This is a genomic window from Acinetobacter sp. YH01009, from assembly GCF_013420765.1.
Classification (GTDB): domain Bacteria; phylum Pseudomonadota; class Gammaproteobacteria; order Pseudomonadales; family Moraxellaceae; genus Acinetobacter; species Acinetobacter amyesii.
Map to the genome: position 1 here is coordinate 1 of NZ_VOYE01000007.1, position 182,737 is coordinate 182,737.

The following is a 182,737-nucleotide window of genomic DNA, read 5'->3' on the forward strand; positions in this document are numbered from 1 at the left end:
CGAGTAGAGCTAGAAGTATCTCAGGCTTTTTAAGTGGTATTTACGCATCACTATGTGCATACCAATTAACTCAGCAGCATAAGCCCACAATTCAAATTATGCAGTCATTGGCTTAAAAAGGATTCGGATTATATAAGCTTTTTTTTAATTATTTTAAAACTCAAAGGCACTCGTTAAACTTTACATAAACCTTATATTGGAGATAAATTATTGTAAAATAAAGACAAAATATTATGCCCATTTCCTGATTTTTTATGAGCATATCGAATTATGAAATTATAAGGCTTTAAGTCCCTTCATCTAGACGAAATTGGGGTTAAATCATAACTATATTGAATAAAGTATATATTACGTCAAGTTTATAATCCATTTATCAACCGCTCTACCGTGATGAAGTGGCGAAAGAATTTCGTTTTCGCGGAATCATTATTTTTCTCCTGTATGCCCTGTCATGTACGGGGATTTATCAAGTGATTCCATAACGCAGTTTTGTAGATTCCTCTGTATATTTGGGTAGTGTTTATCATTCTGATTGCATGGGATTTATCTTTTTTTCCGCATTAAACCCTTATTTTAATGTTTATACTTGTCTAGGCTCGATGTGCGCTGTTGCGATCATATTTATCATCTTTACTATGATTTGTAATGATCACAATGATGCGCTATTACATGCAGCCATGAAGTATGCCTTGGTCATCATCTATGCCTTTGTTGGTATGCGTTTTTATATTGCCATGGTTGCGGGTTGGTAGAACATAACCCACTGACTGGGCTAGCAAACCGTCGTCCGTTATAAGGAGCTTTAGAACAGCTATGGCATTATGCCCTACGCCATCAACAGCCTTTAAGCATCATGGTGATCGATATCAATTTTTTTGAAATTAAAATGATCATTTAGGTCATCAGGCGCGTGACATCTGCCTCACACAAATTACTGAGGTTTTGTCTCAAATCACCAATCGAAATGGTGAGTTAGCTGCACACTATGGCAGCGAAGAGTTTTTACTCCTCTTTAGGGTGTTAACTGAAGCTGAAAATTGAACCTTTGGCAACCGATTTATTACGCAGAATTTAATCACTCGAACTTCCACATCCAGCCAGCCATATGTCTAAATTTGTGACGATTAGCATCGGTACGGAAACGATCATTCCATCTAAATCTGATAAAATTCAAAAATTTATATTGGCTGCCGATCAAGCGCTTTACCTTGCAAAAGGCAGCGGTCGCAACCAATATCGATTAGCTCAGGCTGAAGCGCAGCTTGATGTTTGAGTCAGTTTATCGCTTTGTTAATTTATCCATTGTTGAATTTACACACAGACTTTTTAGCGTTTATAAATAATATTTTGACTGCTTTTTTTACATGCAGACAAACCTTTTCTGGCATTTTCCTACCACTTTTTTTGCTAGAATCAGCAATACGATTTGTTAACGTACACCTGTGGTTTTGAATGAAGAGACAATATAAATATAAGGACTTTTTCTAAATTCAATTTCCATCAAAACAGTGTTTTTCGTTTAGCAGCGCACAAATTTTTATTTTAAGGTATTTCGTTTCATGCAAGCTGATAATTCCAAAGTTGACCTTTCAACCCTGACTCCGATGATGCAACAGTACATGTCAGTCAAAATGCAAAATCCGCATTCATTGATGTTTTATCGGATGGGTGATTTTTATGAGCTCTTTTTTGAAGATGCGCATAAAGCAGCAAAACTTTTAGGAATTACACTAACACATCGTGGTAAAGCCAATGGTGAACCTATTCCTATGGCTGGTGTCCCATACCATGCTGCTGAAGGCTATTTAGCCCGCCTTGTAAAAAAAGGTGAAACGGTGGTGATCTGCGAGCAAATTGGTGAAGTGACAGGCAAAGGGCCGGTTGAGCGCGGAATTGTCCGTATCATTACCCCGGGGACATTAACGGACGATGCACTGATTGCCTCCCATCAAAGTTCAAATTTAGTCGCGATCTGCTTACAACAAAATCAAATCGGGATTGCTTTACTAGACCTCAGTGCAGGTATTTTCAAAGTTCAGCAAATGGACTATCAACTGGAACAATTGGCAATCGAACTTTCTCGTTTAATGCCGAGCGAAATTTTGATTGATGAAGATCTTATTGATCCGAATATTGTCGAGCAAATTAAACGTCAATTAGACTGCCCTGTCACTAAACGTCCAAACGTTGACTTCAATTTAAATAACGCACAAAAAACGCTGTGTGACCAATTTGCAGTTGCCACACTTTCAGGTTTTGGTATTGACCATTTACCTTTGGCGAAAGCTGCCGCAGCGGCTTTGATTCACTATGCAAAAGTGACTCAAAAAACTGCTTTACCACATATCCGCAGCATTCAACTTGAACAAAGTAGTGATTTCGTGGCGCTCGACCCCGTCACTCGTCGTAACTTGGAACTGATTGATCCCCTATTTGAACATGGTACTTCCCTGTTCCAACTAATCAATGATTGCCAAACTGCTATGGGTGGCCGTTTATTAAGTCGTACCTTAATGCAGCCTTTACGAGATACCGCTTTATTGGATGCACGTTTAGATGCATCACAAGCGATGCTGCAAGGCTATCATGAGTCTCCGATCCGCTTAGTTCTCAAAGAAATTGGTGATATTGAACGTGTGCTATCTCGTGTAGCTCTCGGCAGTGCTCGTCCACGAGACCTAGTTCAGTTACGTCAAACTTGTGCACAAATTCCCTATCTTCGACATGCACTTGAACCGATCATTCAGTCACACCAATCTAAGCTCATTGCTCAGTTAAATGATGAAATGGGTGATTTTCACGGCTTACATGAGCGTCTCATGTCTGCCATCGTAGAAAACCCGCCAGTGCTTTTACGTGATGGTAATGTGATTGCCGAGGGTTTCGACACTGAACTCGATGAACTGCGTAAAATTCGTGACCATGCAGGACAATTCCTCATCGATCTCGAAATCAAAGAGCGTGAACAAACCGGAATTTCAACCTTAAAAATTGGCTATAACCGTGTCAGTGGCTACTATATTGAACTCACTCGCGCGCAGGCTGAGCAAGCACCTGATCATTATATTCGCCGCCAAACCCTAAAAAATGCGGAACGCTACATTACCCCTGAGCTGAAATCTTTTGAAGATAAGGTGCTTTCGAGTGAGTCACGTGCATTAGCGCGCGAAAAAATGCTTTTTGAACTATTACTCGATGAATTACGTGCAGATATTGGCAACTTACAAATGATGAGCGCCGCTATAGCGCAAATTGATTTATTGGCCAATTTTGCCCATCAAGCGCGATTACGCAATTGGTCACGTCCTGAATATAGCCCTGAAGTTGGGATCAAAATCAAAGCCGGACGTCACCCAGTTGTGGAATCTCTGAGCAAATCAGCATTTACTCCAAATGATACCAGTTTGGACTTTAATCACCGCATGGCGATTATCACAGGGCCAAATATGGGCGGTAAATCGACCTTTATGCGCCAAACTGCCTTAATCAGCTTATTAGCTTACTGTGGTAGCTTTGTCCCTGCCCAATCTGCCGTATTAGGGCCGATCGATCGGATATTTACCCGTATAGGATCTGCAGACGACTTGTCTACTGGTAAATCAACCTTCATGGTGGAAATGACTGAAACCTCACAGATTCTACATCATGCGACCAATCAATCATTGGTACTGATGGATGAAGTCGGACGTGGTACGAGTACCTATGATGGCTTATCTTTGGCGTGGGCATGTGTGCTCGATCTCACCCGTCGCATTAAATGTTTATGCCTATTTGCAACGCATTATTTTGAGCTCACCGAGTTAGGCAAAGACGCCAATATAGATAACTATCATGTAACTGCTCGTGAGCTAAATGGCAACTTGATCCTATTACATAAAGTCCAACAAGGCCCGGCGAGTCAAAGTCATGGTCTACAGGTGGCAAAGCTTGCGGGTATTCCCGCAGCAGTGATCAAAGAAGCGCAAAACCGACTTCGTATTTTAGAAACTCAGCAAAAACAGCAACTCAATACTGCTGTACAAACCGATCTATTCTCGGCACTCACAGAGCCCGAAGTCATTGAACGCGTGGTGGAAGTTGAAAAAACATCGCCCGTACTTGATGCCTTAGCAGATTTAGATGTAGATAACTTAAGTCCACGCGAAGCACTACAACAGCTTTACGCCTTAAAGGATTTACTTAAGATCTAAATTTAGCAGAAGCGATAGATGAGATATGCTAAGAACACCTATGAAGGTGTTCTTTGCATTGACACCATTCAAACGCGTAAATTAGTAAATATTTGCTATCTACTACTGCGGCTATTCAGCAATAAATTGATAAAAAATTAATGTTGTTAAATGTTTCATGCTTAAAATACACATTAAAAATATTGTTCGATAAACAGATGTAATTTAATTAGTTTTTGAGTATGATTCTCATTCATTGTGAAATTTACATAAATTGTTCAGTTTTTAGTGATTTTAACAGCACTGCATATAATAATTATCAATAAAAGGAATTGTTAGTTACCCTATTTTTTGCCTAAAATACACCATTAGTTTATTAGAACCATATTTTTTAGGTAGCTGTCGCCATGACCTTTGTTGTCACTGAAAACTGTATTAAATGTAAATATCAAGACTGCGTAGAAGTTTGCCCTGTTGACTGTTTCTATGAAGGTCCAAACTTCCTTGTTATTAATCCAGATGAATGTATCGACTGTGCGCTATGTGAACCTGAGTGTCCAGCTAACGCGATTTTCTCTGAAGATGAGTTACCTGAAGGTCAAGAAGTTTTTATCGAACTTAATACTGAACTTTCTCAAAAATGGCCGAACATCACTCAAATTGGTGATCAACCTGCCGACCGTGAAGAATGGAACGGTAAAGCTGATAAATTACAATATCTTGAAAAGTAATTTTACGCTTTCATGAAAAGATCAGCACATGCTGATCTTTTTTTATACTTAAAGCACACATTTCATTGCAAATTATTCAAATTTTCTCAATCAAATTGGATTAAAATAGAACGAGTTTATAAATAATTGATTTCTATAATGAAGCATTTACTCAAGGGATTATTGTCCGTTGCAATATTCCCTCTTGTTTTCATTGGTTGTACAACTACACCACAAAAACAAGGTCACACTATTACAACTCCCGACGGTAAACGTATTTACATACCTCAAGAAAAAGTGACGACCATCAGACAAGCCCCGCCTAAAGTGGTGCCTTATGCATACAACTCATGGGTCGCGTCTGTTGATAATTTACGTCGTGTCCGAGACTATGAAGTCTTTTTAGAGAAAAATGGTGTAGGCAATATCATCCCTTCATTTGAGCTGATGCGTACTGCACGTGATTGGCAAAAATGTGGTCGCTCAGAATATATGGTGCCTAACCGTGAATTATGGCAGAACCAAATTGCAACTTTACGTGTCTTTAAATATTTAGTTGCGGCCAATATCTTAACGGACTTTGAAGTGACTTCGGTTTATCGTGATTTGCCTTTGAACCAATGTGCCGGTGGTGCAAGTTCATCTCGTCACCTATATAACTCGGCGATTGATTTCCGTATTGGACCTGCGTACCCGCAGCCCGAAGACTACAGTTATATTGAAAATACCAAGTTCCGTTTATGCCAATTTTGGTCACAACACGGGCAGAGTCTCAATATGGGATTAGGTTTATATGCCAGCGGACAAATTCATATTGATACTCAAGGCTACCGTACTTGGGGGCCTGATCACTCAAGTCGCTCATCAATGTGTAATTACTAAAACATTACATCATCATATCAAGACCTCTTTGGAGGTCTTTTTTGTACATAAAATATGCAAATACAGAACAATAAATTGCGATGTTAGTGGAAAGGTTTAAAATGCTTGCATCAATCACGAGGTGCGACAACATGCAACAAATGTGGACAGACATTGATGCTTACATCGATTCACATTTAATTCCTGAAGATCCAATACTGACTCAAACACTTCAACATACAGATGAACGTGGCTTTCCTGATCATCTTGCTGTAGCGGCTAATCAAGGCATGCTGCTTCAAATGTTAATCCAAATGAACAAGTGTAAACGCGTTTTAGAACTTGGAACTTTTGCAGCCTATAGCACCATGTGGTTAGCACGTGCATTACCTGAAGATGGTTACATTCTGACCATTGAAGGTCGTGATACACATGCTGCCCTCGGTCAAGAAAATATTGATAATGCAAAGCTTGCACAAACGATAGAACTGAAATGTGGTCGTGCGGCAGATATTTTACGTGCCCTTCCTGAAGATACCGAACCTTTTGACTTTATTTTTGTCGATGCAGACAAACAGAGCTACCCTGAATATTTAGAATTAAGCTTAAATTTATCTCATTCAGGTACAGTGATTGTTTTAGACAATGTGATTCGTGCAGGTGAGATTCTGAATGCTGAAAACCATAAACCAAGCATTGAAGGTATTCGTGATATGTTCAAAGCTATGCAAAATCATCCGAAAATTTTATCCTGCACGGCACTTCAAACTGTAGGTTGTAAAGGTCATGATGGTTTTGCGATTGCAATCGTTAAATAATCTCAATCGAGGTGTTTTTTAAACACCTCGAATAAAGGTATAAAAAACAATCAATACAATATTTTATTTTAAAAACAATTACCTACGAATACTACACACAGAGTTATCCACAATTTTTGAGGATAACTCTGATTATTTTTAAATCAACAACTTATTATTTATTTACTCGTAATTGTCCGTCTATTAAATCAACTCTGTTCGTTTGCTCAACTTATTTTACAACCAACATTGGAACACTCGAATTTCTGAAAATACTGGTGGTGATACTGCCCAAGAAGAACTGATGGATTTTACTGTGGCTAAAAGCGCCAAGTACGATTAACTGAATGCCATGCTCTTGTTGATAGTCCAGAATATTTTCCGAAACATCGCCATAACGGTATTCCGTCACCACATCTAGACCGGCATTGGTTAAATAATTTTTTGGATCATCCAAGATTTGTGGGTGATCTCCAACATAAACCAAATGACATTGTAAGAGTTTGAGTAGATCACTTTGTGCCACACGCTTCATTAACTCAACGCATTTAGGCGAATATTCATAGGCAAAAATAAAGCGAGTCGGTGGTTTAAACGTTGGTCCTACGGTCATAACTGTACAACTTGCACCACGAATAAAGTTTTCAACATTACTACCCAGCGGCTTATTACGCTCTGCTGAACGTTCACCAACGCGACCAATTAAAACAATATCGTCATCTTGCAAAATATTAAAACTTTGCTCTAAGAAGTCACCCTTTTCCTGAATATGGGTGGTTTGAATCCCATGCTTATCTTGGATCATTTCAGAAATGTGTTTGAGCAAGTTATTACTATAATCTAGCGCTAAATCACTTTGTTTTTGTTCTAACTCCGCGAGTTCTTTTAAGAGCATGGCATTACTTTCAAATCCAATCACGCCACTGATTTCACCTAAGTGATAACTTGCCGGATAGTAATCAAGTATTTGCAGTAAAACCAACTCGCGGTGAGTTTGTTTAGCAACCCAAGCAGCAGCATCAGCTAGTGCATTAATGCATGGAGAAGAGTCGATACAGGCGATAACTCGTTTCATGATTAGCCCTCGTTTTATTATTGCTTGGCTATAAAATGTTGTTTGTTATTTTTAACTTATCACAACTCTGTTTCACTGTGCATGCATTTGTGTAAGCATAAAAAATATTTATGACCTATTTGGCGATTATTTATTCACGATATCGAATGAATTTTGCAGGATTTCCCGCAATGATTGCGCGCGCTTCGACATTTTTCGTCACCATACTGTTCATGCCGACTACAGCCTGCTCAGCAATGTGAATGCCATCCTTGATTCCAACATGCGCACCTAGCCAAACATCACGCTCTATCTCAATCCCTTGTGATCGTACAGCCTGCTGATAGATCGGTTGATTGACATCCATTCCATGATCAAAAGCGTATAAATGGCAATATGCCGCTATACGAACCTGATCGTGAATTTTGATGCCCACTCGCCCACCATCTAAAATACAGTGATGATTGATAGCCACTTCATTCCCTATTTCTATTGGGCCATGCAGGGTGCAATCTGCAGCGATAAAGCTGTTATCTCCAATGACAATCTTACGTCCCGGTTCAGCAAAAATATGAGCCAATGGCGATATAAAACAATTTTCACCAATTTCCACAGTTTCCATCGATTTGAGATAGTCTTGATATTCCTGTTGCCAAGCTTCAGCCCAACCACGATTTTTCGGTTTGAGTGACCAATACAACCAAGGCATATAATTCAGACGATGCTTATGTTGCTCTCGATATTTCAATAATGGATCTTGTTCATTCATCTTCAGCAGCCTCAACGATATGCAATTGTTCACGTCCGCGAGTTACATCTTGAATCTTTAACTGTAGCGGTTGGATTTGATGAATTTGCAATGATGCAAGTACATTTACGCCCTGCGCTGTATATTCTTCCTGAAATTCAATTTGCTGCTGATTGAGTTCATATTGGAAAATTGCCCATTCATTAAACTGACAACTAAATTGCACTTTTTTCTTCTCAATAAGTTCAATTTTTTCAGCTTGTAAAAGGCATTGACCTGCACAGCCACCATAGGCACGTACCAATCCCCCTGTCCCGAGCTTAATTCCACCATACCAACGATTAACCAAGACCAACACGTTGGTTAGGTCATTCCCTTCTATGGTTGCTAGAATGGGCCGACCTGCTGTGCCTGAAGGCTCACCATCATCATTAAAACGTACGGTATGTCCAATTTTCCATGCCCAACACTGATGTGTTGTTGAGATATCTTTATTGGCTTCGAGAAATTCTTTAACGGCTTGTTCATTTTCCACAGGAACTGCGATGGCTTGAAAACGACTTTTTTTAATGTCTTCTTCATATTCAAACTGTGCGGCGAGTGTAAATGGCATAACGTCTTTAGATCCTCTATCAACGGATATTATAGCGTTTTTTGAAAGACTTACATCCACAAAAAAGCCCCCAATACTGGAGGCTTGATTGAAGACCATTCATCTTTCGTAATCGCATGATTTTTGCAGGTCGTATTTTTAGTTTAAAGTATACTGAATTCTTGTTAATTTTTTAGATTAATCGCTCAGTTTTTGTCATTTCAGACAATAACATAAACCCGCTGAATGAAACTAGCGCCATTCAACGGGAAATTTCTTATATTATTCAATTAAACGGTAAAATCATCACCAAGATAAACTTTACGTACCGTTTCATCTGCAAGGACTTCTTCTGGAGTACCTTCTGCAATCACTGAACCTTCGCTCACGATATAAGCATGCTCACAAATCGCAAGGGTTTCACGCACATTATGATCTGTAATTAATACGCCAATACCACGATCTTTCAATGTTCGGATAATGTCTTTAATATCACCCACTGAAATAGGATCGACCCCTGCAAAAGGTTCATCTAGCAACATAAATTTAGGGTCTGCCGCTAACGCACGCGCAATTTCCGCACGACGACGCTCACCACCCGACACACTCATACCAAGAGAATCTTTGATGTGTGTGATTTTAAAGTCGGCAAGCAATTCCGTTAAACGTTGCTGACGTTGTTGCTTATTTAGATCTTTACGGGTTTCTAAAATCGACATGATATTTTCAGAAATGGTTAATTTTCTAAAAATAGATGCTTCTTGAGGTAGATAACCAATACCTTTACGTGCGCGCTCATGCATTGCCAAGTCAGACAAATCAAGATCATCTAAATGAATCTCACCTTTATCCATACGCACTAGGCCAACAACCATATAGAAACTTGTGGTTTTACCTGCACCATTTGGACCAAGTAAACCCACAATTTGACCACTTTGCATGCTAAAGGATACATCCTTTACCACCCAACGTTTACTATAGTTTTTGGCTAAATGTTTAATACATAAAGTTTGAACTTGCGAGGTTTGCTCCATTAATCACGTGCTCCTGGGAAGGACTTAGTGCTTGACGGTGGAATCACGATTTGAACACGACCTGAAGAAGATCCAGATTTATTTGGCGTACCTTCAGCAACGATATCGCCTTTATTCATACTGTATTTCAGGCTATTACCCCGAATACTTGCACCATCTTGTTGTAACAAAGCACCACCCGTCATGGTGATAATACCCGTTTCAGCATTATAGACGATTTTCTGAGCTTGGCCTTTTGCATAGCCTTTGGCAGGGTCAGTTTTTTGTTGGAAATGTGCTGGCCCACCCGTTGCTGTAATCGTACTGATCTCTTTTTTGCTGTTTAAGTTCGCAACGATTGAGTTTGCCTGAAGCTTCATCGAACCCTGTTCAATGATGACATTACCGGTATACGTCGTAATCCCGGTCTTTTCATTAAATGTTGCACGATCAGCAACCAGTGAAATTGGTTGATTACGGTCTGAAGGCAAAGCAAAAGCTGCAACTGAACATAACGCCAGTGAACCGAGTAGCGCTGTACGTTTTAGGAAAGTTTTTGCAGTTTTTCGATTAAAATTATGGTTCATACTTTCCTCGAATATTAAAAAATTCGTATTGACCGTCGTTTAAATTTGCTTTTAAACCTTGGCTGACAAATTCGGCTTGTGGTGAAATCACCGTTACAGTCTTGTCCGTTTCTATTTCACGCTGTTTTGGAAAAGCAGTTAGTTCCTCAGTACGAAACTCCATTTGCCCTTCACGCATCAATTTTGTTGCAACCACATTGTCACTCAGTACGATTTTTTGGTTATCATCCATACCATTGGCTTGTTTGGCAAAGAACGTGGCATCGACAGCACCATCCTGATAGGTCGATGCTTTCAGATTCACCAAATGAGAAGTTTGCTTTTGCAAATCCTGCTCAAGTCGATCGACTTGCGCACGAATATGCAATTTTCCCTGCTCATCAGTCTGCGTCAGGTTAATGTTTTCAGCTGAGTAAGTCATACTTTTCGAAGAGTCCGCCTGAAGCTTATTACCCTTTCCACCGAAATAGTAAAAACCACCGCTTACTGCAGCAATGACCACAGCTGTCACGTATAAAACTTTAGTATCCATAAGCGGAGATTCAATCCAGTGACTGCATCAATTTATTAATAAGGTGCACTTGCATATTTTTCAAGTAGTTCCTGGTATACACCTTTAGAAACTAAAAGCATATCGCAGATTTCACGAACAGCACCACGTCCACCCATCGCCTGCGTAACAAGATCTGCACGGCGACGTACTTCTAAATGTCCATTTGGTACGGTCACTTTCATCCCCGCAATAGCGAAGGCTGAAAGATCGGGCCAGTCATCGCCCATATATAGGCAATCTGAAGGATCAATACCAAACTGTGCGCAGGCTTCAGTCAAGGCAACGCCTTTATCTTCACGACCTTGAAAAACCAAGTCCACACCTAAGTCAGACATGCGTTTTTCAACAATATTACTTTTACGGCCAGTAATAATGATGACTTTGATACCCGCTTTTTGCACCAACTTCATGCCTAAGCCATCACGAATATCAAAAGATTTGATTTCATCGCCACTATTGGTCAACGTTACAAATCCATCACTTAAAATTCCATCTACATCCAGTACCAGTGCTTCTATGTGACGCGCTTGTTCTAGCAATACATACGATGCCATTTTCTTAATTTACCCCAGCCTGAATTAGGTCATGCATGCTGATAATCCCAATCACTTTATTGGCATCATCAACAACTACAAATTGTGTAATTTTCTTTTCGTTCATACGTTCTAAAGCATGTACCGCGCGTTCTTCTTGTGAAATGGTCAAAGGATTTTTAATCATCACTTCTGAGACTTTCATATTCACATCAAAGCCTTGCTGTTTATCAATCAAACGACGTAAGTCACCGTCGGTAAAGATACCCAATAATGTATCGTTTTCATCGACAATCGTGGTGAGTCCCAAACGTTTATTTGAAATTTCATACAGAACTTTATTCATGGGTGTCTCTGGCGACACTTTGGGTAAGTCTTCACCTGTATGCATGAGATGTTTTACATGCAATAACAAACGCTTACCCAACGCTCCAGCAGGATGAGAGCGTGCAAAATCATCTGAGGTAAAGCCACGTGCATCCAATAATGCAACTGCAAGGGCATCACCTAAGGCTAATGTTGCAGTGGTACTTGATGTCGGCGCTAGACCCAAGGGGCAAGCTTCTTGAATATTACCCAAGGTCAATGCGACATCGGCATTTTGTGGCATTGGGCCTTTATTGTCGCCACTCATGGTAATTAGAGGAATGCCCAAATGTTTGATTAATGGCATGAGCATCATAATTTCATCACTCTTACCTGAGTTTGAAATTGCAATGAGCACATCTCCTTTAACCAACATGCCCAAATCACCATGCCCAGCTTCACCCGGATGCATGAAGAAAGATGGCGTACCTGTCGAGGCAAACGTAGCGGCCATTTTACGACCGATATGCCCCGATTTGCCCATACCAGTAATCACTAAACGCCCTTTGCACTGTAAAATGATTTCGCAGGCTTGGCTAAAACGATCATCTATTTGCGTCGCTAATACTTGTAAAGCATGCTCTTCAATACGCAAAGTTTCTAATGCGACTTTCTGAAAATCGACTTGATTCGGCATATTTGGTGGATTCAAAGTTGTTATACCTTAAGCCGTGAGAGGTGCGCTCTCACTTTCAAAATAAAAAATTTTCACAATTTTATCATATCTATGCAAATAGCACGTTTCCAAATGTATAAGAATTCATGAATTATGCAGAAAAGATGCATTTCTTCATTTTTATCTTACGGACAGATAAATCAAATTCAGTATTCGAATTAGATTCAGCCCGAACCCAATGAGCCTTCTACGCTATTTTTAGCAACGCAAAGACATCAATCATTAAAAAATATCTGCTTTTTTGGGTTTTAACTTTATGAAAAAAAATGCTTAGGTTAAGATGAGCCATCTTTTGGTAGAAACAATTTGAAGAGCTATGCAACCTTTTGTTCTATATAACTCAGAGCAACGTAAAAAAGTAGAATTCGTACCTCGTAAAGAAGGACATATCGACATGTATGTCTGTGGAATGACCGTGTATGACTACTGTCATATTGGTCATGCTCGAGTTATGGTTGCATTCGACTACATTATCCGTTTCCTGCGCAGTCAGGGCTGGAACGTTAAATACGTTCGCAATATTACCGATATTGACGATAAGATCATTGCCCGTGCCTATGAAAATGGCGAAAGCATTACTGCTTTAACCGATCGCTTTATCAAGGCCATGAACGAAGATGCTGCCAATTTAGGTTGTGCAGCACCTGATGAAGCACCACGTGCAACAGACTATATCGATCAAATGCAGAATATGATTGGTAGCTTGGTTAACAAAGGTACAGCCTACCCATCTGCAAATGGCGATGTTTATTTTGAAGTTGAAAAGTTTGCCAAATATGGTCGTCTTTCGGGTCGTAAACTTGACGATATGCAGGCTGGTGCTTCTGAACGCGTTGATGTAGAAGTAGAAAAGAAACATCCTTTTGACTTCGTGCTTTGGAAACATGCCAAAGAAAATGAACCTTCTTGGGCTTCACCTTGGGGTAATGGCCGTCCGGGCTGGCATATTGAATGTTCAGCGATGTCGACCTGCTGCTTAGGCAACCATTTTGATATTCATGGTGGCGGTTCAGACTTAACTTTCCCGCATCATGAAAATGAAATTGCGCAATCTGAGGCATCTACTGGCGAACAGTATGTTAATTACTGGATGCATGTCGGCTTTATTAATGTCGATGGCGAAAAAATGTCGAAGTCTTTAGGTAACTTCTTCACTATTCGTGATGTGATGGATAAATTCCACCCTGAAGTGATTCGCTTCTTTATTGTGTCATCACATTACCGTAGCCCAGTAAACTTCTCTGACACTGCTTTAAAAGAAGCGAAAAATACCCTTTCCCGTTTCTATCATTCATTTAAAGCTTATCAGCAAGTCTATGGTGAAAAAACCGTAGAAACTTTGGATGATGCTTTAGTTGAGCGCTTTAATGCCGCTATGCGTGATGATTTCAACACCGCAGAAGCAATTGCGGTATTGTTTGAAGTCAACAAAGAATTGAACCGTGCCGTAAAAGATGAAAATGCTGAACAAGCGGCTGTGTATTATTCGACATTGCGTCACTTGACCAATATTTTAGGTTTGGTTCAGCACAATGTTGATGAATTTTTAAAATCAGATATTGGTCAAGAAGCACTAGGTCTCTCTGAAGAGCAAATTGAAGATTTAATTCAACAACGTAAAGATGCGAAAAAGGCCAAAGAATTTGCCAAAGCAGATGAAATTCGTCAATCTTTGTTAGATCAAGGGGTTGTTCTTGAAGATACTCGTCAAGGCACTATTTGGCGCCGTGCTGATTAATTAAGCAAAAAGAAGCATAGAGAGTTGACAGTTGTGTGAAATTCTCTATAATTCACCTCATTGCGGGAATAGCTCAGTTGGTAGAGCATAACCTTGCCAAGGTTGGGGTCGGGAGTTCGAGTCTCCTTTCCCGCTCCAGAATACGAAAAACCCTCATCGAAAGATGAGGGTTTTTTTATGTCTAAATTTTTCTTCAACGGCTTATTTTTAGATGTATTTACTCATGTTATGCACATAAAAGCCATTTCGCATTTTTAAAATATTATTTAAGTCTATTCGACGAAGTCTTACATTGAGGGATTGAATACAGGGATTAGCCTTCGGCTGGAGGTCCGCTTACGAAACGTTGTTTCTCATTCGGCAAAATGAGATTCGAAGCTTCACAAGGAAAGCATCTTGCGGTGCAATGCACCTCACCAACAAAACGCGTTCACTACCGTCAAATGATTCAACGTATCGCAAAAACATTTTTGATTAGAAGACGTCCTGTCTCAAACAATTGCGCATGATATTACCGCATATCTTTTTTTATTTGATGCAAAGCTCACTTCTAAAGTAACTGCGTCACCTCAGTTATTTATTATATTGTAGCGACGTTAATAGGCCTGAATTATCTTCCAACCATTTAAACTTCCCTATTGCAATATGACCTTTCGTCTACCTGTTAAAAATAATCTAACGAAATGTTCATCTCGGCTATTTTCCTCAATTTTTCTCCATAATTTTCCGTTATTCTTTGCCAAAATTACATTTGGACAACCAAATAATGCACGGCGCGCACACCACACTCAAACTGACCAGCTTAAGTTACGCATTACTTACGATCTCAACATCAATTTGGGCCGCAGATACTGTTCAAAATCCGCAAGAATCTGCAGCAGTTCAGCAAATGGAAGCTTTAACATTTGAAGTTCCAACAGCAAGCACTAAGCCCAAAGACCCAGATATCAGTGCTGTCGCAAAAACTATTATAAGCCGTGATGAAATGTTGAAATTTGGCGATCAGTCAATCAATGATGCGCTGCGTCGTGCTGCAGGATTTCAACTCCCCGGTGCTGGCGGTGGTCCACGTGGTGGTGCAGGTGCTGGCGGCATGCGTTTCCGTGGTGGTGGTGCACCCGTGTTCTTAATCAATGGTGAACCTGTACAAGGTGGTCCTCGTGGTGGCATGTCAGTTGTTGATAGCATTACACCGGAAATGATCGAACGCCTTGAAATCACCAAACAACCGAGTGTCGCTCAAGGCTCGGTTGCTTCTTCCGCAGTCATCAATATTATTTTAAAAGAACCACTGAATGGCACGCGTTTGAGTGGATCTGTACGTGCTGGTTATGGTCTGACGAAGTCAAATACACGTGAAGAAGAACGCACCAATTTAAACTTTCAAATTGATGGTCGTTCAGACCCTTGGATCTATAGTTTATCTGGGAGCCAAATGTGGAATGACTCAGATACGCTCACCCGTACACAAGATGCAACAGGAACGAAAACTCAAAAACGCATCACCAATCGTACGTCGCAAATGTTAACCCCACGTGTTGAATATCAACTTGATGATCAACAAAAACTGGTCGCTGAAATGTTTTATCGCAACAATGAAAGCGAAGGCACAAGTGGCTCCCAAGTCCAAAAAGATAAAAATGACAGCATTCGACTCAACACACGATATGAGCGTAAAGACCAAGGTAATTCCGACAAAATTCGCTTATCAATCGAGCAGCAAAATGAAACAGAATTAACAGAGTATAGAGATTCCCAATCATATATTGATGAAAAAATTAATGAATATGGCTTAGGCTACGACGGTGTCCGCAAGTTTGACTCAAAACGCCAAATAAAATTTGGTACAGATTTACGTAGCAATGAACTTGAAAGCAATATTGCAGAGACCTTAGATGAACAATTGTATGCTGCCTATGTGGAAGGAAGTTGGAAATATACGCCGCGCCAAACCTTAACTCTAGGTGTACGCCAAGAGTGGATTGATCGTTCAGGTTTAGTGGATTATCAAGATCAGCATTTGAGTCCAGTATTAGCGCACCGTTTTGACTTTAATGACCAATGGTCACTCCAAACCAATTTGAGTCAGGCTTTTAAAAACCCACGTAGTAATCAATTGATGCCGACTGTTTCAATTTCTACAGATAGCGATGCAGGGACACTAAACAACCCTGACCGTGGTGGTAATCCTGACTTACGACCTGAAACTATTAATGCTTACGAAACAACCTTAGGCTATAACACCCCTGCTGGCGGCGTAAATATCACTGCTTATTATCGAGAAATTAATGACTATATCGAAAAATCGATCCTGTCAGAAAATGCTACAGGCGGTCGTTGCGAAACAGGAAATACCGATTGCCGTTTTGTCGAACGTCCATATAACCAAGACAGTGCAACTACTTATGGTGTGGAAATTGCTGGACGTTATGCACTGAAGCAAACGGAGAATGGTCATTCATTTATGTTGAATGCTCAGCTTTCAACTGTACGTGCAAAAATTGAAGAAACTGACGGCTCTGATCGTTTGGCAAGCGATGTTACACCTTATACCGCAAGTGCTGGTTTATCTTATAACTATCAACCGTGGCGTATTGCAACAAGTGTAAACCTCAATTACACCCCTGAATATACACGTGCACTGAGCAACGAACCGTACAATCGCACCAGCAATGAACGTGTTAACATGGATGTGAGTTTTACTAAACGCTTCGACCAAAATTGGTCTGCATCGGTCAATGCACGTAATATTCTCAGCTCAGATTATAAAGAAGTGTTAAAAGAACAAAGTTCTGGCGCGCTATACCAATCTCGTATCAATGAAGCCATTCCAAGCTTTATGTTTACCTTAGAAAAGAAATTCTAAACCGTTTCTAAGGGACTGCTAAGAAATTCAAAATAAAAAACCGATACGTTGTCAGTATCGGTTTTTTTATGCATACACGACACACGACCGCAGACTAGCGCTCAATTGCCTTCAACATTTTCGCAATTTTTAGGGTATGTTCCTTCTGCCCTTTTTTCTCTAAGACTTTTTGCTCAACCCACCATAAATATTCAAAAATTTCTGATTCACTTGAATCCTCTTGAATTAATTTAAAAATATTGGGCAAATAATCATCATATTCATCACGTAAAGCAGGAATACGGCGAATCCCTAACGGGTCCCATTCCTTCAATAAAATTTTATGTATCGCATGCAAGAGACTGGCATCTCGATTATGTTTTGACTGCATACAAGTTCCCTGGCTTATATTTTTTTACTTTTAAAATCAGTTATCTAATTATGTGATGATATTAAAAGAAAAATGAACTGTTGTTTGTCGAAGATTTCATCATACGCATCTCTAAACGCTTTTCCATTGGTTTTTCATCTTTTTTTTATAGCAAACCAAAGCTTTATCAAAATTTCATGCACTTTTTCTCATAAATTTTACCAATAAAGCCTTTCGGGAATCCCCTAATTCACAATACAAAGGTTTTAAATGCTAAGTTCAACGATCGAACCTAATCATTCAAAGAAAAAAAATATGCTTCAGCCAACTTCTATATTTATCTCTTTTCGCAATTGTGAAAAATTTACAGTTTTCCTTTTTAATCTCCGACAATTCAAGCTACATTCTATTTTGAAATTTTAATCCTGAAAAATCCCTATGAGTACTGCATTAAACGAAACCATTTACGCCATTCAACACCTTGCATTTGAAGATTTGGGTTCATTGGAAGATGTATTTTATCAACTGGGTTATCGGGTGAGATACTTCGAAGCTGGTGTCGATGACCTCAGTAAAGCTATGCAACATACAGGGCTTACCATCATTTTGGGCGGCCCGATCGGAGTTTATGAAACTAATGACTACCCTTTCCTACAAAAAGAAATAGACTTACTTAAAGTACGTTTAGAGAGTAATTTACCGACTTTAGGCATTTGCTTAGGTGCTCAGCTAATTGCGCATGCATTGGGAGCGAAAGTTTATGCAGGTCATAGCAAAGAAATCGGTTGGAGTAACTTAGAACTTGATGCTATTGCTGACAATATATTAGCGCCATTAGATCAAGTGCCTGTACTGCATTGGCATGGTGATACCTTTGATTTACCTGTAAATGCACAGTTACTCGCCAGCTCAGCAATTTATCCAAATCAAGCGTTTAGCTATGGGCCCAATATTCTAGCTCTACAGTTTCATATTGAAGCAGAAACACAGGCCATGGAAAAATGGCTAATTGGGCATACATGTGAACTGCATAAAGCACAAATTAACATCCCAAATTTACGCATGGAAAGCCAACAACATGCACCTCATTTAGAACGTGTTGCTCCCCTTATTTTGCAACAATTCTTACAACAGCTTGAGCTTTAAAACAGCTATTAATTTAAAGCTAAATGGCTTATAACGGTTGCACTTCAAAACGTATAAGCCATTAGAATGACTCCCTTACTCAGCATTGCGCTCATCCACTTTTTTGCTCTCATCAGCCCAGGCCCAGACTTCTTTTTTGTCACTCAAAGTGCTATTCGACAATCCAGATCACATGCATTATTTGCCGCATTAGGTATATCACTTAGTATTTTAGTTTGGTCAATTTGTGCAATAAGTGGCTTACATTTTCTATTTCAAAAAATGGCTTGGTTACAACAATGCCTCATGATTTTGGGTGGCTTATATCTTTTATATTTAGGCTCTCAGTTATTAAAATCTGCATGGAGTAAAGACCTCGGCACAATAACGAAACCAACCGAGCAAGCTGTACAGAAAAAATCGCCTTTGACGCTGTTATTCCAAGGTTTCTTGACCAATATGGCCAATCCTAAAGCATTGGTTTATTTCACTAGTGTATTTTCCATTGGGATCAGTGCAAAGGTCAGCATTTTTGATCAAAGCTCTTTATTGGCTTTAGTCTTTATTGAAAGTTTGATTTGGTTTGCATTGGTTGCGGTCTTATTCTCAGCACCTAAAATGACCCATTACTATCAAAAATTTAGTAAAAAAATTGACGCCATTACCGGTGGAATTTTCATCAGTTTTGGCTGCCTATTGCTGCTCAATCGCAGTTGATCACACACCAGTTAAATAAGACATAAAAAAGCACCCAAATGGGTGCTTTCTTAACTTAGCTGAGGGAGCTAAATCTTATTTCGCTGCTGCCTTTGCTGTAGATACAGCCGCTTCAGTCGTAATATTTACCGTAATTTTGTCGCCTACATTTGGTACATATGCACCGACACCAAATGCTGAACGATCAAAAGAAGTCGTTGCATTGAAACCAATCGTTTCCGCCTTAGTCATTGGGTGAACGGCTTGCTTGTTCAATACAGCATCCAATACCACTGGTTTAGTCACATTTTTAACTGTTAAATCACCCGTGATTTTGTATTTAGTTTTGCTGATCGCTTGAACTTTTGTACTTTTAAACGTGATATTTGGATATTTTTCAGCATCAAAGAAATCAGCTGTTTTTAAATGATCATCTAATGCTTTGACATTGGTATTTAAGCTCGATAATGGAATCGTCACATTCACAGACGAATTTGCAGGTTTTGCATTATCGACATTGATTGTCCCTTGAATGTCACTAAAGTTTGCAGAAGGCGTTGAGAAACCAAAATGATTCCAAGTAAATACTGTTGCTGTATGAGTAGGATCAATTTGATAGGCAACAGGTTTTGCCATAGAAATTGTTGTAACTGATGCTACCGCCAAACCGATTGTTAATGCTTTAAAGTTCATGTTTTTATCTCACTTTCGAATACCATTAAGTCTATAGATTTTTAGCCGTATTACAGCTTTAAAGATAAAACGTTTTGTTGCATGTTTAGAACGATAGTTTTGTAAAATCTGTAGCAGCATCTACAATCACTCTTAATTATTAAATTTCTAATATATTTCATATGCTTAATAATTTAATTGATCCATGAGCTATTTATCCTAAATTTAGGAAACATCAACCCATCTGAGTCGTAGGTTTTCAAAACAAATCCACTTAAGATTTTTAGACATCATAAAAATCTGAGTACCCAAAAATGACAGAACAATCGCTGGCTATTGAAAAAGCCTTAAACACTAAAACGCCCAAAGATGTCGTTTTGGCATTTCTTATGAATACTTCAAAAGAACTCGTCGAAAATGCAACTCAACTGCTGGTTGCAGAAGACGCAGCGTATGTTTCCCTAAACTTCAGCAACCCAGAACTGAAACAAATTGAGCCGTGGGCTGGGTCTGGCACAGGTAGAGACATTTATATATATACCTTTGCCAACGTCGGGACCTACTGGAATATCGACGACTTTCAAATCACCGATATGATCGCTGAAGATGAAACCGTAGCTGTATTTGGTCAATTCACCTACACCTCAGTCTATGCAAAAAATACTTTCACCTCGCCTTTTTCAATTAAAGCCAAAGTTCAAAACGGTTTAATCAGCTTTTTCCAATTTATGGAAGATACCTATGCCTCAGCATCATCATTCCGCGTAGGTGGAGAATGGATCATTCAGCAAGATGCAGACCCGACTAAAAACTTTAAAGTTTCAGCTTAATACTGAGATGCGCAAAAGCTGCTGTTGATTTGGAATGGCCTTTTACATTGAGTTAATGACAGCGGTATTGGATAAATCCGGTTTTTCTCGCGATTTGATCATACAGCTTTTGCGCAGTTTCATTGTCCTGATGCGTAAGCCAATACACACGGTCACACTGCCGCTGATCACAATATTCTTTCACTTTCGCGATCAGCGCCTTACCAATACCCTGCCCGCGATATTCTTCAAGCGTATATAAATCTTGCAAATAGGCATAAGGCTGCAATGTCCAGCAGCTCTCATGTTCAATGACATGCACGATCCCAACCACTTGATGTTCAATTACGGCTGCAAAGCCATACATATGTTCGCACTCAGCAGCATGTAACCTTTGCCATGTTCGCTCGGTCACTGCATCCGCCACCTGACTTTTATAAAATTCTAAATACAGCTCCCAGAGCGGCTGCCATTGGCTTTTTGAAATTTCAGTTAAATTTTTAATTTGTATTTGCACGTTCAATGTCTTTTTTAAATGATCACTGGATTTTTATAACTGAAATAAAGCATTTTGTGTTGAAAACACTGTATTTTATGCGCTCTTTTTAAACATGATGAGTCTTGAAAGAACGTTTTCTTATCTGTTTTATAAATACGATAGGCAAATAAAAAGCCCGAAGATTCGGACTTTTTAACTATTCAGCTTATAGCTTTTCAACCAAGATCCGATCTACCTGCTTTAAACCTGTATGCTTTTCATGGTTCTTACGGCGAATCTTAATCACTTTGTCTTCTTGCAAATCTTGCAACATCAACTCTACTGCAACCATGGCTTCAAGCTCTAAGTCTGTGCCAATCCATTTCTGTTCACCAGCATCCATCAGTACAATTTCATCATTTATCTGATCATAAAGGCTCATCGTTTCCTCACTTGGGGCAACATTGCACCCGTGGCTGAATACTGCATGAATGAATTAATTTTAAACCAATGCTTTAATTCATTCGTTACAAATCGTTATTTCACAATTTAAAATAAATTTAATCTCTGCAATAAAAAACGCCCCTTCTCTGGGGCGTCTTTATTACGGTTAATCTTTACAGATTAAGCGGTAATTTCTTTCACAGCAGCAACAACAGCATCAGCAGTAATACCAAAGTGTTGATACAAGTCTTTTGCTGGAGCAGATTCACCGTAAGTCGTCATACCGATTACACGACCATCAAGACCAACAAATTTCCACCAGTAGTCCACATGCGCAGCTTCAACAGCAACACGCGCACGGATCGCAGCAGGAAGAACCGCTTCACGGTAAGCAGCGTCTTGTTTTACGAATTCTTCAGCACATGGCATAGAAACAACACGTACGCCGTCAAGCTGTGCGTAAGCATCCATTGCCAATGAAACTTCTGAACCAGTCGCAATGATGATTGCTTTCAATTCGCCTTTTTCTTTTGCAAGTACATAACCGCCTTTCGCAACGTCAGCAATTTGATCTGCTGTACGAGTTTGGAATGGCAAGTTTTGACGAGAGAAGATTAATGCTGTAGGGCCTTCTGAACGAAGCAGCGCAGATTTCCAAGAAATAGACGCTTCTACAGTGTCACATGGACGCCAAGTGTTCAGATTTGGTGTACCACGTAAAGATGCAATTTGCTCTACAGGTTGGTGAGTAGGACCATCTTCACCTAGACCAATTGAGTCATGGGTATACACATGAATCACACGCTGTTTCATCAATGCAGACATACGTACTGCATTACGCGCATATTCCATAAACATCAGGAATGTTGCTACATAAGGAACGAAACCGCCATGAAGTGCAACACCGTTAGCAATCGCAGTCATACCGAATTCACGTACGCCGTAATGAACGTAGTTACCCGCTGGGTTAGATTCAACGCCTTCTGCGCCTTTCCATAAAGTCAGGTTAGAGCCTGCAAGGTCAGCAGAACCACCTAGAATTTCTGGAAGTTGCGGTGCAAATGCTTGAATGGCATTTTGGCTAGCTTTACGAGTAGCGATTGTTTCAGCTTTAGCATTTACTTCAGCAATATAAGCATCCGCTTTTGCTGCGAAGTCAGCAGGAAGGTCACCAGAAAGACGACGTTTTAGTTCAGCTGCTTCTGCTGGATATTTAGCAGCATAAGCAGCAAATGTGTCGTTCCAAGCAGATTCAGAAGCAGTACCTTTGGCTTTTGCATCCCAAGCTGCATAAACATCAGCAGGAATTTCAAATGGACCTTCTGTCCAACCCAAAGCTTCACGAGTTAAAGCGATTTCATCATTGCCAAGCGGCGCACCGTGGCAATCTTCTTTACCTTGTTTGTTTGGCGAACCTAAACCAATAATGGTTTTACAGATAATTAAAGTTGGTTTGGTAGTTTCAGCTTTTGCTTCAACAGTTGCTGCGCGGATTGCGTCTGCATCATGACCATCAACTTTAAGCACTTGCCAACCGTATGCCAAGAAACGCTGTTCTGTGTCGTCAGAGAACCAACCTTCCACTTCACCGTCAATTGAGATGCCGTTGTCATCGTAGTAAACAACCAATTTACCTAGACCCAAAGTACCAGCCAATGAACATGCTTCGTGAGAAACACCTTCCATTAAACAGCCGTCGCCCAAGAAACAGTATGTGTTGTGGTCTACAACTGTGATGTCTTCTTTATTGAATTGAGCCGCTAAAGTTTTTTCAGCAAGTGCAAAACCTACAGCGTTTGCAATACCTTGACCCAATGGACCCGTGGTTGTTTCGATACCAGGTGCATAGCCCAATTCTGGGTGACCTGGCGTTTTAGAATGCAATTGACGGAAAGATTTCAAATCTTCAATAGACAGGTCATAACCTGTTAAGTGCAATAACGCATATTGCAACATAGAACCATGGCCGTTTGACAATACGAAACGGTCACGGTTTGCCCATTGTGGGTTTGCAGGGTTGTGGTTGAGGAATTCACGCCATACCACATCAGCAATATCTGCCATCCCCATTGGAGCACCTGGATGTCCTGAATTTGCTTTTTGCACAGCATCCATTGCCAATACACGAATTGCGTTTGCAATACGACGTTCGTTAAGCGGGGTTGTCATAGGTCAGAGTCCAAACAAATGGTTTAAAAGAGTTAGATGAATAAGAATTCAAAGATGCGCATATTGTCTTAAAAAAAGCGGAATGGGTAAAGCCTCAGGGGCAAATTTTCGCTAATTATTCCTGCACCACCTGTATTTTGGGCGCTTATTGCTCAATTTCAAGCCTATGCATGTCGTTTATTTTGTATACAGTGACGCTTTTATATGGCGAATCAATGACAGCGCAATGCATATTTAGAGTTTGGCAGAGAAAGCAACCGCTTCATAACTGATAAAAGTCCGCTACATCGAATGGAAATCGTGAATATAAATAGCAGCCAAAGCCGATCCAGATAAATGACCATTTGAAATTTGATTTCATATAAAATACACCCTCTACGGTTTGGGTAACTCAAACAGCAAACTCATCCCTTTGAAATCAGCACTTATCCAATATACTCACGGTTTCACATTCAATATTTATATACCACGACATGTAGCAGGTAAATTTCGCTGCGAAATATCATCCGATTGACAATTCCAAGCACCATTTAAACCATCTGGAATACTAAAATAGATCTGCTTTGAGCGAAGAGCAAAATTGACATCTGTTGATTTAAACGTAAAAACCACTGAACACGTTCCTGCCACATCAGTAATTTCACTACTCGCAATATACTTGGTACTGATACTTTCATTTAGCGCTGTATTCAAATCTACACAGCTTTGTTCCGCTGAATAATTTTCAATCAGTTTTAATTTATAGGGTGAAATCATTGTTAATACTTCAGCCACTTGCGCCCGAGCAACATAGCCATTGTAAGATACAGTAGCAATTGCAGCCAAAATACCGATGATTGCCACAACGATCATAATTTCAATGAGTGTAAAACCAGACTGTTTCATTACGTTTCCCCCATTCAACGTAATGACAAATAGGCAATTTGCATACCAAGTCTCAAAAGCCCGTACTTATTGTGTTTGATTTTTTAAATTAAACGAATAATTGTCGTTTACAGTCATATTCTGACAGTTCATGACGTTCATCAATGATAAATCTCAGGATATGGATTTGATTTATTCTTATAATTGATTCACTTAAAAAAACAATTTAGGCAATTGAACGCCTAATCACATTGTTGCTTGTGCCAAAGCCCAATATCTCTGTTTTATCTCATCATAAAAAATTAAATTGAGAAATCCATAGCTCATATCAATTTTTTAGATGCATATATCAATTAAAAAGTCATTGAAATGAATTAATTTCATCCAATTTGGTCATGTTGAGCTAGTCCTAAACGCATTCTCGATGTAACATATTGCGTCTTTAAATTTAACTGTGATAGGACTTATGCGCGAGTACGCTGTATTTACCTCGGAATCTGTAAGCGAAGGCCATCCGGATAAAATGGCTGACCAAATCAGTGATGCTATTTTGGATGCAATCTTAAAAGAAGACCCATATGCACGGGTTGCTTGTGAAACGCTTGTAAAAACGGGTGCGGTTGTACTTGCCGGTGAAATCACAACAACTGCAAATGTTGACTTTGAAGCGATTGTTCGTAATACCGTAAATGGTATCGGATACCACCATTCAGATCTTGGCTTTGATGGTTCAACTTGTGCCGTGATCAACATGATCGGTAAGCAATCACCTGAAATTGCTCAGGGTGTTGACCGTCAAAAACCAGAAGATCAAGGTGCGGGCGACCAAGGTTTAATGTTTGGTTATGCAAGCCGTGAAACTGATGTGCTTATGCCAGCACCTATTTCATATGCGCATCGCTTAATGGAAAAACAAGCTGAACTACGTAAACAAGGCAAACTTGCTTGGTTACGTCCTGATGCAAAAAGCCAAGTAACATTTGCTTATGAAAATGGCATGCCAGTTCGCTTAGACGCAGTTGTACTTTCAACTCAGCACGATCCAAAAATTACTCAAGCTCAATTGAAAGAAGCGGTAATTGAAGAAATTGTGAAAAAAGTGATTCCTGCTGAAATGTTCCATGCAGACACTAAATTCCATATCAACCCAACAGGTATGTTCGTCATTGGCGGCCCTGTAGGCGACTGTGGTTTAACAGGCCGTAAAATCATTGTAGATACTTACGGTGGTATGGCTCGTCACGGTGGTGGTGCGTTCTCTGGTAAAGATCCATCAAAAGTGGACCGTTCTGCTGCTTATGCAGGCCGTTATGTTGCTAAAAACATTGTGGCTGCCGGCCTAGCTGACAAATGTGAAATTCAAGTGTCATATGCGATTGGTGTTGCAGAACCAACATCTATCTCGATCAACACATTCAATACTGCAAAAGTATCTGAAGATTTGATTATTGCACTTGTACGTGAACACTTTGACTTACGTCCATACGGTATTACTCGTATGTTGAACTTAATCCAACCGATGTACCAACAAACTGCTGCGTATGGTCACTTTGGTCGTGAAGGTTCTGATACCGCATTTACATGGGAAAAAACTGACAAAGTGGAAGCGCTTAAAGCATCTGCTGGTCTTTAATCTTAATAGATTAATTTCTCAAAAAAGCCTGCATTGATTGCAGGCTTTTTTATGCCCCATATGTCCATAACTAAAACATCTAGGATAAAAATAACTAGTGTAAAAAATATTGACTAAAATTTACGCCTAGCTTATTCATAAAACACCAAAATAATTTAAGAACAATATCATGCCCTTTCCATTAGACTTAAAATTTATTACTGCAACTGAAGAACAATTAGGATTTAAGTTTCCAGAAAAATATAAAGCCAAAATGCAAATTGAAAATGGTGGCGAATTCGGCATTAGCTTTTCTAGTGCGGATGAATTTGAAGATGGTGATGATATCGAAGCATGGTGGCTCTTCCCCTTCCAGGACACCAGCGATGTGAAAAGAATAAAACGCACAACGAATCATCTAGCCGCAGAACATCAAACTATAAGTAAAATTGAAGACTTCCCTGAAAACAGCATTGCCATTGCACATAACGGTGATGGCGATTATTTATTGATGCATACGATAGACGATACACAATTGGGGGAAGAAATATATTTATGGCGCCATGAAGACAGTGAATTTATCTATCTACTTGTTAACTCAATTGAAGAATTATTTACTCAAAACACTTAACGCTATAAGTAGATATAAAGGCTTTTAAACTACAAAATAAGCTGGATAAAATTACACTAAATCAACAATTTTTGATCGATTTTTGAATATTTTTTCAGCTAATATAAATTCAGCCCATGCTACGGGCATAACAAAAAAAGGAAAGATCAAAATGAATAAATTACTTGTTGCTTTAGGTTTGGCTGCAACTGTTGCACTTGTTGGCTGTAATAAAGACAAAGCGCCAGAAACAGGTGCAACAACTGGTGAACACCTAGAAAACGCTGCTGACCAAGCAGGCCATGACATCGCTGATGCAACTTCAGAAGCAGCAACTGCGACAGCTACTGCTGTAGATAATGCTGCAACTGCAACTGCGACAGCAGCTGATAATGCAGCAGAAAATGCTGAAGCTGCTGCACACAATGCAAAAGAAGCAGCTAAAGACGCGACTGCTGCAACAGCAGGTGCTGTTGAGCAAGGTGCAGCAAACGTGAAAGAAAAAGCTCAACAATAAGCATTCTTTAAAAAAAGCACCTTCGGGTGCTTTTTTTATATTTGTCTTTTGCTCAGCGTGTTGTTTCAATCCATTTTTAACTTGAAATTTAACTGACGTCAGGTCAATCTTATGACGTCATATATATAACAAATTTAGAGAAAAGAATGTCTTATTCACATCATACCGAAAAACATTTTATGGAACGTACTGGTTGGCTACGTGCATCTGTACTCGGTGCAAATGATGGCATTATTTCCGTCACCAGTTTAATTATGGGCATGGCAGCAAGTGGTGCTTCTAGCCATACCTTACTCATTACCTGTATTGCAGGACTCATCTCTGGTGCAACATCTATGGCTGCGGGTGAATATATCTCTGTGAAATCTCAAGAAGACGTCGAAAAAGCAGATCTTCACATGGAGCATAAAGAATTACAACGTAACCCAGAAATGGAGCTTAAAGAGCTGACTCAAATTTATGTAAATCGTGGGTTAGAGCCAACCCTAGCCCATGAAGTTGCAGTCCAATTGACGGCCCATGATGCACTAGAAGCCCATGCGCGAGATGAAATTGGAATCCATGACAATACCGCAGCAAAACCCGTTCAAGCAGCACTCTCATCGGCTTTAGCATTTTCAATTGGTGCACTATTTCCGATGGTTGCGATCTTGATCAGTGCTGACATGCATATTGAAAAAACCGTTATGGCCGTTGGCGTGATTTCCCTAGCACTCCTCGGTGCCTTAGCCAGTTATGCAGCAGGCACTTCTATGTTGAAAGGCAGTCTACGTGTTGCGCTTTGGGGCATTGCAGCCATGCTATTTTCTAGCTGGATTGGTTCTTTATTTAATGTAAATCCAGTTTAATGTTTCTTTTATCAGTTTTACAAATATTGAAAATCAATTATTCACAGCAATGATTGTGTGAATTCCAAACAATATTAATTTTTACAATATATAAAAACCGTAAAATAGAGGTACATTTTTTAAGCTTTTTTCTCCATGTCTGTTATTGCTACGCCAGCCAATCGATCCAATGTATCGATTTGGGTGGCTTTTGTTTTATTAATTTTAGGCACCATTGGTGCTTATCTGGTTGTAGGCGTTAACCAAGCATTGCTATTTTTAATTGGCGGTGCTTTGGGTATGACCCTTTATCACGCATCTTTTGGTTTTACCTCAAGTTGGCGTGTCTTTATTAAAGAGCGTCGTGGTCGTGGCTTGCGTGCACAAATGATCATGTTGGCTTTGGCTGTACTGCTCTTCTTCCCTGCTTTAGGTGCGGGTGAATTATTTGGCAACCCAGTCAAAGGTAACGTTAATCCTGTTTCAATGTCCGTGATGATCGGTGCCTTTATTTTTGGTATTGGTATGCAACTTGGCGGCGGCTGTGCATCAGGGACCCTGTACACTGTGGGCGCAGGTAGCGCACGTATGATTGTAACGCTGATCTTCTTCTGTACAGGTTCATTGATTGCAACTTCACATATTCAATGGTGGTTTGACCTTCCCCACTTTGAGCCGATTTCTTTAGTCAAAAGCTTTGGTGTAGTTCCTGCACTGGCATTAAACTTTGTGCTTTTTACAATCATTGCCGCAGCAACAGTTTACTTTGAAAAGAAACGCCATGGTCAGCTTGAAGTTGAACCGCAAGCAATGCAACACGGTTGGAAACGTTTTCTACGTGGACCATGGCCATTGGTTTGGGGCGGAATTATCCTGACTTTACTGAACTTTGCCACACTCGCACTTGCAGGCCGTCCTTGGGGCGTAACCTCTGCCTTAGCCGTTTGGGCCGCAAAATCAGCAAGTGTCATGGGGATCGATGTTGCATCTTGGGCATATTGGCAACAACCTGCAAATGCCAAAGCACTGACCGAATCATTATGGTTTGATATTACGTCGATGATGAATTTCGGCATCATGCTCGGTGCCTTACTCGCAGCGAGCCTAGCAGGCAAATTTGCACCGAACTTTAATATCCCAAAACGCTCACTGCTAGCAGCTGTGATCGGTGGTTTGATGTTGGGTTATGGCGCACGTTTAGCATACGGCTGTAACATTGGTGCATATTTCAGCGGTATCGCTTCAGGTAGTTTACACGGCTGGTTATGGTTAGTATTTGCCTTCATTGGGAACGGTATCGGCGTCAAATTACGTCCAATCTTCTTCCCTGGCGAACGTCCACAACCTGAAAAATTAACAGGCTGCTAATATCTGTGAAATAAAAAGCCCCTCAAGTGAGGGGCTTTTTTTTAATCTGTCAGTGCACCTTTTAGATTACAACCATATTGCATGGTTTCTTGTGCCTGTTTGTATGTGGTATAGCGGTTGATAATAAAATCATAAAATTGGTCAGCATTTGCAAATACCTGACTCAAATCTTCGCTTGCGGCATTTGGCAGTTTAACATCTTTCACCAAGGCCAAGTTCACATGTCCAAGATGATACATTTCGGTAAAATAATGATTCATTACTTCGCAATAGGCAATTTTGGAGCTTTTTAAAGCGGTATTGGCAACAAAATGCTGATTTAAAGTTTTTAAGTTCTGAACATCTAAAGCGGATTGATCTGAAAAAGCCATACTTTCTACTTTTTTTAGTTGGCTAAAATCTTTTGCTAGAGTTTGATTTAATTGTTCAAAGCGTAGTTGTAATCCAGCAGTATCGGCAACTTGATAACTTTGCGGATTGAATGTTTTCTTTTCTTGTTCATTTGCAGAACACGCCGTGAGCGTCATTGCCGTCAGAACGGTCGTAACAAGAAATAATTTCATCAAGGTCTCACTTAAACAATCAAAAGCGCAATCATTATGCCCGAAAACAACTAGATGATTCACACTTAAATCGCTTTCTCATTCATATAACGCCAATAACGACGTGGCACATACTGCACATGTAATTTCATATTACGTCGAGCTTCAATATTGACACTTCTAAAATAATCTTTCCAAAGCTGATCATATAAAATTTCATCATCATCCAGTTCGATATTGAAGGATTGACTATGACCTGACAGTATTTGCCCGTCTATGGTTGTGGCATCCATATCCACTTGATGCACCTGCTGTAGATCATAGTAAATGCCATAGTTACGTTTTTCATCGTAAATTAGCCAACGTTGATCTTGATAGCGTGCCTTAAAATGCCGCTCGATCAAAGGCAATACATTAAAATCAGGTGAGACTAAACTAATAAACAAACCATCCTGACATTTTTTAAAACGCACAAAAGCTTCCATACGATGTTTTTCACGTCCCACTTGCTTCGCCCATTGACTCAGACCCAATACGTCTGCATGACCATAATTCTTTGATACATCTCGCTGCTGCTGAAACACATACACTGCAAAATTAAAGCAATGCTGAAAAGCCTGCTGCTGCTCGGATAAAAATGCATAATAAAACTGTTTCAACGCACGATCAGATGCTTTGAGTTTTAAACCCTGCCATACCCGCTGTGCATGTTCATCATGACTTGCTACATCAATGACATCGGCGAAAAGACCCGCCTGTACTTGCCCATCCGTGCAAATCTGTACGTCAAATTCCTTAAATTGAAAGGCCCGAAAAATGCAGCTTAGTAATCCTGTCATCGTGCCATCAAAGACATAAATACTCACGACTGTATCCTAAAAACCTAAGTTCAATTGATGTGAAATCTGCTGAGTATATTTCGACTGACCACTTTGCAAGATCTGCTGACGTATTTGATGTGGCTGTTGATCTCGAATAAATTTGGGAGAATCTTCACAGCGTATAAAATGTTGTGCTCTGTTGTAGGAAATACCCATACGTTTTAATTGGTCGATATGGATTTTCCCAAAACGTCGTGCTTGAACAATTTTTTTAGCAGAACGTACACCAATACCCGGCACTCGCAAGATCATCTGATATTCTGCACGGCTGATATCCACGGGAAATTGCTCTGGATGACGCAGTGCCCACGCTAATTTTGGATCAATATCCAATTCTAAATTTGGATGCTCTTCATCGACCAACTCTGTCGCTTCAAACCCATAAAAACGCATCAACCAGTCACTTTGATACAACCGATTTTCTCGTAATAACGGTGGCGCAGAACCCACAGCTGGCAGCGCACGCTCCTCTTCATTAATTGGAATATAACCTGAGTAATACACACGCTTAAGCTTAAACTCTTTGTAATGACGGTCTGCCATCAGTATGACATCACGGTCAGACTCTTGATGTGCGCCCACCACCATTTGCGTCGTTTGTCCTGCGGGTACAAACTTAGGCACTGTACGTATTATTTTTCGTTCATCTTTAAATTGAATCAAACGGTCTCGGACGATACCTAAGTCTTTTTGAACTTCGACATGGCTTTTTTCAGGTGCAAATTTTTTTAACCCATCTTCTGTCGGCATTTCCAAATTAATACTCATACGGTCGACATATAAACCTGCTTCGGTAATGATTTCCTGAGATGCCCCCGGAATGGTCTTCAGATGAATATAACCATTGAAATTTTCTTCTAAACGCAGCTTTTTCACCACTTGCAACATGCGCTCCATGGTGTAATCTGCTGATTTAAAAATTCCCGAACTTAAAAATAGCCCCTCAATATAGTTCCGACGATAAAAATTCATGGTCAAATCGACCACTTCCTGTACCGTAAATGCTGCGCGCTTTACGTCGTTACTTCGACGGGACACACAATATGCGCAGTCAAAAATACAGACATTGGAAAATAGAATTTTTAATAACGAAACACAGCGACCATCTTCGGTATAGCTATGGCAAATGCCGTTTCCAGTATTACCCAGACCTTTGTCTTTATTTTGGCGCTTACTACCACTCGAAGAACATGAGACATCATATTTGGCAGCATCGGCTAAAATTTGCAGTTTTTCACGGATACGTTCAGACATGGGAGAATTATAAATTTAAAGTGAACACAGCATTATTTTAAAAGGATCCACCTCAAAAGTCGGGTCATACATCATTACTACGACACGAGGTGTCGCTTAATTTCAAGTACAACTTTCGTGTAAGCATAAGACCATTTTGATATGAAATAACGAATATTATTTGCTTAATTTCACTCGCTTGGGCAAAGTAATTAGAGTGATTGGAGTATGCACATGACTTTATTAGAAAAACTTGGCATCAAACACCCTATATTTCTTGCCCCAATGGCAGGTGTTTCTACACCTGAGCTTGCTGCAGAAGTGTCAAATCAAGGTGGACTTGGTTCACTGGGTTTAGGTGCAAGCAGTGTTGAGAATGCACGTCAGCAAATTTTACAAACTCAAGAACTTACTGACCAACCTTTTCAGGTGAATTTCTTTTGTCATGATACAGTAGAACTCGATGAACAAGTTGCTGCCAAATGGATCATGCAATTTAAATCACGCTTTGCTCAATATAATGCAGAAGCTCCAGAAGCACTGAACTGTATTTATCCAAGCTTTAAAGACAATGACCATTTTCTAAACCTCTTACTGGAAACGCGCCCTAAAGCGGTAAGCTTCCATTTTGGTATTCCACATCCACATCAAATCCAGGCCTTGAAACAAGCGGGTATTTTGACTCTAGTTTCTGCAACCAACTTAGCAGAAGCTAAACTGATCGAAGCTGCAGGCATTGATATCGTGATTGCTCAAGGTATTGAAGCTGGTGGTCACCGCGGCATTTTCAATGAAAACTTTGATAGCAGCGTCAAGACTCGTGATTTGGTTCAGCTCTTGAAACGCCATATTCAATGCCCCATTGTTGCTGCTGGCGGCATTATGAATGGACATCAGGCCTATCAAATTATGGAGTTGGGTGCAGATGCTGTTCAATTGGGCACTGCTTTTGTGCAATGCAAAACATCAAATGCAAATGAAGCTTATCGCAAAGCATTATTTGATGCACCCATCACGCAGATTACATCAAGTATTTCAGGCCGCCCTGCTCGTGGCATTATCAATAACTGGCACACAGATATTGACACACCAACACGCCCGACCGTTCCGGCTTACCCATATAGCTATGATTTAGGCAAACAATTACATGCCGCTGCTAGCAAGCATGGTGTACATGAATATGGTGCTTTTTGGGCGGGAACCAACGTCTCTCAAATACGTGAATTGGAAGCACCCGACTTGATCAATCAATTGATTTTAGAAATGCGCTTTAACTAAGACCTCGCTCAACGCGTCATTCAAACATGAATGCCTATAAAAAAGCCCTCAATATTGAGGGCTTTTTTATTAATTAGGTACTTATTTCAAATCAATCTAACTAGCTTAAATCGACCTACTTTGTATCGAATAATGCAGATCTACTTCGTTTGGTTTCAAGCAAATTGACATGATCAACCTGAACATCACTCATGATCTGACCATGATCGAGTAGGTGATTGAAATAGTCCTCGACGACTTTATATTGATCTGCTGTAGATTCAACTTTATACATATTTTGGCGGAACTCATTACTAGAACGTAAACCTTTGGTATACCAAGCAATATGTTTGCGTGAAATTCGACAACCTGAATATTCACCATAAAAACCATATAACTCAGATAAATGTCCGAGTAATACGTCACGGACTTCCATAATACTTGGCGCCGCCATATGCTCACCCGTCGTCAGGTAATGTCCTATTTCACGGAATATCCATGGGCGACCTTGAGCTGCACGGCCAATCATGACTGCATCAGCACCGGTATAATCCAGTACATATTTGGCTTTTTCAGGTGTATCAATATCACCATTGGCAATCACAGGAATATTGATCAACGATTTCACATCTTTAATTAAGCTATAACGCGCCGTATTCAGATACATATCTTCACGTGTACGACCATGAAGCGCCAATGCAGCAATCCCAGCTTCTTCGGCACGTTTCGCAACGCGCATAATGTTTTCATGACCATTGAGATAGCCCAAACGGGTTTTTAAGGTCACGGGCACATCAACTGCATCAACCACAGCATCTAAAATGCGAGCCACTAAGTCTTCATCTTTGAGCAGCGCTGAACCTGCTAACTTATTACAGACTTTCTTCGCCGGACATCCCATATTAATGTCGACAATTTGCGCACCATTTGCCACTTGATAGCGAGCGGCTTCAGCCAGTTCAGCTGGATCTGACCCTGCAATTTGGGCAGAAATAGGCGCTATTTCACCATCAAAATTGGCACGATAAAGACTCTTTTTACTCATGCGTAGTGTCTTATCTGCCGTCATCATTTCACTGACCGCATGACCTGCACCAAAGTATTTGCAAAGTGTACGAAATGGGCGATCTGTAACCCCTGCCATAGGTGCCACCCACAGTTTTCTCTCGATGGGACGATCGAACAATTCTTGAATGACAGGATGTTGACTCAATGTTTTAACCTCTAGCTATATTTAGCAAATGATGCCCGAACCACATTCGAAATCTTCGAAGCCACTTTTAACAATGCTAAATTCAAATGTATGTTCGCAAAATCTGTTGAGCGTAAAAACGTTTCATGGCAATGATTATACAATTGAATGATGACAATGAATATCAACATTGCTCAACGATTGAATTGAGGAATTTGAAGCCTCGGAATTGGACGGCAAATTTGCAATGCGATAGTTTAGTAATTCCATACAAAAATTTCTACGCTTTTGCTTAAGAGTCGTTGAAAGTTATGTATATACCTTCTAGCTAACACACTATCGATTCAACATCAGACTTTCAGCAGATCTGCCTGTACAGGTGTTACTATAGAGGGATACTGCTAAAATCATTGAAAACTTAAATCTATAAATTCACATCAGTGAGTTAAACTTTATGAAAAAATTGAAAATTCTCTCTTTTATATTTTTCGCTACTTTTCTGACTGCCTGCCAACAACCGAATGACGAGGTGGCTGCAGCTGAAAGCCAAAACGCTGATTTAACAACGGAACAAGCGACTCAACAATTTGAGCAGTCAGATGCGCAAATCAGTCAATACCTTGATGTTTTAGATGCTCAAAGTACATCGATCAAGGAAAAAACCCAAGTCTTATGTCATGACTACCCTCATGAATATAAAACTAACTACATGCCTGCCATGCTCAAACTCGCAGCCCAAGACTATACTCAAGATAAAATGTTGAACGATTTGAAGATCGCACAGGACTATTACAAAGAAAAACTCAAAATTGAATGCCCTGCTCAATAATCTCCTTTTCATCATGGCGTCATATTTCAGCGATAAATTGTTATTAAGCGAAAAGTGGGTAAGTTTCGCTGTAATAACAACGTAAAATACACTTCCCGAATTATTCGGGTTTTCTTTTTAAAGCTTTCAAATAATAAACGACATTTGAATGACACATATTATTTTGTTATAGATTTCAAACTATTGATTTATTTTGATAAGTTTTTCGTAATTGTTCACAATCTAGACACATAACAACCCATTTTAATTACACTTTTATCATGATTAATACATTAAGTTGTTTTTTCCAAAAAAATAGACTGAATATTGAATCATGAAAACTTTAAACAAAGTACTTTTCGCTACACTTATCTCGACGGCGGCTGCAACTACATTTGCTGCTGAAGAACAAAAAGTTGAAGCTGCTGCATCTGAAGTTCAAACGACTGAAGTTGCTCAAGACGCAACTGAAGCGGCACCTGCTTCTGAAGCTGTTGCAAAATAATTGAGCAAAAATTTAAAAGCCCACAGATAGTGGGTTTTTAAATTCACAGGCATTTTTAAGTCTTTCGCAGCTTTCAATGAATTTGACTTCAATTATTTAAAATATAAACGTTGAATTTGACGTGCCCGCCGGTTTAAACCTAATACTTCTTTTCTTTGTAAAATGTCTTCTTCACTAAATCCCAAGCGCTGGATTAATTCAGACATAGCTAAATCTGCATGTTCGATCAACACGGCATCTTGTTCCGTTGACCAAATCACGGTTGATACCGTTAATTTGTGCTGGCGTTTTAAATTTCTCATTTGCACAGTATAAAAGACTTTGGACACATCAACAAAAAAGCCCACCCGATGTGAGCTTTTTGCAAAGACTGATTAGTGTTCATCTATTGGATTGAAAAATAGATTTACTGAATGATGATGTTAAAGATTTTCATCCTTCGTGATCATCACTGAGGTTAAAATTGGAACTGCAAAACAAGGTAGTAAGAGTAAGATCCAATATTCCACCATTGGTTTAGCCACAACAAAGTTTATAACGATTGCCCCTAATACCATAACTAACGCAATCAAACCTAAGAAACGACTGAAAAATTTAGCAGGCATAACAATCCCCTTAAAAAATTATGGATTTCAGCTAGTATATACCTTCATTTTTTATAATCTGTTGAAAATGATATTGGAATATTCATCTATTTAGCTCAAAAAGCATTCTTTTTCCAATCATCCTGACAGAACTGCTTGTTTTTACACGCGTAGATCTCCATAAATAGATTGACAGTCACCTATGAGGCATATACATATTTATTCATAATTTATGTAATTTGCATAGTATACTGCTCCTGCTTTGTCGCTCCCATATGGCTGAGTTTATTGGAAAATATGAACAAAACTTTTTCGACCACATTATGCTTTAAATCCCTTTCTGTACTGGCTTTATCCATTGGCTTGGCTGCCTGTGGTAATGGTTCATGGTGGAGCAAAGATGAACCCACTATGGAAGCAGAACAGATTAAAAAAGCCATTCCACCTCGCGTGAATGAACGTCTTTCATGGGCCAATGATATCTATGACATTAGTGATCAGCTCGGTATTCCGACCACGAAAGAAAATGTCTGTACGATTGTTGCTGTGGTCGATCAAGAGTCCAATTTTGTTGCTGACCCACATGTGCCGGGACTCGGTGAAAAAGCCGTTAAAGAAGTTCAAGATCGTCTTGAAGAAAAGTTTAAAGATAAATTGGGTGATGGCATCGGTGGTACAGTCGCTGGCTATTTCCAAGATGTGTTAAAAAATCAGCCAAGTCCAGAAGATAACTATTTGAGCCAAATGCGCCGTGTTCAAACTGAACGTGAACTAGACGAACTATATCGTGAAATTTTTGACTATATGTCTAAACATTATCACGTGAGTGCATTAACAGGCGCAGCGAAATTGGTTGGACAAGATATTGGTGAAAAGCTCAACCCAATTACCACTTTGGGTTCAATGCAAGTCCATATAGGCTATGCTAAAGACCATAAGCGCCAAGGTGGAAATATTGCGGCACTACGTACAGATATGTATAGCCAATATGGCGGTTTGTATTATGGCATTCACCGTTTAATGATGTACCCGGCTGAATATGACAAACCGATTTATCGTTTTGCAGATTATAACTCTGGTCGTTATTCGAGTCGTAATGCAGCATTCCAGAGCATGTTAAATGACTTAACCCCTGCTGAGCTCGGCTTAGATGGTGACCTCTTACTTTATAATAAAGATGGTTCTCCACGTTCAGTAAAAAGTCAGTCTGAAACCGCGCTGATTGCAGTTTTTGCAGAAAATAATGTGATCGCCACACCACGTCAAATTCGTTCAGATCTTAAAAAAGAAAAAGATCAGGACTTTGAGGATACTTTGACGTATAAAGCGGTCAAAAAGTTGTATCAAGAAAAGACTGGTAAAGAACCGTTTTATGCCATGATGCCTGAAGTCGTAATTTCGGGGCCAAAATTAAGCCGTGATTACAATACCAATTGGTTTGCCACACGAGTCGATGGACGTTATCAAACATGCATGCGCCGCATCAAAAACCTAAAACTCTAGCCTTATTTGATTTTGACGGAACCCTGTGTAACAAAGACAGTTTTACAGGGTTCATCTTCTATTCCCTGCCTAAAAGGCATATCGTGCGCCAAGGGATTAAAATTCTCCCTTGGATTCAAGGCTATTATCTCAAGCTATATCCTGCACATGCAATGCGTCCTCGCCTATATGCCGCAATGTTTAGCCAAGCCAATCATGAGCAGGTTTTAAATCAAGCAGCGCAATATGCTGAACATTTGATGGCAGAACTCAATCCTTCACTGTATGAACAATTACAGCAACACCAAAAACGCGGTCATGAAGTTGTATTGGTTTCTGCATCCGTCGATTTATATCTTAAACCTGTGGCCAAAAAGCTCGGGGTCAAACTGATCTGTACTGAAACTGCAACCAATAACCAAAAACTGACTGGTTTATATGAAACCTTAGACTGTAGTGGTGAGCAAAAGAAAATTCGCGTTTTGGAGCAATTTAACCTTCAAGACTACGAGTATGTTTATGCCTATGGAAATAGCGATGAAGACCTCGCTATGTTTGAATTGGCCACCCACCATTTCATGAATGGACAGGATAAGCGCCTACCTGAACTCGACTAAAGTCGAGTGATTTAGTTTGGTTTATTAATCAAAGTTAACAATCACAAACTTAAATTTAAGTCGCTCTAATATATGATTAAATTTTGAAAATTCTGCTTTTATTTTGACTTTATAGTGTGCTATTTTTCTCATTAATTAGAAATAATGCGGTCAAATATTAAAAGCGGGAAAAGAATATGAATCAATTCAATCCACCGAAATATGTCAAAGGCCTCCATATTAAATTTGGCGAAAATCCATTTGTTCTCCTTGCTCAATTTGCCTTCTCAGCCACTCGCCAGATGTGGACGAAAGAAGAAATTGAATTGGTCATTCGTATGGCTAAAAAAGGAAATTATATGAATTTGATTAAGATCCTCAAATTACATATCAAAAAGTAAAATAGATATTTCCCCAAAGTTAATATAAAAAAGCCATGCAATTGCATGGCTTTTTTTCCCGTAAATTTAGTGTAGCGGTTATTACTTTTTAAATGGAAATGCATATTTCACAATACGGTTTAGTACACTGCCGTACTGTTTCACTAAGCTTGCGTTGTTATAGTTCAAACCATATTTTTCACATACGGCCTGTACTTTTGGCGCCATTTTACGATAACGACGCGCAGGAACATCTGGGTATAAATGGTGTTCGATCTGATGGCTTAAATGCCCTGTCAAAATATGAAATGCTTCTGAACCGGTAAGATTTGAAGAACCACGAATTTGACGCATGTACCAATGTCCACGACTTTCATTTTCAAGTACTTTTTTCGGGAAAACTTCAACATCTTTGGTAAAGTGACCACAGAAAATAATACTAAATGTCCAAATATTACGAAGACCATTCGCAACGAGGTTCCCTGTGAGCACAGGTAATGCTGCCGGCCCTGCAATAAGCGGGAAAAACACATAGTCTTTAAATAATTGCTTGCCGATTTTGGCTTGCATTGGCTTCCATTCTTCTTTGGTCTGCTGTTTTGTTTTGCGACCTTTAAAGTATTTACCCAATTCAAGGTTTTGAATGGCAACACCCCATTGAAACAATAAGCAAAATGGAATGCTATAAATCGGTTGTAATAGATAGCCCGGCTTCCAACGCTGTTCTGGGAACAAACGAACGAGACCATAACCAATATCATCATCCATACCTTTAATGTTGGTATAGGTATGATGTTTAAAATTGTGAGTTTGGCGCCAGTTATCTGCAGTACCCACGATATCCCATTCATAAGTCTGACCATTGAATTTAGGATCATTCATCCAGTCATATTGACCATGCATGACATTATGACCTAATTCCATGTTTTCCATGATTTTGGCAAAACCTAAAAGACCTGTGCCTAAAATCCACGCTGGCGGAAACCAACCTGCAAACAATAATGCACGACCAGCCATAGATGAATATCGAATAGTCGAATACACACGACGAATGTATTTCGCATCCTTTTCACCTAAGTCATCTAAAACTTCTTGCTTAATCGCGTCAAGCTCACGCGCAAGTTCGTCTAATTGCGATTGGGTTAACTCACGGTTTTTTGGATTTTTAAAATATTCAATTTTTACAGGCATGTTCATATTTTTTCTACCTTATAAATCAATAACAAGATCTGACTGTGCTGAGTTCACACAAATTTTGAGTAAATTACCCGGCTCTGTATTTTGGCTACCATTGACCATATTTTTAGTCGAACCTTCTACTTTGTTGCAGGCACATTTATTACAAATGCCCATACGGCAACCGTGATTAGGTTTGATATTTTGCTGCTCAAGACTGGCTAGAATTGATTGGCCTTTTGGGATACTGACGGTTTTATTGGATTGTGTAAGCGTGACATTCACAAAGCCAATATCATCCGTTGCGATTGGGCTCATGCTAAATGCTTCACTCATAAAGCACTGTGCATGATCAAATAACGCTTCGGCCTGAGTGACGAAACCCGATGGACCACATGCAAACACAGTACTGTGCTCAATGTCGTCAATTTGAGCAGCGTGAGCGGCATTTAATCGTGGATCAGCAACTTCTTCTTGGGTAAAGAAAATTTGAAATTTAAAGTTTGGATATTGGTTTGCCAAAGCTTCGAAGCGTAATTTGAATGCGGCATCATCGTGATACTTAACCCAATACATTAACTGAATTGGTTGCTCCGCAATTTGCTTAGTTTTGCTCATCGCTTTCAACAAACTCAACATTGGCGTAATACCACTACCCGCAGCCAATAGTAGCAACGGTGTAGAATTTGACACCAAAGTCATATCACCAAAAGGCTGACCAAATTCTAAGATGTCACCAACTTGTGCTTGTTCTACCAGCCAAGTACTCACAATACCCGTATTCACTTTTTTTACACTTAGCAATACGTGTTGATCATCTAACTGAGTCAAACTATAAGTACGTTCGTAACGGATCCCATTTACACGAGCAAAGACAGGATGATGCTGACCAGCTTTACCCATTTTAAACAAACGGTTCACCTGTATAGTTAGGCTGACCATCTCATTTGCTGCATTTTCTTTTTGTACAATTTTGCCGAGTGCCTGATTACCAGACCATAACGGATTAAGTTTCTGCAACCAGAAATTCACCGCATTGACGTCTATAACACTGTCTTTGAGTGCGTTTAAAGGCTTTTTCGCTTTTTCGAGTACATGCATAATCAAATACAACTCATGGGAGGTTTTTAATTATTATACACATGTATATATATTTGTATATACGCTTGTGCATTTAATCGACATTTTCACAAAAGCTATTAGCAGACGCTATAATATGTTAATGTTTTTAATCTATTAAAAAATATGACTCAGTCTGCACAGACGAATATGGTTAACATGTACCAGGAAGAATTACATTCTGAAGCTGAAACTCCACTTGCAGTTCGCACTGTAGGTCGTAAAGCAACGATTACCAAGGAAGAACTGTTTCAGGCAGCGCTTAATTTAATTGGTCCACAAAAAAGTATTTCATCACTGAGTTTGCGTGAAGTTGCACGTGAAGCTGGCATTGCTCCAAATAGTTTTTATCGTCACTTCAAAGATATTGATGAATTAGCCATTGAGTTGATTGATCGAGCTGGCGGTGTGTTACGTCAAATTCTGCATGAAGCACGCCTTCAGGCATCACGCCAAAGCAGTATTATTCGTAGTTCAGTTGAAGTATTTATTCAACAGCTAGATGCCGATGAAGGTAACCTAAGCCTGTTACTCCGTGAAGGCTACACTGGTTCGCATTCCTATAAAAATGCAGTTGAGCGTCAACTTAACTATTTCCAACAAGAATTAAGAGAAGATTTAATCGTACTAGAACGTTTAAATCAGAGTAAGTTGGCTCATCCTGACATCGTGGCACGTGGTATTACCCAATTGGTGTTTAACATGGGTGCAAAGGTTATTGATCTACCGACAGAACAACGCAAAGAAGTTGCCGAACAAACCATGATTATGATTCGCATGATCCTGGAAGGTGCTCGCCATTTAGACGAAGCCCAGATTCGATAAAAATTAACGGTCAAAAAAAGGAGACGTTCAGGTCTCCTTTTTTATGAGCAAATTTTATTTTCTAATGCTGTAAGTACTGCATGACGTGTAGCGCTGTCTGTTTCGGCTGCTCAAGTGGAAACATGTGCCCACCTTCAACTACACTATAATCTATACCATAGGTTTTCTTCATTCCGTCAGGCAAACCTTGTTTATAAAAATGGCTGTTATCTGCGGTGATAAGGTGTACAGGTATTTGGGGCGCTTTACGTGGAGTACGCCACCACCATGCAGGCACTGTACGGAAAATTTGTGCTTCCACGGCTTTTGGAATGCTGAGGGTCACGCCACCGCGTTTTTCATCAGCTTGAATGCCTTGTGCGATGTAATCTTCAAAACACTGCGCATCAAAACTTTTAAATAAACGATTATTCCGTAGTGCCGTATAGGCTTCATCCAAGTTTAACCAATGGTCATTGCGCTTCAGCGTGATCGCTGCAGGCGTGATTTTATCGACAGCTTTCAGCCTTAACTTTTGCATGCCTTCAAAAATGGCAGATTTGGGGCCTATCACAAAAGGCGGGTCCATAATGACCAATTGCGAAAACAAATCTGGACGCTGATAAGCCGCCATAAGTGTGACTAAAGAGCCAAAAGAATGCCCAAGCCCAATCACTTTTTGTTTTGGAAATTGGTGCTCGATATCTGCTATGACTTGATCGACCAAATATCGCCAATCTTTGGTGATCGGATAGCGCTCATCCATACCAATAAGCGGAATCACCTTCACATCAAATTGCGGTGCAAAGTAGGATAAAAACTTTCGATAACTTGCAGCAGGAATACCATTGGCATGGGTAAAATGGATCGCGCTTTTCATCTAAAACTCATCCAATCAACTGATGATGCCACATCATAAAGAGATCAATACGATTTAAACAGGACTCAATAAGTTTATCTAGATGACCTCAAAGTCAGTTTGCAGATTATTTTTGTGAACCGACCATTGATTGATTCGGTAAAAATGTTGCGCCACAACTGGTTTTATCTCCAGCAACCACAACACCTCGCCCCTTTACCGTTGTACTTTGATCTGCCGCGATCGCAGCCACAGTCGAATTACATTTCGGGCAATAATGTTTCATGCCGTTTAAATGCACCGCAATACCATTAATCACAAATGAAGGTTCACATTCTGAAACCACACCACCGTGTGACGTTTTACTACCTAAGGTAATTAAGGATTTCATATTTTTATTTTCTTCTAACGAACTGCTGAAATTTGAAGCATTTTAACGGAACTACCCACAACTCGCTAGCATCGACGTATAAATTTAACCAAGCCAAAACTTTACTTAACTAAAGCATCAAAACACGACATTAAGACAGTTCGTGATCAATCATTTGAATATGATGCTATCTCTGTATGTCAGAATACATTTAATCATTTCACCTTCATAATTCAATTGACATCAATCACGACAGCTTATGTCGCGATGCCGATTCTTTTACTAATCAAAGCATGTATATTGGGTATCGCAATGAGCATGAAGCGTAGCACCCTATTTTACAATTTCAGTATTTAACTGAGCTTCGAATCAGAAAATGGCGCTTTTCTACGCCATGATTAACTTTAGAACGTTCATAGACTGAACACATTATCCAAAACCATTTTTAGAAAATTTTAGATTCGAAACGTAGCACCATTTCATTTTATAGCGCAGATAAATAAAGCATAACCATTCTATTTTCAGGAGGTTTTATGATTTTAATAAATGACTTTGATTTAACCCAACCGCAAAAAGTCATCGTGTTAGACCATACACTAGATGACTCAACCCTGTTAACTGAAGTACTCGCTTTGTGTAAGACCGCAGACCCAGAGCTCATCGTGGCGGAAAGCAAAGAGGCTGATTTAGTCTTACGTTTATTACCTGAAATACATGCTTATTGTGGTGCCATTGCCTTAAAACAGCCGCTATGCATTGACATCAACTTTGATTTACTTACTGCTCATTATGCAACACGCAGCCAAGCAGACCGATGTACGATCCAAATTCAGTTAGCAAAAAATCATCCGGACTTTACCAAGCTCGAAGCCATATTTTATATGTTGGATGAACTAGAAGATTTTGATCAAGCTGTAGAATTACTGAAAAATAGTTACTTTTTTTATGCCGATGTCGACAATTTAGATTAAAAAAATAATACAAAACTAAGATTTAGCTTAAATCTGTCGTGATTAATTTTACAGTTATAATTTTAGCCATAAAAAAAAGCACCCGAAGGTGCTTTTTTAAGATTCTTAACTTATGGCTTAACCACTACCATAATTTGAATCGCTTCTGGTGTAACCGCTAGACCATCAAGCAGTGTTAAACCTTCTTTTTGCAGTTTTTGTAAACGTGCAATTTCGTCTTCACGAATACTTGGGTTGAACTGCTTCAAATAAGTCAAACGGTCAATTTCATACTGCCATTTGCTACCATAGATTTCTTTGGCTTGTTGTTTAAAGCCCGGTAATGCACCACGAGCAATTTCAAGCGCTTGCTTATAACGCTGTTCAATGACATCACGACGCGCCTTAACCACTTGGCGGCAACTGTTACCATCAAGATGATGTAAATAAGGACGTAAAATTTCAGGTGCAATTTTTTGCGATAAATCCTGACCTTTTTCACTCAGTAATACACGAACCAACTGTTGTGGCAAACTAGACGGCAAATTCAATGCTTTTGGTGCAACCACATCGACTTTAAACCACACTTCCATTAACACAGAACCTTGTGGTAAAGCTGCTGATTTCAATACAGCAACGTTGGTACTACCAAAGCTTTGTGTATTAATCATTTCCATCACACTTTCAGTGAATGGATGCTCAAGTGTTAAATACTGAGCATCTTCACGAATCTGTGCTTGGTCACGATAGAACGTCGCCGTCATGCCTTCTTCGTCCAAAGTCAGACCCTGAACTTGCATTTGATCTGTTGGCTTGATGATCACGGTACCATTACTTTGTTCATCAAAATCAATGTTTGTAGACGCCATGAAGCGCTTCATAAACATTGGCAACGTAGTATTGTCGTCGTAGTCTTCAAGTGCAGTCACAATTTCTTGTGCCACGATTGGGCGGCAAGAGTTGTACTCAAGTAAACGGTCACGACCTTCTTGAAGTTCAGCTTCAAGTGCTTCACGTTGTACACTCACCGCTTCGAGCAAATCTTCAAACTCTTGGCCTTTATCTGCTAACAAACAATCTTTCAGATTGACGATGAAGTTTTCTTGTAAGGTTTGCGCAGTTGGCGAGATATTACAGAAAATATTTAATGCTTCGTTATACCAACGGAACATACGCTCTTGAGCAGTACCAACCAGATAAGGCACATGAATTTGAATACGATTTTCTTGACCAATACGGTCTAAACGACCAATACGTTGTTCAAGTACGTCTGGGTTAGCAGGTAAGTCAAACAAAACTAAGTCAGATGCAAACTGGAAGTTACGACCTTCAGAACCAATTTCTGAACATAGTAAAATTTGCGCACCGTATGACTCTTCCGCAAAGTAAGCCGCTGCTTGGTCACGCTCTAATAGGCTCATGCCTTCATGGAACATCGCTGTGCGAATACCTGCATGCAAACGAAGTACATTTTCTAAAGACTCAACCACTGGACCACTGCGTGCAATCAATAACACTTTTTTGTGTTTCAGGTCTGTACGCAGACGTTCCATCAACCACATCACACGTGGGTCAGTTTCCATCCACGAGCCATCAAGCTGCGCTTCTTCAGGCCACATTTGTTCACGTAGCTTGCCATCTTTAGACCAGTTTTCTGGTGCAGGTAATGGTGCAGGCTGACAGTCACGACCTGGGAAGCCTTGAATCGCTTCACGGGTATTACGGAATAAAATACGACCAGTACCATGACGGTCTAATAATTCGTGAATGGCACGGAAGCGTTGTTCTGGCTCGTCAGTAATTCGATGACCTAATAGGCTTTCAATCGCTGCCAAATGCCCTTCTTCGAGTGGCAGATCAGACATCAGCACTTCAGCAATTTTAGCTGTTTGGTGATACTGATCTTCTTCATCCAAGAAACGATCAAGCGAACTAAAACGTTGTGGATCAAGTAAACGTAAACGTGCAAAGTGACTTTCCACACCTAATTGTTCAGGCGTTGCGGTTAATAACAAGACACCCGGCGTTTTTTCAGCAAGTTCTTCAACAAGGTCATAACGGTCATTGCCGCCTTCTTCTTCTGACCACATTAAATGATGGGCTTCATCGACTACAAGCAAATCAAAACCAGCTTCAAGGGCTTGTTCACGCAAGTCATCATGGTCGATCATCAAATCGACACTGGCAATGATGCATTGTTCAGTTAAAAATGGGTTGAGGTCTGGATCGTGCTCTTTAATCGATGCTGTACGTGTCAGATCAAATAATGAGAACTCAAGATTGAAACGACGACGCATTTCAATCATCCATTGATATTGCAATGAATCAGGTACTAAGACCAAGATACGTTCTGAACGACCAGTTTTAAGCTGCTGATGAATAATCAGACCAGCTTCAATCGTTTTACCCAAACCCACTTCGTCAGCAAGTAATACACGTGGAGCAAAACGTTTACCCACTTCATGCGCAATATACAGTTGGTGTGGAATGAGACCCACACGTGAACCCACTAAGCCACGTAAAGGGCTAGACTTCATATTGGCTTGAAGAAGCAGTGCTTCGATACGCAGGTCATACCATTCTTTATAGTCCACTTGGCTTGCAAGTAAACGATCTAATGGTTTTGCTAACTGAATACTTGCACCAATACGTGTTTCATTCAGTGCTTTACGCTCTTCAGTACCATCGGCAAGTTTACGTACCGCGTTATAACGAACCACACCACCACGGTCTTCAAGCGATTCGACAATCCAAATTTGACCTTCTTGGTCTTGGACTTCGTCATTTACATTGAAAACAATACGAGATAAAGGCGCATTGTGACGGGCATAGACACGAGTTTCATCACTTTTTGGGAATAAAATGCTGACCGATCGCTCATCAACATCAATAAGAACACCTAAACCCAGTTCCGTTTCTGTATCTGATAACCAACGTTGACCAATAGCAAACTGCTGCAATTTTTCCACCTTTTTCTCAAGTTCGGTCTGAAAATATTATGCTCAAACTGTGAACGTTATTTGAGCAAAAATCTAGACCATAAAGCAATATATTTTGACATAAAGCCCACTAAATAGTGAGCAGAATTCTTAGGGATTTAAATGATTTTCCTAAAATGGTACAGGACAGTGAAATTCCACTGTTTGCTCTGTTTCAGGATGGTTAAAACTTAAACGCTCAGCATGTAAACATAAACGCGGCATCAGCTTCTGTTGCTCAGGTGTTGCATACAAAGTATCACCAACAATAGGATGACCTAAATATTGCATATGAACGCGAAGCTGATGTGATCGACCGGTAATAGGAGTTAAAACTACACGTGTTACGGCTTGCCCCTGAATCTCAAAATGTTCAGTGGCTTTCCAATGCGTAAGCGCAGGCTTATTGTGTGCAGGATCGGCAATATGCAGTGGCGGATGTTCTGGGTCATATATGACCGGTACATCGACAGTACCTTCACCTTCGAGCGTACCCGCAACCAATGCCTGATATGTTTTTGAAGTTTGACGTTCTTGGAACTGGCGTGAAATTCGATTTTGCCCTTGACGGGTTAATGCAAAAACCAAAATACCTGAGGTATCACGATCCAAACGATGGATGAGCAAGGTATTCGGTTCAATTTTTAATAATCGATTGATAACACAGTCTTGTAAATCTGCTGTTTTTCCCGGAACTGTGAGTAAACCTGCTGGTTTATGGATCACCATAAAGTCAGTGTCACGATGTATCAGGTGTTCGGTTAGAAAATTACTCAAAGTTCAATCCAGTTCTGATCTCGAAAAACAAGGCGGCAATAATAAAAAGCTTAGCCAACAATTACAATGCACAAAGCTATATTTCCCGACGTATTTTCCGATTTAGAACAAAAATAATTCCAATTGGCTTTGTTTAATCTGTATTGAGCAATTTTTCTAGCAATGCTTTTAAACTTGCACCATCTAAAAAGTCTTCATAACGGATATTTGCACCATTGGCACGCCACAACCCAATTAAGCTGACCATGGCAATGGAATCGAGCCCATAACTGCGTAAATCGATTAAGGGATCTATTTCCAATGCGTCCATATCTAACTGTTCTGCGATAGCCAATAATATGCCTTTGGCCGACAAGACGAATTCCGTTGGCGCTGACAGATTCCAAAGCCGCATCAAATTATAACTACTCATATGATGGATACCTTGGCCTGATATGGAGTCCACCCACAGAATATGCTGTTCCTGATTATTCAGCACAATTGCGTCATCAACAATACAGATTTGCTCTGTCACGCTGTATAGATGCGGCAAGATCTGTTTCAGCATAGGCGTGATTTGCCCTGCAAAGATGAGCTGCGGGTGTGTTGTTGCATATTCACCGAGCTGCTGCATGCCTTGAAGTAAATCATCACCATATAAATCGACAATTGGAATCTCTAAGGCTTTGGCTTTATTGGTCAGTTGGATCAAATTTTCCATCAGCTGCGTATCTTGTATGCCCTGCTGCATGCGTAAATTTTGTAAACCAACCAGCACCAATACCGACTGTGTTGATGACAGCTGCCATTTCGCTTGAGAAGGTGCAAATTGGATTTTTTTAGGCATTGGGTAAAGCATACGGGCTCGGTACAAAACTTATGTTAGAACAACTGTTATGTTACCGCAGAACCGAGTCTCAAAGTGGCTTTCATCTTATGATGATGTACTTGGAGGTGATTTCACTTGTTGGACAACTAAAACTGAAATTTGAAGTGAGCTGCAAATTAACTTTTGTGGTTGAAGCGCCCCATTTTCTTCAACACACCTTCTGAAAAATCACTTTTTCATGCCTGCTCGCCGATTTTTGCATGTAGTTTTTTTTAGATCAATTTGCAGTTCTATAAGAGCTTTTAATTGATCGAAAGCTTGCAATGAGGCTGCGATCAATTGATTTTCCCAGTCGATAATTTGGTTTTGATAAAATCAAATTCAGCACTTAATTCAACAAGTGTTTTTCCGCTTTAATCGCAGCAAATGCTCACTTAGCTTTAAAATCATTTGAATGATTTCTTCTTGGTCCATGTGCCATAAAATACTGATATATTGATGTTTACAACATCATTTAGGGAGACAAATATACTTATGTCAATTGTCCAAATTTCCTGATCCTTCTCTCAACAAATTTAATACTTTTTTGAGGCCAATTGTTTGAGCTACTGTTTGTGGAAACACACCTCTTTTATTTTTTAATAGCTCTACACCCGCTTTAAGCACTTCAAATATGTATGATTGTAGGATCTTTCTTAAAGGGTTGTGTTACACAAAACCGCTTTATAGACCTATTTTTGTCTAGTCTAAAAATTATTAGATCAGCCATAAACAAGAATTTTTATTAAAAGCTTAAATTATCACTTATAATTCAACACCTTAGAAACGCCAATTATAAAACAAGTCAATTGCACGCTCTAAAGACTGACTCGCTTCCAAGTACAAACGTTGATTCATTTGATAACGTAAGGTCAGTTTATTCACTGGTGTAAATACCCCGACACCATAACGAATGAATAAGTCAGGTGTGATATAACCCGTCACAGAAACCTGAGTATCATCCCCTGTTCCTTGAGCATCGAGTGCCAAACCACTCAGACCAAATGTACGACCAATTTGGTTGGTCAATGCACGTGTACCACCCAAGCCCATACTAATACCGGCAGCAGCAATCGTGTTGTTCACATCAGAACGGAAACCTTCCGCCTGACTTAAACCAGAACTCCCTTCATTGATACGACCTGTAATTAAGGCATTTAAGGCTTCTTGTTCAGACAGACCTGCATCGTTATACACCTGAATTGCAGGGCTTGAAGCCGTACCCGTCACACGAACACCAACTGTACTGCCTTGCACGGCTTTATTGGCATCGATATCTAACGTTGGGTTTGCCAATGGTCCATTAAAACGAGCAATCGCACGGTTCAAGTCCAGACTTTGACCATAGGCTTCAATTTTCACACGTTGTGAAACACCGATTGCACCATTGGCACGCATTGCTGTTTCTAATCCACGTTGCGTCAAATTCAAACGACCAATCAGAGGAATTCGGCTATCAAAACCTTGGAAAATCACTTGATTACCAATATTCACCTGTACGTCAGCGCGAATATCCCAAGGACGAGCCGATTTTAAGATTTCAAGTTGGTTATCGCCTTCATGTACCACACGTACATCTGAAGACACCCCAACCACTGCCGCAGAAGATTCTGGCATCGAAATCAATGCACGAGGCACATCAACTTTACCTTTTAAAGTTAATTTCTTACTAAAAGGCAGCACATCTAAAGATAAATCAGGCGTTACAACAGCCGTGATCAATGGCGCTTGACGTACCAACATTTCCTTACCGGATAAATTCAACTGGATACGCAGATCATTTTTCCAGTCGATATTTCCAGTTAATTTGCCCACCCCACGACCACTGTTAAATGCGCCATCAATCGTCGCGTGGTTTTGACGTACAGCAGAATACAACTGGATATTGGTCAAGTTCACAGGTAATGAAATCATGCTAATCGAGCCATTTTTCACTCGAATCTCACCATCCATTAAAGGCTGTGACAATGTTCCGCTAATTTTTGCCGCATAAGACACCGTACCGCCCATTGAACGGACATCTTGTATAAATGGTTTTAAGATTTTCAATTGAACTTGGTTAAAGGCCACTTCACCGCGGATCGGTTTATTGGCTTTATACGGATCAATAATAATATTGGCATAACCTGTACCAATATCAGGAGCTTTGGTATCGAGTCGAATTTGTAGCCCTTCAGCGACACTTTTCGCAATCAAACCTACTTCATCATATTTTAAAGTGGATGCTAAATACTGTGGATCTTCAGCCGCTAAACCGAGTAAACCGTCACGAGTCACTAAACGTGCATCAATTTTAGGTTTTGCACCTTTCGCCCAAGACGCTTTCGCATAACCATTCACTTTACCCGTAATCGCCAGGCCTTCAGGCATAAATGCTGCAAAATCATTTAAGTCTAGGTTCTTTGTCACAAAAGATACATTGCCGCGGTTTTTATTCACACGAATCGGCTGATCAAAACATAATTCGCTTTGCTGACTCATCCAACAATGCGCACCGACAAATAAGTCAGACTGTGCCGTGTTATAAATAATAGACGCATTTTGACGCTGTACAAGACGCGTACGCAAGGAGTCAAAATCGCCTTTTTGAATCTGACCGAGCCAATTATTTTGTGCATTAAAACCACCGGCTAACTGCACATAAAATTTTGATAATTTATTTTCAGCACTGACTTTTAATAAATGCGCATTACGTGTACCGGCCAGTGAAATTTGACCTTTCACAATCTCACGGTTGTTACTGCGTAAATTATCCATCGTTGCCGTTAATAAACTTGGTGAAGTCGCTGAAGTTGGCAACTCGCCTTGCACCCGTATTTTTCTCACACTGAATAAATTATTAAAAGCAAAATCATCTATTGCGATATTGGCAGATGCTTGCAGTCGTGGCTGTGCTTGAACATTTAAGTAGCCATAAGCACGTCCACGTAGGCCTGCATAAATTTCATATAAAGCTGGTGCATTAATTTTCAATTGTAAATTTTGTGCATTACCAGTGGCTTGAATTTGGTTATTGGCATAAGCCAACAGCAAATTATTCGCTTCAAACTGTTTTGGCATAAAGCCGGATTGATTTGAATTAATCACCATCGCCAAGTTACCTTGACCACGGACAGGTTTGTTATTGATCATACCTGCCAAATTCAGACGTTCAATTTGAATACGTTTTAGCGCATCTGACCACACACCATTGGTTTTTAAATTTCCAGATAATTCACCCCGTACATTTGAGGCAAAATAATGCGGCTTAAAATGCACCAGTGATGCATTAATATCCCAACCAATGGCTTTTTGTAGTAAAACTTGTCCATTGGCAGAAATTTTACCTGCCACGCCATCATGACGCAGCTCGGCTATTTTAATTAATTCAGGTGTGCCAGATACTTTGAAAATCAAACTGCCTTTACTTGCGGCAACTTGGCTTGCATTGAGGCCACCATCATAATTCACAGCAAAAGCTTTAAAGCCTCCACCTTGTTTCTCATCATGGAAAGTCAGCGCAGCAGTAGATTTACCTGTTAAATGAACCGTTTCATTTTGCTGTGCTAGTCGGCCTAACAAATCAATATTATTCAGCTGAATAATCTGTTGATTTGGTTTTGCATAACCATTGGCTTTTAATGACCCTGTAATTTGATCGACAGGCGCAGCAGCTACGATGGTTTGCGGATTGAACTGCTGTGCTTGTACATTGGCTTGCCATTTCAGCATACGTTTTTGATCAGGCAATTCTACAACTGCGTTACCTTTGAGCTGACCTTTGTCGGCCACATAACTAAAGGCATGGACATTGAGATTGTTATTTTTCAGATTGAGTTTGGCTTGATATTGTCCAGCAGGCAGAGCACCTTTTTCATGTCGTGACACTGTGGTCGCCACATTAATATTCTGCTGACCTTCTGTAAGCGCCAATTGCACATTGCCCGAATCACTACTCAACCATCCAACATATGGCACTGCACGGTCTATATTTTTCCAAGACACATCCATCAGCATCGGCTGAGCTTTATTATTTTTGGCAGGCGCTTGATCGAGTTTTAAATTCCAAGTTTCATATTGATCGAAATCCACCAACGCCGTCAGGTGCATACCTTTTTCAAGGGTCCCTTTGGACGCAATCTTACTATTTAAACTCACAGGTAGAAAATCTTGAACCACTTGCGGGATCAGCTTATGTTTTGGATTAATTTTATCTAAACGACCGCTTACATCCCAAGTGACCTGATCTTTCCAACTCACCACGCCACCCAAGTTGACAGCGCCGCCCATCACTTGACCATTTAGATTAGTAATATCGAGTTGGTTGACCAAGTCCGTACTCATGAGCGCAGTATATTTCCCCTCAGGAATATTGGCCCCGCTCAGGTCCGTGTCTAAATCTAAATTGAGACGCTGAATATCCCCTTTGAATTTTGCCAGACCATTTTTAGCAAAAAGCTTTTGCTCAGTCAGTAACGGTAAATGATAGTTTTTAAATTTGAGCGCACCAAACATCGGGACATGTGGACGCATTGGATGGACCACTGCCCATCCTGTTAAAAGATCAGGCGTATGAGTTGCCACACCAGCTTGAATCGTATCAAGAGATCCTTTAGCCACCATTTGAATATCATGAATATTCAAGCTTTCACGTAGTGAAGGTAAATTGACAATCCCCACAGCATTTAGCGGATACTTGTCTTCAAACTTCATATTCCCAGACGCTTGGCGCACAGACAAATAGCCCATATCCATACGGGTATCTTCAAATTTTAATTCCGTCCCTGACCAAAGCGCTTCATTTAATTCAATGTCATAGAAATCCACACCTGAACTATGGGTTTTAATCAACATATGATCTAAATCTGCATGATCGACACGAAGTACGAACGGCAGACGGATTTCACTAAATGCAAAAGGTTCATCGCTAGGTGGGGTCTTGGTAATAATTTGCAGATTTTTAACATCTGCTTTATTTAAATGAATTTCTTTATTAATAATGGCGCGCCAACCGAGTGTAATATCGGCACGGTCAATTTTTACATCGACAGGTTTTAGCGTAACGAGGACATTTCGTAAAATAATGCCCCGCCACAGGTTACCACCTTCATATTCATAGTGAATGATTTGCTGACGTTCCAGAACACGGTCAAGTAAAAACTTACTGCCTTTGTCTGTAGAAAACATGACTGCTAATGCAGCCACCAAAAAGATAAGCACGAACACGAAGGTCAAAATGACACTTCGAAGAATACGACGCTTCTTCGGCAGTTGCTCTACCGGCATTTCGTTTTCTGGTTCTTGCTGTTCTTGTTCAGTCATAAAAAACACATCACCTAAAAATTATAATTGTGAACCAATAAAGAAATGTAAACGAATTGGTTTACTGTCGTCAGAAAGTCCGGTAGCGACATCTAAACGAATTGGGCCAATTGGAGAAGCCCAGCGTACCCCCACACCTGCGCTATATGCAGTCGGTGTATTAAAGTCTTTATCGTACGCATTACCAAAGTCACTAAAGACCGCAGCACGCCAGCCTTCTTTAAATTGGTAGTTATATTCTAATGAACCCGTTGCCAAGACTTGACCACCAATTTTATAGCCATTTTCTTCGGCAGCTAAACTCTTATAGTCAAAGCCGCGAATGGTTTGGTCACCACCGGTAAAGTAGCGTAAGTTATAAGGAACTTTATCAAAGTTCTCTGTCAGAATATAACCTAAATCACTGCGCCCCACGAACTGGTGATTATCATTTTCACCCAATGAATAAATAAAGCGCCAGCCCGCATTCAAGATCGCCATGTCAGCATCTGAAAGTAAGCTTTCACTTCCGACTTCAACTTTATAGGTTTGCTTAATCCCTTTACTCGGATTCACACGTTTATCAGAGTCGGTTCGAGAAATTTCATAGCCAAACATCAAAGACTGCTGTTCATTGTTGGTATTTACCAAGAACGCATCTGGAATGTCATCACTAGGACTTAGGCCGTCATCGGTAATACGGTCCAAACGGTAACGTAAACCAAAAGTATGCTGCCAACTACCACGGGGGTTTTTAATAATCCGGTCAACCCCAGCTACAGCAGACTCAATCGAAAGATTAACACCCTGACCGACATCGTCACGTTCTTCACGCTCATAACCACCAACCAAACTGACATAGTCATTTAATGGATGGTTATATGGGATGTTATAGCGACCATCAATCGATTGACGGATTTTGGATACTTCCATGTTGGCGTCAAAAGAATGACCACGTTTGTTTACAATGGCACGACGATACTGGCCACGAACACGTGTACCAGTGTCGGTACCAAAACCAGCACCAATTTCTGCACTGTTCAGCTTGTCTGCATTTAGTGTCACAATCACAGGGACTTTTTTATCTTCACGTGCTTGCGCTTTTAAACGTTCTTGTTCTGCTTGTTTAGCATCTTGCGTATCTTGCAAACTGCGTAATTTAGAGGATTGCTCTACATCATTCACCCCCGCAAATTGGTCTTCATTAACCACTTTTTGCGTCACTTCTTTATTCGACATCACTTCCGTTTTGTCTTTCACTACTTGTGAACTTTCTGACAACTGATTTTGATCGACCAAGGTTTGAATATCCGGGGGCAATTCAAGTGGCTTTTCTATCGGGTCTGGTCGAATTGAATCAACCAAGGTGTAGTTAAAATAGCGAGAGTTGGTCAAGTTATTAGCCAAACCATTCACACGCCAGAAAGTATAGTCAGCACCATCTTTCCACGTCACCAAACTTTCTAAAATATCGCGATCCAATGGAAACTCTGCATTAGGATCACTCATTCGAAATTCGACTTCGCCAAGCTTATAACGCTCACCCGTCTCAAAGCGCAAATTGATATCGGCTGTATTTTGTGGTTGAGCCACTCTTACATCGTGCAAACGCCAGTACGAGTCGAAATAACCGTTATTAGTTGCTGCATCATTAATTCGGCCTTTCGTCGTTTCGTATTCACCATGATTAAGAATGTCACCTTCTTCCTGATCTGGTAAAACACCAATCACCTGAAACTGAGCTTGGTTCGCCCCAGCCCCAGAAAATTCAACATTCTGTTTTTCAATTTGCACAGGCGTATTTGGTGTAACCAATACACGAACTTTGCTGTCAGACACTTTTTCAAATTTGAATTCTGATTGATAGAAACCCACGGCTTGCGCGGCTTGATTGGACAAGCTACGTAATTGAGGCAAAGCCGATGGAAAATCACTAAAGGATTCTTGAGTAAAACCTGAAAGCTTACCTTTAATATTGGCTTTGAGATCTTCCAGTGCCGCACCGTAGGCCTTACTCGACGTTTGACTGGTGTTATGTGCTGAGGTAATTTCAACATCCGCACTAATTCGTGGCACTTTTGCCGTATTCATCTGACGTGGCGGACGTACTTTATATAATAAGCGCTTGAAAATACCTGGCTCTACATCATCCTCAACTGTTGGGTTATGCAGCTCTTGCAGAGTATTGGCATTTTCATTTCGTGTCGCGGTAATTTCATTATCCGAACGAATTTCACCCATGAGCTGATCAATATTGACTGGCGCTTGGTTAATTTCCGTTAACTCTTTTTGGGTAATATCCGCAACAGCAATTTCTGTTTGCTGTGTTGCACGGTACTCCTGTGCTTGACGTTTGGCTTCTTCAGCAACTTGGAAGATTTCATTCGCCATGTTTTGATCAACAGGTGTCACGGGTAAGTTTTCTAAATCTTCAAACTCAATGGGTTTAAATTCTTGTAGTTGTGTTCCTGCTTGCTGCTGTTCTTGCAGCATTTTCATGCTATCAACAGATTCTTCCGGCTCATTTATATTTTCAATTTTTTCAATTGCTTCAGGCGTCGATAGCCCTTGCTTTACAGCCTCATCCTTGATTTCAGTAACAATCTCTGCTTTTGTATCTGCAGATGTTGGAACCGTTTCTGCGGGAGTTTGGGCGAAACTATGCTGAGCACACAAGGTCAAAAAGATGCTCATATATAGACTTTTATTGCTATGATGCTGTCGTATGCAGTGAGCTATACTGTGATGAAGCAATGTTTTTTTAAACTTGATTTTTGCAGGCATAGCAAACTCTAACAAATTTCATTATGTAATGGACTTAGTCAACCAGATATAGAGCTAAAGATCTTATATCTATTGGTTTTTCGCCATCTCCAAACTCAAAAAACATATTACATGATTTTTTAGAGATTTTACCAATCACTCACATTTCTTAATAAAACTTAATGTAGCAAGACACTTATGAATAACAACGAACATCTGCTAGGTACACGCCGCTTCCTGCCTATGTTTTTGACCCAATTTTTTGGGGCGCTCAATGACAATGTGTATAAACAGGCTTTATTGTTGGTCATCACCTATGGATTAATCCAACAACAGGCATTACCCATCAGCACGCTAAACAATCTAGCTGCATTATTGTTTATTTTACCCTACTTTATTTTTTCAGCGACAGCGGGACAGATCGCAGATAAGTTTGAACGTTCACAACTTGTCCGTGGCATCAAAATTTTAGAAATTATCATCATGATCATCGGCAGTATTGGCTTTCTGACCGGTCATTTATGGTTATTGTTGCTGGCTTTATTTTTGATGGGGACCCATTCGACATTTTTTGGTCCAATCAAATATGCAATTTTGCCTGAAATTTTAAAGCCCAATGAGCTGATGTCAGGCAATGCGCTCTTCCAATCGGCAACATCCATGGCAATTTTATTCGGGATGATTTTGGGCGGTGCAGTGATTGCTTCATCTCAAGGCAATTTAATGTGGATCAGCCTGACGGTAATGACCATCGCCATTTTAGGTTATATCACCAGTCGTTTTATTCTTAAGCAAAATGTCACAACACCTGATTTAAAAATCGATTGGAACTTTTTTCGTACCAGTTACCAAACGATGAAATATGCCAAAAGTTTGCCGCTGATTTTTACTATTTTATTGGGGAACTCGTGGTATTGGTTTTATGGTGCTACCTACCTCACTCAAATTCCACAAATGACCCAGCAAAACCTACATGCCTCTGAAAATGTCGTTAGCTTGCTATTGACTTTTTTCTCTGTCGGTGTAGGCGTGGGTTCATTACTTTGTCGTAAATTGGGCGGCACTCAAGTCAATATTAAGATGGTTCCCATCGGTGCTGTAGGTTTAACGGTATTTGCACTGTATTTAGCCTTTAGTTTGACCCTCGTCCCTACTCAAACTGGCCCACTTATTACCCTTTCAGAAGTTTTTCATCAAGGTTGGGGCTATTACCATGTCATGATTGCCGTGACTTTATTGGGTATTAGTGGTGGTTTTTACATCGTTCCGCTCTATGCAATGATGCAAGCTTATTCTCCACGCTCACATCGTGCGCGAGTCGTTGCCGCAAACAACATTTTAAATGCGGTATTTATGGTATCTTCTGCTATATTTTCAATTATCATTCTGAGTGTTTTAAAGATTGATATTAAAATACTTTTTTGTATAACCGCAGTGCTCAGTGCAATCTTTTGTATTTGGCTGCTATTACGCATCAAACCTTTGCTTCAAACTACGCAAGTCTCTCTGGAGGATTAATCCATGCGTCAATTTACAGGTGTCGACAAACTTATTCACTCATTTGATCAGGCCTTACGTAGTTTAGTTCCCGGAGCAACGGCTGCACATCGTGAAAATCCATCTGTTGCTGAAAAGACTCAACTTGCAGTCAGTGAAGCACGTCATGTGGCAGGTCTAATGCGGGTCAACCATAGTGGTGAAGTGTGTGCTCAAGCGCTTTATCATGGCCAAGCCCTCACAGCGAAACTACCAAATGTCCGCCGTGAAATGGAACAAGCTGCGATTGAAGAACAAGATCATTTGGCTTGGTGTGAAGACCGCTTAAAAGAATTAGACAGCCATACCAGTCTGCTCAACCCTGTTTGGTACGGCCTTTCTTTTGGGATGGGCGCATTGGCAGGTATTGCCGGTGATAAATACAGCTTAGGTTTTGTCGCTGAAACTGAGCGTCAGGTGAGTCTGCATTTAGAAGACCACATCCGCCAACTTCCTGAACAAGACGAACGTTCACGTAAAATCTTAGTGCAAATGAATGAAGATGAGCTGCATCACCGTGATACAGCACTCAATGCAGGTGGTGTAGACCTTCCTGTTCCAGTTCGTATTGCCATGACTGGTATTTCAAAGCTGATGACCAAAACCAGTTATTACATTTAATGATTTTCTAATGATTATCGCTAAGTTTTATAAATAGTGAAAAAAAAGCCTGCAATGATGCAGGCTTTTTCATAAGTAATGTTTTGACTCTAATACAATAATTCCTTCGCCATCAAAACAGTTTATAGGCCGCCATCGACTTGGTGTAAACCAATCAAAATTCAAACTATAAAGTTGCTCAGTGGACGGATAACCAGCTCCACCTAACTCAAGCAGCCATCCAGCCGGACAAATTTCCTTTTGGTTATTAATCACAACAGTATGATCATGTGCCAATTCCAGCAATAAATGACGATCCAGCTCAAATGCAATAACATCAAATCCAGCTATTTGAATAATCTCTGGAAAACGAGCCGAAGTCAGACCTTGACGAATATCAGTCATCTGTTCCAGAGTATAGTCGGTTTCAAATGATCGGTTAATCCACGTGCCTTCAGGCAGTACAACCTCTCCAAATTTTAAGGGTTCCTGCAACTGTATATAAATTTTCTTTTGATACTGCCACTCTGCATAGTCAGAACGAAGACCTGAAATCACGAACAATCCAAGCGTTACTGCAACAAATAAAGGAAAAAACAATACGCCAGATAAGCCAATTTTAAGTGCCGCATTTACTTTATATGGTCGATTTTTTTGCTTTTTATACCAATTATTCCAACTCAACCAAATCGCAATGACGATAAATAGCACCAAAATCGCAAAGCAAATAATAAGGAAACCTCCCGCACCTGCACCATAACCTAAGCCCATATTGCTCTCACTAAATATCCCTTTAAATCTTTTAATTATGTTTTGACGATTTTATCAGATCAGCCACGTTCACTTTATCAATGTTGATGATGCTTACGCCACCACTTCAACACCGTATAGAGCACACGGAAGAATACGATACATAAAATAACGGCAATAACGATGTAAATATCTTGATGATAAGGCAGCATTTTCGCCCAAAATAGATGTAAATAATGACTGATTTGGAAGCCAATCGTTGCGACCAACATCGCCCAAATAAAACAGGCAACTAGATTAATCAGCACATATTTCCAAACAGGATAAGCACGGACACCTACAACAATAGGTAAAATGGTTCTAAAGCCCCAAGCAAAGCGCATAAATAAAATGGTCAAAATAGGATAACGTTCAATAAACTGGCTCGCACGATCGAATTTTTGTGCAAATTCGGCATTCGACTGGATAAGTTTTTGCCCATAGCGAGCGCCCATTTGATAATAAAACTGATCGCCAATAAAACTGCCTAGCATCGCCACCGCAATCAACATTGGAAAATGAAGTATGTGTTGATGGACGGCATAGGCGCCAATCATCAGCACTGTTTCTCCTTCAAACAATGTGCCAATAAAAATCGCAATATAGCCATAGTGCTGAATCAGATCCGTCCAGTTCATATCATTATTTTGAAGCTAAAAAGATAATGTAATCCTGAGACAGCCTATACGCTAGCGCATACCATGACAGGATTTGAATATTTTTGTTATTGTCTACTTGGGATATTTAGGGACATTTGAAATATACGTCATGAGTTTTGAAAGCATTGCGTTTCATTCACTCAATCCACTAAAACTTTTTGACAACTCACCATAGGAAATTGATGTGCTGGATGTTCAAACATCTTATTTTTCCATATATCGAACATTGGAATTTTAACATCGAGTGCTAAAGGCAGTTTTTTCGGATTAAATTGCATGTGCGCTAAGCTTTCGCCCCACGCGATCAGATCCAGATCCAAAGCGATATTATGAGACGGACGAACACGACCTGAGTCTGCTTCCATTTTTTTCAGTAAGGCGCTGATTTCATCTACAGATAAACTGCTTTTCACCAAACAGGCTGCATTCCAATAATCCGCCCCAATGCCATCACGACAAGGAATCACATAAATTTTGGAAAATTCAGCATGACCCAAAGCCTGAATTTGACGTAAAGCCAGTTGAAAATGCGGTTTTGGATTGAAATTACTCGCCAGAGCTAGGGCGAAAATCGTTTCGGTGGCGTTCAAGACGAATTCCTACAGAATTGGCTTGCGCGATAATGGCAGGCTTCCGGATGGTAATCATAATAGATTCAATGCTGTCATAGGTAGCAAAAAGTGCATCAATCACCAGTTTTGCTGCATGTTCGATCAATTTAGGTTGAGCAGTTTGAATGACTTTGGCTGATATTTCGCAAATTTCAGCATAATTCAAGGTATCTTCAAGCTCATCTGACTGAGCCGCCTGCGCTAAACTGGTTTGAATATTGAGGTCGAGCATCAAAGGCTGAATAATCTGACGCTCCCAATTGAAACAGCCGATGACGGTCTCAACTTTCAAACCTTCAATGATAATTGCGTCCATTCTTACACTCAAATTAAAATCTTAAACATCGATAAAATCCTCCTGTTAAAGAAGGAGGATTTTATTTATATCTTGCGGCTAAATTATTGCTTCAACAATAAATTAGGGTCCATAGTCTGCACCATTTGAATACGCTGGTCTGCATAAATATCAGTATATGGCGCAAGGATGCGCATAAAGCGGTCAAAGTACAACATTTGTTTGAATAATAAAGCGAAGTCACGTGGGAAGCGAATACCATGACGCTCTCCGACTTGTACCATATCCATCATGATGTCATTCAAATCGGCAGGATTTGAGGTTAATAATTCCTGTGGATCAGCCAAAAGCACACCGCTAAATAAACGCTCTAAATCGGCAGCTAAGACTTGTGTGTCAATTTTGACAGCCGTCATGCCCATTTTCAGCATGTTTTCAGCCATCAAGTTGTAGTCAGTTTTTTGTAGGGCATCCATAAACGCAATACATGCTGTCCACACTTCAGGTTTCAACTGGCCCACGATACCAAAATCGATGAAGCCTACTCGACCATCTTCTAGCAGCATCAGGTTGCCTGCATGTAAGTCTGCATGGAAACTATTACATAACATCAAGCTGCCAAACCATGTATTCATCGCTGTCACCAAAACTTGCGATGGATCTTTAGCGACTTTCTTGACCACGTCAAAATCGGTCAATGGCACGCCGTATAAACGTTCCATCGTTAAGACTCGACGCGTTGAATATTGATGATAAACCTTTGGTGCTGTTGCGGCTTTATTTTGAGTTACGTTCAGATAATTCACAAAGTCGTCAAGATTTTGTGCTTCTTCAATAAAGTCCACTTCACGTACCATGCGAACTTTAATTTCTTCAACAATATCTGCAAGTGAGGCAAATTTAACTTTGGGTACAGCTTTTTCAACCAGTTTAGTAGCCCAATGTAAGACATTTAAATCTGTATAGAGAATCGTCTCGACACCCGGTTTTTGCACCTTAATAACAACATTTTCACCACTGACCAATTTAGCGGCATGCACCTGTGCAATCGATGCAGAAGCCAAAGGCTTTTCATCAATTGAAGCAAATATTTCATCTAAATTACGGCCAGCAAATTCTGAAGCCAATACCTGCTGCACATAACTAAACGGCAATGACGGTGTCTGATCTAAACAGCCTTGAAACTCTTCTACATATTCACGTGGAAATAAAGAAGGTGTACTGGCAATAAATTGACCTAATTTAATATAGGTTGAACCTAGCGATTCAAAAGTTTCACGCATTAATTTTGCGTTACTTGGTTTTTCAGTTGCATATTTAAAGCCGGCTTTCGCCGCAACGACTGCGGTCTCACCCATTCGGGCAACCGAGCGAATTCCATCTAACCAGATATTGTTTTTCATAATGTCTTAGAAAAAAATAATTAACATGAGTGTAGCAAAAAAATAAGGGCTTGCTGCTTTATCTTGCCTGACAGATTGGACAATCGGGATCTTTTTCAAAAGCGAGAATTTTTTGCTTCATTGACCGACCATCCCACAACAAAAGCTTTTGTTTCAGTGCTGTCGTCCCTAAACCCAAATAGAGCAAGGCATGATGTGCTTGCAAACTTGCCATAACATTTGGTGTAGTTGCAAGTACACCCGAGTCTGCACAGCGCAAACTTTCATTGGCATGCTGTTCTTTTGGAAATAAACATTCATAACAGGCAGCATCGGCTTCAACCATAAATAACTGCCCTTGAAAGCCAATTGCAGAAGCACTAATCAGCGCCACATTATTTTCTACACAGCTTGCGTTAACCAAATACCGTGTACTGAAATTATCACAACCATCGAGAACCAAATCTTGCTGTGAAATCAATGCCTTTGCGTTGCTTTCATCTAATTTTGTGGTATAGCTTTGCACACGAATATGCGGGTTAATCGCTTGTAAGCGTTTAGCCAAAATTTCCGATTTATAAAAACCTACATCGTGTTCGATATACGCGATTTGTCGTTGCAAATTACTGATTTCAATGCGATCTGCATCGATCAAAGTGATTTGGCCAACGCCTGCACGTGCCAATAATTCGGCTGTAGTACACCCAATTCCACCACACCCTACGATGAGTACATTGGCAAGTTTTAGCTTCTCTTGTGCATCGATGTCCCACCCATCAAGCAATATTTGACGGCTGTATAAATGCATTTCATCATCACTTAATTCAAATTCAGATGTTGATTCATTCGATTTAAACGTAGACAAAGTATTTCCTTATTAAAATTCGTCAAGCATAAAAAATGGGCGAGTTTATATCGCACGCAAAAGATTAAAAACACCGATATCCATCAAATGTTGTTCGAGTACAAACCCGAAACAGTGTAAAAACACCCTGCTATTTGAGCAAGACAATATACAGCTTAAAGTTAAAATAAATGCTCTGTAGACATGGTATTTTTCTTAGTTAGCGTATCTTCAATTACACTATTTAAAATACAGTATCTCAGACACCTTAGTATGTAGAAACATCATAGAGGTATAGCGTATACATGTTTTAAAAATAATAAATAAAAAATAGACTTCTTTCATAATTCATTTTTTGCTCAGCTCTAAATTATAGATTCCCGCAATTAAATTGAATCTTAAGCCCAGTCTTTTTCCTCGATTACGATATCGATCGGCAAGGATTTTGAAAGTTTTTAAACTACCAAATACATGCTCAACCCCAATTCTTCTTTTGTTGATTTCTTGATTATAGATTTTTAGTTCAGGATCCAATTTACAGCGCTTTTTTGCTTTTAATGGCAACAAGCTATTTGGATACACTGCGTAAATCCCTTGATAGCCTTTATCTGCAAGGATAAAGGCACCTGCCGGAATCTGATGTAAGTTTCGTTTGAAGAGTTCGAAATCATGTACAGCAACACGATCAGTGCATAAACTCAGAATTTGCTGAGTTCTATAATGAATGATGGCCTGGACTTTGAAAGTATGTGCCTTCTTTTTGCCACTATAGCTTTTCTTCTGTTTTTTTAGGTCTTTGTATTGGAATTTCTGTGGCATCAACAATCACCACGTTCCAGTCGATGCCTTCGCCCTCAGGCAAATGCTTCGGTAAATTAAATAAATTGGACTTGATCAGGCAGTCCTCTACATGACGGACAATCCTTGAAGCAGTCGGCTCTGACACACCATAACTTGTTGCAACATGAAACAAGGTTCGGTATTCGCGCCAATAACTTAAGCACAGAAGGATTTGATCTTCTATGCTCAATTTAGTTGGTCTACCTTTAGCAGGAACATGCATTTTCAGTTGTTCAACCATTAAATCAAAGGTTGACCATGATATGCCGGTGTATCGCTTAAACTGTGTTTCAGAAAGCTTCTTTGAATCGATATATTTCATCCGCAGATTATGCATGAATATTTAAAATTCTTCGGTACAAATAATCAGCAAGAGACTGTTCGTTTTTTGATTTATGAAAGAGGCTTAATATAGTTATATTTTTAAACATATTTAGTTGCACTAGAGCTGCTTACATTAGGTTCATTTTAATGATTCTTTTCTACCTTAGCCTCAAAAAATAAAACTTAATTCAAGACATTTTAAGCGTTTACGTATGCAAAGAGATTTAATCCGTAGGTATATGTATGAATTCAGTGAGAATTAAATTGCTGACATAATATGTTCGATAAACTTATGAGCTAACACACATTATTCAAATACTTTGTGCTCAGTCATATTTACCCCTTTATCCCCAAAGTGATTACTTAAAAGTGGAGAATAAAATGTCACAAGAATACATTGAACAAGATCAGCGACAAAAATTATGGAAACTCATTAAAGACGTGCGTTTCACCATGATTAGCCATGTCACTGACAAGCAAGAAATTCATTCTCAACCTATGACCATGCTTAATTCTGATAAGATGAATGAGCATGAAAATATCTATTTTCTTATGAAAGAAAACAATGACCTTGTAGAGGCAGTCAATGCAGGTCGTAATCATCTTGGATTAGCATTCGCTAAACCTTCAGACGATATTTATGTATCAGTTAGTGCTCATGGAGAAATCAGTACAGATGCGGCCCTAATCGATAAATTATGGAATCCTTGGGCTGAAAACTGGTTCGATGGCAAGACTGATCCTACTGTTCGCGTTTTGATAGCTAATCCTATTAGTGCAGAATTCTGGAATGTCAAAGACAATAAAGTCACCCATTTATTCAAAGTTTTGAAGGGCAATTTAACGGGTAAAACTCAAGAACTTGATACTGAACATAATACCCTGAACTTAAAATAAAAGATTTTATTGATTTGAATTAATGCTTTAATTTTAGGTTAATTTGGATTGTCCCATAGTTAGTCAAGTGCATATATGATCTGGAATGAATGGTTTCACCAGCTCAAACATCAATTTAAAAAAGGCTGCATCAAGCAGCCTTTTTTGCGTATATAAATTGATTCAACTTACCTTTTGAATTAATTGCGCTTTGGCCACTTCTTGTTGCTTCAACAGATTACGTTGGATTTTTCCACTCGATGTTTTAGGCAACCCATCAACAAATTCAATTTCTTTTGGATAAGCATGCTTGGATAAACGTGATCTTACATAGGCTTGTAGCTTATCCATGAGTTCAGAACTAGCTTCATATTGTGGCTTTAACACCACAAAAGCTTTGACCAATTCTGTACGCTCAGGATCAGGCTTACCGACAACTGCCGACTCTAAAACCTCTTCACATTCCAATAACGTACTTTCCACATCGAAAGGCCCTACACGATAGCCTGACGTTGTAATGACATCGTCAGCACGACCAACAAAATCAATGCCACCTTCTTCATTTAAACGAACTGTATCACCGGTTAAATAATAGTTCCCAACAAAGGCTTTACGGTTATTGCCACCATAGCCCGTGAACCACATGAGTGGTGATTGTGACCAGTCTAATGCCAATGTTCCAATGCCACCACGTTCAATTTCTTGATGGTCTTTATTGAGCACCGCGAAACGATGTCCCGGTATCGCAAAACCGGCTGAACCCACTTTTTTGTAGTGTTCTAAAGCATGATGATTTGCAATCACCATACCGAGTTCCGTTTGTCCATATTGGTCATAAATATTGACGTTTAAGTCGTGATTAAACCATTGAATCACTTCGGGAGTTAGTGGCTCTCCTGCGCTACTCACAACCCGTAAATGTGATTTTATGGATTCATCAAATTTTTCTTTAAACCCAAAGAACATACGAAAAGCCGTTGGTGAACCGGTCAAATTGCTGACTTTATATTTTTTGATGACTTGAAGTGCATGATCAACACTAAAAGCCCGTTCATCCATAATAATGCTGTGCCCTAAACTTAAAGGCCCTGCAATTCCATAGTACAAACCATAAGCCCAGCCCGGATCTGCCAAATTCCAAAATGAATCTTCATCACGCAAATCAACCGCATGTGTCATATACCCTTTAAATGCCAACAACGCTTTGTGCGGCACAGGTACAGACTTGGCTAAACCGGTCGTTCCTGAGGTAAACATCATTAAAAATTCATCATCAAATGAACGCGGTACTGAGTTAAATGTGGTGTCATGCAGTTGCAGCTCTGACCAAAAGTCAGGATCTGTCTGAATTGCTTGATCGGCATGTACGGTTAAAATATGTGGTAAATCAATATGATTGAGTTTTGATCGTTGCTCAGTGTTGGTTACAATCAGCTTTGTTCCCACAGTTTGCACTCGATGTTCAATCGCTTTGGACTCAAATGCAGTAAACAACGGTTGATAAATTGCCCCTATACGCCATGTTGCCAATACGGTGATCAACAACTCTGCTGTGCGAGGTAAAAGACCTGCAATGCAATCACCTGCTTTCAATCCAATGCGCTGATAATAATTTGCCAATTGTGCAGAAGCTAAATCTAATTGCTCAAAAGTCCATTGCTCAGATTCACCATTTTTACCTTCCCAGATCAGCGCAGTTCGATTTTGCCCAACATAGCGCCCACAACATTCATCATAAGCATTGATTGAACTTGGCGTACCGACCAATTGTTCTGTAACCATCTTTTCAAAATTAAAATCACGATATGCTTGTTCTAGTGTCTTCATGACGACAATTCCTATCCTGTTCTCTATGATTCAAAGTGCAAGACTTTGAGGTTTATTCATCTTGTTGTTGTACCGCTGCGTACTAGTGACGATTCCTTTGCCACATCCGCCTTTACTGCTATTCCATACACCGATTGCAATGTCGGTTTTTTCGTTTTGAAACTTATACTTTGTTAAACAATCTATTCTTAGACTGTGTATACCTAGATAACCATGTTTGGATGTCCCCTGCAATTTCCATAACCATCAACGCCATTGCAGGGTTTGAACATCGACCAAAGTCTATTTTTTAATCACCTATCCTTTGGTTACTTCACGTGCTATCACCAGACGTTGAATGTCCGATGCACCTTCATAGATTTGACTGACACGCACATCACGATAAATTCGTTCTACTGGAAAATCAGATACATAACCATAGCCCCCATGGATTTGAATGGCATCTGAACACACCCGTTCAGCCATCGTCGATGCAAAAAGTTTCGCCATTGAGGCTTCTTTTAAGCATGGAAAACCGGCATCTTTTAACGTCGCTGCATGGAAAATTAATTGTCGAGCCGCCTCAATTTGGGTGGCCATATCTGCTAGGCGAAATGCCACGGCCTGATGCTGTACAATCTCCACCCCAAATGCCTTGCGTTCATTGGCATATTCAACGGCTGCATCTAATGCCGCACGGGCCATACCCACAGACTGTGCTGCAATACCAATTCGACCTGACTCTAAGTTCGATAAGGCAATTTTATAGCCTTCACCCTCTTGGCCTAAAAGACTGTCTGCAGGAATACGACAGTCATCTAAAACAATAGTTGCTGTATCGGAACAATGCTGACCCATTTTGTCTTCTAATCGCGATACGATATAACCCGGCACATCCGTTGGTACTAAAAAGCACGAAATCCCTTTTTTACCTGCAGACTTATCCGTTACCGCAAAAACCAAGGCTACTTGGGCATGCTTTCCTGTGGTAATAAATTGCTTGGTGCCATTTAACACCCACTCATCACCATCACGCTCCGCTTTACATTCCAACGCACTCGCATCTGAACCCACTTGTGGTTCTGTTAGGCAAAAACAACCTAACCATTCGCCAGTGGCTAATTTTTTTAAGTATTTTTCTTTTTGTGCTTCTGTACCATAACGCTGTGTAATGCCACATGGCAATGAGTTTTGAACGCTGACAATTGTGGAAATCGCACCATCACCTGCAGCAATTTCTTCTAAGGCAACAACCAAAGACACATAGTCTAAACCTGCACCACCCCATTCATCCGAAACCGTCATGCCTAAAGCACCTAGCTCACCAAGTTTTTTTAGCTCTTGTGCAGGAAATGCTGCCGTTTTGTCACGCTCAGCAGCCGTTGGTTTCAGTTTTTCTTGCGAATAGCTTCGCATCATGTCCTGAACCATTTTTTGTTCATCATTTAAAATCATGGGACTTCCTTTTCTAAATCTTTTATAGCGCGTATAGCTTTAATTTTTGGATAACTGCGGAATTAAAAATTCTTTGGCTGTATAAAGCAAAGTTGGATACACGACGACGCCATTTGCAACTGTCTGAGGCAGGACGCCATTAATCTCAAATGTTTCTGCGACCTATAAATCAATAAATACTTGATGACGAGTTTTACAAATGACAATGTTTTTGGTTACTTTTGCCGAAACAAAAGTAACGAGATGAGCTACTGTCAACGAAGTTATTCTCGATAAGACTCCGTCGTAGAAGCCTGAATAAGCAGTTTTAATAAATAACTATTTAGGCTGCATACGGATCGCGCCATCAAGACGTATCACTTCACCATTGAGATAAGCATTTTCAAAAATATGCGTCACTAATTTTGCAAACTCTTGTGGTTTTGCTAAACGTGGAGGGAAAGGCACCATTTGCCCCAAAGCATCTTGTACATTTTGTGCTAAGCCTTTGAGCATCGGCGTTTCCATAATGCCCGGAGCAATGGTCATCACACGGATTGATTCACGTGCAAGCTCACGTGCAAGAGGTAATGTCATTGCAACCACTGCCCCTTTTGATGCTGCATAAGCCGACTGACCAATTTGACCATCGAAAGCCGCAACCGACGCAGTATTCACTATCACGCCACGCTCTTCTTCACCTGCTTTTAATTCATATTTAGCAATCAGTTGTGCCGCATAGCGCAGCATATTGAATGTGCCTGAAACATTAATATTTAATACTTTTTGGAACATCGCCAAATCATGTAATCCGTCACGACCTAAAACTTTTGCAGAAGGTGCGATACCTGCACAGTTCACTAAGCCATTAAGTTGACCAAATTCCGCTTCAACTTGTGCAAAGAAAGCGCCGACCGCTTGTTCATCAGTGACATCCAATTGAACAAATTTGGCATGATCACCCAGTTGACGTTGCATCGCTTCGCCATGCTCATGATTCATATCCACAATAATCACTTTTGCACCCAGGCCAATCAGATGTGTTGCTGTCGCAGCGCCTAGTCCTGATGCACCACCAGTCACAACAAAAACTTTTCCTTTAATGTCCATATCAATTCCCTATTTACGATGTCTTGTTTTAAATTCGACTTAAGATGCAGAGTAAACAGAGAATTTATTCAGTACAATTTCCAAATGTTGCATCTTTTCTGATGTATTTGGACAATTCTGAACAAGGACCTATCCGCACATATGCCGAAGCATGGACTCGAATACAGCAAAGGGACGATTTCAATCGACTTGGTGCATGAAGCATTATACGATGCGCAAAAAAAGCAATTTGATATTTCTGCTATTTTACAAAAGGCGGGTATTCCCTCTGAGTTACTGCTATCGAGTAAAACCAGAGTTTCTGTTTCTCAATATGCGGCTTTATGGACTCATCTTGCAGATGTGATGGATGATGAATTTTTTGGCATGGATCGGCATGCCATGCGACGTGGTAGTTTTAAACTACTTTCGAAAATGGTCATGCATAACAGCACCTTGGGGGATGCACTTAAGCAAATCCTACAATTTTTAAATCTGGTTTTAGATGACTTGCATAGTGATTTAACCATTGAAGATCACTTTGCTTATATCGTGATCTATGACCAACAAGCGCCTAAACGCATGTTCAGCTATGCAACATATTTGATGCTCATCCACACGCTACTGTGCTGGCTAAGTGGACAACGGATTTTATTAAACCAAATCCAATTTAAATGTGATGCACCGCTTGATGATCACGACTATAAAGTTCGCTTCTGTGAAAATATTCATTACCAAGCCAGTCAAAACTATATTCAGCTAGATGCCAGTTACCTAACCCTGCCAATCAAACAAGATACACGTTCGTGGTATCAATTCCTACAACAAACACCTGAAAACCTCTTGGTACGCTTTAAAAACCCGTATGCACTCAGCAGCCAAATTCGTAAACAACTGTTAGACGTTTCTCCTGCCGAATGGTTAGAGTTTTATGAGTTGGCAGTCAAAATGAATATGTCGGAAGCCACAATGCATCGCCGTCTTAAAAGTGAAGGTGTGAGTTATCAACAACTCAAAAATGATATCCGACGTGATACTGCCATCGATTTTTTAACCCATACCGATAAAAGTTTGCAAGATATCAGTGAAGAACTAAATTTTCATGATCCGAGTGCTTTTCATCGGGCATTTAAAAAATGGACAGGCGTCAGTCCCGGTGCGTATCGACAAAATAATGCGCCTGAATTCAAGGCCTAAAATTTGATATTCGCTATTTATAAATTGAATATTCATCTAATTAATAGAAAATCAATAACTTAAAAATATTCAATAAATAGACTGACCATTCATCCTTGAACGATTGCTACTTTAGTCTAATTAGGTTATTTTTCACTCAATTTAAAGCACTTTGCTTATTTATTTTCCAATTCTCCTGCATCTCCTTGAAAGGCTTTCCTATGCTTAAGATGATTGATGTTCTTGAACAACAACTTGTTCAAAACTTTTCAGATTCTCTTTTCACTCAGATTGACGCAATTGATGAACTGTTTCATGAACAGCTTAAAACTGTCGCAGATATTGATTTGCAAAATTTGATCTCACAATTTTTTAGCACTGAAAATGCAGTTGAAGTTGCTCATGCACTGGATATCCAAGCAGATGACATTGAAGCAATTCAAGCAGGTGCAAATCTAAAAGATGAAAATTTAGTGAATGCAACTGCAAAAATTATTGCTTACTGTCTTGCAGTAGAAACAGCAGCTTTAGAACAAGTTGAAGTTTTCGATAGCTTACAAGACTACCCAATGTAAGCATTGATCGAATATAAAAATAAAGCGCATTCAATGCGCTTTATTTTTGACTATTTATCTAACACTAAATCAATGTTGCCACTGACCTAAGCTGACACGGTCATTACCGCCATAATCTTTTATAGTCCGAACATTTCGATATCCAGCCTGCAAGAACAAATGTCTGACCGATTCACCTTGGTCATAGCCATGTTCGAGCACCACCCAACCATTCACGGTTAAATGTTTTTTAGCTTGAAGAATGATTTGCTCAATATCTGCAAGCCCATGATTGTCCGCAACCAAAGCACGTTCAGGCTCTGTCGCCAAATCTTTCATGTGTACATCATCAGCATCGATATACGGCGGATTTGACACAATTACATCAAAGAAAGCACGACCAAAGGGTTTCAACCAAGAACCTAAGACAAACTGCACATGTTCAAGATCATGCTTTTTGGCATTAAACTCAGCAACTTCCAAGGTAGGTTCGTAAATATCCGAAGCTACAATTGACCAATCTGGACGTTCACTGGCTAATGACAAAGCTACAGCGCCAGTTCCTGTTCCTAAATCCACCACACGAGCATCTTCAGGAAGTTCTAAACGCAGTACAGTTTCAACGAGTACTTCCGTATCAGGACGTGGCACCAAAGTGTCTTTAGTCACTTTTAAGTCTAGCGTCCAAAATGGCTGAGAACCTGTGACATAAGCCAAAGGCTCACCTGCTGCAATACGTGCAAGTGATGCGACATATTGTTGTTCTTGCTCAGCTGTTAAATCTTGATCCTTTTTCATGATTAAATCAAACGAATCAATCTTGATGATATGCTCTAACAACCACGCATTTTCCTGACGTTCATAACTTTCAGGTTCACCACGATAGGCCAAAGCCTGTGCAATATTCATTAGCCACCATTCTGCTGTGCTAATAACGCCAACTGATCGGCTTGATATTCACGATGCAAACTATCTAGCAATTCAGTCAAATCACCTTCCATCACAGCATCTAACTTATACAGTGTTAGGTTAATACGATGATCAGTCATACGACCTTGTGGATAGTTATAGGTACGAATACGCTCAGAACGGTCACCAGAACCCACCAAGTCACGACGCATTTCAGACGTCGCGGCATCTGCCGCTGCGCGTTTAGCATTTTCTAAACGAGAAACCAACAGCGCCATCGCTTTGGCTTTGTTTTTATGTTGTGAACGTTCATCCTGACATTCTACAACTGTACCCGTTGGTATATGGGTAATACGCACCGCGGAGTCAGTTTTGTTAATGTGCTGACCACCCGCACCAGATGCACGATAGGTATCGATACGTAATTCTGAAGGATTAATTTCAACACTGGTGTCTACATCAATTTCCGGCAAAATCGCAACAGTACATGCCGAAGTATGAACACGACCTTGTGACTCAGTTGCAGGAACACGCTGTACACGATGCGCACCACTTTCAAATTTTAAGCGACCATATACGCCTTCACCATTGATGAGGCAAATCACTTCTTTATAACCGCCGTGTTCGCCGTCATTTTCAGACAGCACTTCAATACGCCAACCTTGTGATTCAGCATATTTACTGTACATGCGATACAAGTCACCAGAGAAAATGGCAGCTTCGTCACCACCCGTTCCGGCACGGATTTCTAAATAGGCAGAGTTCGCATCATTCGGATCTTTTGGAATCATCAGAATGTTTAAGTCTGCTTCAAGCTGACCAATCAAAGCTTTATTTTCTTTAATTTCTTCAACGGCCATTTCTTTGAAATCTGGATCCGTCATCATCACTTCAGCAGTTTCAATATCTTCTTCTGCTTGACGGTATTTTTTCCAAACTTCAGTGATTTCAGATAAATCACTATGCTCACGAGACAACTGACGGAAACGTTTATTGTCTGAAATGACTTCTACATCTGCGAGTAATGCATTTAATTCTTCGTGACGGTCAGAGAGCTGATCTAATCGTAAACGTAACGATTCTTTCATTTTTCAAAAAATCTCAATACACAGGCTCTACCGCTAAACTTTCACGGATATGCCAAAATTCAAAATAATGGCGCTAGTGTACCGATAATGGGTCTGAAATGACATATTTATTGTTTTTTGGCCTATCTATGAGCCTAAATATCAAAATGTGAACTTCATCACTCCTACCTTTCTCCACAAAGTCGTACAGATTTTCAGCATTCGACCGTTTTTTTCACAATATTAATAAAACTTATACAAACTAGACACTCAAATCACTAAATAAAGTGAAAGCTCTCCATATTTATAGCGAATAGTTTTGTTACATTTACTGCCATCGAAATGATTATGAAAAAGTCCTCGCGTTTATGAAGGACATGGAGTGAACTATGAAACTGAATACTCTTTTAATGACAGCCACTCTAGCAACTGCTTCTATGTTCACTGTGTCTGCAAATGCAGATAGTACAACACGCGTTGCTGCAGCTAGTGCATTAGGTAGTGTTGCAGGTACTGCAATTGGTAAAAACATGGGCGGTAATACCGGCGCTACAATTGGTGCTGCTCTTGGTGGTGCTGGTGGTGCTGCGGTAGCAAGTAATAAACGTAACCGTACAGAATCTGCAATCGGTGGTGCTTTAGGTGGTGGTACAGGTTATACCGTTGGTAAAAGCATGGGCGGTACAAACGGTGGTTACATCGGCTCTGCACTAGGTGCTGCTGGTGGTGCTGCTCTAGGTAATAAAATCTCTAAAGATAAAGCTTACGACAAACACCAAGAACGTAAATACAAAAAACGTTACCGTCGTCGTCACTAATTCAAAATTAGTGAGTCCTTATTGGATCGTGAAAAGAGCACCTTCGGGTGCTTTTTTTATATATCACCTTTCCTCATTGATAAATACAGCTTTATTCATTACACCTGATAAATATGTAGATTTACCATTTCATCAATCATGTAGAAATAAAGTGCAAAATTTACATTGCAGCAACGGAACACGTATTTTATTTCACATCACGCTCCAAATATTCGCTATGTGTTTTCATATATTGATATCAACAGATAAACATCATGCTTCGTAAGGAGTTTAAAAATGAAAATTAATAAAATTTTATTCAGTGCAGCAATTGCCGCTTCAGCGCTTACTATGACTGCAACACATGCAGGTAATAGTACCAATACTGCATTAACATCTGCTTTAGGTGGTGTTGTTGGTGCAGCAATCGGTAACCAAGTTGGCGGTCAAACTGGCGCAATGATTGGTTCAGCAATTGGTGGCGGTGCAGGTGCAGCAGCATCGGCGAACAAACGTGACCGTAATGGTGCCATCATTGGTGGCGCACTTGGTGGCGCAGGTGGTTATACCGTAGGTAAAAACATGGGCGGCACAAACGGTGGTTATATCGGTGCTGCACTTGGTTCAGCCGGTGGTTCTGCACTAGGTAAAAAAGTGTCTGAAGACCGTCGCTATGATGACCGCTACAATGGTCGTTATGATGATCGCTATGACCGTCGTTATAACAACCGTGGCTATCGTACCAATAATTACAGCTACAACGACCGAGGCTACCGTGGAGACAATGGTCGTCACTTAGGTTGGTACAAAAACGGTAAACGTTAATCGAGATATTTCAATGAAAAAAATCAGCACCTTCGGGTGCTTTTTTTGTTTATAAAAAAAAGTTTAGATATACCAAAAGTTGACTTTTTACACAGCCCAACCAATATATCGAATTTATTCGATATACATTAGGCGTTTTATATCGTATTATTTCGATATAAAGATCTCTGAGAGAAAACATGCGTACTCTAGCCGATACAAAATTTTCAATACTTGAACTCGCACCTGTTCGAGATGATAAAACCATCGAATTTTCACTCAAACATGCACTCCAGTTAGCACAGAAAGCAGAACAACTTGGCTATGAGCGTCTATGGTTAGCCGAACACCACAATATGGACGGCATCGCAAGTTCTGCAACTGCGGTTTTACTCGGTTATCTCTTAGCAAATACACAATCTATCAAGCTCGGTTCAGGCGGGATTATGTTGCCTAACCATGCGCCGTTGGTTGTCGCTGAACAATTTGGCACGCTTGAAACGCTATATCACGGCCGCATTGAACTCGGCTTAGGTCGGGCACCAGGTACCGACCAAACCACCATGCGCGCTTTACGCCGTGGCCGTCAGGAAACCGAAGATCAATTTCCACAAGATGTCCTTGAGATATTGCAATACTTTAAAGCACCTGAGCCACAGCAGCGCATCATTGCTACACCGGGACAAAATACACATGTTCCTGTATGGCTTTTAGGTTCAAGCCTGTTCAGTGCACAACTCGCTGCACGTTTAGGTCTACCCTATTCATTTGCTTCACATTTCGCGCCACGCATGCTTGGACAAGCAATTCAGCTCTATCGTGAAAATTTCCAAGCATCCGAATATTTAGATCAACCTTATGTCTCTATGGGCGTACCAACGGTTGTTGCTGAAACAGATGAAGAAGCAGAATATCTGGCAACAAGTGCTTATCAGCGAGTTTTAGGTTTAATGCGTGGTCAAAGTTTAAAACTTAAAGCTCCGGTCGACAGTATGCAAGGCCTATGGTCTGCTGCAGAAAAGATGTCCGTAGATAATTTCTACGCTATGGGACAAGTCGGTTCAAATGCAACCGTTCGAGCAGGTTTAGAAAACCTACTCACCAAATATGACGTTGATGAATTTATTTTCACCTGTGACATTTACGATACCGATAAGCGCATTGAAAACTTCGAACGTTTAATGCAAATCAAAAATGATCTCGCTTAAGACTCTAAACTTAATGATCTAATCCAAGCGTTTAATCCGTCTAAAGGTAGAATTGTGACTACATTTTTTGTGGCTCTTTAGACGGATAGCAGTCAACAGATAATATGGTTTCGGCTAACAACGACTAAACCTGTACTTAAAAACCATCATTGCCTCAACGAAATAATTGCTTTACTCATTTTTATTGCTGTATAAATATTAAACATAAGCAAAACAAAGAGAAAAATAAGCAGATGAGCCAATATATTAATAAACCCACACCCGCATTTATCGCAGCAAGTTGGTGTGCACTGATCTTAGGCGCTGTGGTGTTTTGCATAGGTTTATTCAATGCAAATATGATGTTGAATGAAAAAGGCTTTTATCTCATTTTATTGCTTTATGGATTATTTTCATCGGTTTCACTACAAAAAATCATTCGTGACCGTTTAGAAGGAATGCATGTCACTGCAATCTACTTTGGACTGTGCTGGGCATCCGTCATTATTTGCCTCGTACTTCTTGCCATTGGTCTATGGAATGCTGAACTGGCATTAAGTGAAAAAGGTTTTTACATGATGGCTTTCCTAATGAGTCTGTTTGGTGCAGTTGCTGTACAAAAAAATATTCGTGATATGGACTATTTACGTACACATACCGACCAACCCGAACTTAAACATTCAACCACGAGTCAGCTTGACTATAACTCATCAGATGATGAACCACTTTAAAACTCACAAAATTTATAGATCTCAAAAGCTGTTCATGCAGGTCGCTCATTGTTTTATCGATCTGCTTGAGCGGTTAATGAACTACAACGCATAAAAAAATCAGTTCACTCCTAGAAATGTATAAATGACAAGGGCCAAGCAAATCAATTCTAGACAAATTGCATGACTCATCAGACTGAAAAAACGCTTTACCCCGACTGGCCCATCACAGAATATATTCCTATCTAAGACTCAACTAAAAAAACAAAAGACAAGGAATAAATATGGCCAACAAGCAGGATGCAACCCACCATATTTTTAATAATCATCTAGAGGATTTTGAACACTTTCGTGGAACGATCATCAGTTCAGAACAGATCAAAGATTATGATTTTAAGAATCAAAAAATTGCAATTATTGGGATAGATCAGCATGTGGTCTCTGAACTACCTCATCTATGTCAGGTTGCAGATAACATCATGGTCTATCAAATCAAACCGCAATTTGTCTTACCACGCACCGAACGTCTACTGAATAAATTAATCCAACATCCACTGATTGCAAAAAATCGACGTTTATTTAGCAATCGTATTAAGAGTATTTTGGCGATTCGGTTTTTAGAAGATCAAGTGCCGAACCATTGGTTAAGACATTTACTCAGTCCAAATACCGCAATTCAGAACAAAACCTTCCTAAAATCGGATCATTATTATGCTGCATTACAGCAGCCCAACTGCATCTTAAATACTTGGCCAATTGCGAATATTCAGAATAATTCAATTACGGCTTTAGATGAGCATACGTTTGAGTGTGATGTCATTGTGCGCAGCGAATCTAACCAGCCTAAAGAAAAGTAATTACAATGAAATGATTTTCACATAATATTTACTATAATTTATCCGATTGATCAAAACTCACAACACCAAAAGCCATCTCTGACGGCTTTTGGTAGCTCCCCTACTATATTCGATACTTTCATTCGATAAGGCTAAGGATTCTTAAAAATCCATAAATGAAAATAGCTTTAATCGTGCTACATGCTTTTTCAGCTCTCAGACTTAAATCATGCTTCCGACCTGCACCAGCAGCTACAGCGAGTTTATAGACGTGCAATTTTGAATAGTTATGATCAATTCTTCATGAAAATTTTATTTCAAACTAATAAATTTTCAGTCGCTTAATTTTGTCTTACACAACTCTTTTAATCCCTAACTATAAGTTAGAAAATTTATACCGATGCTCATGTTCAGCCAACATTTACTTATGTTCTAATCTATATTCAATAGGAAAATAACAGCTAAAAATCCAATTTTAATATTACTTCATATCAGCTTTTAAAGCCTGAATGTTATCAATTTGAATATTTTTCACCCACATCAATTAAATAAATGGTGCCATTTCTTTATATTTAGTATCCAAAAGCAACTGTTTGATTATTTTTTATTCTATTTTTTGCCTATTTTTTTAGCAGTTAAATCAGTATTTTTTGAAAAGTTGATTAAATATTAAACTAAATCAGCTAAATCTTGTATTTACACAACTCATATCAAGTGGATTATTCAGGCTTAATTCATAGATAAAAATACAGCAAAACACGGATTCTTTTAAAAGATTCATGCTGTCAATTTGGCGATATTTTATAAATTTTCATCCAAAGAAATTTATCGAATTGGTACACAAATGAATGCAAAAATTGCTTAAAATTTAAGTCTAAATATTGAGGAAAATTTTCATCAATATCTTAAATATTTATCATTCATTAAAAGTATGACAAACTAGAAATTAATACTATTTTTATATAATTTATACGGTAATTTATTATTATCAGAAGAGCCACCAAAGTGGCTCAATTTACACTTAACCAATGCGACGCTTCAGTCCGGTCATTTGTAAAACACGTGTTGAAATTTCTTCAATCGACATTTCAGACACATTTAAGTATTTGATTCCTTCAGAAATATAAATACCTTCAATCGCACGTAGTTCCATTTGGCACTGACTAAAACTTGCATAACGACTATTGGCCTTACGCTCTGAACGAATTGCTACAAGGCGCTCTGCATCAATCATCAAGCCAAACAACTTATGTTTGTGCTCACGTAAAACTGCAGGTAAACGGTTGTCATCCAAATCTTCTTCTGTCAAAGGATAATTAGCTACACGAATACCAAATTGCAAAGAGAGATAGATTGAAGTTGGTGTTTTACCCGAACGTGATACTCCAATTAAAATCAAATCTGCTTTATCATAATGACGAGTACGTGCCCCATCATCGTTATCTAAAGCAAAATGCACCGCATCAATACGTGCTTTATAAGACTCAGAATCTGTAACTGCATGGGTTTGACCGACTAAAGTCGTAGGAGCTGTACCCAACTCGTCCGACAATTTACTAATAAGCCCTTCAAAAACATCAAGATTTATTGCATTTGCAGTATTAATAATGTCACGTACATACGGGTCTACAAGGGTATCAAACACCAAAGGCTTTTGACCGTCTTGCTGCGCTCTAAGATTGATCTCTGCAACCACATTTGTAGCTGCTTCTTCAGAGGTAATATATGGAATAATATGAATGTCAAAATCTACATGAGGGAACTGGGCTAACAGTGAGTGTCCAAGGGTTTCTGCGGTAATCGCGGTACCATCCGAAACAAAGAAAACACTACGCTGAATCTGTTTACCTTCTGACATTAAAATTCTCCTCCAAAATTTGTCTTAGTGCTATATAATCTTTATAGTAAACCATCTTACATGACTGTCACTTAGTAAATTTAGAATGCTAAGTAATTTGTTATAATTTCATGCCAAGATAGTGATTAATACTGCAAAAGTGGAGTAACAACTTTGGAAGCGCGCGTAATTGGTCTAGAAAAATTAGGGAAACACGACGTAGAACTCGTGGGTGGTAAAAACTCATCATTAGGTGAAATGATCAGCCATCTAGCAAATGCTGGTGTATCTGTTCCTGGTGGTTTTGCTACTACAGCTCAAGCATATCGTGAATTCCTCGAGCAAAGTGGCCTAAACGCTAAAATTAACGCTGAACTTGCTGCACTCAATGTTGACGATGTAAATGCACTTGCTGAAACTGGTGCAAAAATCCGTCAATGGATTGTAGACACTCCGCTTACAGCTGAACTTGAAACAGAAATTCGTGAGGCTTTCACAGCTCTTTCAAACGGCAACCCTGATATCGCGGTTGCCGTTCGCTCATCTGCAACAGCAGAAGACTTACCAGATGCTTCATTTGCTGGCCAACAAGAAACTTTCTTGAACATCCGTGGTATCGACAACGTCCTTATTGCGATTAAAGAAGTATTTGCTTCACTTTATAACGACCGCGCAATTTCTTACCGTGTACACCAAAACTTCGCACATGACGTCGTTGCGTTATCTGCTGGTGTTCAACGTATGGTTCGCTCTGAAACAGGTGCAGCTGGTGTAATGTTTACACTTGATACAGAATCTGGTTTCCGTGACGCAGTTTTCATCACAGCATCTTATGGCTTGGGTGAAATGGTTGTACAAGGTGCAGTTAACCCTGACGAATTCTATGTATCTAAACCACTTCTAAATGCAGGAAAACACGCTGTATTACGTCGTAACCTTGGTTCTAAACACCAAAAAATGATTTATGGTGAAGAAGGTGCTGCGGGTAAATCAGTGGTTGTTGTAGACGTTGAAAAAGCAGATCGTCAACAATTCGCTTTAAATGACCACGAACTTCAAGAACTTGCTAAACAAGCATTGATCATTGAAAACCATTACGGTTCAGCAATGGACATCGAATGGGCGAAAGATGGCGATGATGGCCAAATCTATATCGTTCAAGCACGTCCTGAAACTGTGAAGAGCCGTCAAAATGTAGGCACAATGGAACGCTACCTTCTTAAACAAAAAGGTAATGTGATTTGTGAAGGTCGTTCAATCGGTCAACGTATTGGTTCTGGTCGCGTGCGTATCGTGACTTCAATCAAAGAAATGGACAAAGTTCAAGACGGCGACGTACTTGTATCTGACATGACTGACCCAGATTGGGAACCAGTAATGAAACGTGCTGCTGCGATTGTCACTAACCGTGGTGGTCGTACTTGTCACGCTGCGATTATTGCACGTGAACTTGGTGTTCCTGCAATCGTAGGTTGTGGTAATGCAACTGAAGTATTGACTGACGGTCAAGAAGTGACTGTGTCTTGCGCTGAAGGTGACACAGGCTTTATTTACGAAGGTTCTTTGGACTTTGAAATCCAACGCAACTCTATCGAATCTATGCCTAAACTTCCGTTCAAAATCATGATGAACGTAGGTAACCCTGACCGCGCATTTGACTTTGCTCAAATTCCTAACGAAGGTGTTGGTCTTGCTCGTCTTGAGTTCATCATCAACCGTATGATCGGTGTACACCCTAAAGCATTGCTTAACATTGACAGCTTACCACGTGAAACTCGTGCTGCTGTAATGTCACGTACTGCGGGTTATGCATCCCCTATCGAATTCTATGTTGAAAAACTAGTTGAAGGTATTTCTACTCTTGCTGCAGCGTTTGCTGACAAACCAGTGATTGTTCGTATGTCTGACTTTAAGTCAAACGAATACGCAAACTTAATCGGTGGTAAGTTATACGAACCTGAAGAAGAAAACCCAATGCTTGGCTTCCGTGGTGCAAGCCGTTATGTGTCTGACAACTTCCGTGACTGCTTCGAACTTGAATGCCGCGCACTGAAAAAAGCACGTGATGAAATGGGCTTAACTAACATTCAAATCATGATTCCTTTCGTACGTACTGTTGCTGAAGCGAAACGAGTTATTGAATTGTTAGCGCTTAACGGTCTTAAACGTGGTGAAAATGGTCTTAAAGTAATCATGATGTGTGAACTTCCAACTAACGCATTGTTGGCTGAACAGTTCCTTGAACATTTCGACGGTTTCTCTATCGGTTCTAACGACTTAACTCAGTTAACACTCGGTCTAGACCGTGACTCTGGTATCGTTTCTCACCTATTTGATGAACGTGATCCAGCCGTTAAAGCACTTCTATCAATGGCAATCCATGCTTGTCGTAAAGCTGGCAAATACGTAGGTATTTGTGGTCAAGGTCCTTCAGATCACCCTGACCTAGCTAAATGGTTAATGGAACAAGGCATTGAGTCTGTTTCGCTTAACCCAGACTCAGTATTAGACACATGGTTCTTCCTTTCTGAAGAAAAAGCTCAACAAGCTTAATAAACTGTGTTAAAAAAAGACCCACATGTGGGTCTTTTTTTTTATTTATACTTTTACAGACGTTTTTTGAGATTTTAGTTTTATGCAGATTTACTTGGCACGAAATAACCAACAAGCTGGTCCCTACACCTTAGAACAACTTAACCAAATGCTCGCGAGCCAACAAGTGTTACTCACGGACTTGGTTTGGCACCAAGGTATGACCGAATGGAAAGCTTTGGGTGAACTCACTCAAGGTCAGTTGGTTTATATGCCTGCAGGATATACTGCACCAACAGCATTCGAATCAAATCAAACTGCAACTACGCCATCAAATACCTATGCACAGCCTCAAGCGGTACAAGAGCAAACTAGCCTAGCTAGTATTCCTAAACGTGTTTTGGCGAAAATCGTCGATTTACTGCTTTGGATACCAGCAACTTTTATCTTAACGGCATTTTTTAGTCCAAGTGAAAAGACACAATTTGCAAATCTGAATGAACAGTTTATGCAAGCTATGATGACCCCAAATGCTGACCCCAATGTTTTACAAGCACTACAAACACAAATGGTTGAAATGTTTCCCAACCAAGCTTGGATTGCAATGTTTGCGTATCTCTTCATTATGCTTTTCATTCAAGCATATTTGATTGCTAAATCAGGTCAAAGCATTGGTAAAAAAATCACCAAGATTAAAATTGTAGATGCCGAAACCAGTCAACCTGCAAACCTCATGCGTGGCTTCACTTTACGCAGTGTTTTATTTATTTTCCTGAACTTTTTATCAATGCCATTAAGCGTAATCATCGATTCCGTTTTCATTTTCGGCAAGAAGCGTCAAACCTTGCATGACAAATTGGCAAAAACCAAGGTAATAAACCAATAATTTTCACTTTTATTCAGGGATGATTTTTTCATCCCTTTTTTGTGCATTATATTGAAATTAAAATAAAATTTAGATAAAAAAAATACAATCCCGACTAGCAAAATAGGGTTTTAATACAGTCATTTAAAGCATCTTTATGTATAGCTTAGTTTGCCGATATCAGGCATAATGCCCTACAACGTAGCGGTGTCGCATCATTGTGACTGTTTTTTCATGTCTGAAAAAATCACAATCATGCGACACTTTATTCGCTATCCCAAATTTTAAATTTAGGGAATGGGACTCTTCACCGAGGTTGTAAAATGAGACAAACAATTTTAGCTGTATTGTCTTTATCTGCGATCGCTGCACTCTTAACTGGGTGTGGTGGTGATATGGTACTTCTAAACTCAAAAGGTCCAGTTGCTGAAGGTCAGTCAAACCTCATGCTTACTGCGATCTACCTAATGTTGTTGGTAGTTATTCCATCAGCACTTATGGCTCTTTGGTTTGGTTGGAAATATCGCGCGTCAAATAAAGATGCAGACTATGCACCTACTTGGGCACACTCGACTGCAATTGAAGTTGTAGTTTGGGGTATTCCCGTAATTATTATCGCTATTTTAGCTTGGTTAACTTGGTGGGGTTCCCACAAGTATGACCCTTACCGTCCACTCGAGTCAGATAAAGCTCCTTTAACTGTTCAAGTTATTGCTGAACAATTTAAATGGATCTTCATCTACCCTGAACAAGGCATCGCGACTGTAAACGAGATCCGCTTCCCTGAGAAAACTCCTGTAAGCCTTCGTTTAACATCTAACTTCACAATGAACTCATTTTTCATTCCGGCGTTAGGTGGTCAGATTTATGCTATGGCAGGTATGCAAACTCACTTGAACTTATTAGCTGATGAAACTAGTCCTGCTGAAGGCTTCCGTGGTTTCTCTTCTAACTATTCAGGTTATGGCTTCTCACAAATGCGCTTCCGTGCACATGCTGTGACTGATGCTCAGTTTGCTGAATGGGTTTCTGCTGTTAAAGCTGGTAATGGTTCTTCAGTTAATCCTGAAGCGGTTCAAAAAACTGTTTTAGACCAAGCTGAATTTGCAACCTTACGTGACGGCAACCGTTCTAAACACCAGATCGAAGTTTTAGTTGCCAAAGCAACTACTCCTGAAGAGAAGGCTCTAGCTGAAGCAATGAAGCCTTACCCTACTAAGCCACACCCAGTGACTTACTATTCTTCAGTTGAACCTAAATTGTTCGAATCAGTGATTAACAAATACATGAGCAACTACCACGGTGCTGATCATACAGCTACTGTTGGACACGAAGCTGCTGCTTCTGAAGCTCATGCAGGCGTTGAACATGCGACTGTTGCAGGGGAATAAGACATGAGCTTATTAGGTAAGTTAGGACCAGATGCAATTCCACACGACCCAATCGTGTTGGTTACTGTTGCAATGATGATCCTTGGCGGTATCGCAATTGTTGCTGGTATCACCTACTTTAAAAAATGGGGCTACTTGTGGAACGAATGGTTCACATCTGTAGACCATAAAAAAATTGGTATCATGTATATCCTCGTGTCAATTGTCATGCTTGTGCGTGGTTTTGCCGATGCGATTATGATGCGTCTTCAACTGTTCCTTGCAAAAGGTGGCGGTGAAGGTTACTTACACCCAGAACACTATGACCAGATCTTTACTGCCCATGGCGTAATCATGATCTTCTTCGTAGCAATGGGTCTAGTTGTTGGTTTAATGAACGTTGCTGTACCACTTCAAATTGGCGCACGTGACGTAGCATTCCCATTATTAAACTCTCTTAGCTTCTGGTTATTCGCCGGCGCTGCGGGCTTAATGATGGCTTCTCTTGCAATTGGTGAATTCGCTGCAACAGGTTGGATGGCTTACCCTCCACTTTCTGGCATCGAATACTCTCCAGGTGTAGGTGTAGACTACTATATCTGGGCACTTCAGGTTTCTGGTCTAGGTACGCTTCTTACTGGTGTTAACTTCTTCGTTACCATCATCAAAATGCGTGCGCCTGGCATGAAACTTATGGACATGCCTATTTTCACTTGGACTGCATTAGTTACTGTAGTGCTTATCGTTGCAACATTCCCAGTTTTGACTGCGACTATTGCAATGCTTTCACTTGACCGTTACTTCGGCTTCCATTTCTTTACAAATGACATGGGTGGTAGCCCAATGTTGTATGTAAACTTGATTTGGACTTGGGGTCACCCGGAAGTTTACATCTTGGTATTACCAGCTTTTGGTATTTACTCAGAAGTTACTGCTGTGTTCTCACGCAAAGCGTTGTTCGGCTACAAATCTATGGTGTACGCAACTGTAGCAATTGGTGTTCTTTCACTAGTTGTATGGGTTCACCACTTCTTTACAATGGGTGCTGGTGCCAACGTTAACGCGTTCTTCGGTATCATGACCATGATCATTGCGATCCCTACTGGTGTGAAAATCTTCTCTTGGTTATTCACTATGTACAAGGGCCGCATCACCTATACAACTCCAATGCTTTGGACACTTGGCTTCCTTGTGACTTTCGGTATTGGTGGTTTAACAGGCGTATTAATGGCAGTTCCACCAGCGGACTTCTTAGTACACAACTCTTTATTCCTTATCGCTCACTTCCATAACGTAATTATTGGTGGTGTAGTGTTCGCGATGTTCGCGGGTATCATTTTCTACTGGCCAAAAATGTTTGGTTGGAAACTAAATGAAACTTGGGGTAAAGCAGCGTTCTGGTTCTGGTTCTTCGGTTTCTACTTTGCATTCATGCCACTTTATATCCTTGGTTTCATGGGTATGACTCGTCGTTTGAATACATATGACAACCCTGAATGGGATCCGTACTTAGCGATCGCTTTATTTGGTTCTGTATTGGTTGCTATCGGTATCTTCTGTTTTGTTATGCAAATTGTTGTTGGTTTCCTTCAACGCAAAGACAACATGGACGTTACTGGCGATATCTGGGATGGTCGTACTCTTGAGTGGGCTACTTCATCTCCTTCACCATTCTATAACTTTGCTTATCTTCCAAAGATCAATGGTATTGATACTTTCTGGACTGACAAAGAAAATGGTGTTGCATACGCTAAACCAACTACCTATGAAGACATCCACATGCCAACAAACCGTGCGGCTGGTTTCGTAATTGCAATGTTTATTACAGTTATGGGCTTCGCATTAATCTGGCATATTTGGTGGTTAGTAGTTGTTACTTTCATTGCTGCAATCATTAGCTTCATCGTTTCTTCTTTCACTAAGAAAGTGGATTACTATGTTCCTGCTGCAGAAGTTGAACGTATCGAAAACGAACGCTATGCGCTTCTTGAAAAACACTTGAAGAAGGACTAAGACAATGGCTGAAGTACTTCATCACGACAACCACGGACATGACGAGCATCATCATCACGATGATACTGACATCACTGTCTTTGGTTTCTGGACTTACTTGATGAGTGACTTGGTTCTTTTCGGGACACTCTTCATCGCGTTCGCTGTATTAAGTAGCCACGTTCCAGTGGGTACGCCAAGTGCACAAGAGCTGTTTGGTGAATCTTTAGGTTTCGTTTTAACTGAAACTTTCGCCCTTCTTATCTCTTCTGTAACTTTTGGTTTTGCTGTTCTTGCAGCATACAAGAAAAATGTTGGTCAAGTTTTAACTTGGTTAGCAGTTACTTGGGTATTTGGTGCAGCCTTCATTGGCATGGAACTTTATGAGTTCAATCATTTAGTTCATGCTGGTCATGGCCCAAGCACAAGTGCGTTCTTATCTGCGTTCTTTACTTTAGTTGGTACGCACGGTATTCACGTAACTTCTGGTTTGGTATGGATGCTTGTGTTGATGTTCCAAATCAAGAAATATGGTTTGACACTTCCAAACACTCGTCGTCTTGCTTGCCTAAGCTTGTTCTGGCACTTCCTTGACATCGTTTGGATCTGCGTATTCAGCGTTGTTTACTTGATGGGAGTTATCTAATGAGTCACGATCATAACTCTGCTGGTGCAGCTCACGGTAACGTTAAACAATATACAATCGGTTTTATCCTTTCTGTTCTACTTACCGTAATTCCATTCGGTATGGTAATGGCAGGTGGTTTTAGCCGCGGTCTATTGGTTGCCGTAATCGCGATTACTGCGGTTGCTCAGGTTCTTATTCAGTTAGTTTACTTCCTGCATATGAACTCTTCTTCAGAGCAACGCTGGAACGTGATTGCATTTGTTTATACAATCCTCACAATTGCTATCCTTTTAGTAGGTTCTGTGTGGATTATGAACTACCTTCACTTCAACATGATGATCTAAACTGGTCGTCATGCTGAAAAAGTATTTATTCCTGACTAAACCAGGAATTCTCTTTGGTAACTTTGTTACCGCTTTGGGTGGCTACTTTGTAGCTGCCCAAGGTTCTGTAGATTTCCTTCTGTTGCTTCTTACCCTCTTAGGCACCCTCTTTGTGGTCGCTTCTGGATGTGTTGTCAATAACGTTATTGACCAAGACATCGACTCAAAAATGCAACGCACACAAAATCGTGCGATGGTTAAAAAATCAATCTCGATTCCTGTTGCTTTAGTTTTTGCTTTAGTTTTAGGTGTAATTGGTTTTAGCATTTTATGGTTCTGGGTAAATGCTTACGCTTTTCTTTTTGCTGTTATTGGTTTTGTCGTATACGTTGGTTTTTACAGCTTATGGACAAAACGAACAACAATTCATCAAACCATTATCGGCAGTCTTTCTGGCGCAGCACCACCTGTAATCGGGTATACGGCTGTTGCAAACCAGTTTGATTTAGGTGCATTACTGATTTTTATTGGTTATGCATTTTGGCAAATGCCTCATTCTTGGGGAATTGCTGTTTACCGATTTGATGATTACAAAAATGCAGGTATTCCAATTTTACCTGTAGCTCGTTCAATTCACCGTACCAAAGTTGAGTCTTTGGTTTATGTGTTTTTGTTCTGCATTACCATGAACGGCTTATACTTTTATGGTTATGCCAATTGGATTTATATGATTGTCCTGAATGCCTTAAGTCTGTATTGGATTTATTTAACCATTCAAGGATTCAAAGCTGAAGATGATCAAGTTTGGGCAAAACAATATTTCATGTTTTCGGTCAAATTGATCACAGTGATTAGTTTAATTTTTAGTTTTACCTCCACTGCCCCTCTAAAGCCAATTGTATTTTTTTAAAGAAGATAGAGTTTTACTCTATCTTTTTTATTTCTAGGCATCTTCAATCAACTTTCTCCACTTGATATCATTGCACCTACAATTATAAATAACTGTGCCTTATGTCTTCTCAACAAAAAATTCTTCGCTCTGCTCTTTTCACATCATTTATTCCTTTTGGCATTTTCTTTAGTGCACACAGTCATGCAGGTATGGATGTCTATTGTGAACCTTCGACTGAAATTCAGACCACTGCCTATACTGCATGCAATGAATTGCCTGCGCTCACGCCGGCAAATGACAATCAAACCAATATGCTGCTGTTGCTTAGCGATTTAGGCATTGCCAAATTTAATATTCAAGAAGAAAAATCCACTTTATGGACAACTAGCTATAGCAAAGTTCCTTTTGAAGTTTCCAGTCTTTTAGTGAATAGCCACAATAAATTGCCAAATGCACGCAAACCTCTAAAAGCACCAGATTTAAGCTATAACGAGCATTGCAATAGCCTGCAAAATGGTGCGCACGCGTTTATTCAACAAGTCAAAACGGACACTAAGCTTTCAAGCAGTGAAAAAGACATGTTGATCCATGAGCGTGAAAAAATTAATAATTGTGAAAACACATTAGCTTTACTGAGCGTGAATCCAAATTGGTCTGCCGCTGCACGTCAATATGTATCCTATCTAAATGCAACGATCTCTTTTTATAATACTCACTTTTCCACAGCGACTAAGATTTATTCAGTACTAACCAATGTTGATCAAGCGTGGTTAAAAGAAACTTCTCAATATATGCTTATTCGTAGCACCTTAAATGAAGCCTATCAAAGTGGTGTTGGTGAATATGGTGATTTAGTACATGACAAACTCAATCAAAACTTATTAACCACTTTTTTTAATAACATTACTCAGTACTTTAAGCTCTATCCGCAGGGTCAATATGCTGCAAGCGCACGCGGTTTATTAAGACGTGGTTTTTGGCTCAGCGGTAAACACGATTTACTGATCAATGAATATGTTTGGCAAATCAATCATCCAACATCCAGCGTCTATAATTTAGAATTGCCAAATCTACCTTATGAATTAGATCGACATGTTTTTCAAAGTAATAGACTCAATGTCAAAAATTTGAAAGATCCATTTTTTCTTAGCATTTATGACCTTATGCATATGCGCAAAAAAGAAATGGCCGATGATGTGGTCATTTCATGGGCTGAGTTAAACGCACAGAAAAAATATTTTAAAGATTCACCAGAACTGTTTCAGTATTTGCAGGCAAATCACTTATTTAATGTGCAAAACAAAGCACAAGAAGCACTCAAATATCTGCCACAACAAGTACCGAGCAGCATCAACAGTTATCTACAGTTGAGTCAGTTACTACTTAAAGGCCGTATTCTGGAAGCTAGTGGGCGAAATCAGGCCACTCAAAAATATTGGGAAAACCTACTTTCCATCAGCAAAACCGCCGAACAACGTGGATTGGCTGAACTTATGCTCTATCGCTACTATGCTCAACAGCAAAATACTGCACAATTTATTGGTTCTTCAGCCAAAATCAAGCAAGCTTATCTACAGCAACAATATTTAGTCGATGCAGCGAATGAACAAAGTTTAATGTCTGTAGTCAAAAATAACGTGGCCACACAAGATCAAAAAAATGTTGCGCTTTATACCCTACTAAATAAGTCATTGGCTTATCAAAACTTTGATTTATTTAACCAAGCGTACCGTGAATTACCAAGCAACGCGGCTCAATTTAATACTGAACAAAACACTGCGGAGAAGTTTCGCAATCAGCCACCATTTGCAAATTTCTTATGGAAAGGTGCAAGCGTGAGCAATTCGATTAAATGTCCTGACTTGGCAACTTTGACCCAACAATTGCAAGTCAACCCAAAAGACCTGAGCCTTAATTTATGCTTAGGTGAATATGTGCGTAGTTCACAAGCCTATAACATACTAAATCTCAACTACCTGCCTGATCATTCACTGCAAAGTTTCAAGGGTACTTATTTTGCCCGTGGCGATGTATATAAAAACATTATTAAAACAGGGACAAAATCTGAATTAACGGCTTATGCGCTGTACCGTGCCATTCAATGTTATGCGCCAAGTGGCAATAATGAATGCCAAGACAAAGATGTAAATAAGTCGGTTCGAAAACAATGGTTTGATCAAATCAAACGCGACTATCCTGAAACCAGCTGGGCTAAATCTCTAAAATATTATTGGTAATTGATGATGATTTTGCAGGTGATCAAGTGGTCAAGAACATTTCGACTTTTGCTTATCTTGAGTATAGCTCTGTGTACAGCTTGCACACCGGCCCAATCTGGAAATACACAACAAGCTCAAACCGAATTACAGCAATGTGTTGATGCAGCACATTATTCAAGTTTTTGGATTTGGGGCAATATTTCTAGTAGCCCCTACTTACAGCAAGCCTCAGAGCTTTATATTTTACAAGGTGAAATGAATTGGAATAAACCTTTAAAGCAATCCGAGTTTATCCCACAAGGTATTCAAGTCCTCCATAAACCACAGCAGAAAATTTGGATTGTAATCCGTAGCCATCATTTACAATGGTCAAATAACAATATTCAGCAAATTTTGCAGCGGCTTAAACATTGGGAAAATAACGGCAATCAGATCCAAGGCTTACAAATCGATTTTGACGCCAAAACTAAAAACATTCATCAATATGCCTTATTCCTTGAAAATATACGAAAGCAACTACCTCAAAAATATCGTTTAAGCATTACTGGTTTAATGGATTGGACCAATGTTCAAGATCAGCAAACGCTCAGTATATTGCGCCGCAATATTGATGAGATCGCCATTCAAACTTATCGTGGTAGTGCCACGATCGAGAATTACACGAGTTATCTGAATAAAGTCTCAAAATTGAAACTACCCTATAAAATAGGCCTCGTACAACATGGCCGTTGGCACGCACCTCAACATTTAATTAATGATCCTTATTTTAAAGGTTATGTGGTGTTTTTATTACGTACCGCTAATCGGCCTTAAACCATAAATAATTCAAGCATTTTAAATCCATGCCTTGTATTTCAAACCTAAACGCTCTAAAATTCACGCTTCGCAATTATTGCGACACAACTTTGGTTGTGACTCCTTGCTTCAATCAATTAATGATTGGGGCTGCCTAAACCGTAAGGAGCTGACAATGCGTCACTACGAAATCGTACTATTGGTACATCCAGACCAAAGCGATCAAGTTGTGGGTATGGTAGAACGTTACCTAACTCACATCAAAGAAGCTGAAGGTCAAATCCACCGTCTTGAAGACTGGGGTCGTCGTCAATTGGCTTACCCAATCAACAAGATCCACAAAGCTCACTACATTCTTATGAATGTTGAGTGTGGTCAAACTACTCTTGATGAGCTAGAAGAATTGTTCCGTTACAACGATGCAATCATTCGTAGCCTTATCATCCGTCGTGAAAACGCTATCACTGAAGAGTCACTATTGGCTAAGAGTGCTGAAGAAAAACGTGCGCGTAAAGCTCAACGTGAAGAAGCACAACAAGCTCAAGACTCTGCTGAAGCATAAGGAGAACATAACATGGCACGTTTTTACCGTCGTCGCAAGTTCTGCCGCTTTACAGCTGAGAACGTTACGTACATCGACTACAAAGATATCGACACTTTAAAACAGTACATCACTGAAAACGGCAAGATTGTTCCTAGCCGTATTACAGGTACTAAAGCTCGTTACCAACGTCAATTAGCGCTTGCTATCAAACAAGCTCGCTACTTGTCTTTGATCCCTTACACTGACAATCATAAGTGAGGTTGAGCTGTGGATATTATCTTATTACAACGCATTAAAAACCTTGGTAAATTAGGCGATAAAGTTTCAGTTAAAGCTGGTTACGGCCGTAACTTCCTTATCCCTCAAGGTAAAGCAGTTGCTGCTACTGAAGCTAACACTGCTGCATTTGAAGCTCGTCGTGCTGAACTTGAGAAACAAGAAGCTGAAGTATTAGCTGCTGCTCAAGCACGTGCTGACCAATTGAACGAAGTTAACATCGTAATCACTGCTAAAGCTGGTGACGAAGGTAAACTATTCGGTTCTATCGGTACTCGTGACATCGCTGACGCGTTAACTAATGCTGGTCTTGTTGTAGACCGCGCAGAAGTTCGTTTACCAAATGGTGCGCTTCGCAACACTGGTGAATTCAACATCGCAATCCAATTGCATCATGATGTTGTTGCAGAAGTTCTAGTTACTATCGTAGCTGAGTAATTTCTTGCAAAGAAAAGAGCATGCTTACGCATGCTCTTTTTTTATCTGTAAAAAATAGTGCTCCACTTTTTTACATTTTCAACTCTTCATTCAATTCAATGTGTGACGAATTAATCGGAAATACTTGTTCGCATTTCTGTAGAAAACGCCTATCATTTCAGTTTAATGAAGAGTTGAAAAAACTGTAATTAGCACCCATTTCCATCACATTAAATGGTTTCAGCATCAGGGATTTTTATGTCACAGGCGAATGCCAGCAAGCCAAACTCTACGCCAACAGCAAAAACCACAGAACAAAGTTCGTTGAAAGAGTTTCGTACCCCACCCCATAACCTTGCGATTGAACAAGCTGTGCTTGCTGCACTGATGACCGTTGCAGAATCATTTGAGCAAGTGGGTGATGTACTGACTGAAGCTGATTTTTATGCGACCCGTCATAAATATATTTTCCGAGCAATCGATCAACTATCAAAAGATAGCTCACCTTATGATGCGGTCTTAGTCAATGACTGGCTAATTAAACAAAACTTGCTCGATGCTGCTGGTGGCGAAGAATACCTGATGCAACTGATGTCAGATTCACCTTCTAGTTTCTATAACCTTGAAACTTATGCTGCAAAAATTAAAGAGTTTTCAACTTTACGCAGCATGATTAAAGTCAGCTCGGAGATTTTACAAAATGCCTATGACACCAAAGGTCGTACGGTCAGTGAAATTTTAGATCTAGCAGAAACTAATATTTTCTCTATTGCCGAGCAACACAACAACAACGCCAAAGCTCAAGGCCCTAAAGCCATTAACTCTGTCGTTGCTAGTGTATTTGATAAGTTGAATGAACTTTCTCAAACTGAAGGCAGTATCACGGGTTTAACCACTGGATTTGTAGAACTTGATAATAAAACCTCAGGTATGCAAGCAGGCGATTTGATTATTGTGGCGGCCCGTCCATCGATGGGTAAAACTACTTTTGCCATGAACTTGGTTGAAAGTGTGCTGTTTAATAACAACCTGCCCGCTCTAGTTTACTCTATGGAGATGCCCGCGGACTCGATTGCAATGCGTTTGATATCCTCGTTCGGTCGTGTACACCAAGGGCATTTACGTGCAGGTAAAATGGATGCAGATGAATGGTCGAAAGTAACCAGTACCATTGTGCATCTCCAAGAAAAGAATTTGTATATCGATGACTCGTCTGCACTACCTCCAACGGAAGTACGTGCCCGCGCGCGCCGAATTGCCAAAATGCACGGCGGTAAACTTGGCTGCATCATGGTCGATTACTTGCAGCTTATGAAAGTACCCGGTATGGGCGATAACCGTGTTGGCGAGATCTCAGAAATTTCCCGAAGCTTAAAAGCACTGGCTAAAGAAATGCACTGCCCAGTAATTGCACTGTCACAGTTGAACCGATCACTGGAAAACCGTCCTAATAAACGCCCAGTGATGTCCGACTTACGTGAATCAGGTGCAATCGAGCAGGATGCCGATTTGATCATGTTTATTTACCGCGACGAGGTTTATAACAAAGAATCTAAAGAAGCGGGTACTGCAGAAATTATTATTGGTAAACAGCGTAACGGTCCAATTGGTACTGTGCGTCTTGCCTTTGAAGGTCAATACACCAAATTTAGTAACCTCTCCCCTGAGTTTTATGCTCAGTATGATGATGAAGAGTAAAGACTTTTTATCATCCATTAATTCATCGACCCTGTAGGAGTATTTAGGGTGCGCCAAGCTACAGTTTATATTGATCAACAAGCACTTCAATATAATTTAAACCGTGTCAAACAACTTGCCCCAACCGCTAAAATTGTAAGTATGGTGAAAGCCAATGCTTATGGACATGGAGTTAAAGACTGCTTAGCAGCCTTAAAAGACAGTGATGCCTTCGGTGTTGCCTGCCTAGAAGAAGCCTTAGAAATTCGTGAACTGGGTTATGAACAACCCATTACGTTGATTGAAGGCATTTTCTCAGATGATGAAATGCAAATTATCATCGATAAAAAAATTGAATGTGTGGTGCATCATCAGCAACAACTAGATTGGTTACGTGCGCATAAAGAGGCCTATATCGCTCAAGGTCTGAAAGTTTGGGTCAAACTCAACAGCGGTATGAACCGTTTAGGTTTTAAAGTGCCTGAAATTATTGATGTCATTAATGCTTTAAAGGCGGAAGGTTTTACTTGCGTACTGGCGATGCACTTTGCCAATGCAGACGCAGAAAATCATCCTTTAAATGACCAACAACGTGAACAATTCTTACACGTAAAAGAAGCTTGTGCGCCAATCATGGGTTCGTGCTGTAACTCGGCTGCGATTTTCAAATGGCCAGAACTGAATTTTGATTTTGTTCGCCCAGGCATCATGCTATATGGCGCGACACCTTTCTCAGACCGTTCTGTAGAAGCATTAGATCTTAAACCGGTGATGACCTTTACCGCTGAAGTGATTGCTTTAAATACCATTCAAGCTGGTGAATCTGTGGGTTATGGATCGACTTTCGTTGCAGAACAAGAAATGAATCTTGCGATTGTGTCGATTGGTTATGGTGACGGTTATCCACGTGCCTTCCCTAAACAAAACTATGTATCCATCCATGGACAGAAAACGCGTGTGATTGGCCGTGTTGCCATGGATATGATTGCGATTGATATCACCGGTATGCATGCACCGATAGGCACTGAAGTTGAGCTTTGGGGCAAAGATCGTCTGGTTGATGACGTTGCAGAAGCGAACGGAACCATTGGCTATGAATTATTATGCCGTATGAGCGCGCGCCCTGTACGTAAATTAGCTTAATTACGCCAAATCAAAAAGCCCAGATCAAATCTGGGCTTTTTTTTATCTCGCTTTTTTTATTCACTTTTTAAATTGATCGATTTGTTGATCAAATGGTTATTGAAAATAGTCAGCTGTTGGTTTTGCCAATTCAATCAAACCCTGACGCAATGCTTCTGACCAGCCTTTACTGATCATGGTGAAATATGGGTCCTCTTCATAAATGCGCTTACCATTTGGTATTTCTAAACTGTCCTTTTTATAAACCAAAGCATCTAAAGGCATACCTACAGATACATTTGAGCGTATCGTTGAATCAAAAGAAATTAAGCTACAACGCATTGCTTCATCGAGTGGCATATCGTAACGCAAAGTTCGGTCGAGTATCGGCTTGCCATATTTGCTTTCGCCAATTTGAAAATATGGGGTATCAGGTGTTGCACAAATAAAGTTGCCTTGTGGATAGATGTTATATAACTGCATATCCGCACTGCCAATTTGACCGCCTACCAATAAACTACAGTAATAATTACTTTGTTCTAAAGTATCTGATGTGACATCTGAGATGACTTTTTTTAAGGTATGCCCGACCAATTCAGCCACTTCGAACATCGTATTTACACTATATAAATTCGGCTCTTGTTTGACCTCTAGCTGATTTTGTAAATGCCCGATGACCGCTTGTGTAGTAGCTAAATTCCCAGAGGTTTGGATGGTAATAAATCGCTCACCCGCAATACCAAAGGTATAAAGTTTACGAAAAACTGAAATATGGTCAACACCTGCATTTGTCCGTGTATCACTGATAAATACCATGCCATCTTTTAACCGTAATGCACAACAATAGGTCATTTTTATCCCTCAAATGATTAACAACTCAGCACTTGTACAATTGAGCTCATAGACTCAATACCACCTTTATCACGAACGCCTCGAACTGGAGCTACATCCCAGTAGTCCCGCCCAATCGCAACATAAATATGTGATTGTGGTGTAAATAGCTGATTACTGACATCAAAACAATACCATTTATTTTCGATATAGACTTCTACCCAAGCGTGACTGGCAAGGTGGCTACTATTCGGCACAAATAAATACCCAGAAATATAACGTGCAGGAATACCCAAATAGCGACACATTGCGATCATGACATGGCTATGATCCTGACATACCCCTTGCTTATGATGAAAAGCATCAATCGCTGAAGTATGTACCGATGTTTGATTCGATACATAGGGAATATGCGCCAATATCGCTTCAGCCAAACGAATCAGATTGGCACGATTGATACGAGGGACATAGCAATCGGCAAAACTTTTCATGTGAATATCGTACTGCGTACTCGGCGTTGGCTGTAAAAACAATTTCGGGTTTAAATCATCCGCATTTGAATCATTTGAACTCAAATTCATCTCTACGATGCCCTGCGCCATAATGGTCATTTGCAGATAAGGTTCGCGCTGCGTTGTGGTCAACCACACATTACCAAAAGTATCCAATTGCATATCACGCTGCCCCGGCACACTCACATCCCAATTTTGCACCTGTTGGTGTGCATTGGTGGACGGGGTCATTTTGATATATTGAATGCTTCTGTTTACCACATCAGTGTAAACATAATGGGTCTGATGGTTGATCATGAGCCTCATACAGCCACCTCAAACATATTTTGGATATGATCACTGAAATGGTAGAAGTTTTGGCTATTCGGCTGCTGTTTAAGTGCCAACCATGCCTCTTGCACGCTTTCCCATCCAAACTGAACCAAAGCCATGACAATATGTTCAATCTTCGCTAGGGTGTGTTGAATGTCCTGCTGCATGCGTAACTGGCGATCAAGCTGCTCTATGGCTTGTCCTAAACTAAAAAATAAAAATACATCTTCAGATTCGGACTCTAAAACATCTTGGCAATCTGTTACCACGTCACAGATATAACCTGGGTTATCACTCGCATTACGAATTAAACGGCTGAGTTCTGCATAACTTTTTGCTGAAAGTACACCCCTTAAGTCCTGAATATTACTTTGCGCATATTGAAATTGGCTGGAAAATGACGCCGGCTGCTCCGCATTTAAAACTAACTCATTCATTGAGTCGGCATCAAATGCTGGCAAACAAAAAGCATGTGCATAGTTCAATGCCGTATCGACATCTTGAAATGGAAAAATACTGCATAAATATTGAGTGCGTGCTAAATAACGCCCCAACCAAAAAATATGTTCTGCATTACTGTTTAATAAAATCATGTTTTGCTCCTTCACTGAAGTGCTATGAGCGTAAATCGTCTACTACCCATGTATCTTTAATCCCGCCGCCTTGCGAAGAATTCACCACCAATGAACCTGCTTGCATCGCGACACGAGTTAAGCCACCCGGTACAATTTCAGTTCGATATGGTGAACTCAGTACAAATGGGCGTAAATCGATATGGCGTTCCGAAACACCCGCCTCACTTAGGGTTGGGCTGACAGATAAATTTAAAGTCGGCTGTGCAATATATAAATGTGGTGCTGCGGCCACTTTATCTTTAAAGCTATTTAATTCTTGTAAAGAAGCTTGTGGACCGATCAGCATGCCGTAACCACCTGAACCCTGCGCTTCTTTGACCACCAATTTTTCGATATTCGAGAGCACATAATCCAATTCGTTCTGCTCACGACATTGATAGGTCGGCACATTTTTCAGGATCGCTTGTTCGCCTAAATAGAAATGAATCATTTTATCCACATATGGATAAATCGATTTATCATCTGCTACGCCTGTTCCCGGTGCATTTGCAATGACCACATTATGTTGCATATACGCTGACATGAGCCCTGCTACGCCCAAAGTACTGTCAGGTTTGAAACATAATGGATCGAGAAAAGCATCATCCACACGACGATAAATTACATCAACCTGTTGTCGGCCTTTAATGGTTTTCACATAAACCTTATCGTTTTCTACATAAAGGTCACGCGATGTCACTAAGGGTACATCCATCTCCCTTGCCAAAAAAGCATGTTCATAATAAGCACTGTTAAAACGCCCTGGGGTTAAAACCACGATAAACGGGTTATCGACGTAGGCATTTTCTGCAAGAATTTCACGTAAAAGCTGCGGATACTGCTCAATCCCCATGATGTTGCTTTGCTGGCAAAGTTCAGGCATCAGTTTTTGACTGATCTTACGGCTTTCTAGCATATACGACACACCAGACGGTGTTCTAAGATTATCCTCAAGGACGTAAAATTCGCCTGATTGATCTCGGATGATATCAATGCCACTGATTTGGCTATAAATTTTACCTTTTAGCCCATGCATATACATTTGTGGCAAATAGGCTTCATGGGTTAAGACTTGCAGTTCAGGAATAATTCCTGCTTTTAAAATATCTTGTTGATGATAGACATCATGTAAAAACAGATTGAGTGCTTTCACGCGCTGTGCGCAGCCTAGAGATAAATTATTCCATTCCTTTCGTGCAATCACACGCGGAATAAGATCATAAGGTATGGTGCGTTCAATGCCCTCATCTTCGCCATACACTGTAAAAGTAATGCCTTCATAGAGAAAATGTTGTTTTGCAACCTGATTTAGTTGCTTCAATTCATCAAGCGTATGCTGTGATAACCACTGCTCTATCCGTTGGCATGATTCTTTAGCTACCGTTTTGCTGTCGCGCATTTCATTAAAAAAATCCGAATTGAATTGATTAAACAGCGCATATCCTCGAGCAAGTGGTAAAGTTTTTAATGTAGAGACAGAAGTATTAACCAACTTTGCCTCATAACCCTCAATTCCATTTGAAGTTGTATTACGATTTTCTTTCAGCATAGCAACTCCATGTTTTTGTCATGTTTTGTAAATCAGATAAAGCAATATATATGCCATCAATACATATGCTGCTTCTCTTTGATTATTTATGCATCATTTTTGCAAAGTGGAACAGCATGTAACTGCTCAAGTTGTGTCAAATTGCGTTATTAAAATCATCTTAGTTTTTTTAGATGAAGACTTGCTTAACGCAGGAAGATTTCTTATTGTGTCCCACAGCATCATTTTATTCATTTAAGTCCAAGTTCAAGCACTAGATTATGTCTTCACAAGAAAAAGAAACGTCGAACAGCCTCTATCGTCAGTGGCAAATTCTTTCACGACTGTCCACAGGTAAGTGGATGGGTACGCGTGAATTACAAGAAATACTGAACCGTGAAGGCATTGATATCAGCCTACGCACCATTCAGCGTGACTTAAATCAAATTTCTCTACGTTTCCCAATTGAGAGCAGTAAAACAACGCCGCAAGGCTGGCGTTGGCGTTCTGATGCACCGATTCAAAGCCTGCCTCATATGACCAGCTCACAAGCTGTCACCTTTATGATGGTTGAGGAGCATCTAAAGCATTTGCTTCCGCCAAGCTTAATTGAAGAAATGAATCCTTGGTTTGACCTCGCACGTCGAAGTCTGTCGTCGCAAAATAATGTCCGTCAGTGGATTAACCGCGTGCGGATCGTGCCAGCTACTCAGCCATTGATTCCTCCTGTGGTTGAAAAAGCTGCACAGCAATCAATTTATGAAGGCTTACTGCAAGACAAACAACTCGAATGTCTGTATCAAGGTCGTGGACAACAAAGTGAAGAAAAGACCTATATTTTAAATCCACTGGCTTTGGTCCAAAAAGGTGCAATTATCTATTTGGTTTGCACACGTCATGACAAAACAGACATCCAAACCTTTGCTTTACATCGTTTTAAATCTGCTACGGTCTTAAATTCACGTGCATTACACCCTGTCGATTTTGATATCGATGCCTATATTGACTCTGGAGCGCTTGGCTTCCGTGTGGACTTCAATAAGCCGACTGAAATGATTCAGCTCAAATTAACCATGTCGGAATCAGAAGCAGTTTATTTTGAAGAAAGTCAGCTAAGTAAAGATCAAGTGATTCAAAAAACCGAAGATGGCTGGGTTGAAGTTAGCGCAACAGTACCATTTACCTCTCAGTTAACTTGGTGGCTACGTAGTTTTGGTAAAAAGATTCAGAAAATTGAACCTGAAGAAGTCGCTGTCGTTGTACAACAACGCAATGACTAAACTGATCTAAGGTTTTCTGCTACCTTAAATACTAACTAATGTTACGCACATAAAAGTAATTTCGCATTTTAAAAATGATTTTTAAGTCTATTCGACGGAGTCTTACATCTAGGGCTTAAATAAAGGAATTAGCCTTCGGCTGGAGGTACTTTTGTTTCGGCAAAAGTACCCAAAACCATTGTCATCCGCAAAACTCGTTCACTAACGTCTACTTATTCAAAGTATCGCAAAAACATTTTTAAATAAATGTAGTCCTGTCTCAAACACTTGCGGATGACCTTACCGCGTATCATTCTTTTATTTGAGGTGACAACTTCTAACGCATAATGAATATCTAGTACATTATTTATGCTTAGATTTTCCCTTAAAATATCAACACATAAAAAAGTCCCAACGCTGGGACTGGATAATTTCTTAGAATATTTTTGTAATTTTAGTCGTTTAGGTCAAAGGAACTACAGCATAAGTATCTGCTGAATACCTTATGCCGTAGCGCTAATTTCTCATGGCTATAATCAATTACTGACATAGGCAGGCTAGGTCGGCATTATTATAACGAATAGATTTCATAGTCATATTCAGCACCTCGTGTTTAGAAAGTAAAATCACTTTAACCTCCATTTTGTACACTGTGAAATAACAAGAACCGCGCTACTTTTCATAAATTTTCTTAAAGAACATTTCTGCTTTTCTTATCTGATTTGGCTTTAAATGAAAATTTAAAAATTCTTATGTACTATTTTTATAAAGCTACACTGAATCAACAAATTAACGCTTGAGCATTGTACATAAACTCGGCAAATTAATAGAAACTGAGCTCATAAGATTTTTTAAAACATGCCAAGTCCAGCACAAACTATCAGACATAAACTTTTAAATACTTTTTTCTCTCGACATTCCATTTGGTTTGCTTGTATTTTTATCTTCCTACTCATTTCGAGTTTTCATTTAGGTTATTCCCCTCGCTATATTCAATATTTTATTCCACAAACCTTATTGAATAGCATCTGGGTCATTACTGGGCTTTTGAGCTTATTGGGCTTATATGACGTCATACAAAATAAACATTCGATCTTAAAAAATTACCCTATCATGGGGCACTTTCGTTTTCTATTTGAAGAATTTCGACCTGAAATTCGCCAATATTTTATTGAATCTGATCAAGATGCATTGCCCTTTTCTCGTATGCAACGCAGCTTGGTCTATCAACGTGCAAAAAATCAAAATGCAGATAAACCATTTGGTTCAATTGTTGATGTTTACCAAAATGATTATCGCTTTATTAATCACTCTTTGTCACCTTGTATTCCTGCCATTCCTGAAACTTTCCGCATCAATATCGGCAATGAGCAATGTAAGCAACCGTATAGCGCATCGATATTAAACATCTCTGCGATGAGCTTTGGTAGCTTAAGTGCCAATGCCATTCGTGCCTTAAATTTAGGTGCAAAAATGGGTAATTTCTACCATGACACCGGTGAAGGCAGTATTAGTCCGTATCACTTGGAAAATGGTGGCGACATTGTTTGGGAACTCGGTAGTGGTTACTTTGGCTGCCGTACGATTGATGGTCAATTCGACCCTGTACGTTTTGCTGAACAAGCCAAGCACCCTCAAGTCAAAATGATTGAGATCAAATTATCTCAAGGTGCAAAACCAGGCCATGGTGGCATTTTACCTAAAGACAAAATTTCCGAAGAGATTGCTCAAATCCGTGGTGTAAGCCGTGAACATGACTGTATCTCTCCATCTAGCCATCCTGCCTTTAGCACCCCTATTGAAATGATGCAATTTATTCAGCAATTGCGCGAACTGTCAGAAGGTAAACCTGTAGGTTTTAAACTATGTATCGGGCAACCATGGCAATTTATGAGTATCGTAAAAGCCATGTTACATACAGGGATTACACCTGATTTTATCGTAGTGGATGGTTCTGAAGGTGGGACTGGCGCTGCGCCGATTGAATTGATCGATAATATGGGTACGCCACTGCGTGAAGGCCTACTCTTTGTTAATAACACCCTGATTGGTGCAGGCTTACGTTCAAAAATTAAAGTCGGTGCCAGTGGTAAAATTATTAGTGCTTTTGATATTGCCAGTACCATGGCAATTGGCGCAGATTGGGTCAACTCAGCTCGTGGCTTTATGTTTGCAGTTGGGTGTATTCAAGCTCAAAGCTGTCACACCAACCAATGTCCTGTTGGCGTTGCAACGCAGGACAAAGACCGTCAAAAAGCCATTCATGTCCCAACTAAAGCAGAGCGTGTTTTTAATTTCCACAAAAATACCTTGCATGGTTTATCTGAACTTATTGCCTCTGCGGGTTTACAACACCCGTCGGATATCCGTGCACACCATCTAGCACAGCGTATTAACAACCGTGAAATTAAAAACTATGCACAGCTACATTTTTGGTTAAAAGATGGGGAGTTACTCAGCTGTGAAAATAAAGATGAAGAAAACTTCTATTTCCGTATGTGGAATATGGCACATCTAGAAAAGTTCTGATTCCTACCCCATAAAAAAAGAGGCGACTACGCCTCTTTTTTTCGTCTAGATCCATCACACCGATTAAGGTAGGCTGTGCTCAATCGTCAATTAGTAACTGATGTTACGCGCGTAAAAGTAATTACGCATTTTTAAAATAATTTTTAAGCCTATTCGACGGAGTCTTACATCTAGGGCTTAAATAACGGGATTAGCCTTCGGCTGGAGGTACTCTTACGAAACGTTGTTTCTCATTTGGTAAAATGAGAAGCGTGCTTCGCAAGGAAACCATCTTGCGGTGCAATGCACCTCACCAACAAAACTCGTTCAGTAGCGTCAAATTATTCAAAGTATTGCAAAAACATTTTTGATTAGGAGTAGTCCAGTCTCAAATACTTGCGGATGACCTTCCCGCGTATCGTACTTTTATTTGAATCAAATTACGCTCCTGATGTTAGTGCGTAACATCAGTTAGTAATAAGACTTACTATTCGATTGAGCATGCAAGAATGCAGGGATCAAACCTGTTAATGCAGCACGAATATCGGCACGTTCATTAATCAGCTGATGTGAACCTTCTTCAAGCATGAGAAGCGTCTGTAAACGGAATTTACGACGTATAAACTCAATGTTATAACGCCAATCCACCGTCTGATCCTGTGCGCCTTGAGCTAACCACACTGGAATACGACATGCAGGTCGCTCTTCCATTTCCTGCATCCATTTTGACATGGCCAAAATCCAGTCCATCCCCATCATTCGAGGTTGTAGAGGATCTTTTAAACGTACAAAACGCAAAAACTCAGGGTTATGATTATTCCGTCTAAAATGACGTGGCACTTCACGTTTAATACGACGAATAATGCCTAATCCAACCGAGTTATGCCACCATGCCGTTTTTGCAGGGCGAATCAGCGGAGATAATAATAAAACTCGTTCGACATAAGGGTTTTTGCGATGTTCAGCAAAATCTAACAGATGATGCAGCCAAATCGCCCCACCCGTACTCTGCCCAATCCCTAACCACGGTGTCGGTAATTGAGCTGCATGTTTCACATAACGATATACCGCTTCCAAAACTTGTTGGTAATGATCAAAGTTTTGAATACTGGCTGGCGATCCATTACTTAGACCATGCCCCGGTAAATCATAGGTCAAAACACTAAAACCTTGATCTAAGAGCTCACGAATAATCGGCTGATATATTCCACTATGCTCTAAATAACCATGCAATAAAAATACAGTGCCTTTAATGACATCCGTTTCAGTTTTCAGTTTCGGTTGAAATACTTGTACATGTAATTTGAACAAAGGCATTTCTACATAGCCTTGCCAATGTTCACAGTTCAAGGCATCTAAACCATAAAGTCGTCTATAAGACTGTATTTCAACACTAGGCTCAAAAGGTCGATTTAAATTTAGAGGTTCTAATACTTGTGGGGTTAATTCTCGACTTGGAATAGGAAGATCTAATTGTTTAAGGATTGAAGGATTAAGAAATGGGATATCTGACATTATGGGACCTCCCGACAGTCACTTGAGCCAAACCAAACGTCACGTAAGGTGGCTAATAATTCATAATTGGCACGACGACTATGGTCATAATTTTTTTCACTTGGTCGCCATGTGGTTAATGTCGTTGGCATAGGTGCAACAACAGGAATGGTTTCAATACCATTTAATGCAAATAAACGCCGTGTTCGAGGCATATGATATTGGTCGGTGATTAAAATAACCGTCGGTGCGCCGCCTTTTTTCTGTAAAAGTAACGAACTAAAGCGTGAATTTTCGCAAGTATTCATACTCCGGTTTTCAAGCAATTTCGCATCGACATCATATTGCTTTAACCAAGCTTGCATATACGGTGCTTCCACACCACTCAGTACAATCGGTAGCTTATGTGTGCGTTCGACATCGAGTGTTTTTTCCAGTCGAAGTCGTGTGTAGTCATTCACCACGATATCTTTATCATTTTTATCTAAAGTTAAGCCACCACCTAACACCACGATCGCATACGGATCTGCGGTTGGTTTCTTCAGGGTTTTATCTTTCATTTTGGCTAGATCAAGATAGGTTTCATCATCGATCGGTTCCGCTTCTGAAGCAGCTTGTTCAATTTCATGAGTTTTTAAGAACTCTGTATATTGCGTCATGAGTCCTTTATTTTCCGCACTATTGAGTTCGAGCAGCTCTTTCATTTTTTGAGCAGGATTTTCCGCCATTGCTTCAGAGGATGCCGCCTCGGATGCAGAAGGATTCAGCAAAGGAACTTTCGGTATGTCCTTTTGATTATCACTTATTTCTTTTTCATGTTCTTCTTCAATGAGCTGCTGTAAAGCCTTATAACGCGCTTGTATAAGGGTCAAGTCTTGAGGCTCATCGGACTGTATGGTTTGCTCCATGAGTTGTAAATACGCTTGGCGTGCAATCCATAAATCTGAGCCCGGCTCATAGTTATCATCATCACTCAAAGCACCGAGTTTTTGACTTTGCGCTGCGAGCTGATTGACTTCTACAGGAACGAAATAATTTAAACTTTTAACAATTAATTTAGAATAAAACGGCGTATAGATAAAAATCATCAGACAGCCCAAAAGTACAAATAGCACTGCGGCAATTTGTACTAAGCGAACCATCCAATGTGTTTTATGCATAAATCTAAAACCTATGTTTTTATTAATCTGCGTGAGATCGAATCAAGCCATTTGTATCAAATAATACAGGCTCTGGATGTAGTTCAATATTAAATTTTTCAAAAACATCATGTTGTACAGCTTTGTAAGTTGTACGCACATCTTGCAGCGTGGCGTCTTGGTAATTGACCAATACCAAAGCTTGCTTATGAAACATTCCCACTGAACCCACAGATTTCCCTTTCCAACCCGCTTGGTCAATCAACCAGCCCGCTGCCAGTTTTACCGCATTATTCGGTTGTGGGTAATGGGGTAAATTGGGAAATTGCAGCGCAATTTGGTCAAAGGCTTGCTGGCTAATCACAGGATTTTTAAAGAAACTTCCGACATTTGGAAATTCTTTCGGATCTGGGAGTTTGGTTTGACGAATATGAATGACTTGTTGTTGTAGGTTTTCTGCACTTAAGTCTTCACCTACCGCCTGCTTTAAATCACCATAATTTAATTTTAAATCTGCATGTTTTAAAAGTTTAAACGTGACATGCGTAATAATAAAACGCTCTGGCTCATCTTTAAAAATACTATGGCGATATGAAAAATGACAATCGGCAGCGCTAATACTACTTTGCTGTTCTGTTACACGGTCATAGACCTGCACAGATTCAATAAATTCACCCGCTTCAACACCATAAGCTCCAATATTTTGCACAGGTGAAGCACCGACTAAACCAGGTATCAATGCTAAATTTTGTAAACCATAAAACTGGTGTGCCGTCGTCCATAGCACAAAGTCATGCCACACTTGCCCTGCACCCACTTTTAAAGTTTGGGTTGCGGCATCGTCTTGTACATATTCAATCCCTTGAATATCCATGTGCATCACTAAAGCATGAATTTGCTCAGGCAACAGCATATTACTACCCCCTGAAAGCACCAATACATTTAATTGCTCAGCTTTGGCAAAGTCGAGCGCTGCTTGAATTTCTTCTACCGATTGAACACGTACATAATGAGATGCTACAGCATCGAGGCTTAATGTATTAAATGGCTTAAGCTGAACCTGTGTTTGAATTTGCATTCTTAAACCTTAATTTTTTTGCTGTGCTTGTAACTGAGTTTTTAAATAATTGACCCAAGCCTGACTGCTAGATTCGCATTGATCTAATACATGTTCAAACCCTACATCACCACCATAGTACGGATCTGGTACTTCTTGTTGCGGATATTGGTGATCATGTTGACTCATCAAAGATACTTGTGCACGTAGTTGACCGAATTGTTGCTGCGCCTTTTGCATGAGGTTTTGAATATTGTCTAAATTTTCGTAGTCCATGGCCAAAATCAAATCAAATTCAATAAAATCATGAACCGTTAACTGACGTGCGCGTAATGCAGATAAGTTATAGCCTCGTAATTTTGCATGCTGTTGGCTACGAAGATCAGGCGCTTTGCCCGGATGATAATTGCTCGTACCCGCAGAGTCGACGTGAATATTGAGTTGCGCTTCATCACAAAAATGTCTGAGAACCACTTCAGCCGTAGGTGAACGGCAAATATTTCCTAAACAAACACACAACACCTTATATGGCGTGCTGGATGACATAACAACCTCAAGACTACTTTTATTTCAAGCGTCTTATGTTAAGTTATTTACAGGATGAATCCTATATCAACACTCAAGAATAATGTTTATTTGGATATAAAAAATTAGGGATAAGCCAATGAGTCAATTTCAGTTTCAAACCGTCAGCAATATTATTTCAGGCTTAGGCTCTATTTCCCAACTGAGAGAGGTCCTAGGCGACTTTCAAGCCAAACGTGTCATGTTTGTGACCGACCCCGGTATGTTGCAACAACAATTACATTTACCCATTTTGGATATTTTAGAAAGTATCCATCAAGACTATGTAATTTATTCCAGTATTCAAGCTGACCCTGCAGAACATATAGTTTTGGATGCAGTTCAATTTGCCAAGAATGAAAAAGTAGATTTGATTATTGGTTTTGGCGGTGGCAGTTCAATGGATGTGGCTAAAATTATTGCGATTTTGGCTCATCCTAAGCAAACACAGCAGATCAGTGATTTATATGGTGTAGCTAATGCAAAACGACCACGCTTGCCACTCATTTTGATTCCGACAACGGCAGGGACCGGCTCTGAAGTCACACCAATCTCTATCGTCACTACAGGTGAAACCACCAAAACAGGTATCGTCTCCCCTGTACTGTATGCCGATGTCTGTATCCTCGATGCGAACTTTACATTAAATCTTCCCGCACACATTACCGCAGCAACCGGTATCGATGCCATGGTGCATGCCATTGAAGCCTATACGTCAAAAATTAAAAAAAATCCGTATGCGGATATGCTCGCCAAACAAGCTTTGCGTTTATTAAATAAAAACTTAGCACTGGTTTTACAAGATGGACATAACCTCGAAGCGCGTCAGCACATGCTAGTCGGTTCAATGCTTGCAGGTCAGGCCTTTGCTAATGCACCTGTTGCAGCGGTGCATGCACTCGCCTATCCACTCGGTGGACACTTTCATCTATCGCATGGTCATACCAATGCACTGGTTCTAGCCGAGGTGTTAAAGTTTAATGCACCTCAGGCCAAGCAGCATTATGCAGAACTCATGAGTTGGCTAGATCCATACAGTACGGGCTGTACCGATGGTTTATGTGATTTATTTATTGATCATATGCAAAATCATTTAGATCAGAGCGGTTTGGTGCTAAAACTCAGCCAACTGAATGTGCCTGAAAATATGCTCAATCGTTTAGCAGAAGACGCATTATTACAAACACGACTATTACAAAATAATCCGCGAGAACTGCAGTTTGAAGATGCACGCCAGATTTACCAATCAATTTATGCCTAAAGTTCACTCATTTTTGAAATAAAGAAAATACCAACGATGAAACCTGAAACTAAACGCCGCCAAAACTATCGATTTTTATTTCCAATCCAAACGCGTTGGGCAGACAACGATATGTATGGCCACGTCAATAATGTCACCTATTACAGCTATTTTGATACCGCTGCAAATGCGCTCTTGATTCAACATGCCGGTTTTGATTTGCGAAATACCCCGATCATTGGTTTAGTGGTCGATTCAGCCTGCAGCTTTTTACAAGAACTGTCCTATCCTGAAATCATTGAAGTTGGGGTTTCGATTGAAAAAATTGGCAATTCTTCACTGCGTTATGACTTAGCCATTTTTAAACAAGGACAAAATGAGGCTGCTGCCCAAGGACATTTCGTACATGTGTTTGTCGACCGCCAAACACGAAAAAGCACCTCGATACCCGATGATATGCGATATGCTTTAACTCAGTTTTTACTTTAATTTTTATATCCAGCTTAAAACTTATTTGAGCTGGATATTTTGCAACTCACCATCAAAGCTTTTGAGTAAGTCTTTCACAACAGGCTCTGCATGTAATAACTCATTTGCACGTGCAAACGCTTTTTCTTTGCGGACATGCTGTAAAGCATACGGTGTGGTTTCTTCGACATCTTCAAAGCTGATATGGAAACGACATTTTGACCATTGTGCATGAATGGCTTGTTCCAATACATGCTGTAATTGAGTCACTAAAGCTTCGTATCGCTTTGGAATATGGAAAGTCGATTCACCGTCAATCGTACCGCGCATAATGCCATGCTGCGCCAACTCTTGTACCGCAGGTGAAAGTTGACTATTTCGGAACCAATACTCCCACTTTTCGACCGTCCACTCACCTTCAAGGGTTTGAGGCTGTAAAGTCAAAATATCTTGTGGCATCAAGGGAGAAGATGAACCCGTTTGAACAACATCCGAAGAAACGGAACTTTGCGTAACTTGTGGTGATGCTAGATCAAAACCATTGTCGCCTTGAGCACCCGAAACTGATTCATTCACCACATGTTGTGGTTCAATGGCATTTATCAAATGTGGCTGAGCTGTTTCAGGCTCTACACTTTTTGACTCTAAAGCTGTTGGTTCTAAAGGTGCAATATCTTCAAAATTTATAGCGCTCACATCAACTTCTTCAGTTTCAGTACTCGGCGTCGGATCTAAATCAAATAATGTATCTTCTGCCACGGCATCCATAACAAGCGTGTCATTTTGCTGTGTCGATACAGACTCAACCGGTGCAACCTCTTGCGTATCTAGAGTGCCATTTGCTGTAGATGCTGTAGAAGTTTGGCTTATTGCGTCTTCTTCAGGATCATCTAAAAAATCATCAGATGAAGGTTCGTCGGCTGCAGGTGCAGAAACATAGCCATCATCGTCATCATAATGTGAATCATCAAAATCATCGAAAGCTGGCGATGTGTCTACAGCGGGTACAGCTTCAGGCTGCTCAACAGTGGCAACCTGTGCAGCAGACTCAACAACGGTATTGGGTTGCTGCAAAGACTGTGTTTGAGTCGGCTGAACTGTTTCGGCCTGATTTTGAGCAAGCTGTGGCTGTGCGGCTGACTCTTGCTGTACGGCAGAGACCAACATTTCGTTTGGCTGTAATGGTCGGAATGCTAATAGACGCAGCACACACATCTCAAAACCTTGCTCTTGCGTGACTGCCAACTGCAAGTCTGCCCGACCTTTGCATGCGACTTGATAATACAACTGCAAATCTTGAGCTGAAATCAACTGCGACAATTGCATAATTTTTTGATTGATCTCAGCGCTATATTTCAACGCTAAGTCTGGCAAGTATTGTAATAATGCCAGTTCATGTAACGTTGAAATCAACTGATCTAATACCAGCGAAACATCCAACGCTTGTTGACGGAATTGCATGAGTAAAGCACTCACGCGTTCACGCTGATTTTGATGAATGGCTAAAATCAAATCATAAATGATCGTACGGTCAATTAGGCCCAACATGTCTTTAACATCTTGGTGCTGAATTGAACCCTGACCATAGGCAATCGCCTGATCAGTTAGTGACAATGCATCACGCAGTGAACCTTGAGCCGATTCAGCAATTTGCCAAATCGCATCTTGCTCCGCTTGAATTTGTTCTTTTTGTAAGATATCTGTCAAATGCGATGTGATTTCATCCACCGCTAAAGGACGCAAAGTAAATTGCAAGCAACGTGAAATGACAGTAATCGGTAATTTTTGTGGATCTGTGGTTGCAAATAAGAACTTCACATGCTCTGGCGGTTCTTCGAGAGTCTTTAATAACGCATTAAATGAATGCGTAGAGAGCATATGTACTTCATCGATTAGATAAACCTTGAAGCGACCTTGCGTTGGTGCATAAGGAACGTTGTCGAGAAGCTCTCGGGTATCTTCAACTTTAGTCCGTGATGCCGCATCGATTTCAATTAAATCAATAAAACGACCTTCATTTACTGCTTTACACGTTGGGCAGACTTCACACGGCGTTGAAGTTACACCCGTTTCACAGTTCAGACATTTTGCCAAAATACGGGCAATGGTGGTTTTACCCACGCCACGAGTACCTGTAAATAAATACGCATGATGTAACCGACCACGTTCTAAGGCACTAGTAAGTGCGCGTGACACATGGTTTTGCCCCACGAGTTCAATGAAATTTCGTGGACGGTATTTTCGTGCAAGTACTTGATACATGTATGCTCCTTTTTACAGGTGTAAGCATACTGTTTTTTTGTCTAATAGTGAAATAAATGGCAGAGTTTGGACAATAAAAATCCGATCTTGAGCTATCACAATGATCAGGCAAATTTAATATAAATTACGAATGCTTAAACTGCTTTATTTAAAAGGAAATCACTCTGCATTTGATAGCGTTTCGCCGTCTGGTCTTCACGAATTTCTAGCAATTGCTGATCCAAATCTACATACAAAAGATTGCGCGTTTGCACTTTCATGAGTTCTAGCTGCTGCTTTGATTCATCTTTAAAACGAATTACACCTTTTAGCACTTCTACTTCGTTATGACCACTTAGACTTTCACGAGTAAGTGTATAGGTTTGGTCTTCATGTAGCTCAAGAGCCACAGCCATACCGGGACAATCTTCACAACGAGAAAGACAGCCCATACAAGGTGTTGTGCCTTTAAAATTACCGACCCATGCTGCATGCTGTTTTTCAGCAGTAATTGCTTCTATCTCCTTTAATTTCGTTTGAGTTGAATCCTGACAACCCAACATCGCCGATGTTGCTACTAAGGGAATCAAAACAACTTTTTTCATAGGAATATCACAGCAATCTAAAACTGCGAGGGAAAATAGCATATTTTTCACATTTCCCCAATTTCTGTTCTATTCCAAAGTATCTTAAAGCCAGCCCTTACGTCCTTTAAGTGCTTTGTCTGCACAGCGTAGCGTTTCTTGAGTTAAGCCCCATAAGCGATAATCGCCAGTGATTGAACCCGTCGCAAAGTTATGTGTATAAGCAAAACTTAAATCACGCTGCGGATCACACCAGGCCCCAGAACCATTAAAACCTATATGTCCAAAACCTTCACTAGATTTACCTAAAGTTAAAATTCGATGATATCCCAAACGCCAATTCATTGGTAAAGGCATAATACGATCACGTTTTTTATATTGAATTTTACTTAAAGATTCAAAAACTTGTGGTGTGATTAAGGTCTGTCCTTGCCACTGGCCATGATTGGCTAGCATGGCATAGATTTTCGCTAAACTATTGGCACTAAATACGCCTGTTGCCGCAGGAATAATGGCTTGTAAACCCTCATCACTAAAAAATGAAAACTTGCGCATTCCTTTTGGAATCATACCATCTTGAAAGTCTTGCAAATTTTGTCCCGAAAGTTGTAGGAGCTGATCAAAGATTGATGGTTTTCGTGTATCCGTCTTTTTTTTCGTTGTCTGTACTTGAGTATTTTCTTGAACAGAAGCATCTATAGTGCGTTCTTCTTTTTTCTTTTTCGGAATCAAGCGTGCAACCTTACCAAGTTGATGCTCTGGTACGCCAAAAAAAGCATGATCCAATGCTAAAGGCTCAACCAAATAGTGTTGCATCAGTTCAGTAAGCGGTCGACCTGTGGCCTTTTCAAGTAAACCACCTACTTGCCAGCCGAAGGTTAACGGTTGATATGCCGCATCAGTTGTCGGCCCAAAACGTGGTTTAGCTTGTTCAATGACGTTGAGCATATGCGGCCAATCTGCCATTTCGGATGCTGTTTCAATGATATTACGGATATCGTATAAACCACTTTGATGACTCAGTATGTGCCTTAATGTGATATCCGACTTACCATTTTGAGCAAACTCCGGCCAATATGTTGCAACGGGAGTATCGTAATCAAGAAAGCCTTCGCTCACTAAAATATGTGCTAGCGTTGCAAGTACGCCTTTACCCGTGGAATAACAGACCGAGGGGGTATTGGACTTCCAAGCTTCTTCGGCTGATTTTTTACCGGTCCAAATATCCACAACTTTTTGACCTTTAAAATACACCACTAAGGCAGCTCCGCCTAAGTGGGTTCGAGCATCCTGCATCCGGCTAAATTGCACCGCCAAATCCTGAAACGCCTCGTCGACTGTACCTTGATAATTATTCTTTTGTGCAAATAGATATTCTTTGAGCGCCTGCATCATCATTCCTTTGAATATGAATCGCTTGAGATTAAAACAAAAAAGCCTAAACCGATATCGATTTAGGCTTAAGTTTTACAGTGCTTTCACACTTCCCGCGACATGCGGTTTTTTGTTTTTGCTATTTCGAATTGCAAACTCGGTATCTTGTCCAGTTTGAGCCGTTAAAAACTCAACTTGTGATGGGAGATACATCGGCAGTTTAAACCAGACATCTGCTTCATACGCATCTGGCAAAGTTAAGCTCGACAAAGCTTTGGCTTTACTCCACATACCATGTGCAATGGCTTGTTTAAAACCAAACGCTTTAGCGGTTACAGCATGAATATGAATCAAGTTAAAGTCACCAGAAGTCAACGCATAACGGCGACCGGTATTTTCAGAAACATTCCATTCAGCTTGAACTTGCAACTCAGCTGACTTTGTTTCGGTAGATTTTGCCGCAGCTTTGTTCTCTGTTTTTTGACGTGCTAAATACGTGGTTAATGATTCTACAACCACTTCATCGCCCACTTTTGCAGTGGTAATAAAGTCAAATTGCACACCTTTATCATGTGGCTGTAATTCACCAAATTTGCATGACAATGACAGTGTTTCATTCACACCAACTTTGCGATATTGCTTCACTTGGTTACGAATATGTACCAAACCTAAGATCGCAAATGGAAAAGCTTCTGTGGTCATCATATGCATTTGCAAACTTTGAGAAAGCACAGCCAAATAAATCGCTGGGATATAACCATTGTTTTTAAAGCTACACACTTCGTTATAAGCTTTTAAATGTTTTTGATCGACCTTAAATGAATCCACCACATATTCAACTTGCGGCAGCACTTTTTCAGCTTTAGGCTTTTTAAAAATCAAGCCTTGAATCACTTTTGGATAGGCTAAATAAGGTTTTGGAAGTTGACTAAAATGGCGAGTATTCATACTAAACCTTTGGAAGTTTTATCTTTATAAAGTTCCCTTCCTTTTAAAGAAGGATATTTTAAATCCCCCTCATCCCCCTTTGATAAAGGGGGACTTCTCCTCTCTTTTTCAAAGGGAGGTCGGGAGGGATTAATTAAGCCCCTAACAAGCTTTGACCACACACACGTACCACGTTACCGTTCAAGCCAGTCGACGCAGTTGAAGCAAACATCGCAATCGTTTCAGCAACATCCACAGGTAAACCACCTTGACTCATCGAGTTCATACGACGACCTGCTTCACGGATTGCAAATGGAATCGCAGCAGTCATTTGCGTTTCAATGAAGCCCGGAGCAACAGCGTTAATTGTTACGCCATTTTTCAATAATGGAGCAGTAAATTTAACCACACCAATTACACCTGCTTTAGAAGCAGCATAGTTGGTTTGACCTAAGTTACCTGCGATACCTGAAATAGAAGATACGCACACAATACGACCATTTGCATTGAAGCCATCATTTTCAAGAAGGTATTCATTTACACGCTCAATCGCAGACAAGTTAATGTTAATCACCAAGTCCCAAAGCTCAGGCTTCATATTGGCCAAAGTTTTGTCACGGGTAATCCCTGCATTGTGCACGATGATATCCAAACCACCTTGAGCAGCTGCCGCCGCTTTGATTTTTTCACCGGCATCGCTTGCAGTAATATCAATCGCGAGCGTAGAACCGCCAATTTCACCTGCAACACGGTCAAGGTCAGCTTGCTGCTGTGGAACGTCTAAACAAATCACATGCGCGCCATCACGTGACAATACATGTGCAATTGCTTCACCAATACCACGGCTTGCACCTGTTACTACAGCTGTTTTGCCTGCAAGCGGTTTATTCCAGTCAACATCCACAACATCTGCTTTAGATACACGAATCACCTGACCCGATACATAAGCTGAACGTGGTGAAATCACAAAACGTAATGCAGATTCTAAGTTTGCTTCAGCACCTTCATCCACATAAACTAATTGTGCTGCAATCCCTTTCTTAAACTCTTTACCCACTGATTTTACAAAACCTTCTAATGCACGTTGTGCAATGGCTTGTTTCACAGTTTTCGCAGTCTCTGGTGTTGTACCAACAACGACAACGCGACCAGACGCCTGAATTTGACGTGCGATTGGGTTAAAAAAGGCATATAAGGCATGCAATTGTTCTGAGTTTTGAATACCTGAAGCATCAAACACCACAACTTTAAACTTAGACTCTTTATCGCCTTCGTTGAATGCGCTTAAGTTTAGACCTGATTTTGCCGCAGCTTGCTGTAGTTCCGCATTATTGCCTGCATAGCTATTGGCATGAATATTTGCCAAGACTTGTGCAATAGCACCAGATAATGTTGAAGCAGGCGCTGCACCGAATAAAACCGCACCTTTAACTACAGGTGTTGCAGACTCAAAACGCTCTAAAAAAGTCGGTGATGGTAAACCTAAATTTTTGATGACAAATTTACCAATAGGAGATTTTGCAAATGTTTGGTATTGATCAGTCATGTTTATTATCTCTCATACAGATTAATTTTTGATGGATCTGAAGATATCCCTTTAACTTCAAGATGATGTCAGATACTTATATTTCAATAGTTCCATCAGTTTCCATGGAATCATACTTGAGTTAAACCGCAGATGGCTTGACCTGAATGCTTTAGCGAATGTCATTTTAGTCAATTTACCCCTTTGGTGAATATGCTAATGTAGCCGTCAAGAAGATCATCAACATGCTTGGAAAAGCCTTATGAGCAAAACAACTCAAGAAAATCCAGCAGTCGAAAGTCCGACTACGGAAACTGTGTCAAATACATCAAAGAGTACGCCACGTACCGCTAAAAGTACGGGCACAGCAACCAAGTCTACAAGTGATGTCGCTAAAACGAGCCGTCCTCGTCGTGCATCTACACGTACTAAGACACCCGCTTCAAACCCTAAAACAGCTTTAAAATCAACAACTCAAACGTCTGTTCAACAGGATAATACCATGAGTCAAAACACAGTTCGCCGCGTTGCTATTATCGGTGGTAATCGTATTCCTTTCGCTCGTTCTAACGGCGCTTACTTCACTGCATCGAACAGCGATATGTTCACAGCTGCATTAAATGGTCTTGTTGAACGCTTCAACCTTCAAGGTCAACGCCTTGGTGAAGTTGTTGCTGGCGCTGTGTTAAAACATAGTCGTGACTTTAACATGACCCGTGAGTGTGTACTCAATACCGAACTTGCTCCTGAAACACCTGCTTACGATATTCAACAAGCATGTGGTACAGGTTTACAAGCAGCTTTCTTGGTTGCTAATAAAATCGCATTGGGTCAAATCGAAGTGGGTGTTGCTGGTGGTGTAGACACAACCTCTGATGCACCGATCGCTTTTGGTGATGGTTTACGTAAAGCACTACTTGAACTGAACATCGCAAAAACAGGTAAAGATCGCCTTAAAGCATTAACTAAAATTAATGTAAAAGACTTGATGGATGCGCCGAAAAACGGTGAGCCACGTACAGGTCTTTCTATGGGTGATCATCAAGCAATTACGACACTTGAATGGGGTATCTCTCGTGAAGCGCAAGATGAACTTGCTGCATCTTCACATCAAAAAATGGCAGCTGCTTACGAAGAAGGTTTCTTTGATGACCTTATTACGCCATTCCTTGGTTTAGAGCGTGACAACAACTTACGTGCAGACTCATCAGTAGAAAAACTTGCGAAGTTAAAACCAGCGTTTGGTAAAGGCGATGCACGTACGATGACTGCGGGTAACTCGACTCCACTAACTGATGGTGCGTCATGTGTCCTTCTTGCCTCTGAAGAATGGGCAAAAGCAAACGGTCACGAAGTTCTTGCTTATTTAACTTTCCAAGAAACAGCGGCGGTTGACTTTGTCGAGAAAAAAGAAGGCTTATTGATGGCGCCTGCTTATGCAGTGCCTCGTATGCTTGAACGTGCAGGTATTACGCTACAAGATTTCGATTACTATGAAATTCATGAAGCATTTGCATCTCAAGTATTGTCTACACTGAAAGCATGGGAAGATCCTAAATTCTGTAAAGAACGTTTAGGCTTAGATGCACCATTGGGTTCAATTGATCGTTCTAAATTGAACGTGAAAGGTTCATCTCTTGCTGCAGGTCACCCATTTGCTGCAACTGGCGGTCGTATTATCGCAACTGCTGCAAAATTGCTGAACCAAAAAGGTTCAGGTCGCGTTCTTGTTTCGATCTGTGCTGCAGGTGGTCAAGGTGTGACAGCAATTATTGAAAAATAATCCTTTATGCTTTAAAGCAAAAAACCGCTCTTATGAGCGGTTTTTTATTTCAGAGATTTCATAATTTTTAGAAACGATAACCGACACCTAAATAAGTAATGATGGGATCAATATCGATCTTTGTCGTTGCATGAATTAACTGTTCACCGGTCGTTTGGTTAATCACATCGATCTTGGTCTTATTATTTAACTTTGCATAAGACACTGAAGCTGCTGTAAACCAATTTGGGGTGAAGTCATAGGTAAAACCGAGTGTGACAATTGGAGCAATCGCATCATCCGCATCGACATCGACCACCATTTTACCTGATGATTCTTTACCGTCTAATGCAGCACCTGCAAGATTATCCTTAATATTTTGAATCATATGCCCTGCAGCAATTAAGTCAGATTCAATACCTTTATTGAGTTCAATATCATTAAAATACGCATACATAATCCCTGCACCTACATAAGGTCTGAATTTATTCACGCCCGATTTTCCAAATTGATACTGAGCTTGAAATGCTGGCGTCCAAGCACGCGCTGTTGCTGCTTTACCATAAGCATCCAGATTGGTAATTGGTACATCATAATCCAAAGGTAAACCGTCCGGAAACAGCAAACCAGCAAGACCTCCCGGCATTGCATTGCCAGATAAAGGTGCCGTAATCATCCCTTTCCCTTGAATATCCACTTTGGGAGGAATACCGCCAATCATCTGTAAGGATACGTTGTCATTGATATAATAATTGACCATCAAACCTAAAGTATCAACATCCTCTGCTTCTAGACCAGTGCCTCCTGCTGACCAATTTTCCAATCCATATAATGTCGATGTCCCTGCAATATCTGGTTTGATATTGCCTTTGCCATCTGTCATGAGTCCATTAATAAAACTATCTTCTAATAATGTTCCTAAAGTCTCCTTTAAATTTACTGTGTTATCACCGTCTTGAATCGTTGCATTTGGGTCAATTGCTTGTAAAAAACCCTCTTCACTAATGCTTCCAACTTTGGCCTGTGTCCCATTTGCCACAGAAGTATTAATGTTAAAAGGATTCGCCTTTCCTTGCGGCATCACGTGTAACCAACCTGCAGATACAGAAAAGCGCTTAAAGTTACCATCTGCAAATGTAAATTGTGTAAGCCCAAGTAAAACAACAGGAGTGACAATTTTTATCAATTTCATATACTAACTCCTTATTTTGCATATTTTTTTAATTAATTTATAAAAACATTCTTTGTTCTTATATTTAAAAGTTATGTAATTATTCTAACTTTTTATAGTTAGTTTATGTTTTTATATATTATTATTTGTTAAATATTGCACTATTTTGATGCAAAAAAGGCCTGTATTTATCAGTACAGGCCAATGTGATTTTCTTATTGAAATTTAACGATATTGTGGTTGGTAGCCCAAGTGCGCCTCGATCTGGTCATAGCACCATTGGAAAATAAATGTGTAGACTAAAATGCACATGGTCATACTAAAATCGAGCAAAATCGCCTGCCATAAGGTCATATGCATGGCATAAGCCACCATTGGGATGGTTGCAAGCATTAAACCGCCCTCAAATCCAATTGCATGTAAAACACGTACACCAAAGGTTCTTTTTAACTTTCTTTTTGCTTCAAATTTTTCAAAATAATGATTAAAAATCATGTTCCAAATCACAGAAGTGACCGCCATTGCAATACCGAGCGTACCTGTCACCTCCATCGGAACTTTAAAAATAAAACTTAAAGCAATAGCAATGATCACCAATAGGATGATCTCATAGCTTAGCGCATGAATAATCCTTCTCTTGGAAATCGTCATTTTGAAACACTCTATTATTTGTAAAAAACTTATTTTATTTTTATATTATTGATTAATCGAGTCAGATTCTTTCAATATTATTGAAAGGTTGTATTCCTTTATTTTTTCTGTATGCTCATGAATATTAATCAAGAACAACTGATGATTTTTAAAACAGTCATGGAAACAGGATCATTTTCCGCAGCCGCCAGACAACTCGGCAAAGTGCCATCAGCAGTCAGCATGTCCATTGCGAATTTCGAAATTGATCTCAACCTTAAACTGTTTGAGCGCGTTGGTCGTGAGCCTGTGCCCACCGCTCAAGCGCTTAACCTGTATGAAAAAACTGAACAATTATTGATAGAAATCAATCAGTGGAAACAGCATGCGATTGCGCTGAGTCATGGTTTAGAGTCTTCACTGAATATCGTGGTGGTATCAGAACTGCTTCATACGCAGTGGACCGACTATATCTCTTTGCTAGAAACTCATTTTCCATCTTTGCAAATCAATATTTTTTCTGCGCCTCAAGAAGATGCTCAAAAGATGTTATTACAGGGTCAAGCGCAGCTTGCTCTAATGTTTGAACGTGAACAGCTTGAGAGTTATGAACAATTTGTCGAATTGAAGCGTGAAGCATTGGTTCCTGTTGCTGCGACAAAACATGCCCTGTCGAAATTTAAGCAAGTCAGTTTTGAGCAAATTTTGCAAAGTCGGCAAATCGTGGTTGCAAGTCGTGATAAAAGCATCAAACCAGAGTTGTTATTTTCCAAACACAATTGGCGTACAGATAACCACCACTCTGCTTGTTCGATGATTATTCAAGGTCTGGGTTGGGGTGTGCTTCCATTAGAGATGTTTAATGAAAATCCAACACTCAAAGATCAACTCAAAATCTTAAGCTTTCAAGATTTCACACCCAAATTTGAATATTTCGTCGACTTGGTCTGGAACCGTGAAAAACCTCTCGGCTCGGCTGCTCATTTTTTGATTAATCACATCCGAAATTCACGAAAAACTACGATTTAGACCGCCTAATTGGGCGGTTTTTGGTTGGGTTCTAAACAGATTGTGTTATAAAAGTATGTACACCAAGAACATTAAGAACTAGATTTCAAATGACTCAAAATGCGTTAAACCAATTAAAAAGCCTAACAACGATTGTTGCTGACAGCAGTGATTTAGCTGCGATTAATACATTCCGTCCATTGGATGCGACCACAAATCCATCTTTAATTACAGCAGCGGCAAATCAACCTGAAAATAAAGAACTGATTGAAAGTGCTTTTGAACAAGCGCGTAAAGAAGGTTATCAAAACGATGAGCTGGTTGAGCGCACCATCGATATTCTTACGGTCAAATTTGGTGTAGAAATTTTAAAATTGATCGAAGGACGTGTATCTACAGAAGTCGATGCAGCCTTGTCTTATGATACCGATGCCACCATTGCAAAAGCCAAAGAGTTACTGGCTTTATATGCACAGTATGGTATCGATCAAAACCGTATCTTAATTAAAATTGCCTCAACATGGGAAGGCATTCAAGCCGCTAAAGCCCTTGAAGCCGAAGGCATTCACTGTAATCTGACGCTATTGTTTGGCTTACATCAAGCTCAAGCCTGTGCAGATGCTCAAGTCACACTGATTTCACCATTTGTCGGCCGTATTTTAGATTGGTACAAAAAAGCTGAAAATGTGGATAGCTACCCGATTGAGAAAGATCCAGGCGTTTTATCAGTTAAGCAGATTTACCACTACTACAAACAACATGACATCAAAACTGAAATTATGGGTGCTAGCTTCCGTAGTATCGATCAAGTGCTTGGCTTAGCAGGTTGTGATTTATTGACGGTTTCACCGAATTTATTGGCAGAACTGGAAAAAGATCAGCGTACCGTTGAAGTGCAACTATCTAATCATCATGCGCATGCACACTGTCAACACGACGTACAAGTGCTCGACAAGCAAACTTTCAAAGCTGAAGTTGAAAAAGACTTAATGTCTTTCCAACTATTACAAGGCGGTATTGATGGTTTTATTAAAGCCCGTGAGCAATTAAGTAGCTTACTGCGTCAAACTTTTGGCTTAGATGCTGAAATAAAAGCATAAATTAGAAATTTTCAGTTTCATCTAGAACCGAAGTTGTATACTACAGCTTCGGTTTTTATTAGAGTGTCTTCAGTGTTTGGAATCACAGACTTAACGACCTTTATTATTGGTACGATATTAATTGTGATTTTACCCGGGCCAAATTCACTTTATGTCATGTCTGTTGCTTCTCGCTATGGCATTAAGGTCGGCTATTTAAGCGCTTTTGGCGTTTATACTGGCGATTTGATCTTAATCTTACTCACTGCTCTCGGTGCTGCATCCTTACTTCACGCCTTCCCTTGGTTATTCTTATTATTAAAAATTGTCGGTGCGCTGTATTTAAGTTATTTAGGTATCAAACTTTTCAAGGCTGCCTACCAAACATGGAATGCCGTTCAAACGCCAGAACAACTCGACACTAAACAACTGAGTTTGAATGAATTGAAACCGTTTAAGACTGCATTAACCATCAGTATTTTAAACCCGAAAGCCATTCTTTTTTACTTATCGTTCTTTGTACAATTCGTCGATCCTGCATATCCATATCCAGCGATTACATTCACCGCACTCGCGATCGTGCTGCAAATTATCAGTATGAGCTATTTAACGATTTTGATCTTTTCGGGTGCAAAACTGGCCACCTATTTTAGCCATCGTTATAAATTTACGGCATGCTGCGTGACAGCGGTTGGTCTTCTATTTTGTGGATTCGGTCTAAAGCTTGCGACATCTACCATGTAACTGACATGGGCAAAGTAGTACTGTTTTTTCTTAGGAAATTCCATATCCCTTTAAAGTTTTGAATGGATAAAACATCCTCAATGTGGGTTGTCGATTCGTTCTATTAAAGTGCCTTTTGTTAAAGTGTCGTTTGTGAATAAATAAAGTATTTCCATAATATCTCGATGAGCACTTTTACTGTACAGGACTTGAGCGTATCATCCTGAAAAATGTCATCTTAAATCTGCGCCAACAATACTCATAGCTCGATCATTATGCAAAAACTACTCCAAGACTTTTCCATTCCAGCTGCTTTTGCAGGTTTTATTACGTTCTTAGTCGGGATCAGTGTCTCGGCTGTTTTGGTGATCCAATCTGCACAACTGCTCGGTGCCAACACTGCAGAAATAACCTCTTGGTTTTGGGCTCTAGGTTTGGGTATCGGCTTAAGCGGGCTGATTCTGTCTTGGAAATTTAAATATCCCGTTGCGACTTCATGGTCCACTGCAGGACTGGCACTGATTTTAGCGACTGCAAATGGTTACAGCATGAATGCCGCCCTAGGTGCTTTCTTGGTCTGTGGCTTATTGACAGCAATACTTGGATTTTTAGGCATTTTTGAAAAAATATTGCGCTATATCCCGCAATGTCTAACTAGTGCAATGTTGGCGGGTGTACTCCTTAAATTTGGTATTGAGCTATTTGTCAGTTTACAAAATGAATGGGCATTCGTTCTTGGTTTACTCGCGGCTTACGTCCTCAGTAAACGACTGTTACCACGTTATAGCATTGTCATTACGGTGATCATTGGCATCATGCTTTGTCCATTATTACTTGGCTTTCAATTACCGGCGCTTAATTTAGAACTCGTACAGCCGGTTTGGGTCACACCTGAATTTTCGATCTCAGCAATACTGGGTTTGGCGTTACCACTCTTTGTAATCAATATGGCCTCTCAGTATTTACCGGGTTTAGCCATGATTAAAAGTTATGGTTATCAACCCCACGTCAATCAACTGATTGGTTGGACTGGTACAGCCCAAACGCTACTCGCGCCATTTGGATGTTTTAGTGTCAATATTGCTGCGATTAGTGCAGCCATCAGTCTAGATGACCAAGCCCACCCCGATGAGAAAAAGCGCTATATCGCAGGTATGACTTGTGGCTTCTTTTATATTTTGATGGGCCTGTTTGCAGCCACTTTGGTGAGTTTCTTAACTGCTTTTCCATTGGTATTTATTACCGCTTTAGCAGGAATTGCCCTACTAGGCACCATTGGACACAACATCGTCATTGCTTTCCAAGAAGCGAGTGAACGTGACGCTGCTCTACTCACCTTCTTATTTAGTGCATCGGGCGTACAATTTTTTGGTATTGGTTCCGCGTTTTGGGGGTTGGTCTTTGGTTTAGTCGTACATGCTATTTTCAAATATAAGAGAAATTAAGCCCTCAGTTAAATAATTTGCTTCAAATAAAAGAATGATACGCGGTAACGTCATCCGCAAGTGTTTGAGATAGGACTATTTCTAATCAAAAATGTTTTTGCGATACTTTGAATAATTAGACACTAGTGAACAAGTTTTGCGGTGAGGAGCAATGCTCCGCAAGATGGCTTCCTTACGAAGCACGCTTCTCATTTTGCCAAATGAGAAACAACATTTCAAGAGTACCTCCAGCCGAAGGTTAATCCCTTTATTCAATCCCTAGATGTAAGCCTCTGTCGAATAGACTTAAAAATCATTTTAAAAATGCGTAATTACTTTTACGTATGTAAAATCAGTTATTTAATCTATTTCGCTCGATACGTTCTGGCGATCAGTTCTTGTTTTAATAATTGGGTTTCGATTTCGTCTTCCACTTCTGTAAAAGCGGTGAGCCAAATACCATCGGCTGCATAACGAACAATTTTGAGTTCTATATCTGAATCGGTCTGATGATGTCGCTCTAAACGTGAGTTCATCCATTCAATCCAATATTCATTAAAAGTTTTATCGGTCAGCATGGTCATCGAAATCGCGGACCATGACTGTTGCAAACCCATGATTTGTTTTTCTAAGGTAATTTCAATATAGGCTCGGGTAAAACGACCGTATGGCTCAGGGTCTTCGTCAATCAATCGGTCAACAACCTCGTCTAATTGAGCTAAAAGCATGACGATCATGGACTCTAAGAGCTTTTGCTTATTTGAGAAATGATGAAATACACCACCTTTTGTGACCCCAACTAAATCCGCAACGGCTTGAATCGACACCCCGTTGACACCTTTATCTGCAGCAAGACGGATTGCATGCTGCAAAATACTTTGGCGTATCAGTTGAGGTTCTTTCTTGCGCTGATGCGGATTATCCATACTAGTGTCCAGCAGAAGTTGAAAACAGGTTGATCACGACCACACCTGAAACAATCAGGCCTATCCCTAACATGGCTGGGAGGTCTAAACTTTGACGAAAGATAAAGTAGCCAATTAGTGCAGTTAAAACAATACCAACACCCGCCCAAATGGCATAAGCAATACCAAGTGGTATGACTTTAATCACCTGAGACAATAAATAAAATGCTAAACAGAATAAAACTGCGACAGCCAATGAAGGCGCAAGTTTGGTAAACCCTTCTGACTTCACCAAAAATGTCGAACCAATTACTTCTGAGATAATCGCCAATGACAGTAAGCCATAGGCCAATGTTACCGAATTCATTAATCATTCCAAAACAAACATACCAACTGGTAGGTATGCTATTAAGTTAAAGATTATTCTGCAAGCCATTTAAGTCTGTTTTTAATTTTTGACGGTCTGTGTGTGTTGTTGCAAAAATTCTAAAGTCCGATCAAAGGTCTGCTGACTGGCCTTTTTACTCATCATAAATTGATATTCATGTACCAAAAATTCTTTCGAATCTGGATAAAATACCGCTGTCACAGGTACATTATTTGCCTTCAATTTTTCTACATAAGGCTCAGATTGCGTTTTGGTTAAAAAATCTTTATTACCACCACTGATAAATACAGGCGGATAATTTGAATTAATATTTGAGGCCGTTGAAATACGCGTTAAAAACTCGGCATCATCTTTTTTGTCTCCGGTATACGCCTGAACCAAGTTATAGACGCCCCACTCGATCAATCCAATCTCGTCGGGTGCTGTATTTACAAAGCTGTTTAAATCATAAATACCACAATGTAAAATCAGCCCTTTAAGCTGTGAAGGCTTTAATACTGGCTGAATCTTTGACGCTTTCGCAAAATCTGGATTCGTAACCAAGGCGGCATAATGACTGGCCATATTTGCACCTGCAGAATCCCCTGTCAAATACATATTTTGCGAATCAATGCCATATTGTGCTGCATGTAGATTCAAAAACGTCAGTGCTGCATCTATTTGGTTGAGCTGTGTGGGATAAATGGCGTCAGGTGCAAACTGATATTGAACAGAAACCACATTATAGCCTTGGGCTGCGAGCCGTTTAAAATATCCCCCTGCATGTTCTTTTGAGCCAGAGACCCAACCGCCCCCGTGGATCCAAACAATTGTTGGTCTGGGTGCAATAACTGTAATTGTTTCAGGTTGATAGATATCCAAGCTTAAATTTGGATTTTGTAGATATTGAATATTTGACTGCACAATAACATTGTCAGGTGCATGTAGGTTGATAAAGGTCTTTTGGACTTGTGTCGATAAGTTAAATGCACCTGCAATCACTTTGGTACTGCTTTGCGTGTTTTGACAACCAGACAAATGCAACACTGAACACATGCTGAGTACAACCAACCCTACTTTATATGACATATCTAACTATCCAATCGCATCAATTCTGTTATAAATCTTAGATTTAAAACTGTATATAGTTTAGGCTTATTTTTATAAAGTTCAAATTGATCTTTTAGGCTAAAAACCCGAGAAAATTAGTCGATTTTATTTTAATATTTTTGAGCAAAGTCCGAGTTTTCCACTCAGATTTATTTGACGACTTATCGACATTAATTTATGTAATTTTATGAATTTACAATATTTTTTAGATTAATAAATTGAACCATGCACGACAATGTGTTATCAATAATCTATAGGGTTTAAAAGCAAAATTACAGGAGATTGTTCCATGTCATATCAAAACATTTTAGTACCTGTCGATGGTTCAGAAATCTCGTTTTCTGCAGTTAAAAAAGCTGCAATTATTGCCAAGGCGTTTAACAGCCAACTCACTTTAATCAGCCTTGTTGCTGAAGACCCATTTACCGATGCAGACTTCTATTATTCTTCATCAATCATGAAAGAATATTTCGTACAAGCTTATGCAAATGCTGAATCTGCTTTGAAAGAAGCTGTGCAAATTACAACTGAAGTGGGTGTAGAAGCACAAAGTAAAATCATTAAAGGCCAAGTTTCTGCTGAAGGTGTGGTAGAAGCAGCCAATGAAGTCAAAGCCGATTTGATTGTGATGGGTTCACATGGTCGCAAAGGCTTTAAGAAAATGCTGCTCGGCAGCTTCGCACAAGATGTACTCAGTAATACTGAATTACCCGTGTTGGTTGTAAAAGCTTAAGATGACCAAGCCCACATGATGTGGGCTTTTTTGTATTCAGCACACCCTTCACCAAAAAGCTTACCCTTTTGTCTAATTCATACAATATCGTGAATAGAGCAAGATTAGATTGATAACATTTAAAATATTAAGGAAGCAGATATGAGTCAATATCAACAAATTTTAGTCCCTGTGGATGAATCTCCAATTTCATATTCTGCTGTTGAACATGCGCTCAGCTTGGCTAAAAGTCAAAATGCACAAGTGACCATTGTCAGTGTTGTTGCTGTTGATCCATTTGTTGGTGTCGATTTCTATGCTGTTGCACCTGCAATCACTGAATATTTTATGCAAGCTGAAAAAAGTGCTCAGCTGCGTTTAGAAGATATTAAACAAACCTTTGTACGCGATGGTATCGAGGTTAAAACCCGTTTGATTCATGGTGTATCGCCAACTGAAGGGATTTTACAAGTGGCTGATGAAATCTCTGCGGATTTAATCATCATGGGTTCACATGGACGCACAGGTTTGAAAAAAGCCATGCTAGGCAGCGTGGCACAAAATATTTTAACGCAGTGCCCAATTCCTGTTTTGATCATCAAGCAATAAACTAAGATTCAAAAAAAAGCCCTTCATTGAGGGCTTTTCTTCTTTTAGATCAATTAAACACGTTATTTAAATACACAATTCGTTCTGTAGTTTTCTGATTAAAACATTTGGTATATTGCAACTCTTGATTTTGCGTATTCATCGCATCATCCCAGTATTGCGAATGCTTTTGATAAGTCTCTTTTTCACTTTCATTTAATGAATAAACACTTTTTTGTGCAAGCACTTTACAGTCGATATCACGCTTTTCAAACCAGTCTGCTTGATCTTGCTGTAACTGCGCCTTTTGTTCATCACTAAAACGATCCCAAGTCTGATTGAGACGATCCACCACTTTGGCATTATCCTGATCTAGCTCTTTTTTTCGAATATCCATTGCCTTTTGTGCAAGGCTCATTTGTTGAGATTGACTCTCCATCCCTTGCTGATAGGATTCTTCGTTTCGCTTATTTTGAGCACTATATGCCGCATATAGCACCGCATGACGTGTCACTGTTACAACGCTATCAATTACGTCATTTTGACTTGGGACACTTAAACTTAAACCATCTTTGTCCGTTTTAGTGATGCTATAGCTAAAGTTCCCTTTAAGCTGATCATTGTCCATGCTTAAGCCTGACTCACCATCTTCGAGTGAATCATTCAAAGTATAATTACCACGTTCTTCACAGCCTTCATCACATGGTCGTTCAGCAAAGGCGTTTTCAGCACGCTTTTGTAATCCTTTCGGGAAAACCACCAACAATTGACTGCTACATTCCAATGTTTTGGCTTTATTAGGGTCTTCAGTTAAAGTCGTGACATTTTGAATGTTAAATTTTAGATTTTTTACAATCAGATCCATGAGTTGCTGATCGGCTTCATAATCTGACTGACGTATTTCTTTGTTTAATTCTTTGAGATATTCTTTTTTTAAATGATCTTGCAATTGGTCAATATTGGCTTGTGCAGTACAACTCCAATCTTCCAAAGCAGGCGCTTCCGTTTTGGCTTCTGTATCTTTTTTATTTTTAAAATTATCACAGCCGGATATTAATGCCGCAGACAACATGAGGCTCGTGATGACTATTTTTTTCATTGTATAAGTACCATTATGATTTTATTCTTCGGGCGTATTTTACTCAAAATTACAGCGCTTTGACGAGAAAAATCCCCGCATGTGCAGGGATTTTTTATATATCATCTCATTTAGTACGGTTTTAATTGGCCTTTTCAGTCACGCCTTCATTGGTAACATCTCGTACTTTGCCATTCTCGGTATTTAAAACTTCAAACTCAATACGTCGGTTTTTGAATTGACCTTCTTTGGTGCTGTTTTCTGCTACCGGTTTTTCTTGACCATAACCCACCGCTTGAAGCTGTGCAGGATCAACGCCTTTCGACACCAAATAATCCACCACAGCTTGTGCACGCTCTTGCGATAAAGCTTTATTCGCTTCCGCATTACCCACAGCGTCGGTATGACCTTGTACAGTCAGATGTACTTCTGTAGCGCGCTGCAGCAATGCTGCCGCCTGATCTAAAATCGATTTATTCACGTCAGGAATATCAGATGAACCTGTCGCAAAATTAATAATTTGTAAGTTCAGCGCAGTCGCAACATCTAGCGCACGAACTTGTTCAGGGTTAATGCTCGCTAATGCTTTTTGTGCATCAGTAATACTGTTATCTACTGCTGTTTGTTCGCTCACGCCTTCTTGAACCAATACCGTCATATTTTTTGCTAAAGGCTTAATTTGATTGGCAAGGTTTTGAGCATCCGCAGGATTTTGCGACAAAATCGATAACTGATTTTCTGTCCAGGTTAAAGTGGTATTTGGCACACCTTTAAGTTTTTGCAGAACCGTTGGAATGGTATCTTGATCAATAAATTGCGTATGGTAACTGGCATCAGATGAAGCACCACAACCCGTATTAAAGTTAAAAATCTGTTTGACTTGTTGCTGCAAAATTTCAAGATAATTTGAATCACCAGTTTGAATTTGACAGTTGGTTAACTGCCCATCTGTACCGGTGCTAAATTGCAAATGTGCTGGCTGAGATGCAGCAGGCTGTGCAACCGTTGTTGCAGAGGTGGTTGGTTCTTCTTTATTAGTACAAGACTTAAACCAAAATGCGATCAGACCCAATAATATAAGCAGCGCAATAATTGGCAATAACCAATTCGAGCGTTTTTCTTCAACGATAACAGGTGTTGGTTCAACAACAGGCGCTTGGTGTAATGTACGGCTAGCTGCAGTGTTTACCCCTAAACCTGCGAGTAAAGGCACTGCCCATTGTGGTAGTGCCGCCAAAATGCTATCTGCATGATTATCAAGTAAATGCGTGATTGCGACGGGATCAGATGAACCCGCTTCATTTTCAAGTGCCCCTAAAGTTGGAGCTATAGAGTGGTTTAAGGTTTGCTCTATTTCTGACGTTGGGGCCGTACCGCCACCGAGATGTTGCAAAAATTGATCTTTTAATGTGGGATTTGCCGAAAATATATCACTAATACGAGGGTTTAACTGTTTTTGAAAGGCATCAATAAATTCAGGTTTGGATCGAAAAATATTTAACAGGAATGGAATAAATTGACTAATGGCTGAATTTTTTTCAGTTAAGTGTTGTGTATCACCGTCCAGCACAATCGAGGAGACGTGCTGCTTAATCAGCGCTAATAAGTCTATATTCATATTTGTACTCCATGCAGTTGTCATTATTTTCATGTGTACTTTAGTTTATATGCTTATTTTTTGATCAAATGTAATAATTTGTTCGGACTTGTCAAGATTTTCAACTCTTCTTCTATTTGCAATCTATTCTCTTTAATTATTATAAAAAAAGCCAGCCGAAGCTGACTTTTTTGATGTCTGATTAAAATATTAGAACTCAACTGATTTTAATGCTGGGCTCTAGCTTAAACAGCATAAAAAGCTTGAAGCACTTTACCTTTAACGGTGTGCTGAATTAATGGTGTGTTCTTACCATTTGACACAATCGTGTCTTTATTGATGGTCCATTCAAGCTCTGGATCAACAAGCACCCAACCCGCTTCATCTGCCCAACGTTGTTGCATATTGGCTACTTTAGCAGGTGCGAGTGTGACTTTCTCAACCCATTCCAGTGGGCTTAATAGACCTTCTTGAATCAGTTGAATACCAAAAGGTACAAAGGTATCAAATGCGGTAAAACCGGGCTGTGTTTCAGCAAAAGGCGCCATTTTCGCAGAGCTGCTCAGTGGCTCATGATGCGTACAAATCGCGTCAATTACACCGTCTTTCACTGCTTGGCGGAGCAAGTCTTTATCTTGTTCTGAACGCAGTGGCGGACGCACATGCGCAAGTGAATTAAAGCCATCAATCAACTGATCCGTTAAATGCAATTGGTGCATGGCTACATCGCAAGTCACCGGCAAGCCTTTCGCTTTGGCATGTTTAATCAATTCAACAGATGCACCTGATGACAACAGACCAAAGTGCGCACGCACTTTAGTGGCTTCAATCATCAGTAAATATTTTGCAATGGCTACGGTTTCCGCTAATGCAGGGATCATCGGTAAACCTTGACGAGATGCGACAAAACCTTCATGCACACAGCCATCTTTGGCAATCTGCGGCTCTTCGGCATAGAACACAACGGTCATGTTCAGACCCGCAGCATATTCCAAGGTGCGAATCACTACATCATCGTCCATAAATGGCGCATTGGCATTCGATACCGCAGTACAGCCACCTTTTTTCAAACCTGCCATATTCGCCGGCTGCTTGCCTAACAAACCTTGAGTTTGCGCACCAATCACCTGCAGATAAATGCCGCCGTCCAGCATGGCTTTTTCCACCAGGCCATGAATCAATGCGCCATTGTCCTGCACAATCGGTTTAGAGTCTGGCGGGGTAAACACATGCAAAATACCATTCGCACGCGCAGCCTTACCTTCTGACTTTAAAGTGCCATGCTGCTGCTGACCCGGCTCACGCAAACGCGCGCAAAGGTCAACCATACTTGGCATTAGCCATTTGCCTTGTCCATCAATGGTTTCAGCGGCATTGCTTTCGGCAACCAATCGGCCATTTTCAATATAAACCGTCTGTACGCTGTCAGTTTGATTGATTGGATCTAAGACACGTACATTTTCAACTTTAACAATACTCATGACTATCCCTTAAACCGCAATCGCTTCAATTAAACCTTTTTCTTGCAACTGACCTTGCATTGCCAAAGCCAGTACCGCCATACGCACCGCAATACCATTGGTCACCTGATGTAAAATCACTGACTGAGTGCCATCGGCAATACTCGAGTCAATTTCAACACCACGGTTCATTGGTCCCGGATGCATCACAATGCAGTCAGGTTTTGCCAAAGCCAAGCGCTCTTTATTCAAACCGTACATTTTGTAGAATTCAGCTTGAGATGACAGCGCAGGAGAATCAATACGTTCATTTTGAATACGCAAAGTAATAATCACGTCGCAGTCTTGAATACCGGCTTCCATGTTGTTGAACAGACGAACGCCTTCGCCATAGTCATTAAAACCGTAAGGCAGCAAAGTATTTGGCGCAATGACACGAATATCTTTACAGCCTAATGTTTGCAATGCAGCGACATCTGAGCGGGCAACTCGAGAATGCTTAATATCACCAATAATGGCAATGGAAATGTCTTCAAAATTCTTTTTTGTTTCGCGGCGAATCGTCAACATATCCAACATGGCTTGCGTAGGATGCGCATGACGGCCATCGCCAGCATTGATGATTGCCACATGCGGACATACATCTTTCGCAATAAAGTGTGGCGCACCTGACGATGAATGACGAACCACAAAAATGTCGGTCGCCATCGCTTCTAAATTCCACAAGGTATCACGCAGTGTCTCGCCTTTTGATGTACTTGAACGTGCAATATCAATGTTCAATACGTTTGCAGACAGACGTTTTGCTGCCGCTTCAAAAGTGGTACGGGTACGTGTTGAATTTTCAAAAAAAAGGTTCATTACCGTACGACCTTCTAAAAGGTTGTTGGTAATCAGCTGATTTTGGTCATTAAAAAAGGACTGTGCAGTGTCCAATATTTTTGTGAGAGTTTCTTTAGAAAGGCCTTCGATGGTGAGGAAATGTTTTAAGTTACCATCTTGGTTGAGTTGAATCTGGCTCGGTGTATGCAATGCCGCCAAGTGCATGAGAGATTCCTTATCGTTAAGTTAACGCATTATACAGAGAATCTTGGCAAATGGCAGTTGAAGTTTTCAACGTTCAATGCAAACGCATGATGTTATTCAAAATGAATTTTCAAATTCCTATCTATCATTTCAATTAGATAAATTAAACGTTTTAAATTAAACTTCACCTTTCCCCTTTTAAAAAGCCTTCAAATAGGGCTTTCATCTACCCTTATTTTTGATTGAATTGAATACTTTCAAACAGATAAAGTTCAGCTATAAACAGCCGCCTTCTGCGCAGTTCAAGAACTCTTGAAATAAGGAAGTTGGTTTATACATCAGGCTGTGCGCAGCAAGAAAAATATACCTACTACTGCTCACAGCAGGATTGAATTAACGCAACGCGCCGATATAACGATGTGCAACCTGTGCTTTATAGATATCTTCCGCAGTCGGTTCGCTCATTAAAATTTCTGCTGTTTCAGATTGAACTGAGCTAACTATTGGTTCTTCTGGTGCTGAAACTGCAACTTCATGCAAATTCAACTCACTATATAAACGTGCAACTAAACGAGATAATTCAGGATCAGCCGTTTCCAAAGCCAAGTTAGAAACAAAGCGTGCATATTCTGCGTTCTCTACCACATATAACGCGTCAATAACCCGACCTGACACACGACGTAAACGCGCGTAAATTAAAGTGGCGATTGAAAATGCGTTTGATTGACTATTGATTGCCAGCCCTGTCATAAATACCCCTAATGATATCAATATTATAAAGATCGAATTTTGATCAGGGTTATAGCAATTTTTGTACCATTAAGTGATATTTCTCACAATGTACGCAGAATAAATTTGGTAAAGTCATTCAAATCTACCGATATTTCTCCCGTTTCAGCGCAATATCGTCCGCCCAAATCCACGAAAATACGTTAAAATATGCGATTGCTTTTTTGCCTTTGGAAATTTACATGAATTCGAAACCGCGTCTTTCTACATATTGGGTTACCTGTGCAGATGGACTGGAAACCTTACTCCGCGAGGAAATTGAAGGTTTAGGTGTTCAAAATATTGAACAGTTCCCGGGTCGTCTTGTATTCAAAGGCACACTTGAAGATGCATACCGTATTTGCATGTGGTCACGTTTGGCTTCTCGTGTACTCACTCCAATTCATACACATGAATTAGAGTTCACGCATGATGCACGTGATGTAGCGGAAGAGCTCTATGAAGGTGCAATAAACTTTGACTGGTCACTTATTTTTGCACCACAAAGTACATTTGCCGTTCGTTTACACATCGAACGTGACATTAAAGTCAATTCTCAGTTCGCAACTTTACGTGTCAAAGATGGTGTGGTCGATTCCTTTATGGAAGCTGTGGGCAAACGTCCTAGCATTGACATTAAGCAACCTGAAATTACATTGTATGTATTAGCTGGCAAAACTGAACATACTTATTGCTTAGATTTATCAGGTGACTCTCTGCATAAACGCGGCTACCGTCGCTACATGACAGATGCACCGATTAAAGAAAACTTAGCGGCTGCCATCTTACAGAAAGCAAAACTTAAACAGCATCAACCCGATATTATCTTGGACCCAATGTGTGGTTCAGGGACATTTATCATTGAATCTTTAATGATTTTGACTGACCGCGCGCCAGGCCTTGTTCGTCGTTTTGGTTTTAATGGTTGGAATGGTCATGACCATGAACTTTGGATGTCGATCAAAGGCGAAGCTGCTGAACGTCATAAAGCTGCACTTGAAAACCCTCTCCCACAATTCTATGCATTTGATGCCGACTGGGAAGCGGTAAAAGCGACTAAACAAAATATTATCGCGGCAGGTTTCGAATCTGTACTTGATCAAATTAAGATTGAAGAACGTACACTTGCAGACTGGCCAGATTTCCAAGCAACAGGTAAGAAAAGCTTTGTTGTCACTAACCCGCCATACGGCGAGCGTTTAGGTGATAAAGCCTCTAACCGCGCACTGTATTTAGGTTTATCGGCACTATTACAAAAGAACTTCCCGAATCAGCCTGCTGCGATTATTGCAGCACAAGTTGAACAGGCCGATGTCCTTGCCTTCAATGATCCGCAAATTTTACGTTTGATGAATGGTAAGCTCCCAATTTACGTCCGTTTTGGTACTGTCAAACCTGCGGCAGTTCAAAAGCCTTTCCTCGAGCATTGGGAACCCCAACAATTTGAAAAAATTGAAGGTGCAGAAGACTTTACTAACCGTCTGCAAAAAAACATGCAGAATCTTAAAAAATGGGCAGTTAAAGAAAATATTTTCTGCCTACGTTTATATGATGCCGATTTACCAGACTTTAATGTCGCAGTAGATTTATATGGTGATCGTTTACACGTACAAGAATACGCACCACCGAAAAAAATTGACCCTGAGAAAGCCAAAAAACGCTTTAACTTAGCACTGCAAGCGATTCGTGCAGTGACAGGCTTAGGTCGTGATGCGATTTTCATTAAAACACGTGCCCGCCAAGAAGGTAAAAATCAGTACACCAAACAAAGTACTGCGTCTAAACGTTTTATCGTTCAAGAAGGCAAAGCAAAGATTTTGGTGAACCTAACAGACTACCTCGATACAGGTCTGTTCCTTGACCATCGTCAAATGCGTCTACGGATTGCCAAAGAAACCAAAGGTAAACACTTCCTGAACTTATACAGCTATACCTCTACAGCGAGCTTACATGCAGCACTTGGCGGTGCAGCAAGTACGACCAGTGTCGATTTGTCAAATACCTACCTAAACTGGTCTAAAGAGAACTTTGTACTGAATGGTTTGACTGTAGATCATGCAGATGAACAACATCAGTTCTTCTCTAGCGACTGTTTTGAATGGTTAAAAGAAGGTCACGAGCAATATGACCTGATCTTTATTGACCCACCAACCTTCTCAAACTCTAAAAAGTTCTATGGTACGTTTGATGTCCAACGCGACCATATGTCTTTGCTTAAACGTGCCATGAACCGTTTAACCACTGACGGTACGCTTTACTTCTCAAACAACTACCGTGGTTTTGAGATGGATGATGTAATCATGGCAATGTTTGACGTTGAAGAAATCAGCAATGAAACCATTGGCCTAGACTTTAAACGTAATACCAAAATTCACCGTGCATGGAAAATTACCCATCCACAAATCTAAGATTTAACTTTAGAAATTCCTGATCTATGAAATGAAGCACGTCAGTGCTTCATTTCAACCACGACGCCATCTGGATACGTTACTCGAATATTTTCGTGTCGCTCTTGCAGCACGATACGGTTAATCGGTGCTACTTCTGGAGATTGTATTAACCCGACCTGATCCGCTGCCCTTTTCTTTTGAAGCAAATAATCACTCATAGTTGAACCTTCAAGCTGGGCCTCCTGAATGATCTTATTATTACGATTAGATTTATGATTTGAATTTTGCTGCTGCTCTTCTTTGGGTTTAGCTGCCTCACTCTCAATAATATCTAAGGTTTCTTCACTAAACTGTTTTTTACCTTGCGTTTCATTCGACAAACGTTGATCTGAAATTGAAGTACCCGCAAAAGCTGTAGACTGAACAGCGATCAGAAAAATGCTACTAATAAGACTGTGTTTTACCCAAGAACATTTAGGCATGGATGATTGAACAAGTTTCCGTCTAAAAAAATAATCGTGTGACATCGTGTCTTTCCTATTGTTGTTTTGATTGGCTAGTTGCCCATTGACGCTAGCAACTTTTCAACTGTTCAACAATGGCTAGGCCGCTGTGTTCCGATAAAGTGAACATCATGATTCCGCAGCTAAAAATATGAAACCGTCAATCAATGACGGTTTTATATTTTCAAACTAAACGACTAACGACTTGTTGCTTATTTCTTTTGTATGGCTTGACCAAAAAGCTTTTGACCGAACTTATATTGCATACTCATGACCATGTTATCGCCATCGCGCTTGCCTTGCCCTGATGTTTCAAAACCAGCAAACATGGCTTCAGCTTCCTGTCCTGACAAACTTTTGCCCTGTAATTGCAAAAAGTTATTCATGATTGCAGTCATCATATTTTTATCAAAACTTAAGTCTGCTTGAAAATCCAGTAAGCTCGGCACCATTTTAATAAAAGACTCCATTGAGGCATGGTGACCCGGCATGACTTTCCCCACGACATTTGCAGAGGCTTTACCTCCACCAATACTGATCGAGTTATCTTTAGACTCAAAATCAAAACCTTGGCTTGCGATAGCTAAGAAAGCTTGAGTCATTTCTTCACTTGATTCACCCACTGCATCACAGGAATTTTCCACCTGATGCAAAAGTTCACTAAATGCACGAACTTTATCTAGATTAACTTTATGCAATGCCAAATTCAGTGCGAAATCTTTGGTGACCGGTGAACCTGGGAAATCCATCTCATCAGCTTTTAAGTAGCCTTCAAAGTCCACATCATGTTTATTTAGTTCGGTCTCCCAACGCAGTTGCATACCACGCATGCCGCCTGAGAACTTTTGATCTAAACGTTTGATAGAAGCCGCTTGGATTTCAAGAAAACCATTTTCAAGATTTTCCTGATTTAAACCTTGATTGGTCTTCATCGAAAAATTTTGCACCATGGTTTGCATTGGACCTTCACTCAACCGAACCACAGGTAAATGGATTGAAAGCTCAGATACCTTAGTGGCTTGCCCTGGTAAACTATTGATTCGAATTTGCAATTGGCTGGCATCAGCTTGTACCGTTGCACCTTGTGCAGTCGTTTTAAATGCAGGAATCTGTAAATCTGTTTTACTTTGACCAATCCAATTGACCAAGGTTTTTGCCGTTAAGTCCGTACCAAAAAGCTTGGCATATTCGGACGTACTTTGTTGTTGAACAATCTTAAAGTTAGAGTTGATGTTATAGCCTTTCAACCCACGTTGAATCTGATCGGTTCCCTTCAACACAATCACTTCTTTGGGTTTACACGGGTCTGTTTTCAGGGTTAATACCCAATCGACTGTTCCACCCATCAAGCCCATTTGATAATTGCTGTACTTTACATCAACATCTTGTACAGCTGCGGACCAATTATTCTGTGTATAAAATTGGGCAAGAGATTTATCTGCATATAAATTCCCTCCCACCACTGCTGCTGAAAGCACCGCTAAACTGCCAATTCCCCACATCAACTTCGACATGTCTTTCTCATTCTGATTATTCTTTGCGCAGTATACTGAAGAACTCAGTTACATAAGTACACAATTAGAATGATTTTAAATGATTGATTTGGCAGTTTTAATTGATTTTTTGATCGTTATCACTTCCTCTATATACGCCCAACTTCAAAATAACTAATACGTTTACGATCAAAAGCAGCGTATGGATTGGCTTTAAAACTATGAAAATAGTGCTTGGCTTTTAACACATGTGAGGTCGTATTTTTCATCCACTCAATACGCGGGTCCTTCTCTGCCAAAGTAATACAATAGGTTTCTTTACCACGTTGCTTTGTCTGCTGTTTTGCATGAAAAATCAAACTTGCAAATACGTCCAGATGTTCAGGATGACATAGCGGACTATGCAACATTAAATAATCAAAGGTTCCATGAATTTTTGGCAGTAATAAAACACCACGCACACTGGCATAGGCATTATAAAAAGGTTTCATCAACTTTAATGACCTTGAATAATCGATCACTCGAGTTTGTTTAAAACTTTTTTGATTCCATAAGCCATAAAGTCCAACCAACTGATTGTGCTGATCGTAAATCAAATAGAAGTCATCTAGATTTAAGCATGCCCAAAATGGATTTTGACCATCTACTAAAGCATTAAAATCATAGCTAGGTAAAAAATTATAATGGTCTTTCATTTTTAAAATGAAATCATTCGCTTCATCTACACGTTCAGCAGTCAGGGTTTTAAATTGATATTGATTGAAAGTTTTTGGTTTCACTGCCTGTGAAACGGTAAAGGTTCGAATTTCATCATAAAAATATGGCAGCGGAAATCCAGATCTTTCATGATGTAAAATACTGGCAGCGACAATATTGTCGTTTAAAACCACACTTTCAAAAATCGTGTCTTGTGGTATTTCATCATGGAGATAGTCCATCAATAAGCGCATGACTTTAGCACCACGATACGCTGGATTCATTCTTAAATCGGCGACATAACGCATTAGGTCAGGCTGACCATTGATATAACAATAACGCCATCCCAAATTCATCATCGCAATCACAATAGATGGATCATCCACAGGGACAACCACTTTTAAATCTGGTCGATTATACTGTGCATGGCTAGCAGCCAAATAACTCGGGTGACGTTCATAAGATAAGGTAATGCCATTACTTGGCACAGTCTCAGCACTAATTTTCATTAGTTGCTCATCATCTTCGACAGTCGCATTTCGAACCGCAAACTTAGTCTCATTCTTTGAATGATATAGCGCCGTTTCGTCGAACGGTGCATCTAACACATCAATATCCATCTCAATACTCAATTATTTTTGTTTTCATTTTCTTAAGCGGCTCAGGCTTAATATTCCCTTCAATCATGCCATTGTTCATGGCTAATGTTTTGTAGTAGTCCCATGCATCTTGTACATGAACCACTTCAGGTTCATCCAACTGCCCTAGATCGCGTGCCAATTCATAATGAAAATTATGTTTAAGCAAACGGTCTAGTGCTTGAGCGGATGGTTGTTTATCTACATTGCCTTCACTGAGTAAAATATAGTGCGGTTTTTTAACCGAACATTGTTCGATACCCAAGATACTAATCGGCAAATAATCCGCTTGTTTAAACTCTGCAAGAACTTTAACTGCAGCATTGTGGTCGAGCTTTTCTCCGACCAAATCTACTGTCATTTTACGACCTAAAAATTCGAAACATGGCACTTGCTGATAAAAGTCTGTGACTTCTAATTCATCATCAATCACATAACGAATTAATCCTGAACCTGTCGTGATCACAGGACTAACAATATCACCTACTTTCAGTTGCCACGATGGCACCACTTTTTGGCTGTCTTGCAAAATAAATTCATAAAAATGTGACTGATAACTTAAGGTAAAACGGTTTGCAAATGGAATCGTCACTACGCCTTCAGTTGCCCATAAACCTTTACCCTCAAATGCCACCCCTGCAATTCGTTGCTGTAGCTGTACTGCCCATTGCTCTGCGCTCGCTGTATCCCAACTCGAAACCAGACTGAGTTTAGGCCACAGTTTTTTCCACGCCGTTGCTTGGGTTAAATCCAAGTCTTGTAAGCGATAGCATTGTTGACAAGATTTAGGAACTTGCAGAAAACTCAAACCATCACGTTGCCATTGTCCAGTTTTTAAGACCTGTACAATTTCAGCTTGATGTTCTTGAATAATATCCAGCAATTGCAATGCAAATGTAGGACTCCATACCGAAATCATGCCTAAATGCTTATCTGCAACGAGATACACCGCGGTTGCAAACATGGCATCTTCGGCTGAATTTGCCATCGCAATTTCAGTCGGTACCGATTGAGTAATTTTACTCAACACTCGCTTCGACAGATTAAGCAGCGCACTGTCATCATTTAAATTACTATTTTCTAAAAGCTTTCGCTGGCTTTCAGGCAACCATGAAACCGACCAATAATGCGTTGAATTTTTAAGTTGTGGGTGTGTCCGATATAAATTAGTCAGCCATAAACCAATAGCCTCATCCAGTTCATCTAAAAAAGCCTGAGTATAGGGAATGAATTTAATTGCTTCACTCGACCCACTGGTCGGTTGAAACCGTACAATTTTTTCAGGCCCCAAACTATTTTTGCCACTTTGTCTGGATTGTTCAATTTGGCTTTTCCAATTGCTATAACGAGAAAGCGGATACTTTTTGGCAAATTGCTCATAGCTTAAATTTTGCGAAATGTGCTGCTTTAAAAAATGGCTTAATTTTTTACGTTGCACATTTTCTAGCTGATTTGCCTGCTGTGTATAGCGTTGAAACGCTTTGCGGCAGGCAATATTCAAAACTTGATGTGCAGTGGTGAGAAGCAATCCCATTAGGCCACCTTCGAGTCAGAACCTGTCGCAATATGTAATGTACGTGACTTATAACGTAACTTGCTATCATGTTTGCTCACACTGGTGGTCTTGGTTAAGAATCGATTCACATAACGGTATAAATCGCTCCAGCGTAATTCACCAATGCACGGAAGTTCTGTTCCATCGACCCAAGTTGGGTTCTTATCTTCAAAGAAAGCTATCTTGGTATTATTTTCGCGCATTTCATGGGTGATGGGCGCAACATCTGCTTTGAGTGGTTGATAGTCTTCGCCAAAATTCAGCAGACCCGTTTCGTGGTTATAATATTCTGAGAAGTATTCTTTACAGTACGATTCAACAAAGTCTTTGAGATGAGCATTTTTCTCACCATAGTGTGGATAGTAGCTGTAGTAGTTATTGGCTAAGAGCAGATAAGTTTTAAAGCCTTTAGAGATTAAAATCCAATATATAGGTGTTCTTGGATGACGAAATTTAAAACTAATAATATAACGGAACATTGCTCTAGTTAATGCACGATTTCCCCAATACTCTTTCTCAATAATGGTATCTCCACTGAAAAAAGCATGTCGGGCTTTACCATCAACAACAAAGTCACGTTCCATAACCGTCGAAAATCCGACAATTTGATTATTTTTCGGTTCAATAATAAAAAAAACACCGGTTTTTTCTAAGAAGTCGCGTTCAAAAATTTCATAACGGGTATTGGCATAATACTTTTGATAAATACCATACATACGTTTGAGTTCTTGAACAGTGATGTCACCAGTATGTTTATATAAACTATAAGGTTCTTTTTTGATCTGCCTAAGCAGTTTAAATTCCATCATAATCATAATTTCCTGTTGCCATTCATTCTTGATGAACGCGCGATATTGTTTTTGTTTTACAGAACACAGTCATCTCGTTGGATGCGTGCGGACGTCATATTAGTGGGTGAAAATGATGAAATGCAATCAACTTTACGTATTTAAACGAAAATCACGAAAAGCGTAAAATAAAAAAACCCGGCCTAAACCGGGTTTCTGTTTTTACAACTGAACGTGGCTAATTTGTACCTTTTAATTGAGTTTCATCTTGTCAAAACTTAGGTGATCTCCTTCCGCTTGAACAACAATCGTATCGCCCGGTTGGAACGCGCCTGACAAGATTTTCTGTGCCAGTGTATTTTCAACTTGTTGTTGGATGGCACGTTTTAGAGGACGTGCACCATATACAGGGTCAAAACCAGCATCGATAAGTAACTCAAAGGCACTATCTTCAACTGCCAAACTCATGTCTTTGTCAGCCAAACGTGAACGTAAACGATCCAACTGAATATCTGCAATGCCACGAATTTGCGCTTTTTGTAAAGAATGGAAAACCACTAGCTCATCAATACGGTTCACAAATTCAGGACGGAAATGTTCAGATACAGCAGCCATGACCACAGCACGAACTTCGTCTTTCGACGGGTTTTCACCTAATTCACGAACATCGGTTGAACCTAAGTTCGAGGTCATCACGATTACGGTGTTTTTGAAATCAATCACACGACCTTGTGAGTCAGTTAATCGACCATCATCTAACACTTGAAGCAAGATGTTAAAGACGTCTGGATGGGCTTTTTCAACCTCATCAAACAACACCACACTATAAGGTTTACGACGTACAGCCTCAGTTAATACACCGCCTTCTTCATAGCCCACATAGCCCGGAGGAGCACCCACTAAACGGCTCACCGAATGCTTTTCCATAAACTCTGACATGTCGATACGAATAATCGCATCATCACTGTCAAATAAGAAGTTACCTAGAGCTTTGGTTAACTCAGTTTTACCTACACCTGTTGGCCCAAGGAATAAGAATGAACCACTTGGGCGGTTTGGATCGGATAATCCTGCACGAGAACGACGCACCGCATTTGATACTGCTACGACCGCTTCATCTTGACCGACTACACGGTTATGTAAGAACTCTTCCATGTGTAAGAGTTTTTCACGTTCACCTTGTAGCATTTTTGCAACAGGAATACCTGTAGCTGCACTTACCACTTCAGCGATTTCATTTTCAGTGACTTTGGTACGAATCAGTTTCGGCTCTTCATTCACCTCCGCAATTTCTTCTTCATTCAAGCGTTTTTGCAACTCAGGAATGACTCCATATTGCAAACGGCTCGCTTCTGCTAAATCACCTTCACGTTGTGCTTTTTCAAAGGCAGTACGTGCTTTATCTAACTCAATTTGAGCTTGATTCGTTCCGTCAACCAGACGTTTTTCCGCAATCCACACTTCTTCCAAATCGCTATATTCTTTTTGAACTTCAGCAATTTGTTTCTCCAAATGCTCAACTTCAGCTTTTGAGACTGAATCTGCATCTTTTTTCACCGCTTCAAGTTGCATTTTTAACTGAATTAAACGGCGATCTAAACGGTCAAGTGGCTCAGGTTTTGAGTCAATTTCCATTTTGATTCGTGATGCTGCTTCATCAATCAAATCAATGGCTTTATCTGGCAACTGACGGTCTGTGATGTAACGATGCGACATTTTTGCCGCAGCAATAATTGCAGAGTCTAAAATTTGCACACCATGATGGGTTGCATATTTGTCTTTTAGACCACGTAAAATCGCAATGGTGTCTTCCACGCTCGGTTCATCAACAATCACTTTTTGGAAACGGCGTTCTAATGCCGCATCCTTTTCGATATATTGACGGTACTCATCTAAGGTGGTTGCACCTACACAGCGAAGTTCGCCACGTGCCAACGCAGGTTTAAGCATATTCCCTGCATCCATTGCACCATCACCTTTACCTGCGCCAACAAGCGTATGTAATTCGTCAATGAAGAGAATGATCTCGCCATCATATTTGGCCAAATCTTTTAGAACTGCTTTAAGACGTTCTTCAAATTCACCGCGGTATTTTGCACCTGCAAGCAATGAACCAAGGTCGAGTGAAAGTACACGTTTACCTTTCAGACTTTCAGGAACTTCGCCATTGACGATACGCTGTGCTAAGCCCTCAACGATTGCTGTTTTACCCACACCCGGCTCACCAATCAGTACGGGGTTGTTTTTACTACGGCGTGATAAAACCTGAATGGTACGGCGAATCTCTTCGTCACGACCAATGACCGGATCTAGCTTACCTTCTAATGCACGTGCATTGAGGTCTAAGGTATATTTGTTGAGTGAATCACGTTGATCTTCGTGGTTATTACTCATGACTTGTTCACCGCCTCGTATTTGTTCAATTGCACTACGTAATTTATCTGTCGTTACGCCTACACTATTTAATAAGGTTTTGGTTTTACCCGTTTCAGCTAAACCGAGAATCACCCAATCTGTAGAAAGAAACTCATCTCCAGCTTTTTGCGCAAAACTATCGGCTAAATTTAGCGCTTTGACTGCTTCAGGATTTAGGTTGATGTCCCCTGTAGGCGTCGCAATGGTGGCGGTATCCTGTAGGGCTTGCTGAAGTTTGGTTTTTAACTCAGGAAGATTAGCACCTGCCTGTTGTAACAAGCTTTGGTTCGAAGGCTCTTCAAGCAATGTCGAAAGAATATGGATTCCTTCAATGGCTGTATGGTCTTTCCCCATTGCTAAAGATTGGGCATCGGATAATGCTTGCTGCAAACGGTTTGTGAATTTTTCGAATCGCATTCTTGTTATTCCTCACAACAAATTCTGTACTTGAAGCATATATGGGAGTCATATTTAAAATTTCAAATACATTTTTTAAATATTTTTCAATGAGTTAATTTTAAGATAAAGATAAATCTCAATTATAATATTGGTATAAATAGAATACTTTTCAAGTCATTTATTGAAGAATTTAGTACTTTATTATATTGTTTAAATACATATGTATTTTTAGGCAATTTTCTTGTCAACTCAACTGACTTTCTGACAATAAAATTCAATGATTTTCCATTTGCTTAAATAATACAAATGTCAAAAAAGCCCACATTTACATGCAGGCTTTTGCTTAATCCACTAAAAAGTTCAGCTTAAGGTGCAGGATTTGGCTGTTGGCGATGAATAGCTTCAATCCCTTTTAAAATGTCTTCTGATAAATTCACCTCAAAAGCATCAATATTTTCTTTCAACTGATCTAGATTTGTCGCACCAATAATTGTACTGGTGACAAAAAATTGCTGCTTAATAAATGCTAGTGCTAACTGTGTCAACGTTAAACCATGTTGTTCAGCCAATTGTGCATATTGTTCTGTTGCCCATTCACTCTCCGCATTTGAATAGCGGCTGAAGCGTGAAAATAGTGTCACTCGAGCATTGGCAGGACGTGCACCATGACGGAATTTACCTGTTAGATAACCAAATGCTAAAGGTGAATATGCCAATAAGCCCACGCCTTCGTAGTGTGCAATTTCAGATAAACCGATTTCATAAGTACGATTCAACAAACTATATGGATTTTGCACACTGACAATTTTTTCTAAACCATGCTTTTCTGCAAGTTGTAGGAATTTCAACGTTCCCCATGGCGTTTCATTAGATAGTCCAATTGAGCGAATTCGACCTTTTTTCACCTCATGACTTAAAGCAACTAATGTTTCTTCTAAATTGGTAATAGTTTGCGTACTGTTTGCTTCGGCATTGCCATAACCCAATTTACCGAAAAAGTTGGTTGGACGTTGCGGCCAATGCAACTGGTATAAGTCAAGATAATCTGTTTGTAAGCGCTGAAGAGAATGATCCAGTGCAGACTCAATTTCCGAAGCAATAAATTTAGTTTGCCCGTCACGAATATGACTACCGCCTTGTGACGGCCCTGCAATTTTTGAAGCTAAGATTATTTTATCGCGGCCACCGCGAGCTGCAATCCAGTTACCTATAATAGTTTCAGTCGAACCTTGGGTTTCAGGTTTCGGCGGGACAGGATACATTTCTGCAGTATCCCAAAAGTTAAGACCACGCTCTAAAGCATAATCCAGTTGCTCGAAAGCTTCTGCTTGGGTGTTTTGTTCACCAAACGTCATGGTGCCTAAACAAATTTCTGGAACTAATATGCCTGTATGTGCCAATGGTTTAAATTGCATGCCGCAAATTCCCTCTTTATTTTAAATATCAATATATAAGTCACGAAGTAGCTTACATAAGATATCGGCTTTGTTTAAATCATAATTTTCTGTTTATTTGTCAAAAAATGTGAGAAAGGTTGCTTCCGCTATAATAGTGAGAAATGAATGGACATAAAAAAAGCAAACCCCTGAGTTTGCTTTTTTTAGATTCGGAAGACTGATTATTCTTCGTCGTCGAAATCGTCAGAAGCCAATTGGCTTTTCTCTTCAAGCGATGCATCAAAAATTAGAATCGCTTTACCATCAGTTTCGATCATGCCTTGCTCTTCAAGTGTTTTTAGAACACGACCAACCATTTCACGGGAACAACCCACGATACGACCAATCTCTTGACGAGTAATACGAATCTGACGACCATTCGGCAAAATCATTGCCTCTGGTTGTGAAGATAAATCAATTAAGCAACGTGCAATACGACCTGACACGTCGATAAACGCAAGGTCAGTTACTTTACGCGTCGTATTTTTAAGACGGCGTACAAGCTGTGCAAATACCGCATAACTTAAGTCTGGGTATTGTTTACTTAATTCATGAAAGTTTTCATAGGTAATCTCAGCAATTTCACATACATCACGCGTACGCACTTCTGCAGTACGCTGTGCATTTGCTTCGAATAGACCCATTTCCCCAAAAAAGTCACCCGCATTTAAGTACGCAACCACAATTTCACGCTCATCATCTTCGCGTAAAATGATAGATACTGAACCCTTAAGAATTAAATACAAAGATTTAGATTCTGAGCCCGCATCAATGATTGTTGTACGTTTTGGGTAACGATTAATATATGCACGTTTTAATAATGCCTTCACCGACTCAGGTAACTGCCCCGGAGATAGCGCATCTGTGCTAAGTTGTGAAAAGTTTGAAGTCATGCTAACAGTTTCCGAATATGGATAATTTATAGATCGCACAAGACCTAAAGTGAACTTGTCACACGTAAGAGTTGAAATTCCTTATCAACTCAATTTATGTTAGTGTACAGGTACTGCGTAAATTTATAGCTTTTTTTAGGGACTTGCAATGCAAACTAGTGTTCATTGGCTAGAGAATGTTGCTTTTGAAGCAAAAACTCAAAGTGGTCACACTGTTATGATGGATGGATCACAAGAATATGGCGGTGAGAACCGTGGTCCGCGCCCAATGGAACTGATTTTAACAGGACTTGGTGGTTGTGCATCTTTCGATATTGTGACGATTTTAAAGAAAGCACGCCAAGACATTACCAATGTTCGTTGTGAATTAAATGCAGAACGTGCCGACACTATTCCTGCTGTATTCACTAAAATTCATTTGCACTTTGTAGTCACTGGTCATGGCGTGAAGGAAAAGCAAGTTGCAAAAGCGGTTGAACTTTCTGCTGAAAAATACTGTTCTGCTAGTAAAATGCTGATGGATGGTGGTGTAGAAATTACCCATGACTTCGAAATTTTAGAAACTGAAGATGCATAATTTATTTGTTCAATTAAGAGCCGCATAGAATGCGGCTTTTTTGTTTCAAATAATCCGCTATAGCATACATTGTATAAAGCACTGCTATATAGTCATAAACGCAGAAATATGAGCCAAAGAAGTAGCGAATATACCAAGGAAAACGAATAGCCAATCGAACAATGACCATATGGACTGGTATTTATATAAAATCAGGCATTTAGTTGAAAATATGTTTTGTAGATTAAAGCAATTTAGAGGAATAGCTACTCGATATGACAAGCTCAAAAGGAATTATCAAAGTTCTGTTGCTTTAGCCTGTATATTTTTATGGCTACCTTTATAGGGTTAATTATGAACAGTAAATGTCAACAGACCCTAATAATTTCAGATAAAAAAAAGCAGAATCATTTTGATTCTGCTTTTTGAATTTGGTAGGTTTAACCAGATTCGAACTGGTGACCTCTACGATGTCAACGTAGCGCTCTAACCAACTGAGCTATAAACCTAGAATGCGTAGAATCATATTCATTTTTATTTTTTATGACAAGCCCTTTTCTGACTTTTTTAAACTTTGCGTACAAGTTTTAAGCAAAGCCTTAAAATATTGAATATCATGAGAACTTAGCGCGGTACCTACATAAATTTCCTGCTCAAATAACGTAATAACTTGTTCAAATGCCGCCCTTTCCTGTTCAGGTACATTTTCAGCCAAACGTTGTAACCAATGCCGAAAACTTTCAGAAGCCACTTTTTGCTGGCTCAAGGGTAAATTCTTAGCAAACTTGGCAATTTCTCTTTCAAGAGAGCTTAGGCTTTTTCTTTTTTTCCACAAAATCCATATAAAATATAATGCTACAATGCCACCAATACTCAAAATAAGAATTAAAACACCTGCATAAGCAGAATTTGTACCGAGCTTTTTAAACCATTGTTGCTGTGATTCTGCATTGTAACCCACTACTTTACTCTGCCATTGGTAACTCGCATAATCACTCCATACACGGACTTTTTTCAACATCGAAAATTGTTGATAGGCCCAAGTCGACTGCTGTCTCCCAAAAATTGTCCGATCTTGTTCCATATAATCCTGCATCCCACCATCGATACGCTGAGGTGCGATCATGGCTGTAGGATCAATTCGACGCCAATGTTGATTGACATAAACCTCTGTCCACGCATGTGCATCGAGCTGACGAACCTCCCAACTTTTTCCATCTGGTGCTAATTGACCACCTTGATATCCCACGACAATACGCGACGGTACGCCAACATAGCGCATCAACATTGCAAAGCTCGAAGCGAAATGTTCGCAAAAGCCTTGTCTTGATCCAAATAAGAAATCATCTATCCGATTTTGCCCCAATACGCCTGGGTTTAAGGTATATGCAAAGCTATTTTGTTTATACCATTGCAAAACTTCTGCAATATAACGCTCAGGATTTTGATGACTTTGCTGCCATAAAGTTTGGGCCAATTGCTGTGATTGAACATCCAAGTTTTCAACATAGCGAATATTTAATTTTTCAAGTAAAGCTACATTTTTTATTTGTGGCGGCTCTGCACTTCCTAACCATTTCAGTTGAATCGGCTCTGTATGTGCTGTTAATCGGTAGGGTGTAATTCGACCATCTTGACCTAAAGCAAAACGTGTTTCGTTGGGTACGGATTGCTCCAACGACATAATCCACATCACAGTTGGGTCGGCAGCCAAATATTGATAATTCAACGCCTGCTTGGTTTTTAACTCGGCTGGATTCAGCTGTATAACATTCTGGTTAAAAAAATGACTGGTCCATTTAGAACCATCATATTCATCTAATGCCATCGCTCGCCAATACAGCTCTGTACGTGGTGGCAAGGCTTGAATATCTCCGATTATACGAAAAGCCAAACTACTCGACTGTGATAACTCAGCAATATCGCCCGGAGACATGCTGTCACTGATCCCTGTTGTGGCTTTATTTTCAGGAATAGGAATATGCCATAGCGGCGGCAGGCGTGGAAAAAAGAGAAACAGCAAGATAAAGAATGGAACAGCTAAGGCAATAAATTTACCCACATGCCCAATATCTTGTTTAATCGCCTGTATTTCACCGCCTGAGTTTTGGCTAAAACCAACAGTCTGTAAACGATATAATCCAATAAAGCAGCTCAACAACGCCAATAAAATAACCAATGCCATGGCAAAAGACTGGCTAAACAAAAAACTACTGGCAATCACAAACATCGCAAAGTTAAATAAAATAATTACATCACGACGTGTTTTTGTTTCTAAAGATTTAGCAAATAAAAATGTACTAAGTACTGTAACCCCTGCATCAACACCAATAAAGGTTTTATGACTTATGTAAATGCTGAATAAAGCTATCAATGTCAGCACATAGGTTAAAATTTTAGAAAATGGTTTTTTACTGGCGCGGGTATTGAGTAATAAAAAAAGCCAAATGACTAAAAATACTAATGATGTCACCACTGGTATATAAAGCATTTGCGCAATGAGCACTAAAGCTAACGTTAGTAGTATGGAGCGGCGTATGGTATTTTCAATCATCTCTTAAGCCTGCGCCAATAACCGTTTTGCTTCGGAAAAATGCAGTGCTCCAGTGCCTGATGCTAACTCAGCATTAGGTAAATACAGTGCATATTGATCGTGATTTTGCTCAGCCTGCTCGACCAAACCCATCATAAGGCTAAGTTTTTCTTCATGACTTTGAGCTGGCATATAGTGATAATGAATCTCCAATTTCTTTAGATCTTCATATTGTTCAAAGACTTTCACATATAAGCCTTGTCCTCGTGCTGCTTGTTTCCAAGACACCGCATGAAGTGAATCCCCCGTCTGAAAACTCCGTAATTCGCGAAATTCATCAAGATCAGGTTCAAAGTTTTGCTGTTGTTGCTTATTTTCAACGGAATGCCAACTGGCTTGAGGTGCAACCCACGCTGGTTGCTGTACGTACAAATACGTCCAGGCCCGAACCAAACCAAAGGGATAAACACTATAAATTTGTATGGGTGGAATCTGAAAAAAACCGCGTTGGCTGGTTGTAAAATTTAATTGAAAGCCATGCTGTTGCGTATTGAATAATAATTTATGTAGCTGATTTTCAGTTTTAATCCACAAATATCGCGCCTGTTCAGCATCTTGCTTAAAGTAAATTTCGACCGAGAGTAATTCACCTGCTTGCGGTGTATCAACAACATTTATTTGAATCTGCAACGCATGAAGCTGCTTAAAAGTAATATAGAAACTAATACTCAATACGGCGCTAATTAAAAAGCAAAAGCCTAAAATCAAATTATTGGCATAATTCACACCTGCAATAAAAGTGATGAAAATTAATACCAAATACAAGTAGCCTTGCTGATAGATAAAGATCAAGACATCTTTTTGAGTCAGCTGCTTGTGCTGATCGATTTTAAATCGACGTTCAATCCATTGCTGCCACATTGAAGCCAAGGTTCAACTCCTTTATTGAATCGAAACTTGTTCTAAAAGCTTAAAGGCTTCAAGATCTGACAACCCAATTCGATGAGATACCACAGCTGTAAAAACGGCTTGTAGATCGTCAGGATTCACATAATTTCGCTGCTCAATCAGCGCATAGGCTTGCGCAGCTTTCTTTAAGGATAAAACACCACGCGTAGAAAGACCATGTCTCCCTTTACGTGTTTCAGCAGCAAGATCCAAAATGTAATCCATCAAACGATCACTCAGATGTATCTGCTCGACAAAGCCTTGTAGTTGTAAAATTTCTGATTCATTAAAGATATGTGCTAATGCCGCAATCAGATCATGGCGTGAAGTTTGTTGGAGCAATAATTTCTCTGCCTGACGCGATGGATAACCTAAAGACAAACGCATTAAAAACCGGTCCAACTGGGACTCAGGTAAGGCATAAGTACCACTTTGAAATAAAGGGTTTTGTGTCGCAATCACCCAAAATGGTTGAGGCAAAGCATAGCGCACACCATCAACCGTCACATACCCCTCTTCCATCGCTTCCAATAAAGCACTTTGGGTCTTTGGACTACAACGGTTGATTTCATCTGCCAATAAAATTTGGGTAAAAATCGGCCCAGATTTAAACTCAAAATGATGTTCTTTTTGATTAAACATATTTACCCCAATCACATCGCTGGCCAGCATGTCATTGGTAAATTGAATCCGTTGAAACTTTAATCCCGCTAAATGTGACAAGGCGCTAGATAATGTCGTTTTTCCTAAACCAGGTAAGTCTTCAAATAGCACATGCCCACCAGCCAATAGACAAGCTAAAGCCAATTTGGTTTGCTGGTTTTTATCCAAAATAATTTGGTTAATTTGTTCGAGGAATGTATTTATTTTCGGGTAAAAAGGCGCAAGGCTCTGCTCACTTAAAAGCGTTGATGTATTATTTTGTTGGCTTTTCTCTGATCCCCAAAACACCTTTTATTCCCCAATAAAAAAGTTAAATGAATGACTAACATACAGGGTTTTATTTAAAAATACAGTGTTTATCTCCAAGCCATACCCCGTTCAATACTTTAAATACATACGCTTGATATTTATTGAGTATACAAAAACGTTGTTTTCGCTTCGACTGATCAAAATTTTGCAATAAAAAAGCGTCCCGAAGAACGCTTTTTTCTTAGATTTTTAGCTCGAGTCAAAGCATTAGCAAGGACACTTCTTCATGTCACCACCAGCTGATGGATAACGTGCATCCACACAGTGGCGATAAAATGTTTTTGCATCCATCGCTTCCAAATCAGGATGATGTTTTGCCATATGTTCCAAATAGTTTTGGTAATCTGGCACCCCCACCATCAAGCGGAAACTTTGCTGTAAACGTTGCCACAACGTCGCTATACGTGACCAATTTTTCGGGTTCAGAATTAAATCCTTCTGCGACATAATGGTCATTTTAATGATTTTATAAATCACCGTTTTTCCACTTTTTGCAAACTTCAGGTTCATTCATATTCCCCTATTAATGTGCTGAATTTGACGGATTAATTTCAGCTGGGTCACGGTAAATCGCTTCTGCTTCATTCACCGATGGATTTGGATTTGCCAAGGCACGACGCACCACACCAATCGCTGCAAATAACATCACAAATGCCACGATCATAAAGAATGCACAAAGACCAGCATTGATTTGATTCGACAATGCAACCGTATGCATTTCAGCCATGGTTTTTGCAGGTGCCAACAATTCATTTTTCGCAATTGCTGCGTTAAAACGATCTGCCTGAGCCAAGAAACCAATCTTTGGATTTTCGTGGAAAATCTTCTGCCAACCAGCGGTCATAGAAGTGATAAACAAGAATACTGTTGGGATAATCGTCACCCAAACATACTTTTGTTTTTTCATCTTGAATAAAATCACTGTACCCAAGATCAATGCCATCGCAGCAAGAATTTGGTTACCAATACCAAATAGCGGCCATAAACTATTAATACCGCCGAGTGGATCAACCACGCCTTGGTAAACGAAGAAGCCCCAACCTGCAACAGCCACAGCGGTACCCAACAGATTTCCGAAGAAGTTATGTGAGTTTTTAACAGCAGGAATTACGATACCCACAGTATCTTGCACCATGAAACGACATGCACGCGTACCTGCATCCACAGCAGTTAAAATAAAGAGTGCTTCGAATAAAATCGCAAAGTGATACCAGAACGCCATCATTGAACGGTTATTGAAAATTTCCGTAATAATGTGAGCCATACCAATCGCAAATGTTGGCGCACCCCCTGTACGAGACAGAATCGAATTTTCACCCACTTCTTGTGCAAGTAAGGTCAATGCTTCAGGTGTTACCACGAAGCCTAATGTACGTACTGCTTCCGCAGCAGATTCAACCGTTGTACCAATCACCGCTGCTGGCGCATTAATCGCAAAATACACACCAGGTTCAAGAATCGTTGCACAGACCAAAGCCATGATCGCAACAAAAGATTCCATCAACATGCCGCCATAACCGATCATACGAATATCTTTTTCATTATTCACAAGCTTCGGTGTCGTTCCTGAAGAAACGAGCGCATGGAAACCTGAAATTGCACCACAGGCAATGGTAATAAACAAGAATGGGAACATTGAGCCTGCAAATACAGGACCCGTACCATCAATAAAATGCGTTACCGCTGGCATTTTCATTTCAGGTAAAGCAAACATGATCCCGATTGCCAAACCTGCAATAACACCAATTTTCAAGAAAGTAGATAGGTAATCACGTGGAGCAAGCAGCAACCAAACTGGCAATACTGATGCCACGAAACCATAACCAATCAACCACCAAGTTAGTTCAGTACCTGAAAGAGTAAAGAAAGGCCCCCAGTATGGGTGCTGTGCAATGTCACCACCATAGATAATCCCAGCCATCATCAGTACAAAACCAATGATCGATACTTCTGCAATTTTACCCGGACGGATAAAGCGCATGTAGATACCCATGAAAATCGCAATCGGTACAGTGGCAGCGATACTGAAAACACCCCACGGACTGTTGGTCAACGCTTTTACAACCACCAAAGCAAGTACCGCTAGAATGATGATCATCACGCCAAGTGCACCAAGCATCACGATGATTCCGGCAAAAGAACCCAGTTCTTGTTTTGCCATTTCACCGAGTGAACGACCATCACGACGCGTTGAGATGAATAAGACTAAAAAGTCTTGAACCGCACCGGCAAGAACGACACCCACTAAGAGCCAAATTGTTCCCGGCAAATAACCCATTTGCGCAGCAAGAATCGGACCGACTAAAGGACCTGCGCCTGCAATCGCGGCAAAGTGGTGACCAAATAGAACACTTTTATTGGTCGGCACATAATCCAAACCGTCAGCTAAGCGATGAGCAGGCGTTAAACGTCGCTCATTCAGTTCAAAGACTTTATTGGCAATAAATAAACTATAAAAACGATATGCAATGCTATACACACAGATTGCTGCAAGGATCAGCCAAACTGCATTGACATGCTCGCCTCGACTGAGTGCTAGTATACCGAATGAAACGGCACCTAGAATGGCTACAAACAGCCAGATAATCTTTGAAGCCATTCCTGACTTCGGTTGAATGGTTTCCATCTCAATCCCTCATAAATGTTGAAATAAATCAGCTTGATTTTTCTTGTTCGAGGTACTGCTGTTTCTTCCCTTGAAACTCTACTCCTGTTATGGGCTTTTTCATCTAATACTTTGGAATAAAAATTTAAACCAATAGGTATAAAAAAAGGGATGAATCACTTCATCCCTTTCGATAATAGTCTATTTTTAAACCATTATGCACGTTCTAAATAGTCACCAGTACGAGTGTCTACACGAACGCTTTCTTCTTGCTGTACGAATAATGGAACACGTACAACTGCACCAGTTTCAAGCTTAGCCGGTTTACCGCCACCGCCTGAAGTATCACCACGTACACCTGGATCAGTTTCAACGATTTTTAATACAACGAAGTTGGGCGCGCTCACAGTTAAAGGAACACCGTTCCAAAGCATGATTGTGCAAAGTTCATTTGAGTCATCTTTCAACCATTTAGCCGCGTCACCCATAGCAACTTTATCAGCAGCGATTTGTTCGAAAGATTCTGGATCCATGAAGTTCCACATTTCACCGTCGTTATACAAGTAGTTCATTTCAACTTCTTGGATGTCAGCAGCTTCTAGTGAATCACCAGATTTGAAAGTTTTTTCTAAAACTTTACCAGTTTTAAGGTTACGTAATTTTACGCGGTTAAAAGCTTGGCCTTTACCTGGTTTTACGTATTCGTTTTCCATGATTGAACATGGGTTACCGTCAAGCATGACCTTAAGGCCTGACTTGAAATCATTCGTAGAATAATAGGCCATGACTGGCTCACTCCAAACTTACTAACTTTAATCTATAGATGCTATGGGCTGTAACATGTCATTTAGCAAGTACTGACTGTAACATTGGCTGCCACATGCACATTAATGTGATATTGCGTATTCTAAATGACCAATGCACCATGTCGCAACGAAAAAATCCCCATTAAAGGGGTCAAGCTGCTTAACTTACACTCAGACATTAAAGAACTTTGTTTATACAATGCCCACAAACAGGTAAAATTGCTGTTGACTGAAACTTAATAAATGTTTCGTAGGCTTCATCCGTTGTGAGCTTTATCGGAATTATTTCAGCTTACACTTAAAAGTTCGACGCATTAATTTCAGCAATATTCCCTACTCACCTTTCTGCATTTTTTAAACAATCGGCATGATAAACTATTTATTTCAAGAGCAAAACTGGCAAACCCAATTGAGTGATTTGATTACAAATCCTCAAGAATTACTCGATGTATTAGAACTTTCGCATGATCAGTTATTATCTGGTGCTCAATTCGCAGCAGATGAGTTTCGCCTACGTGTGCCGCGCGCTTTTGTCGAAAAAATGCAAAAAGGTAATCCGCTTGATCCGCTTTTACTCCAAGTCCTACCGCATCATTTGGAACTTGAAGAACACGCCGGTTTTGTCACCGACCCTTTAGGTGAAGAGCAGGCTAACCAACAGCCAGGGGTATTACATAAGTACAAGTCTCGTTTTTTACTGACTTTAACCGGTGCCTGCGCGGTCCATTGCCGTTATTGTTTCCGCCGGCATTTTCCCTACCAAGAAAACCTGCCTAAAAATGACGATTGGGCAAACATTAAACAATATATTGAACAACAACCCGATATTAATGAAGTGATTTTAAGTGGTGGAGACCCGCTCACACTATCAAATCGTAAACTTCAAGTGTGGATTGAACGTTTATCGACTTTGCCACAAATTAAATTTTTGAGAATTCATTCACGAGTTCCTATCGTAATCCCCAACCGTGTCGATGAAGAGCTGGTTTCTAATTTAAAAAACAGTAGGCTACGCATTATTCTAGTGGTACACTCAAATCATCCATCAGAGCTAGATGACTTCACGTGCAGCCAGCTTCAACAGCTTGTCAAACAAGGAATCACCGTGCTGAACCAAGCAGTCTTATTAAAAGGGGTTAATGATTCTGCAGAAGTGTTGGTCGATTTAAGTTACCGCTTATTCGACGCAGGTGTAATGCCATATTATTTGCATGTTCTGGATAAAGTAAAAGGTGCTCATCATTTTGATACACCAGCTCAGGATATTGATTTAATTTATAAAAAAGTTTTAGAGAACCTACCTGGTTATTTGGTTCCTAAACTTGTACGGGAAATAGCGGGCGAAAAAAACAAGACACCGCTTTTTGGGGCTTCAACTTTTTGAGTTAAATAATAAAGATGACCACGCATACTTCAGATACGTTTTACAATCCGACTGAATTAAAGCTGGATAAATTAAGCTTTTGTCCGACCAATGCTAAAGGTCTGCAAGAGTGGTTAAACGGTATTTCAATTTTACAATTGGGTACCTCATCTAAAGCTTTATTCAATGCCTTACTTGAAATCTCCGAGCTGAAATGCCAAGAGATGTTACGTTTTGATTTGGTTCAAATTTTACATCCGACTATGGAAAGTGTGCTCACAAGCTTAGAAAAACACTTTACCAATCAAAGCCTCATTACCACGGATCGTAATGACCAAATCATTGAATTGGCGATGCTTTTACGCAGTCACTTTGCCAAAATCTATATTGATATTGCCAAACGATGTAATCAGCAGCTTAATCAACAAAAGTTTTCGATTTTTTCATTCGGCCATAAAAAAAGCTTACAAACCGCTCGAATTGCATCAATCTACTATGCGTTGCAACAACTGACACTGTTGTTGTATCAACAACATATGTTGTATGCCACACCGACTGCAGGTCAATGGATTGCGGCACATCAACTGATTGAATGTGCCATTGAACACAATTTCTATCAAAGTAATGTCAATCAGTTACTGGGTACTCAACATCAAATTGCAAATATTGCTCAAGCTTATGCACAATTAATCTTATTAGATATTTTCAATAATCATCAGATTCGCCCTGCTGAAATCCAAGGTTTGTATTTATGTAGCTTTGACTGGGCAAAATTGGTTCAAATCCTACCGAAAGAAACCACGCTTTCACGCTATGTTGTAGACACGAAAAAAGATCACCCACCGATTTATAACTCAAAACAAGATCGGTCTTATCAAGCCAATGTATACATTTCAACGCAAAACTTGCTCGATCATTTGACCGAAACGCAAACTAGAAATGCCAATTATTTATCTAAAAATGAAAAGTTATTTTTAACTCCAGCGCTATATTTCCATATTCATAATATTTTGACCAACAACACTGAACGTCGTCATGAGCGTTATGAATATTCTGCGCAAATTAATATTTGCTTTAGCTTAATGGTGGCGCATTTCTATCTCTCTAAAGGTAAAAACTTCCACGAAACTTTAGATTTAGAAGGCAATTATCAATTCCACAATGAAGCCTCTTTTGTCAATTCGCATGATTCAAATATGCCAACAGGCATGACTAATGCGAAAGCGCTAGATCGTGAAGCAAAACAGATTCATACCGCTGACGTATTAGATATTAGTGTGAATGGTTATCGCATTAAATGGACTGGCCCTACCCCTGCTAATTTAAAAACCGGCGAATTTATTTTGATTCAAGAAAATGCTCAAAGCCAATGGCGTGGCGGTGTTGTTCGTTGGATCAAACAATCGACTGAAAAAAGTTTGGAATTGGGTCTCGAAGTACTGGCTCAAGATTTGTATCCATGTTCAGCCCATATCCGTACCGACCGCAATACAACAAATCATCAACCTGCTTTATTGGTACAGACCACACAACTTGATCAAGTGTCTACGACCTTAATTTTACCTGGGGCAAATCTCTTCCGAGAGAAACAAACGATCCACCTTCGCTTAGGCAAAGAAGACATCAAAGTCTATCTCACCAAAGCGCAGTTGGTGACACAAAGCTTTATTCGCTTTGAATATGAATTATTGAATGAAGAGCAAGAAAATGTCGTTAAAGACTATATTGCGAAACAGAGCAATGAGATCAAAAATAACGACTTATGGGAAGCATTAAAGTGAGAAATCCATTACTATCCAAAAAACTAAAACGTACGGAAACTCGATTACTCATTATTGATGATAATCAAATACGTTTTAACCAGATACGTGATTTATTGACAGACAGCGAACATCAAGTTCATGCCATATTACTTGATGATTTACAAAATTTCGAAAAACAGCTGAATCTCAATTGGGACTTGATCATTTTTGGACGTGCTTATGATTTAAAATATGAACAAGCTTTAAGTTTAGTTCAACTATCGAGCCAACCGAATTTACCGATTATTTTACTTAAACCCGAAGACTATCAAGCAGAACAATATGCAAGTTTAGTCAAAAAAGGGATTTATGACATTGTCGATATTGCTGAACCTGAGAGTTTCTATTTTGGTTTAATCCGTGCTTTATCCTTTAGTCGCCTACAACAATCGCAGCAACATTTAATGGAAGAGCTCGAAACAGCTCAAATCCAAACCCAGTCTTTAGTTGAAGATAGTCGTAAAGCGGTTGCCGTGATTCAAGAAGGCATTCATATTCAAGCCAATGCTGAATATCTCACTTTGTTTGGTCTAAAAAATGAAGATGATGTAATTGGTCTGCCTTTACTTGATCTATTACAACCTACTGACCTCAACGACTTTAAACAACGCTTTAAAAAAATTAGCCAAGGGCAGCTCGATTTAGGACGTTTTGATCTTGTTTCGCAAAATATCGCAGTGGCTGGGCAAAACCCACTAAAACTCGAATTTATTGCCGCAGCTGAAGAAGATGCTTTACAGCTCGCAATTGAAATTGGCAGTCAAAGCAGCAATGCTGTAAGCACCGCGCCAGTTGAAGCCAGCCCACAAAAACCAAAAGCTTTTCAACAACTCAACCGTACCATCGGCCAACAACCTGCCAATGTAAATGCATTAGTGCTATTTACGTTGGCTTCTTGCTCAGATGCGATTTTTCAAAAAGATTGGAATACCTATAAGAGCTATTTCACCAATATTAAAGACTTCTTGAAAGATCAGACTCATGCTCCATTATTTAGTTTAGATAATGGTGCAATCGTTGCCTTATTCCAAGCGGATAATCAGCTCAAACTTGATTCTAAGTTGATTGGTCTTAACACCCTGAGCAAACCTCAATTACTCAGTGTAAACAATGAAACTTATCCATTAAATTTACGCATAGGATACAGTGTTTTAGACAGCGATATTCGTGATGAAGCACATTTTGATACCTTTATTGCGAAAGCCTTTAATACTGCGCTACCAATCAACCAACAAGCACCTGAAATCGATTTAACGATTCCATTAGAAATTGACATACCAAGTTTGGATTTCGGTACACCAGAAGCACAAATTGCGCCGATTGTCGTTAGTGATGAAGCTCCTGTTATCAAGGCCCTTCGCAACTGCTTAGAACGCGGTGAAATTCATCTTAAATATCAGCAACTGTATGATAAAGAAGATTCACATCTTTATACTTATGAAGTAACCAGCGGCTTTATTTTTGAAAATAAATGGAAAGATATCGCCCAACTACGTGAATTGGCTGAAGACTCAGAGCTATCCATTAAATTAGATCGTTGGATCTTGGTTGAATCGTGTAAACAGCTACACAACTTCATCACTCAGTTCCCTGAAGCGAAATTAATCGTTAACCTGAACAAAGAAGTGCTATATAACGACCGCACCTTCCCTGAGTTTATTTCTAAACTCATTACGATTATTCGTAGTAAATTGAAAAATCCGTTAATTTTACAATTTGCAGAAGAAGACATTCAGCTCAATATCGATGCCGCTCAAAAAGCATTTATTGAACTTCGTAAAAATGGTGCCGAACTGGCTTTACGTAATTTTGGTCATTCGATGTTTAGCGAATCATTATTACGTCAAATGGATGTTCACTGCTTAACATTAGATTCAAGTTTGACCAAAATGCTTGCAAACGATAAGTCATGCCAAGAGCTGCAAGAAAAAATTACCACTTATCATGAAATCAAAACTGTTGAAATCATGCTACGTGAATTAAATGACATGACCCTGTTTGCCAATGCTTGGAATGTTGAGGCTCGCTTTATTCAAGGCGATTATTTCCAGAAGAAACTCGACCATCTCATTGATGTTCAGGACCAATAAGGTTCTGAACATTGCCGATTTAAGGTTTATCTTTTTATCGGCACAAAAAAACGGGCATAAAGCCCGTTTTTTCGTTTTGGATATTAACGTTTGATAGAACGTGACATACCAGCAAAACGTTGTTTGAATTTGTCGATACGACCGCCAGTGTCAACGCTTTTCTGTTTACCAGTGTAGAATGGGTGGCAAGCAGAACATACGTCTAGGTAAATAGTTTCTTTACCAAGAGCTGAACGAGTTTCAATTACGTTACCGCATGAACATGTAGCAACTAAAGTTTCATATTTTGGGTGAATATCGGCGCGCATCGTCGATTACTCCTAAGATTTAAGAAGGTTTAGCTGTCATCGCAATTGATCACTCTTGCATCACTACAAGGAAGGCTTAAGAAAGCAGACCAACACCATAACAGACCATTCTTTTGGCCCACCGAGACGGATACCGTCAGAGCTAAGCACAACAAGTTGGGGCAAATTATAGCTGATTTTTTAATGTTAATAAATAGATATTCAAGGCTGAATCGCTCTACTCTTTAGGTTGAGCTTGTTCTAAATATTTCTGATATTGTAATTCGACTGTACGCTGAAATTGGGCTTGATCAAAATGATTTAATCTTTCAATAAATGCAGGACAAAACGTCGCTGCATTTACTGGCTGTAATGATTTGCTCATGCCCTCTAACATGCCTTGAAGCTGCTGTTTAAATTGTGCATCGACTGGCTGATCAACATCTTTTGCTTTTAATGGCTCTACACCATTAAAACGGACAGCCTGAACCGCAGCAATTAATTTTAGCTTGGCAGCTTGATAAGCCTGATCTAATTCCGTATTCATCTGTGGTTGTCGATCACGACATAATCTAACATGGGCTGCAGACTGATGAGCGGCATTTTTTCAATGACATCACGGTTACTATTTACGGATAAATCCTCTTGGGCATGAACGACTGTGTTCAGACCCAAGAATAAAATAAAGACACCTTGTTTAATTTTCATGATTTTTTTTCATCTATATAAGGTATTTTAAAAGGACGTATTCATCTCGTCCTTATTCTTGCCCACGGCTTTGTTTTGCCCAAAGGTTGGCAATCACACCACAGACCATCAACTGAATTTGGTGAAAGATCATAATTGGTAAAACTATCATTCCCATCGGCTGACTAATAAAGAGAATTTGTGCCATGGGCACACCACTCGCCAAGGTTTTTTTAGAGCCACAAAAGAAAATCGTCTTTTGATCAGCTCGGCTAAAGCCCAACCAACGTGGCACATATAACGCCAATAACATAATAATCGTTAATAGAACTGAGCACGCCACAATCAATAGGAATAAGGTCATACCACTCACTTGATGCCATAGTCCTGCCACAACCGCACTACTGAATGCACCATAGACCACCATCAAAATTGAGCCCTGATCAAATACCTTCACAATTTTTGGCACCCTCTTCATATAAGGAAACACCCAAGGACGGAGGAGCTGCCCTAAAATGAAGGGAATGAGTAATAACAGCGTAATTTGAATAATAGATGCAGTCGGATCGTAGTTATGTTGTGACTGGCCGAGAATAAAATAGGCCACCATCACTGGGGTAATAAACATCCCAATAATATTTGAAAATGATGCACTACAGACTGCGCCAGCAACATTACCCTGTGCTACCGAAGTAAATGCAATAGAAGACTGTACTGTCGAGGGTAAAAAGCACATAAACAAAAAGCCCCAATACAACTCTTGCCCTAACATCGGCACGAGAATTGGTTTCGCCATTAAACCCAATAATGGAAATAATGCAAAGGTAAAACCAAAAACTAAAGCATGTAACTTCCAGTGCATTATGCCTTCAACCACAGCCTCACGAGATAACTTTGCACCATGTAGAAAAAATAAAATGGCAATTGCAGCCGTTGTAATATAGCCAAAGATTTCTGCAGCTTGCCCACTAACAGGCAAAAACGTCGCAAGTATGACCATTACAAAAAGTAGAATGGTAAAACGATCCAAAGCCAACATTTTTAGCATAACAACATCCTGTACAAATTTCCCTTTAAAGCTCATCGGCACAAAAATGCCCAATAAGCTAAATTTACCATTGAGTAAATTTCATCTTACTGGGCCATATAAATAAAGCCAGCTTTTCTCCGATATATTCATTATTTTAAACGTTGATAGTGAGCTCAACGCAAAAAAATTTATAAATAAGAATATTCAGAATTACAGATGACTTTATATTAATGATTGCACATTAATTATTTCGTGCATTTGAGTCTTGTTGGATCAACTCAATTTTATAGCCATCTGGATCTTCAACAAAGGCAATGACGGTCACACCACCTTTCATTGGTCCTGCTTCACGTACCACGTTTCCGCCACGTGCTTTAATTTCTTCACAAGCCTTGTAGGCATCATCTACTGCAATAGCAATATGGCCATAAGCGTTACCCAATTCATAACTCTCCGTATCCCAGTTATGCGTTAACTCAAGTACAGTATGATTTTCTTCATCACCATAGCCCACAAATGCCAAAGTAAAACGACCTTCTTCATAATCACGCTTACGAAGCAAAGTCATACCGAGTACTTCAGTATAGAACGCCAATGAACGCTCTAAATTGCCTACACGTAACATGGTATGCAGCATGCGCATAATCGAGTTTCCTAAATCTATCATTATGTTTGAATACTATAGGGATTTAACATGCAAAGTTCAATTTAACTCTAGAACGCATATACCCACTTATTTCAAATATCCTAGTCCAAAACCGCAGATATGCTTAGGCTATTTACAAGCTTAGAATAAAAAAGCCCATTCAAACTGAATAGGCTTTTTTAATTCAAATTGAATTATGAACTGGATTTCTGTTCATGTTCTCTCAATAGTTTGGCGACCCAAACTACTAAAATTAAAATCGGAATACCAATTAAAGTCGTCATCAAGAAAAAGTTTGGATAACCGATATTGGTCACAATCGTACCTGAATAACCGCCTAAAATTTTAGGGGTTAAAGTCATTAATGAACTAAAGATGGCATATTGAACGGCTGTGAAAGAAACACTGGTCAAGCTCGATAAAAATGCAATAAATGCCGCGCCTGCAAGACCAGATGCCAAGTTATCAACAATAATCGCGAAATATAACCACAGCGAACTATAAGGCTTAATGACCTTACCTTTGATGTCCACATTCTGTTCAGCACTTGCCAAATTAATCGGTTGAATATCAACACCAAGTACACCTGCCATATTGGCCGCTGTATTCACTTGATATGCTAATTCGACACTCTTTTTCACCACATCATTTTCTAGCAGTTGAGCCGTTAATGTTTTTTGCTTTGCTGTTTCGAGCGCTTGTCCTGGAATTGCAGCACTAAATACACCAGTTTTATCAAGCTTTGTGTCGAATGGTTTAGCATCCAGAATAATTTGAATTTTTTGATTTTCTTTTAACTCGCCTGCCAAGTATTGTCCACGAACCACGATACTATTCGCAGTCTCTTGAGCTGAAATCGTGTTATCTGAAGTCACTGGCAGCAACATCATTGCTGAGTTTGAAAAAGCATTATTCAGATACGGCAAACTCACCTGTACTGGATGTTGATTCTTCGACTGATAATCCGCACTGACTTTAATATTTTGATCTGCAGCCAAGACTGCTTTTGGAATTTGAACTGCCCAAGCACCCGTATCATCCGGCGTCGCTGTATAGTGCTGCCCTGCTACATTGACAGTGACATCGCTTAATGGCTGACCTGATTTGACCAGACCGATAAAAATCAAGTTTGTTGAACTTGCTAAAATCGCACCAACAAACATCAATTTCATAATGTTCATGCGCTGCGCTAGCAAACCGCCAAGGAAGCCGCCAACCAAGCTAAAAATCACACCATAGACTTTTACAGCTTCAGCAATCTGCTCTTTGGTGAAGTTTAAATCTTGATAAAACACATTAGAAATGACGCCGGCGATAATATCGGAAATACGGTAAAAACCAATAAGTAACAACAGTACTAAAGCCAGTTTTAGACCATAACGCTTAAAGAAATCTGCAACTGGATTAACCCAAGTTTCAAATGCCATCTGCTTATTTACAGCACCCGATTTCACTAAAACAGAACCGACACCAAAAGCAACCACAGCTGAACCAATAAAGCGTACAGCCTCTAAACAGAACAAGGCGAATGAGTCTGAAATTTGCCACTGCTCTTTCAAGCTTTCAACCGCTACACCTGAATAGATATAACTCAAGACAAAGGCAACCACCGCAGCAAAGAATACAGCGACTAAACGATAATAGTCGGTCCGTTTATAATGCTTTTGTACACGGTCAACTTGCGGCTCACGTATCGATAAAGTTGTGATAATACCGATAACCATCACAGCAGCCATTGCAAGGTAAGTATATTTCCAAGCTTCATAAATATAGTTACCTTTGGCCGTGCCTAAATATGCAGCCAAAAATAACGCCCCTGCACCTGCCACGATCATGCCGATACGATAACCTGCATTATAGGTCGAAGCTAAAACGGTCTGCATTTCAGTTTCTGCCAACTCAATACGATAAGCATCAATAACAATGTCTTGCGTTGCGGCAGAAAAACCTAGCAATACAGCGCCAGCGGCCATTTGGTAAATATAGCTTTGTCCTAAAGCTGGATCTGAAAATGCCATGATACAAATTGCACAGATAATGAGAACCTGAGCGATCAACAACCATGCACGGCGACGTCCGAGTTGTTTGGTTAAAAATGGCACAGGTAACTCATCTATTAATGGCGCCCAAACAAACTTAAACGAATAGCCAAGCGCTGCCCAACTAAAAAAAGTTACTGCACTTTTATCAATTCCTGCTTCACCTAACCAAAGCGATAAACTGGAAAAGATCAGTAAAATTGGGATACCGGCCGAAAAGCCAAGAAAAAGCATAATCAGCGCACGTCGGTCTAAAAATGCAGTAAAAGCAGATTTCCATCCTGAAGCTTGTGTTGTCATGACTCAGTTATTTTTGTCAAAATCGAATGTTGCTATTCAAGCGCTTAATGACAACGGTTTCAACAACATTTATGAAATCATTGTTTTATTTTATCGATATTTCGCATGCTGTTGCTTGATCTTTGGCATTAAACCTGTATACCTTAATTACATATCTCTATTCTTTAGTTTTTTGGATTCAACAGTGACCCAGCGACTTGAACAAATTCACTCTTCTTTATCAACCACCATTAATGAAACCAACACAAAAAACTTAGCAGAAACAGTAACGACACTAAAGAGCGCTTTTGATCAACCCGAAATACAGAATACTTTAACTAAAACGCAGTTGCAGCCACTTCAGCTGACGCATACGCCTGAGCTTAAAAAAATACCGACGTCTACCAAGCGGATCAAACCACTTAATGACTTTTTAGGACAAGATCGTGCCCGAGCTTCGGTCGAAGCTGGCATTGCATTACCATACTCAGGCTATAACATTTTTGCTGTAGGTACCGCAGGCTTAGGTAAGCGCACCATGATTAAGCGCTTATTACAACAACACGCTAAAAACATGCCGACGCCTTCAGACTGGGTGTATGTCAATAATTTTAAGTTTCCGCGTGAACCGATTGCGCTGAAACTTCCTTCTGGTCAAGCGACAAAATTCCAAGCGTTATTACATCAAAGTTGGCAAACCACATTAAAACAGCTTGAACGTCGCTTTACCGCAGAAACCTATCACAATCGCATTGAAATGATTCGCCAACATGCCGGTGATGAACAACATCTTGCCTTAGTTGAATTAACCAGAGAAGGTGAAGAACTTGATCTTAAACTGATTTCTCAGGATGATGATCATTGCTTTGTTCCCGTGCATTTGGTCGATAACAAATACCAAGAAATGTCGAAAGAAGACATCAATGCACTAAGCAGCAAAAAACGTGCTGAAATTGCGTCAAACGTCCGTTATATGGATAAAAAACTCGAACGCCTTGGTCTGCATCTTGGTGATCTTGAAGATGATGCTCGCGATAAAGTTCAGGTTTTGAACCGTGAAATTGCTAAACAAGTCGTCATGCCGCGTATTGATGTGATTCAAAATAAATTCAGCATGGTTGAAGGCTTGGAAGATTATCTGAAGCAATATGCAGATGACATCATTCAAAATGTTGAGTTTGTACTTGAGCAAGAAGAAGATGACTTTACACCCGGCCAATTTAACCGCGTGCCATCTCGCTACCAAGCAAACATCATCGCCACACATAAACCTAATGCTGGTGCGCCAGTTATTTTTGAAGATTTCCCTACCCATTACAATTTGTTAGGTCATGTCGAACAACTGACCCAAAATGGCACCATCACCACAGACTTTACGTTAATCCGTCCTGGTGCATTGCATAAGGCCAATGGTGGATTCCTCATCTTGGAAGCTGAACAACTTTTAGAGCAGCCTTATGCATGGCAAGGTCTAAAACGTGCATTAAAGTCAGGACATTTAAAGCTGTCTTCACTTGAACATATGCTTACACTAACTGGTAGTATTTCGATTGAACCAGAAGCTATTGATTTAAATATCAAAGTGATCCTGCTTGCTGAACCTGATATTTATTACGATATTTTAGAACTCGAACCAGAACTGGGCAGTGTCTTTAAAATTCGTGCCGATTTTACCGATACATTACAACGTAATGACATTAATGAGCAGGCATATATGCAGCTAATTGCTGATTATGTGCAAACAGACAAACTTCTGCCGTTTGACCGTACAGCACTTGCTGCACTGTTAACTGATTCAAGTCGTCAAGCTGAAGATCAAAGCTCTTTGTCATTACATGCCCTCACCTTAGGTGATTTGATTCGTGAAGCACATCATCATGCAGCACTTGCTGGCGATAAAATGGTGACAGAAACACATATCAACACCGCTCTTGATCATCGTAAATACCGTCTAGGCTACTTACGTGAATTATATTGGCAAGATCTCACTCGCGGTACACAGTTAATCGAAACCAAAGGTCATCGATTCGGGCAGATTAACGCCCTCTCTGTGATTCAATATGCTGATGTTGAATTTGGTTTACCGTCACGTTTAACGGCTTCGGTTTATCAAGGTGGCGGCGATATTTTAGATATCGAGCGTAGTGTAGAACTCGGTGGTTCTTTACATGCCAAAGGCGTCCTGCTGATGTCGAGTTTCTTAAAGGCACACTTTGGTCGTGAACAAATTTTACATTTTTCTGCTGCCCTTGCCTTTGAGCAAAGCTATGGCCAAGTAGATGGCGACAGCGCAACTGTTGCAGAGCTTTCAGCTCTTATTTCCGCTATTAGCCAATTACCGATCGATCAATCATGGGCAATCACTGGCTCCATGAACCAATTGGGTCAAGTTCAACCGATTGGTGGTGTAAATGCCAAGATTGAAGGCTTCTATGATGCATGTAAATTACAAGGGCTAACAGGCAAGCAAGGTGTGATTATTCCACGCCAAAATATGCAGCACTTAATGTTACGCAAAGATGTGATTGAAGCTGTGCAACAAGGTCAATTCCATATTCACGCCATAGATACCATTGACCAAGCTCTAGAAATTTTGATGGCGCGTCCAGTAGGCACTCTTGATAAAAAAGGTCGTTATAGCAAAGGCTCAATCTACGCTGCTGTCATGGAGCAACTTGAGTACTGGCAAGCGATTGAAGACGGTGCTGAGTTTGAGGAAGAAGAGCCAAAGAAAAAGAAAAAAAAGAAGAAGTCAAAAAAGAATAAAGATAAAAAGGCAAAGAAGTCTGAAGCTCAAGACAGCACTGCTAAAAATGGGACTGCTGAAAACGAGCAACGTGTTGAAGAAAGTCCGACTGAAGACAATCCGTCATAAATCTTCGATGAGTTTATTCATTTGTTGATTTTTCCACCACCCTTTGTGCTTTAAATGCGTATGGGGATGGTGGAAAAACGCATAAACCACGACTTTTTTGATAAATAAGTCATAAAAAAAGCGCCTTAAAGGCGCTATTTTTATCTGTATCCAATGATCAAAATCATCAAATACACATCCAATTAAGCTTCAGGAGCTGGGCTATATTGTTCAACTAAAGGTTGTAATTCACCTTTTTGGAACATATCAAGCATAATGTCGCTACCACCGATCAACTCACCATTGATCCATAATTGTGGGAAAGTCGGCCAGTTTGCAATTTGTGGAAGAGTTGCGCGAATATCTTGATTTTCAAGAATATTTACATAAGCAAACGGACGACCAATTTGACTGAGCGCTTCTACTGCACGCGCAGAGAAACCACACTGTGGAAACTGTGGAGTGCCTTTCATGTAAAGTAGAACTGCGTGTTTAGCAATTTGGTCACGAATTAACGCTTCTGTATCGCGTGCTTGTTCAGTCATTGATATATCCTCAATAAATCTGCTTCGCATTATACCCAAAACTGAGTAAAACAATATGACTAAAGCAATATTTCACGTTTTATTTACATTTCAGCTTTTCAAGTGAGTCATATTTTGCTTATATAGACCTCTTGATGCTCATATATATATGGCGTCTCCTCTATATTATTTCAATCACCTGACAAATTAGAGTTAGTCATGAATAACATTACCCTTGCCCCAGTACAAACTGATCAACCATCGCACTTGATGCCAGTATTTGGCCGCCAACCGATCAGCTTTGTCCGAGGTCAAGGTGCTCACCTGTATACCGCAGATGGCACAGAATACTTAGACGCACTGACAGGGATAGCTGTTTGTGGTTTAGGTCACTCACATCCTGCAATTACAGCTGCAATTGCTGAACAGGCAGCGACCCTCATTCATACCAGTAACTTATTTGAAGTGCCTTGGCAAACGGCTGCTGCGCAAAAATTAGCTGAAGTTGCGGGTATGGAAGAAGTTTTCTTCTCAAATAGTGGTGCAGAATCAAATGAAGGTGCAATCAAAATTGCACGTAAATTTGGTCATATGCAAGGTGTTGCAAGCCCTAAAATTATTGTTGCTGATCATTCATTCCATGGTCGTACCATGGCGACATTATCTGCAACAGGTAACAAAAAAGTTCAAGAAGGCTTTGGCCCACTGGTTGAAGGTTTTATTCGTGTACCTTTTGGTGATATCGAAGCAATTGAAGAAGCTGCAATTCACCACCCAGACATCGTAGCGATTTTGGTTGAGCCGATCCAAGGTGAAGGTGGTGTAAATACTGCACCTCAAGGTTTTAGCTACCTCGAAGAAATTCGTCAAATCTGTAATCAACACAACTGGTTAATGATGCTTGATGAAGTGCAAACAGGTAACGGCCGTACTGGTAAATACTTTGCATATCAACACACCAATATTATTCCTGACGTGCTAACTACAGCAAAAGGTCTAGGTAATGGCTTCCCTATCGGCGCAGTCATGACTCAAGGTCGTGGTGTTGGCGTTTTAACAGCGGGTAACCACGGTTCAACTTATAGCGGTACAGCATTAGGTTCACGTGTGGTTTATACCGTGATTGATACCATTCAAAAGGAAAACCTTATTGAAAATGCTGCAAATATGGGTGCGTATCTTGTTGAGCAATTCACAGAGCAACTTGCAGAGCAAAACGTGACTGTTCGTGGTTTTGGTTTAATGGTCGGCATTGAATTACCAAAAGCATGTGGCGAACTTGTGAATATTGCACGTGATGAGCATCACTTGATTATTAACGTAACAGCAGGCTCTGTGATTCGTTTATTACCTACGCTGAACATCAATAAAAAACAAGCGGATATCTTGATTGAACGCATTGTTAAAATGGTGAAAAACTTTCTAGCGTAATTTGTGCCGAAAGTAAAAAAAGCCGCTGATTGCGGCTTTTTTTATATCTTTTTAAACCTTTTTTGTTTTTATGAGGCTTCTTGGTATACACGTCCGCCTGGTAATTGACTGAAATACAATTTTAATGCATCTAGGCAACGATGAATTTTAGTAGGCTGTTGATCACGTTTAGACATCACAGCATATAGAGTAAATGATGGTAAACGCCATTCTGGTAAAACTTCAACAAGAGAACCGTTTAATAAGTCTTTTTGCGTATCTAGATATAATATTCTTGCAATGCCATGTCCTTGTTGACACATTGCTTTTGCAGCAAATACATTATTTGTTGTAAATCGGGAGTGCACATCCAATGCAACCTGCTCTTTAGTCACTGCATTTTCAAATGCAAAATGCTGAAAGTTTTTAACCAAATTTATTTGAACCATATCATGATTTTGTAAATCTTCTGGTCGTGTAATTAAACTGGTTTGGTTGATATAGCTTGGTGCTGCAACGAGAACTTGTTCAACATGTGCCAATGGCACCACATGAAACTGTTGATCATCAATTTTTGAACTCATTCGTAGCGCAATATCAATGCGGCCATCAATTAAGTCGATATATTGATTATCTGCTTCTAGATGAACGGATAAACCGCGATGTGCCGACATCCAATGTGACAATGCAGGAATCACATGATTCGCACAAATTTCTGGTGTCGATGCAATACGTAATTCACCGACTAAGTCGTCACGAAGTTCATTGATACGAATTTTGCCGCGCTCTGCGGCAGATAGCATCTCTTGGCAACTATGAAAAAAAGCTTGTCCAGCTTCTGTCAAACTTAACTTACGTGTTGAACGATGTAAAAGAATGACTTCCATATCCTGCTCTAGTGAGCGGATTTGCTGACTCACGGCACTCGTGGTAATACCTAACTCACGAGCAGCACCGCTAAACGAATTTTTTTCCACAACGCAAGCAAAGACACCCATTGCTCGAAGTTGATCTAACATAAATTTCCCTCATAAACTTATGAGAAGCTTCATCTTTCGATAAAAGCAACTCATTGTATTATACGGGGATATTTTGCTTTTGCATTATATATTTAATTATTTGGTAAAACTGAAGTTGGATTGATTGGTTTACCATCTAAACGCACCTGAAACTCAAGCATCGTACGGTTTGTACCCGATGAACCCATCTCACCAATTTGCTGCCCTGCTTTCACAGTATCGCCACTTTTGACATTCATTTTACTGTTATGTGCATATGCAGTGATATAGCCATTAATATGCTTCACCAAAATTAAATTGCCGTACTCTTTAAGACCATCGGCGGCATAGACCACTTGACCATCAGCTGCTGCAAAAATAGGATCACCTGTATTACCTGCGTAACGTGTTCCTTTCACATTCGATGCTAAGTTATAGCCTTGTAATACCGTAGGACGTGATACTGGACTCACCCAACGTAAACTTGAAGAACTGACCACTGGCGTTGGAACTGTAGTTCGCGTCACTGTCGATGGAGTGGTTGAAGCTTGAGTCACGGGCGCTGTTTGCGTTGGCATTGCAATCGTTTGGCGTTGAATTGGTGCCGCTTGAGTCATGGCTTGCGTAGACGTTGTACGACGTGAGCCGCCATTTTTAAGGCGAATGGATTGTCCAACATAGATGCGATAAGGCTGCGCAATATCGTTCATTTCTGCAATGCTGACATAGCTCAAACCATAGCGAGCGGCAATGCCACTTAAAGTATCTCCCGAACGAACTGTATAATAATCCGGAGCAGTCGCATAACGGGTCGCATTATTAATTTGTGGTTTTGACGCACAGCCAGTCATGACCAAAGTCGTAACAACCGCAGCAGATAAAACAAGGGTCTTAAATAATGCTGCAGGAGCGGCAATAACGCGATATTGTGACACCAGGGACATCATCTTCCTCACTAATAATTCAAATATAGTCATTATGAATGGGCTAAGATTAGCAAAAATCCACTCTAAAAAAGTTGCGGCATAACCATTTTCACAAAGTTATAACATTAATACTTAAGATTTAGATAACTCTGAGTGCAAGTTATTCAAAATCTCATAGTTTGTAGCATCCATTTGTATAGGCGTTACACTGACATAACCATTTGCAACTGCAAAGAAGTCTGATTCGATATGCGTTAAGCCTTTCTTAGGCTCTGCCACTGCCTCGCCTGCCAATCCAATCCAATAGACTTGACGACCACGCGGGTCTACATGACTGGTAATCGGTTTGGACTGTAAACGTCTTCCTTGATAGGTCACTTTGGTGCCTTGAAGTTCAGCAACATCTGGAATATTAATATTAAAAATATGTCGTGCAGGTAGCGCGGGTAGTCCATTGGCAATAAAATCATGCACCCATTGCGCGGCGACTGCATAATCTTCTGGGTTATTATAACTACGCACATTTGGCCCAGCCAAAGAGACGGCTAGCGCAGGTTGTTTCATTAAACGGCCTTCAAATGCCGCACCCACTGTCCCTGAATACAGCACATCATCACCCAGATTTGCGCCACTATTGATTCCACTCACCACCAGATCAAATTCGAAGTCGAACAAGCCATTCATTGATAAATACACACAGTCCGCAGGTGTACCATTTACCGCCCACATATTCGGTGCAATTTCGACAGGTCGTAATGGTCGATCTAAAGTTAAAGCACTTGAAAAACCGCTGCGTTCGCTTTCAGGCGCCACGATCACCACACGACCGAGAGGACGCAATGCATGTGCTAAAGCTTGGATACCGGGAGCAAAAACGCCATCATCATTGGCAATTAAAATATTCACAACTAAATTTCCATTACTAAAAAATTAAAAATGACTCGCAAGAACATTTTATTGAAATATATGAATAATTATATATATTTACATTTCAACATCCAGCATAAATGTGTGTGTACAAAATGAATAAAACCGTAGCACTTCGTGGTTTATTGGGCTTTGCTCTAGCAGCTTGCATGACTCAAACTGTGGTCGCAGACAATGACTTCACTCAAGAAGAAGCCAATACCATCGTAAAAGAAGACATTGCATCTGCACAAGTCATGTTAGAAGTATGCCCTGCGATTATTGGTCAAAATGCAAAATTTGATGCCAACATTCAAGCACTCACTAAAACATATCTTGCTGATTATTCTGATAAATCAATGACATTAGAAAAACTACAGTCTGACAGCGAATATAAATCAGTTCTTGAAGAAGCGCGTCAAGCTGCTAAAGAAACTGATAAAGCTGAGCAAAAATCAGTTTGTGATGACGTTTTAAGTTATGAAGGTTAATTGATCATTCAGCTTTGGACGTCCTCTAAATAGGTTAGTCCTTATTGCATCAAACCTGCCAAAAAAAGGATGAAGCCTTATAGCCTCATCCTTTTTTCTTTCACAATGTATTGATTTTTAAACAGCTTCAATACAATTTTCTACTGATCTCTACCAGAAATACGATTAAGCTAAGCAAATAAATTTTAGCTATTTGATATCTTTTAGGTTATTTAACAGGTTATTTAAATGAAAAACTCCTTTGTAAAATCTCTTTGTGCCCTTAGTCTTTCTGCTTTTGCTTTCACTACCATGTCTGCACATGCCGCAGATGAAAAAATTGAAGTTACCCCTACACCTCAAGTGACTACTCAAGAACTTGCAGCTATCTATGTACTATCTGAAGTCTGCCCAAAATTGGTGAATGACAAAGATCAACCAAAGTTTGAAGCGGGTTATGCAAAATTAGCTAAAGAATATATGCCGAATGAAAAGAACCCAGTAAATGCTTTACAGCAACTCAGCAAACAAAAAAGTTTTAAAGACGCTTTAAAAGAAGCGCAGTCTGATGCGAAGAAAGCTGGCGATAAGAAAAATGGTGCGATTTGCAAAGAATTGACTGCTTACAGCAAATAATACCAATTGGTTACAATACTTTTAAAATAAGCGCTTGCACCCCATAGCAGTCCGCCTAGCTTTGTCCTAAAATGCTAGGCTCTTTGTGCTTATACCTAAGTTATTGGAACCACCCAGAATGACCCGAAAAACCGCCCTTGCCGCATTACTACTTGCACCTAGTTTTTCATTCGCGGCAACTGTCCTTTCTGCACCACCTGAATTAAATAATAAATCTTATGTGCTGATGGACTATGAGACAGGGCAAATCCTTGCTTCTAAAAATGAAAACGAAAAATTAGCTCCTGCTTCAATGACAAAAATGATGACCAGTTACATCATTGAGCAAAAGTTATTAAGCGGTGAACTAACTGAAAATGAAAAAGTACGTATGAATGAGTCGGCTTGGTGTCGCGGCAGCAGCACTGAGTCATGTATGTACGTTCCGCTCAACGGCACTGCAACTGCATTAGAAATGTTACGTGGCATTATCATTCAGTCGGGTAACGATGCTTCTAAAGCTATGGCAGAACATATTGCTGGCAATGAAGGCACCTTTGCCCACATGATGAACCAAGAAGCGAAACGTATTGGCATGGTGAATACTCAATTCATCAATGCGACAGGTATGCCAGCTGAAGGTCATTTCTCGACTGCCAAAGATATGGCGACTCTTGCGCAACATATCATTCATGACAGTTCAAAATACTATCCGATCTACTCTGAAAAAGAATTTACGTTCAATGGCATTAAGCAAGGCAACCGTAATGCCCTGCTTTATACTGACCCAAGTGTAGATGGTTTAAAAACTGGTCATACTGAAGAAGCGGGCTACTGCTTAACGACTTCAGCTAAACGTGGTCCTTTACGTTTAATTTCAGTGATCTTTGGTGCGCCAAGCATGAACGAGCGTGCATCTCAAACACGTGAAATTTTAGCTTGGGGTTATGCAAACTTTGAAACTGTAAAAGTTCAACCTGCTAAACAAGTGCTTGCAAAAGCAAAAGTTTGGTACGGTAAAGACAATGAAGTTCAAGTAGGTCTAGCTGAAAACTTTAACGTGACGATGCCTAAAGGCGAAGCGAACGCCATTAAAACTCAATTGGTTGTTCAACCAAAATTAACTGCACCTTTAAAACAAGGTCAAGTGGTCGGTAAATACGTTGCAACGCTTAATGGCAAAGTCATTGCTGAAAAACCACTTGTAGCTCTACAAAATGTTGAAGAAGCTGGTTTCTTTGCAAAAATGATTGATCACATCAAACAATTCTTTAGCAACTTATTCTAAGTTTAATGAAAACTGAGCTTTAAGACTAAAGTGAAAGCATCTAGATTTCGGTCTAGGTGCTTTTTTATTTTATAATGCCTAAAAACCTGTAGATGACTTTCCTATGAGCCAAAACATTCGCCCTTATTTACACACTGTTCCACGTATTGCTGACTCTTGCTATATCGATGAAATGTCAGTGGTGATTGGCGATGTTGTATTGGCTGAAAATGTCTCTGTTTGGCCATTTGCTGTGATTCGTGGTGATGTAAACCATATTCGTATTGGTAAAAACTCTAATGTGCAAGATCACTCAATGTTGCATGTGAGTCATAAAAAAGCCGATAAGCCTGAGGGTTCTCCACTGATTATTGGTGAAGATGTCACAATTGGTCATCATGTAAAATTACACGGTTGTACCATTGGTAATCGTGTTTTAGTCGGTATAGGTACGATTATTTTAGATGATGTAATTGTTGAAGATGATGTGATGATTGGTGCTGGTTCACTTGTTCCACCAAATAAGGTTTTGGAAAGTGGTTATTTATATGTGGGCAGTCCAGTCAAAAAAGTCCGCCCCCTAACCGATAAAGAAAAAGCATTTTTACCGTATTCAGCGCAGAATTATGTGAAGGTGTCGGGGAATTATAAATAAAATAGATTTTATTTAGGTTAATTTTTATTAAAGCATTATTTCAATGCTAAAAATTTATTTATTGTTTTGCACCTAAAATGCATATATTAGAATAAATATAAAATTAGATAGTATTTCCTTAGTTACATTTTCAAATTTTATTAGTCATCTTATTTTATTAAGCTCGAATATAATTACAATATTTGGACATAGTATGACTAGCCCTACTTTTTTGCATCAACTGCCAAAAGAGCAGCTACAAAAGCTTTCAAAAGAAGATATAAAAAAAATTCATGAGGCAGAACAACTATATTGGAATCATAAGCCTCACACAAAATATTATGTAGCATTTAACAGTGCAAAAACTAAAAATGGTGGACTTGTTCGGGCATCAAATCATACTTTTAAAGTCCAAGGGATATCATTGGCATTGATAGGTGATGAAGCCATATACTTAGATGGTTCAACAGCAAAAATTATCTCTGGCGCAGGATCGCTTTTCAATGTAGATGGTCGATCAGCCGCTCTAATCGGTTCATTTTTAGAAAATGGCGATGAAATTATTGATAGTCCAATTACATCTCATGTATTACGCTTATATCATGATGCGATACCCCCTATAGGCTTTATGACTACAACAATTGGAGACTCAAAAAATGTCTAAAGGATTCGGCATTCATGGGTCTACAACGAGCCACGGAGGAACAGTCATATCCACTCAGTTCAGAAGTTCACAGATGGGGAATCTTTTTTCTTCGTGCTGGAGATGGTTTCGCATGTCCGAAATGTAAAACTTGGTCTACGTTAATTAAAAGTAATGACCACGTTATTTTTGATGGCAAGGCTGTAGCTTATGTAGGCGATAAGTTCACTTGTGGTGCTACCTTACTCCCTAAGCAAGTACATGTAGTTGGAGCTAGTGGTGGTCCTAGTAATTCATCCGTCTTAAATTTTCAGACAACATCTCAACAAAGTAATAATTTGGCAAACAATTTTAGCCGTAACAAAGAAAATTATGAAAATTATTATATAGAACAAAATAGAACACAATACGTGAAATTCAAAAATTTAATTCTTCCTTATGATGAGGATAAAAAAGGTTGGGTAGGAGTTGTTTCTCAAGCTATTTCTGGGACTTGTGAATATATTGTTAGCTATATTTTAAAGGGTCGTGAATTATTTATAACAGTTTCCTATATAGCCCCTCCATTAAAAGGAGATGCTAAAATTAAACCTTTTGTTTCAGTAAAAATATTTAGAGAAAAAGCAAGAGATTTTAAACTACTCTCACAAAAAAATTTAGAAATAGGGAATGGTGTCTGGAATACTGAAAAGGGGAAAGAACCAGTTGGATCAGGAACAATTCTTCTTCCGGAGCCCAATTTGTCTTTAATTAAAGTTGAAATGCAAATGGGATATGAAGCCAAATTAGATGGCGGAATAATTTATCCAAATCCAAGATTTACAACACATACATTCACATTAACTTCGGCTGCTAGACGTATTTCATGAAAAAATATCTAATTTTAACTATTCTTTTTAGTACAGTTTTCACTATAACTGGATGCTCTAATGCACAAGAGATTCCAAAGAAAAATGAAGTTGTAGAAGAACAAAAAATATCCCTATCAGATGATATTATCATCCAAAAATACAGAATATTAATGAATGATATAGACATTCATAACCCTAAATCTAAAGAAAAATTAAAAAATATTTTATTAGATGTAAAAAAAATCCAAGCTCAAAATGAGCAAGAAAAAATAGAAATGAATATTTATCTCTCTTTAGAAATGTATCAAGAGGCTTATGAATTAAATAAGAAACAACTCAATGAGAGACCAACTCAAGCTAAATTATTTAAGCACTGTGAACTAATGCAAATTTTGAAATATCCGCAAAATGACCTGCGATCTTGTCAGAGTAAAGTAGCAGAAGGTATAAGGAATGAATTAAAGACTATCCCCAAAGATGATCCAGCCTATCCGTATGCTAAATGGGGATATTTATTAGCTATGTATAAATCAGGACATGGTGAGTATAAAGAACAAATGGAAAAATTCATTAACTCGACTACAGATGAAACAATGAAGTTCCAATTTCAGGGTTCTTATGAAATGGCAATTGAAAGTAACAATTGAAATAGTGCATGTATTAATTATTTTTTAATATTAATCATATCCATATTACAAAAAAAAGCCTATATCAACTGTACAGGGCTTTTTATGATTCATTGTTTCCAACCCCATTTATGAAACAGTGTTCCATAAATTTCTACGCTAAAAAATATCTCTATCCAAAGAATTCACCTCCCATCGTAGCCACCGCTCCCTAAATTTTGTAGAATAGCGTTTTTACCCCATGGTGCTTTTCTATGACCGCTTGGACTGCTCACGTCACTGTTGCGACAGTCGTTGAAAAAGACGGAAAATTCCTATTTGTTGAAGAACATACAGAAGGTGTGACCCATACTGTATTTAATCAACCTGCAGGTCATGTTGAAGCTGGCGAAACCATTATTGAAGCCGCCATTCGAGAAACCATGGAAGAAACAGGTCACGATGTAGAAATCACGAACCTCCTAGGCATGTATACTTATACTCCTCCGATGTTCCCTGATCGTACTTATTTCCGTTTCTGTTTCTTAGCTAAAGACATTCAGCACCATGCCGATGCACAATTAGACACAGGTATTGTCGGTGCAGTATGGATGACGCTTGATGAACTCATTGAGTCTGCCCGTGCGCGTAGTCCATTAGTCATCAAAGCTGTGCAAGATGCTCTTTCAGGTCAAAAATTTCCTTTATCGCTCATTTACGAGCACCAAAATTCTCCCTTAATTTCAAATTTGGATGCTTAATCCTATGCAACAACGTGTCATCGTCGGTATGTCTGGTGGTGTAGATTCTTCTGTATCTGCAGCACTTTTACTTCAACAAGGTTATCAAGTTGAAGGTCTTTTCATGAAAAACTGGGAAGAAGATGACGGCACGGAATACTGTACGGCAATGGAAGATCTTGCCGATGCTCAAGCCGTTTGTGACAAAATTGGTATCAAACTTCATACTGCAAACTTTGCAATGGAATATTGGGACCGTGTCTTTGAGCATTTCTTAGAAGAATATGCCGCAGGTCGTACACCAAACCCAGATATTCTCTGCAATAAAGAAATTAAATTCCGTGCATTTCTAGACCATGCTGTGAACTTAGGAGCTGACTTTATTGCGACAGGCCACTATTGCCGTCGTGGTGAAACGCTAAAAAATTCACGTGGTGAAGAGTATGCCCCTCTACTACGTGGCCTAGACAACAATAAAGACCAAACCTATTTCCTACATGCAGTGCATGGTCGCGAAATTAACAAGACTTTATTCCCTGTAGGTGAAATTGAAAAACCACAAGTGCGTAAAATCGCTGAAGAATTAGGTCTAATCACCGCGAAGAAAAAAGATTCAACAGGAATCTGCTTTATTGGTGAACGTCGATTTAATGACTTCTTAAAGCAATATTTACCTGCTCAACCCGGAAAAATCGTCCTTGACACAGGTAAAGAGGTTGGTGAACATCACGGCTTAATGTACTATACGCTCGGCCAACGTGGTGGCATCGGTCTTGGTGGTCTAAAAGGTGCTGAAGAAGGCGCTTGGTTTGTACTGCATAAAGATATCGAAGGTAATCGCCTAGTCGTTGGTCAAGGTCATGAACATCCACTCATGCAAAGCACCATTTTATGGTCTGAAGCGATTGATTGGGTGGCTGGTGAACATGAGATTCCTGAATCAGGTTTCCGCTGCACAGCGAAAACTCGTTATCGTCAGCCTGACCAAGACTGTACAATATTTAAAGACCCTACAGCGCCAAATGGTGTGCGTGTCGAATTCGATGAGCCACAACGTGCTGTTACACCGGGTCAAAGTGTGGTGTTCTACACCGGTGAAGTTTGTTTAGGGGGTGGTGTGATTCATCATACCAATGCGCCTAAACCGGATTTTATTGAATAAGGATTGTTTCGGATGACAGAGTTACCGTTTCAACAGCCTCAGACTCTGAATACTCGCCAAAATCGTGCATTGGCGTTAGCTGCTGTTTTTCAAGCGACACAGCTGACCCACATGACTGCATTGACTGGGCAACAGAGTATCGGGGAAAGCGGTAACTTTTATTTTGAACATCTCATTAAAGCCAGTTTAAATATCCGTCCTAAGTCGAATCAGTCTAGTCAGACGCTTGATTTTTTTAGTGGCTTGGCGGATATTTCGCTGGGATTAAAAACCTTAGAAAGTAGCATTACTCAACCCTTCAATACATCTCCCAAATCTAGACTTCCTAAACTTGCCAATACTAAGCTACCCATGACGTATGCGATGGCATTATTGCAGTTAGAAAAGAAAGTCTATAGCAATCCTAAATTTGTCGAAATCATCGAACAATCCCAACAAAAAATTCTAAGACAGCTTTCCTTTTTTGATAATAATTATTTACATCCAAGTATCATTGCCAATTTAGCGCAAACCTATATTGAAACTGCAGGCCAAATTAATCCACGTATTATGGTTCGTGGTAATGCCGAAGCATTTAAAGACACCTCTCATACCAATCGCATTCGCGCCACCTTATTTACCGGCTTACAAATGGCACATTTATGGCGTCAGCTCGGTGGTAGCTCATGGGGTATGATTTTCAGTAAGCGCAAGCTACTACAAGATATTCAAGATCTTGCCCGTTTACAGTATCAGGTGGTTTAACTGATGCAGTACGGGCTTTTTGTTTTACGTTTAATTCCAAAATTTAAGGAATCGCTATGAACGCTTTAACCGCACTTTCTCCATTAGATGGACGTTACGCAAGCAAATGTGATGCTCTACGTCCCTTCCTCTCTGAGTTTGGTTTAATCCATGCTCGTGTGACTGTTGAAGTGCGTTGGTTACAAGCGCTTGCAAACCGTCCTGAAATCACTGAAGTTCCAGCGTTCAGTGCTGAAACTAACGCTGCGCTTGATGCAATTGTTGCGAACTTCTCTGAAGACAATGCAAACCGCATTAAAGAAATTGAACGTACAACAAACCATGATGTAAAAGCAGTTGAGTACTTCTTAAAAGAGCAAATCGCACATATCGATGAGCTTAAAAATGCTGGAGAATTCATTCACTTTGCATGTACATCTGAAGACATCAACAACTTGTCTCATGCTTTAATGCTTAAAAATGGCCGTGAAGTTTTAGTTGCAGCAATGCAGCAAATCATCGATTCAATCGTTGCTTTGGCTGAACAACACGCTGAACAACCAATGTTGTCTCGTACACATGGTCAAACTGCAAGCCCAACAACTTTGGGTAAAGAAATGGCGAACGTGGCTTACCGCCTTGCACGTCAAATCAAACAATTCAAACAAGTTGAATTACTTGGTAAAATCAATGGTGCAGTAGGTAACTACAACGCGCACTACTCTGCTTACCCTGAAATTAACTGGCCTGCGCATTCACAAGCATTTGTTGAATCATTAGGTTTAGAATTTAACCCGTACACCACTCAAATCGAACCACATGACTACATGGCGGAACTTTTTGATGCGCTACGTCGTTTCAACACCATTTTGATCGACTTTAACCGTGACGTTTGGGGCTACATCTCACTTGGTTTCTTCAAACAACGTTTGAAAGAAGGCGAAGTTGGTTCTTCAACAATGCCACATAAAGTTAACCCAATTGACTTCGAAAACTCTGAAGGTAACTTGGGTATTGCGAATGCGGTATTGGCTCACCTTGGTGAAAAACTTCCTGTATCTCGTTGGCAGCGTGACTTAACTGACTCAACTGTGCTTCGTAACATGGGTGTTGGTTTTGCACAAAGCTTGATCGCTTTTGAAGCTTGCTCTAAAGGTATTGGTAAACTTGAATTGAATGCTCAACGTATTCTTGAAGACCTTGACCATGCGCAAGAAGTACTTGCAGAACCGATTCAAACTGTTATGCGTCGTTATGCAGTTGAAAAACCTTACGAAAAACTTAAAGCCCTAACTCGTGGTCAAGCAATGACTCGCGAAATGATGGTTGATTTCGTAAATGGTAACGAATTAGAAGCTGTTCCAGCTGCTGACCGTGCGCGTCTTGCAGAAATGACACCTGCAACATATACAGGTAATGCATCAACTCAAGCAGCAAACATTAAAGATCTTATTTCTAAAATCTAATTTTAGATAGATCAAAAAAAACGAGGCTTCATGCCTCGTTTTTTATTTATAATACTTCTGCTCTCTTTGAGATGAGGAGCATGCTCCGCAAGGAGATGAGACTATCCAACTCTCCCTTGCGAACTCAGAATATATTCTGAGGATTCTCATCTCCTATAAGGAGATAGAAAATTTAGACGCAATTTTATTCTGCAGGGCAATATTTCGCCCAATCATCTTTCATTCGCTGTAATTCACAACCCGTTAAAACATCTGAGTAATAAATATAATATGTGGCATTGGGATACTGAATTTCATGGCGAAACATCATGCCCCGCAAAGATACAGAGAGCTCTTCTGGAAAATCATCTGTTAAATTAAGTTCTTCAAACTCATAGTTAAAATAACAATTTTGAGTCGCAATAAATGCCTCAACAACGGCCATAGTTACTTCCAAATACATAAACTTAGAGGTGGTCCCACATGTTTGAACAACTAAAAGCGTATTTATAAGTGATATTCCGCTCTAGTTAAGCCACCTTGTTTTGTTGGGGTAGCTGATCATAGTAAAACTCATTTAGCCTTGCGAAGCAGTGCTTCTCATGTCTAGACTCGAATGAGGTCGTTTCAGATTATAAAACTCAAAATATGCACTCAATTGCTTTTTCGCATCTGTGACACTGCTATAAGCTTTGAGATACACCTCTTCATATTTAACGCTCCGCCATAA

165 protein-coding genes, 2 tRNA genes and 8 pseudogenes are annotated in these 182,737 nt (G+C 39.9%); 80 read left to right on the forward strand and 95 right to left on the reverse strand.

The genetic code is table 11. The annotated features are described in order from the left end of the window. From FTT76_RS08575 to FTT76_RS08600, 7 genes and pseudogenes are all read left to right on the forward strand, one after another. Positions 1-116: pseudogene (locus FTT76_RS08575) on the forward strand (IS982 family transposase); the annotation flags it as partial. 781 nt (positions 117-897) lie between these two features. Beyond that, a pseudogene (locus tag FTT76_RS17650) lies at positions 898-1,041 on the forward strand (diguanylate cyclase domain-containing protein); the annotation flags it as partial. A gap of 49 nt (positions 1,042-1,090) precedes the next feature. Continuing rightward, positions 1,091-1,273: pseudogene (locus FTT76_RS17655) on the forward strand (diguanylate cyclase domain-containing protein); the annotation flags it as partial. Positions 1,274-1,559: 286 nt separating this feature from the next. Next, entirely contained in the window at positions 1,560-4,190 is a 2,631-nt protein-coding gene (gene mutS / locus FTT76_RS08585) for a DNA mismatch repair protein MutS (RefSeq protein ID WP_180007752.1), read from the forward strand. Positions 4,191-4,576: 386 nt separating this feature from the next. Continuing rightward, positions 4,577-4,900 carry a ferredoxin FdxA gene (gene fdxA, locus FTT76_RS08590; protein WP_004651686.1) on the forward strand — a complete coding sequence of 108 codons (324 nt, stop codon included), beginning with the start codon at positions 4,577-4,579 and terminating at the stop codon, positions 4,898-4,900. 138 nt (positions 4,901-5,038) lie between these two features. Next, the gene (locus FTT76_RS08595; RefSeq protein ID WP_078188751.1) at positions 5,039-5,761 is read left to right on the forward strand and encodes a D-Ala-D-Ala carboxypeptidase family metallohydrolase; all 723 of its coding nucleotides are present in this window, start codon (positions 5,039-5,041) and stop codon (positions 5,759-5,761) included. Between the two features lie 131 nt (positions 5,762-5,892). Next, positions 5,893-6,558 (forward strand): O-methyltransferase, encoded by a 666-nt coding sequence (locus FTT76_RS08600; RefSeq protein ID WP_078193558.1) that lies wholly within the window; start codon positions 5,893-5,895, stop codon positions 6,556-6,558. Positions 6,559-6,769: 211 nt separating this feature from the next. On the opposite strand, the gene FTT76_RS08605 is transcribed toward FTT76_RS08600, so the two are convergent. From FTT76_RS08605 to FTT76_RS08640, 8 genes are all read right to left on the reverse strand, one after another. After that, a complete protein-coding gene (locus tag FTT76_RS08605; protein WP_180007751.1) occupies positions 6,770-7,612 on the reverse strand; it encodes a universal stress protein in 843 nt (280 codons plus the stop codon). 130 nt (positions 7,613-7,742) lie between these two features. Then, positions 7,743-8,360 carry a DapH/DapD/GlmU-related protein gene (locus FTT76_RS08610; protein ID WP_180007750.1) on the reverse strand — a complete coding sequence of 206 codons (618 nt, stop codon included), beginning with the start codon at positions 8,358-8,360 and terminating at the stop codon, positions 7,743-7,745. Next, complete coding sequence (locus FTT76_RS08615; protein WP_078193561.1) at positions 8,353-8,952, reverse strand: YigZ family protein; 600 nt, start codon at positions 8,950-8,952, stop codon at positions 8,353-8,355. Before FTT76_RS08615 ends, FTT76_RS08610 begins: the two co-directional genes overlap by 8 nt. Positions 8,953-9,221: 269 nt before the next feature. Then, positions 9,222-9,965, reverse strand: a complete 744-nt coding sequence (gene lptB, locus FTT76_RS08620) for an LPS export ABC transporter ATP-binding protein (RefSeq protein WP_078188759.1) — start codon at positions 9,963-9,965, stop codon at positions 9,222-9,224. After that, positions 9,965-10,531, reverse strand: a complete 567-nt coding sequence (gene lptA, locus FTT76_RS08625; RefSeq protein ID WP_111883783.1) for a lipopolysaccharide transport periplasmic protein LptA — start codon at positions 10,529-10,531, stop codon at positions 9,965-9,967. Before lptA ends, lptB begins: the two co-directional genes overlap by 1 nt. Further along, positions 10,521-11,063 carry an LPS export ABC transporter periplasmic protein LptC gene (lptC, locus tag FTT76_RS08630; RefSeq protein ID WP_180007749.1) on the reverse strand — a complete coding sequence of 181 codons (543 nt, stop codon included), beginning with the start codon at positions 11,061-11,063 and terminating at the stop codon, positions 10,521-10,523. Before lptC ends, lptA begins: the two co-directional genes overlap by 11 nt. A gap of 35 nt (positions 11,064-11,098) precedes the next feature. Continuing rightward, the gene (locus tag FTT76_RS08635) at positions 11,099-11,638 is read right to left on the reverse strand and encodes an HAD family hydrolase (protein ID WP_078188762.1); all 540 of its coding nucleotides are present in this window, start codon (positions 11,636-11,638) and stop codon (positions 11,099-11,101) included. Between the two features lie 4 nt (positions 11,639-11,642). After that, on the reverse strand, positions 11,643-12,620 hold the full coding sequence (locus FTT76_RS08640; RefSeq protein ID WP_168377848.1) for an SIS domain-containing protein: 978 nt from the start codon (positions 12,618-12,620) through the stop codon (positions 11,643-11,645). Between the two features lie 355 nt (positions 12,621-12,975). On the opposite strand from FTT76_RS08640, the gene cysS reads away from it, so the two are divergent. From cysS to FTT76_RS08655, 3 genes are all read left to right on the forward strand, one after another. Continuing rightward, the gene (cysS, locus tag FTT76_RS08645) at positions 12,976-14,397 is read left to right on the forward strand and encodes a cysteine--tRNA ligase (protein ID WP_180007748.1); all 1,422 of its coding nucleotides are present in this window, start codon (positions 12,976-12,978) and stop codon (positions 14,395-14,397) included. A gap of 62 nt (positions 14,398-14,459) precedes the next feature. After that, a tRNA-Gly gene (locus FTT76_RS08650) sits at positions 14,460-14,535 on the forward strand. A 628-nt stretch (positions 14,536-15,163) separates the two neighbouring features. Beyond that, positions 15,164-17,263, forward strand: coding sequence for a TonB-dependent siderophore receptor (locus tag FTT76_RS08655; protein WP_180007747.1), 2,100 nt, complete (start codon positions 15,164-15,166; stop codon positions 17,261-17,263). Between the two features lie 94 nt (positions 17,264-17,357). Here the strand turns inward: FTT76_RS08655 and FTT76_RS08660 are convergent, their stop codons facing one another. Next, the gene (locus tag FTT76_RS08660) at positions 17,358-17,633 is read right to left on the reverse strand and encodes a hypothetical protein (protein ID WP_078193570.1); all 276 of its coding nucleotides are present in this window, start codon (positions 17,631-17,633) and stop codon (positions 17,358-17,360) included. A 417-nt stretch (positions 17,634-18,050) separates the two neighbouring features. Between FTT76_RS08660 and FTT76_RS08665 the strand changes: the two genes are divergently transcribed. Beyond that, complete coding sequence (locus FTT76_RS08665) at positions 18,051-18,758, forward strand: glutamine amidotransferase (RefSeq protein WP_180007746.1); 708 nt, start codon at positions 18,051-18,053, stop codon at positions 18,756-18,758. A 66-nt stretch (positions 18,759-18,824) separates the two neighbouring features. Further along, positions 18,825-19,454 carry a LysE family transporter gene (locus tag FTT76_RS08670; protein ID WP_180007745.1) on the forward strand — a complete coding sequence of 210 codons (630 nt, stop codon included), beginning with the start codon at positions 18,825-18,827 and terminating at the stop codon, positions 19,452-19,454. 75 nt (positions 19,455-19,529) lie between these two features. Here the strand turns inward: FTT76_RS08670 and FTT76_RS08675 are convergent, their stop codons facing one another. Then, complete coding sequence (locus tag FTT76_RS08675) at positions 19,530-20,126, reverse strand: YceI family protein (RefSeq protein WP_078188771.1); 597 nt, start codon at positions 20,124-20,126, stop codon at positions 19,530-19,532. Between the two features lie 293 nt (positions 20,127-20,419). Between FTT76_RS08675 and FTT76_RS17660 the strand changes: the two genes are divergently transcribed. Further along, positions 20,420-20,935, forward strand: coding sequence for a nuclear transport factor 2 family protein (locus FTT76_RS17660; RefSeq protein WP_249679944.1), 516 nt, complete (start codon positions 20,420-20,422; stop codon positions 20,933-20,935). 52 nt (positions 20,936-20,987) lie between these two features. Here the strand turns inward: FTT76_RS17660 and FTT76_RS08685 are convergent, their stop codons facing one another. The 5 genes and pseudogenes from FTT76_RS08685 to FTT76_RS17810 form a co-directional block, all read right to left on the reverse strand. Further along, on the reverse strand, positions 20,988-21,431 hold the full coding sequence (locus FTT76_RS08685) for an N-acetyltransferase (RefSeq protein ID WP_227591806.1): 444 nt from the start codon (positions 21,429-21,431) through the stop codon (positions 20,988-20,990). 187 nt (positions 21,432-21,618) lie between these two features. Next, positions 21,619-21,834: a hypothetical protein gene (locus FTT76_RS08690; RefSeq protein ID WP_078188774.1), complete on the reverse strand. Its 216-nt coding sequence runs from the start codon at positions 21,832-21,834 to the stop codon at positions 21,619-21,621. Positions 21,835-22,016: 182 nt separating this feature from the next. Then, entirely contained in the window at positions 22,017-24,005 is a 1,989-nt protein-coding gene (gene tkt, locus FTT76_RS08695) for a transketolase (RefSeq protein ID WP_180007744.1), read from the reverse strand. A gap of 459 nt (positions 24,006-24,464) precedes the next feature. Further along, entirely contained in the window at positions 24,465-24,779 is a 315-nt protein-coding gene (locus FTT76_RS08700; RefSeq protein ID WP_257235079.1) for a pilin, read from the reverse strand. 14 nt (positions 24,780-24,793) lie between these two features. Beyond that, positions 24,794-24,890 (reverse strand): annotated as a pseudogene (locus FTT76_RS17810) (prepilin-type N-terminal cleavage/methylation domain-containing protein); the annotation flags it as partial. Positions 24,891-25,335: 445 nt separating this feature from the next. On the opposite strand from FTT76_RS17810, the gene metK reads away from it, so the two are divergent. From metK to FTT76_RS08725, 5 genes are all read left to right on the forward strand, one after another. Beyond that, positions 25,336-26,502: a methionine adenosyltransferase gene (gene metK / locus FTT76_RS08705; protein WP_078188779.1), complete on the forward strand. Its 1,167-nt coding sequence runs from the start codon at positions 25,336-25,338 to the stop codon at positions 26,500-26,502. 169 nt (positions 26,503-26,671) lie between these two features. Further along, positions 26,672-27,112 (forward strand): SMI1/KNR4 family protein, encoded by a 441-nt coding sequence (locus FTT76_RS08710; RefSeq protein WP_180007743.1) that lies wholly within the window; start codon positions 26,672-26,674, stop codon positions 27,110-27,112. A gap of 151 nt (positions 27,113-27,263) precedes the next feature. Beyond that, positions 27,264-27,608, forward strand: coding sequence for a hypothetical protein (locus FTT76_RS08715; RefSeq protein ID WP_078188782.1), 345 nt, complete (start codon positions 27,264-27,266; stop codon positions 27,606-27,608). Positions 27,609-27,754: 146 nt separating this feature from the next. After that, on the forward strand, positions 27,755-28,456 hold the full coding sequence (locus FTT76_RS08720) for a VIT family protein (RefSeq protein WP_180007742.1): 702 nt from the start codon (positions 27,755-27,757) through the stop codon (positions 28,454-28,456). Positions 28,457-28,591: 135 nt separating this feature from the next. Next, on the forward strand, positions 28,592-29,803 hold the full coding sequence (locus FTT76_RS08725) for a YeeE/YedE family protein (protein WP_180007741.1): 1,212 nt from the start codon (positions 28,592-28,594) through the stop codon (positions 29,801-29,803). 41 nt (positions 29,804-29,844) lie between these two features. Here the strand turns inward: FTT76_RS08725 and FTT76_RS08730 are convergent, their stop codons facing one another. The 3 genes from FTT76_RS08730 to FTT76_RS08740 form a co-directional block, all read right to left on the reverse strand. Further along, positions 29,845-30,366, reverse strand: a complete 522-nt coding sequence (locus tag FTT76_RS08730; protein ID WP_180007740.1) for a hypothetical protein — start codon at positions 30,364-30,366, stop codon at positions 29,845-29,847. A 65-nt stretch (positions 30,367-30,431) separates the two neighbouring features. Further along, on the reverse strand, positions 30,432-31,211 hold the full coding sequence (locus FTT76_RS08735) for a TIGR03915 family putative DNA repair protein (protein WP_180007739.1): 780 nt from the start codon (positions 31,209-31,211) through the stop codon (positions 30,432-30,434). 9 nt (positions 31,212-31,220) lie between these two features. After that, a complete protein-coding gene (locus tag FTT76_RS08740) occupies positions 31,221-32,480 on the reverse strand; it encodes a putative DNA modification/repair radical SAM protein (RefSeq protein WP_180007738.1) in 1,260 nt (419 codons plus the stop codon). Between the two features lie 213 nt (positions 32,481-32,693). Between FTT76_RS08740 and FTT76_RS08745 the strand changes: the two genes are divergently transcribed. Further along, complete coding sequence (locus FTT76_RS08745; protein WP_180007737.1) at positions 32,694-33,737, forward strand: nitronate monooxygenase family protein; 1,044 nt, start codon at positions 32,694-32,696, stop codon at positions 33,735-33,737. Positions 33,738-33,852: 115 nt separating this feature from the next. Here the strand turns inward: FTT76_RS08745 and dusB are convergent, their stop codons facing one another. Further along, entirely contained in the window at positions 33,853-34,902 is a 1,050-nt protein-coding gene (gene dusB, locus FTT76_RS08750; RefSeq protein ID WP_257224363.1) for a tRNA dihydrouridine synthase DusB, read from the reverse strand. A gap of 460 nt (positions 34,903-35,362) precedes the next feature. Here dusB and FTT76_RS08755 point away from each other — a divergent pair, with 460 nt between their 5' ends. Continuing rightward, positions 35,363-35,737, forward strand: coding sequence for a hypothetical protein (locus FTT76_RS08755; RefSeq protein WP_180007936.1), 375 nt, complete (start codon positions 35,363-35,365; stop codon positions 35,735-35,737). Positions 35,738-36,050: 313 nt separating this feature from the next. Further along, positions 36,051-36,221: a hypothetical protein gene (locus FTT76_RS08760; protein WP_180007935.1), complete on the forward strand. Its 171-nt coding sequence runs from the start codon at positions 36,051-36,053 to the stop codon at positions 36,219-36,221. Between the two features lie 92 nt (positions 36,222-36,313). Here the strand turns inward: FTT76_RS08760 and FTT76_RS08765 are convergent, their stop codons facing one another. Continuing rightward, positions 36,314-36,523 (reverse strand): acyl-CoA thioesterase, encoded by a 210-nt coding sequence (locus tag FTT76_RS08765; protein ID WP_180007934.1) that lies wholly within the window; start codon positions 36,521-36,523, stop codon positions 36,314-36,316. Positions 36,524-36,643: 120 nt separating this feature from the next. Beyond that, the gene (locus tag FTT76_RS08770; RefSeq protein ID WP_078193584.1) at positions 36,644-36,826 is read right to left on the reverse strand and encodes a hypothetical protein; all 183 of its coding nucleotides are present in this window, start codon (positions 36,824-36,826) and stop codon (positions 36,644-36,646) included. A gap of 276 nt (positions 36,827-37,102) precedes the next feature. Between FTT76_RS08770 and FTT76_RS08775 the strand changes: the two genes are divergently transcribed. The 3 genes from FTT76_RS08775 to FTT76_RS08785 all read left to right on the forward strand — a co-directional run bounded on the left by FTT76_RS08775 (position 37,103) and on the right by FTT76_RS08785 (position 39,284). Continuing rightward, positions 37,103-38,308 (forward strand): DUF1615 family protein, encoded by a 1,206-nt coding sequence (locus FTT76_RS08775; protein ID WP_180007933.1) that lies wholly within the window; start codon positions 37,103-37,105, stop codon positions 38,306-38,308. Continuing rightward, entirely contained in the window at positions 38,275-38,904 is a 630-nt protein-coding gene (locus FTT76_RS08780) for an HAD-IB family hydrolase (protein WP_180007932.1), read from the forward strand. The genes FTT76_RS08775 and FTT76_RS08780 overlap by 34 nt, the downstream gene beginning before the upstream one ends. 176 nt (positions 38,905-39,080) lie before the next feature. Then, positions 39,081-39,284, forward strand: coding sequence for a hypothetical protein (locus FTT76_RS08785; RefSeq protein ID WP_078188800.1), 204 nt, complete (start codon positions 39,081-39,083; stop codon positions 39,282-39,284). Positions 39,285-39,365: 81 nt separating this feature from the next. Here FTT76_RS08785 and FTT76_RS08790 read toward each other — a convergent pair whose 3' ends face one another. Together FTT76_RS08790 and FTT76_RS08795 are read right to left on the reverse strand one after the other, a co-directional pair. Beyond that, positions 39,366-40,460, reverse strand: coding sequence for an acyl-CoA desaturase (locus FTT76_RS08790; protein WP_180007931.1), 1,095 nt, complete (start codon positions 40,458-40,460; stop codon positions 39,366-39,368). A 12-nt stretch (positions 40,461-40,472) separates the two neighbouring features. Beyond that, positions 40,473-41,540, reverse strand: coding sequence for a ferredoxin reductase (locus FTT76_RS08795; protein ID WP_180007930.1), 1,068 nt, complete (start codon positions 41,538-41,540; stop codon positions 40,473-40,475). A 168-nt stretch (positions 41,541-41,708) separates the two neighbouring features. Here FTT76_RS08795 and fabR point away from each other — a divergent pair, with 168 nt between their 5' ends. Further along, positions 41,709-42,383: an HTH-type transcriptional repressor FabR gene (fabR, locus tag FTT76_RS08800; RefSeq protein WP_372491111.1), complete on the forward strand. Its 675-nt coding sequence runs from the start codon at positions 41,709-41,711 to the stop codon at positions 42,381-42,383. Positions 42,384-42,444: 61 nt separating this feature from the next. Here the strand turns inward: fabR and FTT76_RS08805 are convergent, their stop codons facing one another. Next, on the reverse strand, positions 42,445-43,242 hold the full coding sequence (locus FTT76_RS08805) for an alpha/beta fold hydrolase (protein ID WP_180007929.1): 798 nt from the start codon (positions 43,240-43,242) through the stop codon (positions 42,445-42,447). A gap of 106 nt (positions 43,243-43,348) precedes the next feature. Further along, entirely contained in the window at positions 43,349-43,612 is a 264-nt protein-coding gene (locus FTT76_RS08810; RefSeq protein ID WP_168377714.1) for a PAAR domain-containing protein, read from the reverse strand. Positions 43,613-44,124: 512 nt separating this feature from the next. Here FTT76_RS08810 and FTT76_RS08815 point away from each other — a divergent pair. Then, entirely contained in the window at positions 44,125-44,562 is a 438-nt protein-coding gene (locus FTT76_RS08815) for a hypothetical protein (RefSeq protein ID WP_180007928.1), read from the forward strand. Between the two features lie 110 nt (positions 44,563-44,672). On the opposite strand, the gene rapA is transcribed toward FTT76_RS08815, so the two are convergent. The 6 genes and pseudogenes from rapA to FTT76_RS08840 all read right to left on the reverse strand — a co-directional run bounded on the left by rapA (position 44,673) and on the right by FTT76_RS08840 (position 57,207). Beyond that, positions 44,673-47,510 (reverse strand): RNA polymerase-associated protein RapA, encoded by a 2,838-nt coding sequence (gene rapA, locus FTT76_RS08820; protein WP_180007927.1) that lies wholly within the window; start codon positions 47,508-47,510, stop codon positions 44,673-44,675. A 141-nt stretch (positions 47,511-47,651) separates the two neighbouring features. Further along, the gene (locus tag FTT76_RS08825; RefSeq protein ID WP_180007926.1) at positions 47,652-48,296 is read right to left on the reverse strand and encodes an RluA family pseudouridine synthase; all 645 of its coding nucleotides are present in this window, start codon (positions 48,294-48,296) and stop codon (positions 47,652-47,654) included. Between the two features lie 133 nt (positions 48,297-48,429). Then, positions 48,430-49,134 carry a phosphopantetheine-binding protein gene (locus FTT76_RS08830; protein ID WP_180007925.1) on the reverse strand — a complete coding sequence of 235 codons (705 nt, stop codon included), beginning with the start codon at positions 49,132-49,134 and terminating at the stop codon, positions 48,430-48,432. A gap of 120 nt (positions 49,135-49,254) precedes the next feature. After that, positions 49,255-49,585: pseudogene (locus FTT76_RS17670) on the reverse strand (IS3 family transposase); the annotation flags it as partial. Between the two features lie 338 nt (positions 49,586-49,923). Beyond that, positions 49,924-54,444 carry a translocation/assembly module TamB domain-containing protein gene (locus tag FTT76_RS08835; protein ID WP_180007924.1) on the reverse strand — a complete coding sequence of 1,507 codons (4,521 nt, stop codon included), beginning with the start codon at positions 54,442-54,444 and terminating at the stop codon, positions 49,924-49,926. 21 nt (positions 54,445-54,465) lie between these two features. Then, the gene (locus tag FTT76_RS08840; RefSeq protein ID WP_180007923.1) at positions 54,466-57,207 is read right to left on the reverse strand and encodes an autotransporter assembly complex family protein; all 2,742 of its coding nucleotides are present in this window, start codon (positions 57,205-57,207) and stop codon (positions 54,466-54,468) included. Positions 57,208-57,384: 177 nt separating this feature from the next. On the opposite strand from FTT76_RS08840, the gene FTT76_RS08845 reads away from it, so the two are divergent. Both FTT76_RS08845 and coq7 read left to right on the forward strand, forming a co-directional pair. Beyond that, positions 57,385-58,704: an MFS transporter gene (locus tag FTT76_RS08845; RefSeq protein WP_078188554.1), complete on the forward strand. Its 1,320-nt coding sequence runs from the start codon at positions 57,385-57,387 to the stop codon at positions 58,702-58,704. A gap of 3 nt (positions 58,705-58,707) precedes the next feature. Next, positions 58,708-59,343: a 2-polyprenyl-3-methyl-6-methoxy-1,4-benzoquinone monooxygenase gene (coq7, locus tag FTT76_RS08850; RefSeq protein ID WP_078188555.1), complete on the forward strand. Its 636-nt coding sequence runs from the start codon at positions 58,708-58,710 to the stop codon at positions 59,341-59,343. 69 nt (positions 59,344-59,412) lie between these two features. On the opposite strand, the gene FTT76_RS08855 is transcribed toward coq7, so the two are convergent. From FTT76_RS08855 to FTT76_RS08890, 8 genes are all read right to left on the reverse strand, one after another. Then, the gene (locus tag FTT76_RS08855; RefSeq protein ID WP_180007922.1) at positions 59,413-60,093 is read right to left on the reverse strand and encodes a hypothetical protein; all 681 of its coding nucleotides are present in this window, start codon (positions 60,091-60,093) and stop codon (positions 59,413-59,415) included. 77 nt (positions 60,094-60,170) lie between these two features. After that, complete coding sequence (locus tag FTT76_RS08860) at positions 60,171-60,749, reverse strand: DedA family protein (RefSeq protein ID WP_257224262.1); 579 nt, start codon at positions 60,747-60,749, stop codon at positions 60,171-60,173. Positions 60,750-60,910: 161 nt separating this feature from the next. Next, positions 60,911-61,360, reverse strand: coding sequence for a 2-amino-4-hydroxy-6-hydroxymethyldihydropteridine diphosphokinase (locus tag FTT76_RS08865; protein ID WP_180007921.1), 450 nt, complete (start codon positions 61,358-61,360; stop codon positions 60,911-60,913). Beyond that, the gene (gene folB, locus FTT76_RS08870; protein WP_078188558.1) at positions 61,317-61,697 is read right to left on the reverse strand and encodes a dihydroneopterin aldolase; all 381 of its coding nucleotides are present in this window, start codon (positions 61,695-61,697) and stop codon (positions 61,317-61,319) included. Before folB ends, FTT76_RS08865 begins: the two co-directional genes overlap by 44 nt. A gap of 83 nt (positions 61,698-61,780) precedes the next feature. Further along, positions 61,781-63,079, reverse strand: a complete 1,299-nt coding sequence (locus FTT76_RS08875; RefSeq protein ID WP_078193949.1) for an AarF/ABC1/UbiB kinase family protein — start codon at positions 63,077-63,079, stop codon at positions 61,781-61,783. A gap of 58 nt (positions 63,080-63,137) precedes the next feature. Continuing rightward, positions 63,138-63,866 carry a HesA/MoeB/ThiF family protein gene (locus FTT76_RS08880; protein ID WP_180007956.1) on the reverse strand — a complete coding sequence of 243 codons (729 nt, stop codon included), beginning with the start codon at positions 63,864-63,866 and terminating at the stop codon, positions 63,138-63,140. 384 nt (positions 63,867-64,250) lie between these two features. After that, complete coding sequence (locus FTT76_RS08885; protein ID WP_180007920.1) at positions 64,251-64,721, reverse strand: transposase family protein; 471 nt, start codon at positions 64,719-64,721, stop codon at positions 64,251-64,253. Beyond that, positions 64,669-65,064, reverse strand: coding sequence for a transposase family protein (locus FTT76_RS08890; protein ID WP_067764127.1), 396 nt, complete (start codon positions 65,062-65,064; stop codon positions 64,669-64,671). Before FTT76_RS08890 ends, FTT76_RS08885 begins: the two co-directional genes overlap by 53 nt. A gap of 383 nt (positions 65,065-65,447) precedes the next feature. Here FTT76_RS08890 and FTT76_RS08895 point away from each other — a divergent pair, with 383 nt between their 5' ends. Next, positions 65,448-65,963 carry a pyridoxamine 5'-phosphate oxidase family protein gene (locus tag FTT76_RS08895; RefSeq protein WP_180007919.1) on the forward strand — a complete coding sequence of 172 codons (516 nt, stop codon included), beginning with the start codon at positions 65,448-65,450 and terminating at the stop codon, positions 65,961-65,963. 162 nt (positions 65,964-66,125) lie between these two features. Here FTT76_RS08895 and FTT76_RS08900 read toward each other — a convergent pair whose 3' ends face one another. The 3 genes from FTT76_RS08900 to FTT76_RS08910 form a co-directional block, all read right to left on the reverse strand. Next, entirely contained in the window at positions 66,126-67,769 is a 1,644-nt protein-coding gene (locus FTT76_RS08900; RefSeq protein ID WP_180007918.1) for an AMP-binding protein, read from the reverse strand. Between the two features lie 297 nt (positions 67,770-68,066). Then, positions 68,067-69,203 (reverse strand): acyl-CoA dehydrogenase family protein, encoded by a 1,137-nt coding sequence (locus tag FTT76_RS08905; protein WP_180007917.1) that lies wholly within the window; start codon positions 69,201-69,203, stop codon positions 68,067-68,069. 318 nt (positions 69,204-69,521) lie between these two features. Next, complete coding sequence (locus FTT76_RS08910) at positions 69,522-70,292, reverse strand: 3-hydroxyacyl-CoA dehydrogenase (RefSeq protein WP_078188564.1); 771 nt, start codon at positions 70,290-70,292, stop codon at positions 69,522-69,524. A gap of 141 nt (positions 70,293-70,433) precedes the next feature. Here FTT76_RS08910 and FTT76_RS08915 point away from each other — a divergent pair, with 141 nt between their 5' ends. Both FTT76_RS08915 and FTT76_RS08920 read left to right on the forward strand, forming a co-directional pair. Next, on the forward strand, positions 70,434-71,468 hold the full coding sequence (locus FTT76_RS08915) for an AraC family transcriptional regulator (RefSeq protein ID WP_180007916.1): 1,035 nt from the start codon (positions 70,434-70,436) through the stop codon (positions 71,466-71,468). A 200-nt stretch (positions 71,469-71,668) separates the two neighbouring features. After that, on the forward strand, positions 71,669-72,022 hold the full coding sequence (locus tag FTT76_RS08920) for a hypothetical protein (protein ID WP_078188566.1): 354 nt from the start codon (positions 71,669-71,671) through the stop codon (positions 72,020-72,022). A gap of 69 nt (positions 72,023-72,091) precedes the next feature. On the opposite strand, the gene prmC is transcribed toward FTT76_RS08920, so the two are convergent. Together prmC and prfA are read right to left on the reverse strand one after the other, a co-directional pair. After that, entirely contained in the window at positions 72,092-72,910 is an 819-nt protein-coding gene (gene prmC, locus FTT76_RS08925) for a peptide chain release factor N(5)-glutamine methyltransferase (RefSeq protein WP_180007915.1), read from the reverse strand. Continuing rightward, positions 72,910-73,998 carry a peptide chain release factor 1 gene (prfA, locus tag FTT76_RS08930; protein ID WP_078188570.1) on the reverse strand — a complete coding sequence of 363 codons (1,089 nt, stop codon included), beginning with the start codon at positions 73,996-73,998 and terminating at the stop codon, positions 72,910-72,912. The genes prmC and prfA overlap by 1 nt, the downstream gene beginning before the upstream one ends. A 368-nt stretch (positions 73,999-74,366) precedes the next feature. Between prfA and FTT76_RS08935 the strand changes: the two genes are divergently transcribed. The 5 genes from FTT76_RS08935 to FTT76_RS08955 all read left to right on the forward strand — a co-directional run bounded on the left by FTT76_RS08935 (position 74,367) and on the right by FTT76_RS08955 (position 78,332). Continuing rightward, the gene (locus FTT76_RS08935; protein WP_078193959.1) at positions 74,367-74,795 is read left to right on the forward strand and encodes a glycine zipper domain-containing protein; all 429 of its coding nucleotides are present in this window, start codon (positions 74,367-74,369) and stop codon (positions 74,793-74,795) included. Positions 74,796-75,071: 276 nt separating this feature from the next. Continuing rightward, a complete protein-coding gene (locus tag FTT76_RS08940; RefSeq protein WP_168377731.1) occupies positions 75,072-75,599 on the forward strand; it encodes a hypothetical protein in 528 nt (175 codons plus the stop codon). A 179-nt stretch (positions 75,600-75,778) separates the two neighbouring features. After that, entirely contained in the window at positions 75,779-76,786 is a 1,008-nt protein-coding gene (locus FTT76_RS08945) for an LLM class flavin-dependent oxidoreductase (protein WP_180007914.1), read from the forward strand. 233 nt (positions 76,787-77,019) lie between these two features. Continuing rightward, positions 77,020-77,496 carry an inner membrane protein YiaA gene (gene yiaA, locus FTT76_RS08950; RefSeq protein ID WP_180007913.1) on the forward strand — a complete coding sequence of 159 codons (477 nt, stop codon included), beginning with the start codon at positions 77,020-77,022 and terminating at the stop codon, positions 77,494-77,496. 263 nt (positions 77,497-77,759) lie between these two features. Beyond that, positions 77,760-78,332, forward strand: coding sequence for a flavoprotein (locus tag FTT76_RS08955; RefSeq protein WP_180007912.1), 573 nt, complete (start codon positions 77,760-77,762; stop codon positions 78,330-78,332). A gap of 1,000 nt (positions 78,333-79,332) precedes the next feature. Here FTT76_RS08955 and FTT76_RS08960 read toward each other — a convergent pair. Beyond that, positions 79,333-80,169, reverse strand: coding sequence for a pyruvate, water dikinase regulatory protein (locus FTT76_RS08960; RefSeq protein ID WP_078193964.1), 837 nt, complete (start codon positions 80,167-80,169; stop codon positions 79,333-79,335). 153 nt (positions 80,170-80,322) lie between these two features. Here FTT76_RS08960 and ppsA point away from each other — a divergent pair, with 153 nt between their 5' ends. The 14 genes from ppsA (at position 80,323) to alr (ending at position 95,821) form a co-directional block, all read left to right on the forward strand. Continuing rightward, the gene (gene ppsA / locus FTT76_RS08965; protein WP_180005234.1) at positions 80,323-82,701 is read left to right on the forward strand and encodes a phosphoenolpyruvate synthase; all 2,379 of its coding nucleotides are present in this window, start codon (positions 80,323-80,325) and stop codon (positions 82,699-82,701) included. Positions 82,702-82,783: 82 nt separating this feature from the next. Then, positions 82,784-83,566 carry an RDD family protein gene (locus FTT76_RS08970; protein WP_180190405.1) on the forward strand — a complete coding sequence of 261 codons (783 nt, stop codon included), beginning with the start codon at positions 82,784-82,786 and terminating at the stop codon, positions 83,564-83,566. A 302-nt stretch (positions 83,567-83,868) separates the two neighbouring features. Further along, positions 83,869-84,936, forward strand: coding sequence for a ubiquinol oxidase subunit II (gene cyoA, locus FTT76_RS08975; RefSeq protein WP_078193967.1), 1,068 nt, complete (start codon positions 83,869-83,871; stop codon positions 84,934-84,936). A 3-nt stretch (positions 84,937-84,939) separates the two neighbouring features. Then, positions 84,940-86,928: a cytochrome o ubiquinol oxidase subunit I gene (cyoB, locus tag FTT76_RS08980; protein ID WP_180026420.1), complete on the forward strand. Its 1,989-nt coding sequence runs from the start codon at positions 84,940-84,942 to the stop codon at positions 86,926-86,928. Between the two features lie 4 nt (positions 86,929-86,932). Next, positions 86,933-87,553, forward strand: coding sequence for a cytochrome o ubiquinol oxidase subunit III (cyoC, locus tag FTT76_RS08985; RefSeq protein WP_078188581.1), 621 nt, complete (start codon positions 86,933-86,935; stop codon positions 87,551-87,553). After that, positions 87,553-87,879 (forward strand): cytochrome o ubiquinol oxidase subunit IV, encoded by a 327-nt coding sequence (locus FTT76_RS08990; protein WP_078188582.1) that lies wholly within the window; start codon positions 87,553-87,555, stop codon positions 87,877-87,879. The genes cyoC and FTT76_RS08990 overlap by 1 nt, the downstream gene beginning before the upstream one ends. A gap of 10 nt (positions 87,880-87,889) precedes the next feature. Next, positions 87,890-88,768 (forward strand): heme o synthase, encoded by an 879-nt coding sequence (gene cyoE / locus FTT76_RS08995; protein WP_180007909.1) that lies wholly within the window; start codon positions 87,890-87,892, stop codon positions 88,766-88,768. Positions 88,769-88,869: 101 nt separating this feature from the next. Beyond that, positions 88,870-90,987, forward strand: a complete 2,118-nt coding sequence (locus tag FTT76_RS09000; RefSeq protein WP_180007908.1) for a hypothetical protein — start codon at positions 88,870-88,872, stop codon at positions 90,985-90,987. Positions 90,988-90,993: 6 nt separating this feature from the next. Further along, entirely contained in the window at positions 90,994-91,782 is a 789-nt protein-coding gene (locus tag FTT76_RS09005) for a DUF3142 domain-containing protein (protein ID WP_180007955.1), read from the forward strand. A gap of 157 nt (positions 91,783-91,939) precedes the next feature. Beyond that, the gene (gene rpsF / locus FTT76_RS09010) at positions 91,940-92,326 is read left to right on the forward strand and encodes a 30S ribosomal protein S6 (protein WP_004696436.1); all 387 of its coding nucleotides are present in this window, start codon (positions 91,940-91,942) and stop codon (positions 92,324-92,326) included. A gap of 12 nt (positions 92,327-92,338) precedes the next feature. After that, positions 92,339-92,566: a 30S ribosomal protein S18 gene (gene rpsR, locus FTT76_RS09015; protein WP_004278792.1), complete on the forward strand. Its 228-nt coding sequence runs from the start codon at positions 92,339-92,341 to the stop codon at positions 92,564-92,566. 9 nt (positions 92,567-92,575) lie between these two features. Then, positions 92,576-93,022 (forward strand): 50S ribosomal protein L9, encoded by a 447-nt coding sequence (gene rplI / locus FTT76_RS09020; RefSeq protein ID WP_078188585.1) that lies wholly within the window; start codon positions 92,576-92,578, stop codon positions 93,020-93,022. A gap of 237 nt (positions 93,023-93,259) precedes the next feature. Next, a complete protein-coding gene (dnaB, locus tag FTT76_RS09025; protein WP_078188586.1) occupies positions 93,260-94,699 on the forward strand; it encodes a replicative DNA helicase in 1,440 nt (479 codons plus the stop codon). Between the two features lie 48 nt (positions 94,700-94,747). After that, on the forward strand, positions 94,748-95,821 hold the full coding sequence (gene alr / locus FTT76_RS09030) for an alanine racemase (protein WP_180007907.1): 1,074 nt from the start codon (positions 94,748-94,750) through the stop codon (positions 95,819-95,821). A 96-nt stretch (positions 95,822-95,917) separates the two neighbouring features. Here alr and FTT76_RS09035 read toward each other — a convergent pair whose 3' ends face one another. From FTT76_RS09035 to FTT76_RS09050, 4 genes are read right to left on the reverse strand one after another with little or no spacing between them, the layout of a single operon-like run. Further along, positions 95,918-96,652 (reverse strand): proteasome-type protease, encoded by a 735-nt coding sequence (locus FTT76_RS09035; RefSeq protein WP_180007906.1) that lies wholly within the window; start codon positions 96,650-96,652, stop codon positions 95,918-95,920. 17 nt (positions 96,653-96,669) lie between these two features. Next, positions 96,670-97,449, reverse strand: a complete 780-nt coding sequence (locus FTT76_RS09040) for a transglutaminase family protein (RefSeq protein WP_168377742.1) — start codon at positions 97,447-97,449, stop codon at positions 96,670-96,672. Beyond that, a complete protein-coding gene (locus FTT76_RS09045) occupies positions 97,446-98,048 on the reverse strand; it encodes an alpha-E domain-containing protein (RefSeq protein WP_168377743.1) in 603 nt (200 codons plus the stop codon). Before FTT76_RS09045 ends, FTT76_RS09040 begins: the two co-directional genes overlap by 4 nt. Positions 98,049-98,070: 22 nt before the next feature. Then, positions 98,071-99,618 carry a circularly permuted type 2 ATP-grasp protein gene (locus FTT76_RS09050; protein WP_168377744.1) on the reverse strand — a complete coding sequence of 516 codons (1,548 nt, stop codon included), beginning with the start codon at positions 99,616-99,618 and terminating at the stop codon, positions 98,071-98,073. 260 nt (positions 99,619-99,878) lie between these two features. On the opposite strand from FTT76_RS09050, the gene FTT76_RS09055 reads away from it, so the two are divergent. After that, a complete protein-coding gene (locus tag FTT76_RS09055) occupies positions 99,879-100,877 on the forward strand; it encodes a YafY family protein (RefSeq protein ID WP_180007905.1) in 999 nt (332 codons plus the stop codon). An 837-nt stretch (positions 100,878-101,714) separates the two neighbouring features. After that, positions 101,715-103,385, forward strand: coding sequence for an FMN-binding glutamate synthase family protein (locus tag FTT76_RS09060; RefSeq protein ID WP_180007904.1), 1,671 nt, complete (start codon positions 101,715-101,717; stop codon positions 103,383-103,385). A gap of 450 nt (positions 103,386-103,835) precedes the next feature. Here the strand turns inward: FTT76_RS09060 and FTT76_RS09065 are convergent, their stop codons facing one another. The 4 genes from FTT76_RS09065 to FTT76_RS09080 are packed head-to-tail and all read right to left on the reverse strand — an operon-like array spanning position 103,836 to position 107,600. Further along, entirely contained in the window at positions 103,836-104,879 is a 1,044-nt protein-coding gene (locus tag FTT76_RS09065; protein ID WP_180007903.1) for an alpha/beta hydrolase, read from the reverse strand. After that, complete coding sequence (locus FTT76_RS09070; RefSeq protein ID WP_180007902.1) at positions 104,879-106,018, reverse strand: YdcF family protein; 1,140 nt, start codon at positions 106,016-106,018, stop codon at positions 104,879-104,881. Before FTT76_RS09070 ends, FTT76_RS09065 begins: the two co-directional genes overlap by 1 nt. Positions 106,019-106,040: 22 nt before the next feature. Further along, positions 106,041-107,075 (reverse strand): UDP-N-acetylmuramate dehydrogenase, encoded by a 1,035-nt coding sequence (gene murB / locus FTT76_RS09075; protein WP_180007901.1) that lies wholly within the window; start codon positions 107,073-107,075, stop codon positions 106,041-106,043. Positions 107,076-107,084: 9 nt separating this feature from the next. Beyond that, complete coding sequence (locus FTT76_RS09080) at positions 107,085-107,600, reverse strand: low molecular weight protein-tyrosine-phosphatase (protein ID WP_180007900.1); 516 nt, start codon at positions 107,598-107,600, stop codon at positions 107,085-107,087. 118 nt (positions 107,601-107,718) lie between these two features. On the opposite strand from FTT76_RS09080, the gene FTT76_RS09085 reads away from it, so the two are divergent. Continuing rightward, on the forward strand, positions 107,719-108,879 hold the full coding sequence (locus FTT76_RS09085) for an iron-containing alcohol dehydrogenase (RefSeq protein ID WP_180007899.1): 1,161 nt from the start codon (positions 107,719-107,721) through the stop codon (positions 108,877-108,879). A 36-nt stretch (positions 108,880-108,915) separates the two neighbouring features. Next, positions 108,916-109,347 (forward strand): thioesterase family protein, encoded by a 432-nt coding sequence (locus FTT76_RS09090; protein ID WP_180007898.1) that lies wholly within the window; start codon positions 108,916-108,918, stop codon positions 109,345-109,347. A 21-nt stretch (positions 109,348-109,368) separates the two neighbouring features. Here FTT76_RS09090 and dnaX read toward each other — a convergent pair whose 3' ends face one another. From dnaX to FTT76_RS09115, 5 genes are all read right to left on the reverse strand, one after another. Beyond that, positions 109,369-111,588: a DNA polymerase III subunit gamma/tau gene (gene dnaX, locus FTT76_RS09095; RefSeq protein WP_180007897.1), complete on the reverse strand. Its 2,220-nt coding sequence runs from the start codon at positions 111,586-111,588 to the stop codon at positions 109,369-109,371. Positions 111,589-111,722: 134 nt separating this feature from the next. Beyond that, positions 111,723-112,172 (reverse strand): copper resistance protein NlpE N-terminal domain-containing protein, encoded by a 450-nt coding sequence (locus FTT76_RS09100; RefSeq protein WP_180135846.1) that lies wholly within the window; start codon positions 112,170-112,172, stop codon positions 111,723-111,725. A gap of 84 nt (positions 112,173-112,256) precedes the next feature. Then, positions 112,257-113,543 carry a serine hydrolase gene (locus FTT76_RS09105; RefSeq protein WP_180111227.1) on the reverse strand — a complete coding sequence of 429 codons (1,287 nt, stop codon included), beginning with the start codon at positions 113,541-113,543 and terminating at the stop codon, positions 112,257-112,259. 75 nt (positions 113,544-113,618) lie between these two features. Further along, positions 113,619-114,473 carry a MaoC/PaaZ C-terminal domain-containing protein gene (locus tag FTT76_RS09110; RefSeq protein WP_180136065.1) on the reverse strand — a complete coding sequence of 285 codons (855 nt, stop codon included), beginning with the start codon at positions 114,471-114,473 and terminating at the stop codon, positions 113,619-113,621. Positions 114,474-114,606: 133 nt separating this feature from the next. Continuing rightward, the gene (locus FTT76_RS09115) at positions 114,607-115,998 is read right to left on the reverse strand and encodes a 3-oxoacyl-ACP reductase (protein WP_180041156.1); all 1,392 of its coding nucleotides are present in this window, start codon (positions 115,996-115,998) and stop codon (positions 114,607-114,609) included. A 241-nt stretch (positions 115,999-116,239) separates the two neighbouring features. On the opposite strand from FTT76_RS09115, the gene FTT76_RS09120 reads away from it, so the two are divergent. Further along, positions 116,240-117,760: an acetyl-CoA C-acetyltransferase gene (locus tag FTT76_RS09120; RefSeq protein ID WP_180007893.1), complete on the forward strand. Its 1,521-nt coding sequence runs from the start codon at positions 116,240-116,242 to the stop codon at positions 117,758-117,760. 67 nt (positions 117,761-117,827) lie between these two features. Here the strand turns inward: FTT76_RS09120 and FTT76_RS09125 are convergent, their stop codons facing one another. Together FTT76_RS09125 and aceI are read right to left on the reverse strand one after the other, a co-directional pair. Beyond that, positions 117,828-118,931 (reverse strand): OmpW family protein, encoded by a 1,104-nt coding sequence (locus FTT76_RS09125; RefSeq protein ID WP_180007892.1) that lies wholly within the window; start codon positions 118,929-118,931, stop codon positions 117,828-117,830. Positions 118,932-119,135: 204 nt separating this feature from the next. Further along, positions 119,136-119,561 carry a chlorhexidine efflux PACE transporter AceI gene (aceI, locus tag FTT76_RS09130; RefSeq protein WP_168377760.1) on the reverse strand — a complete coding sequence of 142 codons (426 nt, stop codon included), beginning with the start codon at positions 119,559-119,561 and terminating at the stop codon, positions 119,136-119,138. A 117-nt stretch (positions 119,562-119,678) separates the two neighbouring features. Between aceI and FTT76_RS09135 the strand changes: the two genes are divergently transcribed. The 4 genes from FTT76_RS09135 (at position 119,679) to FTT76_RS09150 (ending at position 123,795) form a co-directional block, all read left to right on the forward strand. Next, positions 119,679-120,569 carry a LysR family transcriptional regulator gene (locus FTT76_RS09135; protein WP_180007891.1) on the forward strand — a complete coding sequence of 297 codons (891 nt, stop codon included), beginning with the start codon at positions 119,679-119,681 and terminating at the stop codon, positions 120,567-120,569. An 89-nt stretch (positions 120,570-120,658) separates the two neighbouring features. After that, positions 120,659-121,648 carry a transaldolase gene (tal, locus tag FTT76_RS09140; protein ID WP_078191801.1) on the forward strand — a complete coding sequence of 330 codons (990 nt, stop codon included), beginning with the start codon at positions 120,659-120,661 and terminating at the stop codon, positions 121,646-121,648. A gap of 72 nt (positions 121,649-121,720) precedes the next feature. Continuing rightward, positions 121,721-122,371, forward strand: a complete 651-nt coding sequence (leuE, locus tag FTT76_RS09145; RefSeq protein WP_180007890.1) for a leucine efflux protein LeuE — start codon at positions 121,721-121,723, stop codon at positions 122,369-122,371. 254 nt (positions 122,372-122,625) lie between these two features. Beyond that, the gene (locus FTT76_RS09150; protein ID WP_180007889.1) at positions 122,626-123,795 is read left to right on the forward strand and encodes a benzoate/H(+) symporter BenE family transporter; all 1,170 of its coding nucleotides are present in this window, start codon (positions 122,626-122,628) and stop codon (positions 123,793-123,795) included. A gap of 344 nt (positions 123,796-124,139) precedes the next feature. Here FTT76_RS09150 and FTT76_RS09155 read toward each other — a convergent pair whose 3' ends face one another. The 3 genes from FTT76_RS09155 to FTT76_RS09165 all read right to left on the reverse strand — a co-directional run bounded on the left by FTT76_RS09155 (position 124,140) and on the right by FTT76_RS09165 (position 126,135). Beyond that, the gene (locus tag FTT76_RS09155) at positions 124,140-124,700 is read right to left on the reverse strand and encodes a TetR/AcrR family transcriptional regulator (RefSeq protein WP_180007888.1); all 561 of its coding nucleotides are present in this window, start codon (positions 124,698-124,700) and stop codon (positions 124,140-124,142) included. A gap of 1 nt (position 124,701) precedes the next feature. Next, complete coding sequence (locus FTT76_RS09160) at positions 124,702-125,046, reverse strand: SMR family transporter (protein WP_078188613.1); 345 nt, start codon at positions 125,044-125,046, stop codon at positions 124,702-124,704. Between the two features lie 81 nt (positions 125,047-125,127). Continuing rightward, on the reverse strand, positions 125,128-126,135 hold the full coding sequence (locus FTT76_RS09165) for an alpha/beta hydrolase (RefSeq protein ID WP_180007887.1): 1,008 nt from the start codon (positions 126,133-126,135) through the stop codon (positions 125,128-125,130). 310 nt (positions 126,136-126,445) lie between these two features. On the opposite strand from FTT76_RS09165, the gene FTT76_RS09170 reads away from it, so the two are divergent. Together FTT76_RS09170 and FTT76_RS09175 are read left to right on the forward strand one after the other, a co-directional pair. Then, on the forward strand, positions 126,446-126,889 hold the full coding sequence (locus tag FTT76_RS09170) for a universal stress protein (RefSeq protein ID WP_078191806.1): 444 nt from the start codon (positions 126,446-126,448) through the stop codon (positions 126,887-126,889). 141 nt (positions 126,890-127,030) lie between these two features. Continuing rightward, a complete protein-coding gene (locus tag FTT76_RS09175; protein WP_078188616.1) occupies positions 127,031-127,477 on the forward strand; it encodes a universal stress protein in 447 nt (148 codons plus the stop codon). A gap of 49 nt (positions 127,478-127,526) precedes the next feature. Here the strand turns inward: FTT76_RS09175 and FTT76_RS09180 are convergent, their stop codons facing one another. The 5 genes from FTT76_RS09180 to FTT76_RS09200 all read right to left on the reverse strand — a co-directional run bounded on the left by FTT76_RS09180 (position 127,527) and on the right by FTT76_RS09200 (position 133,367). Next, positions 127,527-128,555 carry a DUF1311 domain-containing protein gene (locus FTT76_RS09180; RefSeq protein WP_180007886.1) on the reverse strand — a complete coding sequence of 343 codons (1,029 nt, stop codon included), beginning with the start codon at positions 128,553-128,555 and terminating at the stop codon, positions 127,527-127,529. A gap of 121 nt (positions 128,556-128,676) precedes the next feature. Continuing rightward, on the reverse strand, positions 128,677-130,152 hold the full coding sequence (locus FTT76_RS09185; RefSeq protein ID WP_180007885.1) for an OmpA family protein: 1,476 nt from the start codon (positions 130,150-130,152) through the stop codon (positions 128,677-128,679). 224 nt (positions 130,153-130,376) lie between these two features. Next, a complete protein-coding gene (locus tag FTT76_RS09190; protein WP_180007884.1) occupies positions 130,377-131,612 on the reverse strand; it encodes a dihydroorotase in 1,236 nt (411 codons plus the stop codon). Positions 131,613-131,621: 9 nt separating this feature from the next. Beyond that, a complete protein-coding gene (locus FTT76_RS09195; RefSeq protein WP_180007883.1) occupies positions 131,622-132,638 on the reverse strand; it encodes an aspartate carbamoyltransferase catalytic subunit in 1,017 nt (338 codons plus the stop codon). A gap of 372 nt (positions 132,639-133,010) precedes the next feature. Then, on the reverse strand, positions 133,011-133,367 hold the full coding sequence (locus FTT76_RS09200) for a hypothetical protein (RefSeq protein WP_180007882.1): 357 nt from the start codon (positions 133,365-133,367) through the stop codon (positions 133,011-133,013). A 221-nt stretch (positions 133,368-133,588) separates the two neighbouring features. On the opposite strand from FTT76_RS09200, the gene rlmKL reads away from it, so the two are divergent. After that, a complete protein-coding gene (gene rlmKL / locus FTT76_RS09205; RefSeq protein ID WP_180007881.1) occupies positions 133,589-135,793 on the forward strand; it encodes a bifunctional 23S rRNA (guanine(2069)-N(7))-methyltransferase RlmK/23S rRNA (guanine(2445)-N(2))-methyltransferase RlmL in 2,205 nt (734 codons plus the stop codon). Positions 135,794-135,834: 41 nt separating this feature from the next. Here rlmKL and FTT76_RS09210 read toward each other — a convergent pair whose 3' ends face one another. The 8 genes from FTT76_RS09210 to crp form a co-directional block, all read right to left on the reverse strand. Continuing rightward, positions 135,835-136,302, reverse strand: a complete 468-nt coding sequence (locus FTT76_RS09210; RefSeq protein ID WP_180007880.1) for a hypothetical protein — start codon at positions 136,300-136,302, stop codon at positions 135,835-135,837. 188 nt (positions 136,303-136,490) lie between these two features. Next, on the reverse strand, positions 136,491-137,792 hold the full coding sequence (locus FTT76_RS09215) for a DUF945 family protein (protein ID WP_180007879.1): 1,302 nt from the start codon (positions 137,790-137,792) through the stop codon (positions 136,491-136,493). A 128-nt stretch (positions 137,793-137,920) separates the two neighbouring features. Beyond that, on the reverse strand, positions 137,921-139,087 hold the full coding sequence (locus FTT76_RS09220) for a GNAT family N-acetyltransferase (RefSeq protein ID WP_180007878.1): 1,167 nt from the start codon (positions 139,085-139,087) through the stop codon (positions 137,921-137,923). A 1-nt stretch (position 139,088) separates the two neighbouring features. Beyond that, positions 139,089-140,639, reverse strand: coding sequence for a GH3 auxin-responsive promoter family protein (locus tag FTT76_RS09225; protein ID WP_180007877.1), 1,551 nt, complete (start codon positions 140,637-140,639; stop codon positions 139,089-139,091). Beyond that, complete coding sequence (locus FTT76_RS09230) at positions 140,639-141,475, reverse strand: hypothetical protein (RefSeq protein ID WP_306669391.1); 837 nt, start codon at positions 141,473-141,475, stop codon at positions 140,639-140,641. The genes FTT76_RS09225 and FTT76_RS09230 overlap by 1 nt, the downstream gene beginning before the upstream one ends. A gap of 225 nt (positions 141,476-141,700) precedes the next feature. Further along, the gene (gene clpB / locus FTT76_RS09235; RefSeq protein WP_168377776.1) at positions 141,701-144,280 is read right to left on the reverse strand and encodes an ATP-dependent chaperone ClpB; all 2,580 of its coding nucleotides are present in this window, start codon (positions 144,278-144,280) and stop codon (positions 141,701-141,703) included. A 347-nt stretch (positions 144,281-144,627) separates the two neighbouring features. Continuing rightward, on the reverse strand, positions 144,628-145,677 hold the full coding sequence (locus FTT76_RS09240; protein ID WP_180074006.1) for an NADP(H)-dependent aldo-keto reductase: 1,050 nt from the start codon (positions 145,675-145,677) through the stop codon (positions 144,628-144,630). A gap of 203 nt (positions 145,678-145,880) precedes the next feature. After that, complete coding sequence (crp, locus tag FTT76_RS09245) at positions 145,881-146,591, reverse strand: cAMP-activated global transcriptional regulator CRP (RefSeq protein ID WP_078191819.1); 711 nt, start codon at positions 146,589-146,591, stop codon at positions 145,881-145,883. Positions 146,592-146,739: 148 nt separating this feature from the next. Here crp and FTT76_RS09250 point away from each other — a divergent pair, with 148 nt between their 5' ends. Then, entirely contained in the window at positions 146,740-147,168 is a 429-nt protein-coding gene (locus tag FTT76_RS09250) for an OsmC family protein (RefSeq protein ID WP_180009335.1), read from the forward strand. A 124-nt stretch (positions 147,169-147,292) separates the two neighbouring features. Next, positions 147,293-147,493 (forward strand): annotated as a pseudogene (locus FTT76_RS09255) (IS5/IS1182 family transposase); the annotation flags it as partial. Positions 147,494-147,579: 86 nt separating this feature from the next. Here FTT76_RS09255 and FTT76_RS09260 read toward each other — a convergent pair. The 7 genes from FTT76_RS09260 to efp all read right to left on the reverse strand — a co-directional run bounded on the left by FTT76_RS09260 (position 147,580) and on the right by efp (position 154,990). Further along, positions 147,580-147,656: transfer RNA gene (locus FTT76_RS09260), tRNA-Val, on the reverse strand. A gap of 32 nt (positions 147,657-147,688) precedes the next feature. Next, entirely contained in the window at positions 147,689-149,701 is a 2,013-nt protein-coding gene (locus FTT76_RS09265) for a DUF3488 and transglutaminase-like domain-containing protein (protein WP_180009337.1), read from the reverse strand. A 3-nt stretch (positions 149,702-149,704) separates the two neighbouring features. Then, positions 149,705-150,610 carry a DUF58 domain-containing protein gene (locus FTT76_RS09270; protein WP_180009339.1) on the reverse strand — a complete coding sequence of 302 codons (906 nt, stop codon included), beginning with the start codon at positions 150,608-150,610 and terminating at the stop codon, positions 149,705-149,707. Between the two features lie 12 nt (positions 150,611-150,622). Then, the gene (locus FTT76_RS09275; RefSeq protein ID WP_180190406.1) at positions 150,623-151,579 is read right to left on the reverse strand and encodes a MoxR family ATPase; all 957 of its coding nucleotides are present in this window, start codon (positions 151,577-151,579) and stop codon (positions 150,623-150,625) included. Positions 151,580-151,807: 228 nt separating this feature from the next. Continuing rightward, entirely contained in the window at positions 151,808-152,110 is a 303-nt protein-coding gene (locus tag FTT76_RS09280; RefSeq protein ID WP_078190160.1) for a YbdD/YjiX family protein, read from the reverse strand. Between the two features lie 13 nt (positions 152,111-152,123). Continuing rightward, positions 152,124-154,226 carry a carbon starvation CstA family protein gene (locus FTT76_RS09285; RefSeq protein WP_180190407.1) on the reverse strand — a complete coding sequence of 701 codons (2,103 nt, stop codon included), beginning with the start codon at positions 154,224-154,226 and terminating at the stop codon, positions 152,124-152,126. A 194-nt stretch (positions 154,227-154,420) separates the two neighbouring features. Continuing rightward, positions 154,421-154,990 (reverse strand): elongation factor P, encoded by a 570-nt coding sequence (efp, locus tag FTT76_RS09290; protein ID WP_067762759.1) that lies wholly within the window; start codon positions 154,988-154,990, stop codon positions 154,421-154,423. Between the two features lie 388 nt (positions 154,991-155,378). On the opposite strand from efp, the gene epmB reads away from it, so the two are divergent. Genes epmB through FTT76_RS09305 form a run of 3 tightly spaced genes read left to right on the forward strand, consistent with a single transcriptional unit; the run spans position 155,379 to position 160,266 of the window. After that, positions 155,379-156,395, forward strand: a complete 1,017-nt coding sequence (epmB, locus tag FTT76_RS09295) for an EF-P beta-lysylation protein EpmB (protein WP_180010399.1) — start codon at positions 155,379-155,381, stop codon at positions 156,393-156,395. Between the two features lie 14 nt (positions 156,396-156,409). Further along, positions 156,410-158,155, forward strand: a complete 1,746-nt coding sequence (locus FTT76_RS09300; protein WP_180021984.1) for a GTPase — start codon at positions 156,410-156,412, stop codon at positions 158,153-158,155. Continuing rightward, entirely contained in the window at positions 158,137-160,266 is a 2,130-nt protein-coding gene (locus FTT76_RS09305) for an EAL domain-containing protein (protein ID WP_180190408.1), read from the forward strand. The genes FTT76_RS09300 and FTT76_RS09305 overlap by 19 nt, the downstream gene beginning before the upstream one ends. A gap of 83 nt (positions 160,267-160,349) precedes the next feature. On the opposite strand, the gene rpmE is transcribed toward FTT76_RS09305, so the two are convergent. The 6 genes from rpmE to FTT76_RS09335 form a co-directional block, all read right to left on the reverse strand. Further along, positions 160,350-160,574 (reverse strand): 50S ribosomal protein L31, encoded by a 225-nt coding sequence (rpmE, locus tag FTT76_RS09310; RefSeq protein WP_078190165.1) that lies wholly within the window; start codon positions 160,572-160,574, stop codon positions 160,350-160,352. Between the two features lie 217 nt (positions 160,575-160,791). Then, positions 160,792-161,100: a hypothetical protein gene (locus tag FTT76_RS09315; protein WP_180009351.1), complete on the reverse strand. Its 309-nt coding sequence runs from the start codon at positions 161,098-161,100 to the stop codon at positions 160,792-160,794. Next, positions 161,097-161,261, reverse strand: a complete 165-nt coding sequence (locus FTT76_RS09320; protein ID WP_180009353.1) for a hypothetical protein — start codon at positions 161,259-161,261, stop codon at positions 161,097-161,099. Before FTT76_RS09320 ends, FTT76_RS09315 begins: the two co-directional genes overlap by 4 nt. 52 nt (positions 161,262-161,313) lie before the next feature. Then, a complete protein-coding gene (locus FTT76_RS09325) occupies positions 161,314-162,288 on the reverse strand; it encodes a bile acid:sodium symporter family protein (RefSeq protein WP_180009355.1) in 975 nt (324 codons plus the stop codon). Positions 162,289-162,511: 223 nt separating this feature from the next. Further along, positions 162,512-162,913, reverse strand: a complete 402-nt coding sequence (gene gloA, locus FTT76_RS09330; protein ID WP_078191833.1) for a lactoylglutathione lyase — start codon at positions 162,911-162,913, stop codon at positions 162,512-162,514. Between the two features lie 197 nt (positions 162,914-163,110). Then, a complete protein-coding gene (locus FTT76_RS09335; protein ID WP_180190409.1) occupies positions 163,111-165,255 on the reverse strand; it encodes an MFS transporter in 2,145 nt (714 codons plus the stop codon). A 205-nt stretch (positions 165,256-165,460) separates the two neighbouring features. Here FTT76_RS09335 and FTT76_RS09340 point away from each other — a divergent pair, with 205 nt between their 5' ends. Next, on the forward strand, positions 165,461-168,109 hold the full coding sequence (locus FTT76_RS09340) for a Lon protease family protein (protein WP_373686541.1): 2,649 nt from the start codon (positions 165,461-165,463) through the stop codon (positions 168,107-168,109). A 182-nt stretch (positions 168,110-168,291) separates the two neighbouring features. Here the strand turns inward: FTT76_RS09340 and grxD are convergent, their stop codons facing one another. Then, complete coding sequence (gene grxD / locus FTT76_RS09345) at positions 168,292-168,633, reverse strand: Grx4 family monothiol glutaredoxin (protein WP_067762767.1); 342 nt, start codon at positions 168,631-168,633, stop codon at positions 168,292-168,294. A gap of 198 nt (positions 168,634-168,831) precedes the next feature. On the opposite strand from grxD, the gene FTT76_RS09350 reads away from it, so the two are divergent. Beyond that, entirely contained in the window at positions 168,832-170,043 is a 1,212-nt protein-coding gene (locus tag FTT76_RS09350; protein WP_180009361.1) for an aspartate aminotransferase family protein, read from the forward strand. Positions 170,044-170,111: 68 nt separating this feature from the next. On the opposite strand, the gene FTT76_RS09355 is transcribed toward FTT76_RS09350, so the two are convergent. The 3 genes from FTT76_RS09355 to surE all read right to left on the reverse strand — a co-directional run bounded on the left by FTT76_RS09355 (position 170,112) and on the right by surE (position 172,852). Beyond that, complete coding sequence (locus FTT76_RS09355) at positions 170,112-171,041, reverse strand: LysR family transcriptional regulator (protein WP_180004878.1); 930 nt, start codon at positions 171,039-171,041, stop codon at positions 170,112-170,114. A gap of 92 nt (positions 171,042-171,133) precedes the next feature. Further along, on the reverse strand, positions 171,134-171,964 hold the full coding sequence (locus tag FTT76_RS09360; protein WP_180009371.1) for a peptidoglycan DD-metalloendopeptidase family protein: 831 nt from the start codon (positions 171,962-171,964) through the stop codon (positions 171,134-171,136). Between the two features lie 114 nt (positions 171,965-172,078). After that, a complete protein-coding gene (gene surE / locus FTT76_RS09365) occupies positions 172,079-172,852 on the reverse strand; it encodes a 5'/3'-nucleotidase SurE (RefSeq protein WP_078190173.1) in 774 nt (257 codons plus the stop codon). A 116-nt stretch (positions 172,853-172,968) separates the two neighbouring features. On the opposite strand from surE, the gene FTT76_RS09370 reads away from it, so the two are divergent. The 11 genes and pseudogenes from FTT76_RS09370 to purB all read left to right on the forward strand — a co-directional run bounded on the left by FTT76_RS09370 (position 172,969) and on the right by purB (position 182,028). Then, positions 172,969-173,343: an MCR_0457 family protein gene (locus FTT76_RS09370; protein ID WP_078190174.1), complete on the forward strand. Its 375-nt coding sequence runs from the start codon at positions 172,969-172,971 to the stop codon at positions 173,341-173,343. A gap of 228 nt (positions 173,344-173,571) precedes the next feature. Further along, a complete protein-coding gene (locus tag FTT76_RS09375) occupies positions 173,572-173,958 on the forward strand; it encodes an MCR_0457 family protein (protein ID WP_180004877.1) in 387 nt (128 codons plus the stop codon). A gap of 118 nt (positions 173,959-174,076) precedes the next feature. After that, entirely contained in the window at positions 174,077-175,225 is a 1,149-nt protein-coding gene (gene dacC, locus FTT76_RS09380; protein ID WP_078191838.1) for a D-alanyl-D-alanine carboxypeptidase PBP5/6, read from the forward strand. Positions 175,226-175,328: 103 nt separating this feature from the next. After that, the gene (locus FTT76_RS09385; RefSeq protein ID WP_180009363.1) at positions 175,329-175,859 is read left to right on the forward strand and encodes a gamma carbonic anhydrase family protein; all 531 of its coding nucleotides are present in this window, start codon (positions 175,329-175,331) and stop codon (positions 175,857-175,859) included. Positions 175,860-176,052: 193 nt separating this feature from the next. Beyond that, on the forward strand, positions 176,053-176,502 hold the full coding sequence (locus tag FTT76_RS09390; RefSeq protein ID WP_180009365.1) for a PAAR domain-containing protein: 450 nt from the start codon (positions 176,053-176,055) through the stop codon (positions 176,500-176,502). Beyond that, positions 176,495-176,795, forward strand: a pseudogene (locus FTT76_RS17675) (PAAR domain-containing protein); the annotation flags it as partial. The gene FTT76_RS09390 and the pseudogene FTT76_RS17675, both read left to right, overlap by 8 nt. A 551-nt stretch (positions 176,796-177,346) precedes the next feature. Beyond that, the gene (locus FTT76_RS09400; protein ID WP_180009367.1) at positions 177,347-177,979 is read left to right on the forward strand and encodes a hypothetical protein; all 633 of its coding nucleotides are present in this window, start codon (positions 177,347-177,349) and stop codon (positions 177,977-177,979) included. 233 nt (positions 177,980-178,212) lie between these two features. Further along, the gene (locus FTT76_RS09405) at positions 178,213-178,698 is read left to right on the forward strand and encodes an NUDIX hydrolase (protein ID WP_078190179.1); all 486 of its coding nucleotides are present in this window, start codon (positions 178,213-178,215) and stop codon (positions 178,696-178,698) included. A gap of 4 nt (positions 178,699-178,702) precedes the next feature. Continuing rightward, complete coding sequence (gene mnmA / locus FTT76_RS09410; RefSeq protein ID WP_180009369.1) at positions 178,703-179,839, forward strand: tRNA 2-thiouridine(34) synthase MnmA; 1,137 nt, start codon at positions 178,703-178,705, stop codon at positions 179,837-179,839. Positions 179,840-179,851: 12 nt separating this feature from the next. Next, a complete protein-coding gene (hflD, locus tag FTT76_RS09415) occupies positions 179,852-180,583 on the forward strand; it encodes a high frequency lysogenization protein HflD (protein WP_078190181.1) in 732 nt (243 codons plus the stop codon). Between the two features lie 56 nt (positions 180,584-180,639). Continuing rightward, the gene (gene purB, locus FTT76_RS09420; RefSeq protein WP_168379206.1) at positions 180,640-182,028 is read left to right on the forward strand and encodes an adenylosuccinate lyase; all 1,389 of its coding nucleotides are present in this window, start codon (positions 180,640-180,642) and stop codon (positions 182,026-182,028) included. A gap of 184 nt (positions 182,029-182,212) precedes the next feature. Here purB and FTT76_RS09425 read toward each other — a convergent pair whose 3' ends face one another. Both FTT76_RS09425 and FTT76_RS09430 read right to left on the reverse strand, forming a co-directional pair. Continuing rightward, entirely contained in the window at positions 182,213-182,452 is a 240-nt protein-coding gene (locus tag FTT76_RS09425) for a hypothetical protein (protein WP_180004910.1), read from the reverse strand. 85 nt (positions 182,453-182,537) lie between these two features. Next, positions 182,538-182,737, reverse strand: a pseudogene (locus FTT76_RS09430) (integrase core domain-containing protein); the annotation flags it as partial.

Coding starts and splice junctions, on each gene's coding strand:
- mutS (WP_180007752.1), top strand. CDS start 1,560: ATGCAAGCTGATAATTCCAAAGTTGACCTTTCAACCCTGACTCCGATG.
- fdxA (WP_004651686.1), top strand. CDS start 4,577: ATGACCTTTGTTGTCACTGAAAACTGTATTAAATGTAAATATCAAGAC.
- FTT76_RS08595 (WP_078188751.1), top strand. CDS start 5,039: ATGAAGCATTTACTCAAGGGATTATTGTCCGTTGCAATATTCCCTCTT.
- FTT76_RS08600 (WP_078193558.1), top strand. CDS start 5,893: ATGCAACAAATGTGGACAGACATTGATGCTTACATCGATTCACATTTA.
- FTT76_RS08605 (WP_180007751.1), bottom strand. CDS start 7,612: ATGAAACGAGTTATCGCCTGTATCGACTCTTCTCCATGCATTAATGCA.
- FTT76_RS08610 (WP_180007750.1), bottom strand. CDS start 8,360: ATGAATGAACAAGATCCATTATTGAAATATCGAGAGCAACATAAGCAT.
- FTT76_RS08615 (WP_078193561.1), bottom strand. CDS start 8,952: ATGCCATTTACACTCGCCGCACAGTTTGAATATGAAGAAGACATTAAA.
- lptB (WP_078188759.1), bottom strand. CDS start 9,965: ATGGAGCAAACCTCGCAAGTTCAAACTTTATGTATTAAACATTTAGCC.
- lptA (WP_111883783.1), bottom strand. CDS start 10,531: ATGAACCATAATTTTAATCGAAAAACTGCAAAAACTTTCCTAAAACGT.
- lptC (WP_180007749.1), bottom strand. CDS start 11,063: ATGGATACTAAAGTTTTATACGTGACAGCTGTGGTCATTGCTGCAGTA.
- FTT76_RS08635 (WP_078188762.1), bottom strand. CDS start 11,638: ATGGCATCGTATGTATTGCTAGAACAAGCGCGTCACATAGAAGCACTG.
- FTT76_RS08640 (WP_168377848.1), bottom strand. CDS start 12,620: ATGCCGAATCAAGTCGATTTTCAGAAAGTCGCATTAGAAACTTTGCGT.
- cysS (WP_180007748.1), top strand. CDS start 12,976: ATGCAACCTTTTGTTCTATATAACTCAGAGCAACGTAAAAAAGTAGAA.
- FTT76_RS08655 (WP_180007747.1), top strand. CDS start 15,164: ATGCACGGCGCGCACACCACACTCAAACTGACCAGCTTAAGTTACGCA.
- FTT76_RS08660 (WP_078193570.1), bottom strand. CDS start 17,633: ATGCAGTCAAAACATAATCGAGATGCCAGTCTCTTGCATGCGATACAT.
- FTT76_RS08665 (WP_180007746.1), top strand. CDS start 18,051: ATGAGTACTGCATTAAACGAAACCATTTACGCCATTCAACACCTTGCA.
- FTT76_RS08670 (WP_180007745.1), top strand. CDS start 18,825: ATGACTCCCTTACTCAGCATTGCGCTCATCCACTTTTTTGCTCTCATC.
- FTT76_RS08675 (WP_078188771.1), bottom strand. CDS start 20,126: ATGAACTTTAAAGCATTAACAATCGGTTTGGCGGTAGCATCAGTTACA.
- FTT76_RS17660 (WP_249679944.1), top strand. CDS start 20,420: ATGACAGAACAATCGCTGGCTATTGAAAAAGCCTTAAACACTAAAACG.
- FTT76_RS08690 (WP_078188774.1), bottom strand. CDS start 21,834: ATGAGCCTTTATGATCAGATAAATGATGAAATTGTACTGATGGATGCT.
- tkt (WP_180007744.1), bottom strand. CDS start 24,005: ATGACAACCCCGCTTAACGAACGTCGTATTGCAAACGCAATTCGTGTA.
- metK (WP_078188779.1), top strand. CDS start 25,336: ATGCGCGAGTACGCTGTATTTACCTCGGAATCTGTAAGCGAAGGCCAT.
- FTT76_RS08710 (WP_180007743.1), top strand. CDS start 26,672: ATGCCCTTTCCATTAGACTTAAAATTTATTACTGCAACTGAAGAACAA.
- FTT76_RS08715 (WP_078188782.1), top strand. CDS start 27,264: ATGAATAAATTACTTGTTGCTTTAGGTTTGGCTGCAACTGTTGCACTT.
- FTT76_RS08720 (WP_180007742.1), top strand. CDS start 27,755: ATGTCTTATTCACATCATACCGAAAAACATTTTATGGAACGTACTGGT.
- FTT76_RS08725 (WP_180007741.1), top strand. CDS start 28,592: ATGTCTGTTATTGCTACGCCAGCCAATCGATCCAATGTATCGATTTGG.
- FTT76_RS08730 (WP_180007740.1), bottom strand. CDS start 30,366: ATGAAATTATTTCTTGTTACGACCGTTCTGACGGCAATGACGCTCACG.
- FTT76_RS08740 (WP_180007738.1), bottom strand. CDS start 32,480: ATGTCTGAACGTATCCGTGAAAAACTGCAAATTTTAGCCGATGCTGCC.
- FTT76_RS08745 (WP_180007737.1), top strand. CDS start 32,694: ATGACTTTATTAGAAAAACTTGGCATCAAACACCCTATATTTCTTGCC.
- FTT76_RS08755 (WP_180007936.1), top strand. CDS start 35,363: ATGAAAAAATTGAAAATTCTCTCTTTTATATTTTTCGCTACTTTTCTG.
- FTT76_RS08760 (WP_180007935.1), top strand. CDS start 36,051: ATGAAAACTTTAAACAAAGTACTTTTCGCTACACTTATCTCGACGGCG.
- FTT76_RS08765 (WP_180007934.1), bottom strand. CDS start 36,523: ATGAGAAATTTAAAACGCCAGCACAAATTAACGGTATCAACCGTGATT.
- FTT76_RS08770 (WP_078193584.1), bottom strand. CDS start 36,826: ATGCCTGCTAAATTTTTCAGTCGTTTCTTAGGTTTGATTGCGTTAGTT.
- FTT76_RS08775 (WP_180007933.1), top strand. CDS start 37,103: ATGAACAAAACTTTTTCGACCACATTATGCTTTAAATCCCTTTCTGTA.
- FTT76_RS08780 (WP_180007932.1), top strand. CDS start 38,275: ATGCATGCGCCGCATCAAAAACCTAAAACTCTAGCCTTATTTGATTTT.
- FTT76_RS08785 (WP_078188800.1), top strand. CDS start 39,081: ATGAATCAATTCAATCCACCGAAATATGTCAAAGGCCTCCATATTAAA.
- FTT76_RS08790 (WP_180007931.1), bottom strand. CDS start 40,460: ATGAACATGCCTGTAAAAATTGAATATTTTAAAAATCCAAAAAACCGT.
- FTT76_RS08795 (WP_180007930.1), bottom strand. CDS start 41,540: ATGCATGTACTCGAAAAAGCGAAAAAGCCTTTAAACGCACTCAAAGAC.
- fabR (WP_372491111.1), top strand. CDS start 41,709: ATGGTTAACATGTACCAGGAAGAATTACATTCTGAAGCTGAAACTCCA.
- FTT76_RS08805 (WP_180007929.1), bottom strand. CDS start 43,242: ATGAAAAGCGCGATCCATTTTACCCATGCCAATGGTATTCCTGCTGCA.
- FTT76_RS08810 (WP_168377714.1), bottom strand. CDS start 43,612: ATGAAATCCTTAATTACCTTAGGTAGTAAAACGTCACACGGTGGTGTG.
- FTT76_RS08815 (WP_180007928.1), top strand. CDS start 44,125: ATGATTTTAATAAATGACTTTGATTTAACCCAACCGCAAAAAGTCATC.
- FTT76_RS08830 (WP_180007925.1), bottom strand. CDS start 49,134: ATGCTTTACCCAATGCCTAAAAAAATCCAATTTGCACCTTCTCAAGCG.
- FTT76_RS08835 (WP_180007924.1), bottom strand. CDS start 54,444: ATGACTGAACAAGAACAGCAAGAACCAGAAAACGAAATGCCGGTAGAG.
- FTT76_RS08840 (WP_180007923.1), bottom strand. CDS start 57,207: ATGCCTGCAAAAATCAAGTTTAAAAAAACATTGCTTCATCACAGTATA.
- FTT76_RS08845 (WP_078188554.1), top strand. CDS start 57,385: ATGAATAACAACGAACATCTGCTAGGTACACGCCGCTTCCTGCCTATG.
- coq7 (WP_078188555.1), top strand. CDS start 58,708: ATGCGTCAATTTACAGGTGTCGACAAACTTATTCACTCATTTGATCAG.
- FTT76_RS08855 (WP_180007922.1), bottom strand. CDS start 60,093: ATGGGCTTAGGTTATGGTGCAGGTGCGGGAGGTTTCCTTATTATTTGC.
- FTT76_RS08860 (WP_257224262.1), bottom strand. CDS start 60,749: ATGAACTGGACGGATCTGATTCAGCACTATGGCTATATTGCGATTTTT.
- folB (WP_078188558.1), bottom strand. CDS start 61,697: ATGGACGCAATTATCATTGAAGGTTTGAAAGTTGAGACCGTCATCGGC.
- FTT76_RS08875 (WP_078193949.1), bottom strand. CDS start 63,079: ATGAAAAACAATATCTGGTTAGATGGAATTCGCTCGGTTGCCCGAATG.
- FTT76_RS08880 (WP_180007956.1), bottom strand. CDS start 63,866: ATGCATTTATACAGCCGTCAAATATTGCTTGATGGGTGGGACATCGAT.
- FTT76_RS08885 (WP_180007920.1), bottom strand. CDS start 64,721: ATGCCACAGAAATTCCAATACAAAGACCTAAAAAAACAGAAGAAAAGC.
- FTT76_RS08890 (WP_067764127.1), bottom strand. CDS start 65,064: ATGAAATATATCGATTCAAAGAAGCTTTCTGAAACACAGTTTAAGCGA.
- FTT76_RS08895 (WP_180007919.1), top strand. CDS start 65,448: ATGTCACAAGAATACATTGAACAAGATCAGCGACAAAAATTATGGAAA.
- FTT76_RS08900 (WP_180007918.1), bottom strand. CDS start 67,769: ATGAAGACACTAGAACAAGCATATCGTGATTTTAATTTTGAAAAGATG.
- FTT76_RS08905 (WP_180007917.1), bottom strand. CDS start 69,203: ATGATTTTAAATGATGAACAAAAAATGGTTCAGGACATGATGCGAAGC.
- FTT76_RS08910 (WP_078188564.1), bottom strand. CDS start 70,292: ATGGACATTAAAGGAAAAGTTTTTGTTGTGACTGGTGGTGCATCAGGA.
- FTT76_RS08915 (WP_180007916.1), top strand. CDS start 70,434: ATGCCGAAGCATGGACTCGAATACAGCAAAGGGACGATTTCAATCGAC.
- FTT76_RS08920 (WP_078188566.1), top strand. CDS start 71,669: ATGCTTAAGATGATTGATGTTCTTGAACAACAACTTGTTCAAAACTTT.
- prmC (WP_180007915.1), bottom strand. CDS start 72,910: ATGAATATTGCACAGGCTTTGGCCTATCGTGGTGAACCTGAAAGTTAT.
- prfA (WP_078188570.1), bottom strand. CDS start 73,998: ATGAAAGAATCGTTACGTTTACGATTAGATCAGCTCTCTGACCGTCAC.
- FTT76_RS08935 (WP_078193959.1), top strand. CDS start 74,367: ATGAAACTGAATACTCTTTTAATGACAGCCACTCTAGCAACTGCTTCT.
- FTT76_RS08940 (WP_168377731.1), top strand. CDS start 75,072: ATGAAAATTAATAAAATTTTATTCAGTGCAGCAATTGCCGCTTCAGCG.
- FTT76_RS08945 (WP_180007914.1), top strand. CDS start 75,779: ATGCGTACTCTAGCCGATACAAAATTTTCAATACTTGAACTCGCACCT.
- yiaA (WP_180007913.1), top strand. CDS start 77,020: ATGAGCCAATATATTAATAAACCCACACCCGCATTTATCGCAGCAAGT.
- FTT76_RS08955 (WP_180007912.1), top strand. CDS start 77,760: ATGGCCAACAAGCAGGATGCAACCCACCATATTTTTAATAATCATCTA.
- FTT76_RS08960 (WP_078193964.1), bottom strand. CDS start 80,169: ATGTCAGAAGGTAAACAGATTCAGCGTAGTGTTTTCTTTGTTTCGGAT.
- FTT76_RS08970 (WP_180190405.1), top strand. CDS start 82,784: ATGCAGATTTACTTGGCACGAAATAACCAACAAGCTGGTCCCTACACC.
- cyoA (WP_078193967.1), top strand. CDS start 83,869: ATGAGACAAACAATTTTAGCTGTATTGTCTTTATCTGCGATCGCTGCA.
- cyoB (WP_180026420.1), top strand. CDS start 84,940: ATGAGCTTATTAGGTAAGTTAGGACCAGATGCAATTCCACACGACCCA.
- cyoC (WP_078188581.1), top strand. CDS start 86,933: ATGGCTGAAGTACTTCATCACGACAACCACGGACATGACGAGCATCAT.
- FTT76_RS08990 (WP_078188582.1), top strand. CDS start 87,553: ATGAGTCACGATCATAACTCTGCTGGTGCAGCTCACGGTAACGTTAAA.
- cyoE (WP_180007909.1), top strand. CDS start 87,890: ATGCTGAAAAAGTATTTATTCCTGACTAAACCAGGAATTCTCTTTGGT.
- FTT76_RS09000 (WP_180007908.1), top strand. CDS start 88,870: ATGTCTTCTCAACAAAAAATTCTTCGCTCTGCTCTTTTCACATCATTT.
- FTT76_RS09005 (WP_180007955.1), top strand. CDS start 90,994: ATGATTTTGCAGGTGATCAAGTGGTCAAGAACATTTCGACTTTTGCTT.
- rpsF (WP_004696436.1), top strand. CDS start 91,940: ATGCGTCACTACGAAATCGTACTATTGGTACATCCAGACCAAAGCGAT.
- rpsR (WP_004278792.1), top strand. CDS start 92,339: ATGGCACGTTTTTACCGTCGTCGCAAGTTCTGCCGCTTTACAGCTGAG.
- dnaB (WP_078188586.1), top strand. CDS start 93,260: ATGTCACAGGCGAATGCCAGCAAGCCAAACTCTACGCCAACAGCAAAA.
- FTT76_RS09035 (WP_180007906.1), bottom strand. CDS start 96,652: ATGACCTATTGTTGTGCATTACGGTTAAAAGATGGCATGGTATTTATC.
- FTT76_RS09040 (WP_168377742.1), bottom strand. CDS start 97,449: ATGAGGCTCATGATCAACCATCAGACCCATTATGTTTACACTGATGTG.
- FTT76_RS09045 (WP_168377743.1), bottom strand. CDS start 98,048: ATGATTTTATTAAACAGTAATGCAGAACATATTTTTTGGTTGGGGCGT.
- FTT76_RS09050 (WP_168377744.1), bottom strand. CDS start 99,618: ATGCTGAAAGAAAATCGTAATACAACTTCAAATGGAATTGAGGGTTAT.
- FTT76_RS09055 (WP_180007905.1), top strand. CDS start 99,879: ATGTCTTCACAAGAAAAAGAAACGTCGAACAGCCTCTATCGTCAGTGG.
- FTT76_RS09060 (WP_180007904.1), top strand. CDS start 101,715: ATGCCAAGTCCAGCACAAACTATCAGACATAAACTTTTAAATACTTTT.
- FTT76_RS09065 (WP_180007903.1), bottom strand. CDS start 104,879: ATGTCAGATATCCCATTTCTTAATCCTTCAATCCTTAAACAATTAGAT.
- FTT76_RS09070 (WP_180007902.1), bottom strand. CDS start 106,018: ATGCATAAAACACATTGGATGGTTCGCTTAGTACAAATTGCCGCAGTG.
- murB (WP_180007901.1), bottom strand. CDS start 107,075: ATGCAAATTCAAACACAGGTTCAGCTTAAGCCATTTAATACATTAAGC.
- FTT76_RS09080 (WP_180007900.1), bottom strand. CDS start 107,600: ATGTCATCCAGCACGCCATATAAGGTGTTGTGTGTTTGTTTAGGAAAT.
- FTT76_RS09085 (WP_180007899.1), top strand. CDS start 107,719: ATGAGTCAATTTCAGTTTCAAACCGTCAGCAATATTATTTCAGGCTTA.
- FTT76_RS09090 (WP_180007898.1), top strand. CDS start 108,916: ATGAAACCTGAAACTAAACGCCGCCAAAACTATCGATTTTTATTTCCA.
- dnaX (WP_180007897.1), bottom strand. CDS start 111,588: ATGTATCAAGTACTTGCACGAAAATACCGTCCACGAAATTTCATTGAA.
- FTT76_RS09100 (WP_180135846.1), bottom strand. CDS start 112,172: ATGAAAAAAGTTGTTTTGATTCCCTTAGTAGCAACATCGGCGATGTTG.
- FTT76_RS09105 (WP_180111227.1), bottom strand. CDS start 113,543: ATGCAGGCGCTCAAAGAATATCTATTTGCACAAAAGAATAATTATCAA.
- FTT76_RS09110 (WP_180136065.1), bottom strand. CDS start 114,473: ATGAATACTCGCCATTTTAGTCAACTTCCAAAACCTTATTTAGCCTAT.
- FTT76_RS09115 (WP_180041156.1), bottom strand. CDS start 115,998: ATGACTGATCAATACCAAACATTTGCAAAATCTCCTATTGGTAAATTT.
- FTT76_RS09120 (WP_180007893.1), top strand. CDS start 116,240: ATGAGCAAAACAACTCAAGAAAATCCAGCAGTCGAAAGTCCGACTACG.
- FTT76_RS09125 (WP_180007892.1), bottom strand. CDS start 118,931: ATGAAATTGATAAAAATTGTCACTCCTGTTGTTTTACTTGGGCTTACA.
- aceI (WP_168377760.1), bottom strand. CDS start 119,561: ATGACGATTTCCAAGAGAAGGATTATTCATGCGCTAAGCTATGAGATC.
- FTT76_RS09135 (WP_180007891.1), top strand. CDS start 119,679: ATGAATATTAATCAAGAACAACTGATGATTTTTAAAACAGTCATGGAA.
- tal (WP_078191801.1), top strand. CDS start 120,659: ATGACTCAAAATGCGTTAAACCAATTAAAAAGCCTAACAACGATTGTT.
- FTT76_RS09150 (WP_180007889.1), top strand. CDS start 122,626: ATGCAAAAACTACTCCAAGACTTTTCCATTCCAGCTGCTTTTGCAGGT.
- FTT76_RS09155 (WP_180007888.1), bottom strand. CDS start 124,700: ATGGATAATCCGCATCAGCGCAAGAAAGAACCTCAACTGATACGCCAA.
- FTT76_RS09160 (WP_078188613.1), bottom strand. CDS start 125,046: ATGAATTCGGTAACATTGGCCTATGGCTTACTGTCATTGGCGATTATC.
- FTT76_RS09165 (WP_180007887.1), bottom strand. CDS start 126,135: ATGTCATATAAAGTAGGGTTGGTTGTACTCAGCATGTGTTCAGTGTTG.
- FTT76_RS09170 (WP_078191806.1), top strand. CDS start 126,446: ATGTCATATCAAAACATTTTAGTACCTGTCGATGGTTCAGAAATCTCG.
- FTT76_RS09175 (WP_078188616.1), top strand. CDS start 127,031: ATGAGTCAATATCAACAAATTTTAGTCCCTGTGGATGAATCTCCAATT.
- FTT76_RS09180 (WP_180007886.1), bottom strand. CDS start 128,555: ATGAAAAAAATAGTCATCACGAGCCTCATGTTGTCTGCGGCATTAATA.
- FTT76_RS09185 (WP_180007885.1), bottom strand. CDS start 130,152: ATGAATATAGACTTATTAGCGCTGATTAAGCAGCACGTCTCCTCGATT.
- FTT76_RS09190 (WP_180007884.1), bottom strand. CDS start 131,612: ATGAGTATTGTTAAAGTTGAAAATGTACGTGTCTTAGATCCAATCAAT.
- FTT76_RS09195 (WP_180007883.1), bottom strand. CDS start 132,638: ATGCACTTGGCGGCATTGCATACACCGAGCCAGATTCAACTCAACCAA.
- FTT76_RS09200 (WP_180007882.1), bottom strand. CDS start 133,367: ATGACAGGGCTGGCAATCAATAGTCAATCAAACGCATTTTCAATCGCC.
- rlmKL (WP_180007881.1), top strand. CDS start 133,589: ATGAATTCGAAACCGCGTCTTTCTACATATTGGGTTACCTGTGCAGAT.
- FTT76_RS09210 (WP_180007880.1), bottom strand. CDS start 136,302: ATGTCACACGATTATTTTTTTAGACGGAAACTTGTTCAATCATCCATG.
- FTT76_RS09215 (WP_180007879.1), bottom strand. CDS start 137,792: ATGTCGAAGTTGATGTGGGGAATTGGCAGTTTAGCGGTGCTTTCAGCA.
- FTT76_RS09220 (WP_180007878.1), bottom strand. CDS start 139,087: ATGGATATTGATGTGTTAGATGCACCGTTCGACGAAACGGCGCTATAT.
- FTT76_RS09225 (WP_180007877.1), bottom strand. CDS start 140,639: ATGGGATTGCTTCTCACCACTGCACATCAAGTTTTGAATATTGCCTGC.
- FTT76_RS09230 (WP_306669391.1), bottom strand. CDS start 141,475: ATGATTATGATGGAATTTAAACTGCTTAGGCAGATCAAAAAAGAACCT.
- clpB (WP_168377776.1), bottom strand. CDS start 144,280: ATGCGATTCGAAAAATTCACAAACCGTTTGCAGCAAGCATTATCCGAT.
- FTT76_RS09240 (WP_180074006.1), bottom strand. CDS start 145,677: ATGCAATTTAAACCATTGGCACATACAGGCATATTAGTTCCAGAAATT.
- crp (WP_078191819.1), bottom strand. CDS start 146,591: ATGACTTCAAACTTTTCACAACTTAGCACAGATGCGCTATCTCCGGGG.
- FTT76_RS09250 (WP_180009335.1), top strand. CDS start 146,740: ATGCAAACTAGTGTTCATTGGCTAGAGAATGTTGCTTTTGAAGCAAAA.
- FTT76_RS09265 (WP_180009337.1), bottom strand. CDS start 149,701: ATGATTGAAAATACCATACGCCGCTCCATACTACTAACGTTAGCTTTA.
- FTT76_RS09280 (WP_078190160.1), bottom strand. CDS start 152,110: ATGAACCTGAAGTTTGCAAAAAGTGGAAAAACGGTGATTTATAAAATC.
- FTT76_RS09285 (WP_180190407.1), bottom strand. CDS start 154,226: ATGGAAACCATTCAACCGAAGTCAGGAATGGCTTCAAAGATTATCTGG.
- efp (WP_067762759.1), bottom strand. CDS start 154,990: ATGGCCTATTATTCTACGAATGATTTCAAGTCAGGCCTTAAGGTCATG.
- epmB (WP_180010399.1), top strand. CDS start 155,379: ATGATAAACTATTTATTTCAAGAGCAAAACTGGCAAACCCAATTGAGT.
- FTT76_RS09300 (WP_180021984.1), top strand. CDS start 156,410: ATGACCACGCATACTTCAGATACGTTTTACAATCCGACTGAATTAAAG.
- FTT76_RS09305 (WP_180190408.1), top strand. CDS start 158,137: ATGGGAAGCATTAAAGTGAGAAATCCATTACTATCCAAAAAACTAAAA.
- rpmE (WP_078190165.1), bottom strand. CDS start 160,574: ATGCGCGCCGATATTCACCCAAAATATGAAACTTTAGTTGCTACATGT.
- FTT76_RS09315 (WP_180009351.1), bottom strand. CDS start 161,100: ATGAATACGGAATTAGATCAGGCTTATCAAGCTGCCAAGCTAAAATTA.
- FTT76_RS09320 (WP_180009353.1), bottom strand. CDS start 161,261: ATGAAAATTAAACAAGGTGTCTTTATTTTATTCTTGGGTCTGAACACA.
- FTT76_RS09325 (WP_180009355.1), bottom strand. CDS start 162,288: ATGCTAAAAATGTTGGCTTTGGATCGTTTTACCATTCTACTTTTTGTA.
- gloA (WP_078191833.1), bottom strand. CDS start 162,913: ATGCGCATGCTGCATACCATGTTACGTGTAGGCAATTTAGAGCGTTCA.
- FTT76_RS09335 (WP_180190409.1), bottom strand. CDS start 165,255: ATGACAACACAAGCTTCAGGATGGAAATCTGCTTTTACTGCATTTTTA.
- grxD (WP_067762767.1), bottom strand. CDS start 168,633: ATGACTGAACAAGCACGCGATACAGAAGCGTTAATTCGTGACCAAATT.
- FTT76_RS09350 (WP_180009361.1), top strand. CDS start 168,832: ATGAATAACATTACCCTTGCCCCAGTACAAACTGATCAACCATCGCAC.
- FTT76_RS09355 (WP_180004878.1), bottom strand. CDS start 171,041: ATGTTAGATCAACTTCGAGCAATGGGTGTCTTTGCTTGCGTTGTGGAA.
- FTT76_RS09360 (WP_180009371.1), bottom strand. CDS start 171,964: ATGTCCCTGGTGTCACAATATCGCGTTATTGCCGCTCCTGCAGCATTA.
- FTT76_RS09370 (WP_078190174.1), top strand. CDS start 172,969: ATGAATAAAACCGTAGCACTTCGTGGTTTATTGGGCTTTGCTCTAGCA.
- FTT76_RS09375 (WP_180004877.1), top strand. CDS start 173,572: ATGAAAAACTCCTTTGTAAAATCTCTTTGTGCCCTTAGTCTTTCTGCT.
- dacC (WP_078191838.1), top strand. CDS start 174,077: ATGACCCGAAAAACCGCCCTTGCCGCATTACTACTTGCACCTAGTTTT.
- FTT76_RS09385 (WP_180009363.1), top strand. CDS start 175,329: ATGAGCCAAAACATTCGCCCTTATTTACACACTGTTCCACGTATTGCT.
- FTT76_RS09390 (WP_180009365.1), top strand. CDS start 176,053: ATGACTAGCCCTACTTTTTTGCATCAACTGCCAAAAGAGCAGCTACAA.
- FTT76_RS09400 (WP_180009367.1), top strand. CDS start 177,347: ATGAAAAAATATCTAATTTTAACTATTCTTTTTAGTACAGTTTTCACT.
- FTT76_RS09405 (WP_078190179.1), top strand. CDS start 178,213: ATGACCGCTTGGACTGCTCACGTCACTGTTGCGACAGTCGTTGAAAAA.
- mnmA (WP_180009369.1), top strand. CDS start 178,703: ATGCAACAACGTGTCATCGTCGGTATGTCTGGTGGTGTAGATTCTTCT.
- hflD (WP_078190181.1), top strand. CDS start 179,852: ATGACAGAGTTACCGTTTCAACAGCCTCAGACTCTGAATACTCGCCAA.
- purB (WP_168379206.1), top strand. CDS start 180,640: ATGAACGCTTTAACCGCACTTTCTCCATTAGATGGACGTTACGCAAGC.
- FTT76_RS09425 (WP_180004910.1), bottom strand. CDS start 182,452: ATGGCCGTTGTTGAGGCATTTATTGCGACTCAAAATTGTTATTTTAAC.